The following is a 230686-nucleotide window of genomic DNA, read 5'->3' as shown; positions in this document are numbered from 1 at the left end:
ATGTTGATAGCTAGAATTGATATTTTCTCAACAAAACTTTTAATATTTGATAAAAAATGACAGAAATAAAACCTTTAATCGGTATCGATCTTGGAACAAGTAACTCACTTGTAGGTGTTTTTGAAAATGGTCAACCCCGACTCATTGAAAATGCATATGGCAATAAATTAACGCCTTCTGCAATTGCAATGGATGAAGATGAGCAAATTCTGATTGGGCAGGCTGCTTTAGAGCTACGTGCTTCAGGTCGGGATGTTTTGACCAGTTTTAAACGTTTGATGGGTACATCTAAACCATTAAAATTAGGGGATCGTAGTTTTTCAGCGGTTGAACTTTCATCACTTATTTTACGGTCGCTTAAACAGGATGCCGAGCATGCCTTGCAATGTGAAATTGATGAAGCAGTCATTACTGTACCTGCTTATTTTAATGATATACAACGCCAAGCCACAATTTCTGCTGCTGAACTGGCTGGTTTGAAAGTGAGTCGCCTGATTAATGAACCGACTGCTGCGGCTCTGGCTTATGGGCTTGGTCAGAGTGATGATAGCTGTTTTCTCATTTTTGACTTAGGCGGCGGTACTTTTGACGTCTCAATTGTTGAGCTATTTGATGGTGTTATTGAGGTGCGAGCCAGTGCAGGAGACAATTACTTAGGTGGAGACGATTTTGTACAGTTAATCATGAAACAGTATTGGAAGAAGAATGCTTCTATCTTCGGATATAACGAAACTACGATTCCTTATGATGTTGAAATTGCATTAAAAGCCAAGGCTCAATATTGTTTACATGTACTGAGTAAGCAGACGTCTACCCAACTTAATTTCAAATGGAATGATCATGAAGCAACATTTGAAATTTCACAGGACGATTTGACCAACTGGGCAGAGCCATTACTATTAAGATTACGCCGTCCGCTTGAACGAGCTCTGCGTGATGCCCGAATTTTACCTAAGCAAGTAGACCAGATTATCATGGTCGGTGGGGCAACGCGTATACCTGCTGTACGCAAATTGGTCACCAAGTTGTTTGGACGTTTCCCTTCAACCAGTGTTCAGCCAGATGAAGCCATTGTGCGGGGAGCATGCATTCAGGCTGGTCTAAAAGCCAAAGATCAATCCTTAAAAGAAGTGGTTTTGACCGATGTGTGTCCATTTAGTTTAGGGATTGCTGTCGGCGATGAAGGTCAGTTTTCACCTATTCTGGAGCGTAATATTGTCATTCCAGCCAGTAAGGTCAATACCTACACTGCAATGAATAAAGGCCAAAGAGAGATTGTGGTTCAAATTTATCAGGGTGAACATCGATTGTGTCGAGAAAATGTCTCTCTGGGCTCTTTAACTGTACCGTTACCTCCAAATGACGATTATTTATCAATCGATGTCAGATTTTCCTATAATCCTAACGGAATTCTGGATGTCGATGTCGACGTTCCAGCGACGGGTGAGAAACTGCAAAAAGTGGTGGTGAATCATCAAAGCGTCATGTCTGCTGAAGACGTTGAAAAAGCGCGTTTACAACTTCAATCACTTAAAATCCACCCACGAGATAACCTGATGAATAAGAGTTTACTATTACGTGCCGAGCGTCTGTACAGTGAACGAACGGGTGATCTTCGTTATCAAATTGGTGATCGTACGGAGCGTTTTAATCAAATTCTCAATCAACAAGATGAACGACAAATCCGTGAAGCCAGACAATATTTTGAGGCTTTCTTAAATGAAGTTGAAGATTTGAGTTTGTTTGAGGAATATTAAATAGTTTTGGGCGACTAACGACGATCATGAAAACTATTTCCTGAATCGTTACATCTTATTTGATCGAGTGCCTGTAAAAATTTCCAGACACTCGATTTATTCAGTACGATTAACTCAACTGTTTTTTTATTTCTAAGCTTTTATATAGATAAAATCCAGTGATAATACTAATAATGATCGCATGAAATCCCACAATAATTGTGGCGATGTAAGTTGTATATTTGATAAAAGAAGAAAACTTTTTGGTATTGAATAACGTAAAGAATAATCCTACAAAGGTTAGGCAGGCGGCGTAAATATAGTGCTGTGAATTTTCTGATATGACAAAATAGCCAACCGATCCAACAAAAGCGATTCGAAGCAAAATGATGATGATTGTTTTACGTATAATTTGTTGCTCGTTTAAATCATCCGTATTTTTACCAGAGCCAAAGCTATAAAACAACGGACGAAATGAATCTGGAAATAGCAAGCAACTGATCGGAATCAAACTATAACTGATGAGCCAAGGCTGATGCGGTTGACCCAAAGTATAAAAAACAAAACTCAATCCAAAACACAAAATTGCTATACCTATTCCCATCATGAGATAGTCATATTTAATATAAGCGCTTTGAAAGATACGATTCATATTTTTATGCGCATCTAATTTTAAGCAACCCAACAGAATAATTGTAGCAATCAGCCATAAATAACTCAGTGAAGAATACAAAATCGCTGGTAGAGCTGAAGCGGCAATGCACATGAGAAAACCACTGATAAACCAGATTTTTTGATAACGATATAAGAGGTCATCACGATTTGGGAAAGCCAGAATTTTTGCATGAATCATAGGCTGAATGATCAATGTAAATAAGATAAACACGCCAATTGAGATTAAAATAAGCGTTCTCTGTGTAAGCAAGTTTGATAAAAACTGATCCAATACGAAAAAAGTTACGACTGAAAACACTAAATTCATTAATACAAAGTGTTTAATTTGGTTGATACTTTTAAGAAAGTTATAGTTAATATTGGATGCGGTATCATTTATCTCAAATTGATCAAGAACATCCATGACTTGCTGTTTTGGATGGTGGTGTTTGAGTTGTTTCTGAAGATGCAGCATCTTAAATGGACGAAAGCTTTGTGAACCTGAAAGATGCTCTAAGAAAGAATAATCATCATGCGATAAGGATTTAAATAAATCACGTTTTTGTAAATATTCATGCAGGCGTTGCTGAAGTATACGACTATAATAATGCTCGTTGTATTCATGTACATCATCTGGATATACATCATTCCAAAGTTCAAGAAATCTGAAATATTGCGGGCTCATCCTATCTACTCTGAGCTCTGCCACAGCACTCATGAGCTGGTCTTTTATCTCAATTTGCTGCCCAAGCGGTAGATCAAACTGCTGATTGAGTAGTAAGCTAAATCTTTCAAATACGTCATCACTAATATTATCTTCCCACAGTAACTGCTTGACTTGATAAAGCTCATTAATGACAGGATCAATTTCTTGAGTGATATTCTGATCAGATTGTTCATCATTGAGATCAATGACCGTTTCTGAATGACTGTAAAGCTCATCAATTTGATCAGATGCTATAGTGAAATGATTTGATGACTCTGCTACATAGCCCAGAAAGTCTTCGAGACCGTGATCAAGTAATAATTGATCCATGCGTTCAATATAAGATAATCGCGTTGCCTGTTCACTCACTATATCAAGATGATCAGCAAATTTTTGCAATGCTTCTCGAATATTGAAGTGAATATCTTGCTCGACGATACGTTGCTGAATGGCAAGATAAATTTCTTCAAGTAAAGTGTCTGATGATTGATTGATTTCATTTTCTTGAGCGGATTCAGTGTGCTCATTAAAATTTAGTGGCTGATCATCATTAAATAGAGAATCTTGATTCTCTTCTTGATCAAACAGTCCATATTCTGCTTCATATTGGGCAGTTTGAAGGGCTTCTCTCAATGCAATAAACTGATCTGGTTGAGTATCTTGATCAATTTGCTTGAGCTTTACAGCATATGCTTTTTTAATTTCTCTTAAATTTGTAGTGGGTTCTATCCCAAGTTGTTGCCATGCAGTCATTTCTTTTACTCAAAATTTTGTTATCTATCGTTAGAAAAACTGATATGAATCAGTAAAGTAATGTTTGATTGATAATTTAAGTGACTATTTTAATATGCTTTAAATGTTTGATCAAAATTTACTTGATCAAGCTACCTGTGCGATAGTGAGGATTCATCTGGAATATCTGGAATCATTTCTGGTTTTCTAAGCTACCTGTGCGGTAGTGAAGCATTGCCGCACCCAAAGCAGAATACTTCGATAATTTCTAAGCTACCTGTGCGGTAGTGAAGTTTTAGGTGTGTCAGATGAGTGGCTTTTAAATTTTCTAAGCTACCTGTGCGGTAGTGAAGATAAGGCGCGGCTTACAACGGATTTGTTCACATTTCTAAGCTACCTGTGCGGTAGTGAAGCTTTATCCTGTTTATTGTCATTTGAGTATTCATTTCTAAGCTACCTGTGCGGTAGTGGTAAGGGCAATATGACAGACAAGTTCGAGTATTTCTAAGCTACCTGTGCGGTAGTGAAGACGATCATCATGGGTGGTTTGATTTTCTCATTTTTCTAAGCTACCTGTGCGGTAGTGAAGCTCGAATAGGCCCCTCGCGATGGATTGCGCGATTTCTAAGCTACCTGTGCGGTAGTGAAGAATGTATGGGGGTGCGGTGGTGGCAGTCTACGTTTCTAAGCTACCTGTGCGGTAGTGAAGTGTTCGTACTTTTTCCCGTCTCGCGGTCGACTTTTCTAAGCTACCTGTGCGGTAGTGAAGACTATTGACCAATCCACTCTTGATTGGTGGAATTTCTAAGCTACCTGTGCGGTAGTGAAGCTCATTCAGATTTAAGGATGACCGAGAAGCAGTTTCTAAGCTACCTGTGCGGTAGTGAAGGATGATGCGTTCGATTGAAGTTGTCCGACTGCTTTCTAAGCTACCTGTGCGGTAGTGAAGAATTCGACATATCAGTGATGTCTTGCTCTGTCGTTTCTAAGCTACCTGTGCGGTAGTGAAGTGGTATCCGCCTGTCTGAGTGTTCACGACATTTTTCTAAGCTACCTGTGCGGTAGTGAAGTTGATAGTGCCCCAATCGCAAGTGCAGTGTGATTTCTAAGCTACCTGTGCGGTAGTGAAGCTCATTCAGATTTAAGGATGACCGAGAAGCAGTTTCTAAGCTACCTGTGCGGTAGTGAAGGATGATGCGTTCGATTGAAGTTGTCCGACTGCTTTCTAAGCTACCTGTGCGGTAGTGAAGAATTCGACATATCAGTGATGTCTTGCTCTGTCGTTTCTAAGCTACCTGTGCGGTAGTGAAGTGGTATCCGCCTGTCTGAGTGTTCACGACATTTTTCTAAGCTACCTGTGCGGTAGTGAAGTTGATAGTGCCCCAATCGCAAGTGCAGTGTGATTTCTAAGCTACCTGTGCGGTAGTGAAGCTCATTCAGATTTAAGGATGACCGAGAAGCAGTTTCTAAGCTACCTGTGCGGTAGTGAAGGATGATGCGTTCGATTGAAGTTGTCCGACTGCTTTCTAAGCTACCTGTGCGGTAGTGAAGAATTCGACATATCAGTGATGTCTTGCTCTGTCGTTTCTAAGCTACCTGTGCGGTAGTGAAGTGGTATCCGCCTGTCTGAGTGTTCACGACATTTTTCTAAGCTACCTGTGCGGTAGTGAAGTTGATAGTGCCCCAATCGCAAGTGCAGTGTGATTTCTAAGCTACCTGTGCGGTAGTGAAGAGTAAGAAAGTGCAAAAATAATTAATATAAACAATCCATTAAAGCAAATAAAATGGAAATACCCATTTTATTTTGACTTTAACTAAGTCTTTGATTTTATTTGGCTGTTAAAGAGTAAATAAAATATTGGGGTAAAAGCTTACTTTTGTCAAAATAAAACATCTCACGACACAAGCTTCTCTTTATAATTATAGTTATAAATTTAGTATTCATAAATTGGGATAATCGCGAGTGAACGATCAGGACAATCTGGATTTAGAGCTTAACGATGCAGAAATGCATTTATATAGCCGTCAAATTTTACTAGATGGATGGGATGTTGATGCTCAGGAAAAATTAAAATTTGCCAATGTCTTGATTGTTGGAGCGGGTGGAATTGGCTGTACGTCGGCTGAGTTGCTTGCACGTGCTGGGGTCGGCAAAATTACCCTCATTGACTCAGATACGATTGAAATCAGTAATCTTCAGCGGCAGATCGCATTTACACCTAATGATTTAGGATGTTTCAAAGCCGAAGTGCTTGCAAAACGTTTAACCCAGCTCAACCCGCATATCGTTGTTGAATATATTGTAAACAAATTAGTATCTGAAAATGTGGATGAGTTGATTCAGCATCAAGATTTAATCCTTGATGGTTGTGATAACTTTACAACACGCTATTTGGTCAATGCTTCTTGTAAGAAAAATCAAATACCTTTGATTAGTGCATCTGCAATTGGATTTCAGGGTCAGTTATTCATGATAGATTCTGATTCTGCATGCTATGAGTGCTTGTTTCCAAAAGATCAGTTTGAAAATGAGGGAATGCGCTGTGCCGAATCTGGGGTTCTAGCCACCACACCCGTAGTCATGGCATCGTTGCAGGCACATCATGCGCTACTCTATCTTGGTCTTGATCGTTCGCCATTAAGAGAAAAACTTTTACTGTGGGATGGTATGAGCATGAAACAACGAATTTTACATTTTGAAAAAGATACAAATTGTTCAACTTGTCAGGCAAGTTTATCGGTAAACTCGGTGAAGTTTGATACACTGCCACAATGAGTTAAACCATATTGAATCATATGAAAAAAAATATACTGTTTGATGGGCTACGATCTGTTGCACGTATTGGTGAAACTGCTTTTGTCGCGGCAAGAGCAGGCATCAAGTATGCAACTGAAAAACCAAGCAACGCCAAGCTAATGCGAGAAACTTTTGAATCACTCGGTTCGACTTACATTAAACTCGGTCAGTTTATTGCGAGCACGCCATCTTTATTTCCACGCGAATATGTTGAAGAATTTCAGGGTTGTTTAGATCAAACGCCTACTTTGCCTTTTAGCTATATTCAGGAAGTACTTGCTGAAGAATTTGAAGGCCGTGATTTGAATCAGATTTTTGCATCGATTGATGAAACACCTCTAGCTTCTGCCTCGATTGCACAGGTTCATGCTGCGCGATTAACAACCGGCGAAGACGTTGTGATTAAAGTTCAAAAGCCAGGTGTAGAAACGATTCTATATACAGACCTCAATGTTGTTCATTGGGCGACAAAGATGCTTGAAAAAGCAATTCCTAAAGTGAAGTTTGCTTCTCTTTCAGAAATTGTAGAAGAAATTAAGATCCGTATGGTTCGTGAAGTAGATTTTATTGAAGAAGCTCAGAATCTTGATGATTTTGTTGAATATCTAAAAATTACCAACAATCAGGCAGCCACTGCACCTAAAGTCTATCATCAGTTTTCCACACGCCGTATTTTAACGATGGAGCGTTTGTATGGGGTATCACTGACCGATTTTGATATTGTTAAAAAGTTTGCCAAAGATCCATCTCAAGTTCTGATTACAGCCATGAATACTTGGTTTGGTAGTCTGATGCTATGTAAAAGTTTTCATGCAGATTTACACGCAGGGAATTTAATGCTGCTTGAAGATGGTCGAATCGGTTTTATTGACTTTGGTATTGTTGGTCAACTGAATCCACAAGTCTGGACAGCTTGTCTGGCATTTATGGATGCCTTACAAAAAACTGACTACACTGCTATGGCTGAAAACATGCTGAAAATGGGGATGACCAAAACCCAGATTGATACACAGGTTTTAGCTCAGGATTTAGAACGTTTGTTTAGCGGCGTCTTACTTGCAGATCCACAGGAAATTCTAGCCTCAAAACCGTCAGATCTTAATGATATTATGCTGGACATGGTGGCCGTTGGTGAGCGTCATGGCATTAAATTTCCTCGTGATTTTGCCTTGTTGTTCAAACAAATGCTTTATTTCGATCGTTTTATGCGCGTACTTGCACCTTATACCGATATTTATGCAGACCAACGTTTGAAAATGGTTCAAACTATAGAGCCTCAGTCGTTGTTAAAGCATTAATTGTCGAGTTAGATCATTATGGATGCCATTGTTATTGAAGGTTTAAAAGTCAATACAGTTGTAGGATGTTTTAATTGGGAACGCCAAATTACTCAGCCGTTATTACTTGATCTAACGATCCATAATGATCTGCAAAAAGCTGCATGTTCAGATGAGCTGGAAGATACGCTAAATTACGCCCAGATTTGTGAATTGGCGGCGCAGTCCATTCAGACAGTTCAACCCAAACTTATTGAGCACGCTGCGCATTTGGTTCTGAAAATACTGTTTGAAACTTTTCCCACGATTGAGTCTATTATTATTACCATTCGTAAGCCTGCCATTATTGCAGAAGCTCATTCTGTAGGAATTCGACTTGAACGCCAACGCCACAATTTTTGCACTCGCACTTTCGAGTAACTTAAATCAAAAGCAACATTTTGAAATGGCTTATCGACAAATTCAGTCATGGGGAGATGTGCAGTTTTCAAATGTGTATAAAATTCCATGTCGTGATGGGGTGGGAGAGGACTACTGGAATTCTGCCTGCTTACTGGTGTCTGATTTAAGTGCACAAGAGATTGAGTTGCATTTAAAACAACTTGAAGCACTTTCTGGGCGTGTTCGGCCATCACATCAAATCTCGTTGGATGTCGATCTAATCGCGTGGGGCAGTACACTTGACCAGATGCAATTTAATCCAAAGAAACTGCCTTTAGCTGTAGATGTAAAAATCCCACTTTATGAGTTATGGCCTAATACAGATTTAGAAGTAAAATATTTAAATTATCCAAAAATTGATTTTAATGTTAATCTGCAAGTGATTTCTTCATCATAATTCTAAGGTTATTTTATTATTCGAACGTATATAAATCGCGTTTAATCTATGGCTAGATGGGGGATATATACTATAGGTATCAACAGGTTTAATGAGAGTTATTGCTTGGATAAGATGGCGTTCATCGATAATATTTATAAATTGGATCTTTTGTATTATGGTAAATGAGCTGGGTTCTCTGGTTATTCAATGAGATTATCGTACATATTTTAAATAAATCGTAGTTTAAATAATGATGATATTAAACAAAATACTTTGGATTATGCCTATTCTGGCCTCTCTTTCGGGGTGTGCAGCAATGTCACTGGAACAGTGTAAAACTGCAAACTGGTTGGTTGTGGGAGAAAAGGATGGTTCAGATGGCCGCGAAAGAAGGCTAGATCAATATCTTAAAGCATGTTCAAAAGGAAATATTGTTCCAGATCAAGTGCTTTATGAGCAGGGCTACCAGAAAGGGCAACGTTATTATTGTCAACCTGACAATATTTTTTATGAAGCTTTAAAAGGCAATGGAAACTATCAGGTCTGTCCAGTTGAAAACCGTGCAGTTTTAAGACCATATTATCAAGTGGCTCATAATTATTACAATGCGGAAAATGAATATCAGCGTTATCAGGATAATTTTAAGGAATATGCACGTAAAGCGTATGACGATAAGCTCAAGCAGGAAGAACGTGATCGTTATTTAAAGCTATTTAAAGATTTGCAAAATAATTCAGATCGTATGAATAGAAATTATCGTGATGCAATTCGAGTTCTTGAGAAATTTAAATACGAGCATGGCTTAAAATAATAAAACCCACTTTTGCGGGTTTTTATTATTGAATGAATTGATGGCTTAAATGTAATAGCTGGTTTTGGTCATAAGTTTTGAAATGGCTGTCATGGTAATTTTGACTGCAACAGGCAATTCAACCCCACCAGCATTAAGTGCTGTATCTCGATGATGTAGTTCATCTTGATTCATCTGTTCTAAAATACGTTTAGAACGTTCATCATGCGTTGGCAACTGCTTAAGATGATCTTGTAAATGTGAACTCACTTGACGTTCAGTTTCAGCAACAAAACCTAAGCTGTATTTATCACCTGCAATACCTGCAATTGCACCCATACCAAAAGAAAGACTATACCAGACAGGATTAAGTAGGCTTGGAACGCTATCCAGTTCTTTTAAACGGTCTTCGCACCATGCCAAATGGTCTTGTTCTTCAATTGCTGCCTGTTCCATCTCCAAACGAACATTTGGCAGTTTAGCTGTCAATGCCTGACCATGATACAGGGCTTGTGCACATACTTCACCGCTATGGTTAACGCGCATTAAACCTGCAACATGTCTTGCATCACTCACCGTGAGAGGTGCTTGTGTTTGTTCGGCAGGATTGCTGCGCTGTGCTGCAGTTGTCCCTGGAACTAAACTGCGTAAAGCTTGATCAAAAGAATTAATAAGACGATCAATACCAGTGTAATGACGCATAAAGTTAGTCCTCTAAAGAATCTTGAGCCTGATGAAGCATAGGAGGAAGTTTACGTAACAACCAGATTGTGAAGATTGCACTTAAGACCGCAGTGATCACAAATAGTATTTTAATATCAATTTTTAAAATACTTAAAATTAAAATCGAGAAAATAGCGGATGACACCATAAACACAGCATTGAGGATATTATTTGCAGCAACAACTCGAGCACGATGGGATCGTGGTGAGTAAGCCTGCATCATGGCATAAAGAGGAACAATATAAAAACCGCCACTAATGCCTAACAGTGTGACTGCAAGCATCACATGATAATACACTTGCCCAGAGCTAAAGATGTCGCTCAGAGACAAAAAATCGCCTGTTCGCTCTGGCACAAATGCCAGACTGGCAGCGAGATAAAGCGCGCACACGGTCAAACCTACTGCACCAATGGGAACCATTTTGATATTTAATTCAGAGCCACCAATTTTACGGCAGAGTAATGACCCAGCACCAATCCCAACCGAAAAGAAAGTGAGCAGTAGACTCACCACATTTTCAGATGCATGCAGATTTTGTTGGGTTAACTGAGGAATTTGAGTCAGATAGGTTGCACCATAAAACCAGTACCAAGAATTACCCAACAAAATAGTAAAAATCAGCGGGATACTTTTAGCGTATTGTATGGTCTGAAAACTGGTTCTAAAAAAATTCCAGTCTATTTTTAAATCTGGTGCAGCAACGTTTTGTTTTAAAATATAACGGCTACAGCAGTAACCAATAATTGCAATCATAACAACAGTCAAGCTAATCCAGATCAGATGACCTTCAGACAATGAAATAACAGCACCCCCCAGAATCATACCTAGCAAAATGGCGATTGATGTTCCAGACTGAAATAGGGCATTGCCAGACATCAGTTCATTTGGTTTTAAAATTTCCGGCAAAATGGCGTATTTAATGGGTCCAAAAAAGGTGGAATGTACACCCATAAGAAACAGTGCAAACATGAGTAAAATTAGATGGCCTGTAAGAAAGCCCGCAGTACCAATCAGCATAATAATGATTTCGAGCACTTTAATGGCGCGTACCAGTTTGGCACGTTCATATTTATCAGCGATTTGTCCTGCTGTCGCAGAAAAAATAAAGTAGGGTAAAATAAACAAAAGTGCTGCCAAATTATTCAATGTACTGACATCTGCACTTTGCTGGCTAATCCATCCATAGGTAATCACCAACAGAAGTGATTGTTTATAAACGTTATCGTTTAATGCACCGAAGAACTGAGTCAGAAACATCGGCAAGAAACGTCGAGAGCTTAATAGGTGATCTTTATTTTTCATCATGTGTACATTTCATTGCGATTTATTAAGAAGTGTCATTGCTCTGTAAAGTTTGCTTCAAAATCATGTATGATATTTCAATGATTAAATCTAGTGAAAAATCAAAAGATTTAAGATAATTATCGGTACATTAGCGAAACCCATTAAAATAAGTTTAGAGTTCATTGTACATGCTTGCGACCATAAAATTTAAACAGTCTACGCTGGCTCAGTCTGTACGTTTTATATTAAACGTCCAAGATTTTAACAAACGTCTTTACACAGGCATGTTACTGGGATTGTGTGTTTCGGCAAGCTATGCGCAAGACGTGGATTCTACGCAAGCCAATGCATCAAAAACCGTACAGACTGTTCCTCCGCAGCCAACAATGACGGATGAACAAAACAATGTTTCGACGCTTCCAACCCATCAAAACAATCAACCTGAACAGCAGGATAGTTTGGCTGTGTTGCAACAACAAGCACAATCTTCAAAATCAATTGCAGAATTTAAGCCTATTGAGTTTGATGATCTGGGAAGTTTGCCAGATACGACCGTTGATGCATCAATGGCCAATGAAATTTTTAAGGTGGCTGAAGAAGCAAAAGCAGAAGCGCAAGCTTCGAGATCAAAGTCATCTTCACTTCCTGAAAATCAGGCTACTATTCCACCCGCACAGGATATTGCTCAGATTAATCAGGCACCTGTCAATATTGATAATCTCATGCAACAGATACGCTCTGAAAGCCAGATTAATGTGCAGGCAAACACTTCTGGTCAAACACTCGATGTGCAACAACAACCAGAGCCTGAGAAAAAGAAAGGTTTTTTTCAGCGGATCTTGCAAAGAATTAAACCTAATAATGACCTAAACGGTGCAGCGGTACCACGCATTAGCGCAGATGTGAAAGGTGCGCCTACAGAACTTGCCAATAATATTAAAGCCAAACTTTCAAGTTATTCACAGGAAGCTTTTCAGGATTTTAATGCTTCACTGCCGCAGCTCAGAACGTTATCGACTCAGGCTGCCCAAGCAGTTGGTTATTACAATGCAGAGTTTAAATTTGAAAAAATAAGTGATTCAAGAGTTCTGGTCAATGTAACGCCGCATGACCCAGTGAAAATCGAACAGCAGGATATCGGGTTTTCTGGCGAGGGTGCAAACTTGCCACAGTTTCAGGTCATTCGTTTGGTACCTGAACAGGATGTAGGTGATATTCTGAATCATGGCAAGTACGAAGAAACCAAAACAAGAATTGCCACGGCTGCATCAGATAATGGTTTTTTTGATAGTTATTGGCGTTTACATGATGTCCGTGTCAATCAACCGCAGAATACTGCAGATATTAATTTAAAGTATGAAACAGGTGATCGCTATAAATTAGGGAATGTCGAATTTAGAATGAGTGATCCATCCAAAAAAATTCCATTGGATATGGATGTGCTGTTAAGCATGACGCCTTGGAAAGAGGGTGATGACTACACCTTTTGGCGTGTCAATTCCCTTGCTAATAATTTAACCAATTCACGTTATTTTAATTACACACTGGTTGATACGATCAAACCTGACCCAATTCAAAAACCATTAGAGTTACCGCCAGATTTGCAGGCATTGGTCGATCAACAAAATAATCAGCAAGCTCAAGATACAGTCAACCAGCAGCAGGCAAATAAAAAAGTAGTTTCAGCAAAAGAAGTCACCCAAAATGTAATTGACGAAAAAGAATTTGCTGGAACCCAAGAATCTGCCCAGCAGAATCCTACATTACGTTCACAACTTAGCCAAGAACAAGCGCAGGAGTCTGAAAGAAATAAACTGGAAAGACAGGCACGTGAAGAAAAGAAAGTTCCTGTAATTGTGACGTTGAATGCCGATCGTTTGAATAGTATCGAAACGGGTTTTGGTTATGGTACAGACACTGGCTTTCGCGTAAGAAGTCAATATCGCCGCTCTATCGTAAATAGTCGCGGACATTCATTTGATGCTAATATGGAAGTCTCGCAAATCCGTCAGGCAATTGATACACGATATAATATTCCTTATAAGCATCCACTTAATGATTACATTAGTATTGTAGGTGGGTTTGAGCGTGAGGTGGATGATAATATTGGACAAAATATTACGCTTGAAACGCAATCTGCTGTAATTGGGGCAGAGCGAATTATCAAGAATCCATTAGGTGGCTGGCAGCATACTTACGGCGTGCGTTATCGTCTGGATGAGTTAAACCAGCGAGGTGTAGTAGATGCATCTAACTTACCAGATGCCTTCAAAGTCCCTGGTTCTGATTCTACTCAGCAGGCTTTATTGTTTGGTTATACTTTGTCTAAAACCTCGAGCAACAACAATATCAACCCAACCAGAGGCTTTAAGCAGACGTATAAACTACAGGTTGCGAGCGATTCTGTTGCCTCAGATGCCAATATGATCATCCCTACAGCGGGATGGCGATTTATTTATTCACTGGGTGAAAATGACGATCATCAGTTTGTAGGCCGTACAGACTTAGGATATATCTTTACTGATGAGTTTCAAAAAGTACCTTATAACATAAGATATTTTGCAGGTGGCGACGACAGTATTCGTGGATTTGACTATAAGAGCTTGGCGCCTGAACAATTTGGTTATAAAGTCGGTGGACAAGCGCTTGCTGTGGGGTCACTTGAGTACAATTATCAATTCAAGGAAGGCTGGCGAGCTGCGATATTTTCAGATTTTGGTAATGCATACGACAAAGATTTTAATACACCCACTGCTTACAGTGTAGGGGTGGGTATTCGCTGGAAATCGCCTGTCGGCCCAATCAGGATTGATGTGGCTTCGGGTATTTCTGACGATAACCACCCAATTCGATTACATTTTTTTATTGGCCCGCAACTTTAAAACAAAATTGGCTTTGGGATAATTATGGCTGAACTTGAACAGCAACCAGCACAGACACCACAAAAACAACGTCGCATTTTAAGAAGTGTATTGCTGACATTCGCAATCATTATGCTGTTTTTGGTTTCTGCTTTAACCGTAATGGTGTCGACAGATCGTGGCAGTAAGTTTTTGCTGGATCGCGTGATGGAGCGTCAGCAAATTATTCAATATCAATATGAAGGCGGAAATTTACTGAACGGCATTATCCTAAAAAATATTCTGGTCAAGCTAAAAGACTTGGATGTTAAAATTGATCGTGCAGATATTCATTTAGGTTGGCGTGCATTAATTAATAAAGAAGTACATTTAAGCAAAGCAGATGTGCAAAACCTGCAAATTATCAATTATGCCAAACCGACAGGGGAGCCATTTAAGTTTAGTGAGATCAAGCTTCCTTTTATTTTACGTCTAAATGCTGCCAACATAGACCATTTAAGAATTCAGACTGGCTCAACACATGTTGATTTCAACGATATTTATCTTGAAGATGCCTTATGGTCTGGAACTGAGCTGAAATTTGAAGATTCGCGTTTTGACATGGGATATCTTGCTGTTCAAAATGCGACTGGACAAATGACATTTAGTGGTAAATATCCACTTTCTGCTCAGGCAGACCTCATCATTCCGTCTCTAAACGCGCTTAATATCAAGACCATTAAAGTCGTGGCAAAAGGCTCGCTGGATACGATTGAAGCAGGCGTTGCGACTAAAACCCCAGATTTATTGACAGGTTGGGCTGTTATTCATCCTGTCCGTGATCATGTGCCTATGTTTGGGCAATTGATTTTTAAAAATTATCATTTACCTATTCTTACCGAGCAGAAACTATTTGCCAAAGATGGCGTTGCCAAATTTAAGGGTGACGTACAATCACTAGGTATAACATTAGATACTGATTTGAAAGGCGAAAATATTCCAGAAGGTCGTTACAACTCTGCGATGCAGACCGATCTGGTTAATGGTCTGGATATTCATGACTTTAATGGTCAGTTAATGGGTGGTTCGGTCAGTCTGGCTGGGCGTGTTGGATGGCATGAACAGGTCACATGGGATGTCAAAGGTCGTCTTAATCATTTAAATCCCAAAGATAAAGTTATTCCTCAGGTGGTTCAGGACTTTTTACCTCCAAGTTTGGATGCAAACCTGAGTTCTGCTGGAACACTTGAAAAAGGTGTGGCACTCACGGCCCATTTAGATTTTGATAAATATGAATCCTGGACAATTCAACTTGATCAGGCGGCAGCAAAATCTAATAAGGTTCAACCAATGCTGCTGGATGTTTCATGGAAAAATATCAATCGTGCTATGCCGTATATTGGTTGGCTAGACAGTGATCAGGGACAGGTTAATCTGGCACTGGTAGAAGGTCAGCAAGATATTCATGTAGCGACAAATGTTCGTGCGCACGAACAAGGCAGTTTACCTGCAGGTCAATATAATGCGCGTCTGGATCTCAAAGACAATATTTTAAATATCCCAGATTTTAAGTATCAAGGTATACAAAAAGGCAGTCTTTCTGGTCAGGCTAAAGTTGAACTTCCATCTGAAAAGCGTCAACTCAAATGGAATGCACTCATCAATGCACAAGATTTTAATCCGCAAATGATTTCATCTGCTGCACCTGTCGATTTAATTAATGGACAAATTAAAGCCAACGGCTATGCAAAACCGAATCAACAAATCATTCAGTTTGATGCGATTAATCTCAAAGGCCATATGGCCAGCTCAAACCAAAAAGATTTGATTGAATTAACAGGAAAAAGTACAGCAGCTATACTTTTTCATGATGAAAAATCGGGTGGTGGCTTTAAAGGTTTTGCGGTGAAATATGATGGCGGATTAAATGCTTTTAATCAGGGTAAAGGCCTATTACGCTTTAACATTTCTGGTACGCCTGATTTTATTCGGATTGGTGAGCTACAACATGATGGGGTTGCAGGTAAAATTTATGCGAATGGATCTGTGAATCTCAAAAACGCGATTGGTTGGGATATCAATGCTTCACTGGTTCGTTTCAAGCCCCAATATTTTGTTTCTACTGTGAAAGGTGAATTATCTGGAAACTTGAGAACGCAAGGTCTGTGGTCAGAACAATCGAAACGTATCAATGTTGAAAAGCTGAATTTGGCAGGTTATATCAACAACAAGATTGTGCGTGGTATGGGCAATCTGGCAGTCGTGATTAATTCCAATCAGAAAGGTTTCTTACCACAGCAGTTTGAAGCAAATAATCTCTTTTTAGCTTATGGACAAAATCAGGTACAGGCCTCTGGTAATGCGCAGAATTTGAGACTCAATGTTAATGCTCCAGCGCTGAATGAAATATATACAGGACTCCGAGGTCGGGCATATGGTTATTTGAATGTACAGGCTCAACCACGATTAAAAGCCACAGCAAATTTGGCTGTTGATAATTTTGGATTTAATAATATCAGTGTAAAAAAAGTTCGTATCCAAGGTGAGTTGCCGACATCGGAGAGTGTACCAACATCTTTAAAAGCCACACTGAATGACTTACAAAGCGGTACTCGTCAGATTCAATATGCTGGAATTACACTCTCTGGAACGCGAAAAGCACACTTGGTACAGCTTCAAGGCTGGAACTATTATTCAAAATTTTATGTTCAGCTTGCAGGTGGTTTTAATGCAAATAATGACTGGCTTGGGCAGATTCAACAAGGAATTTTCGACTCTCGCCGTGCTGTGTTGAAACAGCAGCAAAATGCGGCTGTGATTTATAATCAAAGTCGCCAAGAATTATTTGTGGGCCAGCATTGCTGGGCGAGTCAGCAAAGTCAATTGTGCTTTGACCAACCAGTGCGTGTAAGTGCTGCACGGGGTAACGTATCATTCGCAACTCGTAATCTGGATTTAGGTGATTTTGCCGCATTTATGCCAGAAGGTTTGGCTATTACTGGTAAGCTTAACGGCTATGCCAAAGCATCTTGGGCAAGTGGTGGTAAGCCACAGTTAGATGCTCAGTTTATTACCCAAAATGGGGAAATTGGTCTAGCTGCTTCGGATCCGCAGGATCCACCTTCCACTTTAGGTTATGATCAATTGAGCGTAATTGCACGTACGGTGCCTCAAGGGTTGTTAATGCGTCTGGATGTCAAGACCGATGCAATTGGTACAGGCTACGCCAAAGTGATTGTAAATCCTTATCAAAAGCCGATGCCAATGAGTGGGGAAGTCGCCTTTAATAATGTACAACTTAAAGTATTTAAGCCGTTTATTAGTGATGTTCGTTCGATGGGCGGTACTTTATCTTTGGCGGGTAAAATTAACGGTACATTGACTCAACCACAGGTGACAGGGGAATTACGTCTGAAAGATGGTGCGATCAGCATGATCTCACTGCCTGTTAATCTAAATAATATTCAACTTTATTCTTCCATCCGTCAGGATTCGGCAAGCATCAATGGCGCATTTAATAGTGGACGTGGTGTAGGAACGTTAACAGGTAATATTGACTGGAAAAATGATCCACGTATCCAGCTTAATCTTAAAGGTGAAAATTTACTGGTACGTCAGGCTCCATTAATTACCGCAATTGTGACTCCAGATTTATCTATGGATGCTTATCCGTTAAGTAAACGTATTTCTGTACAGGGTAATGTCAATGTACCGCGTGCCTTGATTTCGATGCCAGAAGCAACCGAGCCAGTGGTTGGCGTATCTTCTGATGTGCGGATCGTTCGTGAAGGACAAGATCAGCTTGCGATTTTAAAAGCAGCCAAGCCTTGGGACATTCGCGCAGATATTGGCGTTAACATTGGTAATCAGGTTATTTTCCAAGGCTTTAATAGTCGTATTCCACTTGTTGGCCGTTTAAATTTAACCCAGCGCGGTTTGGAAACAGCCATGAACGCAAGTGGTGCAATCGGGGTAAGCCAGAAAGTCAAAATTGAAGCCTATGGACAAAGTCTTGATCTTAATCGTGCAATTGCACGTTTCAACGGCCCACTTTCAAACCCAACATTGGATGTCGATGCCAACAAGAATGTTCAGGGAAGTGTGGTTGGTGTTCGTGTGACTGGAACCGCATCTGTTCCGAATATTCAAATTTACAACGATGCTGGTTTATCTGAACAAGAAGCGCTCAATGCATTAGTAACTGGGCGTATTAATGAAGGCAGCAGTAGTCTGAGCAATACAGCGGGCTTTAAATCGGATGTAAATAACACCATTGCAGCCGCAGGTATAAGTATGGGCCTGGGAGGAACACGTGCACTTACTAACCAGATTGGTCGTACTTTTGGTCTAAGTGGATTGGCATTGGATGCACAGGGAACTGGCGATGATACTCAGGTCAGTCTGACGGGGTATATCACGCCTGATCTGTTTATTCGTTATGGTGTGGGCGTATTTACACCTGTGAATAAATTAACACTGCGTTATCAGATGAATAAACGTTTATATCTGGAAGCAAGTCAGGCTTTAGAACGTTCGATTGATATTTTCTATAATTGGCGTTTCTAGTGTTTTTGGGAATATAAATAAAAAGGTCGATATTTAAATATCGACCTTTTAGCATTGAGTTTGACAGCAGGTATATACATCAGTTTACAACATCAAAACCCAAATCTTCGATGGCTGCTTTGATTTGTTCTTTATCGATGTTTTGATCAGGTTCAACATGAACTTTAACTTCTCCAGTCGCAAGCTCTACTTCAACCTGACTGATCTGATCAAATGCTTCAAGGGTATTTTTAACTTTACTTGAACAGCCACCGCAAGACATGCCTTCTACTGTAAATTGAATGGTAGACATTATTTAATCTCCTGAGTTGAATTAAATTTTAGGGGTTTCCAACGACGTAACAACAGTGAATTGGTTAAAACTGACACCGAACTCAGTGCCATGGCTGCACCTGCCACTACGGGGTTTAATAAGCCGAGTGCAGCAAGTGGGATACCCAACGAATTATAAATAAACGCAAAAAACAGGTTTTGCTTTACTTTAGATAGGGTTGCTTTTGACAGATCAATCGCATTGATTAAACCAGTCAATTGACTTTGCATCAGTACAATATCTGCCGAATCAATTGCGATATCTGAACCTGCTCCAATGGCAAATGAGATATCTGCGGTGGCTAATGCTGGTGCATCATTGATGCCATCACCCACCATTGCAACCCAATGACCTTGCTGTTTGAGCTTGGCAACTTCTGCTGCTTTGTTTTGTGGTAGTACACCAGCGACAAATTTCTCGATATTAAGTTGTTTTGCAATGACCTTAGCCACTCTAGGACTATCGCCAGTGAGTATAACAATCTCGATACCACGCTGTTGTAAAGCATAAATTGTAGATGAAGCATCGGCTCTTAACTGATCCTGTAACCCAATATAGCCTTGCAACTGTCCCGCAATCGATAGGGCAATCACGGTATTTCCCTGATGCTCAAGTTCTTCAACCAGCGTGTGATCAAGCGTGATATCGTGTTCAGATAAAAACCGAGGAGAGCCCAATAACGCCAGATCACCGTTGATTCTTGCTTGAATACCATGGCCTGATAAGACTTTGAAATCTTGTAATTCGAGTTGGTCTGTCTGCATCGTTTCTGTATGTTGAACCAGTGCGCGTGCGATAGGATGTTCTGAGTCGCGTTCTAATGTCTTAATTGCCGACCAAAAATGAGATACAGAAATACCAGCCTCAATTTTACTGTGTGCAACTGCGGGTTTTCCTTCGGTTAAGGTTCCAGTTTTATCCATGACCATAACGCTGATTTTTTGAGCATGTTCGAGGGCCTGTGCATTTCTAAACAAGATGCCCGATTGAGCACCACGACCTGTCCCGACCATAATAGCGGTAGGTGTTGCCAATCCTAAAGCACACGGGCAAGCAATGACCAATACTGCCACAGCGCTGATTAAGCTAGAGGTAAAAGATTGACTTAACCACCAAGTCAACAACAATGTTAACAAACTAATGATGATGACGACAGGAACAAAAATACTGGCGATCTGATCTGCAAGTTTTTGTATTGCTGCTTTAGAACCTTGTGCTTGTTCGACCATACCAATAATTTTGGCCAGTACAGTATCATTTCCAACACCAGTTGCTTTGACACGAAGTACGCCGTGATAATTAATCGTGGCTGCAAAAACTTGATCCTGTGGATGTTTGATGACGGGCATACTTTCACCCGTCAGCATAGCTTCATCTATTTCGGAAGTCCCTTCTAAAATGATGCCGTCTACTGGAATACTTTCACCAGGGCGAACAATAAAGATATCGCCAGAATGAAGCTCATTTACCGCAATATCACTGATTTCACCCTCTATTTCACGATGCGCAATTTGAGGTTGCAAATTGAGAAGACTTTCGATTGCTGCACCAGTTTTTGCTTTCGCTCGTGCTTCGAGTAATTTACCTAATAAAACCAAAGTGATAATTGCTGCACTGGCTTCAAAATAAACATGTTGATCCAGACCAAACAGCACTACAACACTGCTAAATAAATAAGCCGATGTTGTACCTAGCACGACGAGTACATCCATATTGGCTGAACCACCACGCAAAGAAAGATATGCATTGCGATAAAACTGCCAGCCACACCAGAATTGCACAGGAGTAGCCAGTAACCACTGAATCCAGCGAGGAATCAATTCATGCATGCCAAACATCATGCCCATCATTTCAACCATAAGGGGTAGAGTGAAAATGATTGCAATGATTAACATGTGTTGCTGTTGTTTCCATTGTTGCTGTTTGTGTTGTTGAAGATCCTTCGAGTTAAGTTCCTGTTTTTGAATCGCTTTAAAACCTGCTTTTTCAATTTTTTGAATGATTTGTTCTGGTGTGATTAAACCCGTAACATAATCAACATGGGCTGTCTCATTGCTAAAATTGACGACGGCCTCTACGTGGTTCTGCTTATTTAAGACCTTTTCAATTCGCGCTGCACACGCAGCACAGCTCATACCCTCAATTGAAAGTTCAAGATGTTGAGGAGGAACTTTAAACCCTGCTTTTTCAATATGATGAATAACATCATCTAGCGTACTTTCGGTGCTTTTTAGTTCAATTTGAGCTTTTTCGCTAGCAAAATTTACATGCGCTTGAACATCGGGTAGGCGATTTAGTACTTTTTCAATACGTGTAGCACAGGCATTACAGGACATGCCTTCAATAGGAAGGATGATGGTTTGGTTTTTTACAGGAGGATTTGTCATTGTATTTTCCTATAAAATAAGATTTATAATACCCTATGGGGGTATATTTTGGTAGAGTAAAAAAGTTATTTTTGTTTGAATAAAGAATTAAAAAAAGATGATGGAGGGGCTTATTGCCGAGTATGTAAAACAGATTGTGAAATCTGTATGCAAAGGCTAATAACTGTTAAGATCAAATTGAATGACGAGATTAGGGTTATATGAACCATCATTTTTACATGTAATGATTGAGTTAAACCCAAATGGATGAGTAAATGCCAAAGCCACAAAAAACAACCAAGCTAGCAAAATCTTCTGTGCAAGCTGAAGGTTCCAATGATCCATCAAAACGATGTGATGACTGCAATAACGAAGTTTCTGATGATTTACATATGTCTCAAAAACACGTCATACAACCAGACAAAAAAGCGTTGCTTAATCGATTGAGCCGCATTGGTGGGCAGGTGAACGGTGTTGCACAGATGGTGGAAAATGATCGTTACTGTGTAGATATTTTGACGCAAATTTCTGCGATACGCTCTGCACTTGACTCGGTATCTACACAGTTGCTGAATCATCATGTACAAGGATGCGTGCGACGTGCTGTAGTCGAAGATGGGGGGGAGGAAGTGATTGGTGAGCTTTTGATGCTGATCAAAAAAATGCGTTAAACCAGTTTCGCTAAAATATATCATCTACGATACGCAAAACAACACAAACAAGTGTTTGGGGAAATCATCAAAATTCAGTATCATGACGCGCAAAGGAGAGTGCTCATGAAAAAATTTTTACCTTTTACGATCTTGATCGCACTGTTGGGGTGTAGTGAAAAAAAACCTTTGACTCCAGAAGAACAATGGCATGGATACTGTACCAGTATGGGCAATGCTGCACGTTCAATCATGCTTGATCGTCAAAATGCGATTCAAAAAGCACAAGCTGTTGAACATGCCAATAAGATTGAAGATCAGATCACCAAGACCTTTATTTTGAATATTATTGATGAAGTTTATGCCATGCCTCAGCAAAACATCACGGCAAATCCTGATGCAATTCGAGAGCAAATCAGAACTGAAATCACACAAAAATGTATTGCAACGCCACACGATAAAATGCCAAATTACAAACCATTCTAATGGTAAACTGGTTGTTCTATTTTTGTGTGTAGATACAATATTTTAATATTTATTGACTTTTAGATCGTAAAGATAGAAAAGTTCTATTTATTGATTTATCACTCTATAATTATTCTGAGTGATAAATCTACAAATTAAAATAATCAGTATGACACGACCTGAAAGTTTTGCAGTTAAAGGCTATTTACATCGAAGTATGATGAAAGCAGCTTATCTTTGGCTTCCTTTTTTTGCGATTATTATTTTGATTTGTTCTTATTTTGAGAACTATCGGTTTATGCTGTATGGGTCAGTGGTTGCTCTCACCTATAGTTTGATTATTCAGAGCCTTAAGAAAAAAACAACAGATTTACAATTTACTCAAAATGCTATTTTGATCGGTCAAAAAGAAATACAGCTATCAAGCGTTAAAAACTATAATATAAGCTTAGCTTTAAATCGCTTCATCATACTTAGAATACAGACCCAGAACGAAAACGAAGCTGTTTATATCGATCAAAAGGAAGATTTGAAAATTACTCAATTTCTATCAAATGCTCTTATTCCAAAACAAAAACAAAGCTATGATTATTTTTTACAGTATGATCATTTGATATTACCCTTTGTGGGGCTCATTATCTGTGCCCTCATGTATAAGCTCTCATATTATATTCAATATGGTTTTTAGCTTTAGCCAGATCACTTTTCACTTTTAAGAGAGATGTCCACAAAAAAATTAAGTTTTTATAGTGCACTAAGGTTCTATAGTTTTTCGCATTCAAATCATGCATGATGCATCTGCCTTTTTATAGTTTTTAAAGTGTGGCAAAAACCAAGTAATTGAATCGGTGGCGTATTCTCTGTGAATTTTGATATAGCAAAAAAGCGAACTACTATTTCGCTATAAAATAACGAGAATCACGAAGAAACACGGCGCTTGCATTAACTTTTATCTTGATTTTTAGTAAAATTTTGCTGTCCATATTACTTGTGTAGCTTTGATAAGCCGGAATTCGCAAGTAATTTTTTAAAAAAGAGGAATAACACTGTGCTAGAAGCTTACCGCCAACACGTTGAAGAACGTGCCGCACTCGGAGTCCCACCGAAGCCACTTGATGATGCTCAAACTGCTGATTTAGTCGAATTACTTAAAAATCCGCCAGCAGGTGAAGAAGCTTTCCTCGTTGACTTGCTTGAAAATCGTGTTCCAGCAGGTGTAGACCAAGCGGCATACGTTAAAGCAGCTTTTTTGGCAGCTTTAGCAAAAGGTGAAGCGACCTCTCCACTCGTTTCTAAAGAACGCGCAGTTTATTTGCTAGGTACCATGCTTGGTGGTTACAACGTTGCACCTCTAGTTGAGCTTTTAGAAGATGCTGATTTAGGCGCTTTAGCTGCTGATGCATTGAAAAAAACACTTCTTGTATTTGATGCGTTCCATGATGTGGCTGATAAAGCAAAAGCGGGTAACACTAACGCAAAAGCAGTTTTACAATCTTGGGCTGATGCTGAGTGGTTTACAAGCCGCAAAGATGTTCCAGAAGAAATCAAGCTCACTGTTTTTAAAGTGACAGGCGAAACTAACACCGACGACTTGTCTCCAGCGCAAGACGCTTGGAGCCGTCCGGATATCCCATTACACGCAAATGCAATGTTGAAAAACGAGCGTGATGGTATTAACCCTGAAAAACCAGGTGAAGTTGGTCCACTGAGCCAAATTAAAGAACTCATTGCTAAAGGCAATCAAGTTGCTTATGTCGGTGACGTTGTGGGTACAGGTTCATCTCGTAAATCTGCAACAAACTCTGTGCTTTGGTTCTTTGGTGACGAAATCGCGCACATTCCGAACAAAAAAGACGGTGGTTACTGCTTAGGTTCTAAAATCGCACCGATTTTCTTCAACACGATGGAAGACGCTGGTGCGTTACCTGTAGAGATTGACGTTGCCAATATGAACATGGGCGACGAAATTGTTCTCAAAATTGACCATGCTGCTGCGAAAGTAACGGCGTTCAAAAATGGCGAACAAATTGCTGAATCTGAACTTAAAACTCCAGTGCTTCTAGACGAAGTACGTGCGGGTGGTCGTATTAACCTGATCGTGGGTCGTGGTTTGACCACCAAAGCGCGTGAAGCGTTAGGTCTTGAGCCATCTACATTATTCCGTACCCCAGTACAACCTGCTGCAACGGGCAAAGGTTTCACTTTAGCTCAGAAGATGGTGGGTCGTGCATGTGGTCTTCCAGAAGGTCAGGGTGTTATTCCGGGTACTTACTGTGAACCTAAGATGACGACTGTTGGTTCTCAGGATACCACTGGTCCTATGACTCGTGACGAGTTAAAAGATTTGGCTTGCTTGGGCTTCTCTGCTGACTTGGTCATGCAATCGTTCTGTCACACTGCTGCTTATCCAAAGCCAGTGGACGTACAAATGCAACACACATTGCCAGACTTCATCATGAACCGTGGTGGTGTATCGCTTCGTCCAGGTGATGGTATTATCCACTCTTGGTTAAACCGTATGTTGCTTCCAGATACAGTCGGTACTGGCGGTGACTCACATACGCGTTTCCCAATTGGTATTTCATTCCCTGCGGGTTCTGGCCTTGTTGCGTTCGCGGCAGCGACTGGTGTTATGCCACTCGATATGCCTGAATCTGTACTTGTGAAGTTCAAAGGTAAAATGCAACCTGGTATCACTTTACGTGACCTTGTACATGCAATTCCTTACTACGCAATCAAAGAAGGCGATTTGACTGTAGAGAAAAAAGGTAAGAAAAACATTTTCTCTGGTCGTATCTTGGAAATCGACTTAACAGAAATGGAAACAGACCTTACAGTTGAGCAAGCATTTGAATTGTCTGATGCATCTGCTGAGCGTTCGGCTGCGGGTTGTGCAATCACGCTTTCTGAAGAGAAAGTGGCTGAGTACTTGCGTTCGAACATTACCATGTTGAAGTGGATGATTTCACAAGGCTATGGTGATGCACGTACAATGGCGCGCCGTGTTGAAAACATGGAAAAATGGTTGGCTAATCCATCACTTCTTAAAGCGGATGCGGATGCTGAATACACTAAAGTGTATGAAATTGATCTTGCAGACATCAAAGAACCAATTCTTTGCTGCCCGAACGATCCAGATGATGCAAAACTTCTTTCTGATGTTCAAGGCGACAAAATTGATGAAGTGTTCATCGGTTCTTGTATGACCAACATTGGTCATTTCCGTGCAGCGGGTCAGTTGCTTGAGAAAGTACCAAGTGGTTCATTAACAACTCGTTTATGGTTGGCACCACCAACACGTATGGACGAACACCAGTTAATGGAAGAAGGTTTCTACAATACCTATGGTCGCGCTGGTGCGCGTACTGAAATGCCGGGTTGCTCACTATGTATGGGTAACCAAGCACGTGTTGCGCCAAACACCACGGTCGTATCGACTTCTACACGTAACTTCCCGAACCGTTTGGGTCAAGGCTCTAACGTATACTTGGCATCTGCTGAGCTTGCATCTGTTGCTGCTGTACTCGGTAAATTACCGACGCCAGAAGAATATCAACAATATGCAGCACAAATCGACAGTATGTCTGCGGATATCTACAAATATTTGAATTTCGACAAAATGGGCGAATATACAAATGCTGCCGATCAAGTAGATACCAAGAAAATTGCTGCAGCTCAATTAACTTAATCGATTAATGATTGAGTTTAAATGAGTAAAAAAGGGCTGAGAAATCAGTCCTTTTTTAATTTTCATGAAACACTTGCTGCAACAGTTTCTTAAAAGCGAACATGGTCACAAAATCATTAAAATTATAAAGATTCATCTCTGGATTTATCGAATCAATAAATGTTTTTGAAATAATAGAAATGATTCTTTCACGTTCTTGTGAATAGGATGTACTCAAATAGGTAGATAGGTAATTGGTATAATATGAGATTTTTATCTTTTCATAAGTTGTAACAGGTTCAAGTTGAGATATGGTATTCATCGCGCTGTAAGGCTGATGCATGAGTTGTACGTAAAGCAATGCATAAATAAAAATTTTTCTTTCATGATCTTTTTTTACACTAAGACCTAATTCATCAATTAAGTTAAATAATTGAAATTCTATTATAAATTTTCTTTCTTGAATTTGATCACTTACTAATTTCATTATCATTTAAATGTTTTAAAAACTAGCAGTATTGTATTACAAAACTTTTGTTTTGTTAAACAATACAAAACTAATATTCATTATTGTATAAAAATACTTGTGATGTTCGCCATCCAGATAGTATCGGCTTATGGATATAGGTCGCGCAGTTCGTTTCTTAAGAAAAAGGCAGGGTTGGACTCAACAACAGCTTGCAGATTTTTCACATACTTCGAAAAGTAATATTTCAAATCTTGAAAATGGTAATCAAGGATATAGTCCTGCAATACTTGAATATCTCGCAAAAGCTTTTAATTGTTCAGTTTCACAAATCTTTCTATTGGCAGAAAATATGGATAATGAAGGCAATTTGCTGAAAGATTGGCAACATATGCCGATAGATGTACTTTTTATTCAGTTACCTCAAGAAGTTCAATGTCAGTTAAAACATCTCATTTTTACTTTGATAGACACTAAAAAGTAAACAGGGTTTAGTTGTTATAAAATTAAAAAGGCAATAAAAAGCCCCGCATATTAGCGGGGCTAGTCGTATATAAATCGAGTCATATACTGTATGAGGCTCATCTCAAACTGCGCGTATTAAACCACAAAACAATTTAGAATTATAGTGCCGTTTGAGCAGAAAGAAACAGATCAATTTCTTGACGCCATGGCACAGAAGGCTGGGCACCAGATCGGGTAACGGCAATTGCAGCGGCTGCATTGGCAAAGCGTGCAGCGTCTTGAGCGGTTTTTCCTTCAAGAAGTGCCGTCACAAATGCACCATTAAACGTATCGCCTGCGGCAATGGTATCGATTGCACTCACTTTAAAACCTTCAATCATTTTGCCCTGACCATATTCACTTAGCCAGACACCACGAGAGCCCATCGTGATGACTACAGTTTTAATACCTTTTTGATGCAGCACATTTGCCGCTTCGGCAGCGTCATGATCATCATGCACAATCACATTGGTGAGGCTTAACGCTTCGGTTTCGTTGGGGGTAATAATATCGACCAAACGTAATAATTCTTCAGGTAACTCACAGGCTGGCGCCGGATTTAAAATCACTTTTACACCAGCGGCTTTGGCAAGCTTTGCAGCGTGTAAAATAGTGGCTAATGGTGTTTCGAGCTGTAACAGAATTGCGCTTGAGCGTTGAATCAGCTCTGCATGCTGATCGATGTACGCAATATCAAGCGCAGCATTGGCACCGGCATGAATACCAATGAAGTTCTCTGCATGCTGATTAACAAAAATCAGTGCGACACCTGTGGTGAAACCTTCAACAGCACGCACGGCCTGAGTATCAATGTTGTCTTTGATGAGTTGATGACGAATTTGTTCACCCACGGCATCGCTACCTACACAGGCAATAAAACTGGTATTGGCGCCACTTCGGCCTGCTGCCACAGCCTGATTTGCACCTTTTCCACCAAATGCAACCTGATAGCTCTGACCATTCAAGGTTTGTCCAGGATGTGGAAAGTGCTCGAGGCCAAGGATATGATCGACATTAATGCTACCAATCACAGTAAGCAAAGGAGGGGTTGAACTCATTAGAAACTCTAAATTAAAAGCAGCGTATTATGCCTATAATTTTACGCGATGTCGGTTTTATCAAACAAGATGTTTTAAATGGCATTGCGTTATTGTTCAAATCCCTATTTTTAAGCTAAGTAACAAAACGTGATAATGTTATCGTATTGTGAACAAAGTTTGAGCATTCATGTATTTTAAGAAAAAATTAAGTTAAAAATCCTAAAACTAAATAGTGACATAAAAATCAATGATGCTTAATCCTGTTGAAGGAGTTAAAAATGAATTTACATTATACCCATAAGCCGAACTATTATTTCTATGCGCACAAATTGGTTCTGTTTTTGGAAAACCATGTCAAAAAACATCCTTCTGATGTGCAAGAAACCTTCAACCTAAATACAATCTATGATTTGTTTGATCATGATTTTGCATCAAGCAGTACCAATCTGGAAGGCATCTTAAATATTGTCGATGAATATGTGATTGAAACTGAAACAGGTCGGGAGGCTTTGGTTGCACAATATCGTATTAGTTTGGATAATCATATTCTGACGTTGAGCTTTAATCCAAATGCTGTGACGCGCTTGATTCAAGGTCAAACCATTACTTACCCTAAAGCAGCCTAACTCTATATCGAATCTTCTCCACAAGCACGAAACGTGCTTGTTTTTTTATTAAAGTCCATCAAACCTTGTGGGGGAAGAGGCAGGATTATGCTAGATTGATTCAGTCTATAGACATAAGCATAATACAATATCGATATGACCGAATCTGCTTCTCTCACGCTACGTAGACGTGTCTATAATCATCTGCATAACCCGAATTATGAAAGTCGGCTGAGTCAATTCATCAATTATTTGCTGGTGCTTTTAATCGTTGCGAACGTATTGGCCGTGCTATTGGAATCAATTGATTCAATATATAGCCAGTATCAACTTTATTTTGACGGTTTTGAAAAAATTTCAATTGTGATTTTTACGGTTGAATACATTTTACGAATTTGGTGTGTCGCAGAGGAGTATCCGCAACTTGCTGCATGGAAAGCACGTTTAAAATGGGTCAGTAGTGGTGGCGCAATTATCGATTTGTTGGCAATTTTACCTGCATATCTTAATTTTTTTGTACATATCGATTTGCGTTTTTTACGGATTCTCAGATTACTCAGGCTTCTCAAACTTACCCGATATTTTGTGTCATTACAGATTTTACTTGCAGTGATTGAGCGTGAAAAGGGATCGTTTCAGGCTGTCGTCTTTATTTTGATGATTATGATTGTCATGGCTGCTGGTGGGATTTATGTTGTAGAAAATAAAGCCCAGCCAGAAGTGTTTAGCTCGATTCCGCAATCGATGTGGTGGGCAGTGGTTACACTGACGACAGTCGGTTATGGAGATGTCACACCTGTGACCAATATTGGTCGTCTATTAGGTGCAGTCATTACCATTTTAGGTGTGGGGCTGGCAGCTTTACCTGCGGGTATTTTAGCGACTGGTCTTGCTAACGAATTAAATTTACGTAATCAACGTCTAGAACAGGAGTTTCGAGAGCTTTTAATTTCTAACCAGATTGACTATCTCAATCAGGAAAAAGAAATTGAGAGAATCCGCAAAAAAGTAGGTCTCAGTCGTGAGCAAACGCATGAAATTATTCTTCAGTTAATTAAAGAACAACAATTAGATGAACAAGAACAACGCAAGAAATATAAGTATTGTCCCCATTGTGGTGAAAAACTTCCAGATGCATAAATCTTGTCAGAGTTTGAATAAGCATCATCTATGCACTATTTTTTATCGTTTGGTCTAAAAAGTGTGCATGAAAATATCGAATTTTAGTCATAAATAAAAACTTAAGAATTTATAAAATTTTGTTATGATTTTGATATAATTAAGTGCTCATTATAAAAAGAAAAATTATAAATTTTTAAATATTGATCGAATTTTTACAACAAAAATGATTTTACAGGCTAAAAAAAGATTCGATATCTATGTGAAATTTTGTTAAATTTACCGCCCGATAAATACTCAAAATAAATAATTGTTTAAAAACAAACGTTTATTTTTGTGCTATTTCATTTGTTTGTCTTGAATTGAAAGCAGGCAAAATCATGATTGGTATGACAATTTGGATCGATGTCATTCATTGACGATGGCATGATCTTTGTATTGTCTCCATTTCCTCATTTTCTAAATCAGTGATTGTTAAGCATCACTGAATGGCGTGATTGTGTAGTGTAAGCGCATGCTATCAGCAGAACAGTAGGTCAGTTTTGTTTAAGAAACTGATGAACTCAATGATCTGTGGCGTGAATGAGGTGTGCTTATGTTACGGAGATAAGAATGTTTGAATATCGTGGTTTAATCGGTATTTTTATTCTTCTATTGATTGGATATATCTTTTCCAATAATCGAAGAATAATCAAAGTGAGAACGATTTTACCTGCTCTCGGTTTACAGTTTTTACTCGGGATCATTATTTTATATGTTCCAATGGGTAAGTATTTATTTGAACAGCTTGCTTCAGGCGTAAACCACGTGATTGGTTATGCGGATGCAGGCAGTGCATTTTTGTTTGGTGCGTTAGTGGGCGACCAGATGAATACCGTATTTCATGGTGGCGGTTTTATTTTTGCACTTAAAGTTTTACCCACCATTATTTTTGTAACTGCATTGATCGCCATTCTTTACTATCTCAAGATTATGACGATTTTTATCAAAGTTTTAGGTGGAATTTTTCAAAAGGCTTTAGGGATTAGTAAAGTAGAATCTTTCGCTGCAGTGACGACTATTTTTATTGGTCAAAATGAATTGCCTGCTGCACTTCGACCATTTTTATTGCGTATGAATAAAAATGAGTTGTTTACAGTGATGTGTAGTGGAATGGCTGCTGTTTCTGGTTCGGTGTTGGTGGGATACGCAGGTTTAGGTGTTCCTATGGAATATCTATTAGCAGCATCGTTAATGGCGATTCCAGGGGGTATTTTATTTGCCCGTTTGCTCAGTCCTGCTACCGAGCCATCAACAGTTGAAGTTACAGATCTTGAGTTTGGTGAACAGCGTCCATCGAACATTATCGAAGCTGCAGCCAACGGTGCCATGATGGGTCTTAAAATTGCGGCAGGTGTCGGAACGGTCATTATGGTCTTTGTTGGCCTGCTGAGTCTGGTCAACGGTATTTTCGGCTTTGTGGGCGGATGGTTTGGCTATTCAGGCTTAAGTTTAGATGCCATTTTCGGCTATATTTTGTCACCCTTGGCTTATGTCATGGGGGTTGATTGGAATGAGGCTCAACTTGCAGGTGCATTGCTTGGACAAAAACTGGTCATTAACGAGTTTGTAGCTTATTTAAGTCTGTCACCACATCTGGCAGATCATACAATTTCGGCGCATACCGCTGCTATTATTTCTTTTGGTTTATGCGGCTTTGCAAACTTTAGTTCGATTGGTGTCGTGCTAGGGGCGTTTGGTATGGTAGAACCAAAACTCACACCCGTACTCTCCAAACTGGCTGTGCGTGCTTTACTGGCAGCAACTTTATCAAACCTGATGAGTGCAACCATTGCAGGAATTTGTCTTGGTTTTTCGATGTAAAAGTGCCGATGTGTATTTGTTTTAATCTTTGATGTTAAATAAATACATACACCAATAGCCGTATTTTACGACATAAATACGGCTTATTTTTTGCTTAGATCAGTATCATAAATATGGAGCTTCTATGCATATTGCGACCATTGACTACTCTGCCTCAAATGCAGGACAACTTTTTGCACAGTCTTTGCATGATACTGGATTTGCTGTCATCGTGAATCATCCATTAGATTGGCCCTTGATCCAGTTGATCTATACCGAATGGTTGGCATTTTTTAAGTCGGATGCTAAAAATCAATATCGAGTTCGTCCCGAGCAAAAAGGTGGTTTTTTCCCGACGGATTTGTCTGAAACAGCAAAAGGAGAAACAGTTAAAGATTTGAAAGAGTTTTTTCATATCTTTCCATCTGGCGTTTTTCCTCATGAATTATCGACAAATACACATCATTATTATGAGCAGGCATTAATACTTGCCAAGCAGCTATTACAATGGATTCAGGACTTTTCTCCATCAAATGTGCAAAATGCCTATCATGAGCCTTTACCCGCCATGATTGAAGGTTCTGAAAGCTTATTGCGTGTTTTAAGGTATACCCCAGTCGATGTAGACCATGATTATATTCGTGCTGCGGCGCATGAAGATATTAATCTGATTACCATCTTGCCTGCGGCCACAGCACCAGGGTTACAAGTTAAAGATGCAACGGGCGAGTGGTATGATGTGCCTGTCGAGCCAAATTCTTTGATTATTAATATTGGCGATATGTTGCAAGAAGCGTCGCAATTTTATTATCCGTCTACCACACATCGTGTTGTGAAATATAAAGATCAGGATCGCCTGCAAGAACGAATTTCTATGCCGTTCTTTTTACAGCCGCGTGGTGATGTGGTGTTGTCAGCTCGCTATACCGCAGGCAGCTATCATGCAGAACGCATGCGTGAACTCAAAGTCATTCAGGATGGAAAAATCTTGCTCTAAATGAGCATGTGATTAAGCGGTTATTGAATGATGAATTTCTGATTGAAATTCAGGATATTTTATATAAGGGTAAGTGAATGACACATTCTCCTCATCAAATTATTATTGATACAGATCCAGGTCAGGATGATGCAGTTGCAATTTTATTGGCACTGGCGAGCCCTGAAGTAAAGGTACTTGCGATTACAACGGTCGCTGGAAATGTGCCATTGGCATTGACCAGTGCAAATGCACGTAAAGTATGTGAATTGGCTGGACGTCCAGATATTTCTGTTTTCGCTGGATGCGATCGTCCGTTGAAACGTCCATTAATTACCGCCGAAAATGTACATGGAAAAACAGGACTCGATGGTATTGAGTTACCTGAGCCGCAAATGCCTTTGCAGGCCCAGCACTCAGTTGATTTTATTATTGAAACTCTGCGAAATGCACCTGAGAAAACAATTACGATCTGTTCTTTGGGGCCGATGACCAATACTGCTCAGGCACTATTAAAAGCTCCAGATATTGCAGCGCGAGTTAAGCGAATTGTCTTGATGGGGGGCGGCTTTTTTGAAGGAGGAAATATTACACCTTCGGCAGAATTTAATATGTTTGTTGACCCAGACGCAGCGAAAATTGTATTTGCTGCGGGTATTCCATTAACTGTGATTCCACTTGATGTCACACATCAAGTCTTAACCTCGAAAGAATGGGTCGATGGTTTGCGCCGTATGGATAATCAGGTCGGTCCTGCTGTAGCAGCCTGGACAGATTTCTTTGAACGTTATGATATGGAAAAATACGGTTCTGAAGGCGCACCATTACATGATCCTTGTGTCATCGGCTATATGATCAAACCTGAACTATTCTCTGGTCGTTTTATCAATGTCGAGATTGAAGCGGATAGCCCATTGACAGTGGGCGCTATGGTTGCAGACTGGTGGAATGTCACTGGTCGCACTGCAAATGCAGAATATTTACGTGATATTGATCGTGATGGCTTCTTTGATTTGCTATCAGAGCGTCTGGCAACGTATCAGTAGATTGTATCTTAAATAGCATGAATCATCATGATATTGATCATGGTGATTCATTCAAAAGTTTAACAAGATTAAGCGCATTGATTTGACGAAGTTTTTTTCTCGACAGCAAAGGCAATCAGTAAAATAATCAACCCTCCGAGGCTTAAAACAAAGCCTACCCAGATTGGCGCAATCCATCCCATTTGATGGCTCAATACCCAGCCACCCAAGAATGCACCGAGTGCATTGGCAATGTTAAATGCAGAATGATTGAGGGAAGCAGCTACGCCTTGAGCATCGCCAGCAACATCCATGAGACGCATTTGTAAGCCGCCACCAAGCCCCATCACCGTAATACCAATTAAAAATAGGCCTGCTATGGCGGTATAAATATTACTCATAAGAAAGCTGGCAAGAATAAACGCAAGTGCAGAACTGATCAGGACACCAACTAGAGTTCTATTTAAATTTTTATCTGCCAACCATCCAGCGACCAAGCCACCAATGACCATGCCAATACCCCAAATGGCCAATGCAATCGGGACGATATCAATATTGACTTTGGTATATTCTGTAAGAATAGGTGATACATAGCTATATACAGAAAACATGCCACCAAAACCAATTGCACCTACAGCCAATGTCAGCCACATATTGATATTTTTAAGACCAGCCAGTTCGGTTTTTATACTGGCTGTTGTTCTGACTGCAATGTGCGGAACAAAAATAGCCACCGAAATTAAAGTAATAAAAGCAATTGCAGCAGAAAATTCAAAACCTGCTCGCCAGCCAAATTGTTGACCAATCCAGGTTGCAAGTGGAACGCCTAAAACAGTTGCTACGGTCAATCCCATCATCACTTGTGCAACTGCTGATGCACGTTTTTTAGGGCCAGCCAGTTCTGCGGCAACCAGTGCAGCTACACCAAAATATGCCCCGTGTGGGAAACCAGCAATGAAACGTGATATCAGAACCATTTCTGGTGTTTTCGCTAAGGCTGTCAAAGCATTGGCAACGCCATAAAACAGCATTAATCCTAGAAGTAATGATTTGCGCGGCACGCGTGCGCCCAAGATCGCAATCACCGGGGCACCAATAACTACACCTAAAGCATAGGCACTGATGAAATGTCCTGCTTGTGGAACGCTAATATGTAAATCGGCTGCAATTTCCTGAATGAGACCCATGGCCACAAACTCGGTTGTACCAATACAAAAACCACCTGTAGCAAGTGCTAAAATAATAAGAAATAGGGGATACTGTCGGATGGGAGGAACCGATGTATTTGATGAAGAAGACATAAAAAATTGGAGAGAATATAAAATAGCAAGGAATTATAGTGGAAACTGCGTAGTAAAGTTAAGACATTTTTCGTGTCTATTACTGGGTTCAACAAATGCTCAATCTAAAATAGAAAATATTTAAATTTTATATTTATCAGTTGCTTAATAATTGATTCCCATATAAGAATTTAGATCTTTTCTGCAACTCAAATTTTGACATATGAATAGTCAGAATTGCTAAAAAGGATATTTTCAATTTATAGGAGTAGAATATATTCATCAAAATTAAAATAATATTCATGTTAAAATAAACTCATTAATTTTGTGTTATAATGAATTTTATTCATGATATGGCTTAGGCTCTATCTTTTATTTTTAAGGGTGTGAGATGTGACAGTCATCGCTCATTAAAGGTGAGACGCTTAGGTTTTTTATATTCATTCGCTTAAAGGATGAATCATTGTTCAGTTGTTTAAAATGAAAGCATTGAAAATCGCAAATTAAAGAGTTTCAGATTTTCAGCACTGCAAGTATTTGAGAGATTGTTCTACATGCTCGAAATTCGTCATCTAAAAACTTTACTGGCTTTACGTGAGCATGGTTCGCTGGTTGCTGCTGCAAATGATTTGTGTCTGACGCCTTCGGCTATATCTCATCAATTAAAAGAGCTTGATCACTGGTACGGTGTTGAGGTAGTTAACCGCCGTAGTCGTCCTGTGACATTTTCAAATGTTGGCCAGCGTTTGCTTAAATTGGCAGATGATATTTTGCCACAGATTCAAATTGCACAAAGCGATATTACTCGGATTGTACATGGGCAAACAGGACGTATTGTTTTCTCCTCAGAATGTCATAGCTGTTTTGATTGGTTAATGCCCTTACTTAATCAATATCGTCAACAGTATCCTGATGTAGATCTTGACTTTGCTTCTGGCTTCGAAGCCAATCCACACGACTTGTTGCAAACAGGAGAGTTTGATCTTTTGATCACAGCAGACCCTATTGCACTAAAAGGTATTGAGTATTTTCCAATTTTTGAATATGAGTCGCGTTTGGTATTGTCTAATACTCATCCTTTGGTTCGTGCAGAAAAAGTAACGGTTGAGGAGTTGGCCGAGCAAACTCTGATTACTTATCCTGTAGACAAGCATCGTTTGGATATCATGGCACATCTGTTTATTCCAGCCAATATTCAACCTAAAGAGATCCGTACTACGGATTTAACCCAGATGTTGATTCAACTTGTAGCCAGTGGACGGGGTATTTCGGCTTTACCAGATTGGGTGGTTAATGAATATGAGCAAAAAGGCTGGGTGACGAGCCGTCGTCTTGACTGCGTTTCTGCAAATGGTTTACGCCGTACTTTATATGCTGGCTATCGGATTGAAGAAAAAGAGAAAAGCTACTTTGAAGGTTTCTTAAAGCAATTGGCTAAATTTTCGCAAAAACGTGCTCATTATTATGCTAACTAGCAATATGTTATGTTGAATGATGACTTAACAAGATCTCACCATGAGTTAAAAAGAGAGGATATTTAATCAAAATTAAATATCCTGCTCGAAAATATATAAGCTGAATGAGAATGAATGACCTTTATTAAAATTTAAGACTAAAAACAGCTCCTGGTGGAATTGACTACTGTATTGGGGTATAGAATTAGAAGCTTCCATGCGCTGCTTAATTTAAAAGAATTAATTCCATAGCACTAAAGATAAAATTCCAGCTGCGATTAGTGGCCCCACTGGTACGCCCCTGAGTAAGGCAACACCTGCAACTGTTCCAATGAGTAACCCTGCAACAATATCTGGTTGGCTCGACATCAGTTTGACGCCTCGTCCTCCTAACCACGCAACTAATAATCCCACAGTTATAGCCAATATAGATTTATAACTAAAAAATGATTTGAGAATGGTTTCACCGCTTAATTTTCCACTGGCAATTGGGGTAAGTACGCCAATCGTTAAAATAATCACACCAACATTTAGGCCATGTTGCTGTAAAAAAGGGAAAAATTCACTTAAAGGTGTAAGCTTAAAAACAATTAATACGCCTGCAGCAATAGTTACCGCCGCATTTTGGCTAAAAATACCACAAGCCAGTAAAACGAGTAGAACCAGTAAATTGACATCAAATTGAGACATGAGCATGGTATGAATAGTTAGTTTTGCAGGAATGATTATTGTATAACGATTTTACCAACACTTGAAAAAGAAAGACTTTTTACAGTAAATTGAATATCTATTATACTGGCTTACCCCAAAATTTTAGACTCTTTAAAAAATCAATTTAAATCAAATGCTTATATTTTGACTTAAAAACTTTGGTTAGAAGTGAATTTGTTGATTTAAGTTTTTGATATTTCGACTATTGCTCAACAATATTTACTCTTAACTGCCGCACAGGCAGCTTAGAAAAACGCGCATAACCGTCAATCGCTTGCTCAATACTTAACTGCCGCACAGGCAGCTTAGAAATCACTAGTACAGATGTCGGTTCCGCATTAAGTCTTAACTACCGCACAGGCAGCTTAGAAATAATCCAGCAGATGGTACTGCACGTATCATGACTTAACTGCCGCACAGGCAGCTTAGAAAGTGATTGTTAATTTCTGGGTCAGAATAGCGATCTTAACTGCCGCACAGGCAGCTTAGAAAATTCACCGTGACACGTGTACCCGCCGTTTCTGCTTAACTGCCGCACAGGCAGCTTAGAAATCTTGCTTCTTGAAGCTTATAAATCGCATCCACTTAACTGCCGCACAGGCAGCTTAACTATTCAATCAATTGACTTAAAAAAATAAGTTACACTAGGATGTCTTTTTTATTCTGGATATCGATATGCTCTTGGAAAAAATGTTGCAGTCACAAGGTTTTGGTTCAAGAAAATACTGTCAGCAACTTATTAAGAACGGAGCAGTTTCGATACAAGATGAAATTCAAAAAGATCTAAAATATCGAATTCATGATTTAACTGATTTTAATTTTCAGGTTTTTGATCAAAATTACGTATATCGGGAAAAGGTATATATTATTTTAAATAAACCTAAAGGCTTTGAATGTTCTCATCAGCCACATCATCATCAAAGCGTATTCAGTTTACTGCCAGATTTATTAATTCAGCGCAATATTGCGGCTGTAGGGCGCTTGGATCAGGATACTACAGGGCTGTTGTTACTGACTGATGATGGACAATACCTACACACGCTAACGCATCCCAAGAAGCATGTTCCAAAGGTATATCATGTGGCTACGATTGATCCAATTACAGTTGATCAAATGCATCAATTAGAACAAGGTGTTGAATTACATAATGAAAAAGGTGTTTTTGCAGCGACAAATGTTACTTTGCTCAATGAAACACAATTGAGCATGACGATTCATCAAGGTGTGTACCACCAAGTCAAACGAATGATTGCTGCTGTAGGCAACAAAGTGACTGCCTTGCATCGCCATAAGATTGGTCAATTAGAATTGCCAAATTTGGCAGAAGGTGAGTGGATGTATCTGACCGAAACACAAAAATTAGCGGCTCAACAAATCACTTAAGAAAACAATGATAGGTTTGGAATTCTTCGTCAAGGACGAACCCCATTTTTTGATAGAGCCGCATAGATTCAATATTATTTTTTTGTGTTTCTAGTGAAATTCTCAGGGCATTTTCATGACGTGCAAATAAGATAGCAGTATCGATCAACTGAATGGCTGAACCTTGACGACGGTAAACAGGAGTGACATATACATCGTCGAGAATATAATAAGTCGAACATGCGACAGATGAAAATCCCAAGTAAAGCAGTACAAAGCCTGTGAATACATCGTCTTTGACATGTATAAAAATAACACTTTCTTTATTTTCAAAGCGTTGTTTTAAAAAATCATAAGATTGTTTTAAATTTGAAGATGCACCATAAAATTGACGGTATTCATCAAATAAAACAGCGAGCTGATTTAAATCCTCTACAGTGGCTCGTCGAACGATCATGTAATTCTCCAGCTTTGTTATTATTTATCATAGAGAAAAAGCATAACCAAAAAAAATTAAAAATAACGTTAAAACTTGTTTATAAATGAAACACTATTGCGCTTTGTCACTTTCACCCAGCAACGCATTTAATTCATCAAATAGAGCTTCATGATCATCCATATTGAATTCTGTATCCTCAATTAATGCTTCATGCTGTGTATTTACGGGTGTTTGAGCTCGTATTTTTCTAAGTTTAAGCAATTGTTCCATATCAATATTCTGGTTTTCAATTGCAAATGGAATGGACTTGGTGAGTACGACTTGCTTGAAAAAAAGACGTACAGCCTGAGCTGGTGTAATTCCCAACTGCTTAAAGACAGCAAACGCCTGTTTCTTCTCTTGTGAGTCAAGTCGAACCTGATAAACTTCTGTTTTTCGCATGAATAAAAACCAAACGATTTTCTAATTTTTAACAGCTTATTTTAAAGCAAGAAATTGTAATTTCAACGTTTTGAAAAAAAATAATAGTGCTAATGTCATTACGATAGCATTACAAGTTAAGTTCATAATGTGATTTGAAATTTAGAGGCGATTGGGTAATCGGATCAAAAAAAGACAATTCCTTGGCGAGTAACTGTAATGGCGCTGAAAAATCATCATCTGCTTTGTGCTCAACCACTGGATAAAATGGATCGTTTTTAATGGGAATATTTAAAAAAGATAAATGTAAGCGAAGTTGATGTTGTTTACCTGTACTAGGTGATAAGCGGTATTTCGCCCATTGTTGATTGTGTGCGAGACATTCTATGCGTGTTTCACTGTTGACCTGACCATTTGGATTAACTTGCATTGTATAAAAAGGATTTCCTTTTTCTAGGCACAAACGTAGCGTTTGAGGAAAGGTAATCAAGGGATTATATGCAGCAATCGCATGATAGATTTTATGAACTTCACGCTTTGCAAATAACGTTTGATAAATACCTCGGGACTCTGGACGCTTGCAAAATAAAACAACTCCCGCCGTTTCTCGATCTAGCCGATGAATAGGGGTAAGATCTTCATTGCCAGTTTGTTGTTTAAGGCGCACCAGTAAAGTTTCCTGAACATATTTGCCAGTAGGGCTAATGGTAAGGAAATGCGGCTTATCGACCACCAGTAAATCATGATTTTCAAAAAGGATCGAATGTTCAAACGGAACATGAATTTCATGTGCTAAAAAACGATAATAAAAAATATGTGTATTGGCTTGATAGGGACTATTCAAATCCAATAAATGACCTTGTGCATCAAACACCAAGCCATCATTGAAGCGCTGTTGCCACTCTGAGGCTGATATATGAGGAAAATGACGACATAAAAACTCAAAAACAGATTTGAAAATTTCTTTAGGCTGTAAAGGAAGAAAGGCTTTACTTGCACTCACGCCATGAAGCATAGGTGGGGTGAAATCAGTTGAAGTAATCATAAAAGTACGAGATATTTTGCGGTGCTGATATCGAATATGTTGTCTTAAAAGCGTACAGTTTTGATCATCAGAATAGGCTTTTAAAGTTTGGCAATGTTATTATACACAGTCCTACAGAATCATGTGTGAGTACAATGCAGTATTCCTTTCGTTTAACATTGAATGATGAGCAAGACACTCAGAATCTAGCTAAGACACTTTCCAAGTGTTTTACCGAAGGAGTTATTTATCTGATTGGTGATTTAGGCGCAGGAAAAACCACATTTACACGTTACTTGTTGCAGGCACTCGGACATCAAGGTGCAGTAAAGAGCCCGACATATACGCTGGTTGAACCTTATAAAATAAAGCAGAAAGACATTTTTCATTTTGATCTTTATCGACTCAACGATCCTTATGAGCTTGAACTGATGGGAATCCGTGATTATCTGGATGTACCTAATGCATTATTTTTATTTGAGTGGCCATCTAAAGGCGGTGATGATATCCCAGATGCCAATATCGTCATTCAAATTGAAAAATCTGAAGATGATGTGCAGCGTTTTATTACATTCAGTCTAGAAAATGCTGCGTTGTACGAGTGTCTGAAGGAAAAATTGTAATATGCATAATGATGCCGTTCAGATTCATCGAATTCATACCCTCGATCCCGCACTTGCAAACCAGATTGCAGCTGGTGAGGTAATTGAGCGCCCAGCATCTGTTGTTAAAGAGCTATTAGAAAATGCAATTGATGCAGGTGCAACTGAACTAATTATACGGGTTGCACAAGGTGGTTCGACGCTGATCGAAATTATTGATAATGGTTTGGGTATTCATCCTGATGATTTACCTTTGGCCGTGATGCGTCATGCAACCAGCAAAATTAAAACTCCTGAAGATCTGCATGCCATTGTGAGTCTAGGATTTCGTGGTGAGGCTTTAGCATCCATTGCGGCAGTCTCACGGCTATCCTTAATGAGTAGTCAAACAGATGATGGCGTTGGTTATCAGGTTGAAGTGAATGGAACGGCATTTGATCACCAGGAAATCCAGGCAATTGCACTTCGAAAGGGTACACACATCCGTGTTCAGGATTTATTTTTTAATGTACCCGCACGCCGTAAATTTTTAAAAAAACCATCAACCGAATTTGGACATATTGAAGAAATTGTAAGACGTTTGGCACTGACACATTTTGAGATTCGTTTTGTACTTGAGCATAACGATCAAATTAAACTGAATCTTCCTATAGCAGACAGTGGCGTTTTGCGGTTCCAACGTGTCCAGCAATTACTCGGACAACAGTTTACCCAGAATGCATATTGGCTGGATACAGAAAGTATTTCAATGCGCTTATCTGGTTGGTTAGGACATCCTTCTGATGCACGTTCACAGGCAGATTTGCAATATGTTTATGTGAATGGTCGTATTGTCAAAGATAAAACAATCTCTCATGCCTTACGTATGGCTTATGATGGAATTCTGCATGGACATCAATATTCGGCTTACCTACTGTTTCTCGAAGTCGATCCAGACCAGGTCGATGTCAATGTTCATCCAACCAAACATGAAATCCGTTTTTTGAATCAGCGCGAAGTACATGAGTTTGTAAGGCATCATGCCAAGGAAACATTGGCACAATTTCAAACGGCAAGTGCAGATCTGGCTCAAGCCATGAAAAGCAATGAACCCAAAGATATTCTACGCGATCAACCGAAGCACCAAGAGCAGTTTTCGTTGCATCGTACAGATGCAACAGAAAATCCAGTAGTGAACAGGGCAGAAGACACGCAGATAGAATATCGAAAAGAACTGTCGACGGATTTACTCACCGAGTTCAACGCCAGCCGCCCCAAAACGGTTGAGTATTCTACACGTATGCCAGTGCGTGATCCTGTACAGCTCAATAATGCATTAAAAACCTATTTAGCACCGTTAAGAGAAGAATCTGGATCGGCGATTACAGCATCATCGGATGTTGTTTCTGGAGTCGACGAGTTTCCTCTTGGCGTTGCAATTGCCCAGTTACATGGTATTTATATTTTGGCTCAAAATACTGAAGGTCTGATTATTGTAGATATGCATGCTGCACACGAGCGTATTCTGCTGCAACAAATGAAAGCTGCTTGGGATAAGCCTGAATTTTGGATTTCACAGCAATTATTGATTCCCAAGATAATAAGCATTACCAGAATGCAGGCTTCACGTATTGAAGATTTAAAATCTCAGTTACTCAGACTGGGGTTAGATATTGATCAGTATGGTGATGAGCAAGCAATTGTGCGAGGTGTTCCAGCAATTTTGCAAAAAGCAAATTTTGAAAAACTGATACCTGAACTATTGCACGATCTCGATCCGAATGATGAAGCACAGGCGTTATTACAAAAAAGAGATACCATATTGGCAGGTATGGCGTGTCATGGTGCTGTACGGGCACATCGTATGCTCAGTCTTTCTGAAATGAATGCACTGTTACGTCAGATGGAGCAAACTGAATTTGCTAGCCAATGTAACCATGGTCGTCCTACATGGCGCGCATTTCCACTTCATCAACTTGATAAGCTTTTTGCTCGAGGAGAATAATTCAAAATGTCATCGACTTTACCCGTCATTAATTTAATGGGGCCTACTGCAAGCGGGAAAACCGCTTTGGCGTGTGAACTCTATGAACGGGGTCATTTTGAGCTAATTTCAGTTGATTCTGCATTGATTTATAAAGATATGGATATCGGAACAGCTAAACCGACCAAAGAAGAGCTGGCACTCTATCCACATCATCTCATTGATATTATTACGCCGTTAGAAGTGTATTCTGCCGCCCAATTTGTTGAAGATGCAACGCAATTGATTGACCAAATTCACATGAAAGGTAAGACGCCTATTCTTGTGGGAGGGACGATGCTTTACTTTAAGTCCTTACTTGAAGGGCTTTCAACTAATCTACCCAGTGCAGATGCAGAAGTACGCGCTGCAATTGAAAAACAGGCAGAACAGGAAGGCTGGCAAAGTGTATATGATGAGCTTGCTCGTGTAGATCCTGTTGCGGGAGCCAGATTTAAAGTTTCTGATCGACAGCGGATTATTCGTGCAATTGAAGTTTATCGTTTGACAGGGCAGCCAATTACCAAATTGCAGGCAGAACAGCCTAAAAACGTACCATATCGTTACACATTTCATAATTATGCATTGCTACCAGATCGGATAGAATTACATAAACGGATTGAGCAAAGATTGTTCAAAATGTGGAGTATCGGTTTTTTAAATGAAGTTGAATCATTGATTAAAAAATACGATTTGAATGATAATTTACCGTCTATGCGATCAGTAGGTTATCGCCAAGCACTCGATTTTCTACTAAAAAGCGATATGAGTCACAATAATAGGAGGGAAATGGAAGATAAAGCATTATTTGCAACACGACAACTTGCAAAACGTCAATACACTTGGTTACGTTCTTTGCAAGAAACGCACTATTTTAAAACCTATTTAACGATTAAGCAGGCTCAAGAAGACTTGCGAAACTCTTATGGATAAAGCAAAATTTACATACTATCTTTTTTATAAATTTTAATTGAAAAATAAAGATGGTTTTTGCGCTGATTTTAAATTTTTTGGAGTTATAAAATGTCTAAAGGTCAAACATTACAAGATCCGTTCTTAAATTCTCTCCGTAAAGAACGTATTCCTGTGTCTATTTTTCTTGTGAACGGTATTAAATTACAAGGCCACATTGAATCTTTTGACCAATACGTAGTGTTATTAAAAAATACTGTAAGCCAAATGGTTTATAAGCACGCGATTTCAACCGTAGTGCCTGCACGTAATCCACGTCCAGCTGGCGCGCCTACTGGTGCTCCACAAGGTGGTGGCTTCGGTGGTCAAGGTGGCGGCTTTGGCGGTCAAGGTGGTGGCTTTGGTGGTCAAGGTGGTGGCTTTGGTGGTCAAGGTGGCGGCTTTGGTGGTCAAGGTACTGGCTTTGGTGGTCAAGGTGGTGGCTTCGGTGGTCAAGGCGGCTTCGGTGGTCAAGGCGGCTTTGGTGGTCAAGGTGGCTTCGGTGGTCAAGGCGGCTTCGGTGGTCAAGGTGGTTCAGGCTTTGACAACGATACTAAATTTGAAGATGGTCAGGAAGACGATTCTAACAATCGTTAATCCTAAAACCGTTTGATAAAGACCCCAATTTCATATTGGGGTTTTTTTATGGTAAAAATTTTAAATAAAAAACCAGCCTGGATTGAACTGCACCCCGAAAGTTGGACACTTTTAGTCTAATTTGAAGGGTGCAGTTCAGATTTGGCTGGTTTATGTATCTTAATTCGATGGCTTAAATCACGGCGTGGTAGGCGTAGCATTCTGCTGTGCTTTAGAGTCAAGTTGTGGCTCTTTGATTTGAACAAAAGCATGAGCACGTACTTCTCTCAACCAGCTATCAAGTTCGCTATCAAATTGACGTTCGCCTAATACCTGACGAGCCATGCGTTCCTGATACTCATGTGTCATGTCTTTTTCACGTGTCGCAGTCACTTGCAGAATATGCCAGCCAAACTGAGTCTGGAATGGTTCACTAATTTGTCCCACAGGCGTATTCTTCATTTTGCTTTCAAACTCTGGCACCATAGAGCCAGGCGTTACCCAGCCTAAACTTCCGCCATCACGTGCTGAGCCAGTATCGGCAGAATAAGTCGCAGCAAGGGTAGTAAAGTCCTCGCCAGCTTTTAAACGATTGTAAATACTATCGATGGTTTGCTTGGCCATTTCTGCGCTCATCACTTCTGATGGCTGAATCAAAATATGACGAGTTTGATATTGTGTCACAATTGCTTTTTGTTCGCTATTTTTACGTTCAATCAGCTTGAGTACATGAATACCATCACGCACATTAATAAGATCGGTTGTCTGGCCAGCTTGCAATGGACTGACTCGTGCTGCAAGTTCAGAAGGTAACTCTGCAAGATCGCGATATCCCATATCAGCACCCTCAACTTTAATATCTTTCGTCGAGAATTTTTTGCTGATCGCAGTAATGTCATTACTTTCGTTCAATGCTTGTTTAACTTGCTGTGCTACGCTTTGAAGCTGTTGCGGGTCAACATCTGATTGGGCAGAAATACGTGCATGAATCACATGAACCTGACTTCCTAGCATCGCCTGACCTTGTGGTGATTTAAGGAAATTGGCAACATCCTGATCACTAATTTTGATACGCGACATAACTTGCTGTTGGCGTAAACGGTTGATTGCCAAATCTTCACCAATACGATTACGTAAAGAAGCATAAGTACCAGGCGCGATTGCATCAAGTTTTTGCTGGAAAGCACTCAATGACTTAATACCAGATTGGCTAGCAACTTTTAAAACAGCATCATTTAAGGTGTTTTCGTCTGGTTTAATGCCATAACGTTTTACTTGCTCAAGTTGAGCCTGTCTTAAAATGAGCTGATCTAGGACTTGAAGCTGTAGATAATTTAATGGTGGAACTGTTTTCTTTTGAGCTTCCAATTGGTGTTGAGCTTCAGCCACACCTTGTTCTAGGTCACTTTTTAAAATAACGCTATTGTCCACAATTGCGACTACTTCGTCGGTAGGTGCCGCAAAACTTTGCATTGATGAAGAAACAACCAGAGCAAGTGCGGTTGTTTTAAAAAACTGTTTAAGATACTTTGTCTTCATTAACGTTGTGTCCAAGATTGATTAATTTCTTTAAAGCCTAAAACGCGATTTTCCAGTAAAGAAGCCAACTTGTTATTTAAGCCGCCTAGTCCTTTAAATGTGATTTCCGCCATCACGGCACGTTTAACGTTTACATTTGGATCTTTAGGATCGTCCAGATCGTTATAATATGAACGGCCGTATACAGAGATCGCATAACAACATGACTCATAGTTAACGCCAAGTAAATATTCGCGCGCAACATTGTTTCTAAAGTCAAATTGAACATGGCCCATAATACGCCAGTTATTCATGATAGGTTGTACAAATGATGCAACAGCAGCATCGTATGCTAACTGGCGGTCTGGAATATTCTTGCGATTGAAATAACCGAGATTATAAAGATTGCCATGATCGCCTGTGTAATAAGTCTGGAAATCATGTTGGGCATTATCACCATTCGACATCCATGCCGAATTTGCAGCAACTGTGAACTTATTCGTCAGTTGACTCGAAATACTCACAATAGGGCCTGAGTTTTTCGAAGTATCAATAGTGTCGTCAGTATTGTTTAACGTGACACGTCGATCAGCAAAATAGAAGCTTTGACCAACGCCTGCGCGAAGTCGCTCCAGTCCTTGCGGATCAAATAAACTATAACTTACGCCAAGCGATAAAAAGTTGTTGTCTTCAAGACGGTCATGACCATAGAAACGATAAGGGCTGAACAATTGGTCATAGTTAATTGATGCAGATGTAGTGTCAAAATTTGGATAGCCAGTTTGGTTTTTATAAGGAGCATAGGCATAAAATGCACGTGGTGTAATGGTTTGAAGATAGTCACCATCACGCTGGAAAATCAAACCTGTGTCCAGACTAAATTGTGGCACAACGACAGACTTGCTCTTGTTGTCTGAGTTTAATCCTAGATTTTCGACTGTGTTTTGATCGTAGAACGTGTTGATACTCCGAATAGAAACCTCTGGAATTGCAAATGCCCAAGGTGTTCTGAAGTTATAACGCGTCGCAAACTGGTTATAAATGCGTGTACCGCTAGGTTGAGTGCTGTAGTTTGCAGCATCATCGATGTTCTTCTTAAAATAAGCCGTATCGTTGTTAAATTCGTATTGTAGACCTAATGGATTACCCGTCACGTAATTTAATAAAAACTGAGGTAAACGCGCATAAGGTTTATCAACATCACTTACTGTTTTATCAAGTGTCTGAAAGTCTTCAACTTTAAGTTGTGCAGTTAAACCAGGAATTTGATTTTTATATTTCAGTGTCCAGGCACGACGCAAGTTCAAATCTGTTTTTGAGTCAGGATTGGTATCTAAATCGGTAACATAGTCTTTGTCTGATGCATAGTGGTATTCAACATCGGTAGACCAGTAATCATTAATCTTCCATTTGTGTAAAAGATTGAAGTCTTTACGATCTTCATTGTTATATTTTTTATCGTCTGGTAGATACCCACCCCAAATTTTCCCTTGACCGAAGTTTTCGGTTAAATATCTAAATTCACTTTGAAGCATTACACCTCGATCTGAGATGTAGCGTGGCGTGAGTGTTGCATCATAGTTAGGTGCAAGGTTGAGATAGACAGGAACAGTAAGCTCAAGGCCACCATCATTTGAAAAACCGATATTGGGATTTAGAATACCTGTGGTTCTACGGTTATCAATTGGAAAGTTAAAGTACGGAACAGCAAGAATAGGTACATCTTTCACATACAGCTTGGTATTTTTTGTCGTACCTCGGCCTGTATCCTGATTGAGCTTGATTTCTTTTGCTTCTAGCCGCCACGTTGGTTTCTGCTCTGGCGGACAGGTTGTATAAGTGGCATTGCGTAATATAATTTCAGTAGGTGAAGTACGTTGAATTTGTTCAGCGTGTCCGTGCGCATGTTGTTGTTCTGAAATATAAAAGCTGTTCTTTAAATCGCCTTGCTGCGTTTTAAGATTGTAATTAATCTGATCACTTTGTGCTAACAATCCAGCTTGTGCGAGCTGTACATTGCCTTCAGCATTTGCATAAGTCTGTGTGCGATCAATGGTCACTTTATTTGCACGAATAGAACGCCCTTGCTGATCGATCAGGACGTTGCCTTCAAGCTCTGAATCACCATTTGGATTGTAATGTGCATAATCGGCCGTGACCACCGATGTTGCCTGATCGGCAGGGACAGCTTGAGTGGTTGGGCTAATGGGTGTAATCCATGTGCCTGTGCAAAATGCTGAACTCAGTGATCTTGTATCACGAACCTGCGCTTCAGGAGATGACTTTTCCACATAATACTGTTCAAAAAACTCTTGTCCAGGATAGGCTTTTTGAATGCTCTCCTTGAGTTTTTTATTGTCGACAGACGAGGCGCTGTCATTCGCATCAGCATAGCTTGATTGCATGGAGCCACCACACAAGAGTGTAAAAATAGCAGCTGCTAAAGGATTAAATTTAAACTGATACTTCATTTGTCTCATTAACCAAGTATGCTAAAACGCAATTAATTATTGTCGCATCATAGAGAAAAAGTTTATAAGTGGCTACACTTAGAACTTCAAAATCTCAGCCCGTTTTAGATTTTATTGCAAATGAATACACAACGTGAACAATTGATACATATCTGGCTTACTTCTGTTCTTAATTCAGATGAATTTAAAATTCAGTTTTTAGCCGGAGATGCGAGCTTTCGCCGTTATGCGCGAGTTGAATACAAAAATAATACCTATATGTTGATGGATGCGCCACCAGAAAAAGAAGATTGCGTGCCATTTGTACACATTGATGAGTTTTTTGACCGACATGGCGTTCGTGTTCCTCATATCTTAGCCAAAGATTTAGTACAAGGTTTTTTACTCCTTGAAGATTTTGGCGATGTGCTACTTTCTACTTTACTCAATGCACAAACGGTGAATCATTATTATTTGCAAGCATTTGCACAGTTGATTCATTTGCAGTCAATTGACGGGCAAGATCAATTTCCTGCATATACGTTTGAAAAGTTAATGGCGGAAATGCATCTTTTAACCGAGTGGATGCTACCTTCGCTCGATATTCAGCCTTCATCTGCTGAACAAGATATTATTCAACAAACATTTGAACTATTGGCAAATACCGCTTTAAACCAGCCGCAAGTGATTGTGCATCGTGATTTTCATAGTCGTAATCTGATGAAAATTCAGGGTGAAGAAGAACTGGGGGTGATTGATTTTCAGGATGCTGTGATAGGTGCCGACACCTATGACTTGATTTCAATCACTCGTGATGCCTATGTTCAGTGGGGTGAAGACCAAGTCATCACGTGGTTTGAGATGTTCTATGATCTATTGCCTGATACATCTAAACATCATCGCGATTTTGAACAATTTAAACGTGATGCCGACTTTATGGCGATTCAGCGCCATATCAAGATTTTGGGTATCTTTGTGCGATTGTTTGAACGTGATGGTAAATCGAGTTATCTGAAAGATTTACCAAGAGTCATGTGGTATTTGTTGCAAGAGAGTCGGCCTTATGCAGAATTAAAACCATTTGTAGAATTTATTCAATATCAAGTCATGCCTAAATTTGAACAAAAATATGGTGGGTATGAGGTAGTTAAAAAATGAAAGCCATGATTCTTGCGGCGGGTTTGGGTAATCGTATGCGCCCGCTAACTTTGCATACACCTAAACCACTTCTGGAAGTCGGTGGAAAACCCCTGATTGTTTGGCATATCGAAAAACTCAAAAGCATAGGTGTGACTGAAATTGTCATCAATACGGCATGGTTAGGTGATAAGCTGGTGCAGGTACTTGGTGATGGATCGGATTATGGTGTACATATTGCCTGGTCTCACGAAGGAGAGGGACTAGAAACAGCAGGTGGCATTATTCGTGCATTACCTTTATTAGGCAAAGAGCCTTTTATTTTGGTGAATGGTGATGTCTGGACCAATATGGATTTTGAGTCTTTACTGTCTGTAGATTTGCAGCAGAATTTGATTCATCTGTTGCTGGTGGATAATCCAGTACAACATCCTCAAGGCGATTTTGTTTTGGCAGATGGACGTGTATTTACTTTTGAGCAAGGTGTGTTGGGCGAGGCGCTCACTTACAGCGGTGTTGCGGTATTATCCCCCGAATTGTTTGCAGGTCTTGAGGATGGAAAAAGACCGCTTGCACCACTACTTGTTCAAGCGATGCGAAATGGACAAGCCAGTGCCGAGAAAATGCAAGCAGTTTGGGTGGATGTCGGTACTCCAGAGCGATTAACTGTATTAGATCAACAAATTAAGCAGGGTTTATATGCTTAACTGGGTATTCACTAATCGGCAGAGACTAGGCGTAGACCGAGAAATCGGTATACTTCCTCTAAATTTTTAAGATGTGAAGCGGATATGCATCCATTTTTGCAAGAGTTAAAACAAGGCAGTCAGGCATTAGGTCTGGATCTGAGTGATGAAGTACTTGGATTGTTATTAAAATATCAAGATGCTTTGGTGTTGTGGAACAAAGCATATAATTTGACTGCGATACGCGATCCTAAAGAAATGCTGGTTAAACATCTATTGGATAGCTTAAGTATTTTAAAAGATCTGCCGCAAGGTCGCCTGTTGGATGTGGGAACAGGTGGCGGTATGCCAGGTATGATTATTGCGCTATGTCAGCCTGAACGCAATTGTGTTTTGCTCGACTCAAATGGTAAGAAAATTCGCTTTCTCAAGCAATTTATTGCAGATTTGAAGCTTAAGAATGTGGTTGCTGTGCAAACACGTGTTGAAAATGAAGAGTCTATTCAAGAGCTTGGGAAGTTTGATGTCATCACCAGTCGTGCGTTTGCCTCGTTGCTCGATTTTGTCGATGCAGCACGCCCTTATATGTATGAATCAACCATTATTGCCGCGATGAAAGGTCTTGTGCCGACTGAAGAAATGCAACAACTTAAAGCAGAATTTTCTTGTCAGGTCATTGGATTGCAAGTTCCGCGTTTGGATGAGCAGCGTCATTTGCTTTTACTTCAACAAATAAAAAATTAAGTTTGGGGTTATCATGGCTCAGATTATTGCAATTGCAAACCAGAAAGGTGGCGTAGGTAAAACGACGACAGCTGTGAATCTGGCTGCCTCTTTAGCTGTATTGAAAAAGCGTGTGTTATTGGTGGATATGGATTCTCAAGGGAATGCCACCATGGGTTCTGGCATTCAGAAAAATGATCTACTTTATTCTGTTACAGATGTTTTATTGGGGGAGGTTCCCATTGAAACAGCGATTACCAAAGCTGAAGTCGGTTACAAGGTTTTAGGTTCTAACCGTGATCTCGCAGGCGTAGAATTGGCGATTGCCGATCAGGATGGACGAGAGTTTATTTTAAAAAAGGCTTTGGCTCAGGTTCGTGATAACTTTGATTATATCATCATTGATTGTGCACCAAGTTTAAGTTTGATCACTGTCAATGCATTGGCTGCAGTAGATGGTGTGATGATTCCAATGCAATGCGAATATTATGCACTTGAAGGATTGGCTGATCTAACTCAGACGATTGATCGAATTCAGCAGGCACTTAATCCAGATTTGCGGATTATTGGTGTGTTGCGTACCATGTATGATGCGCGTAATGCATTGACACGTGATGTTTCGGCGGAGTTAGAGCAATTTTTTGGTAAAAAGCTTTATGATACTGTGATACCACGTAATGTACGTTTGGCAGAAGCACCTGCACACGGTTTACCCATTATCTATTTTGAGAAAAGCTCAAAGGGTGCAGTGGCTTACTTAAATCTGGCTGCCGAAATGTTGAAGAAAAGTAAAGTGAAAAAAGGAACCAATACATGACCATAAAAAAACGAGGACTTGCAAAAGGTCGTGGTTTGGATGCATTACTTGGTTCAATTCAGAAAGAAAAACTACAACTTGAAGCACAAGCAATCGATCATGGTCAGTTGAAGCAAATTGATGTCAACCTGCTAAAGCGTGGGGAATATCAGCCGCGTCGTTTTATTCAGGAGCAGGATCTCAAAGAGCTTGCAGCTTCAATTGAAAAGCATGGTGTCATGCAGCCTATTGTGATTCGTCCAATACAAGATGAACAGTATGCTTACGAAATTATTGCAGGTGAGCGTCGCTGGCGCGCAGCCCAGCTTGCAGGCTTAAAAGAAGTTCCTGCGATTGTTCGTGACTTAAATGATCAGGTGGCAATTGCACTGGCATTAATTGAGAATATTCAGCGTCAGGATTTAAATCCGATTGATCAGGCATTGGCGTTACAGCGTTTTCATGATGAATTTGGATTGAGTCATCAGGAGATTGCAGAAACAGTAGGTAAGGCGCGTACTACTGTAAGTAACTTACTGCGTTTGTTGAGTCTTGATGATGTAATCAAGGATTTTATGCAGGAAGGTCAGCTCGATATGGGGCATGCCCGCGCTATTTTGGCACTCAAAGCCAAAGACCAGATTGCAATTGCTAAAGTCGTCATTGAGAAAAATCTTTCTGTACGCCAGACCGAACAGCTTGTACGTGACTGGAATGCACCAAAACAGGAAAAACCTAAGGCACAAGTTGCGCCTGATATCGAGCAGTTGACCCATCGTTTGTCTGAGCGTTTTGGTGCAAATGTTAAAATTGATCATAACAAACAAGGTAAAGGCAAGTTGGTGATTCAATACCACTCGCTAGATGAGTTGGACGGTATCCTTAATATCTGTTTGCCAGATGTTTAGTCATCAATTTTAACTTGTACTGAAATACGTGATTTGTACTATTTTAAATAGGGTGTCAATTGAATCATTCAGTTGATACCCTATTTTTATGTGAAGTTCATTGTTTCTTAAGTTTTTAGGCGTACGATGTTCCACCAAAACCGTACGGTGTAAGATTCGAAATATGTTAGACTCGATTTTATGTCTACCGCGTTTTACAATTGATTGTTCATGCTGGTGGTTTAAGGCTCATTGGTTATTTCATCTGGATGAATATCAAAAGGGTGTACAGGATCTAAACACAATACCAGGTATTGTTGAGGTTCCTAAATAGAGGTTTGTTGAGTGAAGCAAGATTTTAAGGTTTATGTTCGTCTTTTATCCTACTTAAAGCCCTATTGGGGAATTGCTTTATTGGTGTTGGTAGGCTTTGGGATTAATGCTGCAACTGAAGTTTCTGTTGCTAAACTCTTAAAATACATTATTGATGCCATTCAGGAAGGAAGTCGTGCAGATCTGGACTGGTTTCCTTTATTGATTGTACTTTTGGTGTTCTTTCGTGGTTTGGGCCTGTTCATGGGGGGCTATTATACTGCGGTCATCTCGCGTAGGCTGATTTTTAGTATCCGTCAGGAAATCTATGCAAAATTGATCCGTTTGCCTTCACAGTACTATCTGGATAACTCATCTGGGCATATATCTGCCAAGATTATGTATAACGTCGAACAATTGACAGCCGCTTCCTCTGAATCCTTAAAAATTATGGTGAAAGATGGCCTGATTACTTTAGGCTTGCTTGGATATTTGCTTTATACCAACTGGCGATTGACGCTGTGTATCTTCATTTTTATGCCAATTATTGGTGTATTGGTACGTAAAGCCTCTAAACGAATGCGAAAACTTTCCATACAGGTTCAAAATACCATGGGTGATGTCAATCACGTGGTTCAGGAAAGTATAGGTGGACAAGCTGTTGTAAAAAGTTTTGTAGGTGAGGAATTTGAGCAGAAACGTTTTTATAAGTCATCAGAAGACAACTTAAAACGTGGTCTCAAAATGGTAATTGTACAAAACCTAAATAGTCCTTTGGTTCAGTTGGTCATGGCAATGGCTATGAGTTTGATTGTATGGCTTGCATTACGTCCTCAAATTTTAGGAGAAACCACAGCGGGTGAGTTTGTTGCTTATATTACCGCTGCGGGCTTACTTGCAAAGCCGATTAAAAATCTAACGGATGTAAATGAAAAACTCCAGCGTGGTATTGCAGCAGCCTATTCTGTATTTGAACTGCTTGATTTGCCTTCAGAGGAAAATCACGGTACTCAGACACCTAAGTTGCAAGGGGATGTCCGTTTTGATCACGTGACACTTGAATATGCGGGACAAGTCAAAGCAATCAAAGATTTTAATCTCACAATCGAACCAGGTGAAACCGTCGCAATTGTTGGGCGTTCTGGTGCAGGTAAAACATCATTGGTTAATCTGTTGGTGCGGTTTCAGGAAGTGACCAGTGGTTCACTCTATCTTGATCATATCCCCATTCAAGATATCGAGCTGTCTTGTTTACGCCAACAGGTCGCAATGGTGAATCAACAAGTGGTTTTATTTAACCGTTCAGTCCGAGAAAATATTGCGTATGGTCAGCTCGAAGGCGCGGCAGAGGCTGATATTGTCGCAGCAGCAAAAGCGGCCTATGCTCATGATTTTATTATGAACTTGCCTCAGGGTTATGACACTATACTTGGCGCCCAAGGCTTAAATTTATCAGGTGGTCAACGTCAACGTATAGCAATTGCCCGTGCGATTTTGAAGAATGCCCCTATTTTGATTCTGGATGAAGCGACCAGCGCACTGGATAATGAGTCAGAACATTTCATTCAAAAGGCTTTTGATGAAGCAATGCAGAATAGAACGACGATAGTCATTGCGCATCGCTTGTCTACCATTGAAAATGCAGACCGTATTGTAGTCATGGACAAGGGGCAAATTATTGAGCAGGGTACTCATCAAGAGCTGCTTTTAAAGCAGGGTGCGTATTTTCAGCTCCATCAGCGTAATTTTGAGGAATAATACTGCATGTCTTTTGCCCAGACGATACAGAATGCATGGAACCGTCAAGCAAAATGGTTGATTCTATTACGCCCGCTATCTTGGTTATATTCTGCTGGCTTTCAGATTAATAAACGTTTATATACATTGGGCCTGAAAAAAACATATCACGCGCCAGTTCCTATAATGGTCATTGGAAATATTACTGTAGGAGGAAGTGGCAAGACACCGCTACTTATTGGTCTGGTCAATTATTTACAACAGAAGGGTGTGAGAGTTGGTGTAATTAGTCGTGGCTATGGTGCGGAAGGGCCATTTCCAGCATTGGTTGCAGTAAACTCTTTACCAGATCAGGTTGGAGATGAGCCTTGCCTGATTGTGCAATCTACTCATGTGCCTATGGCCGTTGGTCCAGATCGTCAGGCCTCAATCGAGCTTTTACTTTCATCTTATGCATTAGATTTAATTATTAGTGATGATGGTTTGCAGCATTGGGCGTTGGCGCGACAAATCGAATGGATCGTATTAGATGCTCATCGGGGCTTAGGTAATCAAAGAATGTTACCTGAAGGTTTTTTACGTGAGTCTAAGAAACGTCTAAATACGGGTACCGTGATTGAGCATGGTTTGAACCCTAAAACATCACTGAATATGCATCTTGAGCCTGGGCAGCCTTATTTGCTATGTCCAGCGACTGAAACTCATGAACCTTTTAATGCCAACGCCAGCTTTTACGCTGTTGTGGGAATTGGTTTCCCTCAAAGATTTTATAATACATTGGAATCTTTAGGTATTCATAATTTTCAATGTCACGAATTTCCTGATCATCATGATTACGAGCTTACAGATATCGACTTTGATGATCTAAATCCAGTGATTACCACTGAAAAAGATGCAGTTAAGTTACTGCCATTATTGAAACAATATCCAGAATACCCTCGCCAAATTTGGGTGGTGCCTGTCGAGGCTGTCATGTCTGACGCATGTTACATCCGACTTGAACAACAGTTAGCACAGTTGGGTGTTTGCTTTTCTTAGGAACTAATCATGAAACATATCGTCATCCCGGCGCGTTTTTCAAGCACTCGCTTGCCAGGCAAACCTTTACTTGAAATTCATGGGCGCGCCATGATTTTACGTGTTGTCGATCAGGCAAAAAAAGTGCAGGGTTTTGATGACTTGTGTGTGGCAACAGACAATGAGCGAATCATGCAGCTGTGTCAGGCAGAAGGTGTTGATGTGGTGCTGACGAGTCCAGACCATCCCTCAGGCACAGATCGTTTGAGTGAAGTGGCTCGATTAAAGGGCTGGTCTGAAGATGATATTATTGTCAATGTGCAAGGTGACGAGCCTTTATTGCCAGCAACGTTGGTTCAGCAGGTAGCAGAGTTGCTGGTTGCAAAACCAAATTGTTCGATGTCGACATTATGTGAACCGATCCATACGCTAGACGAATTTCAGCGTGATAGTATTGTAAAAGTCGTCATGTCCCAATATCAGGAAGCATTATATTTTAGCCGTGCAACGATTCCATATGATCGAGATGCTGCTCAAACACAACAGTCATCACGTTTCGAGCATGCTTATCGGCATTTAGGTCTATATGCATATCGAGTTGGCCTGTTGCAAGAGTATGTGGCTTGGCAGCAAGGTGTTTTAGAAAAACTGGAAAGTCTTGAGCAGCTTCGGGTTCTGGAAAATGGTCATCGGATTGCAATTGCATTGGCTGAGGTCAATTTACCGCCAGGTGTCGATACGCCAGCCGATTTAGAGCGTTTGAATGCTTTGCCTCGTTCTTATTTTGAATAAGATGGATTGGTGAGTTTGAATAAACAAGAAAATCTGGTGTATCCATGGCAGGAAAATGTCTGGACAACGCTTACCCGCCGTTTCCCGCAAGTGGGGCATGGGCTTTTATTTTATGGAAAGAAGGGTTGCGGTAAAGATGCTTTCACACAGCATTTTCTGGCGTGGGTGCTGTGTACCCATAAAAAACCAGAGGGTGCATGTGGTGAGTGTGTAAGTTGTCAGTGGCTTAAGTCGGATACACATCCCAATTATGTGCATATCACTACAGATGAAGACAATAAAAAGCAAAATGCCAAAATCAAGATAGAAAAAATACGTGAACTTCTACCTTTTGTGCAGCAAACGGTAGATGGTTGGCGTGTCATTGTGATTGAACCCGCAGAAGCACTAAACATCGCTTCATCTAATGCACTGTTGAAAACTCTTGAAGAGCCAGGCGAGCGTATTTTGATTGTGTTGCTGGCAGACCACTATTTAAAACTTCCTGCCACGATTCGTAGTCGTTTACAGCACTTCTCTCTGGATCGGGTTTCTACTGTTCAGGCACATGACTATCTACAGCAGCACCTTGACAATCTACCTTCTGAGCAAGCACAGCTTTTACTTAATCTGACCAATAATATGCCGCTTGAGGCGATTGAGGTTGCCAAATCTGATTGGTTTGCTAAACGTGAAGCATTTTTGATGGACTGGATCAAGCTGGTACATCAAAAAAATATGCCGTTATTCTATTCATCAAAGTGGCAAAAAGAGCTGGTTTTTTCAGAATGGTTGACATTATTTGAATACTTGTTGTGTGATTTAATTTGTGTCAAGCTAGATCAGGTCTGTAAGAATACTGATCTGGATTTAAAGGATTTAGCATCAAATTATACATTGGAAGTGCTTTTTGATTTCTATGCCGATTTACAACATGCCAAACAGTTGATTGAACAAAATGTGCAGTCAAATCTTGTAATGGATCAGTTGTTTATTAAACTTATGAATGTGGATGGTGGATAAACATGGATTCAAGAATCAATGGTGGTCTGATTCATGTCAATATTCCTGATCGCGTGACGCTGCAAGCCAGCTATATGAGTTTTATACAAGGTGGTGGCTTATTTATACCATCTAAAGAAAATGTGAGCTTGGGCGAAGAAGTTTTCGTTCTGGCTACTTTGCCAGATCAAACATTGAAAATCCCACTCACAGGTAGAGTGATCTGGATTTCCCGTAAACAGGCAGGTATCAAACCACAGGGCTTTGCGATACAGCTTTCGGGAGAAAGAGGAGCTTATTATAAGGCCGAAGCCGAAAAAATTCTGGCAGGCAGTATGAGCTCTGACCGTTCAAACTTTACCATGTAATTATGAGGAAATAAGCTGTGTTTGTAGATACACATTGCCATTTGACAATGCTTGATTTGACACCTTATCAGGGTAATCTTGATCAGGCGCTGGTAGAGGCTCGTGAAGCTGGTGTATCAAAATTTATGAGCATTTCAGTCAATCTGGATGATCATATTGCTTTGGCCGAAATTTCTGCTCGTCATGACGATGTTGGTTATAGTGTAGGCGTGCATCCATGTGAAGATGCCGCAACAATGGCACGTGCAACAACCGAGTTTTTGGTAGAGTTGGCACAGTCAGATAAAGTCTGGGCGCTGGGTGAAACAGGCCTAGATTATTATCATAGCGATGAATATGTAGATGAACAAAAAGCCTGCTTTGCACGGCATATTGCAGCGTCAAAGATCGTGAAAAAGCCTGTGGTGGTACATACCCGATCTGCTAAGCGCGATACTATCGATATTATTCGGGCTGAAGCATCTACACATGGTATTTTGCACTGCTTCACAGAGGATTGGGAAACTGCAAAAGCTGCACTTGACTGTGGCTATTATATTTCGTTTTCTGGCATTATTTCCTTTAAAAATGCACAGGATTTACGTGATGTCGCCAAACAGGTTCCTTTGGAACGGGTATTGATTGAAACAGATAGTCCTTATCTAGCACCTGTACCGTATCGTGGTAAATCGAATGAACCCAAATATGTACCTTATGTTGCTCAGGCTTTAAGTGATTTATACGGTAAACCGCTTGAAGAAATTGCTTTGATTACACGACAAAATTTTGACAACCTTTTGGCTGCTAAATAGTTTTAAAAATATCATTATAAAGAGAGTGATCACGTGAAGATGGATCGTCAAGCCCAGTTTCGGGCGAGAGAAGCGTTGATATTTGAAGTGGCAGAACAACTTCTTCTGGAAAATGGAGAGGCGGGTATGACCCTTGATGCGCTGGCTGCTGAGCTTGATTTGGCTAAAGGAACACTCTACAAACATTTTCAGAGTAAGGATGAACTTTACATGTTGCTGATTGTTCGTAATGAGCGCATGTTGCTAGAAATGATTCAAGATAAGCAAAAAAGCTTTCCAGAACATTTGGCCTTTTTTATGTTACATCATTTACATCATCCTGAACGTACCGTGATGTTCCACCAAATCGAAGAGCGTTTATCGACCACTGGTCAGGGAATTTATGATTTGTTTCAGGAGTTATATCAAGTTCGCAAGCAGCGTCTTAGAATAATCATTAATATGACAGAAATATATCTGCAAGAAATTCAGAGTACAATGACAGTTCGTGATTATCTTGCTGCAATTTGGTCGTTAACCCACGGTGCTGCGGCAATCCTCAATTCAAGCTTTTATCAACGCTATCTGGGTTCGAGAGATACCTTGCGTATCGCTTATATTGATCAGGCATTGGCCATTCCAAAACATATGCATGAGCAATATGTATAGAGCAATTGGTATATGAAAAAAAAATCACAATACAGTCAGTCTGGCTTTACGCTTGTTGAGTTGATGGTTGTCATTGTGATTGTAGGTATTTTGGCATCACTCATTTTTTTAAATATCAGTGGTGTAGATAAGCGAAAAGCCATGCAAAGTAGAGACTTTTTTTTGCTTGATCTACAAAAAATCAATAAGGAGTCTATTGATCAAGGAAGAGTATTCGCACTGATTACCCATCCCGAAACCAATGTTAATCCATTTGGTTATGAACTGGTTGAGTATTTTGACCAATCGCAGAATGCTATTTTAGATGAAAAGAAAAAGTGGCAAAAATATCAGGATTTTCAGATACGTAATTTACCACGTACAGTAGGCTTTAGTGTTGAGTCGCTTGACCAAGAGAATCAAAACGCCACCAATCAAGATCTGATTGGAAATCAGGCCCCCAAAATGATCTGGTATGGTAATGGAGAGGTAAGGCCAGTTCGAATACAGTTTTATTATGATCAACAGCCTATTGGTGATGTTATTGAGGTTGATCATTTAGGTAAGATCAATGAAAGCTAAAGGATTTACCTTGCTTGAGGTGATGGTGGCATTGGCCATTTTCGCAACTGCTGCCGTAGCACTGACGAAACTTGGAATGCAATATACCCAATCGACAGCGAATGCAATTTTAAGAACAAAAGCTCAATTTGTTGCGATGAATGAAGCCTCATTAATGCAAATCAATCATGAATGGTTGCAAGGTACGCAATCTAAACAAGTGACTTCACAAGGTGAAACTTGGCAGATTGACAAGCGTGCTGAATCAACTATAAGCCCGAATGTGCAACGGATTGAAATACAGGTTAGTCTTTTTGATACCCAGCAAAATAAGGTTGAAGCGGGAATTACCAATCTGGTTTTTTTTAATTATCCGCAAAAAGAGAATGCCTCATGAAAAGGCATCTAGGTTTTACATTGATTGAACTGCTGGTATCGATTGCAATTTTTGCAATACTTTCTGCGTTGGGATGGAAAATATTTGACTATCTCATCAAAATTAAAGACCGTAACCAGGTATATGAACAACAATTATTTGAGTTGCAGGATGCATATCAGCTTTTACTTCGTGATAGTTTGCAAATTATTCCGAATACAGCAAACATCAATGGTCAGCTTAGGCCTGCATTGAGTTTAAGTGAAAATATATTGCAATTTAGTAGGGGTGGGGTAAGCGATCCACTCAAAGAGGGTTTGGCACCTTATGAACGCATAGAATATCGTTATGTGGCTTCTGAAAAAGTGGTATATCGACTCAAATATAAAAACCTGAATGTTGTTAGTAGTGAGCAACCCGTATCTAGTGTTGTACTTAAAAATGTAGATCAGTTTCAAATTGCTGTGCTTAATCCACAGCTATCAACTCAATGGCCAGATCCACAAATAGATCTTACACAGTCTCAAAATCTAAGAATTTTGCCAAGAGGTTTGAAAGTTAATCTTAATATTGCGGGAACAGAATATGAATGGATTTTCCCGCTGATGGATACTCAGTTTTTGAGTGGTGTTCAGAACAATTAAGAGGGTGACGTGATATGAAACAACAAAAAGGCGTCGCCCTCATTACAATATTGGTCATGGTGGCTTTGGCTACAATTTTGGCTGCGACCATAGCGAAGCATCAGGGCAACACGGCAGAAAGTACAGGATACTTAATGCGTCAAAATCAGTCTTTGCTCTATGCTAAAAGTGCAGAGGCTTTTTTTTCAGAATTATTAATTCAGGATGCAGAAAATAGTCCAGATGTCGATCATCTTGCTGAAACATGGGCCCAACCGATGCCGCCTTTTCCAGTCGAAGATGGTTTTGTATCTGGTACATTGCGAGATGAATCAGGGAAGTTCAATCTCAATAATTTAGTCAATGCAGATGGTACGCCGAATCCAGCAGCACAATTATGGTTTGAGCAACTACTGGTACGAGTCGGGCTGCCTGCCGAACTGAGTCAGGCTGTGATTGATTGGCAAGATCCAGATGATCAGATTACAGGTGCAATGGGAGCAGAAAGTAACTATTATCAGGGCTTAAGTCATCCTTATCTGGCTGCAAATAGTAAGTTTCAGAGTGTAGATGAACTGCGTTTAGTAAGAGGTTTTGAAGGCAAAAAATTTGATCTGATTCGTCCTTATATTTCTGCATTACCTTCGGTCTCCACAACTAAGGTTAATATTAATACGGCTCCTGCATTACTACTCGCAAGTATTGATAAAAATTTGGACATTAATGCAGTGCAAGTCGCATTAAAAGAAAAAATGGCCAATCTGGGTTATTTTAAAAGCGTAGATGAATTGTGGGCATTGGATGCTTTTAAAAATATAGATCAAGATAGCAAAACCAAAATATCGACGCTTTTAGATGTGAAATCAAGTTATTTTAAAGCATACATTGAGGTTGTGTTGAGTGAACGAAAGCGGCAGTTTACCAGTGATTTGATGCGAAATAATAAAAAAGTCTACGTGTATTCACGCAGTTTGACGCCTATATTTGATATTCCGCAAAATTAAATTTGAGTGACCTCGGGTCATTTGTAATGATGATTTGAGTGATATATTTCAGGTCAAAATAAGACGATTCGCTAATTGTCAGTAACGTTAAAATAAATGTAAAGCCAACAGAATTGTTTTATAATACTCGATCTTGTTATCCATTCCTGATCGGACGCATGTTAATTCGTAAGTTATTTAAGTTTGAAAACGCCCATATCGTGCGAAATTGCACGTCAGACCGCTGTAAGCGTTCAATCCATGGTCATAGCTACAAGGTTGAGTTATTGCTTAAAGCCAATAGGCTCGATCATGGCCAAATGGTGTATGACTTCGGTTTGCTTAAGGGGGTCATTAAGGAACTCTTTGATAGCTTTGATCATGCAATTTGTTTCTGGCAAGACGACAACCCAGAGTATATTCAGGCATGTAAAACATTTAGTGCGCGCTGGATTTCGTTACCTGTTTCACCATCGGCTGAACAATTTTCTCGAATTTTCTTTTTTTTAGCGCAGCAGGTTCTTCATTCGACCATTACCCAAAATGGGGAAGGAGATGTCGAGGTTTACTCTGTAATTGTCCATGAGACAGACACTGGTTATGCCCAAAGCTTTTTAGAAGATATTCAAAATGTGCAAATGGGTACACTGGATTTAAAAGACATTATCTTCTCTGATCAGGTTCAATTGGAATGGACAGATTCCCAAATGTATGAGAAGTTAAGACAAGGAGATAAGTTCTCCAATCCGCAAGTGGAATTGCAAGTTCATATTTAATCTATGATTTTAATATATTATTAAGATAGGCCAAAAGCGTTTAGGATGAAAAAATGCAGTTGACTGAGCAACAACACGATAAACTCAGTAAAGTTCAATTGGATGAAAGTTGGAAACATTCTCTTGCGGAGTTTTTAGTCAGCTCGCGTATGGATGAATTACGTCAGTTTTTAATAGAACAAAAAAATCAAGATAAAGTCATTTATCCACCCAGTAAGCAAATTTTTAATGCACTTAATACCACGCCACTATCTGCTGTTAAAGTTGTTATCCTGGGGCAAGATCCCTATCATGGCCCAAATCAGGCCAATGGCTTGAGTTTTTCTGTGCAAAAGGGAATTGTATTACCACCATCGCTGCGTAATATTTTTCATGAGTTAAATACAGATCTTGGAATACCTGTTCCCAAACATGGTGATTTAACCAAATGGGCAGATCAAGGTGTTTTGTTGCTGAACAGTGTATTGACTGTTGAAGCTGGGCAGCCAACTTCGCATCAAAAGCGTGGTTGGGAGCAGTTTACAGACAGTATCATTGATGTATTAAATGAACAGCGTGAGCATGTGGTTTTTATCCTGTGGGGTGCTTATGCACAGCGTAAAGGGCAACGAATTGATCGTGAAAAACATCTCGTATTAAAAGCAGCACATCCATCCCCATTAGCCGCAAATCGTGGCGGTTTTTTTGGTTGTAAAGTTTTTTCCAAAACAAATAATTATCTGAAACAACATGGCATTGAGCCTATAGATTGGCAGCTGGACGCATGACTAACTCTCCCAATGTAACAAGTTATCATCCTGATCTAATTGTAGAAGAGGCAAAAAACGGCTGGCGTATCATACGTCTTAACCGCCCGAAGTCTTTGCATGCACTTGATGAATCAATTGTCGTTGCACTGCTACAAGTATTTGAGGAATTTCATACAGATGATGCTGTAAAAGCGATCTGGTTTGATTCAACCACACCAAAAGCATTTTGTGCTGGTGGAGATGTTCGTAAATTAAGACAATTGGTAATTAATCAGGAAGTAGATACTGCCAAGCGTTTTTTTGAAAAAGAATATGCACTTGATCTTTTATTACATAATTACGCTAAACCTATTCTGGTTTGGGGTGAGGGTTATGTAATGGGCGGCGGATTGGGCTTATTTATGGCGGCTCCTTTTAGGCTGGTTACACCCTATTCGCGACTTGCTATGCCTGAGATCAATATTGGCTTATATCCAGATGTAGGCGCTAGCCGATTCCTTGCAGACCGTGGGCCAATTGGGTTGTTTACAGGGCTGACAGGTTCAATTATGACAGCGGCAGGTGCTTATATCATTGGTTGGGCAACGCATATCTGTGATGCTCAGCGCGATAATGTACTTAATAAAGTGGTTAACATTGACTGGAGTCATTATCCTGCTGGAGATTTTAGGGCAATTGACGATACGCTAAATAGTTTGCATCGTCCCGTGGGGCCTGGACCTTTACAGAACTCATTAGACGTCATTCATAGTGTATGTCGTGGGGTCGATTTCGAGCAGGATTATCAATCCATTATTGGTCTGATTGATGCGAGAAGTGACTGGTTAAGACAAGCAAGTGAAAATCTACAAAAAGGGTCTCCAAGTACTGCCGCAATTACCTGGTTATTATGGCAATGGGGTAAGAAGGTACACGCCTGGGAGGAAGTATTTAAACTTGAGGCACAAATTTCTGACTGGAAGATTCGCCATCCTGATTTTGTAGAAGGTGTTCGTGCACGTTTGGTAGATAAAGATTTATCTCCCGCGTGGAAGGATACTCAGGATTTAAGTTTGAAAGGTATTCTAGGTGATAATCCTCCTGTTACTACAATTCAAAGCTGGAACGATTTGTTAAAACACTATGGTATCATTTAGTTCAAATGAGTCTCTCCGACACTTTTAATGATGAATACTGGATGCAGCTTGCTTACGAGCAAGCTGTACGCGCAGCCGAACACAACGAAGTTCCTGTAGGGGCTGTAATTGTGAGTCAAAACAAAGTTATTGGTTCTGGCTATAATGCGCCAATTACCCTGAATGATCCTACAGCTCATGCAGAAATTCGTGCAATTCGTATGGCTTGTGAATCTGTTAAGAATTATCGTTTACCTGAAGATGCAACCTTATATGTTACCTTAGAGCCATGTACCATGTGTGTAGGTGCCTTGGTCCATGCACGCATTCATCGTGTTGTTTTTGCAACAACAGAGCCTAAGGCGGGCTCTTTAGTAAGCGCAAGGCAATTATTGAATATGGGATATTACAATCATAAATTTTTAATTGAACACGGGTGTATGCAGGCACAATGTTCTAAACAGCTCAGCGACTTTTTTAGAAAACGTCGTGAACAAAAACGTGAGCTCAGACAACAATACATTGCGACTTCTGAAAATCCGCAGACTTGATTTGCTCCACTGACATTTATTTAAGGCTGTTTTTACCTTGCTTGAGATCATTAAATCTATTAATTTGTGCTGACAATATTTATTGTCAATAAGGTGACAAGATGAATGCAATCATAGTAAAACAAGAATTTAATGCACCAGTTGATCAGGTATTTGATTTACTTTCAAAGCACGCAACCTATAATCAGGCTTTTGCGCCTATACAAGTTGTTCGTGTGAAAGATTCTGCCGATCCAGAACGACCAGATGGTTTAGGTTCAATTCGTCGGATGGGATTCGGGCCAATTAAACCAATTCAAGAAGAAATTACCTTACTCGAAGAAAATAAGAAAATTGAATATAAACTGATTAAAAATCCTTTAATTAAGCATCATATTGGACGAATTGAATTTGAAGAATTAGCACCGAATAAGACGTTAGTGATTTATACCATTGAGCTCAAAGCAAAAATTCCATTTGTAAGCAAATTAATTCTTGCACAACTCAAGGCAGCGATTACACTAGGCTTTTCAAAATTAGCGAAATCGTTCACTTGATGGGAAGTTAATGACTGTTCAAATTATTACAATCGATGGGCCAAGTGGGTCTGGTAAAGGCACACTTGCAGCAAAGCTTGCAAATCACTACGGATTTCATCTGCTTGATTCAGGTGCCTTGTATCGGTTACTTGGCTTATCATTACATCATAAAAATTTATTAGATGATCTGGATACATGTCTAAGTGAATGTGTTGAAGCAGCAATACAGATTAATATTAAATTTGAAACAAAAAATGATAGCACTATCATTTTGTTGGACGGTGAAGATGTCACGCAGACTATACGAACAGAACGGGTAGGTGAGTTTGCTTCTAAAGTTGCTGCAGTCCCAGAGCTACGTACAGCATTGTTTGAAAGACAAAGAGCCTTTATTCAATTGCCTGGTCTGGTCGCTGATGGTCGGGATATGGCAACCGCTATTTTTCCAGAAGCACAAGCCAAAATCTACCTGACTGCTTCAGCCGAATCACGTGCCGAGCGCCGTGTAAAACAGTTGCAGGGTATGGGGCTAGATGTTAAAATAAGCGACATTTTAGCTAATATACAGTCGCGTGATAAACGTGATATGGAGCGAACTGTCGCTCCGTTACGTCCAGCAGTTGATGCTTACCAGATTGATAGTTCAAATCTTTCTATCGATGAAGTCTTTCAACTGATGGTTAATTATGTCGATCAGTGTATTAAAGCTTAACCTATTTATGTAATCAGTTAAAGCATAGCTTGATCAGTTTATATGGACTATGTAGAGACTTAACTAAACCGGCCTTGTCTGATCCAAGACCGCTGACTTTATCAGGTATATCATGACCGAATCTTTTGCAGCCCTCTTTGAAGAAAGTGAATTAAACCTCAACGTTGAAAAGGGTGCAGTCATCCAAGGTGTTGTTGTTAACATCGATAGTGACTGGGTAACTGTTGACACTGGCCTTAAATCTGAAGGCGTTGTTGACCGTGCTGAATTTTTAAATGAACAACGTGAACTTGAAGTTCAAGTTGGTGATACTGTTGACGTTGTTGTTGAAGCACTTGACAACGGTATGGGTCAAACAGTTTTGTCACGTGAAAAAGCAAAACGTGCTGAAACTTGGACTAAACTTGAAAAAATCTTTGAAGATGGCGAAATCGTTACTGGTGTTATCTCTGGTAAGGTTAAAGGCGGTTTCACTGTTGACATCGGTCCAGTTCGTGCGTTCTTGCCAGGTTCATTGGTAGACACTCGTCCTATTCGTGACACAACTCACCTTGAAGGTAAAGAGTTAGAGTTCAAAGTGATCAAGCTTGATGCTAAACGTAACAACGTTGTTGTATCTCGTCGTGCTGTTATGGAAGCTGAATCTTCAGCTGACCGTGAAGCGCTTCTTGCTCAGCTTGAAGAAGGTCAAACTGTTACTGGTACAATCAAAAACCTTACTGATTACGGCGCATTCGTTGATCTTGGTGGTATTGATGGTCTTCTTCATATCACAGATATGGCTTGGAAACGTATCAAGCATCCTTCTGAAGTGGTTGAAGTGGGTCAAGAAGTTACTGTTAAAGTACTTAAATTTGACCGCGAGCGTAACCGTGTATCATTAGGCCTTAAACAGCTTGGTGAAGATCCATGGTTAGCGATCATGAGCCGTTACCCTAAAGGTTCTATCGTTAAAGCACGTGTAACGAACTTGACTGACTACGGTTGCTTCGCTGAAATCGCTGAAGGCGTTGAAGGTCTAGTACACGTTTCAGAAATGGATCACACAAACAAAAACATCCACCCATCTAAAGTTGTTCAGATTGGTGATGAAGTTGATGTTATGGTTCTTGAAGTTGATGAAGAACGTCGTCGTATTTCTCTTGGTATCAAACAAACTCGTGCTAACCCATGGGAAGAGTTTGCTAAAGCACACGAGAAAGGCGAAAAAGTTTCTGGTACGATCAAGTCAATCACTGATTTCGGTATCTTCATCGGTTTACCAGGTGGTATCGACGGTCTAGTGCACTTGTCTGATATTTCTTGGAACGAACAAGGTGAAGAAGCGATCCGTCGTTACAAGAAAGGTGACACTGTTGAAGCGGTTATCTTGTCTGTAGACGCTGAAGGCAACCGTATCAGCCTTGGTATCAAACAATTGAACAGCGATCCGTTCAATGATTTCTTGGCTGCGAACGAACGTGGTGCGTTGGTTAAAGGTACTGTAACTGCTGTAGATGCGAAAGGCGCTACTGTTAAGTTGGGTGACGAAATCGAAGCGACACTTAAAGCATCTGAAATCAACCGTGATCGCGTTGAAGATGCAACTAAGTTCCTAGAAGTTGGTCAAGAAGTTGAAGCGAAAATCATCAACGTTGATCGTAAATCTCGTTCTATCAACTTGTCTATCAAAGCGAAAGACGAAGCTGAAGAAAAAGAAGCAGTTGCTAATCTTCGTACAACATCTGTATCTCAAGACAATGGTCCTAAGACGATTGGTGACTTGATTAAAGCTCAAATGAAATAAGTGCTGTTAAAAAAGTATTTTTAGTGTAACTAATTGGTACTTTTTATACAAATACTGTAAACGGTAGCGTAGTATTAGTGTACTGCGCTACCGTTTTGTATTTAAACAGGTTATTATAAAACTTAATTCGAAGTAGCAATAATTAAAGAGGTCATCGATGACTACTGAAGCACTTAATAAGTCTGACTTAATAGAACGTATTGCTTTAAAAAACCCGCATTTGGCTGAGCCTTTGGTTGAAGAAGCAGTCAAGATCATGATTGATCAAATGATTGATGCTTTATCAAATGACAATCGTATCGAAATTCGTGGTTTTGGTAGTTTTGCACTACATCACAGAGATCCACGTGTGGGTCGTAATCCTAAAACAGGTAAGTCAGTTGAAGTTGCTGCAAAAGCAGTACCTCATTTCAAGCCTGGTAAAGCATTACGTGATGCGGTTAATGAAGCGATTAACGATTAAATTATAAAATTAATAAAATGAGGTCACTATGCGTTATTTATTAGTCGCATTACTCGTTATTTTGTTTGGATACTCTTTAGCTTTGGTACTTCAAAATCCGACAGAATTACCAGTTGATTTGTTGTTTACTCAAGTGCCTGCAATGCGCTTAGGTTTATTATTGCTTTTAACCTTAGCATTGGGGATTGTGTTAGGTCTGTTGCTGGGTGTTCAGATATTTCGTGTTTTCCAAACAAGCTGGGAAATCAAACGATTACGTAAAGATATTGATCATTTACGCAAAGAACAAATTCAACTTGCTCAACAAGCTGCAGCAGACGCCGCTGCTAATGTTAGACATGAAAAGACAGTGCTGGATATTCAACCTGAGACACAGAATCGAAATCCATTGTAATTTATATGTTTTATATACAACATATAAGATAATAAAAATCAAATGGCCCTTTATCGTAAAGGGCTATTTTGTTTTAAGGCAGTCCTATGGCTCTTAGTGCAGCAGTAATTGAAATTGCAATCAGAATGACGACAGTCAGAGAATACTTTTTCCATGCAAATAATAAAGAGACGGACACACCTATAATTTTACTGATTCCACTGAACTGACTCTCTGTAAAAAGTGTACTTAAAACGGCAAGGGTGAAAAGTAACACGCAAGCGGAATCGGATAAGATTTGTCGTTGGTATTCTTTAAATACAATTTGATTTGCTAAATAAAAACCTGAATAGCGGATGCCGTACGTACCTAAAGCCAAGATCATAATACCTAGCAAGATGTAAGTTTCATGAGGATTCATTTTATTTTTTCCCTAGCATTAGACTTAAGAGCGATACTAAAACAGGTAGACCTGTGGGTAGAAACGGAAATGAGACTAAGGCAAATACCGCACCTAAAAATGTTCGATTTCGAGTAAGACGATTTTTAAGCATTGGGATAATTAGTGCGAAAAGGATTGCTGGAAATGCTGCATCGATTCCAAAAGAATAAATATCCGGAATATTTTTACCTACAATGAACCCTAGTATTACTCCAATAGGCCAGCAAATGGCAACACTGACGCCACATAGCCAATATGCTTTAAGTTTTAATGCTTGGGTGCTTTGGCTCAAACCGAACATTACGCTTTCATCATTCATCACATGACAAGCCATATATTTAAAAATATTATTCTGGATAAATTCAGCAACGGATAAACCAAAAGGTAGGTGACGTAAATTAATTAATAAACCTGTAAAAGCAGCAAATATTGGGTTTGCTCCTGTTGCAATCATGCCAATAAATGTAAATTCTGCTGCACCTGCCAAAACTGTCACAGAAAGAACTAGAGGAATCCACATAGGAAGATCAAAACTAGCGGCAATAGAACCTAATGAAATTCCCACGATTCCAATAGCGATAGAAATCAGAGCGATCGCTTTAATAAGGTGAAATTGATCTTGAGTTGGCATGAAAGTTTTATATATCAAACGAACGTACGTTATAATAAGCTATATCATGTTTTTAGTCAAAACGAACGATCGTTCATTATGGTGTTTTATGTCGCTACCAATTGAAATAGTCGCAAAGGGTTTACACAGAGAAAGACAAAAAGCGGGTTTGTCTCTTGCAGAGCTTGCGCGTAGGGCAGGGATTGCAAAATCAACCTTATCACAACTTGAAGCAGCACAGGGTAATCCGAGTCTGGAAACCTTATGGTCTTTGTGTGTGGCTCTAGAAATCCCCTTTGCGAAATTGATGGAAAGTAATATTCCACAGACACAAGTCATTCGTTTTGGTGAAGGACCTTCAGTTGCATCGGAAATTGCACATTATCAGGCAATTTTATTGGCAAATTGTCCAACAGGAGCAAGACGAGATGTATATATATTGAATACTCAACCAGGTGAGCCACGTTTGAGCCATCCACATCCTATTGGAAGTATTGAACATATTATTATTATGAAAGGTTGTGCAAAAGTTGGATTAACTGCTGAACCTGTTGTTCTAAATGAAGGTGATTATATCTGTTATCCTGCTGACCAAGAGCATATCTTTGAAGCGCTCGATGAGGATACACGTGCGATTTTGATCTCTGAGCAAAGATAAGATAAATTCATTTCATAATTTGGGCTTTTTTTCATAAAAGCGATATTCCTGCTTTGTCGAATACGTGAATCCATCTATAATTAGCCGAATTTTAAGCTGTGGAAATAGATTCGTGAGTATTATTGTTGCCTTAGACGCAAAGAGCCAATATGACGCTTTGAGCATTGCTGATCAGCTCGATCCATCACTTTGTCGTGTAAAAGTGGGCAAAGAGCTTTTTACTCATGATGGTCCACAAACAGTAAGAATCTTACAAGATCGTGGTTTTGAGTTGTTTTTAGACCTTAAATTTCATGACATTCCAAACACCACAGCACAGGCTGTATGTGCTGCGGCAGACTTAGGTGTATGGATGGTCAATGTTCATGCGTCTGGCGGTCGTAAAATGATGGAAACCTGTGTTGAACGACTTAAAGCTGGAAATTACCGTACTCAACTTATTGCGGTAACGGTATTAACCTCTATGGGGCGTGAAGATTTACGTGACATTGGTTTAGATGTTGAACCTTTTGAGCAAGTTAAACGTCTGGCACAGCTAACGCAAGAAAGCGGTCTGGATGGTGTGGTATGTTCTGCTCAAGAAGCAAAAATGTTACGTGATTTACTAGGAACAGAATTTGCTTTGGTCACTCCAGGTATTCGACCTGAGGGTGCAAATGCAGATGACCAAAAACGCATTGTGACGCCAAAGCAGGCAATGTTGGATGGTTCGACTCATCTAGTCATTGGTCGTCCAATTACAAAATCCGAACGACCAAATGAAATGTTGAAACAGATTTTATCGAGTCTGGCTTAAGCTATTAAAATTAGGCTGATCATGATTGGAGCCAGTAAGCTTAAGATCACGCCGCTGACCATAGCATGTGGTACATAATGCGTACCACATGATTGTTTCACCATTGCAAGTGTGGCGTCCATTGAAGTTGCACCTGCACTCGAAATTGCAGATCTTGGAAACCTCCAGCCAAAACAATACATTAAAAGAATGGCAAAAATTTCTCTAAATAGATCAGTTAATAATGCAATCCCACCTAACTCTGTCGAATGGAGTTGGGTAAATAAGATGCCTGACATCGAATACCAGCCGTAGCCTTGTGACAATGCCACAATCTCGCGAAGCGATAAACCTTGTATAAGATAGGCACAAAATACTGCAGCCAAACTTGAACCAATGATTGCAGCACAGGGAACAATCAGAATTTTCCAGCTTAACCATGAGCGATCAAAACGAGTAAATGCAAGCTCGATACCAATCAGAAAAATAAAGACTAAAAGCAGATACCAGCTATTAAATACAAAATCCAAATTTTGCCATAAACTGAAAATTCCGATGGTCGCACCCACCATTAAAGCAAAAAAGGCGTGACTAATATTTTTAATCGCATTTAAAAATAGCTTTAAAGATACTTTGCCTTGGATCGAATTTTTGTCAAATACTTGATAGGTAATCAGGCAGGTTATAAAAGATGCAATTGATGTGCTTAAAGAGATAATCAGTGCGGTTGGTAGGATCAGTTCAGGTTGTGAAATTTGATGAATTGCAAGTGTAAACTCATAAGCTACCCCTGCCAAAAGAAGATATGAAAAGTAGGGTAGGATGCGAAAAGCTAGATTTTTGAGTGAAGAATTTAATTTGGGGCCGATAAAATAGCCTAAGCAAATCGCCATAATTATTTGGGATATTAAAACAAGAGACTGCATAAAATAAGTAAGTTGTCAGCAACTTACTTATTATGACCTGATAGATTTAGACCGCAATCTTTTTTGCTTGAATATCACCTAGAAAATGATAGTCACTGACATTTATCTTGCGAGTTTCTAGCCAGTATTTCCAAGTGTAAGTTGGCCATAGAGAAAAGTTCTTACCTTCACTGGTTTGATACCAACTTACACATCCACCTGCTTGCCAAACAGTGCCTTGTAATTGTTTTTGAATAGTTTCATTAAAGTTGTTCTGCACCTGTACTTTAACTTCTACTGCTTGCGTTTTGGTCGTATCGACCAGCTTAATCAGTTGTAAAATATAATTAACTTGGGATTCAATCATAAAAATAACTGAATTATGTCCAAGCACTGTATTTGGACCTAAAAGTTGAAATAAATTTGGGAAGCCTGCTGTTGTTATACCATAATAACTTTCTGGTCCATTTTTCCAAGCCTCTTTGAGTTCTTGGTGATTTTTGCCAAAACATTCAAAATGCTTCAAATAGATACGCGGATCTGTAATAAATCCAGTTCCATAAATCAGGCAATCGATATGTCTTTGCTTACCGTCTTTGGTCACAATGGCATTTTCTGTAATTTCCTGAATTCCATCGGTCACTAATTCGACATTTTTACGATTAAAGGTTGGAAAATATTTATTTGAGATCAAAATACGTTTACAACCCATCACGAAATCTGGCGTAAGTTTCTTTGCAAGTGTTTTATCCTTCACTTGAAAGCGGATAAAGGCTTCGGCAAGCTTTTGGCCGTATTTCATAATTTGTGGCTGGACAATCGGAACTACTCGCGATTCATTACTCCAATACAAACGTATACGATGAATCTGGCGATAAAAGTCAGATTTTTTAAACAGTAACTTACTTAATCCAGAATATGCACGTTCATCACGAGGAATCACCCACGCAGCAGTACGTTGCAGTACATACAATTGCTTAACTTGTTGTGCAATTTCTGGAATGTACTGAATTGCACTTCCTCCTGTACCAATTGAAGCGACCACTTTATTGCTTAGGTCGTAGCCATGATCCCATTGAGATGAATGAAAAACTTTTCCTTTAAAATTTTCGATGCCTTTAATATGTGGAATCTGAGGAACATGCAGTGGTCCAGAAGCGAAAATTACAAATTGTGCCTGCACAGCTGGATGATTTTTAAATTCTAAATTCCAAATAAAATTTTGTTCATCATATTCGGCTCGCGTTACTTCGTGTTCAAATTTGCAATACTGACGTAGCTGAAACTGTTCAGAAATATCCTGAATATAAGAAAAAATTTCGCCTGCTTCGGCATAACGTTTTGACCAGTTGGTTTTTGGCGCAAAAGAAAGTGAATACATATGCGACTGTACGTCACAGGCTGCACCAGGATATTGGTTTTCTCGCCATGTTCCCCCAATATCTTGGGCTTTTTCAAAAATTACAAAATCCCGAATATGATGTTGTAATAGGCGGATTGCCATGGCTAAGCCACCAAAACCAGCACCAATAATCGCAATTTTAGTTGTTTGAGTCGCATTTATTGTGGCTTGTTGCATTATATTCACTCTCGATGAAAAGTTAATCAATATCCTAGAGCGTTCAGAGCGAGAATAATATGATTGCAATGCCGTGAAAATTGATAGAATCGGCAATTAAAATTATTTTATATTTATAGTACAACATATTGGTAATGTTAATATAGTTGAAATAATGAAACGATCAATACTTGGACTGATGTATCTGATACAAGGTATGCGTAATGCAGGTATTGATGTAGATGATCGCTTAGCATCTATTGGTATACGACTTGATGCTCTAGATCCAAGTTCAATTATTCACGATAGTCTTGAATGGGATATCCAGTATATTATTGGGAAAGATGTTGATCCAGAAAAAGGACTATTTATTGGGCAACATTATGCACTTGCTGGTTATGGTCCGTTGCTCATGCTGCTGGTGACCAGTGATAGTATTCAGACTGCAATTTATAAAGGGATCAAATATCAGAAACTTACGCATTTATCAGGTGAGTTAGATTTACACACCACACCATCAAAAACAAATTTAGTTTATCGACCTGTCGATCTACAGTCTTCAATTGGATTGTTACGAGCACAATGTGAAGTTTCTGGAACATATAAATTTATTCAAGACATCTATAAAATGATGGGTTTAATTGCACCTGAGATTAGGGTGGAATTGCCATTTGAAATGCCAAAACAGGAAGATGTTTTACAGCAATATTATCAATACTATGGACAGAATCTCCATTTTGGTAATAACGTAGCAACGTTTAGTCTAAATGTAGATCTACTTGATGTTAAGATTCCATCTTCAGATATTATTACGCATCGAGTATACGAAGCGAAATGTCAATTGGAAGTTGATCGCTTAAATGCAGAAGACATCAAAATGCCTATTATTGTGCAACAGGTACGTGATTATCTTGAATTGCAACAGGGTGTAATGCCAACAATGGCAGAAACAGCATATGCCTTAAATATTCCTGAGCGCACGTTAAGACATCAGCTACAGCAGTTTGACACCAGTTATAAGAAAATTCGTGAACAACTTATTAAACACAAGGCATTAGAATTAATGGAATACAAAGAATATTCGATAGAAATGATTGCAGAGTTACTCGGTTATTCTGAACCAGCAGCTTTCAATCATGCTTTTAAACGATGGTTTGGCCAGAGTCCTAGACAGTATGGCCGATAAAAATTACTCTTGGTATGCATCCAAAGTTCTATATGTATAGAACCAATATCCAATATACTTTTAACAGACCCAGATAGCATTAGAAAGATATGTCAAATACCAGCTCTTCTCATAATACGGCCTTTACGCCATCTTCCCCAGCAGAACGTTATGCACAAGCTTTAGCGTCGGGACAGTTCATGCCAGATGAAGCTCAGGCCCAAGCAGTTCAGGAGTTAGAGCGAGTTTGGCAAGAGTTATTAAGTCGTTATAAAGCCTCAAAAAAAGCATTTCGGCGTTTCCGACGTCAGACTTCACCAAAAGGTGTGTACATGTGGGGAGGCGTAGGTCGTGGTAAAACCTGGTTAATGGATCAGTTTTATGATTCCATTCCATTTCGCCGTAAGACACGGATGCACTTCCATCATTTCATGCAACATGTGCATCGTGAGCTCAATAAACTTTCTGGTCAGCGTAACCCGCTGGATTTAGTTGCAGATCAAATTTATAAAGACGCGGTTATTATCTGCTTTGATGAGTTTTTTGTATCTAACGTCACTGATGCCATGATTCTGAGTGATTTATTTCAAAAACTGTTTAATCGTGGTGTTACATTGGTTGCCACTTCAAATATTGCACCAGACGGATTGTATAAAAACGGGATACATCGTGATCGTTTTTTACCTACCATTGAATTGGTACAGAAAAATTGTACAATTCTGAACGTCGATGCAGGGGTAGATTATCGATTACGCGTATTGAAACAGGCACAGCTCTTTAAACATCCTTTGACTGACGATGCTAAGATCTGGATGTCACAACGTTTTAGTGCGATTACTCGTTCACAGATCGTTTCTCAACAACCCATTACGATTAATAATCGTGTTGTTGAAACTTTGGGGCATACTGAGGATGTATTATGGTGTGAGTTTTCTGAGCTATGCTTGAAGCCACGTAGTCCTGCCGATTTCATTGAAATTGCGAATATTTACAACACGGTACTGGTCAGTAATGTTCCCCATTTAACGGATTATTTATCTGAAGGAACACGTCGTTTTATTTATCTTGTTGATGAATTTTATGATCGTGGTGTTAAGCTGCTACTCACTTCGCAAGATTCAATTATTGAGATTTACGAGGGTGAAAAACTGGCTTTTGAGATTGAACGTACACGTTCACGATTGCTCGAAATGCAATCTGATGAATATTTGCACTCTGAACACCGCCATATCAATTCCGAAAATAACTCATAAAGATGTGTAAGGCGTTCATTCTGAACGCCTTTATTATATAAAAATAAGAATAAAATTTATTTTGCAAATGTATTTCATAATTTATAGATTTTGATATAACTAGAGCTTGTATGCAGAGAATGTTTGTTAATAAGACTGACTTAGGTCTAATTTCGACATTTATAAAACTTTATACACTTAGAATTGAGTTCAAATCTTGACGTAGATTCATATGAAAAAGTAGTAGGAGCTTTTAATATGATTTCATTGTGAAATGTTTGTTATTTCACAAAGTGATTCTACTATTCAGGATGGTATAAATGGTTATACTAGAATCTCTTGTATAAAAAGTAGCAATATCAGGAAAGACAATGACTGCACGTATTCAAAAAGGCAAGTTAGCGATTGCTAAAGAACTTTACGATTTTATTGAGAATGAAGCTTTATCTGCTTCTGGTTTGGACAGTGAAACTTACTGGAAAAACTTTGAGCAAGTCGTTGTCGATCTTAGCCCTAAAAACAAGGCACTGCTTGCGAAGCGTGATGAGTTACAGGCTAAAATTGATGAATGGCATCGTAACAATACATTTGAATTAGAAGCTTACAAAGCTTTCCTTAAAGAAATTGGCTACTTATTACCAGAAGTAGAAGATTTTCAAATCACTACACAAAATGTAGATGAAGAAATTGCATTACTTGCAGGGCCACAATTGGTTGTACCTGTACGCAATGCACGTTATTCACTGAATGCAGCAAATGCACGTTGGGGATCACTCTATGACGCATTATACGGCTTCGATGTTATTCCAGAAGATGGTGGTGCTGAAAAAGGCAAGGGATATAATCCTGTACGTGGTGCCAAAGTTATTGCATTTGCTAAAAACTTTTTAGATGAAACTTTTCCATTGGCTCAAGGGTCGCATAAAAATGCTGTTCAATATTCAGTTGAACAAAATGCACTGGTTATCACATTAGATAATGGTGAAAAAACCTCATTGGCACATGAAGCATTATTTGTCGGTTATAACGGCGAAGACAGCGCACCTTCTGAAATCGTGCTTAAACACAATGGTCTTCATGTCATTATTGAAATTGATGCTAATAGTCCAATTGGCAAGACAGATCCAGCAAGTGTAAAAGACTTAGTACTTGAAGCTGCAATCACGACAATTCAAGATCTTGAAGATTCTGTTGCAGCGGTAGATGCAGAAGAAAAAGTTGAAGGGTATCGTAACTGGCTTGGATTGATGCAGGGAACTCTTGAAGAGTCGATTGAGAAAAATGGTAAAACCGTTACTCGCAAACTAAGTCAGGATCGTACCTGTAAAAATCTGATTGGTGGAACCACGACCTTGCACGGTCGTTCATTGATGCTACTACGTAATGTTGGGCATTTAATGACTAATCCTGCAATTTTAGTCGACGGTGAAGAAATCTACGAAGGTATTATGGACGCGCTGGTTACGTCATTGCTTTCAATTGTAGATATTACTGGCAAAAATGAAGTTAAAAACTCTCGTAAAGGTTCGATGTATATTGTTAAACCAAAAATGCATGGACCAGAAGAAGTAGCATTTACTGTCGAGTTATTTGAACGTGTAGAAAAAGCACTGGGCTTACCAGAGAAATCACTCAAAGTCGGCATTATGGATGAAGAGCGTCGTACTTCTGTCAATTTGAAAAACTGTATTGCTCAGGCAAAAGATCGCACCATCTTTATTAATACAGGATTTATGGATCGTACAGGTGATGAAATTCATACCTTTATGGAAGCTGGTCCATTTGTGTGTAAAGGTGAGATTAAAGGTCAAAAATGGTTCCCAGCTTACGAAAATCGCAACGTAATGATTGGACTGCAAACGGGTTTACGTGGTAAAGCGCAAATTGGTAAAGGTATGTGGCCTAAACCTGATATGTTGCTTGATATGTATAAAACCAAGATTGAACATCCAGAAGCGGGTGCATCATGTGCATGGGTACCATCTCCATCTGGTGCTGTAATTCACGCAATTCATTATCACCAATGCAATGTTGCAGAGCGCCAGCAAGAATTGCTCAGTACACAAGCACTGTCACTAGATGATCTGTTAACACCTCCTTTGGCTGCTGATACCAACTGGTCTGCTGAAGAAATTACCAAAGAGCTGGAAAATAACTGCCAAGGGATTTTGGGTTACGTGGTGCGTTGGGTTGATCTAGGTGTGGGTTGTTCAAAAGTACCAGATATTAATGATGTCGGACTCATGGAAGACCGTGCGACACTGCGTATTTCTTCTCAGCATGTAGCAAACTGGTTACGTCACGGTATCGTAAGCAAAGAGCAGGTTGAGGAAGTGCTAAAACGTATGGCCAAAATTGTTGATGAGCAAAATGCCAATGATCCAGCATATACCCCGATGTCTCCTGGTTTTGATGGGATTGCGTTTCAGGCAGCATCTGATCTCATCTTTAAGGGCGGTGAACAACCATCGGGTTATACTGAGCCATTATTACATGCGGCACGTTTGAAGTTAAAAGGATATACGGGAGACTAACTCGTAATTTCAAAAAAACCGCAGTCTAGATTGCGGTTTTTTTATGCGCTAAATGAATTAGGAAGAATTTAATGGACAATAGAATCTATAATAATAAATATCTTAATTTATTATATTAAATTTTTAATTTTAGGATGTTTGTTAAACGTTTTATATTCTTTTAATATTCATAGTACTTTATATTTTATATAGAAAATTTTTCAAATTTAGAGAGATATTAAAAAAATGAAATATTAAAGTCGTAAATGTATATATAATAAAATATACATTAAAGTTCAGAGCTGATAAAATATTATAGTATTTATAAGCTAATTATAGATTTATTGATATTGACTTTTAGGTATAATGATTGATATGTGTGCTAATTTTAAACCATTGACTTTAGATCAGCTAAAGCAGCTCAATTTGCCTGCAATCACCTTTGATTATATGGATGAAGTTTATCCAGGCTATAAGTTGCCATTATTATTCAAATCAAATTCTGGCTTAGAGTGGCGTGAGGTAATGTTTGGTCTAGTTCCAAAATGGGCAACAGACTTAGATATTGCAAAAAAAACTTATAATGCTAGAAATGAGACACTGCTACAAAAAGCGAGCTTTTATGATTCAATGCGTAAGTGCCAATTTGGAGTTATACCCGTAACAGAGTTTTATGAGGCTAAGTATATTGATGGCAAGCCGCAACGCTGGTGTGTACGCAGGAAAGATCATCAAGCATTCTATATTGCCGCGTTATATGAGATTTGTAAGATAGATGACAAAATCGTTCGTTCTGCCAGTATGATTACAATGGATGCGATTGATCATCCCATGATGAGAGAGTTTCATGAGCCTGGCGATATTAAGCGCTCTGTGATCGTGATTCCGCATGAGCATTTGGACGAATGGTTAAGTTTAAAAAATCCAGATATTCAGAAATTTGTTGAAGGTTTTCCAGTAGAAGAGTTTGAATGTGCTTTTGTACCTAAAAAAGTGATAACTAAACAAACTCCACAACTAAATATCTTTGATTAAGATGATAAATTTTTAAAAATAATCTTAAGTCCATCAATCATTTTTTCAATTTGCAACGGGGTAAGTCCTTCAAAAGACTGTTCTAACACAGCACCCGTTAAGCTATTGATTTTGTGTATCATCTCTTTGCCTTGCTCTGTAAGATTTACACGTGTAATCCGAGCATCATTTTCACATGAGTAAGTATTAACAAAGCCTTCATCTTTCAAACGATAAACAATCTTCGTAGTTGTCGACATTTTTGAGATAATCATCTCAGATAACTCTGAAACGCTGGCATTTTGTTTAATATTGAGTGCGAGTAAAATACGGCGTCTTGAATTGTCTAAACCATATCTTTTTAAAACATTATCGATGTTATGTACATACTGTGAATGTACTTGAGTGACCCAGTAATAGGGAAAATTATCAATATTAAATGATTTTTCAGAAGGTAAAAAACGGGAATATTTCTTTGTCATAAAATCAGTCCAAAACCATTATAATTGTATGGGATTGTGTTAATTTTATTTTAAATTTGTAATATTAATCAATTGTTTTTTTAAATAAATAAAATTTAATCCTTTTTTTATTTTTTAATTCTATTTTAAGGCTAATTTAACCAAATATGACTTAAACATAAAAATATACATTTATTTTTTATATTATGAGAATTTATATATTTTGTATATTTGGATTTATTGAATGGATGCAGCTTTAAGAGACTTTCTGGAAACTATATGAAGTACTATCTATTATCTAGCAAATGAAAAAATGAAAAATTATGATTCAAATACTATTTTGGTAGGTTAGATAGTTATAAACACAATATCAAAATGTTTAGCTTTACGGCCTATAAATGTTCCAGAATAGTATTGATGCTGCTTTAATAGACATTGTAGTTCACTCAAATTGATTTTATCTATAGAATCAAAATGATAAGTTTTTAGAAATACAAAAAGATAAAAAATAATTTGAAAATTTATGCATAATAAAACCACGTATTTAGATAAAAGAGGTTATCCGTATGGATCCATCGCCGTGTAGGTTGTTTTGTTGCTCACTTGTTCAAAATAATAAGGAGATCTAAAGATGGAATTTCTTTTAGATCCCGGAATATGGGTAGGTTTACTCACTTTAATTGTTTTAGAAATTGTACTAGGCATTGATAATCTGGTATTTATTGCTATTTTGGCTGACAAACTTCCACCAGAACAGCGCGATAAAGCGCGAATTATTGGATTGTCTCTAGCACTTGTCATGCGTCTAGCGCTTTTATCTGTGATTTCATGGCTTGTAACACTCACCAAACCACTTATACAAGTTGCCGATTATAGTTTCTCGGGACGCGATCTTATTTTGCTCTTTGGTGGTTTGTTTCTTGTCTATAAGGCTGTGACTGAATTACATGAAAAGCTGGAAGGCCAGCCTGAGATCAAGACCAATTCATCAGTCGCTTATGCCAGCTTTTGGGCAGTTGTAACCCAGATCATTGTATTAGATGCCGTTTTTTCTTTGGATTCGGTGATTACTGCAATTGGTATGGTAGACAATATATATGTCATGATGACCGCAGTTGTAATTGCAGTCATGGTGATGCTGATTGCATCTAAACCCTTAACTGCTTTCGTGAATCGTCATCCCACTGTGGTGATTTTATGTCTGAGCTTTCTGTTACTTATCGGGATTAGCCTCATTGCCGAAGGTTTTGGATTCCATATACCAAAAGGTTATATTTACTCAGGTATCGGTGTCGCAATCTTGATTGAAGCATTTAACCAGTTTTCGCAGCGCAATGTGGCAAAGCATCAGGCTAAAATTCCACTGAGACATCGTACCGCAAATGCAATTTTTAAATTGATTGGTGAAAAAGACGAGATTCGTAGTCCAGTTGATCAAAAAGAATCAGATGGATTATTTGTTGCTGAAGAGCGCTATATGATTGGTGGTGTCCTAACGCTTGCGGAACGTTCTGTTGCTTCAATTATGACACCTAGAACGCAGATTTCATGGGTAAATATAGAACAAGATCCAGAAACTATTCGTCAGCAAGTACTCGCTGTTCCACATAGTTTGTTTCCTGTATGCCGAGGCAGTCTTGATAAAGTAATCACCATTGCCAGAGCAAAAGATCTGATTGATGCATTGGATCATCCTGATGAGTTGTCTGGAGTATTGAAACGGCAGCGGCCTATTTTTATCTTTGAAAAGATGAAGGTGATTGATGCCATTAATACTTTACGTTCTTCGAAAGGCTCTTTGGTGCTGGTCAGTGATGAATTTGGTGTGGTACAGGGTTTAATTTCTCCACTTGATGTTTTTGAGGCAATTGCTGGCGAGTTTCCAGACGCCGATGAGCAAATGGATTTGGTTAAAGTGGGGGAGCGTACTTGGCATGCCAATGGGCTTTTAGATTTGTATCAGCTTGAACTAGAACTTGGCATGATTGAATTGATGTCAGATCATGCTGATTACATCAGTGTGGCAGGTTTAATTATGGATAAGACCAATGCTGAGGTGAAGATCGGTACTTCTGTTTTTCATGAAGATATCTATTTTGAAGTTATCGAGATGGATGGTAATCGGATTAAAATGGTTAAAATTGTCTATCCAGTGGATTAATTTTATCCATTGTATAAAAAAGCTCTCAAATGAGAGCTTTTTAAATTGAAAGTGGTTATTAACGCTGAGCTAAAACATCTTTGAGTGCTTCATGCATTTCAAGCAAAACATTTTCTGTGGTTTCCCAATCAATACAGCCATCGGTAACAGACTTGCCGTATTCAAGATCACATAGGTTTTCAGGAATATCCTGACGTCCGCCTTTGAGGTGACTTTCAACCATGACACCCACTATTGACTTATTACCGTCGATGATTTGCTCGGTTACATTTTTGAGTACAAGTGGCTGTAAGTATGGGTCTTTATTTGAATTGGCATGGCTGGCATCAATCATGATTTTAGTGCTGACTTTTGCTTTTGCCAGTGCATTTTCAGCTTCTGCGACTGACCCTGCATCATAGTTTGGCTTTCCGTTACCGCCACGTAATACAACGTGTGCATATGGATTCCCACTGGTATGAATGACAGAAACCTGACCAGCTTCATTCAAACCTAAAAAGCTGTGACCGTGTTTGACAGATTGCATCGCATTTGTTGCGACTGTAAGCCCACCATCTGTTCCGTTTTTAAAGCCAACTGGTGATGATAATCCAGATGACATCTCACGATGTGTCTGACTTTCAGTGGTACGAGCGCCAATAGCCGACCATGAAATCAGATCTTGATAATACTGAGGAGAGTTTGGATCAAGCGCTTCTGTAGCACAAGGTAGACCTTGTTCGTTTAGTTCAAGGAGTAATTTACGTCCAATACGCAGACCTTTTTCAATATTGAATGAGTCATTCATATCAGGATCATTAATCAAACCTTTCCAGCCTACTGTTGTACGTGGTTTTTCAAAATAAACACGCATCACAATATACAAACTGTCTTTTACTTTTTCGCTGAGTACTTTTAAGCGTGTTGCGTATTCATGCGCTGCTTTAGGGTCGTGAATAGAGCATGGCCCAATGACAACAAAAATACGTTTGTCTGTACCATCAAGAATGTTGCGAATGGTTTCACGACCGTGGAGTACGGTTTGATAAGCACTTTCTGTCAGTGGAAGCTCTGCTTTTAACTCGGCAGGCGTAACAAGAGGCTGGATGCTTTTGATGTTAACATCATCGATATCTGGCTGTGAAACTGGATTGGACTGTAAAGTATTCATTGCTGTCACTGATTGGATCATACTAGTTTTCTGTTTACTGAATATACCACGAAACCATATTCAGCAACGCATATTTAAGACGGATTAATCATTTAAAAAGATCGATTAACCCGTTATATCGCTTAATTTTTAGTAGTATTTGTGGTTTGATGTTGCTCTACAATCGTGGGTTTTTCTACAGGTTTTGCCTTGACAGGATGTACCATAAAATTGATGCCCAGTGCAAAGAGTGTCACACCCAGGATTTTACGAATCAGTTTTTCTGGCATTTTTGAACTAATAAGCGTACCAATAATGATGGCTGGAATTGAACCAATCAGTAACCACATTAGAAGTGTAAAGTCTACATTTCCCGCACTCATATGGCTTAGACCCGCAACAGAGGTAAGCAATACGGCATGCACAACATCTGAGCCAATAATTCGAATCATTGGAAGATTTGGAAACATGATAATAAGTGCCATGATGCCAAATGCGCCAGCACCAACGGAAGACAAAGTCACAAATATGCCAAGCACAATACCCATAATCACGATATAAAGGCGTTTATTTTTTGAATTAATGTCTACAGTTTCAACTTGTGAATTGGCTTTACGAAATTTCATAAAGAATTTTTCGATGCGTGAACGAAAAATAATAGATACACCCGTCAAAGTCAGCATGAAGCCCAGTACGGTTGTAAGCACTGCCTTATAGTGTGTGGACTGAGATAAATAGTGCTCAAGCACCCAAGATGTGGCAAAAGACGCAGGTATACTTCCGATGGCAAGCCAGATGACAATTGGCCAAACAATATTAAGTTTTTTGGCATGCACCATTGAACCACAAAATTTGGAAATTGCGGCATAAAGTAAGTCTGTTCCGATGGCAATATGGGGTTCAATTCTAAATAAACTGATTAGAATTGGGGTCATCAGAGAACCACCACCCACACCTGTAATACCCACGCAGAAACCAACCAGAACACCAGCCAATATAAATTCAAGAGGACCAAACATTTATCAAATCAGCCAAATACACAAAACCTGCATATCTTATGACTTTTTGAGATAAATGGTTGTGATGAATAGTGATTTGCTTATGCAAAAAAAAGCTAAAGAAGTCTTAAATTCTATTCATTTAAATATTTTGCCTTGGTTTTCTTTTAGGTTCAGGTTTGCTTGTGACATCATTTATCCAAAGGATCAAACCAAATATAAGTGGTGTTGCGAAGATCCACCAACTGATAAAGCCAATTGAGTTGCCGTATTGTGCCATTAATAAAAGTCCAGCTACAAACAAACTCACAAAACACGATAATTTGGCTAACTTTATATGCTGGGTTAACCAGACCCAGTTACTTTTCTTGGTTTTTTCCAGTTGTTTATCGCTTAACCGATAAAGTATATGCATGCCATTTAAAGTAAGTATGAAGGCGAGAAGCTGTATCATGAGGCATTTACCTCGACATTTTCATTGAGCTTTAACTTCTTTTCCAATTTCTCTTTTGCTTTAATTTGGATAGGATGAATATTTTTCAAGATAAAATATGCAAATCCTGCAAACAGAATAAAAAATAGATCTACTCGAAAAAAAGTCCAGTAATCTGAGATTTGATGAATGAAATCATATCGAATGAGATAAAACAGATTGAAACAAGGCAGTCCAATTCCAAGTCCAATGAAGATTCCTAATTGTGAACGCCATAACCATACTTTGGGAGTCAATATTGCGATTATGAACGTGGATAGCCATACCATAAAAAAAGTATAAACTTCATAGTTTGGCATATTCGCTTCTAGTTTTATCAATCGATTTGCCAGTAAATAGCTGGTCATTGCAATGGGTAAACCCACAAATGTTGCCACATTCAAACGATCAACAAGATAATGTCCAAAATGGAACTTACGTATTTTATTCTGAATTTGACGTTTTAAGCTCCAAAGTAATAAGCCGGAAGAAATCATCAGGCAGCCTAAGATACCAGAAAAGAAAAAGGCAAGTCGCAGTAGAGGCTGAGCAAAATTTGCCATATGTAAACCATAGACACCAAAACTTAATGTGGCGATAGCACTTTCATTTCGTATAGCTGACAAAACTTTGCCATGGGTTGCATCAAATGTGATTTGAGGTTTATTGCCAGTAATTGAGTGATCTTGCGCTTGAGTAATCGTGATTCGTGCCTGATCCGTATTGGGATTATCGGCTGTGATCGAGTCAATCGCTTGATGTCCCCATTGCGACTGTGCTTTTACAAATAAGGTTTCTAAGCTTATATTTTGCATGGGCTGAGGCGGACGTTGTATCTCAACTACATTGGTACGGATTTCTTTGAAATACTGAAAAGGGTCTTCTGGATAAAGTTTTTTCATGCCCCAAGGCAAATAAATATAAAAGAAAATCGCAAGTCCAGTAAAAGTAATCATCAAGAAAAAGGGCAACGCGATTACAGATGAAACATTATGAAAATCAAGCCATGAACGCTGTGATTTAAAAGTACGCAAAGTGAAGAAATCTGTAAAAATTTTCTTGTGTGTAATAATTCCCGAGATTAAAGCAATTAGCATGATAAATGCAGCAAGACAGACGATGACTCGTCCAATCATTACAGGTAAACCAAACAGTTGGTAATGAAACGCATAAAAGAAGTCACCTCCAAGCGTGGCAGATAAACTGAGTTCTTGTCCTGTATTGGCATCTAGCGTTTTACTTTCATAACCGCCTTGTTTTTTCTGCCAATAAATATTAGTTACAGGAGACTGCTCTGATGCCACACCAATATACCAAGATTTCGCATCAGGAGCGTGTTGCTGTAAATATTGATAAGCTGTCTTGATCGAGCTTTCTTGCTGAACTTGATACTGAGCCAGTTGTGGCTGCATCCATAAGCTGATTTCATGACGGTAATAAGATGCTGTGCCCATGATAAAAATAGCAAATAGCAGCCAGCCAAGTAATAGACCTGTCCATGAATGTAACCATGCCATAGATTGGCGAACATTCTTATGCATTGATTATCCCAATCCGATTGAAAGCAAGAAAAAGATCAAACACAGTGCAGTACTGTAGAGTGTGAGCCTAACCAAAGACTGTATGCAAAACATCATGATTACAAAAAAAGCGTAAAATAATATAGAGCAAAAAGCAGACAGATAAATGGCTTCTGCTTTGGGCAATGCCATAGCGAAAAGATAACTCAACGTAATACTGAAAAAGATCGTACAGATAAAACCGACAATAAATGCGATCACGAAGCGATAAAACACTGTGAGCCTGTAGGTATACGTCAGTGAATGTGTTTTGCTCATATGATGTTCAACTGATAAAAAATTAAAGCCAATTCTCGGGATGGAGAATTGGCTTTGTTAACTAATATTTAAACTTCACTGCAACAGTGTAATTGGCGGGTTCGCCGTAAAAAGCTTGACCATCTGGAAAGCTATTTAAATATTTTTTGTCCGTTATATTATTCCCATTAACTTGAACACTTAGATGATTGTTAATCTCATAACTTGCCATGATATCTACCAAACCATAAGCATCTTGTTTAATCAGATTAGAATTTCCTAAACTCACATCATAAAGCTTAATCGCATTTTGCCAGCGTAAACCTGCTCCAACTTTCAGCTTCGGTAGGGTAGGAACTGTATAAGTCGCCAGTAAATTCAACGTTTGAGATGGATTATAGGTACGAGCTTCACCACCATTCTTTTTGTCTTTAATACTAAACTGTGCGTAACCAAATGCAAGATTGACATGATCTGTAAGCTGACCTGCCAAGCCAACTTCAACACCTTGTGAATCTAAATCACTGGTCAAAACTTTGCGATTAAGTGGGTTTCCATCTGAGCTTCTTAATTGATAATTATTTTGCTCGGTTTTAAAGACTGCCAGCGTTCCTATTAGCTTATTATCCAGCCAAGAGCTCTTCATACCAACTTCGTAGCTTTTTCCTTCAACAGCTTTCAAAGCCTGATTAGTGGTTTGATCAATTCCTGTTTGCGGTCTAAAAATAGAGGTGTAGCTCGCATATCCTGTATATTCGGGGGTAAAATTGTAGGTGATCCCTGCATATGGAGAAAACTTGTCTTTATCATAAGACATGTTTGAGCCGTAACTATAGCCATTACTTTCAGCTTGTACATAATTACCGCCTATAATCAATTTTAAATCATTTGTGAGGTGTAGGCGGGTGGCAGCGTAAAATGAATCAATTCTCTGTGTGTAATTTGCAGCTTCGGAAAAATCTGACCATGTCACAGATTGAGGTGTCCAGCTTGTCCAATTGGTAGTAAATTGACCGAGAAATTCATCTTTGTCATTGTATTTATCAACGACATTGCTATCGTTTATATAGCCACTGGATTGCAGATCATGCTGTTTATTTTTAATATGGCTATAGCCCAGAGCAGCTTCATGCTCCTGGCCAAAAAGTGCATAACTCCCTTGCAAGTCAAAATTAAGTAACTTTTGTTCGTTTCTTTCTTGGCCCCCCCATGCCGTTAAAGATACATCGCTACCTTGTGCTGTTGGGCTCCCGTAATAGTAGAGTAATCTACTGTCATGTTGTGTATTGGTGTAATTGTAAGTCAGTTTGGCTGTCCATTTTTCGCCAAGTTTTTGTTTGAGTTCTGCAAATGCTTCTTGAGTTTTATGATCCCAGTGTGTCCAGTCTGGATTTGGGTTGTATGAACGGCTATAGGAAATTTGATGACCATTATTATCTAAAAGCGGTAAAGCACCCCAGTTATTTGCATTCGGATTATTCTGCTGTTCGCTATAGCCCACTGTTAGTGTCGTAGTATCGGTTAAATCGGCATCCAAAATACCAGCAAAGCCATTTTTTTCTGATGAATAATGATCTAGATAAGAGTCACCCGTTTGCTCAAAGCCCATCATTCGGCCACGAACACGACCATCTTGGGTTAAAGCACCAGATACATCTGCTTCATAACGTTGAGTGTTCCATGAACCATAACTGATGCCAGCATTCGCTTGAAATTCTTTAGTTGGACGTTTTCGAATATTATTAATGGTGGCACTTGGGTCTCCGAAAGCGTTCGTAAGCGCATCAGCACCTTTAATCACTTCGACTCGATCGTAAAAATAAGTATCTGGATTGGTGTTGTTATAATTATAGTTGGAAAGTGGAAAGCCAACGCCATCAGTGAGAATGTTTGATATTTCAAAGCCACGAGACATATAGGTTGTACGTTCAGTTTCTTGATTTGAAACTGTGACACCAGGAGTATTTTCAAGAACTTTACGTGTAGAGTTTAAATTGAAGTCATCCATTTGCTGGCGAGTGACAACATTCACCGTTTGTGGAGTTTCTTTTGCATCAATATTCAGCTTGGTTGCACTACTGCTTTTTTTAATAATATAGGATCTAGTCTTTTCAGAACTTTGCCCCTCACTATCTTCAGCTTGAAGTTGAATAACAGGTAGAGTGGTGTCTTGTGCTTGTGCAAGCTGAACTTGCAAAATTGCTAAGGTAACCAGAGACAATTTCAAAAATGATGGAGGATTAAGGGACATGATATAAATGTTAATGTAAATAGTTATCATTTATTTTATTATTAAGTAATGTAAACCACAATAAAAACTATGATTGTTAATTCAAATGTTAAATGGATATTCGAATGTGATTTTAAATTTTGCTTGAAAATACAAGACATGAAATGAGAAGTTTTAAAGTGATGAAAGCACTATGCTAATATCTTAGGTTTATTGAATTGTATGGAACCTGCCACTTGTCTACACACAAACTTAAAATCGGAATCGTTGTGGGTGAAGTCTCAGGAGACACGCTTGGTGTACAACTGATGCGTAGTTTTCGTGAGCAGGGGATCGACGCCGAATTTGAGGGAATAGGCGGGCCTCAAATGATTGCAGAAGGATTTAATAGCTTTTATCCCATGGAAACATTGTCTGTGATGGGAATTGTTGAGGTATTAAAAGATATCAAAAAGCTATTTGCAGTCCGTGATGGTTTGGTGCAAAGATGGCGTGAACATCCTGTCGATGTTTTTGTTGGAATAGATGCACCTGATTTTAATTTACGTTTATCTAAGTCATTAAAAGAAAAAAACTTACCGATTAGAACGGTACAATATGTGAGTCCATCTGTTTGGGCATGGCGACAAGGGCGTGTCAAAGGCATTAAGGCAACGATTGATCTGGTCTTATGTCTATTTCCATTTGAAAAGAATTTTTATGAACAGCATTCAGTGCGGGCTGCTTTTGTGGGGCACCCACTTGCTAAACTTTTGCCGCTGAATAATTCACTGGTTGAAGCAAAGCAAGCGCTAGGCTTAAATCCAGAAAAAACGTATATTGCATTGTTACCGGGAAGCCGCAAAGGTGAGGTAGAGCGTTTACTACCTATGTTATTGGGTAGTGCAGAAATACTATTGAAAAAATATCCTGATGTTGAATATTTGATTCCAGCGATTAGTGACGTCAGAAAAAAACAAATTCAGGATGGAATTCAGTCAATTGCCCCCCAATATGCCCAGAAGTTACATGTTTTGGAAAATCAGGATCAAGAATCAAAAATTGGACGGCAGGTGATGAATGCCAGTGATATTGTGGCTTTAGCATCGGGCACTGCAACACTCGAAGCGATGTTATTGCATCGTCCTATGGTGTCTTTTTATAAATTAAATACCTTAACTTATATCATTGCAAAATTATTGGTCAAAATTCAATATTATTCACTGCCGAATATTATTGCAGGCAAAAAGGTGATTGAAGAACTCATTCAGAAAGATGCCAATCCAGAGCGTTTGGCGCATGAGATTGAAAAGCTTATGAATAATGAAACAGCAAAAATTCAGATGATGCAGCATTTTAGTATGCATAAACAGCTTATTTCTGGAAATACTGAAGATCCTGTGCAAGCAATTATGACCTTAATTCAATAAAGAATGGAGCAATCATGCTCCATTTAGATTCTGATTAAGTGCGAAGAATAAGTTGATAACCAGAATATTTTCGAACGTTAATCACCCCAATATCAAAGATTAAATACTGACCTTTAATACCGTGTAAAACACCTCGAATCTTAGGTGTTTTATCAAGGTTCAGCGATTTTATTTTTTCAGGATATTGATCGACTGGATAGACAAACTCGCGTGGTTGTTCTTTTTCAAGAAACTCGACAGATTCATTGAATTCAAGATTTTGTCCGAATTCTTCACGTATTGCTTGAATTTTTGGCGCAAACTCTTCAATGATTTGATCGCGCTGTTGAATTAAATCCAGTGGCTCAGCCTCGCCTTTGAGTAATTTGCGCCAATCCGTTTTATCTGCCACTTGAGTACCAAAGAGTGTTTCGAGCTGTCCAGATAAGCGACGTGATCCCACTTTTAAAATAGGTAAGGCTTGTGTTGCACCCTGATCTAACCAGCGTGTAGGCATATGATTGACACGCGTAATACCTACTTTTAAAGCACTTGAATTGGCTAAGTACACAATATGTGGCTGAAAACACACGTTATGTGCAAACTCGTCTTCACGACAAGTACCAAGATGATAATGACAGGTTTCTGGCTTCATAATGCATAAGTCGCATTCGGCTTTGGTTTTAAAGCACTTAAAACAGTGACCTTGTGCATAGGATTTTGGTGTTTTGGCACCGCAAGACGTACAATAAATATTGCCAGTCCATTCGATCTCCAATTCTTGGCCAGGTAAAAATGGAAGATCAATTTCTGAACGGTCTAGTATAAATTTATATTCAACATTTGCCTTGCTTGCTTGCTGATCAGTTACACTATCCTCTTTGAGGGCTGCGTGCATTTTGTGGCAAATGCCTTGTAGTTCCATCAATCTAAACTCACATTAAAAAGGTTGCAGTTATGGCTGAACAGAATGTCATCACTTCTATGCTAGACGATTTATCAAGTGAACAGCCCATACATACTGCACTCTGTATAGGTCAAAAAATTGACCAGAATAGCGCAATCCAGTGGCACTATTTTAACGTAAATGAGTTTCTAAATCTTCCTTTTACTCAGCGTTACGATCTTGGTTTTGTGGTTTTAGATACAGAACAGATGCTTGTACTCCCAGAAGTCCAAAAAGCACAGATATTGGTCAGACTGCGTGATCTGATGGCAAAACGTATTGTCGTTGTGTCGAGATTTCAAGATGAAAAATTATTACGTTCATTGGGTTTTACTCAGCTCATCGACAAAACGTCGCATGATGCAGATTTTGCTTTGTGGCAATTTAATATCTTGACCTATAAACATGTTCCAGATTGGTTTAATTCAAAATTTTGGGCAAATCCAGAAAATTGGGACAAATTCCGTTGGTAAGCACACTTTTATCCTGCAAAAAAACACAAATTGTATTTTGAATCGTCAGTTCGATTTATTTATGCTCAATATAGATTGATCGTGAGTAAATGAGGAAAAATATAAAATGACGGATTTGACCAATATAATTGAAGCTTTGGCAAAGCAGGCTTTAGGTAATAGTTCTCAGTCTTCTCAAAGCGGATTAGGTGGAATTTTAGGTTCGGTATTGGGTCAGCTTGGTGCAAATCAGCAACCACAAAATCAGGGAAATACTCAAAATACTGACCGTGGACTAGGTGGAATTTTAGGTTCAGTTTTAAGTCAATTCGGTGCAGGTACAGCAAGCTCAAATACTACAAATCGTTCTGGTGGAGGAACCACGCAGGCAATTCTTATTGCCGTTGTGCCGATTATTCTGGCTTGGATTCAAAAGCAGGGCGGTTTGCAAGGTGCATTAGATAAGTTAAAAAATTCAGGTTTGGGTACACAGGTACAAAGTTGGGTAGATCCACAACAAAGTAATGATCACAATGTATCTACGGCAGAAGTAGAGCAATTGTTTGATGAAAATGAAGTCGAACAAGTTGCACAACAGACACAGGTTCCTAAGCAAGATGTCTATGGAGCAATCTCTTCGGTATTGCCGCAAATTATTAATGCACTCACCCCTCAAGGTGAAAAAACCAATCCTCAAGAAGCAAATCAGGATATTCAAAATGTTTTAAATCTGGTGTCAGGATTCTTAAAAAAATAAAAGGGTAGATGCCCTTTTATTTTTTTATGCATGGAGAATTTACTTAGAAATTATATTCCATACCTAAACCGACTACAGTTTTCTTATCATCACTTGCCAACCAGTCACGTTTTTGTTGAGCTAGAACACCATATAAACGTGCTTGTTTATTGAGGTTGTAGTCAACACCTAGACCATACTGAGAAATTTTACGATCAGAACGACTATCTACAGAGGTATTCGATTCAACATACTCACCTTTGATTTTCCAAGGTGTAGAAGGAATTACATACGCAGCAGTTAAGCTGAATGCATCTTCTTCAAGCCCTTTAAAGGTTGTAGTTACCGCGCTGGTTCCTGTTCCTGAAACAGTTAAAACAGTATCATCAGTTGGTTTTGCATTTTGCCATAATGCACCAAACACCAAGCCGTCAACGCCGTATTTGCTAAAATCAAATGATCCTGTTACACGAATGGCATCCGAGTAGATTCCAGAAAGGCTGTAGGCATTATATTTACCAGCCACACCAAAGTTACCTGCAATTGCGGCAGACAAACCATAGTCTTTGTTGTCATAGCTTAATGAGGTAGAAATTCCATCACCAAAGCCGTTACGCTTACCTTCTTGTCCAAGCGTTGTATTGTCAGTTTTGGTATCTTCGCCTTGTTGTGACATGATATTAAACTGTAAGCCAGGGATGATCAGGTTTTTATCGGTCTCAAAACCAATCACGTTATTTAAACGTTCTTCACCGTGAAGTACAGACGTCATATCCAATATCGTGTGGTCATTGAAAATATCTTGATTATTTCCAGCGGCACTTTTGAAATATGAATCGTATTTACCTGCTTTAAGAGAGCCAATGTCCTTAAATTTTAAACCTAAGTAGCGGTTACGTGCACTTAAGTCTGTATCAGAGCCAGAACCATCAGTTGAAATTGCCCATTCCGCTAAATATAACACTGAGATATTATCAGTCAGTTTTTCTTCGCCCTTAATACCAATTCGGGATGCATTCGAATTTAGTGCAGTGACATTATTTCCAGCAAAATCGCTGTTATCTACTTGGTCAAGCGTCAAATTGATCTTACCGTAAAGGGTAGGAGCTGCGTGTGCTGCGCTTAGGCTCAGTGTTGCAACAGTCGCTGCAAGAAGTAATTTTTTCATCAAATATCTCCAGATTTTTTTGTAACTGGCAAAAAGCCGAATTAACTTTTTTTAGCTGACTTTTGTACAAAAAGTTACATAAGCTCACCAACTTGCTAAGCAGTATCTGCAAACTTTGTTACAAATGGGTGAAGAGTAAATGACAATTTAATGACGATATATACGATTTTTTAGAACTAACTCTTTATTTTTATTATTTAAAAAAATAAAAAAGGAGCCTTAGCTCCTTTGATATACATCATTTTATTTAAAGCGCTGCTTTGATTTTTTCAGCTAAGGCCTTAATTTTTTCTTGATCACCCATTTGGGCCGCATGTCGGCCTAATTCATGGATTGAGCTTGGAATAAGGTGGAAATGAACATGTGGAACGGTTTGTCCAGCAGATGAACCAGAAAGCTGCATTAAAACGATTCCCTTGACATCGAGACCTGTTTCAATTGCTTTTGCAACTTTCTGCACAATCTGAATGGTGTAGGCTGCTGCTTCTGGTGGCAAGTCCAATAAAGTTTCAGCAGGAACTTTAGGAATAACCAAAGTATGACCATCCGCTTGAGGCATAATGTCCATAAAAGCCAATACTTGGTCATCTTCATAGACTTTAATTGCAGGCAGTTCATCGCGAAGAATACGAGCAAATATGTTCTGATCGTTATATGCCATTGTGTTTCCTTATAAAGTGCAGTTCTTATTTACAATTCAATTCTTTCTGACGATCCTTGATCTGGTCAAGACGTTGCTGCTCTTTATCTGAAAATTTTGGTTTGGTGGTAAAGCAATTGTCATTGCCATATTTGGCCTTGGCTTCAGGATCTTTAAAACAAAAACCTTTAGATGCATAAATCAGATTATAGTCATCTTGTAATTTCTTACACTCTTGTTCAGGTGTTGCAGCCTGTACGGAAACACCAGCAAAGGTCATCATTCCAGTAAAAAGTGCAACAGCAAGCTTATTCATGAGCGTATCCTCTTTATGTGTCGATTTAATTGTAACGACCTATTTCTCAATATAGGGTGTTTATAAAAAAATTCAATGTCGATTAATTACTCAAGTGTAATTTTGCTCCACGATTCGTACATTTTCACAGCAGCAGAAAAATCACTATTTTCTTCAGCAGTTTGATTTGCAGCCTGAATTAAACTTTGAGTTAAAGCAATCAACGGCGCAGGAAGTTTTGCCGCATGCACGAGATCTAGTGCTATACCAGCATCTTTGGCAAGTAACGGAAGTGCAAAAGTAACAGGAAAACTACGATTCAATACACGCTGAGGGAAAATGGTCTCCGTCACACCACTTTTACCGCTTGATGCATTAATACAATCAAGTGCTTCTCCAAGATTCACTCCATGTGCTTTAAGCGTTGTAAAGCCTTCGGCAACTGACCAGAGGTTGACCGCAAGCAACATATTATTGACTGCTTTTACCGCAAAACCAGCACCAGACTCACCCACATGTTTAATCAGCTTGCCAAATGCTTGCATCGCAGGGTAGGCACGTTCAAATGCTGTGAAATCACCACCCACCATGACGGTCAAAGTTGCATTATCCGCACCAATGGTTTGACCACTAACAGGTGCATCAAGATAATCTACACCTTGATTTTTGAGTTGAGTCACAAGTTGACGAGCTAAATCTGGTACACCACTGGTACAGTCGACCCAAATTGTTCCTGGTTTTAATTCAAGATTTTCAACTAATTGTGCTACATCAGCACTGGTCGGTAGACATGAAAAAATAATGTCTGCTTGAACTGCTTGAGATAATTCAACTGCTTGTGTGCCATATTCAGTTGCATGTTGTTTGGCTTTTTCAAAACTTCGATTCCAGACATAAACTGTATCGAAGTGCCGCGGTAAATGCGATGCCATACGATAGCCCATCGCGCCCAAGCCAATAAATGCAACTGATTGAATCATAATCTACCCTTGAATTTGTGTTGAACGTTGTGCCAACCAATGCTTAAACATCGGCCAAAATTCTTCAGAACTGGCTTGACTCGACATTAGCCCTAAGTGACCGCCAGGGATAAGAGTAAACGTGACATCACTACTGCTTGTCAATTGCGTCAAAGGTTTTACTGCATCTGCTGTCACAAGCTGATCACTACGACCTGCACCAATCAACAAAGAAGATTGAATATTTTTTAATTCAATCACTTGATCCTGTAGGCGAATTGCACCATGTTTAAGTGGATTTTGCAGCCAGACATTAAATAACATATCTTGATTAATGCCTGCGGGATAATCGATCATATTATTGAGAAAGTGGCCTAAAGTTGCGTGCTCCTGCACCAGTTTTTTGTTTTCAAGGTTTTTCAAAAGTTGAATATGTCCATCTATCCAGCCTTTAGGATCAAGAATTTTGAAACCTAACGCATTGAGAATACCGGGTGTATGAATGAGGCGTTTAGGAAGACCAGAATAAAGTCGAGTTTGAAGTTTTTTGTTACTCGCAATGCTTTTATGCACAAATTGATAAAGTTTACCAATTCGCCCAGATGCATAGCTATCAATTGGGCTACCCAACACAATGAGATTTTTAACATGATTCGGTTGATTGAGCGCGCTGTATAATAAGACAAAAATACCTGCCATGCTCCAGCCATGCAAAGAAATCTTATCACTTTGTGAATGTGTACGAATCACTTGAATATATTCAGGAAGGGCTTTTCTAATAAATGACAAAAAGTTGAGATGTCGATCTTGATAAGTCAAACGTCCCCAGTCGATCAGATAAACATCAAAACCTTGCGCTTGAAAATATTGAATCAGCGAGCGATAAGGGTACAGATCATAAATGTCCATGTTAATGGCAAGCGGGGCGACAAAGACCAAAGGTTCTTTATAAAGCCTTTGTTGTGCTGCATAATAACGAATCTTGGTCTGATCAAATTCAGCAATTACTTCATAAGGAGTAGTTTGTGATAAAACCAGTGATTTTTCATTAAAAATACGCGCTGAAAGATGTTTGAGTTTGATTTGCTGATGATGGATAAGTGATTTGATTGACTCCATTCTTTGCATATTTCTAAGATCCGAAAAAGTTTGATTGAAGTCTAAGCGATAATTTTATCTTTTACCTTGACCTTAAATACCGTACACGCTCAAAATGTTGGCAGTTTTTTCACATGAGCGGTCTTTAGACTGAGAACAGAGCAATGCATAGCCAAAACGATGAATTAGAATACCAGTTAGATACTTTAGCAATTCGTACAGGTCATACCCGTAGTTTTGAGGGTGAACATGCTGAACCTATTTTCTTGACCTCATCTTTCGTTTATGAAAATGCGGCTGAGGCAGCGGCAAAATTTTCAGGTGAAGTATCAGGTAATATCTATTCTCGTTTTACCAATCCAACGGTTGCCATGTTTGAAAAGCGTTTGGCTGCTATGGATGGTGCGGAGCGTGCGGTAGCGACCAGTTCAGGCATGGGCGCTCTTTTATCGGTCTGCATGGCTTTTTTAAAAGCAGGCGATCATGTGATTTGCTCGCGTGCTGTATTTGGTTCAATTGTGGCCTTGTTTGAAAAATATGTTGCCAAATTTGCTGTAGATATCACTTTTGTTGATTTAAACGATCTGGATGCATGGAAAAATGCGATGCGCCCAGAAACCAAAATGTTGTTTATCGAATCTCCATCGAATCCCTTGGCTGAAATTGCGGATATTCCAGCACTTGCAGAGATTGCTCATGCCCACAATGCAATGCTTGTGGTGGACAACAGCTTTTGTACACCTGCATTACAGCAACCACTCAAACTTGGTGCAGACTTAGTCATGTATTCGGCGACCAAATATATTGATGGTCAGGGACGCGCACTTGGTGGAGCAGTTACAGGCAGTCATAAATTACTCGAAGAAGTCTTTGGTGTAGTACGTACACTTGGGCCATCAATGAGTCCGTTCAATGCATGGGTATTCTTAAAAGGTCTAGAAACTTTACGTTTAAGAATGAAAGCGCATTGTGAAAATGCCCAACAGCTTGCAGAGTGGCTAGATCAGCACAAAAACGTTGAAAAAGTGTATTACGCAGGTTTACCACAGCATATTGGTCATGAACGCGCGACCAAACAGCAACAGGGTTTCGGCGGTATTGTCTCATTTGTGGTGAAAGGTGGACGCGAAGGGGCTTGGAAAGTCATCGACAATACCCAATTTATTTCAATCACAGGTAATTTGGGTGATGTGAAATCGACCATTACCCATCCCGCAACAACCACACATGGTAAATTGTCACCTGAAGCAAAACAGGCAGCAGGCATACAGGAAGGTTTGATTCGGGTTTCTGTTGGTTTAGAAGATATTTCAGATATTATCCGCGACTTAGATCGTGGTTTGGCTTTAATTTAAACTCATTAAGTTAAGTTGTTTTGGAGAAAAATTGATGAACATTAATATGCTTATGCAGCAAGCACAGCGCATGCAAAAAGATATGGAAGCCAATGCTAAGAAGGCCAAAGAAGAGCTGGCCAAAACTGAAGTTCAGGCAGAAGCAGGCGGCGGTTTAGTGAAAGTCACCATGACAGGTCGCTTTGTGGTTAAGCGTATTGAGATTAATCCTGATCTGCTTCAGGATGAACCAGAAATGATTGAAGATTTGATTGCTGCAGCTGTAAATGATGCTGTGCGTCAGGCAGAAGCCGTGGCAGATGAAAAAATGAAAGGTGCCAATTCAGGTATGGGTTTGCCACCTGGCTTGTCAGGTTTATTTTAAGGATAAAGATAACGTGTTTAGTGATCGATTTGAACAACTGGTTCAAGCACTACGTATCTTACCAAGCGTTGGGCCGAAATCGGCTCAACGCATGGCGTTACATTTACTCATGAAGAATCGAGAAGGTGCATTTGGCCTTGCGCATGCTCTGCATGAGGCATCTTCACATATTCATGAATGCAAGATTTGTCATTCACTGACTGAAAACGAAATTTGTGATATTTGTCTATCCAATGACCGAGATCAGCATTTGTTATGTGTGGTGGAATCTCCAGCCGATGTCATGGCGATTGAACAAAGTGGTAGCTTTCGCGGTAAGTACCATGTTTTAGGGGGACATTTATCTCCACTGGATGGAATAGGTCCCGAAGAAATCGGAATTCCTTATTTGATTCAGCGCTTAAGCTCTGGTGAAATTGAAGAGGTTATTCTAGCGACTAATGCAACTGTAGAAGGACAAGCAACAGCACATTATTTGCTTGAAGCAACCAAACATCTTCCAGTACATATGACTCGTATTGCACAGGGTGTTCCACAGGGCGGCGAACTTGAGTATGTAGACAGTCATACCTTGAGTCAGGCTGTACATAATCGTATGAAAATGAAATAGACAATTTGGATTGTTTATTTCATTTTTACAAGTTACACCCATCAAAAAGAACAGATTAAATTTTCGATAAATATGCGAAATGATAAGTGATTAAAATTGACTATTTGTTTAAAAAGTAAACGTTGCAGTCATTTTGTTTAAAAAATAAAGTATTAATAACAGTTTGTCTGGCAAAACATCAGATCTAAGTGGTATATATATGCCAGAATCTCTATTGCTCATTGTGGCTAAATCAGGAAAACATGTTTCAGTTTATCCAGCAGCAAGATCAACTTGCTGATGTTTTGTCGTTAATGGATCAATGTTCAATTTATGGACTTGATACTGAATTTATCAAAGTCGATACACTATGGCCGAAATTGGGTGTATTTCAAATAAACCTGAATGGCCAGGTTTATTTACTAGATGGAACTGCACTGGATCTGAGCATCTTCTGGCAAAAACTCTATGCCTCAAAACAAAATGTATTTCATGCATGTGGTGAAGATATCGATCTGATTTATCATTATGCGCAGCAAAAATTTTTAGAAAATGTATTTGATACCCAGGTAGGATTGTCTTTTTTAGGGCACGGTCTACAAGTCAGTTATCAGGCGGCATTAAAGCTCGTTTTAGATATTGAAATTGAAAAAGATCAGACACGTTCGGACTGGCTTGCACGTCCACTCAGCGATGAGCAATTGAAATATGCTGCCAATGATGTGCTCTATCTGCTTAAGCTTTCAGATCAAATAAAACATCAATTACAAGAAAAGCAGCTTTACGATTATGTACTTGAAGATTGTCGTCATTTAACCCAAGAAATTGGTACAGATACGCCACAGCATTTATTGTATACAGATGTAGGAAATTATCGCCATTCCAGACGTCAATTGATGCAGTTGCAGCAATTAATGGTCTGGCGTGAGCAGTTGATTAAAGCCATTAATCAGCCTCGTAGTTTTATTCTAAGAAACTCAACCATGATTGATCTGGTTGAAAAAAATCCTAGAAATACATTCCAGTTATCACAAGTCAAAGAAATTAGACCCAATGTGATTCGTGAGCATGGCAAAACCATTCTGGATTTGTTGAAGTTCTTACCAGAAGAGCATGAATGGCCACTGCGTATGGCAAAACCAATTCGTCATTCATCTCAAGACGTAACTGATCAAATGACTCAACTCATCGAGCAGGTTGTTGAGCAAACCCAAATTCCCAAAGAAGTGCTCATCCGTAAAAAATGGTTAAATGCGCTGTATCAGCATGTCGTCTTTCATCGCAGTGAAGATGAGTTGCCAGAATACTTATTAGGCTGGCGCTACGAAATGCTCACACGTCCATTGATCCAGATTTTAAAACAGGATGTAAAATATCTGTCTACCCAGATGAAAATAGACCGTTAGTATTTCTTGGACTGATGCGTTAAAAAAAGCCTAATGTATCGGTTCAATTTTTGATGTATGCTTTTTTTGAGTTTTGAGAGTGTTCAATATGCATTGTGATATTTATAGATCGAGTAAAAAAGATGAGATGTACCTTTATATTGCTCGTCCAGACTATCCAAATGATGATGTAGAAGGTCAAGATCCTTTAGAAAATGTGCCAGAAGGTATTCGTACTGTATTTGGTAAGCCCACATTTGTCATGCATTTAGAGCTTTCTCAATCGCGTAAACTTGCACGTGTCAATGTTTTACATGTTCTGGATTCACTTCAAACCAAAGGCTTTTTTATCCAGATGCCACCAGAAGGCTTTATTAATCCAAGCGATGAACCAGAGGGATTACGTGGTGCTTGATCAACTTGCGGCAATATGGAACGGGTTACTTTCATCACTGGATTCAGTTCCAGAAGATAGTATTGCTGTCACAGCCTACGTAGGCGGCACTATTCTTGTTTTATGGTGTTGGTACAGCATTGCAAAACGTCTTCCAAAGTTGATTGGTGGTGTAACTTGGATTGTATTGTTTGCAATTTTGGCGACACCAACCATTTCTGAAGGCGTTAATGCTGGTGTTGCGCCTGCGATTTTTGGTTTGATCTTTGGTGTTCTAACCAAAGAGCAACCTTTAATCTGGTCAAATTTGTCTTTGATTTTATTTGTAACAGGACTTGGGCTATTGATTGGCTATTTGTGGTCAAAATATAGTGAGAGCAGAGACACAACTTCCATTTAAGTAAAAAAATAAAGGTAAAACATGGCTGTTGAAACACAACACTTCACTGGAACAGATCAATATATTGCAACAGATAGCTTAAAGCTTGCGGTTAAAGCAGCAAGAGCATTGCAGAAGCCGCTATTAGTAAAAGGTGAACCAGGTACGGGTAAAACCTTGCTGGCAGAGCAGGTTGCAGATAGTCTGGGTTTAAAGCTGATTACATGGCATATTAAATCGACCACCAAAGCGCAGCAGGGACTATATGAGTATGATGCAGTATCGCGTCTACGCGACAGTCAGCTTGGTGATGATCGGGTTTATGATATTAAAAACTATATTAAGCCGGGTAAGCTTTGGGAGGCATTTACCAGTGAAGAGCGTTGTGTTTTATTGATTGATGAAATTGATAAGGCTGATATCGAGTTTCCAAACGATTTACTACATGAACTGGATAAAATGTCGTTCTTTGTGTATGAAACAGGTGAAACGATTACAGCAGATCAGCGTCCGATTGTCATTATTACTTCAAATAATGAGAAAGAACTTCCAGATGCATTTTTACGTCGTTGCTTCTTTCATTACATTGAGTTTCCAGATGAAGCGACTATGCGTGAGATTATTCATGTACATTTTCCACGTATTTCTGCGACGCTCGTGAGTGAAGCATTACAGATTTTCTTTAAGCTACGCGAAATTCCCAATTTAAAGAAACCGCCATCTACTTCTGAACTGATTGATTGGCTCAGTTTGCTGATGGCTGATGATATGCCAGAAGATATTTTGCGTAATCATGATCATAAAAAAGCTATTCCACCGTTGTATGGTGCATTGATCAAAAATGAACAAGATGTGCAATTACTTGAACGACTTGCTTTCATGACACGTCGTTAAGGATGGTCGCTTATGTTTGTGCGGCTGTTTTATACCCTTAGGAAATATGGGGTTCCTGTTACTACGCGCGAGTTAATTGATCTGAATCGTGCTGTAGCAGAAGGCTTGGTCTTTGCAGATCAAGATGAGTTCTATCAACTTGCCAAAACTATTTTGGTCAAAGATGAGCGTTTTTTTGATAAATTTGATCGTGCGATTAAAGATTATTTTGAAGGTATTGAAACTTTCGATCTGGATGAATTGCTGAAACAAGTTCAAAAGATTCCAAAAGAATGGCTGGATTTAGAGCTTCTAGAGAAACATCTGACTCCTGAACAAAGAGAAGCTTTGCAAAAAGCGGGCTCTTTAGAAGAGTTAATGAAAATGCTGGAAGAACGTCTACGCGAACAGCATAAAAAGCATCAAGGTGGCAATCGTATGATTGGTACAGGAGGTACATCACCTTTTGGTGCTTTTGGTGATCATCCAGAAGGTGTCAGAATTGGTGGGCCAGGACGTAAACGCTCGGCGGTAAAGGTATGGGAACAACGAAAATATCAGAATCTGGATGATGATCAGATTTTGGGTACGCGGCAAATGCAACTGGCTTTACGTCGCTTGCGAAAGTTTGCACGTCAAGGTGCTGCCGATGAGCTTGATGTCGATAACACCATACGTGAAACAGCCAAACAGGGTATTTTAAACGTACAAATGGTTCCAGAACGACGTAATCGTATAAAAGTCTTGATGCTGTTTGATGTGGGCGGATCGATGGATTCTCATATCGCACAATGTGAAAAACTGTTTAGTGCGGCCAAAACAGAATTTAAAACACTCGAATACTTCTATTTTCATAATTGCTTATATGATTACGTTTGGAAAGATAATCATCGTCGGCAAGCCAGTCGTCTCGAAACATGGGATTTATTTCATAAGTATGGACGAGACTATCGGGTCATTGTGGTCGGAGATGCCAGTATGGCGCCTTATGAGCTTAGATCTGCAGGTGGTTCTGTTGAATATATGAATGATGAGGCGGGAGAAATTTGGCTACGTCGTTTACGTCAGCATTTTGACAAAACAGCATGGTTAAATCCTGAAGAAGAGGGCTATTGGAAATATACACAAACCATTGGTCTTATTCAGCAATTGTTTGAAAATCACATGTATCCAATGAGTTTGAAAGGAATTGAGGATATGACACGCTATTTATCAAGATGACACATAATTATCATGTATCTATGATAACCAAGTCGTGATACACCTAAAAATTCATTTATAATAAATGATTAACTTAAATCTATATCATGATTTCAATGGTTCAGGCATCTTAACAACAAGATGCCTGAAAAAATTAGGAGTTAACCAGAAATATATTGCTTCAACTGTTCGATTAATTGACGCTGTTCTTCCATTGCTGCTTTAACCAAGTCACCAATTGAGATGAGGCCAAGTAGCTTATCGTGCTCAACAACAGGTAAATGACGTAAATGACGATCTGTCATGAGTTGCAAACAATCTTCTACACTGTATGACTTGTCTACAGTAAATACTTTTGGCGTCATAATTTCACTTACTACGGTACTGTTTGAAGATCGATCCATCAGTTCAACTTTGCGTGTATAGTCACGTTCAGAAAGAATACCCACAACCGACTCTTTTTCTACAACAACAATTGCACCAATGCCTTTATCTGCCATTAAAGAAATTGCTTCAAGTACGCTTGCGTCCGGTGAAATCGTATAAACGACATGTTCACGTTTATCATTTAAAACTTGGGCTACATTTGTCATGCCTAATCCCTCTGGGTTGTATTATTGTTCTGCTTAATAAACTTAACTTGAATTGTAGAAAATGCAAATATGCTATTTCCTATAATTGAACAAAAAATATCATGTTGATTAAAGTTTTCTATATGCATAAAGCATTAGGCGGCACTCAAGCGAGACTTCACAAAAAAGAAATGACTCATTTGCCAGGTTGATAATTTAAATTTGCATTGAGATGAACTAAACAAAGCAGGTGTTACGTTTAAACGTTTAAGTGTTGGCAGGAGCGAAGTTTGAAAATCCTGTGGTGTAATTTTTTTAGGCGTGTAATTGGGCCAGTGTTTTTGTGCGTATCGATGTGCCTGAACGCCATTTAACCAGAAAGGAAAGATAAAGCTTTCTTCATCAGATTTTATGGCCCAGCCTTGATGATAGAGTCCCCATAACGTACCACAGTACATCATGGTTTTTAAAATAGAAATTTTAATTATTAGATCTTTGGGAACTGGTTGGAAATGAATAAAGTGTCTCATGAGTTTTTACGTTCTTAGGAACTATTGTTAGTATAAAAAATAAGTATTTAAATTCAGTGTAAAGATTGAAGAAAATCGTAAAAATTTTTAAAAGGGATTAAAAAACGCCACCTAGGTGACGTTTCATTATGCTTGCATGGTTGCCATTTTCTGCCAATACTGAGCTTTCATGGAATCACGCTCTACGCGAAAACCTTGATAGTAAAGTTCAGCTAAAAATAATGCTGCTTTACCATGTCCTGCACGCGCAGCTTCTTCAAGTTGTTGAACTGCATCTTGGAAATTCATTTGCGATTGAATTGTATTTACTGCAGTTGCGTATACGTGTTCTAACTCATGATGAGAGATTTGCTGAATCATATTAAAAACTCCTTATAGTTGTAATTATGATCACATTATTTAGACTTATCAGTCTTTCGAACTAATCTAACAGTTCATTGTTAAACTAATATTACATTTCGCTAAATAAGTCAAATACAATATTGGGTAACTTTTCTATATTTCAAGTTTACATGATTAAACAATGAACAGAAATATTTTTTATTAAAATCAATATAACAATTATATCAAAGGAGAAAAATATGATAACTACAATTGATGGATTCAACTTTGACATACCACCAACTGAGAGTGAGATCATTGCGCTGGCACAGTATCATCGTAAGCAACTCGATGAAGCCATGTTTCATCAAGAAATACATCTTGGTGATTATTGCCTAGCACAGCGGAAAAGAGTTCATGATTTTACCAGTCAGCTCGATCCTCAGCTCAAATTATTGTTTTATCGTATTTACGACGGGGAATTAAAACGCCTAGCCGATGAAGATGATCTTCATCCAGCAGATGCTGAAAGTGGCTTGAGTCTATTTGCAATTGGTATTGTACTGGTTGTGATCGCATTTATTCTATATTTTGCTTTTGTAAGAGCATTAATGAGTTAAATGTGTAGATTGTGATTACTGCGCCTTTGTCATGTTAAAAATCATGTCATGGGCGCTTTTACTTGTGAAAATCGTGATTGAGTCATACACTACTTTTTATTCGAGGTAGGATATGCTTATATCAAAACAAAATTTTTTAAAGCTGAAATCAGAATTTAGACTAGAACGACTCTACAATACGATTGTATTGGTCATGATTAGCTTGATTCTGATCATTGCATATCGTGCATTACATTATCCAATTCGTGATGAACAGTATCGTGATGTTGTTATGTTTTCTCACCAGGCCAGTAACCCAAAAACACAGGAAATGGCCGAACAGCTTCTCAGAAAAACTGAAATCGATGTAGGCGATTATCTAAAACTTATGCAGGCGTATCAGTTTGAAAGCGCAAAAGCAAAGCATTATCCTGCCATGTCGCTTGATGATCAATCATCTAGATATTAAGGCAAAATGCTGTGTGTAGTATCCAGATTATGTCTAAGCATTTTTTCAAGAAGCGTTTGATCGATAGGTTCACCTGCAATCACGATGGTGAGCCGATCTGGATGAATATATTTCTTCACCGCCTGTTGTACATCTTGAGCAGTAATTTTATTTAACTGCTTTGCATATTGCGCAAGATGATCTGCGGGAAGGCCATAAAATCCGATTGAACCCAATTGGGCGTTAATATTGGCATTGCTGCTAAAGCTCATTGGAAATGAACGCAGCATTCCAGCTTTGGTTTCTTCTAACTGTTTTGTATCAATCGGTTGTTTAACAAAATCGACCAGAGCTTTATGGGCGACTTGGATGCTATCCAGTAGCTGATCCTGACGGGTCGAGTAACTCAGATTAAAAACGCCCGGCGCTTGAGTAAAACTAAACGAACTATAAGCCCCGTAGGTATAGCCGCGTTTTACGCGTAGTTCCTGCATCAATATAGAGTTAAATCCATGACCGCCTAGCATCTGATTGGCAACTTCAAGTGCAAGTTGATCTGGATTATTACGGCTTATGCCCAAGTGTCCTATACTCACATACGCCTGAGATGATTGATAAGGAATCAAGCGTATATTGAAAGAAGGTTGTAAGTCTGCATCAGGTAGCTGACCCACCGCTTGACCTTGCGGAAGGCTTTGCGTAATTTTTTCTGTTAATTGGCTCGCTTGAGATTGTGTGAGCTGACCTGTGATTGCCAGATTCATATTTTGTGCAACAAGTAGCGAATCACGAAACTTTTTAAGTAAATCTGGTGTAATTTTTCTGATACTACGTGTGGTTCCAGTAATAGGGTGTGCATAAGGATGTTCACCATAAATGGCACGATACAATTCAATATTTTTCAGACGGTCAGGGTTCTCCTGAAGTTGTTTTTGTCCGACCTGCGTATTACTTAAAACCAGATTTAGTCCAGATGAGTTAAACGTAGCATTGCTAATTAAATTCAGCATAAGATTTACAGCAGGATTTAATTTTTCAGGGTCAGATAAAACTCTGAGCCGAATCACAAACATATCGCGATAGGCATGTGCACTAAACTTGGCACCTAATTGCTCAAATGTATTGGCAATCTGTTCCGCACTGTACTGGTTTGTCCCCTCATCAATAAGATTGGCTGCCATATTGGCAATACCATACAGATCTTTTCCAAGATATTGATCACGTGCAGCACCAGCATTAAACGTAAGCTGAATATCTACAATAGGGAGTGCTTGTGCTTCTACAAACAGTGAACGAATACCCAGCGTATTTTTAAGCTCTTGTACATAAGGGGTTTGATCATTTTGATACTGTGGAAGATGTTTAAGGCTTTGAAGTTGCTGTAAAGACTTCAAATGCCCGGAATCTTCAAGTTCGATATTGCCATTCGCTTCGACAACTTCTGCATGACTTAAGCTACTCACCAATAAACCGACAAGAAAAATGGGGGAGTAAGAGAAATAAGACATTATTTTTTCCTTGATTATGGTTTATCTTGAGAATCGGGCAATAAATACAAACTCGTCAGATTCTCTCTCACCAGATAAGCATTGGCGACACGTTGAATATCCTGTTGTTTGACTGTGCCATAATGTGTAGGAAGTTCGTCGATCAGACGATAACTTAAACCATTCACTTCCAGATTACCCATGAGATGAGCCTGACCGACAATATCATCTTGACCAAATACCAGATGCGAAACAAAATTTGCGCGGACACGTTCTAATTCATTGGGATCAAGAGGTTGATTTTTTAAGATATCAATCTGTTGCTGAATCGCTTTTTGGGCATCTTCAAGACTGACGCCTTCGACAGGCAAAGCCGTGATCGTAAACAGACTGTCGCCACGGTTATAAGGCTCGTAGCTGACATTGACCGACGTTAGGATTTTTTTCTTTCTTACAAGCTGCTCTTGTAATCTTGATGAAATTCCGCCATTGAGTAGTGACTGAATAATGGTTAATGCGTAGGCATCTTGAGGGTTCTTCGCTGTCACCAACGACCTGACGTTCCAAGCCATGAATAAATTAGGCACCTTTACAGGTAAATGAACTTCCATGTGCCTGTAACCCACACGATCAAATTCGAGCAGGTCATTTCTTGGTGGCAATCTAGCAGAAGGAATTTTTCCAAAATAGGTTTTTACTGTGTTTAAGGTTGTTTCAGCATCGACATCACCAATAATAATGAGTGTAGCATTGTTAGGAACGTACCAGTTTTTGTACCAGCTTTTTAAATCTTTAAGCTGTAGGTTTTGTAAATTTTTCATATAGCCAATGACAGGCTGGCGATAATGACTGGTGGGATAGGCAAGCCATTTAAAACGTTCGAATGCCAAAACAGATGGATTATCATCTGTTCGTTGGCGTCGTTCTTCCATCACAACTTTAATTTCTGTATCAAAGTCACTTTGACGTAAACGCAGATGCTGCATGCGATCTGCTTCAAGCTCTAGTGCCATGGGCAAATAAGCTTTGGGATAAAGCTGATCGTAATATGTATAGTTGGTGAAGGTCGCTGCATTGACCCGACCACCGTAGAGTCTGCTCAAGCGAGTAAATTCATTATTTGGAACTTTAGCCGTTCCTTTAAACATCATGTGTTCAAGTGCATGGGAAATACCTAGTAAATTTCCAGATTCATCTCCGCTACCAATCCCATACCAGATTTGTGTAATTACAATCGGTGCACGATGGTCTTCGCGAATAATGACTTTTAAACCGTTTGCTAAGGTTGTTTCAAAGGTGGTTCGTGCTAACTGGCTTTCAGCCGCAAATACAGGAGAAGCAGAGATGCAGTAGAATAAACATAGTAAATAAAAGCGCGCTATTGAACGCGTAAAAAATAAGAAAAATCGGGTGGGGGCCAACACTATCCTGTCCAAGAAAATGATTTTTATCATGAAAACCATTGTTGAAAAAACAGATTTTGAAAACAAGGTTTTCATGTTGTGTTTTAGTTATGAATATTTTGAGTGAGATATATTGTCGGGAATCGACATCAATCTATGTTAAACTCTGGCTTTTAACCCGCTGCTTTTCAAGGGAATCGGCATGCAACAGCAATCCAATATGCACAATAAATTCTTGATAGATGCTGATATCGGTGATGACGATGTCACATTGCCTAATTTACCAGCAGTTGATGTGCCTATTGTTGAAACCCCTACAGCCACATCTACGACTGAAAGCCCGTCAGTTGTATCACAACAAAAAACTGAAACAGAACAAGAGTCTGAATCAGAGAATAAAAGTGGTTTCTTTAGCCGCATGAAACAAGGCTTGACTAAAACCCGCCGTAACTTAGCAGATGGTATGGTCAACATTCTGATTGGTGGTAAAGAAATTGATGACGAACTGCTAGAAGAAGTTGAAGAACAATTACTTGTCGCGGATATTGGTGTCGATGCAACCAAAACGATTATTACCAATCTCACCGAGCGTACAGCACGTGGTGACCTGATTTATTCACATTCTTTATATAAGGCGCTACAGGAAGAATTAGTTGCACTTTTGGCACCTCGTGTTAAACCGTTACATATCGATCCAAATAAGACGCCATATGTAATTTTAATGGTAGGGGTAAATGGCGTAGGAAAAACGACGACCATTGGCAAACTTGCAAAGCGTCTTCAGGGTGAAGGCAAAAAAGTGATGCTTGCAGCAGGGGATACCTTTCGTGCTGCGGCTACCGAGCAATTGCAAATCTGGGGGGAGCGCAACAATATTTCAGTAGTTGCACAAGGTCATGGTGCAGATAGTGCTTCAGTAATTTTTGATGCATTTGAAAGTGCGCGTGCAAAAGGGATTGATGTATTGATCGCTGATACTGCAGGTCGTTTACATAATAAAAGTAACTTGATGGAAGAACTTAAAAAAGTAAAACGTGTCATGCAAAAAATTGATGCAACAGCCCCTCATGAAATTATGTTGGTGGTTGATGCTGGAACGGGTCAAAATGCGATTAATCAGGTACAGGAGTTTGATCAGGCTGTAGGATTAACGGGTATTACCATTACCAAACTTGATGGAACCGCAAAAGGTGGTGTTCTGTTTAATATTGCAAGTCGTACACATGTACCAATTCGCTTTATTGGCGTAGGTGAAAAGATTGATGACTTACGTCCTTTCTCTGCCAAATCTTTTGTTGCTGCCCTGTTCGAAACAGACAAATAAAATTTGATTTCAGAATACATATAAAACTCCACTTAGTGTGGAGTTTTTGTTTTAAAACCTTAAAAACGTAAAACTGTTCTAAAAATAAAACGATATGTCGTAGATTTAATACTGATTGAATTTAAACTCTTGGATACACTGTATTCATTCTCAGATGATGGCCTTTTGGCCGAAACATATAGGAAATAATTAAATGACTTCTTTTTTAGATAAAATCAAACAACGTCGCTCAATCTATGCCATTGGTAAAAATGTAGCGCTTGAGCAAGACAAGATTGAAGATCTTATCAAGGATGCAGTTAAGCATAGTCCTTCTTCATTTAACTCTCAGTCTTCACGTGTCGTTATTCTGTTTGGTGAATCACATCATAAATTCTGGAATATTGTACGTGAAACATTGAGAAAAATGGTTCCTGCCGACGCTTTTGCTGGAACAAATGCAAAAATTGACAGCTTCTCTGCTGGTTTAGGCACAGTATTGTTTTATGAAGATCAAAAAGTCATTGAAGGTTTGCAAGAACAATTTAAACTTTATGCAGATAACTTTCCAGTATGGTCTGAACATTCAAGCGCGATTGCACAGTTTGCGACTTGGACAGCTTTGGCTGAACATAATATCGGTGCATCATTACAGCATTACAACCCGATTATTGATGAAGAAGTCGCTGCTACATTTGATGTACCTGCAAGTTGGAAACTTCGTGCACAACTTGTATTTGGTTCGGTTGAAGCGCCAGCAGATGAAAAAAGTTTTATGAATGATGCTGAACGTTTTAAAACGTTTAACTAATCGAATCATCAATCATGGAAAGGGCGCTATTTAGCGCTTTTTTCATGTTTGAATTATTATTTTTATAAAAGTCGTCTTTTTCTATCTAAATAAAAGTATCTAAAAATTTTTATAAAATACTTAATGAGATCCGCTTGTCATAAAATTGTCATCACCACATTGCATAGTGCTCATGATTTAAAAAATGAAATAAAGAAGGTAAGTCATGACTTTAAAATTCACTGCGGCTATTGTTGGCTTAATCATGAGTAGCTCGGTATTTGCTGCTGCAACTCTCACTGCGCCAGAAGATATCGTTATTCTGGCTGTCAATGATCAGGAAGTGAACACGGGCTTATTTAGAGGTGCAAAAAATAATTATAAGATTGATGCGGGCGAAAATAGTATAAGTGTTCGCTATCAGGGATATTTTGACCATACTGATGGTGAACATGATATTTTAAAATCAGGTGTAGTGACGATTAAAACACCTGCATTACAAGATAATCAAAGTTATCAGCTGGCATTGATCAATCCACCTCAAAATTTTGAAGCTGCAAAGAAGTATGCAGAACAGCCGACAATTGGCTTATATGATAAAAATCATCAGTTACTTGTACAGCAAACAGGTGCAAATACAGAAGCTAAACCATGGTTAAGCAGTGGAATTTTTGGACGAGCTTATGATCTTACTCAGAAAAAAACTGCACCTGCTCAGCAACCAGCCCCAGTCTATGCGCCTGTAGAAAATAATACTGTCGTTGGTCGTAATAGTATGGATACTACAGCAGACCAGAAATTGATTGAACTATGGAAAAAATCATCAAAAGCTGAGCGTCAGAAATTTATGGCATGGCTGGCCGAACAGTCTCAATAAGCTGAAAGAAAAAGTTTAAGCTGATTGATTCGGCTTTATTTTTTAGAGTAAATTGGATTTTTGACTTTAAAAAATAACAAATGAATGACTTTCAAATACGTGAAGCACGGCTGCAAGATCGTCTAGATTTGGTTGATATGATTAATCAATCTTATCGCGGAGCGCATGGTCGTAGCTGGACAACAGAGAAAAATATGATTGATGGACTAAGAATTTCCACTGATCAGTTGAATGAGATATTGCTTAGCCATACCATAAGGTTTCTGGTAGCAGAGATTAAACAGCACAATCATGCGCGTTTGGTAGGATGTCTAGCCTTAAACTTTTCTGGTCATCGTGTCGAGATTGGAACCTATTGTGTTGCTAATGACTTTCAAAACCTTGGATTGGGACAAAAAATATTGGCCTATGCCGAACAATATGCAGTCCATATTGAGCCTAAACTTCAATACTATGATATGTATGTGCTGGATGCTCGTCATGAACTCATTTCATTTTATGAACGGCGTGGTTATGCAAAAACAGGGACAACAGAAGCCTATCCAATAGATGCACATGTAGGCATGCCAAATATTCCGATTAAATTGATTCATTTACAAAAAGCTGCATCAATAAAAACCCCTACCTGAGTAGGGGTTTATAAAAATCAGGTATACAACCAAATATAATAACCGAGCAACATCAGTGGCCATGAAATGAGAGGACTAAAAAGCCATTTCCATAACCAGAATTTAGGTAAGAACCCCACACCATAGATAAATCCGCCTGAAATACCAAGCATGACCAGCATTAAAATGCTGTGATTATAATGGCCTTGCTGATCCAGCATCAGTGATGGATTAACCAGTAATATCGCAGCAAGTGGCAATGCCAACAAGAATGAAATAGCCATTGCAAATACTTGAGCCTTAGTTTTTTCAGGTGTTGTCATTGTCTGAGCCATGATCTTATTCCTCATCCAGATTTTGATGGTGCTCGATATATAACGCACTGAGTACTCCTGCAAAGCAGGCCATTAATATTCCCAAAATCCAGGCAAAGTACCACATAACTTTTCTCCTCGTTTTTCTTAATACAAACTATGCGAATTTGCTTCGATGTGCTTGTTGGTAATTACACCCCACATCTTGTAATAAGACCAAGAGGTATAAATTAGAATAAGCGGTACAAAAATGCAGGCTGCAACAGTCATCACTCCAAGTGTACGATGGCTTGAAACGGCATCCCACATGGTTAAGCTTGAAACTGGATTAATACTTGAAGGAAGCAGGAAGGGGAATAAAGCAAAACCTGCGGTCAAGATTGCTCCAATAATTGCAAGACTCGTTCCTGTAAAGCTAAGACCAGCTTTCGATTTTGATGCACCTACAATGAGGACTAAAGCCCCAATAATTGCAACAATCGGCGCCAGCATACTCACAGGATAAAGATGATAGTTATTCATCCAGCCAGCATTGGCGTTGGTCACAACTTTTTTTGCCAATGGATTCAAAGCAGCATTTGGATCGATAGGAACTGCATAGCTATAACCTGGTACTTGAGCAAAATACAACCACGCGCCAGCTGCGATAAAGCAGATCAGGAATACAATTCCCATAATCTGAGTCGCTTTGGCAGAACGTTGTTTGAGTACACCATCTGTACGAAGCATCAACCATGCACCGCCATGCGCGCATAGCATTGACAGACTCACAATGCCACACAGTAAGGCAAATGGATTGAGTAAAGCAAAGAAACTACCTGTATATTCGGAACGTAAGGTATCGTCAAGTGAGAAGGGAACACCTAAAAATAGATTTCCAAACGCGACACCAAACACAAGTGCAGGAACAGCTCCTCCAATACTCAGAGCCCAGTCCCAAGAATTGCGCCACTGAGTATTTTCCAGTTTTGAACGATAGTCAAAACCCACTGGTCGAAGAAACAGCGCGAATAGGACCAATAATAACGCCCAGTATAAACCTGAAAAAGCAACAGCATAGACCATTGGCCAAGCGGCAAATAAAGCACCGCCTGCTGTAATAAACCACACCTGGTTTCCATCCCAGTGAGGTGCGATAGTATTGATTGCTGCACGACGTTCTGAATCGGTTTTTCCAACAAATGGCATAATTGCCATAGAGCCCATATCAAAACCATCAGTCAATGCAAAACCAATCAATAGTACGCCTACCAAGACCCACCAGATAATTTTTAGGAGTTCATATTCGATCATGATTGTACCTCCCCAGCTAGAGGATGATGAGTTTCCTGTTTTTCAAAGTGATATTTACCTGTATGTAGAGAGCTTGGACCTAAGCGGGCAAACTTGATCATCAAATACATTTCAATAACTAAAAGAACCGTATAGAAAGCAGCCAATGCAGCAATAGATCCCCATACATCGCCACTGCTTAAACTAGATGTTGAAAGATGTGTTGGAAGAACTTCGCCAATCGTCCACGGTTGACGGCCACCTTCTGCAACGTACCAACCCGTTTGCGCGGCAATCCAAGGCAAGGGTAGCGCAAACAGTGCAAATTTGAGTAACCAAGGTTTATCTTCGGCATTGCGTTTTGCAACTGACCAAGTTGCCAAGATAAATAACAACAGCATAAGAAAACCAGCTGCGACCATAATCCGGAATGAAAAGAACAAGGCTTTTACATTTGGAATAGAATCTTTGACTGCGGATTGGATATGCGCTTCAGTTGCATCAACCACGTTAGGTGAATATTTCTTTAAAAGTAAACCATAGCCAAGATCTTTCTGATTTTTCTCAAATGAAGCCAATAAGCTCGCCGAGCGGTCACCTGCACGCAATTTTTCAAGTTCGCTATACGCCACCATACCGTTACGGATACGGGCTTCGTGCTGTTTCATCAGGTCTTTAATACCTGTGACTTGGCCTGTAGTTGAACGTGTTGCAATCAGTCCTAATGCGTAAGGGATTTTAATGGCATAATCAGTTCGCATTTCCTGCTGGTTTGGTACACCAAATAACGTAAAGCTAGCTGGTGCGGGTTCAGTTTCCCATTCCGATTCAATTGCGGCAAGTTTTGCTTTTTGAACATCACCAAGCTCATAACCAGATTCATCTCCGAGTAAGATGACAGAGAGAACCGAGGCCATGCCGAAAATAGCTGCAATTGCAAATGAACGACGTGCAAAAGGTAAATCTCGTTTTTTAAGCAGATAAAAACTTGAAATTGCAAGTACGAAGATGGCACCAGTGACATAACCTGCTGAGACGGTATGAACAAATTTAACCTGAGCAACTGGATTGAAAATAAGCGCACCGAAGTCAGCCAGTTCCATACGCATCGTTTGGTAATTAAATGCGGCACCTACAGGGTTTTGCATCCAGCCATTTGCGACCAAAATCCAGAGCGCTGACATATTAGAGCCGATTGCTACCAGCCAAGTGACGCCTAAATGTTGTACCTTAGATAGGCGATCCCATCCAAAGAAAAATAGACCAATAAATGTCGACTCAAGAAAGAAAGCCATCAGACCTTCAATGGCGAGTGGAGCACCAAAAATGTCACCTACATAATGAGAATAATAGGCCCAGTTCGTTCCAAACTGAAACTCCATGGTGAGTCCAGTGGTAACACCCAAGGCAAAGTTAATACCAAATAATTTTCCCCAAAATTTGGTCATATCTTTATAAATTTCTTTGCCAGAAATCACATAGGTGGTTTCCATGATGGCCAAGATAAATGCTAGACCGAGAGTGAGAGGGACGAATAGAAAGTGATACATCGCGGTCATTGCAAATTGGAACCGCGAAAGATCGACCACGCTTTCAGAAATCATCAACGTGTCTCCTTGATTTGGGATGGAGCGCCAGCAATATGCTCGGCGACTTGATTGTCAAAATTTTTGGGAATCGTAGGAGCATCAAACCAGATATGTTTGATGGTCATTAAAATTACAACCTTAATTATTAATATGATTGCAATCTCAATAATAAGACGACGATTAAAATCTTTTTGAATTAAGCTCATGAAAACAAGCCTATTTAAAAACTGAATATAATTATTATTGATCAGCTTTGTGTAAAAATAAACATAAAAAACAATTAAAATAAAAATATATTATTATTTTTATTTTAATCAATAGCTTATAAGTATATTTTTAATTAAATATAATCTCGACAAAAAAGGTTTGAATTAATATTTCTAATCTTACTAATATGCTTGGTATTCTGTTTTAATCTTGACTAAAATGCTTTGAATTAAATATTTAATTCCCACTAAAAAAGTATGATTTAAAATCTTTTATTTGATTGTTTTTCATTTTTCCTATAAAGATTATGAACGATTAAATGATATGATATAATAGTTAAAATAAATCATTGCAATGAAATGTCTTATAGATAAATGATGCAAATATGCATTTTAGAAAGAGATATATAAGCTTATGTAGAGATGCACATTAGAGATTGCTTTTAAATGTATATAACCTTAATAATTTTATCAAAATCTGATCCGTACAGAATGCTGCTGACGTTTAGTATTTTAACTAAATCATTTGAATAGATAGATTAAAGGGATTAAATAATTGACAACAAAAATTAAATTTAATTAATTGATAAATATTAAAATTTTTAATTAATTCGATTTTAATATAATAAAAAGCACCATGAAATAATTGCTTATCACTTCATGGCGCTTTTCTTATTCTGTTGCTAACGAATCATCGTATTGTTTTTTGAGTTCAGCTAAAGCATCGATACGATATTGAATCAGTTTTTCACCAATTTCGGAACCTTGTATGTAAGCTGGTAAATCTTGTGCTTTGATGGATCTAACAACTTGCATAGCTTTAAACATGAATGCAGCTTGTGGATAATCACGATTTTCTAGTCCTAAACGACCTCGTGCATCACATTCACACGCGTTTATAAAAGCCTCTACGCGTTCAGGACGACGTAATACATCTAGACGTTGTAATAAACGCCACAATGTACCTGGCTTAAGAGACATCGCTTGATGACACTTGAGATGTTCCTTACACACAGCCAGTGCCAATTGCTTCATTTGAGTTGGAATTTTCAAGCGATTTGAAAGTTCTTCAACAGGGATAAGGCCTCTTTCCTCATGCATGATATGTCTTGGAAGTATATCTTTAGGGGTTAGTGCTTTACCTAAATCATGTACAAGCACCGCATAACGAACATCTAATGAATAGTTCGATTTACAAGCTTGTCTTAAAGACATCAATGTATGGATGCCACAGTCGATTTCAGGATGATATTCAGGGCGTTGAGGGACACCGAATAAGGCATCAATTTCAGGAAATAAGACTTTTAATGCATGACATTGGCGCAAAACATCAAAATAAATATCTGCTTGATCTTCCATCAGGGCGCGTGATGTTTCTTTCCATACCCGTTCAGCAGTCAGGCTTTCTAGTTCTCCAGTCTGAGTAATGGATTGCATCAGCAAAAGTGTTTCATCTGCAATTTTGAAACCATAACGGGCATATCGCGCTGCAAAACGAGCCACTCTAAGTACTCGCAGTGGATCCTCAATAAATGCATCGGATACGTGACGTAAAATACGTTGCTCTAGGTCTTTTTGTCCACCGTAAGGATCATAAACATTACCGTCTTGATCCATGGCCATCGCATTGATAGTAAGGTCTCTACGAATTAAATCATCTTCAAGGCTTACATCAGGATCGGTGAAAAAGTTAAAACCATGATAACCAATGCCTGATTTTCTTTCTGTACGTGCTAATGCATATTCTTCTTTGGTTTTGGGATGAAGAAATACAGGAAAATCCTTTCCAACTGGTGAAAATCCTTGGTCTAATAATTGTTGGGGTGACGCGCCCACCACAACATAATCTTTTTCGTGATAGGGGTGGCCTAATAAGTGATCACGAACGGCACCGCCTACTAAATACACTTGCATGAAAAAACCTCTGTTCTCAAAGCAATCATGCAACAGAACAGAGGTTTTCACAAGTCACAAAGTTGTGCTTTTCAATAAAGCAAAGGATTAACCTTCGCTTTGCTGAATTTCTGCAACAGTTAAGGCTGTCATATTTAATACACGGCGTGTCGTCGCTGTTGGTGTAAGGATATGAACAGGTTTTGCTGCACCCAGTAAAATTGGGCCAATTGTGACATTGTTACCAGAAGTCGCCTTTAAAAGATTAAAGGAGATATTCGCGGCATCAAGATTCGGCATGATTAACAGGTTTGCAGAACCTTTGAAGTTTGATCCAGGGAATGCAGAATGACGGATACTTTCGTCAAGTGCTGCATCACCATGCATTTCACCTTCAACTTCAAGTTCAGGCGCACGTTCATTCAGAAGGCGATACACTTCACGCATCTTTTGTGCACTTGGGTCTTCTTGGTTACTACCAAAGCTTGAATGAGAAAGAAGTGCTACGCGAGGTGTAATACCAAAACGGCGTACTTCTTCTGCTGCCAAGATTGTCATGTCTGCAAGCTGTTCAGCAGTAGGATTGGTATTTACGTAGGTATCTGCAATAAATAGATTACGGTCTTCAAGCATTAATGCATTTAAGGTAAAGAAATTATTCATTCCTTCTTTTAAACCGATCACTTTGCTTACAAAATCCAAGTGAATATCGTAGCTACTATAGGTACCACATAGCATACCGTCAGCTTTACCAAATTTTACAAGCATCGCTGCAATCAGGGTTGAACGACGACGAGCTTCGCGTTGTGCATATTCAACGGTTACGCCCTTACGTTGCATGATTTGGTAATAATCTTTCCAGAACTCTTCATAAAGTGGATTATTTTCTTGATCAACAATCTCAATATTTACGCCATTTTCAAGGCGAAGTCCTAGCTTTTTGATATTGGCTTCAATCACGGCAGTACGACCAACCAACACAGGGAAGGCAATACCGTCATCAACGACAATTTGAGCTGTACGCAATACACGATAATCTTCACCTTCAGCATAAGCGATGCGTTTTGGATCAGCTTTTGCCTGAGAGAAAATTGGCTTCATAATAAATGCCGAGTTATAAACAAACTCAGACAGTTTTTGACGATATGCAGAAAAATCTTCGATTGGGCGTGTTGCAACACCAGAATCCATCGCTGCCTGAGCCACAGCAGGCGCAATTTCAAGAATCAAACGTTGGTCAAGTGGACGTGGAATTAAATAATCACGACCAAAGGAGGCTGATTTTTCACCATAAGTTGCTGCATCGGCTTCTACATGCGCCATGCGTGCAATCGCATGTACACAAGCAATTTTCATATCTTCATTAATTGTGGTTGCACCGACATCAAGTGCACCACGGAAGATATAAGGGAAGCACAGTGCATTATTGACTTGGTTTGGATAGTCAGAACGGCCTGTCGCCATGATGACGTCTGGACGTACTTCATGTGCGTGCTCTGGTAAAATTTCTGGATCTGGGTTTGCAAGTGCAAAAATAATTGGATTTTCAGCCATGCCTTTCACCATTTCTTTGGTGAGAATGCCTGCTGCTGAAAGGCCAAGGAACATGTCGGCACCAGTAATGACTTCATGTAACTGGGTTGCCGTAATATCCTGAACATAACGTTTTTTAGATTCATCAAGACCATCACGAGATGTGGTTAACAAACCACGTGAATCGGCGACGATGATGTTTTCTTTACGTGCACCCAGTGCACATAGTAGATCAAGACAAGACAGTGCTGCAGCACCCGCGCCAGAGGCAACAATCTTGATATCTTCAATCTTTTTGTTTACAAGTTGCAGGGCATTGAGTAAAGCCGAACCAACAATAATACTGGTACCGTGCTGGTCATCATGGAACACAGGGATATTCATGCGTTCACGAAGTTTTTTCTCAATATAAAAACATTCTGGCGCTTTAATATCTTCTAGGTTGATACCGCCAAAAGTAGGCTCAAGTGCAGCAACGATATCTACGATTTTGTCTGGATCATTTTCTGCAATCTCAATATCAAAAACATCGACACCAGCAAATTTCTTAAATAAAACGCCTTTACCTTCCATGACAGGTTTAGAGGCCAAAGGTCCAATGTTACCTAGGCCTAAAACAGCAGTACCGTTCGTTACAACAGCCACTAAATTTCCGCGTGCTGTATATTTGGCAGCAGTAGAAGGATCACGTTCAATCTCTAAACATGGAGCAGCAACTCCTGGAGAATAGGCAAGTGCCAGGTCATGCTGATTGACAAGCTGCTTACTCGGTGTAACGCTAATTTTCCCTGGAGTCGGGTTTTCGTGATAATACAAAGCAGCTTGTTTTAATGATTGATCGTCCATCTGAGTCTCGGGTTGTTACAAGGGTTTAACTAGTCAAATACAGGGTGTAATGGGCTAAATTGCATCGAATATACCATTACTTTGTAACTTCTCACAGTCAAAAAAGATCAAATTTCAATAAACTTTCTAATGGTTTGGCTTGAATGTTTAAAACAAACGATGTTTACGCTTTTGTTGAAAATCTGTCCTTATTTCTGAATTAAGCGCTTTTGAGAATAAATAATTCTGCAAAGTTTTAGGCTGATAGCGACGTAAAAAAACAATTTACTTGATCGTCTTAATGCTTTCTACAAGCAATCGAATGCCCAAGTTTTACTGATTGCATTGACAAGAGTTTCATACTTTGGGTCGCCAATTTTTACTATAAAATCATAATAAATTTTTAAAATATAGTTTTAATATTCAATAGTATAGAATGTTTTTGGTATCTATTTAAATGTTATCTAAAGCGACCAAGATTCCACATTTTTTTGTTTGCAGCAGGTGGTTGTCTAAACGATGAGCAGCTTATTCTAGAAGCTTACTATTACAGGTAGGTCATAACTGATAGAAAGAAAAAAATAGACAAAAATAGCATATTTTTTATTCAGGAATGCAAATGATAATAGGTGTGTAGTTATAAAAAAAAGATTGTGAATCGTGAGATGAGGATTAGATGGAGTGCTCTTAAACACTTGAAACTTAGGGTTAATTAGTATCATTGAAATGTCAGTTGATAAACCAGTGATGGCAACCATAAATTGTACACAATGCTTGAGATAAGAATGATATTTCACGTTTTTTTAAAAATGTGGTAAATAAGCAAAATTAGAAATATAGATATGATTAAAGAAATAAACCCCCAAATTAAGACGAGGATTATATTTTGCTTGAAGAACAAAACATAATCTATATTAGTCTAATAAAAATATAGATATTAAAAAAGAGATGAATATTTGCAAAAGTATTTTTAAGCTGAAAGTTGTTTAAAAAGTAAGCATATTGATTTTTATCTGTATGATCCGATTGAAATACCAGTAAATGAGATGATAAGTTCAACATCAGTAGGGTTTCCTGATCATTACTGATATATCAATTATCAAATTCTAATTCACTCAGTCACATTTTAAAATCAATATTCACAATTCAAGTTCTGATAAAAAACGGTAATTTAAAATAGAAAGTGCAACGACAGGAGCTGTTTCTGTACGTAAGACTCGTTCACCAATACACCAATTTATAAAGCCTTTGTTGTTTGCTGCGATGATTTCATTTTCGCTCAATCCGCCTTCAGGTCCAATAAGAAGCGCAAGTTCACTTTGTGCATTTTTGAGTACATTTTGTTGTTCTTTTTCTGGGGCTAACACAAGTTTTGTATTAGGAAGTGTAGCTGTGTTAATCCATTCATTTAAAGAAACAGGAGGTAAAATTTCAGGTACTCGATTCATTCCACATTGTTCACATGCTGCAATTGCAATACTTTGCCAATGATCAATTTTTTTTTGGTCACGATCATATTTTAAACGCATTTCACAGCGTTCACTGGTCAACAACTGAATTTTCGATACGCCTAATTCAGTTGCTTTTTGAATTGCATAATCCATGCGATCACCCTTGCTCATGACTTGTCCAAGTATGGCTTTAAACGCTGGTGTACGATCTACAGGATTAAATTGATCGATAGAGACCGTGGCATTTTTTTTATTAATTTCTTGCAGGGTGACTTGATATTCACCACCTTGACCATTGAAGAAAATAGCACAGTCATTTACCTGAGCACGAAGTACTCTTACCCAATGATGAAACACAGATTCAGTTAAGAGAGTATCTGTGTTTACACTTAGATCGGCTTCAATATAAAAACGATTCATTGGGGCATTGCTCTTTTAAAAATTAATTCAAACCTAAGTCAATCACAAGTTGACGAGTTGGTTCTGTGTTATTCATTGAATAGAAATGCAGGCTAGGAGCACCACCATCAATCAGTCGCTCACAAAGCTTTAAAATAACCTCATGACCAAATGCTTTGATACTTTGAGTATCATCACCATAAGCTTGTAGTTGCTTGCGTATCCAGCGTGGAATTTCAGCCCCTGTGCCATCTGCAAAACGAATCAGATTACTGGCATTGGTGATTGGCATGATACCTGGTGCAACGGGAATATGGATCCCTTCTTTTTGAATTCGTTCTACAAAATAGAAATACGAATCAGGATTGAAAAAAAACTGGGTAATGGCAGCATTGGCACCAGCGTTCACTTTTTCAATAAAACGCTTGATATCTGCATCGAAGTTTTCAGCTTGTGGATGCATTTCAGGATAAGCTGCGACTTCAATCTGAAAATGATCGCCAGAATGTTCCCGAATAAAACGAACCAGATCCTGTGCATATGGCAGTTCACCTAATCCGACTTGACCAGAAGGCAAATCACCACGTAAAGCCACAATACGATCAATCCCTTGGCGCTTATAAAGATCAAGTAATTCTGCAATACGTAGTTTGCTATCACCAATACATGACAAATGTGGTGCGACAGGAGTACCTTGACCATTGAAGTCATTGATAGCTGCTAATGTACGCTCACGTGTAGAACCACCTGCACCGTAAGTAATCGAGAAAAACTCAGGATTTAAGCGTTGGAGTTCTTGATGTACAGTGCGTAATTTTTCAGCACCTGCATCTGTTTTTGGAGGAAAAAACTCAAATGAAATAGGTGTACGTTTTGACATTATAAATCCTTTTCAAAATCACTTAAAATGTTTAAGAAAAGGGCAGCCTATTACAGCGCTGCCCTTCATATCTTAGTATTTGTAAGCGTCAGATTTAAATGGGCCTTCAACAGGAACACCTAGGTAATCTGCTTGTACCGACGTAAGTTGGGTCAATACACCACCAAATCCAAGTACCATTGCCGCAGCAACTTCTTCATCGAGTTTTTTCGGAAGAACTTCGACACGAATTTGAGCAGCTTTTTCACTTGCAGGTAAATCAGCAAATTTTTCTTGGAACAGATGGATTTGGCCCAATACTTGGTTTGCAAAAGAACCATCCATGACACGTGATGGGTGACCTGTTGCATTCCCCAGATTGACCAAACGACCTTCTGAAAGAAGAATCAAGTAATCGTTTTCATTTTCTGAACGATAAACCTGATGAACTTGAGGTTTTACTTCTACCCACTTGTAACCACGTAAATAGTTGGTATCAATCTCTGTATCAAAGTGACCGATATTACATACTACAGCACCAGCTTTAAGTGTATCCAGCATAGCTGAATCACATACGTGGTAGTTACCCGTTGTTGTCACAATTAAGTCGGTATTTTTAAGAAGATCAAGATTAATGTCTTCTTTTTTACCAGTCTGAACACCATTTTTGTATGGAGAAACAACTTCGTAGCCATCCATACACGCTTGCATGGCACAAATCGGATCAACTTCGGTGACACGTACAATCATACCTTCTTGGCGTAGAGATTGAGCAGAACCTTTACCCACATCACCGTAACCGATCACAAGCGCACGACGACCAGAAAGTAACATGTCTGTTGCACGTTTGATCGCGTCATTCAGCGAGTGACGGCAACCATATTTATTGTCATTTTTAGACTTGGTCACAGAATCATTGACATTGATTGCAGGCACTTTAAGCGAGCCGTCTTTCCACATTTCAAGAAGACGTTGAACACCCGTTGTGGTTTCTTCTGTAATACCATGAATATGGTCAAGAAGAGTAGGATATTTTTCATGAACTAGAGCAGTCAAGTCACCGCCATCGTCCAGAATCATATTGGCATCCCAAGGTTTGCCATTGACATTAATTTGTTGCTCAAGACACCAGTTATATTCTTCTTCGGTTTCGCCTTTCCAGGCAAATACAGGTACGCCACTTGCAGCAATTGCAGCAGCAGCATGATCTTGAGTCGAGAAAATATTACAAGAGGTCCAGCGAACTTCAGCGCCTAGTTCCACCAGCGTTTCAATTAAAACGGCTGTTTGAATGGTCATGTGGATACAGCCAAGAATTTTAGCACCAGCCAGTGGTTTTTCAGCAGCGTAGCGTTTGCGTAAGCCAATTAAAGCTGGCATTTCAGCTTCAGCAAGTTTGATTTCTTTACGGCCATAATCTGCAAGAGAAATATCGGCAACTTTATAATCTGTAAATGAAGCATTAACCGCGTTCATCACGATCTCCTTAAAAAACAAATATGGATCATTCAGTTCGCGGATGCCGTTGTTGGTTAAAACCCATGTATTTAAAAAGATTAACCGATCGTCGAGCCTGGCAAATTGATTTTTAGTACCAATCAATTGTCGCAGCATCCCTCGACTAGTGCCGTATTGTACTTGGAAATCCCTATAGTGCCAACGCCGTTTTGTGTATGATTCGCATAAATATAGAATGAGTTCAATGTTATGGCTTTAAATATTCCAGAACCTTTGCTTAATCTTGAGGCGAATTGTGGAGTCTTTGCGGTATGGATGCTGTTTCAGCATCACGGCATTGAAATGGATATCCCTGAAATTATTCAAGCATGTCAGCATGATTGCGAAAATGGCACATTTACCATCGCACTCGCTGTGGCGTTACAACGATTTGGCTTTAATGTATCTTTTTATAGCGATGAAGATCCTGATATCGATGAAAGTGAACGTCGAATTTATGATGAAGCACGTGCTTTAAATATCCCAATTTTGCCTGCTTTGGAGTTTCAAGAAATTCAGGCAGCCATTGAGAACGGGCAAATGGCAATCGTGTCTTATGATACTTTGGATGGCATCGGAAATCAGTCATTGATATATAGTATTGATGATGAAGAAATTTGTTTTTTCGACAGTTTTGATCCGATGGCTAAGGCTTTGTTTGAACAACAGCGCCAAGCAGACGGAATTTGCCGTCAGACTATTATGATTGATGATTCTAATTTACAGCTTGTTCAGTCATCGAAACTTAATTAGTTTCATCAAAGTTAAAATATATTGAGTGTTGTAAAAATAAGAGATCTTGCAAATAAAAGTGGGTATATTTTACCCACTTTTATAAATAATCATTCAATATCAGGATGTTGTTTTGCAAGTTTATCGCGTTTCTCCTGTAATGCTTCAATCTGCTCATCGAGATGTTCGATCTTCTGTTCAATATTTTCATGATACTGTTCAAGCAGTTCCTCCGCTTCTTCAGAATCGCCAGCCATTGGCGTTGCACCTTTCAACGGTAAGTTTGCCGTTTCTTTTAGATAAATTGCGGTGATAATGCCGAAGACACCACAGATCATCAAGTAATAAGCAGGAACCATAATATTCTGTGTGGTTTCGACGAGCGCCGCTGTAACTGTTGGGGTAAGGCCTGCAATGACTACAGAGATATTAAATGCGATTGCCAATGCGCTGTAACGGATTTCGGTAGGAAACAGGGCTGGCAAAGTGGATGCCATAACACCTATTAGCATATTTAGCGAAAGTGCCAATATCAATAAGCCAAAAAAGATCAGATAAGAATTATTGGTATCCAGTAAAAGAAAAGCAGGATACGAAAATAAAACCAAAGCAATACTACCAGCGAAAACAAAAGGGCGGCGGCCAATCTTGTCACTGAGCAATCCAACAAATGGTTGTACAAAGAGCATACCCACCATCACTGCAATAATAATTAAAACACCGTGATCCTCTGAATATCCCAAATTATGTGAGAAATAACTTGGTAGATAAGTCAGTAGCATATAGTAAGTGACGTTGGTACAGATCACGAGTCCAACGCAAACCAGAAGGCTTCGTTTATGTTGTTGTAGAATCTGTGAAAAACTGATTTTTTTAGGTTTTTTCAGTTGTGCCTGACTTTCATTATGTGCCTGAAAAGTAGGTGTCTCATCAAGGGAATGGCGTAAGTATAGACCAATTAAACCGAGCGGCAGTGCCAAATAAAATGGAATACGCCATCCCCATTCCATAAACGCTGCTTCGCCTACAGAAAAACTGATCAGTGATACAATTCCTGCACCCACCACAAAACCTAAAATCGAGCCGAAATCCAGCCAGCTTCCCATAAAGCCACGCTTACGGTCTGGTGAATACTCTGCAACAAAAATTGCTGCTCCTGCATACTCTCCACCTACAGAAAAGCCTTGCGCGATTTTCACAATTAATAAAAGAAGAGGCGCCCAAATTCCGATGGTTTCATACGAAGGAATCAAACCAATACCAAAAGTACTGACCGACATAATGATAATCGTGATGGCTAAAACTTTTTGTCGCCCATATTTATCACCCAGCCGTCCAAAAAATAATCCTCCCAAGGGTCTAAAAATAAAAGGAATCGAAAAGGTTGCAAGTGCCGCAATCATTTGCACACTTGGGGAAGAGTTTGGAAAAAATACTTTTCCCAAAACATACGCAACATAACCATATACACCAAAATCGAACCATTCGATGGCATTACCAAGTGCTGCGGCTTTAATTGCTTTTTTGGTCTTGTCGTAATCGACAATTTCAACATCATCGATTTCAAGAGGTTTTATTGTTTTTTTAGACATAGATGACTGATTTCCTGTTGTAAGTAAACTCATCTTGCGTCTAGATATCTACAAAGTTAAGTTCATAAAATATGAGAAAAAGTGAACTTAATCATGAGAAACTACACACGAAACTATTCTATAAAGACTTAAATTCATCTTTTAAAATAATTAAATATCAATTAATTATAAGTTTAGAGTGCTATTTGGTTTCATGTGTTGCATCATCATGAACAAAGTGTGGTATGTCTGAGCGTTTTATGTAAATATTTTCAAAAATATGTGTTTTATAACACTAAAAATCTTGGTTAAATGATGGGTTTGTTACTATATTAAAATAGTGAGTGAGAATGAGATTTATATTAAAAGTAAAATAATTTGATTATTAATATTTTAATAGCTATTTTTTAGTTCATCTGATATTTAATTAAATTAATAAAAACATAATTATATAAAATTAAAATTCACGGTAAAATGAGATGGTTAAGAGGCGAAGGAAAGCAATTTTAGAGCAACTTAGCAGACCCTACACATAGTCTTATAAAGCAGTTGATCATGCCATATATCAAAACGGAAGAAACCATTTTATTTACTCGGAGTAAGCGCTATGTTTTCCGTATATTTGTAATGCGGCAGATTGGGACTATTCTTTGTTTTTTTTCGATTTTTTCTGTTTTATATTACTTAAATTATCATGAGATTATATATGTTTTATTGGCATTGAATGCATTTGTTTGGCCCATAGCTGCCTATCTCTATGCCAAAAATAAGAAAGATGGTGTAAGAACCACCAATATAAGTTTAATTGTTGATGCTGCTCTTGGAGGGATGTGGGTCGCAATTATGAAAATTAGTCCTTTACCATCGCTCATTATGGTTGCAATTTTGGTTTCTGACCGTTTTGCTGCTGGAGGCTGGCAAATCCTTCGACCCTCATTGATTGCGATGTTAGGTATTTTTTTAATTTTCTGGAGTTTTACTGGATTTCAAGTCAATCTTAGTTTTAATGAAATGATGGTGTGGTCATCGCTACCGTTAGCTACCATTTACTTGATATCGTTAAGTATACTCACTCGTAAACTTGCAGTTCAGTTAATTCAAAAAAATCGTGAATTTGAACGTATTGCATTAATGGATCCAAGACTACATATTCCAAATAGACGGCTTTTTGAGCAGAGGCTGTCATCAATTTTTATGCAAACACAAAGAAATGCCAGCAGTGCACATTTGATTTTGCTTGATGTCGATCATTTTAAAAAGATTAATGATACTTATGGACATGAGGCTGGTGATTACTTTCTGGCTGAGATGTCAAGTATTTTGCGTGAATTGATCGGGCCGAAAGATACACCTGCACGTTTTGGGGGAGATGAATTGGCTATTATTGTAGTTGACCAATCAAATGAAGAAATTATTTTATTGGCACGGAGAATTAAAAACTCGATTCAACAAATTCGTCTTCAAAGTGATCCTGAGTTTTCTACTACGGTAAGTATTGGAATCGCTTCTGCTGAGACCGTTGATACAGTCTCAGCATGGTTTGCTTTAGCAGATAAAGCCTTATACCAAGTCAAACGCAACGGTCGAAATGGATTTCACCTGTATTAATTATAGATTATTTTGTTGATATTCCTGAATAACTTCAAGTGCTGCACGAAAAGCCTCTTGCGCAGCTGGAGCACCACAATAAGGTAAACTATGAAGAAGAGTTTCCTGAATTTCTTCAATGGTACAGCCGTTATTTAAAGCTCCTCGAACATGGCCTTTGAGCTCAGTCGGTGCTTTGAGAGCCGTTAACATGGCAAGTGTAATTAAAGAGCGATATTTGCGTGGTAATACACCATCACGTTGCCATGTGGAGCCCCAGGCATGTTCGTTAATCCATTCTTGAAGAGGTTGGGTAAAGGTAACAGTATTTTCTTGTGCACGTTTGACAAAGTTTTCACCCATGACCTCAGTTCGAACTTTTAAGCCGTTTTCATAATCTTGTTGTGACATTTTTTTCCCTTAAGTTGATTTTAGTGTTCAAATGATAAAAGCGTCCCAAGACGCTTTTATCATATTAATGTTACTAGATGAATCAATTATTTATCTAAGGCTACTTCACCTGTAATAGGCATGTGTGGATTTTCAAGCTCTAAATCCCGATTTAATTCCATGTCAAAAATATCAGTCAACATACTATCGAAGCGTTTTGCATTATAAAGAATTAAACTTTGAGCTTCTGATTCGGTGATAAAACCTGTTTCTACTGCATCAGTAATATGTTCTTCAAAAGTTAAACCTTTAAATTGATCCTTAGATTCCGCTTTTTTAAATTTGTGCCATAGAGGCTCAATTTCTAATAACATCTGAAAGGCAGATTCCATACGACCTGTAACATCACCCACATCTTGCGAATAATAGACATGCTTTTTGAGTTGATCTCTAAATGGATTTTCTTGCATCATCAGTTCAGCTACAGACTGTTTTAAATCATCACTTGGTTTTTCAATTGGTCGACCTAAAGGAAAACAGACCAATTTAACCAATGCAGCAGCTGGTTTGATTGGGAAATTCTCAAATAAACCATAAAAAGCTTCTTGAACATTGTAGAGTGATTTTTCCAAAGCAAGCTTGGCATGTAATTGTTCAGCATCTGATTTACGACCATGTGCGTAGTATTTCAAGATTGCAGTCGCGATAAAGAGATGGGCATGCATATCGGCTAAACGACCTGACAGCATTTCTTTGCGTTTAATATCTCCAGCGAGTAAACCTAATGCCATATCTGCGGTCAATGCCAAATTAGCACTGAATCGGTTAATAATTTTATAATATGGATGGGTAAAGTCATCTGCAATAAGCGGTGCATCGCCTGAGCCACCCGTAAAGCCATAAGCAAATGAACGCGCGCCTCGGTTGAAGGTGTATCCCAAATGCTTAAATAGAATTTCATGAAATTGCTTCAATGCATTTGGCTTATCTTCTGATTGCAACAATTGCAATTCATTAAATAAATAAGGATGACAACGCATAGAGCCTTGACCGAAAATCATTAATGAACGGGTCAGAATGTTGGCACCTTCGACGGTAATTGCAACAGGAATCGCTTGATAAGATAAAGCGAGAAAGTTACGTGGTCCAAGCTGAATAGCACGTCCACCCACCACATCCATACCATGATTGATAACTTTACGCATGGTTTCGGTTGCATAGTACTTCGCCATTGCTGTCATCACGGCGGGAGTACCACCTTGATTAAGACCACAGGTCACTAAATAACGGAAAGACTCTAGCATGTACGTATCACTGGCAATATCACTGGTGGCTTCTTGTACACCTTCAAATTTACCTACCGATAATTTGAATTGTTCACGCACTTTGGCAAATGCACCCACAGTAAGATAACTCATTTCACCTGCTGCTGTTGCAAGTGCAGGTAAGGAAATACCACGGCCAACACCTAGACATTCCATTAACATCCGCCAGCCTTTTCCAGCATTTTTAGGGCCACCAATAATCCAGTCGATTGGAATAAAAACATCGCGCCCTTCAACAGTACCATTCATAAAGGGTGAACCAGGGTAGTGTCGAGGGCCAATTTCTACACCGTGATGGTTAGCTGGAATCAATGCGCACGTAATACCGTATTCCGTTTTGGATGAATCACCCAGTAAACCTTCTGGGTCGTAGAGTTTAAATGCTAATCCAACCACAGTTGCAATAGGAGCCAATGTAATCCATCGCTTAGAAAAGTTCATACGTAAGCCAAGGACATCCTGACCTTCGAATTCCCCATAACATACGACGCCAGTATCAGGAATCGCGCCTGCATCTGAACCCGCTTCTGGACTAGTCAGTCCAAAGCATGGAATTTCAGTTCCTGCTGCCAAGCCAGGCAGATAACGTTGTTTCTGTTCATCGGTTCCATAGTGCATTAACAATTCACCTGGACCCAATGAATTGGGCACCATACAACTGACCGCAGCCGTGAGCGAGCGAGAGGCAATTTTGCTCATAATGCGACTTTGCGCAAATGATGTAAACTCTTTCCCACCATATGATTTGGGAATGATCAAGCTAAGAAAGCCTTTATCTTTAATAAATTGCCAGACGTGTTCTGGTAAATCTTTACGATGATGATGAATTTCCCACTCGTTTAACATACTACAAAGTTGTTCTACTTCATTATCAATGAAAGATTGCTCTTCTTCTGATAATTGTGGAAATGGATAAGTATTGAACTGATCCCAATCCGGGGCACCTGTAAATAATTCTTTTTCCCACCAGCTTGTGCCTGCTTCAAGCGCTTCTTGTTCAGTCGTACTGATACTTGGCATTGAATTCGCTAATGTGTTGAAAGCGGGCTTGGTGATTAAGTTAAAACGTAGCGGATCAATGAGTAAGATCAGGCTCAAAATAATGAGTGGAATTCCTAATAATAAAGACCAAGCGGTAAAAACAAAGGCAGACGATATCGCCACTACAATCGTTACGATGCTACCGACAGTTCTAGAAAGGCTAAAATAAAAAACAGCCCAGATCGTGAATAACTGTACGAGAATGGCAACGATAAACAGGAAAAAAGTCATACTTACTCCTTGGGTTGTTGCACTTTTAATGGAATGAATGCATTGAATGAAAAATATTTAACTTCTTTATTTGAATCAATGACGTATTTATATGTCTTTATCACTGGGATTTATATGATTTGTAGTGTGAAATCAGTTGATGTTTCCCTGTTTTATTGATCAATATAAACAAGTTTTTTTGTACTTTTTATAAATAGTGTATTTTTTATAATTTTCGCAGGGGAGTTAGGTTATTGATTTGTCACAAAAGGTTACTAAAAAATAAAAACCTCCCAAAGTTTTGAGAGGTTTTCTAAATAAGAAGAAACTAATTAAGCTTCGATAGCCTGAACAGCAATCTTTTTGGCAGGATCTACTTTACGGCGTACAGCTGGTACAGGTTCGCCGTGGTATTGACGATCTGCAAAGTAGCTTGAGCGAACCATTGGGGCCGACCAGATATTTCTAAAGCCAAGTTGACGACCATGTTCCGCATAACGTTCAAATTCTTCTGGTGTTACAAAACGATCAATAGGAGCATGTTGTTTTGAAGGCTGTAAGTATTGACCAATCGTGACGTAATCAACATCATGTGCACGCAAGTCATCAAGTAAAGCAATGACTTCATCTTCAGTTTCACCAATACCGACCATTAATCCACATTTAGTTGGAATATCTGGGCAATATTCTTTAAACATTTTCAGCAGTGTTAAAGAATGCTGATAATCTGAACCTGGACGCATGGCTTTATACAAACGAGGAACAGTTTCAATATTGTGATTAAACACATCTGGTGGGCATTCAGTCATGATGCGAAGTGCAATATCCATACGACCACGGAAGTCTGGTACCAGAATTTCAAGCAGTGTATTTGGGCTTAATGCGCGCGCTTCTTTAATACAATCAACAAAGTGCTGAGCGCCACCATCGAGCAAATCATCACGGTCTACCGAGGTAATTACCGCATACTTAAGCTTAAGATTTGCAATGGTTTCTGCCATATGGCGAGGTTCATCTGCATCTAAAGCATTTGGACGACCATGAGCCACATCGCAGAATGGGCAGCGACGTGTACAGATATCGCCCATAATCATAAATGTCGCTGTACCGCCCCCAAAACATTCTGGCAGATTGGGGCAAGCCGCTTCTTCACATACAGTATGCAATTTTTGTGATCGTAATGTGGTTTTGATGCGTTGCACTTCTTCTGGCGCAGTCATCTTGACGCGAATCCAGTCTGGTTTACGCGGTACTTCAACCGTAGGTACAACTTTTACAGGAATTCGGGCTACTTTTTCGGCACCACGGAGTTTTACACCCTGTTCAGGTTTACGGCTTTCAGACATAGTTAACTATTCCAATGTTATTCGCGTGAATTTCTATCGTTGACTATTATAACGGACTTGATGATAAATAGGGCAAATTCATTATTCATAAAAAAAATGTCGTTATTCCAGAATATAGGCTTGAGAAATACATTATTCGACAGCATAGTAGCCATCATTTATTATAAAATACGTAGATTGATTGGATTGAAGGAGCTTTGAATGCCACGTAAAAAAGAGGTCGTTAGTGGGAATTTCGTTAGATACGATGCGGTAATTCTCGGTTCGGGACCTGCGGGTGAAGGCGCGGCAATGAAGCTGGCAAAATCAGGGAAGCGGGTTGCAATTGTTGATATTCGTGAGCAGTTAGGTGGAAACTGTGCGCATGTCGGAACAATCCCGAGTAAAGCTTTACGTCAAACTGTATCAAGTATTATTCGTTACCAACGTGATCCAATGTTTCAAAAAGTGGGTGAATGGAAGAAATTCACCATGAAACAAGTTTTGAGTCATGCACATCGTGTGATTCAGCAACAAGTGGCTACGCATACTCGATTCTATGATCGTAATAATATTGATGTATTTTATGGTCGCGCTTACATTCAAGACCAAAATACGGTTCTGGTTTTTACACCTGAAGGTATTAAAGAGTCGATCATATTTGAGCAACTTGTAATTGCAACAGGTAGTCGACCTTATCAGCCTCAAGGTCTCGATTTTAAACATAAGCGTGTATTCGATTCTGATAAGATTCTCGACTTGGACTATCCGATTCACAAGATTATCATTTATGGCGCAGGTGTTATTGGCTGTGAATATGCATCTATTTTTATTGGTTTGAATCACAAAGTTGATCTCATCAATACTCAGCATAAACTGCTCAGTTATCTTGATGATGAAATTGCTGATGCGCTGTCTTATCATTTGCGGGAACAGGGCGTTCTGATCCGTCATAATGAACAAATCGATCATTTGGAAACCCATGATGATTATGTTGTCTTACATCTGCAAAGCGGTAAAAAAATTAAAGCCGATGCGATTTTGTGGTGTAACGGACGCTCAGGTAATACCGATGGTTTGGGCTTAGAAAATGTAGGCCTGAAGCCAAATGGCCGGGGCCAGCTGGCGGTCAACGAGAAATACCAGACTGAAGTTGAAAATATTTATGCAGCGGGCGATGTTGTCGGCTGGCCATCTTTGGCATCTGCTGCATATGACCAAGGGCGCTGTGCTGGTGCAAACATGAGTGGCGAAGAAAATGTTAAACCAGTGACCGATATCCCGACAGGAATTTACACCATTCCAGAAATTTCATGTTTTGGTAAAACTGAGCAGCAATTAACGGAAGAGAAAATTCCTTACGAAGTCGGACAGTCATCTTTCCGTCATTTGGCGCGTGCCCAAATTACAGGCGATACAGTGGGTGAGCTCAAGATATTATTCCATCGTGATACCTTGGAAATTTTGGGAATCCATTGCTTTGGTAATAATGCATCAGAAATTATTCATATTGGTCAAGCAGTGATGCAAAGTCCAAATAATTCTTTGAAGTATTTTATGGAAACGACCTTTAACTATCCAACGATGGCTGAGGCTTATCGTGTGGCTGCATTAAATGGTTTAAATCGTTTGTTTTAAAGCATCTTTATCAGTTAAAGCATATAAAAGAAAGCCCGTCATTTGACGGGCTTTTGCGTTGATTCAATTAAGCATTATTATTGTTTTTTATTTTTATTAGAACAAAGAATTTTTATGGTTTTATGACAATCGAATGTCTCTTTGCTAAGCTTATTGTTTTTAGTAAACGCTTCTGGTCTATTGGAAAAAATTTGTGTCGATACGGTCTGGCCTGATGATCTCAAAACATCGTATCGCCAATTTTTCATTCATATTGATATGTAAACTGTAGCTGTGCCAAATAATCAAGATGTCTTTGGAGCATGCTATATCGCTTTAGATGATATAGCGCAGCGATTCTTATATTTGCTAAACACCAAATCTGTTGATGCCAGTTTGGAGCATCCTGAATTGCTCGAAATGGTTGAGTAAAACTGCTCATAACTTTTAATTTAATCAATAATCTTGCTATCTAGAGCATATAAAATCGAATCGACGTAATGAAATGACAAAAAATGCATTGGTTATGAAAATTTAAATTATGGTCTCAAATTGTTGTTTTTACAATTTATATTATTTTTCTATAAACATTGTTTAAAGTGCATGTAGATGATATCTAGGCTTCAATTATCGATAACCATGCTGAAAAAAGCAGCCAAAGCTGCTTCTGATAAAGGGGGATATATTTAGAAGCGATAGCCTACACCCACGTAGGTAATGAGTGGATCGATGTCAATTTTTGTTTTTGAGTTGATCAGCTCTTTGCCAGTATTGCTATCCGTCACCGTAATTTTTGCTTCATTGTTCATTTTAGAATAGGAAACAGACCCTACTGCAAACCAATTTTCATTAAAATCATATGTTGCACCAATGGTTGCAATAGGAGCAAAAGTATCTGTGGCTTTCACATCGACGATGGGATTAGCAGATGATGTTTTTTTATCCAAGGCAGCACCGGCTTTATTATCCTGAATGTTCTGAATCATATGGCCTGCAGTAATCAAATCAGCTTCTATGTCTGGGTTGAGTTTTACTTCATTGAAGTAAGCGTACATCACACCTACACCCACATATGGTCTAAACTTATTTACGCCAGAGCGACCAAATTGATAATGTAATTCAGCCGCAGGTAACCATGCTCGCACAGAAGCAGCACGCTTGCCCTGTTCTAAATCTGTAATTTTAATGTCTTGCTTTAATGGAATATCACCACCAGCTTGACTAATAATATTGCCAATAGCATTACCCAGAAGAGAGCCATCTTTTAACGGCGTTGCAGAGCCAGAAAGTGGGGCGTAAATTGTTCCTTTACCCTTGATATCAACTTTAGGTGGAATACCTGCTTTAATTTCTAGTGACCAATTATCCGTAAAATAATAGTTGGTTAAAATACCGAGTGTATCTGCATTTTGAGCTTCTAAGCCTGTATTCGGTGCTTCCCACTGTGATAAACCATTAATCGTTGCTGTACCCGCTAGGGCTGATGGTAAAGTATTGCCACCGAGCAAATCTTTATAACCAGTATTGAGCAACCCATACCAAGCTTTTCCAGCTACTGTACTCTGATCAATTGCATTTAAAACACTATCTGTAGAAACATCACCAACTTTGGATTGAGTTCCTTCTGCTACACTCGTGTTGATATATACGGGATTTGCTTTTCCCTGTGGCATGGCATGTAGCCAACCCGCAGATATCGAAAAGCGCTTGAAACCATCACCATCTTTTAAACTAAAATAGGGTGAATCGGCATGACTATAAGCAGGTAACAAGATGAGGCTTGTCAATAAGCTAGCAAATGACTTTTTCATCATTAAGGGACTCCATGTCCAGTTTTGTGATCGTTTTTCTTAGTTAATATCTTAATTGCAGAATCAAGGAGACGATGTAAAGGAACATTTTCCAAATGTTGTAAAAGTGAAATAAAAATGAAAAATGTGAACTAAAAATGTATAAATTAAACAAATAAAAGGCCACAAAGTGACCTTTTATACACATTAGAAAATATAAAATTACATAAAACGAGATAAATCTTCTTCTGGTCGGGCAGTTAAAACCTCAAGTCCAGTTTCTGTAACTAAAATTGTATGCTCAAACTGTGCAGATAATTTATGATCCTTAGTGACAACAGTCCATTTATCGCCTAGTAATTTGGTTTGCCAAACACCAGCATTCACCATTGGCTCAATAGTAAATGTCATGCCAGCTTCAAGCTGCATACCTGTGCCTTTTTGGCCATAGTGAAGGACTTGTGGTTCATCATGAAACACGGTTCCAATCCCATGTCCGCAATATTCACGCACTACACTAAAGCGTTCAGATTCTACATATTTCTGAATGGCGTAACCGATGTCACCAATAAATGAACCTGCACGAACCGTTTCCATACCGCGATACATGGCTTCTTGAGCCACATTGCATAGACGATTGGCGAGAATTGAAGTTTCGCCGCCCACTACATACATCATGTTGGTATCGCCATGATAACCATCTTTAATCACAGTCACATCAATATTTAAAATATCACCTTTTTTCAGAATTTTCTCTGAAGAAGGGATGCCGTGGCACACCACATGATTGACTGAAGTACAGATGGTATGTTGAAACGCTGGTCGTCCTGGTGCTGCGCCATACCCCAAGCAAGCAGGAATAGCTTGTTGAGCATTGACAATATGATCATGACAGATTCGATCCAGCTCAAGTGTACTTACCCCTAGCTGAATATGAGGTTTAATCATGTCAAGAACTTCAGCTGCCAGTCGTCCCGCGATACGCATTTTTTCAATTTCTTCAGGGGTTTTGATCAGTCGACGTGGGGCTGTATAGGAACTATTCATGATGTTTAAAAACTTTTGGTAATTTGAAAGCAGTTATGGTATAAATACCCGCCCATTTTATCAAATGCTTTTCGTGAATATATTTTACGAATTGAGCTGATAAAATAGGAAAAAATCCGCACATATGTCGTCACATTACTCTGGGTGCCTAGCAATAGGTGGAGAATGCGGACATATGGAGGCCTAACCCAATTTTAAGGTAAAGAAAATGGCAGATTACAACGTAAGCATGCGCGACCTTCTTCAAGCTGGTGCGCACTTTGGTCACCAAACTCGTTTCTGGAACCCAAAAATGCGTCAATACATTTTTGGCGCGCGTAACAAAATTCACATCATTAACCTTGAGCACACTGTTCCTGCGTTAAATGATGCTTTGAACTTCGCTAACCAATTAGCAAGCAAAAAGAACAAAGTTTTGTTCGTTGGTACTAAGCGTGCTGCTTCTAACATCATCCGTGAACAAGCTCAACGTGCTGGTCAACCATATGTAGATCACCGTTGGTTAGGTGGTATGTTGACGAACTGGAAAACACTTCGCCAATCTATCAACCGTTTGAAAGATCTTCAAACTCAATCTCAAGATGGTACTTTTGCTAAGCTGACTAAGCGTGAAGCATTAGAGCGTACCCGTGAGATGGAAAAACTTGAGCGTTCTTTAGGCGGCGTTAAAAACATGGGTGGTTTACCTGACGCATTATTTGTAATCGACGTAGATCACGAAGCGATTGCAATTAAAGAAGCTAAAAACCTTGGTATTCCTGTAATTGGTATCGTTGATACAAACTCTAATCCAGATAACGTAGATTACGTTATTCCTGGTAATGACGATGCGATTCGTGCAGTAACTCTATATGCTTCAGCGATGGCTGACGCAATTCTTGCTGGTAAAGAATACGCGCAATCTCAAGCGAATGCTCAAGCTAAAGGCGAAGAAGCTCCGGCTGCTTCTGAGGCTTAATGCGTTTGACGTCTACTTGTCATTTTTGCGACATGTAACAGTGGCAAATTAAGCGTCGAGAAAGCAAACGGCCCAGAGTTTCCTTGGGCCGTTTTTTTTAAAAAGATTTATTTTCTACCTATTTAGGAGAACAACATGACTGCAATTACTGCAAGCATGGTAAAAGAATTACGTGACCGTACTGGTCTTGCAATGATGGAATGCAAAAAAGCATTAACAGAAGCGAATGGTGATATCGAGCTTGCGATTGATAACCTTCGTAAATCTGGTCAGGCAAAAGCTGCTAAAAAAGCAGGTAACATTGCAGCTGACGGTGCAATTACAATCGTTCAAGACGGTAATAAAGCAGTATTGGTAGAAGTTAACTGTCAAACTGACTTCGTTGCAAAAGACGAAAACTTCTCTAACTTCTCTAATGCAGTTGCTAAAGCAATTCTTGCATCTGGTGAAACAGATGCTGAAAAAGTTGCTGAACTTAAATTAGAAGATGGTCAATCTGTTGAAGAAGCGCGTATTGCTCTTGTTCAAAAAATTGGTGAAAACATCCAAGTTCGTCGTGCAAAAATCGTTGAAGGTGAAAACCTTGCTGTTTACAAACACGGTCTTCGTATTGGTGTAGTTGTGTCTTATACAGGTAGTGCTGAAACTGGTAAAGGTATTGCAATGCACGTTGCTGCGTTTAATCCAGTTGCAGTAAGTGCTGAAGCAGTACCAGCAGACCTAGTTGCTAAAGAGAAAGAAATTGCTGAAGCAAAAGCAATTGAATCTGGCAAACCTGCAAACATTGTGGAGAAAATGGTGTCTGGTTCAGTTGAAAAATACTTGAACGAAGTTGCACTTGATCGTCAAATGTACGTGATCGACAATGACAAGAAAGTTGCTGATGTATTAAAAGCTACAGCAACTAACATTGTTGAATTTGTACGTTTCGAAGTGGGTGAAGGTATTGAGAAAAAAGCAGAAATGAGCTTCGCTGAAGAAGTTGCTGCTGCTCAAGCCGCTGCAAAATAATTGATTATTTTGTAAAAAGCTCCTTCGGGAGCTTTTTTTATATCGTTTGATTAGGGCGTATTGAATGAACAGAACGGGATTGTATTCAGCAATAGCGGTTGTTGCATTTGCAACAGGTTATTACACATATTTCAAAGCGGATAAAAATCAAAATCTAAACTCTTCTCGTCCAGAGTTTTCAGAAAAACTTGAGTCATCTAAACAGTATAATCTGGGTATGGAGGCCATTTCTAAGGCTTTTCAAAATAGGCAAAGTAATGTTGAGGTGCAAGCAATTGGAAAGGTAAAAGCCATTTTACCTGATGATAATGAAGGTTCTAGACATCAAAAGTTTATCTTGAGCTTGGATAACGGTTTAACTGTCCTGGTGGCACATAATATTGATTTGGCTCCGCGCATTGATGGTCTTCAAAAAGGAGATATGGTGGAGTTCTTGGGAGAGTATGAATATAGTCCCAAAGGTGGTGTGATTCACTGGACGCATCATGACCCGCAGGGACGACATTCAAATGGTTGGTTGCGCTACCAAGGTCGAACCTATCAATAAATGATAGGTTCATATTTTTAGTTCAAACATGATTTATTTTTTGTTTACTTCGCCATTTTGGCAAGATTTTTTCAAGATACGCATCCATACACCAAATTGGGCCAATTAAAAGGAATTGTAAATCTTTAAAAAAAGATGGTTTTTTGCCTTCAATTTTATGCCCGTAAAATTGCCCGATCCAAGCGACAACAAAAACACCAATATAAAATCCAACGCCCACTGGTAGGACATGGATGAGCCATGCCATGACTACTATCAAGGCAGACATTGCTACAGCCAGCACTAAATCTAATCGTGCGTAAAACACCAGTGAGAGTACAACTAAAAGAGCAGTGAGTAATGCACTAAAGTGATAAATTAATCCAATGATTGAAAATAAAATAGCAGGTACGCATACCCAGTGAATTTTCTTATTCGTGGGATTTTGGTGGCTCTGGCTGTATTCATCAAACCATTCTGTAATGGTTTTCATATGAGTCATCCTTGTTTTATTTTTCCATTATTTTCTGACTATAAAGCACAATCTAAGTAGGGTCAAAATAGATTTCTGACTTGTGAGGATAAATTTTAACGAGATGAGCATTCATCGGCAAAAACACTCAAATTTATTGAAAAAATCATTTTGAGCAAAAATGACCTAAAAACTTTGTTAAATTTGCCCGGTATATGCAGCTTAAACAGTGTTTTTATCTTTTTTTGCTACTAGGGTAGCTTTTAATCAATTTGATTGCTTGTGGCGCAAATGAGAGCGAAATAGGGCTAGTGTAATGTTTAGTTTGTTTTTGTGTTTAAAAAGTGATCGTTTTCGTAAAATTGCATTGAGAATTACAATAAATCATTTTAACTTATAAGCGAGGATATTAGTTAGAACAAAAACTATCGACTAAAAATAAAGAAACCACCAAGTGGTGGTCTCTTTATCGCAAATGTGAGGGAGCTAAATCTTATGAATTTGGACCATCAACTCGCTCGATACTTACTTTACCTGTGCCAGCGTTGGTCATTCCAATTCGCTTTGCTGCAGCATAAGATAAATCTAAGACGCGGTTACCATGAAATGGACCTCGGTCATTTACCTTTACAACAACGCTTTTGCCATTATCCTTGTTTGTCACGCGGATATAACAATTCAGTGGCAAGCTACGGTGAGCAGCAGTAAGTTCATTCATATCGAAAGTTTCGCCGTTCGCAGTTTTGCGACCATGAAACTGACGGCCATACCAAGATGCAATTCCTGTCTGGCTGAATTTACGAACTGTATTTGACGCCACAGTATTTAATTTTTCAATCACTGAAGGCTCTTCTTCAGGGATTTCGATTTTAGCCGCAATGGTTTGACGACGAATTTTGTCACCCGAACTTTCGGTGATTGAAAGACTATTAAGATTTGAGAAGTGAGAGTTAAAGTTGTTTTGAGCATCTTTATTTAAGACACGTGCTGCCAAGCTTGAACTATCATTATCGCTATTTAAAGATGATGCAGGCACCATTTCAGCTTGAGAATGACTTACCGTCAGACCAATACTCAGTGCTAAAGCGTACTTTAACCTAAACTGCATTATTTAGACTCCTAGAGACAATTCACAAGGCTGAGCAAAACGCTAAACATATTGTGAACAGCCTAAATTATTCACTTTTGCAATTGCTTTATGGTGGAGGATGATATTCATCGAGTTTGTAGAGTGTCTAGTCTTTGTGATTAAAAAGTTACAAAAAGGACAAAAACGCACAAAAAAAGTATAAAAAATAACCAATATTGTAACATATTATTTAAAATGGGTGTTTTATATACTTTTTTACAAAAATATTTATTGACATTCTATATTTGTGTGAATTTTTAGGCTATCTACTTGCGACTTCTGTGCCTAATAACCATACCGCTGTAGCGTACATTCGACTTCTGTTGTAAGTGGTAATTACCTGAAAATTTGGATAGGTAATATAGTACATAGGACCATAATTTTCTTGAAGTTGGATTACATTAACCAGATCCAAATCATCAATTTTAACTACAGGATTAAGCGGTGTGACTCCCTGAGATTTGAGTACGCCGTAGGGGGTAGGCTGAGTTAAGTCTTTGGCAATCACTGCATCAGGAGTATTTCCGCTATAACGGGCTGGAAATCCGACTGGTTGGTTACGTTGCCAGCCATTTTGTGCAAGATAATTTGCAATCGATGCAATTGCATCTTCAGCAGAATTTCTGAGATCAATATGTCCGCTTCCATCGTAATCCACACCAAATTTGGTAATGTTGCTTGGCATGAATTGTGGATAGCCAATTGCACCTGCATAAGAGCCAACAATACTGTTGGTTGGATAGCCTTCCTTGTACGTCCAGGCAATCAGGGCGCCTAATTCATCACTGAAATAATCTGCTCGACGAGGATAACCAAAAGCCAAGGTTGCAAGCGCGTCTCGTGTGATAAAAGATCCTTTGTTGGCACCATAACCAGTCTCTACGCCTAAAATACCCAGAATAATAGATTGGGGAACACCAAATTGTTGTTCTGCACGATTAAGTACATCAGCATATTGGTTTTTGAATCTTACGCCACGTTGGATGGTTCCTTCTGCGAGAAACATGGCTTTATAATCGTACCAAGGTTTACTTTCGCCAGGGCGTGTCATAATACTTAAAATATTCGGTAAATTTTTAGCACCAGACATCGCATTATCAATCTGATCGGATGTCAATCCATAGGTATTCATGGTTTTTTGTTTAAAGCTTTGATAATTAGGATCTGTAATAAAATCATTTGCTTGTGAACAGCTTGCGGTGATAAATAAACTGCTCATGATTAGAAGTTGTTTAAATGGTTTGTTTAGCACCAAATTCAACATAATGTTATTAGTCCCTGAATCAAAAATAAAAATATAATTATCGATGTGTATGAATTGACATGACCAATCCAAAAGTAGCCATTAAAGTAATGATTGCAGTACCACCGTAGCTCATGAAGGGTAATGGCACACCTACTACTGGTAAAATACCACTAACCATTCCAGCATTTACAAATACATAAACAAAAAAAGACAAACCAAACGATCCTGCAACAAGACGTCCATAGTTGTGGAAACATTGCAGTCCAATCTGAAACGTTTTAAAAATAATTGCAAAATATAATATGATCAGAATAGTGACGCCAATCAGTCCAAATTCTTCTGAGTAAGCAGCAATAATAAAATCGGTATGGCCTTCTGGCAAAAAGTGCAAATGTGACTGGGTACCTTCTAAAAAACCTTTTCCTGAAAAACCCCCAGAGCCAATCGCCGTTTTTGATTGAATAATATTCCAGCCTGTTCCAAGTGCATCTGCCTCAGGGTTAAGTAAGGTAAGTACACGCTGACGCTGATAATCATGTAATAGAAATTCCCAGGCAACTGGAATAAGTAAGCCTGCTCCCGCAGCGGCTGCACCAATGATTTTCCATGAAAGACCACTCAGAAAAAGCACAAATACACCACTGGCCAAAACCAATAGTGAAGTACCTAAGTCAGGCTGTTCTGCAATTAAAATAAAAGGAATACCAATGAGAAGGAGAGAGCCTAGGACATTGATCAGACTCGGTGGAAGCGGTTTTCTGGATAAAAACCAAGCGACCATCATGGGCATACCAATTTTCATAAATTCGCTGGGCTGGACACTACCGAAGCCTGGAATATCAATCCAGCGCTGTGCACCCATTCGGATCTCACCAAAAACTTTTACGGCAACTAAGGCAAACAATGCGATCAAATAAAAATAGGGAGAAAATGCCTGATAGACCTTGGGTGGAATTTGTGCAAGCCCAAGCATGACAATAAATCCGATTCCAAAACTCATGGCTTGCTTTGAAACAAGCCCAACGTCTTGTGCCGATGCGCTATAAAGAACAGTCAGGCCAAGGCAGGCATTTAAAAGCAGAAAAGAGCAGAGCCAAGGATCAATATGTAGTCGTTGCCATCGCGATGGCAACATCGCAGTACTTAAACCATCACGAGGTGCCTGACGCAAAAATTTATATTGAGAGCTTGGAGACATAAGGTTTTACAAAGGATCAATCAATGCATGGCGCATGCTAACATATCCCTTGATTTAGGCAATCTCTATCCATATTTTGCAATAAAAAAAACCTGGAAAATCCAGGCTTTTTTCAGTCATTATTATTCATTGAAAAATAATGTATCGTGATATTCTGCTAGTGCTTTAAGTTCTAACCGGTTGAGATTAGGAATCAGTTTATCAATCGCGATATGTACTGCTTTAGTGACCGCTGCTGCGCCAATGTCGGAAGCCTTGCGTTTGATCATTCCCAAATCAAGTGTTTTATTGAAATCAATCATGAAATGCCGGATTGTTGCATCCGCAAATTGCTTATACTGTTCGGCCAGTACATGCTTATCAACCTGATTGCCAGCCTGAATTTCTGCAAAACTATTTTTGAGATTGATCACGAGAGTGGGATCTAATGTTTCACCAACTTTATATTCACCTTGTGATGTTTTAAATAAGCTACGTTGTGAAAATTCGATAGATTGCTGAACGATATCATTAGGAGCTTTACTCAAAAGTTGCTTAAGTAAAACAGCAACTGTTGATTTTACATAGCCAGCAAGTTTTTCAGCAGTTTCACGCTTATCACTTTCGGGAAAGCGGCGCACTAGCTCAACCAAAAGTGCATCTATGATCTCATCATTGATTTGTAGCGCAACTTCATCGCGTAAAGGATAAAGTGGTTCACTTGAGTTTTTCTTCTCGATACCTGTTTGAATGTTTCTAAGTAAAGCATCAGATGGAGTAAAACCAAAAAATGGCATGTTTGATCCTCAATTATTCATTTTATTGTCGAGCCAACCGAATAGGATTTGGCATCCATGACAAATCAGATACACGACATGGATTAATATCCAATCCACCGCGACGTGTGTACGTTGCATATACCATCAGTTTTTCAGGCTGTAGATTTTTCCAGATGTCGGCATAAATCTGTTCGACACACTGTTCATGAAAACCATTATGCTGACGGTAAGAAATAATATACGCCAGAATACTGCGGTAACAATGTTTTCTCCCCGTATAGCGAATAAACACGGTTCCCCAGTCAGGCTGACCAGTAACAGGACAATTACTACGCAATAAATGTGAATATAATGTTACATCCGCATCATGTTGTTCGTTTGCATCGAGTTTTAATAAACTGGCATCAGGGTGAGATTCTAAGCGCTCAGGTTTTAAATCATCAATGCACATCCCGCTTGGTTTACTGATTTCTAGCGAATCTACATCAAACAATTCAAGAGAAACTTTTGCATTGGCTGCTTGACTTAAATCTTTTTCAACTAGGTCAATTAGTTCTTGCTTAGATGCAAAAACATGAAAATTTAAGCTATTAAAGTAGAGCTTTAAGGATTTTGATTCAATCAGATAAGGCGAAGTCGCTGGCAGGGTGATTCGACCAATTGCGACTTGAGGAATGTTATCTGAATTAAGCCATGAAAGCTCGAATACATGCCACCAGTCTTTACCTTGCGAAATTCCTTCAATTTGTGCATATTTTTCACGAGCGGCATCGCGAGAAATTGGAAACAAAACACTTGGGCTGTAAGTTGTTGGATATTCTGTTTCTTTACCTAATAAAGATTGTTCTACACTCATTCACGCATTCCTGAACCACGAGAAAGTAAATAATAAGCTACTCCATATAAAATGGCACAGCATAAAGTCACGACGATGAGTGATAATGAAACATTTACATCACTTTGTCCTAATATGCCAAAACGAAAAGCATTGACCATATATACAATCGGATTGACCAAAGAGAGATTTTGCCAGAAAGGACTCAAAGCACTCATAGCGTAAAAAACGCCACCCAAATAAGTTAAGGGTGTTAAAACAAAAGTTGGGATAATTGAAATGTCATCAAATGATTTGGCATAGACGGCATTAATGAAACCACCTAACGAAAATAAAAAAGAGGTAATAAAGACTGTATATATAGTCACAAACCAATTATGAATATAAAGGTCTGTAAAAAACAGGCTCATGAGGGTCACGATAATTTCGACCAATACACCGCGGCATATTCCGCCGATAACGTATCCCCATAAAATTAAATGTAGCGGAACAGGGCTCATGATGAGTTCTTCAATGCTTTTCTGAAATTTGGCACTGAAAAAACTTGATGAAACGTTGGCATAACTGTTGGTAATAATTGCCATCATAATGAGGCCAGGCACGATAAACTGCATATAGCTAAAACCGCCCATTTGTCCAACACGAGAGCCCACCAGATTGCCAAAAATAACAAAGTACAGGCTCATGGTAATAGCAGGTGGTAATAGAGTCTGAGGCCAGATTCGCATAAAACGACGAATTTCTTTTCGAACAAGGGTGCCTAAAGCTGTTTTGAGCTGACTAAAGTTCACTATGCAGCTCCTTGTTGTTCTAGATTCTTCTCAACCATACGCACGAACAGTTCTTCCAGGCGGTTAGATTTATTACGCATACTTCGTACACGAATACCTTGAGCTTCGAGTAGCTGGAAAAGATCATTCATGGTATGCGCTTTATCCATAGTAACTTCTAAGGTAAGCGGATCAATAAGATTGAAGCGAACACCAATAATGTTGAGCTCATTATTAAGTTCAATAGGTTCATCTAAATCAAAAATAAAAGATTCTTCACTTAATTGATTGAGGAAGCTTTTCATGGTGGTATCTTCTTTGATCACACCACGATCAATAATCGCTATTCGACGGCAAAGCATTTCTGCTTCTTCAAGATAATGGGTGGTGAGGATAATTGAAGTACCTTGATTATTCATTTCAACTAGAAAATCCCACATCGAACGGCGCAACTCGATATCGACACCTGCGGTAGGTTCATCAAGGATCAGTAACTTCGGCTCGTGCATCATGGCGCGTGCAATCATTAAACGACGCTTCATGCCACCCGACAGCATACGTGCCTGCATATCACGTTTTTCCCAGAGTCCAAGCTTCTCGAGATAACGTTCAGCACGTTGTTCTGCTATCTTTTTGGGAATTCCATAATAACCAGCTTGCGTAACTAATATGTCAAATGTCTTTTCAAAATGACCAAAGTTAAATTCTTGAGGTACAACACCTAAGCATTGCTTTGCAAGTGAAGGATGACGATCAAGGTCATGACCAAAAATTTCGACAACACCAGAAGTTTTTTTTGTTAAGGAGCTGATGATGCTAATGGTGGTGGATTTTCCTGCACCGTTAGGACCGAGTAGTGCATAAAATTCACCTTCTGGAACAGTTAGATTGATTCCTTTTAAGGCTTGAAATCCATTGCGATAAGTTTTAGACAAATCACGTAATATCAAGGCATCAGTCATGAAACACTCACACTTAATTCAGTATGCAGTATTTTGAGCGATATCGGAAAATAAACCAAGTTAAATAATGGGATTTAGCTCTATCAAATCTGCAACGCTTGCGGAATATAGAAATGAAGTAATAAGAGAAGGAAGCTAAATATTGAGAAGGGTATAGGTAAAAGTTGATCACTACACCAAAATCGCTTGCAAACTTATATATTAAGGAATATTGGTGCGCTCGGCGGGGATCGAACCCACGACCCCAGGCTTCGGAAACCTGTACTCTATCCAACTGAGCTACGAGCGCATGCGTTGCACATCATAGGCAAAAAAAAGCATCTGGTAAAGTCAATAAGGCATATCACGGTTTTTATGTCTAATTAATCATCAAATTAGATAAATTGAATATTTTATTTTACTTGTAAAAAAAGCCCATCGAGATGGGCTAAAGGGCTAAACAATACTTTCCATAAATTTCAGAAATATGCATATTTCTGAAATTCATTTCATCATACGCATATTTTTTAGAAAAGTTGCTTCGTCTTTAGTCGTAAATCATAAATATTTTTATACCGTACAGTCATCGATAAAAAAGTAAAAAACAAAAAAGTAGATTTGAAAAATAAATAATTAAATTTCAATTGATTATTATGGGTATTTCAAAGATAGCGGAGAGTAATTGGGGCTTTTATTTTATGACAGGATTTTAATTTTGGTTGTATGAATATCAAAAAATGCCATGTCTGCCAAAAATATTCAGCAGACACTAAAGGATATGGCAAAGATAGAAACTACAAAATTGATGAAATAGTCAGTGAGAGCTATATTTTAGACCAGTGATGTTTCCAGTGCCTTTTTGAGATAATTGTCTAGATCATCTTGACGTAATAACCATTGTATATAGTCACGAGGCAAATCTGAGATGGCAGTTCCTTTGTGTTTACCAAAATTAATTATTTTAGGAATACGCGCTTCTTCGGAAGCATTGTAGAGTTCTTCGATAGTCGAAATATCAAGATGATGCACAATATGCATCAGAATGTTGGCCGTTAATATAATATCTGCGTCGGCACGGTGAGCACCTTTGAGTAATTCACGAGCTTTAGGGCTGCCCTTGGAAATTTGATAAATTAACGCCGAAATATTATGTGCTTCTGATTCAGGCCAAACTTTTCTAGCAAGCGCGAGAGTACAAATCGCCTTGATATGACGAACATCAACGCCACAACGGGCAATCGCATTGATATCATAATCAATATTATGACCAATGATATATTGAGTCGATGTTGGGAGTTCAAAGCTTGTGTAAAGTGGCTGGTTCTGAAGATCAGATTCGAGAATGTGATGCACAGCCATTGCTGCATAGGAAATTGGTTCTTCCACACTATATAGTTGGTCGAAAAGCTGACTTTTATCGAGTGTCATTTTTCCATTGTGTATTTCGATTGGAGCATATGCAATCTCGATGGGCTTGCCATTTAATGTGTGAGTTTCCGTGTCCAAAATAATGGCATTCATAACATTCAATCTGATTTTCTTTGCTTACATTGTAAATGTAACATTGTCTTGATCTAGTGCAAAGTGATTCAATAAAAGGCTGCTGCTAAACTAAGCACTATTTTCTTGAGTCTAGTGTTAAATTCAGATAAGTTTGAAAAGTAAAACAATTAAAACTCATGCTTAAAGGATAAAGCAATAATGAAAAAACAACTGATTATATTGACTACACTCAGTACGTGCATTTTTTTAAGTGCATGTAACGACAATAATGATTCAGGTTCATATGTTAGTTCGCCAAGTATCCCAGAAAATAACATCCAAAATCCAGTGGTTCGTATGGATGCCTATACATCAACTGATATGAGTTTGGTGGCAAATGAAAGCTTATTGATGACTTATAAGATGCTGGGAATCAATAATAAAGAAGTGCAGGCGACAGCGCTAGTTTTCACGCCTAAAGGAGTTCCACCAGTGGGCGGGTGGCCAATTGTGGCTTGGGCACATGGAACAACAGGTGTGGCTGATGTTTGTGCGCCAAGTCGTAATGTCATGGATGAAAATGTAAAAACCATGATCACTCAGTTGCTGGCGCAGGGTTATGTAGTTGTAGCACCAGATTATGAAGGATTGGGAGAGCCTAGTGGTAAAGAAATTCATCCTTTCTTAAATGTAAAAAGTGAAGCGTATTCAATTACCGATGCGGTTGTAGCAGCAAAAAGCTATTTGGGAGCAAAAGCTGCCACAAGGTGGGTCGCAGTGGGGCACTCGCAAGGTGGCCAGGCTGCGCTAGGGGCAGCACAATATGCGTCACGTGCAAAGCTGACCTATAAAGGCACAATAGCTGTTGCACCAGCATCAAATCTGGATCTTATTTTAAACGCCGGGGAGCTCTCAGCTGCAAACCAGCCTGTAGCTGTCCAAATTCCAACATATACCAATTTAGATACCTACACAGCCTTAATTACTGCCGGACTGCGCAATCCAAACCCTTCCTTACAATATAGTCAAATTTTTAAAACTCCTTCAGATTCGATTGCCGCTCAAGCAGAAAGTGTCTGTGCGCCAGCATTAGGTCAGTCATTTGCAGCAGGATTAACTGAGTATTCCAATAAGAATAACAATACGTTAGTCGGCTACGGTCGTACTCAGGATGGTTTCCTTAATTTGCCTGTGGTGAAAAATTTTACCAGTACAGATGGGCAACCACTAACAGTTAAAGTTTCAACGCCTATTAAGATTTATCAGGGGCAGGCCGATACCACGGTGCCATTGATTGCAACCAACAAGCTTGTTACGGAAGCAAAATTAGCTGGTACGAATATCAACTTTATTACAAACGAGACATGGACACACGGCAGCGCGTATAGCTTGAATATTTCCAATATTGTCACCGACGTAAATACTTTGTTTACCCAGTAAGTTAAATTTTTTATAGCAAAATGGCTGATCCGCGCAGGATGAGCCATTTTTATGCATAACTGAGCAACTTCGCCCTGCTTAAACTCAAACTTCATGATACAATAGCGTCCAATCTTAGCACGGCTTAAAAGCCCTACTACATAGGACCCTCGCTAATGTTTGCCAACATTTCTCTTTCTGAATTTGATCCAGAATTGGCCAAATCAATCGAAGCTGAAGATGCGCGTCAGGAAGCGCATATTGAGTTGATTGCTTCTGAAAACTATTGCTCTCCTGCGGTGATGGAAGCGCAAGGATCAAAACTTACCAATAAATATGCAGAAGGTTATCCTGGCAAACGCTATTATGGCGGCTGCGAATATGTAGACGTGATTGAACAGCTTGCAATTGACCGTGCTAAAGCGCTCTTTGGTGCTGATTATGCAAACGTTCAGCCACATGCTGGCTCACAAGCAAACTCTGCCGTATACCTTGCATTACTTAATGCGGGTGATACTGTTTTGGGTATGAGTCTTGCTCACGGTGGTCACTTGACTCACGGTGCAAAAGTAAACTTCTCTGGTAAAACATACAATGCCGTTCAGTACGGTCTTAACCCTGAAACAGGCGAAATCGATTATGACGAAGTTGAGCGCTTAGCAATAGAACACAAACCGCGTATGATCGTTGCAGGTTTCTCTGCATATAGCCGTATTGTAGATTGGCAACGTTTCCGCGATATCGCAGATAAAGTAGGCGCTTACTTATTTGTTGATATGGCTCATGTGGCTGGTTTGGTTGCTGCCGGTGTTTATCCAAGCCCAGTTCAAATTGCTGATGTCACCACAACCACGACCCATAAAACCCTTCGTGGTCCACGTTCTGGTTTGATTCTTGCAAAAGCAAATGAAGAAATTGAGAAAAAACTTCAATCTGCTGTATTCCCTGGTAACCAAGGTGGTCCACTTGTACATGCGATTGCTGCAAAAGCAGTCTGCTTTAAAGAAGCAATGGCACCAGAATATAAAGCTTATCAACAACAAGTAGTCAAAAATGCTCAAGCCATGGCTGAAGTATTAATTGCTCGTGGTTATGATATTGTTTCTGGTGGTACAGATAACCACTTGTTCCTACTTTCTTTGATCAAGCAAGATGTCACTGGTAAAGAAGCAGATGCATGGTTGGGTAATGCAAACATTACTGTCAACAAAAATGCGGTTCCAAATGACCCACGCTCTCCATTTGTAACTTCTGGTATTCGTATTGGTACGCCAGCAGTAACGACTCGTGGTTTTGGTGAAGCTGAAGTGCGCGACTTGGCTAGCTGGATTGCAGACGTTTTAGACAGCAAAGGTGATGAAAAAGTCATTGCTGATGTCAAAGCAAAAGTTGAAGCTGTGTGTGCAAAATTCCCTGTATATGAAAACTAAGTGATTAGTTTCAGAAAAAGCTCCTAAGGGAGCTTTTTTTATACCTAACATTTATGAATGGAAATTGTTGATTCTAAAAAATCATTTGATCCCTGAATTATCTCATAATTGATGAATACTAGCGTATTAAGAGCAGGCTGAATTTAAAGGCTTGATTGATCGAACGCTTATCTTGATTTATTGCAATTAACATAAAGTTATTATCTTGATATAAAACTATTCTATGCGCCGTCATAAAATCTGAATATGATGAAGAGATACATGACGATGGTGGATTATGGCTCGATTTAATTCTTTGATCCCGTTGGATCAGATTGAAACTGATCCCAAAATTGTCTTATCTATTAAGCGTAATGATCTGGTGCCGTTGCTAGATGATCAGTACCGACTCAATCATTTTGCGGATCAACTGATTCAGGCACAGTCGGTTTTGCTAAATAGTATCGATGCCGAATTGAACTATCAGCTTAGCCATGTCATTGGTCTATTAATTGAAAAATTATCGCAATCTGACAGGCAGCTTAAAAAGCGTAAATTTAATCGATTGCAGAAATGGCTCGGGATTGATCTGGAATATGATCAAAATCAACTTCATTATTTTAATGCTTTGCAAAGTTTGATTGATGAAGCTAATACACTGAGTCAGCGCTTACAGGTTGAAATTCAGAAATCACAGGCACGGGTACAGCAGTTGCTCGGATTACGTGAGCAAATGGCGACTTATATTGTAGCGGCTAAAGAGTTTTTGAATGAGTATCCTGAATTTGTAAACCACCGTCATCCACTGGACAATTTTCAAGAAAGATTATCCAAGAAAATAAATACTTTACATACCTTGCAAGTAAGTAATGATATTGCAATTACACAAATGCAATTGGCGCAACAACTTTCGTTTACTTTGCTGGATCGGTTTAAAGAAGCGCAGCAGGTATTAATTCCTGCTTGGCAATACCATTTAAAGCAGAGTATGCAAACAGCTTCAGTTTCTGAATTGCAAAAATTGGATCGTAGTCGGGACAATCTGCTGAATACGTTAAAGCAATCACTAGATCAAAATAAGGTGTCATAATGTCTGAATCTAAAGATGAAAAACGCTTAACTGAAATGATGACAGAAATTCAGCAGCAAGAATTTGAACGTTTAGATTTAAAAGCGCTCGGACTTCAACCTGAAGACTATGCAGAAGTTATTCATGCTCATCAGGCACTAGATGACATAAGTCATGCCAGTGTGGCCGAATACGGTAAAGATATTGCGACTAAAACATCGGCTTACACGGATGAATTGCTGACCTTGGTTCAGTCGAAAGATCTAGACCAAACGGGTCAAAAGCTGAATGAGGTGGTACAGGTTGCTAAACAGTTAAATACATCCAGTATTTTAAATAAACCAAGAACTTCATCTATTCCGATTATTGGTGGTTTACTCAATAAAATCAAAGGTGCAAAGCAGAATTTTGATCAGCACTTTAGTACCACCAAAGAACAGCTTGATGCTTTAGTCAAAGAAATTGAGCATTCACAGTCTGGACTAAAAACTCGCGTAAACACTTTGGATCACATGTTTAGTGCGGTACAGGATGAGTATAAACAATTGGGGATTCATGTTGCAGCAGGCCAAATTAAGCAGCATGAACTTCAGCAAAAAATTGCTGAATTAAGCCAAAAAGAACAAGATCAACACACGACACAACAAATTTATGACCTGAACCACCTTGTCAATAATTTAGAAAAACGGGTCAGTGATTTACAGGTTTTACAGCAGTCTGCCATGCAAACGTTGCCCATGATTCGAATTATTCAGTCGAATAATTTAATGTTGGTGGATAAATTTTATGCGATTAAAAATATTACGCTACCCGCATGGAAAAATCAGATCAGTTTAGCAATTTCTTTGCAAGAGCAAAAAAATAGTGTGCAGTTGGCTCAAAATATTGACGATGCGACCAATGAATTACTGCGCCGTAATGCAGATTTATTGCATCAAAATTCAGTGGATACGGCCAGAGCAAATCAGCGTTCAGTGATTGACATTGAAACCCTTGAACATGTTCAAAACACCCTCATAAAAACAGTAAATGATGTGATTCAAGTTCAGAAAGAAGGAATGCAAAAACGTGATGAAGCTGCTACACGATTACGCACTTTGCAGCACGATTTAAATCAGTTAGTAATCGAATCGAGCCAGAGTTCTGTTACCAATAAATCATAATATTATATTTGTTGTAGGAGAATCATTTGCCACCTATCGAGAATTATCCGATTGATGTTCAGTCGATTGAATCGAGATTGTATCTCTTAAAAAAGCGCCAACATCGGGTGACGCTTTTTAGTATGGTGGCGGTGCTGATTTTTATCATCAGTCTAATCGCTTCTTTTACTCAAACAGATTTGGTATATAGTTTTTTTGATCTTGGACAACAAGTTCATCAGTTGCATATTCCGGTTGCGGTAAATGATGAGCTGTTATCACCTTCACAGCCTGACTATTTTTTGAGTTTGTTGTCTTGGTTGGGTTGGATGATTTTAAAAGTTTTTGCTGGATTTTTTGGTGCTTTTATTTTTGTTCGAATTCTCAAAAAGTTTAAATTTTTTCAGTGGCGTTTTAAGTCTTTTATTCTACGGTTTGTGGCATGGCTGATTGGATTCATTTTGATCTGGTCAGGCTTAACTTATTTGCAATACGATTCTAGAAGTGATGACAATCAGGCTTATACAGAACTGATTGCTTATGATCAAAATATTCAGCAAAGTCAGATTGCACGTGATTTAAAAAATTCTGATGTTCCAGATGCAGTGAAAGACTATCTTTTGGCACAAACTGCATTATTGCACCGCCCTATAGATAAAGATGCTGCCTTGCCTTATGTTGCAGGTTTGATACGTGCAGAGCGAATAGATCCACATTTTATTGAATATGGTTTTAAACCTGAACAGCTTTGGATTATGCAACAACAAATGTATGGAAAATCGATTACTCCTTTAGCACAAAGTGTCCAACTTCAAGCCAATCAGGCACAGCAACTATCCGAGATAATTAAAAAGCTCTGCTTGGGATTGAGTTTTGTCGCTTTATTCATTGCGATTTTAAGTTATGGACTGGCCATGAATTTAAAAAAACGCACACTTCGAATTGAACAAACATCTTAATCAATTTTAAAATTCAAAAAACCGATTAAAACAATAAAAACATACTGTTTCAGCTATTCTAACTTTTATCGTATGATCCCCATCAAGTTAAAGAATTTACTCCTTTGGAGCTTCAACATGTTAGACCAAAATATCAAAACTCAACTTAAAGCTTATTTAGAACGTTTGGAAAGCCCAATTGAATTGGTCGCTGCACTCGATGACTCAGACAAAGCTGCCAAAATCAAAGAACTGGTCACTGAAATTGCAGAACTCTCCAACCAGGTGACAGCACGTTTTGATGGTCAGAATACACGCCGTCCAAGTTTCGGTATTGCCAAAGCCGGTGAACAACCTCGTGTGTTCTTTGCAGGCTTGCCGATGGGTCATGAGTTTACCTCACTCATTCTGGCATTGTTACAAACCTCAGGTTATGCACCTAAAGTGTCTGATGAAATCTTAAACCAGATTAAAGGCCTTAACTTAAAAGCTGATTTTGATGTGTTTGTTTCTTTAAGCTGTCATAACTGTCCAGATGTGGTCCAGGCGTTAAACTTGATTGCGATCTATAATCCAAACAGTACTGCGACCATGATTGATGGGGCTTTCTTTCAGGATGAAGTTGAAGAACGCAAAATCATGGCCGTACCAATGGTGTTCCAGAATGGCAATCACATCGGTCAGGGTCGTATGACGCTAGAGGAAATTGTCGCGAAACTGGACAGCAATGCTGCTGAGAAAGATGCCGCTGCCATTAATGCAAAAGATGTTTTTGATGTATTGGTCGTAGGTGCTGGTCCTGCTGGTGGTACTGCCGCGATCTATGCAGCACGTAAAGGTATTCGTACTGGTATGATTGCCGAGCGCTTTGGTGGTCAGGTGATGGACACCATGGACATTGAAAATTTCACCTCTGTACAAAAAACGGTGGGGCCAAAGTTTGCTGCGGATATGGAAGCGCATGTTCGTGAATATGATGTTGATATCATGAATTTGCAACGTGTCAGTAAGATTGTGGGTGCAGATCAAACTGCTTCAGGTCTGGTTGAAGTTGAACTGGAAAATGGGGCTAAGGTTGAATCGAAAACCGTGATTTTATCGACGGGTGCGCGCTGGAGAAAAATGGGGGTTCCTGGTGAGCAGGAATATGCCACTCGTGGTGTCGCATATTGCCCACACTGTGATGGTCCATTGTTTAAAGGCAAGAAAGTTGCGGTGATTGGTGGAGGTAACTCAGGTGTCGAAGCTGCAATTGATTTAGCAGGAATTGTTGAGCATGTAACGCTGGTAGAATTTGATACCAAACTTCGTGCAGATCAGGTATTGCAGGACAAGCTGAATAGTTTGCCAAATGCGACCATTATTACCAACGCACTTTCTACAGAGGTGATCGGTGATGGTGCTCAGGTGACGGGTTTGAAGTATAAAGATCGTGCGACAGATACAGAACACACGATTGAGCTGGCAGGGATTTTTGTACAGATTGGCTTGTTACCAAACACTGACTTTCTTAAAGGTTCGGTAGAGTTAAGCCCACGAGGTGAGATCATCATCAATGAGCGCAATGAAACCAATGTGAAGGGTGTGTTTGCAGCGGGTGACTGTACCACAGTGCCGTACAAGCAGATCATTATTGCCACAGGTGAAGGTGCCAAAGCGTCTCTGTCTGCTTTTGATTATATTATTCGTCATGGCTGATTGATTAGATAAAGATTCAAGTTACATTGGATTGACTTGATTAAATCACTTTACTTTACTTTACGGAGTCTGATCTTCTAACAGTCAGGCTCCTTTTTTTCTTGTGTAATATCATGCATGGCAATAATGAAAATAAGTCGTGTAGTGACGCAGTACATAAAATACAAAAAATTATTGTTCTAAAAATACGTTGAATTGTTCTATTCTTGCGGTTGTCGTTGCATGAAGTGATCGATTAAATTATCCAATAAGTTTGAAAATACTAAAGGGGAAGTTCAATGTCAGCAGTCAATCAACGACAACCTGTATTTTTTATTTCTCATGGTGGTGGGCCATGGCCTTGGATGCCAAATGCACTTAATAATGTGTATGCTCAATTGGCGCAGTCACTCGCAAGTCTTCTGGACTCGTTACCTAAAAAGCCAGATGCGATTCTGATGATCTCTGCACATTGGGAGGCGCCTGAATTTACAGTACAGACCGCACTCCAACCTGACATGATCTACGACTACGGTGGCTTCCCTCCACATACTTATCAAGTGCATTATGCATCTTCTGGATCACCTGAGTTAGCCGAGCGGGTTGTCGATTTACTTGAGCAAGCCCATATCAAAGTCTCAAGTGATGATGGGCGTGGTTATGATCATGGTATGTTTTCTCCAATGCAGATCATCAATCCTGCGGCAGATATTCCAGTCGTTCAGCTTTCTTTGAAAAAAGGTTTAAATCCTCAAGAACACATTGAGATGGGGCGGGCCTTAGCTGCCTTACGTGATGAAAATATTCTGATTATTGCCAGTGGATTGAGCTATCACAATCTTCGAATGTTTAATGCAAATGCTGCTGGACCATCACGTGATTTTGATCAGTGGTTATATGAAGCTGTGGTTAAACATCAAGGAAGTGAGCGAAATCAATTGCTTCAACAATGGGAGTTGGCACCCGCTGCGCGGATTGCACACCCACGTGAAGAACACTTATTACCTTTAATGGTGGCAGTGGGAGCAGCAGAACTTGAACAGGGTAGCCGTAATTATCATGAGACAGCATTTTTAGGGGGCTTATCTGTGTCAAGTTTTGCTTTTGGTGATTTGCGACATTAATCGGAATGTTTATTCATTATTTCACCATAGATCAACTTTGAATCGTATTCACAAAGTCACTTTAAAAACCAGATGATGTATCTGGTTTTTTATATGATTCAATATTGAATAGTTGTTGGTTATTTTCGAATTGGATAATTATAATCTCCCCATTTACTGGTTTTAAGTCCTAGTCCATGTAAACCCTCAAGCAGTTTCACTGCAGCCGTGACGCCATCAATTACAGGGATATCAATCTCTTGAGCGACACGTTCGGCAAGTTTTGCCATACCCCCACATCCCAATACAATTGCACCAATATTGTCTTGTTGTTTTGCTTTTAGACAATGTTCCAATAATTTTTGGTAGGTTTCTTCGGTGTTACTTTCTAGTTCAAGTACCGGTAAATCGATACAATGAATATTTGAACATTTATGTACAAAGCCATATTCATGCAGTAAATGTTCAGCAATAATTCGAGTTCGAGAGAGAGTGGTCACAATCGAAAATTTGGTTGCAACCAATGTTGCGACATGAAATGCGGCTTCTGCAATACCAATCACAGGCGCATCTGCAATTTCGCGGGCAGCATGTAAAGCAGGATCACCAAAACAAGCAATAATATGTCCATCAACTTGATTTTCTCGACCTTCTTTAATCAGTTGCAAGGTTCCTAAAGCTGAAATGGCTTCATCATAATGGCCTTCAATGGATGGCACACCGTGATCTGGAGAAACAGCAATAATTTCGGTGGTTGGTGCAGCAACTTTTTTGGCACTTTCACCTATCGAATGAGTCATTTCAATGCAGGTGTTGGGGTTAATGACTTGTATCCGCATAATGCATAACCTTGATATTTAAAATAAAAGCCTAAATAAGCTGTATTGAACGATAAAATTTAAAGCGATAAGCGACTTCCACAAATTTTTCAATCATAAGTTTATGGAAGTCTTTACTTCGATTTGATTGAGTAAAGCGTGTGCTAGATCAACGATTTTATTTTCACACGTTGTTTAATAGAGAGCAGACTGTAAATAATCAGACCTGCAAACATTCCAATAAACCAGGAGAAATTTGCCAATATATGCAGCTGAGGGAGCAATACACAAAGAATAGGGATAATTGCTGCGGGAATCAGTGCTGCAATAGCTTTTGGATTATAGCCATTTTGGTACCAGTACTTTCCATGAGGATTAATGCTATATAATTCATCTACCTCAATTTTTTGTTTCTTAACGATGTAATAATCTGCGATCAAGATACCAAATAATGGACCAATTAATGCACCTAAAACATCAATGGTGTAGTGAATCACCTGAGGGTTGTTAAATAAATTCCATGGCGTAATAAAGATTGAACCCACTGCTGCAATCATACCTCCCATTCGCCAACTGATTTTATTGGGTGAAACATTTGAAAAATCAAAAGCAGGTGATACAAAGTTAGCCACAATGTTAATGCCAACCGTTGCAATCATGAGCGTGAGACAACCAAGAACTACCACAAAAGTATTATTTAGTTGTCCAACCATTTCTACAGGATCTGTAATTAACTTACCATAAATAGGCAAAGTCGCTGCGATACAGACTACTGTTAATACTGAGAATGCTAGAAAGTTGACAGGTAAGCCTAAGAAATTACCAAATTTAACTGCTTCAAAGCTTTTACCATAGCGTGAGAAATCGCCAAAATTAAGTACAGGACCAGAAAAATAAGATACAACTAATGCAATGGCACCAATCATAACGGGGATAACATCCATGCCGTCGTATTTGACGCCGCCTAGATTCATGTTGATATTACTCCAGCCAGCCTCATAGACCAACCACACTGCCATGGCAAACATCACAACATAAACCGCAGGACCAGCCCAATCGATAAACTTGCGAATACTATTCATGCCTGACCAGAATACGACTGCCTGAAGTACCCAGAGCAGCATAAAACCTAGCCATCCCAGATAAGACAATCCTAAAAATGAATGTTGTTTGACATCAGCATATGCTGTCATTTCAGGCCAAAACTTTAAAATGATAATAATAAATGCGCTTGAAGCCAGATAAGTCTGAATGCCATACCATGCAACAGCAATAATTCCACGAATCACAGCAGGAATATTGGCACCAAAAACACCAAAGGTTGCGCGACAGATCACCGGAAAAGGTGTACTGGTTTTTTGGCTTGGTTTTGCAATCATATTGGCAAAAAATTGTACAATCACAATGCCGATAAGTAATGATACCAATACCTGCCAACTATTGAGGCCGAGTGCGAATAAGCTTCCAGCAGTTACATAGCCACCAACACTGTGTACATCAGACATCCAAAAGGCAAAGATGTTATACGATGTCCACGTTTGTTTTTTTAAAGGTGCTAGGTCAGAGTTGGTTAATTTAGGGTGGTAATCGGGTTTGATTAGGGCTTCAGATTCATGTTGCATGTTAGTCACTCACTTTCATTTTGTCATAGGGTCATCGTAAAATTGCATTTGAAGTTGAATTAAAATGTCAGACGAACACCAACAGCAGTTGAGAGTTGATCTTGATTGGCATAGCCACCACCTGCTAAATTCGAATCTGTATTGACCAGGCTTTCACTTGAACCATCTGAATTTTTGAGATAAGCCACATTGGCAATGAGACTCAGTGGTTGACGGACTTGATAAATTGCTAAGGCTCGATACACCATAGCGTGGTGATCAAAAGTCGTATTTTCTTTGTAAATAATGTCACCAGATAAAGTTAGTTTAGGCGTAAACAAATAATCTATGCCTATTTCAGTTGCCCACGCCTGTTGCTTCACTGAATTACTTGCAATTGCAGCATATTGACCTGGACCATCAATATCTGCATAAGCGATGCCTAAACGAGTAGATAATTTTGAAAAGTTATAACGGGAGGCGAGTGTCGAAAGCTTATAATGATGATCATTGTCTTGAGCTTCATGATCTTCATAAGCGCCGCCGATCATCCACTGATTTGTAGCATATTTAAAAGCGCCTGAAAAAATTTGCCCGTGTGTGTTTTTAGTTGAATCATCTTTAAGGCCGTAAATTGCACCAAATTGCCAGCCATTCATTTCAGGCGAAGTGTATTTGACTAAATTTGAATAAATTTCACTGACGGCATCAAATTCAGAAAATTTAAAAATCGCCCCCGAGTTATATCCGCCTTTAAAGACTGAACCGACAAGCCAATCATCGTTAAATGTCCATTGTTTACCTATGCTGACGGCGCCATAAGGTGTTTTCATTCCAATGTAAGCATTACGATCAAACAGTTCGCCATCTTTGCTTTGTTCGCCTTTCGAAGGGTTAAATCCAGCCTGTAATTTAAAAAAAGCCTGATAATCCTCATCAATTTTATAATCGCCACTCAATCCGAGATTTGACACACCCAAAATACTGTCAACACCAGTCGTTTTGGTTTTTGTACCTTGCTTTACATTACTTACAGATGCGATCCCCGTATCAATCAAACCACTCAATTGTAGGTTGACACCACCAGATGTTAGATTGATCGCTGCATGACTGCTGAACGTTAAACTCATCATACTGCCTAACATCACGCATTTTTTTAGACAAAACACTGTTACCACCCCAAGTATGTTTAGAATTGTTTTCACAACTCTTTTAAATTGTTGACCAAATAAATTAAAATTGTGCACAATTTTATTTAAGCAAAATTTGAACCAACTTTTATAAGATTCCGTGATTCAACAGGGGGAGCGGGTAAGTAATTTGTTATTTTTAATTTAAATATTTGAAATTATTTTATTTTATTTTTAATAAAATTAAGTTGGAAATAAATAAAGTTGTATGGAATATATAAAAATTGTGAACAACTTGCTAAACTATATATCAAATAAAATATAGTTTTATTCTAAAGTCCTGTTGAAAAAATCCGCTTTTTGCTCTGTATGAGGAACGCATGTCATTATCTGCACCAGAAAAAAGCAATCATCTGTCCAATAATGAAGACACCGATCAGCATATTTATCATGCAATTGTTGATGCCATTATGAATCGACAAATTGGGCCAGGTACTCGTTTGGTCGAAGCACCGCTGTGTGAGGCTTTCGGGGTAACACGTGGAGTATTGCGTCGTGTGTTTGTCAAACTTGCGCATGATCGGGTGATTGAAATACAGCCCAATCGTGGTGCAGTGGTTCCTGAACATGATTTTCAGGAAACAGAAGCTATCTTTGAAGCACGTAGTATGCTTGAAATTGGCACAGTTAAAAAATTGGCACGAAAATATAAACAGCTTGATCTTTCTGAATTGAAAGCGTTAATAGATAAAGAAGAAAAAGTGCGTAGCGCTGGTAATCTCAAAGAGTGGATTAAGCTTTCTGGTGATTTTCATATTTGTTTATGTGAAGCCAACCATAATCCGATTGTGACAGGGTATTTGCAAACCTTAATTGCTAGAACCTCGTTATTAATTGGAATGTATGAAACCAAACCCAACCATTGTTCTGTTGAAGAGCATCATGCGATTTTGGAGGCAATTGAGCAGGGTGATGAACAAAAAGCGATTAAGCTCATGGAAGCACATTTAGGAGAGTATGCGCGTAGCTTTCTGGATGAACAACCAGATACCAAGTCACCTAATTTAATAGATATTTTTCAGAATAAAAAACTTCAAAAATAATTGAATTTAAAAAAACCGAGAAACTATTCTCGGTTTTTTTAAACGGTAATTTCTTACTTTTCTACGAAAGCACGTTCGATCACGTAGTCACCAAGAACACCCATACGTGGCGATTCTTTTAAACCCGCTTTATCCAAAAGTGCTGCCACATCTGTCAAGAAATGTGGGCTACCGCAAAGCATCGCACGGTCAGTTTCTGGATTAAATGGCGGTAAACCAATTTTTTCAAATAACGCACCAGTTTCAATGGCAGTCGTTACACGACCTTCATTTTCAAAAGGTTCGCGGGTAACTGTTGGGTAATAGATTAATTTATTTTTGATATCGAGTTCTTCAAACCATTCATTGTTTGGTAATTCATTCAAAATCAAATCTTGATAAGCCAACTCGCTAATCCAGCGTGTACCATGTACCAAAATCACTTTTTCAAATTTTTCGTAAGTTTCAGGATCACGAATTAATGATAAAAATGGTGCAAGACCTGTTCCAGAAGAAAGGAAATATAGGTTTTTACCTGGATTCAAATCATCATGAACCAAAGTACCTGTAGGCTTTTTAGAAATTAGAATTTCATCACCCACTTGTACTTTCTGTAAAATCGAGGTTAATGGGCCTTCTTGCACTTTGATTGAGAAAAACTCAAGTTCTTCTTCATAGTTAGCGCTGGCAATTGAATAAGCACGCATTAATGGCTTACCATTGACCTCAAGCCCGATCATTACAAACTGACCATTCTTAAAACGTAATGCGACATCGCGCGTGGTTTTAAAACTAAACAGAGTGTCATTCCAGTGGTGAACATGGGTAATGCGTTCAACATTAAAAGCAGCCATTAAAGATCTCAATCACGATCAAAAGAAACAGATTGCTATTCTAATCTAAAATCTTTCCCGATAAACTGAATATATTTAATTGTGTTTATAAGAAAAAGTGATGATGACTTCTGTAAATTTGCCAATCATCGGCATCATGCATTCACCTTACGGTGAAAAGTTTGGTATTCCTCGTCAGCCTAATCTAGTACAGGTAGAGTCATACATTGAAATGTGCGAACCATATAATGATATTTTGGCATTTGAAGGAATAGAAGCATTTAGTCATTTATGGTTAATCTGGCAGTTTCATGACAATAAAAATCAGCAAGATGATGAAAGATTTCGCCCACAGGTACGCCCGCCACGTTTAGGGGGAAACAAGAAAATTGGGATTTTTGCGACCAGAAGCATGTATCGTCCAGCACCGATTGGCTTATCTGTCGTGCAATTTAAACATATTGAAAAAATTGGGAAAAAACTGCGAATCTATGTGAATGGCAGTGATTTGTTAAATGGAACCCCAATTCTTGATATCAAGCCTTATATTCAGTATTCAGATGCGATTGTTTCTGCACAAAGTAGTTATGCACAAGATGAACCTATTAGAAAAAGCGTGTTATGGACAGGAGTCGCTTGCGAGCAAAGACAAAAATTTTTAGATCAGAAAAAACTCACGACCCAGATTTTGAATGAACTTGAGCAAGTATTGGCTTTTGATCCGCGACCTGCATATCAAAACGATGTTAACCGGATTTATAAAATGAAGTTCGATCAATTCGATATTCACTTTAAAGTCAATGATCAGAATGTTGAGGTAGTTGGATTTTTTGATCAAGAAAGTGAAAGTTAATGTCTCTTGTTGCGACGCTTATGTTGATACATTTGTTCATCTGCATGAGCACATGCGCTTTCCAGATCAAAACTTGGATGACGTATGGCATAACCAATCGCTGCACTAATTTTGGCAGCTTTAAGAGCTGCAATAATCCGATTTTTGAGTTGCTCAATACGATGTATGTCATGCCCGAGGGTGAGTATTCCAAACTCATCTCCACCCAGACGTGCAACAAGATCTTCCTGACGTAAGGTGTTTTTTAATATAGTCGCGGCTTGCTGGAGGAGCCGATCTCCTTCGGCATGGCCTCTTTGATCATTCATTAACTTTAAATCATTCAGATCAATCATAAAAATGGCAGCGGGGTATCCATACTGTTTGCAACGTTGCTCCTCTGCTTCGATAAATTGATTCCAACCCCGCCGATTATAAATACCTGTTAGCGCGTCAATTACGGCTTCGCTTCTTAAACGCTCGTGCAGCCGAATTTGTTCATTCTCCCGAATTTCACGTTGTAATATATGGCTTAGAAGATTACCAAACAACTCAATTAAATCTTCATCTTCAATGATTTTTCTAGATTTGGGTTGTGGATCAATTGCACATAATGTACCAAATAAACTTCCATCTTCATTTAAAAGCGGTTGGCCAATATAGGCTTTGATATCGACTTGTTTGGCAATTGGAGCTGATGCATAAAGTGGAATTTCTTCAGAATAAGGTGCGATTCTTGGCGCATTACCTAACACCATATGTGAACAAAACGAATCAGCCCAATTAAAAACACGGCCTGGTTTGACATTATAACCATGATCTTCAGACTGTAATACGATCCAGTCATTACCTTCTACACGGGTAATCATCCATAAATCAAATCCAAATTTTTGATGTAAAAAATGTAATACCGCTTTTCCTGCTTCATGAAAATTTTTAAATGAAATGGAAGTCATTGCTCGTTTTAATAGTGAAATTTAATTGAACTTTAAAACAATTTTATCTGACTGGCTATCACTCTTTATTTTTAATGACTAAAAAATACATCATAAATGAACTCTGATATAGTGTGAATGGTGTGGGGGAGAAATAAATGACATATCATTTTGAAATAGATACACAATGGTGTTTAGAACAATTATTAAAAGATGGTCGAATCAGCGAGCGCGATAAACTGCTTATACAAACCACACATCGAAATAAAGAACAGCTAAAATGGCATCCATTACAGTGGATTGCTCACTTTGATTTAAAAGATCAGGCTCATACATCCAAACCATTCGATATTCTGAGATTGAGTCAGTGGCTGGCAGAGAAGGTTGGACTACCTCTATATGTGATCGATCCCTTGAAGGCCGATGTCAATATGCTGACCTCGGTGATGTCACAGGAATTTGCACTACGCAATAAAATTCTGGCTGTAGATGTCAATCCTGAGCGTATTCTGATTGGAACTGATCAGCCTTTTGTTCGAGACTGGGTGAGTAATCTTGAGCTGAGTTTGGCACCAAAGAAAATTGAGCTTGTACTGTTATCTCCAGATCAGCTTCAGCGTTATTTACCTGAATATTATCAAGTGAGTCGGGCAGTACATTCTTCTAAAAATGCCACTGCTTACGAGCGAGACAATAAAGGTGTCGAGGCTTTACTTCAATTGGGTGATAACCAGAACCCCGATGCTAATGATCAGCATATCGTTAAACTGGTCGACTGGATTTTACAATTCGCTTTTGAACAGGGTGCAAGTGATATTCATCTGGAACCACGTAAGGAAAAGGGAAAGGTGCGCTTTCGGATTGATGGAGTATTGCACACTATTTATCATATGCCAGCCAATACCTTATCTGCTGTGATTGCACGGATTAAAATTTTAGGGCGTTTAAACGTCGCAGAAAAAAGAAAACCTCAAGATGGTCGTTTAAAGACCCGAACGCCCAAAGGGCAAGAAACCGAACTCCGGCTTTCAACGTTACCTACAGCATTTGGTGAAAAACTGGTCATGCGTATTTTTGATCCAGATGTTTTAGTCAGAAGTTTTGAGCAACTCGGTTTCGATGAAATTTTGCTTAAACAGTGGCAAGCATTGAGCCGGAATAGTCACGGCATTATTTTGGTCACGGGTCCTACTGGTTCAGGTAAAACGACGACGTTATATTCATCGTTAAAACAATTAGCCACTGATCAGGTCAATGTTTGTACGATTGAAGATCCGATTGAAATGCTGGAATCAAGTTTCAATCAAATGCAGGTTAATGCTGCTATTGATCTCGGTTTTGCAGATGGAGTAAGAGCGTTAATGCGGCAGGATCCGGATATCATTATGGTGGGTGAGATTCGTGATCAGGATACCGCCAATATGGCGATTCAGGCTGCACTTACGGGACATTTAGTCTTATCGACTTTACATACCAATGATGCGCCTTCTAGTTTGACCCGTTTACATGATCTGGGTGTGCAACCCTTTTTGACAGCAGCAACTTTATTAGGTGTTTTAGCGCAACGTCTGGTGCGTCAATTATGTCCTCATTGCAAAGTCCTTTCAGATATTGATAAACAACAATGGCAGCATCTGACACAGGATTATGAGATTGCAATGCCTGAACAAATCTATGGGCCAGTTGGATGTGATCATTGTCGTCAAACTGGTTATAAGGGGCGTATAGGCATTTATGAGTTTATGTCCCTTGATCTAAATTTAAAGCAACTGGTGAGTTCTGAAGCAAATTTAAATCAATTGAAATCAGAAGCCAAAAAGCAAGGAATCCAACCTTTAAGAATCGCAGGAGCCCGAAAAATTCTTGAGGGTGTGACTAGCCTTGAAGAAGTCTTAAGGGTGGTCCCATTAACTTAGTAAAAGGTTAGTTTAGATCTTAAGATTCACCTCATGTGTTTTTGTTGTAATTCTCTTATCAAATACAATGTTCGATCAGAGAGGAACAGCAATGAGACGTCTAGCAGCTTTAGTTTTGACATCAGGTTTGACTATTACGGGTCTCAGCTATGCTCAGCCAGTCAATCAATCTGCACTTATTCCAACAACAAGTGTGAGTGTGAAAGATGCATTAACATTCAAAGATAATACGCCTGTAAAACTTCAAGGTCAGGTGGTTAAGTCCTTGGGTGATGAGAAATATCAATTTCGCGATAAAACAGGTGTTATTACTGTAGATATTGATGATGAACTTTGGCAAGGACGTCCAGTTTCACCAACAACATACATTACTTTAATAGGTGAAGTAGATATCGACTACAAACCAATGAAGCGTGTTGAAATTGAAGCCGATCAAATACAATTCTAAACTATGTTGAACTGAATCAGTCTTGTAGCCTATCACCGTATATCCTGAAAAGGATATACGGTGAATTTTTTAGAATATTGATATAACCGCCAGAGAGTAAAATTAGAATGAGAATCTTGATCGCAGAAGATGACATTTCACAAGCAGAAAGTATCAAGTCTTGGTTGGAACTTGATGGCTATGTTGTGGATTGGGTTGATCGTGGGGATTATGCGATTGCAGCGATCAAACAGCATGATTATGACTGTATTTTGCTTGATCGCGGCCTTCCAAAATCGAGTGGAGATCAAGTATTGCTGACACTCAGAAAACATCAGTCCATGACGCCTGTCATTATGATTACAGCACGTGACAGTATTTCAGATCGAGTTACGGGATTAGATCTTGGGGCAAATGATTATCTGGTCAAGCCATTTAGTTTGGAAGAATTGTCTGCGCGAATTCGTAGTCATATTCGGTCAATGCAACAACAAGTAGATAGTCTTTTATGTTGGAAAAATATTGAACTGAATACACAGGATAAATGGGTGAAACTTTCAGGGGAGCTGGTTGAACTCACTGCAAAAGAATTTAAGGTGCTGCATAAAATGATGCAAAACCCAGAACGCGTAGTGACCCGTGAGCAACTTGAAAGTACGCTATATGCCTGGGGCGATGAAATAGAAAGTAACGCGATTGAGGTTTTTATTTACCAGCTCAGGAAAAAAATAGGTACAAATTATATTAAGACAATTCGTGGCCTGGGTTATCGGATGAGCGAGTGAATAGATGACATCCTCAGTTTCATTACAAACTCGGCTCGTACGAGGGACACTGATCAGTAGCATGGTCGCTGGACTAATTGCTTTTGTTTTACTGATAGCCATTACTGTAATTCATACTATGGATATCCAAGATCAGATTATGGATGAAGTTTCAGATTTACTTCTTACTTCAGATGCCCATATACCTTCTGCTACAGATTTAAATGAATTGACTGAGGAATTTGATCTTCAATACAGCCTTGATTGGAAAGACAAAACATTGACGTATTCAGATCATCATGACGATATTGCTCATACACAGCATTTGGAAAAGGGTTATGGTTATTTTTTTCATCAGGGTGAGTTATGGCGAAGTTATGAAGCTGAAAAAAATAAATCCGAACTTAAGGTTATGGTTATACAGCCTATTAAAGCCCGCTTTTCAGAAGTTTTTCAAAGTATTCTTTGGTATGCCGCAGGTTTGATATTTTTATGGTTGCTTCAATGGGGATTATTAAAATGGACAGTGAGACGGCAGCTTGCACCTTTGCATCATCTTTCTCATTTGATTGGAGAAAAGACGGTTGATAATTTACAACCTATTCCAAATGAAGATTTAATATTTACAGAATTACAGCCAGTCATTTCTTCACTCAACCAATTATTGGTTCGACTTGAGCGAGCTTTGTCGGCGGAGCAGCGTTTTACAGCGGATGCTTCTCATGAGCTAAGATCGCCTCTGTCAGCAATTCAGATGCGTTTAGAATTGATAAAAAGAAAATTTGCAGATATTGATTCATTAAATGCAGATATCGACAATATTCAAATTGATGTAAAACGTAGTACACAGATTCTGGAAAATTTACTTTTACTTGCACGTCTTGATCCATCAAAAGCCAATGAACTTCCAAAAAAATCAATCGAAATGCTTGATTTGATTTCTGAAGTTAAAACAAATCTAATGCCATTCGCGATTCAAAAAAATATAGTCATAACATCCCTATATTCACAGCAGAATGGTGTTGTAAATGCAAATCAGGAGTTGATATATAGTTGTATTAGAAACATCTTGGAAAATGCGATTCGTTATACTCCTGATCATGGGCAGGTATTTATTCATTTATTGAATCAAGATGCCCAATTGATTGTGAAAATTGAAGATACTGGAACGGGTGTAGAACCTGAAATACTTCCACAATTGGGGCAGCGTTTTTTTAGGGTGCTGGGTACCAAGCAAAAAGGGACTGGACTAGGCTTATCGATTAGCCAAAAAATTCTTGAGTTACATTATGGTCAGTTAATATTTGACCAGAGCAAATATGGTGGTTTATGTGTGGAAATTAGACTGCCTGTTGATCAATCGGTTTCAGATTAAAAAAACAGTATGGAATTCCATACTGTTTAGATTATTTTGACCACGATTATTATTGTTTTACAACGCGAGCAGTATCTTTTATTTCGTTAAAATAAGTCGGTTGTTGCGAGTCAAACGCAGACGATATTCTTCGCCAGCATGCATAATCCGGATTTCACGGCCTAGGGCAAATAAGTTGTTTGAGTGTAGCATTGGTAACGATTGCGTTTCATTATTACGAGTAAATAGGTTGAAAGGTGCGTTCATTTATTGTGCTCCGTGGTTGTTTATTTAACGATTTAAATGATAATCATTATCGAATAGGCCTGTCAATTAAAATTTTGTGATTTTATAAAAAATAAAATTTATTTACACTTGAGAAAATTTGAGGAGCTGCAAAAGTATATGCCAAAACCTGTTATTGATGTCTCGATTGGAATCTTGCTACATAAGAATAAAGTCTTGATTGGGTGGCGTGAGGCCAGTCAACATCAGGGTAATAAACATGAATTTCCAGGTGGAAAAGTTGAACATAATGAAAGTCCAGTTGATGCTTGCCGCCGCGAGATTTATGAAGAGGTTGGGGTAGGTATTAAAGAGTGGCATGTATTTGATCAGATTACGCATGAGTATGATGATGTCATTGTAAAATTGCATTTATTTCATGCTTTTGTACCAGATGAATTGTTGGCATTAATCCATCAGCCATGGTCATGGTTTGGCAGAGACCAGCTCAAAAATCTAAATTTTCCAAAAGCAAATGATGCAATTTTGCAGCGTTTAAGCTGGCCCCATTACATTAAAATCTCCGAATTACCCCCTAACTTTTCATCTGATCGTTTGCAGTATTGGCGTTCTCAAGATAGTGTTCAACAAAATATTGAGCATATGTCAGAAGCGCAGCTTAGTGTGCTGATTATTAATCAAGATCAATGGCAACGACTTGATCATTATTTACAGGAACAGATTAAGACGATTCATTTGAAGCAACATCAACTGATGCAGCTGAAGCAAGGAGATTTAGTTGTAAGTAAGCGCTATATTGCAGCTTGTCATGATCTGGTTGCAATAAATCATGCCCATAAATTGGGTTGTGATGCAGTGTTTATTAGTCCTGTTCAGCCAACACCGACACATCCTGAAGCAGTTACTTTGGGATGGGACGGTTTGGCTCAAATGGCGCAGCACAGCCATATTCCCGTTTTTGCATTGGGTGGTTTACATCCAGATGATCTTGAGCAAGCGGTAAAACATGGGGCTTACGGTGTTGCAGGAATTCGAAATTTTTGAAATATCGCGCTGAAGTCTAGAGAGACTTCAGTGCTTGTTGTGCCTGCTGGATGGATTTTGCATTATTTTGCTTTTGTGCAGCATTGAGAATATTTAACCAAAGCTGCTTTTTCATCGGATTAGATTGAGCAAAACTCAAACCACGCCGTGCAAGTGATTCACCAGAAGCATACTGACCTTTTTGGTTGGCAACCATCGCCAGAAATAAAAAAGTTTCAGGTGCCTGTGGCGCTAAACGTTGGGCTTGAAGTGCATATCGCTCTGCATCGTCCCACTGCATTTGGCTATAGGCTTGCTGGGTTTTTTGCATCAGACTTTTAAAAGCAGGAAGCTGTTTGCCGTCATTAAATTTTTGCTGTGTTACTTTTTGCTGAGGTACAACCACCCGCATTTGTTGGCGTTTAATTTGTTCCTGCTCATATGGGGTAATTTTAACACCAGATGGCGTTTCAATGGTTTTGGTTGCTGATTCAACTGACTTTGAGGGTGTGTCAGTTTTTTTCTTCGGTTGTTCAAGCGAGGTGAGCGTTGAACAGCCCACCATCGATATAGTACCTAAGATAAAAAGACTTTTTTTCAACATAGTATCTCTCATCAAATTACGCTAGTTAGTAGTTATAACTACCACTTGAAATGACTTTATTTTGATTTTGCGACAAATCATTCTGCATTTGATTTTCACTTTCTTGAATATATTGATCAGTAGTATCGCCCTGATTGGTATTTGGATTGCTATCTGTTCCATCGCCATCTATAGGTGCTGTTTGATAGTTAGGTAGTCCGCAAGCAGTTGCTTGTTGAGGAACCGTGTAGCGTAACATTGGAATATACATTGCACCTTCGCAGCCTTGTGCTGAAAGGTTTCCAGTTGCAACATCAATCCATTGCCACTGTACATCATCTGGCTGGCGTAAATTTACTGGCTGCTGACGCAACTGACGCATCACATTTGTCCAGACAGGCAGGGCGCCTGACGAGCCCGTCAGACCTGTAATCTTATTATCATCTAAACCTAACCAGACTACCGCAACGTAGTTACCTGAATAACCAGCAAACCAAGAGTCACGTGTATCATTGGTAGTACCAGATTTACCTGCGAGTTTTAAAGAGGTTGGCAAACTATTATAAGCCGAGCGGCCTGTACCTGATGCCATAACCTGTTGTAAACCATAGTTTAAGATATAAGCAGAGGATGGCTCGATCGTTTGTTGAACATTTAGTCCAAAACGTTCTAATACCCGACCATTGGCATCTACCACTGAACGAATAGCGCGCGTTGGATATTTAAATCCACCTGTCGCAAAGTTGCTATAAATACCAAGCATTTCCATTGGTGACATATTCACAGCACCAAGAAAAATAGATGGATAAGACGGAATATTCGATGTGACACCAAATTTCTTCAACTGATTACTAAAGGTAGATACACCAAACTCCTGACCTAAACGTACCGCAGATAGGTTATAAGAGTTGGCGAGCGCTTGTACCATTGGAACGACACCATGTTCACCGCCACTGTAGTTCTTTGGCGTCCAACTTTGATCATTTCCAACAGGAATGCTGACAGCACTATCCTGAATACGGCTTGCCCAATTGTAGCGACCCGATTCAATTGCATTGAGATAAATGACTGGTTTTAATAATGAACCGACTTGACGTTTCGCATCTACTGCACGGTTAAAACCTGTAAAGTCTTGTGTTGAACCTACCGCCGCAATCAACTCGCCATTTTCTGGATGCGCAATCAAGACAGCACCTTGTAAATTACGTAATCGAGACGGGTTACCTTTGGCCAACTGACTCACAGACGCTTTAAAGGCATTTTGAACATTGGTTTGTGCAATTGGATCAAGCGTTGTAAAAATACGTAGACCCTGGTTGGTCAAATCGCTTTCTTGATATTCGGCACGTAGCTGACGGCGGACAATATCTAGAAAATCAGGGAATTTAGCAGGGCCAAGTGTTGGTTTTGATACCACACCTAAAGGGCGGGCAACTTCTTCGTCGTATTGTGACTGAGATAAATAACCCATAACCAACATGTTATTCAAAACAGTATTACGACGTTTTAATGCACCTTCTGGGTTGCGCCAAGGGTTATAGAGTGATGGCCCTTGTACCAGACCCACCAAGTAAGCTTGCTGCGCAATATTGAGTTCGCGTAATGGTAATCCAAAATAAAATTGTGAAGCCAGACCGTAGCCATTAATTGAATAGTTACCGTTTTGTCCGAGATTAACTTCATTTAAATAAGCTTCAAGAATTTCATCTTTATTGTAGTGTAATTCAAGTAGCAATGACATCAAGGCTTCGTTGACCTTACGCTTTAAAGTACGCTCTGGACTCAAATAGAAATTTTTAACCAATTGCTGAGTGAGTGTTGAACCGCCTTGGCGTTTACCACCTGTCACGTTACTTACTAGCGCACGTGCAGTACCACGTACTGATAAGCCATGATGATGATAAAAATTACGGTCTTCTGTTGCAATAAGTGCTTCAATTAACGTTTTAGGAACTTTATTGAGTTTGATTAAGACACGATCTTCATTGTGCTGAGGATAAATTCCGCCAATTAAAAGTGGTTCTAATCGGGCAATACCAGTGGTAGAAGGTTTAGTGGCACGTACATCTGCAACCTGATCATTTGCAAATGTCAATTCAAGTACTTGTTCAGGTTCACTACTATCACCAAAGTCAAAGCCACGCGTATGTACATACATACTATTGCCTTGGGTGACATATGTTCCCGACTTGGTATAGTTTTCAGAATTTTTGTAGCCAAGTAAACCGAGCTCTTGTGTCAGATTTTGCTGGGTAATCGGTGCATTGGTATAAATCTCTAATGGACGTGCAAATACCTTTGCAGGGATATCCCAGCGCTGTCCTTCAAATTTATGGCGTATCACTGTATCTAAACGAATAATATAAATACTAAAAGCAACAAAACCGCCAATAACAAGAATAGCAAAAATCAGCGCAAAAAAACCTATGCCGCGTTCAAACTTCATAAATCTGTCATAAAAAGTCTAATCAATTCTGCCAATCATGCGATAGCTACATTTTCTTTGCAATGATAAAACTGTGAACAAACTGAAAAAGCCAAAATTAGAATGAATATCCTTGAAATATTGAAGCTTTTTTTCAAAAAAAATTGCGATAATGGTGATGAGATAAAGTTTTGAATAAATTGTGAACGTCAAATCAACACTTAAAACTAAACTGACATGTTACTGACAATAAAACAGTATAAGATGTAAAGGGTATAAACGGTATTTTGTAAGAAATATGCTATATTAATGACACAATTACATGTTCGATGTTGATATGTAATGGGCAAGATTATGGTCTGATCCTGTGTCATGATCAGCCACACTCTTAGAAAATTGATCGCCCAACTAAATTTAATCGATAGGCATATTTAAGGCATCCGATGCAGTCTGCAAATCTTTCCTCCGCCAAATCTTTTCGTAATATTGGTTTGATTGGTCGTCCCGATAAAATATCTGTCGTTGAAACACTCTGTTTGATCCATGATCACTTAAGAGGGCTTGGACTTCATGTGATTTTTGATCAAGAAACAGCAGAACTCGTGCCGTATACCAATGTACAAACTGCGAGTCGGTCTTTATTGGGGGAGGTGGTTGATCTTGTGATTGTGGTGGGTGGAGATGGTTCTTTACTTCATGCCGCGCGTGCGCTAGTTCGGCATCATACGCCAGTCATTGGAATCAACCGAGGTCGCCTGGGGTTTCTAACTGATATTAAGCCTGCTGATGCATTGTTTAAACTAGATCAAGTGTTGAAGGGACATTTTCAGTTAGATCGACGTTTTTTACTTGAAATGGAAGTGAGAACAAAGGGTGAGACACTCTATGATGCGATTGCATTAAATGATGTGGTTTTGCATTCAGGTAAATCCGTTCACATGATTGATTTCGAATTGCAGATTGATGGACAATATGTATATCGCCAGCATAGTGATGGGCTAATTGTATCAACACCAACTGGTTCAACTGCATATGCTTTGTCTGGTGGTGGTCCGATTTTACATCCGAGTATGGATGCTATCGCACTTGTTCCTATGCATCCGCATACCTTGTCTTCACGGCCCATCGTTGTGGGGGGACAAAGTGAAATTAAATTGACCATACGAGAAAATCGGGTACTGCCAATGGTCAGCGCAGATGGTCAACATAGTGTGTCACTGAATGTGGGTGACTGTGTACATATCCGTAAACATCCATTTAAGCTAAACTTACTGCATCCACCAGGTTATGATTTTTATATGGCATGCCGTACCAAGCTTGGTTGGAATCAAGACTTTGACTTAATTAAAGAGCAGGATGACTCATGAATATCGAACAGATGCTTGCCATTTTAGATCCAGACGTTGTTCAACGCTTAAAAATAGCCGTAGAAATTGGAAAATGGCCCAATGGTGTTGCATTGACAGCCGAGCAAAGACAGATTTGTATGCAAGCAGTCATGATCTGGGAACATAAACACTTGCCAGAAGAAGAGCGCACAGGATACATAGACCGCGGTACTAAAGAAGAAGGTGAAGAGTGCGATTCACACGAGCCAGAAATTAAACCGATCCGCTTTATATAACAAAGCATCACGGTTAGATCCCCAAATAATATTTATAGCGCTTTGTTGAATCGAGTATTCCAAAGCGTTTTTGCTTTTTCCATGGCCTCGCTATAATCATTGACTACTTTCATGGTATATAAAGCAATACCAATCGTTTCAATAATAGCCAGCTCTCCATATTCATGTGAGCTTTCGCCAAGCCATACCGATTTGAATACAGCTAGATCAAGTTCTTCCTCTATTGGTGAGCGTTCTGGTGTGAGCTTAGGAAGCTCATATTCATACATTTCTCCGTCACGAATACCGCAGATTAGTGTTTTTGCATCAGGATTACGCTCAAATTCTCCACCTTCACCTTTAATGACGGCACTATTTTGATAACCAAGTTGAAAAGCAGTTCTTTGATGAGAAGTGCGGTAAGCGGGATGAAAAATAGCTTGCAAGGTTGCTTTGGCATTAAAGGGATTAATTAATCGAGCTAAAGTATGAATGGGTGAGCGTAGACCCATTACATTACGTAAAGAAATTAACTCGTCCAAAACTGGGGATATAACGTGTAGTGGTAAATAAGCGAAATGTTGCAGCTGTAGTTGAGCTTTTACTTCTTGTTCAGACTGACAAATAGGATAACCCAGATATTCGAGTACCTGTTCGGTATAAACACGATTTAAGGTATGTCCGGCAGCTCCATGCATAACAATTTTATAACCATGATGAGCAAGGGTGAGCGCAGAAAGTAGAAACCAGGGGTAATGTTTGCGTTTACCAGCATAAGAAGACCAGTCAAGATCGACGTCAAGAGGGGTAAAGTCCAAATGATCACGTGTAGCTTGTACAAAACCACTGAGCTCTTCTACAGATTCCTCTTTTACACGTAATAACATGAGAAATGCCCCGAGTTGAACATCTAAAACTTCACCTTTCAGAATCATACTAAATGCCTGATAGGCTTCATCATAGTTCAGGGAGCGCGAACCTGTTTTTCCTTTGCCCAGAATTCTGACATATTGTGCAAAAGGATGTTCGAGTTCTTTATATAGATTTTTCTTGGTATTCATGTCGTTGGAGATATTTCATGAGAAAATGGATATCCTAACTATGGCATAAAAATTAAATGAATGAATCCTTAAATTTTCTATTAGACTAATGTCTAACTTAAAAATGGTTAAAAATTAAACAAGAGCATCGTTTCGTAACCGATTATTTTTTTATTTGAAGTAAACTTTGCGAGTTTTAAAAAATTCTTTAATTTTTTTAAATGATCTCCTTGTTTACCTTAGATTAAATTTGATAACGATCGAGTTTTAAGTTGTAAGCATTTTTGAAAACGTTTTTGTTTTCGCATTGAGGAAAGTATTTTTTCATCGGATGGAGAATACTTTGCTTTTGTGGTGAAACATCAGGAATCGTTGTTTCCTGCAAAGGACTAAAGGGCTGTCTATATCAAGAATATAGATTTTTCATTTGCATATTTCTAAGGATTTAGAAATACAGATTGAAGTAAAGTTATGGCTAAAAAACCAATTTATAAATCGCTCTATTTTCAAGTTATTGTTGCAATTATCGCAGGTATCTTGGTCGGGCATTTTTATCCAAGTACCACACATGTTGTCGATGGTGTCAAAGAGCATATTCCTGGTTTGGGTGAGCAGCTTAAACCACTTGGTGATGCGTTCATTCGTCTGATCAAAATGATTATTGCACCAGTGATTTTCTGTACCGTGGTGAGCGGAATCGCTGGTATGGAAAGCATGAAGTCTGTGGGTAAGACAGGCGGTGTTGCTCTATTATATTTTGAGGTCGTTTCAACGATTGCATTGCTGATTGGCTTATTGGTCATCAATATTGCCAAACCAGGCGTTGGCATGAATGTAGATCCTGCATCGCTAGATACTTCTGGTATTGCAAAATATGTTGCATCGGGCCAATCACAATCCACGATTGAATTCTTAATGCATATCATCCCAGAAACTGTAGTGGGTGCATTTGCAAATGGTGAGATTCTTCAGGTTCTGTTATTTGCCATTATGTTTGGTTTTGCTCTACATAAACTTGGTGATGCAGGCCGTCCAGTGCTTAAGTTTATCGATCAGATTTCTCATGTTTTCTTTAACATTGTAAATATGATCATGAAACTTGCTCCGATTGGCGCATTTGGTGCTATGGCATTTACCATTGGTAAATATGGTGTAGGTTCTTTAGTACAATTAGGTCAGTTAATCATTTGTTTCTATGTGACCTGTTTACTGTTTATTTTCATTGTATTGGGAACCATCAGTCGTATCTGTGGATTCAGTATTCTGAAAATGATTCGTTTAATTCGTGAAGAGTTATTGATTGTTCTTGGGACATCATCTTCTGAGTCTGTATTGCCACGTATGCTACGCAAGCTTGAAATTGCAGGCTGTGAAAAATCGGTCGTCGGTCTGGTTATCCCGACAGGTTATTCATTTAACCTAGATGGTACTTCGATTTATCTGACGATGGCAGCAATCTTTATTGCACAAGCGACCAATACTCAGTTAGATGTTCAGCATCAAATTACATTGCTATTGGTCTTGTTGATTTCTTCTAAAGGTGCTGCGGGTGTAACAGGTTCAGGCTTTATCGTGATGGCTGCGACCTTATCAGCAGTGGGTCATATTCCTGTTGCAGGTTTGGCATTGATTCTTGGTATTGATCGTTTCATGTCTGAAGCACGTGCATTAACTAACCTTACAGGTAATACTTTAGCAACAATTGCAGTTGCCAAGTGGGTGGGTGCATTGGATAAAGAAAAGCTTGATGAAGCTTTGAATAATCCAGCTGAAGTGGATCGCAAAATGCTTGAAGCGGATCGTCCTGCACATGCATAACATGTGATTGGAATATTTATATTAAAAAAGGAGGCTTCGGCCTCCTTTTTTTATCCGACTCGTGCGTTCATGTGTTTTGATCATTGTTGACATGACAGGGTGCATAAAACTGATTAGCATGCAGATATGAAATATTCAAAACAATAAAGAGGATTCATTAAATGTTAGCTTACGATGCTGAACTAGAGTTATTTCGCGATAATTTTAAACGTTACCTGAAAGAGCATATTGCACCGCACTATGAGCAATGGGAACGTGAAGGTATCATGCCACGCTCGGTCTGGAACAGCTTGGGTGAAAATGGCTTTTTGTGTGTAGATATGCCAGAAGAATATGGTGGCTATGGTGTCCCGACATATTATTCTTTGATGCTGGTTGAAGAATCTGCCCGTGCAGGATATGGAGCATTATCTACAGCAATCTCTTGCCATTCTGAGATTGCAGCACCGTATATTCTTCATATTGGAACGGAACAACAGAAACAACACTGGTTAAGTAAAATGGTCACGGGTGAAGTGGTCGGGGCGATTGGGATGACTGAGCCAGGTGCAGGTTCTGATTTGCAAGCAATGAGAACGAGTGCCATATTGCAAGATGATCATTATGTGCTAAATGGTTCTAAAACATTTATTTCAAATGGTCAACATGCTGATTTAGTGGTATTGGCTGTAAAAACAGACCCACAAGCCAGAGCCAAAGGCGTTTCATTAATGTTGGTCGATACCCATCTGGATGGTTTCAAAAAAGGTACCAATCTGGATAAGATCGGGTTGCATTCTCAGGATACCTCAGAACTATTTTTTGATCATGTCAAAGTGCCAAAAGATCAGTTACTTGGTCAGGCTGGGCAGGGGTTTGCTTATCTCATGCAAGAGTTGCCAAGAGAAAGAACCGCAATTGCGGCAACGGCGTTAGGTGCAATACGTGGTGCTATTGATGTTGCCACGGCGTATATCCAGGAGCGTCAAGCTTTTGGCCAAGCCATTGCGAGCTTTCAAAATACCCGTTTTGTGATGGCACAAGCAAAAATTGATGAGTTGGCTACAGCTGCATTCTATGAGCGTAATGTCAGTTTGTATCAAGAAGGCAAGCTGGATGTCGAAACGGCTGCTGCGCTAAAAAGCTTTAGTACAGATATGCAAATGAAAGTTGCAGATAACTTGTTACAGTTATTTGGCGGTTATGGCTATATGACTGAATATCCAATTTCACGTTTCTTTGTCGATGCGCGAATCCAGCGTATTTATGGTGGAACAAATGAAATTATGAAAGAGATTGTAGCGCGTGGAATTTTAGGAAAGTCCTAATTATAAACCGATACAGCGTGCTGGAAGCTGATAACAATATCAGCTCCAGCGTGTTTATAGACGCAATACTTTAAGGGTTTCATTCAGGAACTGTGGAAGTACATCGGGCGAGTGAGAACTGATGTATAGGTTATTGTCGTTGACTACATCTTGATCTAAATAAACTGCTCCAGCTTGTTGTAATCTAGAGCTGACTTGATCAACTGCTGTAAGGCGGCGGCCACGTACAATACTCGCTTCAATAAGAAGAGATGGATCGTCACAGCTACTAAAAATAGGTTTTTGCGCATTTGCAAATTTTTGTACAAATGCAATGAAACGCTCATAACAACTAAGAGAGGTTGGTGATATCCCACCTGCAATAAATAAAGCATCAAAGTCATGAATACAGCTATTATGAATGCCTAGATCAATAGTTACCGATGTTTTACGTTGAATACCATATACAATATTTCCTTCACAATGCTCAATGTTCAAAATACTGTGACCCGCAGCACGATAAGCATGTGCACATTCATTATATTCTGTATCTGAAAAATCATGTGTCAGTAAAACGGCGACTTTCTTTGACATTATTCTGCTCCGTGTCACAACGGTTTTCGACAGTATAATAGACTAAAGTTGTTTGATGGATAATAATTGATCAATTATGTTGTGAAAACGTCAGGAAGTGTAAAAGTGAATCTTCGCTTACTGATCTTCCTCTATTTTGTAATCACATCATTCAATGATATTCCGCTTGAGTTATTCATCTAATAATTTTTGGCAATTGGCTAATGAATTACAGCTAGCCAATAACATCGCTTTGGGAATACTGGCATATAAATTGGTGATGTGTTGTTCGGCAGGATGATAGAAATGCCAAGAATGAAGCTTATTGGTATTTACTCGACTAAATCCTGCAAAAAAATCACGACCGCTGGCTGTATTTGGCGATCGTTGACTATCACGTCCTTCGGCTGTACCTACAGTGGTCAATAGATAAGTTGGATTTTTTATTGTACTACTTTGCTTACGCCAGTCTTGTTGCTCACGAGAAAGTAAATTGTTATCAAACCAAAGAGAAGGGCTAGCGGCTACATAACGCTGAAAACTATTGGGCTGTTTAAATAGAGTATGTAAAACGAATAGACCTCCAAATGAATGTCCAAAAAGAGTTTGTTGTTCGATATTGATTCGGGTGCGGTTAAAGATCTGGGGTTTGAGCTCGGTCTGAATAAACTTCAAAAATTGCTCTGCGCCACCATATTTATAGTTGGGATTGGCCTTATCCTTTTCAGTTGGAGCCGTTGGTGTGTAATCTAAAGCTCTTTGCTGGGCATTGAATAAAGAATCTCCTACATAACCAATCGCAACCACCACCACAGGATCTAATCCCATTTTGCCTGAACCATTATCAATGGCTTGTGCAACATTGCGTGCACTATCAAAAACTGCATTACCATCTAGCATATAAATAACGGGATAACCTGTTTTAGGAGCAGGCGTGTTCGGAATATAAAGATTAATTAAGTAATGATGCGGTGTGTATTTTGATGAAAGAATGAATTGTTGACTCACACCTTTTGAGGTTTGTTCGAATGGTGGTGATAGCGTAGATGATGTATTTTTTGTAGGGGCCGCCCAACTAAATTGCGTACATAAACCAATAGTTAGGGCAGTGGTAATAGATTGAAATATTTTAAAATGAGTACTGATCATTGGAACATTCATGCTTTTAAGTGAAATTGATTCTTGCTTGTATTTACCCCATTAAATCATAAAAAAACACCAAACGAGATGATAAAAGCAAACTTTTATTGCGCGTTAAGTCCCTTGATGTACAACAAATTCAAAAGAAGTCTTGCTATACTGTTGCGAAATAATTTGCAGAGGCTGCATTGCAATGATCCATGATGATCAGAAACCTTCATCTTCTCTCGACTTGCAAGAAATCCGGATTCAGATCGATAGCGTAGATCAACAGATTCAGGAACTTATTAATCGCCGTGCAACTTTGGCAGAAGCTGTGGCAAAAGCCAAATTTGCTTCGGAAGAAAATCCATTGTTTTATCGGCCAGAGCGAGAAGCACAGGTTTTACGTAAGGTCATGGAGCGCAATCAAGGGCCTCTTTCAGATGTCACCATGGCACGTTTGTTTCGTGAAATCATGTCTGCTTGTCTGGCACTTGAAGCACCTCAAAGTATTGCATTTTTAGGGCCTGAAGGAACCTTTACTCAGTCTGCTGCACTCAAGCACTTTGGGAAAGATGCGGTGGTACGCCCACTTCCGACGATTGATGAAGTATTTCGTGAAGTTGAAGCAGGTAGTGCACACTATGGTGTGGTTCCTGTTGAAAACTCATCTGAAGGTGTCGTCAATCATACACTCGACTGTTTTAGAACTTCTCAGTTAAATGTGATTGGTGAAGTTGAATTACGCATTCACCATCAATTTCTGGTGTCTCACAATACCCGTAAAGACAGTATTAAACAGATTTATGCGCATCAGCAGGCCTTGGCTCAGTGCAGACAGTGGCTAGATACACACTATCCTGGTGTTGAGCGAGTTGCCTTGAGTTCTAATGCCGAGGCTGCACGCCGTATTCGTAATGAGTGGCATTCGGCTGCCATTGCCTCTGATATTGCAGCATCTATGTATGATCTTGAAATTTTTCATAGCAATATCGAAGATAATCCAGAAAACACCACACGCTTTTTAGTCATTGGGCGTGAGAAAATTCCTCAAAGTGGTAATGATAAAACTTCATTACTGATTTCTGCACATGATCGTGCTGGTGCTTTGCTTGAAATTCTAGCTCCTTTTGCAAAACACAAGATTAGCTTGACCAGTATCGAAACTCGTCCAGCCTTACCTGAAAAATGGGCATATGTGTTCTTTATAGACCTAGAAGGACACATCGAACAGGAAAATGTTGCAGCAGCAATTGATGATATTCGTCCACTTGTAAAAGAGTTGCGTATTTTAGGGTCTTATCCTGCTGCGGTATTGTAATGACAATGGGGTGGTCGAGTCTTTAAGATAAGACAACCTGTTTAGCGTTTGATGAACAACTTCATCAAAAATGACCTGATTAAAAAGAGATGAAAGTTTAACGGTATGGCCCAACCTTTATTTAAAAAAGTTGCCTTTATTGGTCTTGGATTAATAGGATCAAGTCTGGCGCGTGTTATTCAGGCCGAAAAATTAGCAGGCTCAGTTGTGGCATCGACACGCTCTGCAAAAACACTTGAAGATGCAAAAGCACTGGGTTTGATCGAAGAAGGCTTTCGTGATCCTGTAGAGGCAGTTCAAGGGGCCGATCTGGTGATACTCGCCTTGCCTGTGCGTGCAACCCAAGCGGTTCTGGCGCAAATTCAACCCTATCTTGCACAGCATACTATCATCACCGATGTTGGGAGCACCAAAGGTAATGTGGTTGATGCAGCTAAGGCTGTGTTTGGTGAAAATTTACCTGAAGGTTTTGTACCTGGCCATCCGATTGCAGGAAGTGAGCATACGGGTGTCCATGCAGGTAAAATTGATTTATTTGCAAATCACAAAGTAATTCTTACTCCTCTCAAGAGCAGTGCGCCTTGGGCAGTTGAAAAGCTTATTCAGCTTTGGTCTGCTGCCAAGGCAGAAGTGATTTGTATGGATGTGACCAGACATGATGAAGTGCTGGCACACACCAGTCATTTACCACATCTGATGGCATTTAATCTGGTCGAACAGCTTGCAAATCGTGAAGATAATCTGGATATTTTTAGGTATGCTGCTGGTGGATTCCGTGATTTTTCAAGGATCGCAGCGAGTGATCCACAAATGTGGCACGATATCTTTTTTGCCAATAAAGCTGCAATACTCAATGCTGTAGATGGTTTTGAACACCAGCTTTCACAGATTCGACAGCTCATAGAAAATGAAGACTCCCAAGCACTTATGGGATTGCTTGGTCATGCGCAGGCTGCACGACAACACTTTAATCACATGTTAGCAAAGAAACCATTAATGGAGAAAAACAAGGTGACACAGCAATTTACGATTTCGCCAGGACCTAAAGCATTTAAAGGTAAATTCACCATACCTGGTGATAAATCAGTGTCACATCGTTCAATTATGTTTGGTGCGATTGCTGAAGGCACAACCCATGTAACGGGCTTTCTTGAAGGTGAAGATGCGCTTGCCACTTTACAGGCATTTCGTGATATGGGTGTCAGCATCGAAGGACCGAAAAATGGTGAAGTTACCATTCATGGTGTGGGTATGAATGGCTTGAAAGCGCCTGTTGGTGCTTTATATATGGGTAACTCTGGTACCAGCATGCGCCTACTTTCAGGCATGCTTTCTGCGCAGAAATTTGATTCTGTAATGACAGGTGATGCTTCATTGTCAAAACGACCAATGGAACGTATTGCTAAGCCATTGCGTTTAATGGGCGCTCAGATTCAGACCACAGGAGAAAAGGGCACGCCTCCTGTCAGTATTTCTGGTAGTCAGATGCTTAAAGGTATTCAGTATGATTTGCCAATGGCATCTGCTCAGGTGAAATCAGGTATTTTACTTGCAGGTTTATGGGCGGAAGGCGAAACTTCTGTCACTGAACCAGAACCAACACGTGATCATACCGAGCGCATGTTACGAGCATTTGGCTATGACGTAAAAACAGAAGGCAACAAGATCACGTTGCAAGGTGGTGGTAAATTAGTGGGTACTCATATTCAGGTGCCTTCCGATATTTCATCTGCTGCTTTCTTTATGGTGGGTGCTGCGATTACAGAAAATGCTGATGTTGTGCTTGAGGCTGTGGGAATCAACCCGACACGTACAGGTGTAATCGAAATCCTAAAACAAATGGGTGCGGATATTGCTGTTGAAAATGAACGCATTGCAGGCGGTGAACCAATTGCAGATATTCACATCAAGGGTTCGCGTACGCTAAAAGGTATTCATATTCCTGAAGATCAAGTGCCATTGGCGATTGATGAATTCCCATCGTTGTTTATTGCGGCAGCATGTGCTGAAGGGCAAACTGTTTTAACAGGTGCAGCGGAGCTTCGTGTGAAAGAATCTGATCGTATTCAGGTGATGGCAGATGGTTTAAAGATCATGGGAATTGATTGTACGCCTACAAGCGATGGAATTATCATTGAAGGTAAAGGCAAATCAGGTGACTGGTCTCCTGTGTTTAATGGCGGACAGATTCAATCACATCATGATCATCGTATTGCAATGAGTTTTAGTATCGCTGGATTACGTACAGCAGGTGATATTGAGATTATTGGTACCGAAACTGTCGCTACTAGTTTTCCAACATTTACAGAGTTGGCAAATCGTGCAGGTTTAAGTATTACGGTCAGTCAATGATTCATTAATGTACCGAATATATACTCAGTAACATAAATTAAAGACAGCAGTCAGCTTTTGCTTGGCTGCTGTTTGTTTATTGGCTATGCTGACATCATAGTGTTCAAATAATGATAAAGTAATTGGGACATGGAATGAGAAAATTACAATTTATTGCGCATCATCCAAAAAATCATGATGCATCTGGTAATCAATCACGTATGGCTCAAGAATATGTTGCGGCATTACTGTTTAAGCAGCTAAGTGATTATGGTTTTGATGCAGAATATATCGATCACACAGACAAACAAGTCGAAGTGAGTATTGCCAATCAACCGCTTCCATTGTGTGTAACTTGTCAGCAACCCGATCAGGAAGGGCATTTAGTGTGTGAGATTTCAGCTCATCCAGATGAAAATCAAGACTGGTTTGAAAAAATCAATGCACAAAGTTTGATACGTCAGCTTGCACATGCCGTAGAGAGTAGTTTAAAGGCAGATCATCATTTCACACATTTTGAATGGACAAAGTAAAAGAAATAGTTCTGCATACTGTCACTATGTTGTGTATATTCTAAGAATGTTCTCGTCTATAAATCGAGTAAATCTGAATGCAACAATTTGACTTTTCTCTACTCTCGCCTCAAATCGTTTGGAAGCATTTTTCTACACTCTGTCGTATCCCTAGACTATCCAAACAAGAACATAAGTTACGTGATTATCTAAATGATTGGGCGAAAAGTCGTGGTTTAGAAACCTATATTGATCATATTGGCAATCTGATTATTCGTAAGCCTGCAGTTTCTGGAAAGGAAAATGTTAAAGGTGTGATTTTGCAGGGGCATCTGGATATGGTGACTCAAGCGAATACAGGAACACAGCACGATTTTAACAAAGATCCCATTCGACCAGTTCTAGAAGATGATTGGTTAATTGCTCCTGATACCACCTTGGGCGCTGATAATGGTATTGGGGTCGCTTTGGCTCTGGCAGTGCTTGAATCTAGTGATATTTCACATGGTCCAATTGAAGTACTTCTTACCGTGGATGAAGAAGCGGGTATGAGTGGGGCACGCTTACTTGAGTCTAATATACTCAATGGACACTGGTTATTTAACATTGATACAGAGGAATGGGGTGAGCTTTATCTGGGCTGTGCGGGCAGTCAGGATGTGGAAATTCATCAACAACTTAAATATGTAGCAACACCTCAACTTGATCTTGAAGCAATAGAGATACGCATTTCAGGTTTGAGAGGTGGCCATTCAGGTGTTGATATTCATCTTGGACGTGGCAATGCCAATGTTATTTTATCCAGATTTTTGCATCAACACTTACAGGAACTGGATGGTTATCTGGTCGAGCTTCATGGTGGTACAGCACGCAATGCTTTACCTCGTGAAGCATATGCTAAAATCATTTTACCTAAAATCAATATTGATTTGCTTGAGCAGCGTCTTGATGAATATGAAGCACGGTGGAACCAGTCACTTAAAGGCATAGATGATCAGCTTAAAATTGAAGTTCAAATCAATCGAGCTTTAGGAAATGAAATTATCCATCCAGAACAGCAAGCAGCTTGGCTAGAAGCATTGGCAACTTGTCCATATGGTGTAGCGCAAATGAGTTCAGCTTTGCCAGATGTAGTGGAAACTTCAAATAATATTGGTGTGGTTCATTTAGATCGAGATGGTGCTCAAGCTGTGATCATGGTGAGATCAATGGTAAATACTGAAGCTCAGGCATTTTCACAAAAAATTGCAACGCACTTTATGAAATTTGGTATTACATCTGAACTTGCACCGCTGGTTTCAGGTTGGAAACCAAATCCTGACTCCGCTGCTCTAAAGTGCTTACAGCAAGCCTATCAAAAGGCTTTTAATATTGAGCCGAATCTTAAAGTGATCCATGCAGGCTTGGAGTGTGGGATTATTGCCGAACATTATCCAAATTTACAGATGGTTTCATTTGGACCGGATATTCAGGGGGCACATGCACCAGGCGAACGAGTCAAAGTAGATACCGTAGAGAAATGCTGGAAGTTGTTGGTGACGGCTTTGGAAAGTGTGGAGTAAGTTGATTGAGACGATAATGACAGTGATCGAGTCAAAAAGTATTTGAATCGATTTGGCTTAACGTGGGAAATCATTCATTCCGCACGTTAAACACTTCAAAATCTCAAATTTAAATTGACTGAACAAACAAAAAGCGAGAAATTGCGATACGTAGTTGCTTCAAGTAGCCTGTAAAGAAGTGATTGGCACCTGGTAAAACCGTAATCAAGTGGCGTTGCGGTTTTGCCCATGCAATCATGTCGGAGAGTAAAGTAACTTCATCTTGTTCACCGTGGATAAACAAAATGTCACCTTTTAGCGGCGGTGTCACATAATGACGAACACCTGCAACGGTTGCTGTTGGTAAACCACATAAAATTGTTTGTTTAGGTTTTAACTCATCTGGTAATGCAGCATAGCTTTTCGCCATGACATGAGCACCAAAGCTGAAACCACCTGCATAAAATGGCAGGGTAATATGCAATTTGCGAGCATGATCAATGACTGTCAAAATGTCATCGGTTTCGCCATGACCTTCATCATGTACGCCATGACTTTCACCTGAACCACGAAAGCTCGGACGATAAACGATACAACCCTGTTCGAGTAGGAGTTGGGCGAGTAATGCAGGAACTTTATGTTGAGGAGTTCCGCCTTGAAGAGGGTGGGGATGGCAAACGACAGCAAATCCTTTCGCTTCACCCTGTGGATAATCAACAAAAACTTCAATTTGACCCACAGGACCCTGAATGAACATTTGTTCGGACATAGGACGATCGATTAATAGCAGGAGAATGCGCTATTTTAACGATTAACTTAAACAAAAACACAAATTGGCATTAAAATTTGTCTACTGTTATAGTCTGATTAACTATTATTTAACCAATTTACTTCAGGTTGTATATGCTCGCCCTAATTTCTCCTGCTAAGACCTTAGATTACGAATCTACACTTCCAACGGATAAACACACTTTACCAAGACTTCTGGATCAATCACAAGCGCTTATCGACTATTGTCGTAGCTTATCTGCTTCAGAAATCGCCAGCTTGATGAGTGTAAGTGAAAAAATTGCCAAACTAAATGCTGAACGCTTTCAAGATTGGACATCTGAGCTCACGCTGGCCAATGCTAGACAAGCGATTTTTGCCTTCAAAGGCGATGTTTATACAGGTCTAGATGCCTATCATTTACAAGAAAATGATTTTGAGTTTGCTCAGAAACACTTACGAATGCTGTCAGGATTATATGGATTACTCCGTCCGCTAGATTTAATGATGCCATATCGCTTGGAAATGGGAACAAAATTGCATAATTCACGTGGTCACAATCTTTATGAGTTTTGGGATGATCGTATTACACGTTTAATTAATGAGGATCTGGAACAAACAAATTCTAAGATTCTGGTGAATATTGCATCAGATGAATATTATAAATCTGTTAAAGAACAGAAGATTAATGCTCAAATTGTTAAGCCTGTATTTCTAGATCAGAAAAATGGCAAATATAAAGTGATTAGCTTTTATGCCAAAAAAGCACGAGGACTCATGGCACGTTTCATTATTGAAAATAAACTTGAAAACGCAGAGGATCTTAAAGCGTTCAACTCGGAAGGTTATTATTTCGATCTTGAAAATTCGAATCAGCATGAACTTGTTTTTAAGCGTGATGAACAGGCTTAAACTAAGATAGATCTGGGTTGGGGGAGATAAGTTGAGCACTGATATTTTTATACGTTCGTGGTCTCGCCTAGCCAATTTTTTTGACTTTAGCGAAGATAAAAGAAAGCTCATTACTCAATTATTACAGGCTTATGAGCAGCCACAGCGTTATTATCATACCTTACAGCACTTAGGCGAATGTTTGCAGTGGCTTGAGGCTGTTTACCAAGATTTGCAAAACCCTTCAACAGTAGAATTAGCTTTATGGTTTCATGATGTCATTTATGAATCCACTGCAAAAGACAATGAAGAACAAAGTGCAGATTTATTCTGCACATTATTTGAGAATCATTTATCGCCCGAGTTAGTTCAACAGGTATGTTATTGGATTTTATGCACAAAACAGCATCAAAGCACTACAGATCATGATTTAAAAATATTGTTAGATATTGATTTAGCAATTTTGGGTGCATCATCTGCACGTTTTTTTGAATATGAAATACAGATTCAACATGAATATTCTTGGGTTGATTTTAGTATTTATCGATCAAAACGTGCTCAAATTTTAAATGAGTTTTACCAACAAACACCGTTATATCAAACTCATTTTTTTCAAGACAAACTTGAGCAACAAGCCAAACAGAATTTGGAGAATTATCTTAAAATATTAAGGGCTTAAAGTAGAGTCCTTATTTAAGCAGACAGGTCAGTCAAATGGCTGACCTGTCTGTAATACAAGATACTTATTGATGATATCGTTTTGCACGTCGCTTAAGTTTTGGATAAACCGAAACGCTAAGTTCAGGTTGTGCTACATCTTCAGCATCACATACTGACTTTTTGCTATCCGATTTTTCTCTTTTCTTTTTTTTGCGCTTCTTTTTTGGCTCACCTTCTACATCATCTCCATCTTCAATGGCTTGCCAATATTCGAGTTGTTCCATAACCGCAGCATAAATTGATCCTTTACTATAGCGACCTTTTTTGTCTAAGGTTCCTACAGGACGAGCCATCAAAATTTCCAGTGCCTGATCGATAGTTTCAATGGCATGGACATGGAACTGACCAGCTTTAACGGCTTCCATGACATCTTGGCGTAGCATGAGATGTTGCATATTTTGACGCGGAATGATTACGCCTTGTTTGCCTGTCAAACCCTGTAATTTACATGCATCATAGAAACCCTCGATTTTAGCGTTAACGCCGCCAATAGGTTGTACCTGACCCAATTGGTTCATAGAACCTGTAATGGCCCAAGATTGATCAATTGGGAGTTGGCTGATGGCCGAAATCAATGCAGATAATTCAGCAACGGTAGCACTATCACCATCGACCTGACCATAGCTTTGTTCAAATGCCAATGCAGCCGAGAAATGCAAGATTTGTGAACGTCCAAAGTGGGCTTTTAAGAAGCTCGACATCAAAAGTACACCTTTGGCATGTAGTGATCCACCCAGTTCGACACTACGTTCGATGTCTAGAATATCGCCACCGCCCTGATAAACAGACGCAGTTAAGCGAGAGGGTAAACCAAACTCCACATCTGCGTAATGAATTACAGAGAGCGCATTGATCTGCCCAAGACGATGTCCGCGAGTTTCAATGAGTTGCGTACCTCGTGATAGATCTTGCCAGTAAAGTTCTCTCAAATAGCCTAAGCGATATTGACGATGTTGTAAGGCAAGATTGATATGGTGATCTGAAACAATTTTATCGCCTGATTTAAATGCATGATGGTGCGCTTCACGAATTAAATCGCCTAACGTTGATGCATGTAACGAAAGTGAACTTTGGTCTTCAGCTTGACGGCTTGAATCTGTAAGTAACGCAGCAAGTGCAGAACGGTCAAACGGCAGAAGCTTATCAGCCTGAACATAATCAGCAATCAACTGCATATAGGCTTGTTCATTGGTCTCATTACGTTGTAGGGTATCTGTAAAATCTGCGCGAATTTTAAATACACTGCCAAGTTCAGGCTCTACTTCCAGTATCTCGTAATAGATCTCTGGTTCTGCCATCAAAATCACTTTAAGATCAAGCGGTACAGCCGCAGGTTCAATCGAGATACTACCCGTTAACGTTAGCATATGCTCAAGAGAGGAGAGTTTAAGCTGTCCAGATTTAAGCGCACGCTTCAAACCCTGCCATGCATAAGGTTGCTCTAGCAGTTGTTCTGCTTCAAGCATGAGAAAGCCACCATTGGCCTGATGCAAAGAACCTGGACGGATCAACGTGAAATCAGTGGTAATCGTGCCGTTTTGGGTAAGTTGTTCAACATGCCCCAACAAATTGTAATGGGTTGGAAAATCTTCAAAAATAACAGGTGCACCAGAATTTGGCTTATTGGTCACGATGGTATTGGCTTGATAACGCGAAGGCACCCGATTGAATAAAGCAGGTGAGAAGTCATCTTCTTCCTGTTCCAGAATCATTTCTACATTTTGAATAATGTCATCTGCATAATGCTTCAGGTACTCATCCAAACCCTGCACAGTCTTGTGCTTGTTTAGAATCTGTTCCATGCGTGGAATGACTACTTGTTTGGCAATATCACGGTTCAATACTGATACACGATCTCGAGCATCATCTTCAAGTGAACCTAGATGTAATCCAAGACGCTCAAGCTTTTTATCCATATAGCGCATGTTGGCTGCGATTTCAGCGCGCTCTTTGCTGCTTAGTGCTTCAATTTCATTTTGTGTCATTTCATGAACCTGATCATCTTTTAAATGAACAGGAACAAAACAATGCTCTTCATTGCGTGAAATGAGTTTTAAATCAAGCTCTTCACCTTCTTTGGTGAGTTCAACTAACGCTTCTTGCTGCTCTTGTCCAGTTTCCTGACGAATCTGTTCAATACGGTTATGATAGGTTTCTGCAGTAAAACGGCGCTCAAGCTGCTTTAAAATCGTTTGCCACGCCTGATGTAACGTATTTTGAAATTTTGGTCCACTACCCGCAGGAAATCTTAACGCGAGTGGCTGCCGTGCATTTTTGAAATTATTGACATACACCCAATCGTCTGGGGTAGGCATGCTTTTCGCATGTTGTTGGAGTAAGCGCTTAATCATGGTGCGCTTACCTAGGCCTGCTGTACCTACAGCAAAGATATTATAGCCCGAATAAGGCAGGGAAATACCTGCCTCAACAGAGGCTTTCGCACGATCCTGACCTAAAAAGTTATTCAGTGGCTTAATGCGTTTGGTTGAAGATGGGATATCCTCAAGTTGTGGAATATGTGTCAGCTTTTCAGGTTGAAGTGCTGTTTTCTCTAAAGTACTCTGAATCTCAGTTTGCTCGAATGCGGATGGAAGGGTATTGGTTTTTAGGGTATTTGCTGTTGTAGTGGTTGAAGATAAAGTTGATGCCATTTGATCGAGTCTTTGGGTCACAGGTGAAATCCAAAAAATAAACAGAGTTGAGTTTTAAAGGTATACAGGTTTGACCTAAAAGATCAAGCTTTGATGCTGTTTTTATCGACAAAAATAAACAGCTTTGCATAAACAATATTGAAACCTTGCCAATAAAGAGATTGAATAGGCGCCTAGATGAAAATTTCGGAAAATAATAATCGGATGGCTACACAAACTACAGGATGGAAAGCTGCATTTCAGGCTTTTCTCGATCGACGTGCTTTGATCATGCTGTTTCTGGGATTTTCGGCAGGTATTCCTATTTTGCTGATTTTCTCAAGTCTATCTTTGTGGCTAGGTGAAGCAGGTATTGATAAAAGTGCAGTCACCTTTTTTAGCTGGGCTGCTTTGGGTTATTCATTCAAATTTGTTTGGGCACCTTTGATTGATGAATTGCCTGTTCCTTTTTTAACTAAAATCTTAGGGCGTCGTCGGGCGTGGTTGCTCATTGCGCAAATATTAATCGTCAGTGCTATCAGTATTATGGCATTTTCAGACCCTGCACTTGGACAAGCTTATCTGATTCAAATGGCTGTAGGGGCCGTACTCTTGGGTTTCTCTGCTGCAACACAAGATATTGTGATTGATGCTTACCGAATTGAACTTGCAGAAACCCAAATGCAAACCGTACTGGCAGCAACATATAACGCTGGTTATCGGATTGGTATGATCATTGCAGGCGCGGGTGCATTGTTTCTTGCCGCTTATCTTGGTACTGCAAAAGGCAATTATATTTATGAAGCCTGGAAATATACCTATCTGGCGATGGCAGCTGTCATGTTGGTTGGGATTATCACAACGCTGGTTGTGCGTGAACCTAAAGTAGATCGGGTTTATAAAAATTATCAGCGTCGTGATTATTTTCGTTTAGTCGCTGTATTTTTTGTTGCAGTCTTTAGTTTTGTGGTGAGTTATATTTACTCTGGAAATATTACCGCTAAAGCGAGTGAATATTTTGTAATAAAAGACAATATTTTACTATTTTTACTCGAAGTAATTCGCTTCTTATTTGCTACAGGCGTAGCACTTGGAGTAGGCACATGTTTAGTACGTTTGGGTGTTGTCAATAAACAAATGGCAAAAGAAACGTGGATAAGTCCCGTTTTAGATTTTTTCCAGCGTTATGGAACCAAACTTGCTTTGGTCTTACTGTTGCTCATTGGTTTCTATCGAATTTCAGACATTATTGCAGGCGTTATTTCCAATGTTTTTTATCAAGATCTCAACTTTACTAAAGAGCAGATTGCAGAAGCAGTCAAAGTATATGGCGTTATTTTTAGTTTGTTAGGTGGTTTCATCGGTGGTTTATTGGCACAGCGCATGAACATTATGAAGTTAATGTTTTTAGGTGCCGTACTTGCAAGCTCCACCAATCTTATTTTTATTGGTCTTGTAAAGTCGGGTAAGCCACTTGAACAGGTACAGGTCAATATCGGTCAGCAGCATTATCAGGTTGATACAGATGAAGTCGGCTACTGGACATTGAAGGTACCTGCACAAAACTTAAAAGATGCGCAAAATATTAATGTAGTTGCGGCTTATCAGAATCATCAAACGCCTATTTCGGTTTCAATGCCTTATTTGGTGGCAAATACAGCACAACCATTAATGCAGCTTTTGCCCGTAACTAGCCAAAACAAAATTACAATCGATCAAGCAAAAGAAAACATGGTGGTTAAAGGCCAATATTTTGGCAAGCCTTTGACCGAGACACAAAAAATTGTAGTCGACCTTGATGGAAAAACGTTTGATGCCAAACTTGATAACAATGGCGTGTTTAGCGCCGTTATTCCTGCCAAACAACTGATTACATCTCGGTCAAAACAGTTAAATGCCAGTTTACTTGAAGGGCAACAGCATATTTTAAAGACTTCTCATCGTTATATGACTGCTACTCATTCAGCTACGATTCAGGATCTTGATCTAAATGTGGAACCAATAGCATTAGTCGATCAAAATTCACAGCAAACTATTGAGATCAAAGGTAAAGTCATTAAGCCTTATAGTTCAAAATGGTTATATTTTGCAATTGTGATCGATAACATGGCTTCTGGGCTGGCTGGTGCAGCATTTATTGCCTTTTTATCCAGTTTGACCAGTGTATCCTTCACCGCGGTACAATATGCGATCTTTAGTTCATTAATGACCCTGACACCGAAGTTACTGGGCGGATATTCTGGAACAATTGTTACTCATATTGGTTATCCAAACTTTTTTCTAATGACCACACTCATTGGAATTCCAATTTTAGTGCTTGTTCTTTGGGTTGCAAAATTACTTAAGGAACATGAGGCTAAACAGACAAGTATTAACAAGACAGGTGATTAATCATGCGAATGCTGCATACAATGTTGCGAGTAGGCAATTTAGAACAATCAATCAAGTTCTATACTGAAGTCTTAGGTATGACATTACTTCGTAAACGTGATTATGAGGAAGGCCGCTTTACTTTAGCATTTGTTGGCTATGGTCAAGAATCCGATCATACAGTACTCGAACTTACACATAACTGGGATACTTCAAGTTATGACCTAGGAAATGGATATGGTCATATCGCGATTGGTGTTGAAGATGCCTACAAAGCATGCGATCTGATTAAAGAACGTGGCGGTAATGTCGTTCGTGAAGCGGGCCCAATGAAAGGTGGCGTGACTGTTATTGCATTTGTTGAAGATCCAGATGGCTACAAAATTGAGCTGATTCAACAAGATGAAAATGCACGTAATAATTGATTTTAAAGTAAAAGTTTTTAAATAAATACCCAACATTTTATTTAAAAACTGGATTTATTTAATCAAACCAGTAACATACGATTTACCATGCAGTAAATTGCTTGTTACTGGTTTTTTATAATTTACAAACAGGATGTTCATCCATGCTGAAGTTACTTGCCTTGGACCGCTTTACCATATTGCTGGTATGTATGGTTTTATTGGCCTCTTTTTTGCCTATTCACGGGCACGCGGCTGATGTGTTTGGCGTAATTACCAATATAGCGATAGCCATCCTCTTTTTTTTACACGGTGCAAAGTTATCTCGCGAAGCTATCGTTGAAGGAGTTCTTCACTGGCGTTTACATAGTGTAGTCTTTGCATTTACCTTTATCGTGTTTCCTGTGGTTGGTTTGTTGGCAAAGCCTGTGTTATTACCTCTTTTAGGGCAAGAGCTATACTGGGGTTTCCTGTTTATGTGCTTTTTACCATCGACAGTTCAGTCTTCAATTGCATTTACTTCAGTTGCGAAAGGAAATGTTGCTGCTGCCGTATGCAGTGCATCTTTTTCTAATCTAATTGGTATGTTCATTACGCCAATTATGGTGAGTTTATTCATTTTTGGCCATTCAAAACATGATTACGACCCAACATCATCAATCATTCAAATCACTTTATTATTACTGGTACCGTTTATTTTAGGACAATTGTTACGTCCCTATATTTTTCCTTTAATGGCGAAGGTTCCAAGTATTGTTAAAGCATTTGATCAGGGAACCATTTTGATGGTGGTATATAGTGCATTTAGTAGTGCTGTAGTTGCTGGTCTTTGGCATCAGGTCGGTGTAAGTACGCTGATTTACTTGGTTTTATCTTGTTCTGTGCTTTTAACGATTATTATGGTTTTAGCATTTTATGTTTCAAAGCTCTTGGGATTTTCACGGGCAGATCAGATTGCAATTTTCTTTTGTGGATCGAAAAAAACCTTAGCCAGTGGTGTGCCTATGGCACAAATTTTATTCATAGGTCAGCCTTTGGGAATGATTGTATTACCAATTATGATTTTTCATCAAATTCAGCTCATGACTTGCGGAATCATTGCAAACTATTTGGCGAAACAATACAAACAGGAGAATACCATTATTCGGCCTGAATAATATTTCGCAATTTTAAATGGATTCGTGTATAATAGTTCCCACTTGTTGTGCTTAGCTCTGGCATTTATGTCTCGGTGGGCCAAAAGAATGGTCTGTTGTCGTGTTTATCTGCTGATTTTTCAGCCATTTTCCTCAATCAAGCATTGAGAGTGATAAATTGCGATGACAGCTTAAGCCTTTCTTCAATTAGGAGTAATCGACGATGCGCGCCGATATTCACCCAAAATATCAAACTTTAGTTGCTACTTGCTCATGCGGCAACGTAATCGAAACTCGCTCTGCTTTAGGTAAAGAAACTCTTTATCTTGACGTATGTTCAGCTTGCCACCCATTCTATACTGGTAAACAAAAGAATGTAGATACTGGTGGTCGTATCGACAAATTCAAGCAACGCTTTTCTGGTATGTCACGTTCTATCAAACGTTAATACCCAAAAGTATAAAAACGGGCGAAAGCCCGTTTTTTTTGTCTGGAGTTCAATGGTTATTGATCCTGCACATCAACAAGACGGTCTAATTTACCTTGAAAATAACTCCCTTTTAGGTAACGAGTACTTACATTCCAGGCATTGGCAAAAATATTAACGTCATTTAACTCAGGCAAAATCATTTCAACTGATTTAGATGCTTTAAAGCTATCGATCTTCTGTTGCAACTCCTGAAGTTGATTTTCTTGATGAAGTAAAGCACTTAATTGATGATGCAATTGTAGGTAATCAACCTCAATTTGATGCAAAAAGACAGGACTACTGGCATTTACACCAAAATCTCGCACTGAGATAAGAACACCCTTTTGATGTAGTTGACGAATTTGTTGTTGAGCATTGGCAAGATTTTGCATAAAAGCTGCTTCTGAGAACTGTAAGATAACAGGATATTTTTCCTGACTTCTTAGAATATTTAGAAGCTGCTCTATCAATTTATCCAGTTGTGGAAGTTTTAGAATATGTTCACTTAAATTAATAATAAGTTTGGCAGATGGATATTGATTGATAAATTGTTTAAGTTGTTTGGTCGCTGTTTCAAGTGTAAAGCGATCTATTTGTAATATCAGATCAATGTGATTATCTAGTCCAGCTTGATCATCTAAACAATGCCAATGTTCTTGATCATAATAACCTCTTGTAACTTCGTAAATATAAAGATTTTGATCTTGTTTATCATAGAGTTGTTGATATTTTAATACGATATTTCCCTGATTAAATTTTTGTTTAATCAGATCAGCCATAGCTGTAAACGGTTCAATAGGCTTTTGCTCTGTTTTTAGCTTTACATTGGGTATGGCAAAGCTTTGAACAGGTTGTTTGTCTTTGTATGGAAGTACTTGATGTAAGGCTTTATTGAGATAGTTTTCTAGGCTCTCTTCACTTTCAATCATGCTCGGAATCAAGCTATAACCTGATTTGAGCTCAACTTTAAAATCTAGCTCATGTAATGAACATGGAAATTTTTCTGAAATACGTTGCCCAAGTTGCATCAGTTGGGTACGTAATGCTTCAATTGAAGATGCTTGAAAAATAGTCAGATAACTGCCATTTTCTAGTTTTCTGAGTGGACAGTCAGATTGGAACGCGTTTAATTCTGTTTCAAGTTCAGAAAAGAACTGTTTAATCTGATGCCAATCGTAATTAAAGAGTTGCTGATAATTGAAAAGTGGCATAAATAAAACAAGACTATTTAGCTTTGCCTGAGTTATTTTTAAATGCTGATTCACCGAGTCGACTAAATCAGTTTCAAGCTGTTTTTCAAGAGTTGAATCTTCAAGTTGTAATACGGGAAGATTGAGTTGTTCGACATCACAATCAATCGTAAGCTGTATGGTTTCTGCATCATCATGCGGTAAAAAGTTAATTTTCAATGGATTTGAAGATGCAACAGCAGGATTCTTTGAGATCATGTCCAAACGGTTCTTTTCAAGATGGCCCAGACTGATCTTTTTAAATGCTTGTTTAAATTCGGCGACGTTTTCAGGTTGTAAAATATCTAGAAGTGGAATGCCAATCAGATCATCTTGATCTTGTAGTTGAAATAACGCCAGATATTCAGCATTTGCCTGAATGTGAATCCCTTCTTCAATGATAGCAACTGCTTTTCTGCTTTGTTTAACCAGTGATTGGGTTCTGGAGTGGGCTTCTTTCAGTGCATGATTTAACTGTTGTTCTGTTTGTAAAAGCTTACTGTAAGTATATGCACGCGCAATGATAATATAAAATGCTTCATGATGAGTCAGGTCAAGAAAATCATAAATGCCTTTTTGAACAAAATCGATTTGAATAGCAGGGGAAAGCTGCTCAAAGTCCAGTAATAAGATGGGAAGTTGTCGCGTTGGAGTTTGATGAACCAGTGAAATGGTATGTGTCAGTTCTAAATCGTAAGCACGACCAAAAATAATGATATCCCAAGATTGTTTTAACTGTTTTTCAAAACTAACCAGATCATCAAGTAAAACAGCATGAACGTTGTAATCTTTTGCAGAAAGCAGATCAATCACCTGATTGTAACGTAGCTGATTATCATCAATAAAAAGTACACGTATTTCTGAACGCTTTATTTTTTTTGCTAGCAACCCGTTTCTCACTTTAATTTATCCCTTCACTTTTGGCTAGTTACCTCTGCTTTGGCTTATCATAACGTTTTTAAGCATATTTTTTTGCAGTTCATCGAATAATTCAAACTCAAACTGTATAAAACTTTGAGTAATAAGTTGTGTTTTGAGTAAATAAAGCTCAAATTTTTGCTGATCGACATAAATACTAATAGATTGCTGTTGTTCATGGCTTGTAATGTTGGGGCTGACAAGAGACATATGGCCGTGATCTAAATGTAGACTTTGAAGTAATAAACCAGGCTGTAAAACGGGTATTTGTTGATTTGATACCTCTTGAATGAGTAAAGTGCAAGGTAAAATATTCTTACTCAGAATTTCTAAACCCATCTCAAGATTTTTTTCTGAGGATTGTTTAATCCATCGAATTACACCGCCACGCCATGAGCTATGAGTACCTTCTTTAACCAGAATAAATTCGCCTGTCTTTAAATTTTTAGGAACCTCATCGGACCATTTAATACGATAACCACTGACACTCATATCCAGAATATGAGATTGATAAATTCTTTTTGCTTCACGTGAAAGTCGTGCTGATGCCTGAAAAAAAGAAGAATCAACTTTAATTCGATCTTGAGTTTCATAAAAACTGGATAATTCGCTATGAGGTAAGCTATCAGTAAAATTTTTATGACGTGAAATATAATAATGTGCTGTCGTGATACCAAAACAAATATGAAGTTGGCCTGATGATTCAAAACGCTCGTGACGCCGTTCACCTATACTCCCTAAAATATTTTGTACATGAAATTTTAGAGCTGGTGTTAGATATTGCCTTTCTACGGGAGATAAATAATCATCTGTTTTGTGCAAAGTTGCGGTGATGTGCTCCAGCAAAGGCTGTGTAGAAATAAAAAAATCTGGATCGAGATGAGGATACTGTTTTTTATTATAAGTGGGTGCTTGGTCGATTTTCTTATCAATCACATATTTTGATGTTTGAGTTTCTTTGAATTCAATATCTAAGAGCTTAGCCCATTCAAAACTGCACTGATAAAGAGCTCGTATTTCGGATTGGCGAATCTGATTGGTATTTAAAATATGTAACAAAATAAGTTGCTGATAAAGTAGCGATATATTTTTTAACGTGTAATGAACGCCTTGTAGCTGATTAATATTTTGATGCTCAATCCTGTTTTTTTGTGCGATGTCAAAAAGCCAGTGGATACGTTGCCATTGACCATACACAGGTTGACTGTAGAGCATATGTTGTTGATATAAGAGCTGGGTAAATTGTTGCATGGCATAATAAATTGCCAGTGTCTGTGCGACTTTTAAATTTTTCTTATGATGAAATCTAAATAATGAGAATTTTTGCTGCCGAAGTTGTTCAGCGCTGCATTTGACGATGATAATATATGCATGAGCAAAATAAGTACGTAGTTGGAAAGCCAGTTCAATAATATGTTCGTTACGATCACTATGAATCAGACCCTGATTAAAAAAATGCTCTTCCAGATGTCGTAGTACATGTTCAAACTGCGGCTGAAGAATTTGTAATAGGTCGAAGCGCAAAGTCTCTGAGCATTCAAGCTCACTAATTTCAATCAATGCCTCAAATAAAGCTTGAGCAGTATCTCCTAATTGCAGTAAAGATAAAGACTGCACCCATTCAGTCATTGATTGTGTATTGGTGTGAGCAAAACTCAACTCTTTGCGATTTAAATTAATCGGCTGGTGCAGAATATCTGTTAATGCTTTATTCATTGATGATTAAAATTCTATTTAAAAAGTGAGTTTGCCAAATAGCGGTGTTTTATTTTTTTCACCCGCAATTTCCCTGACAAGTTTTGGAACCAGATAGCCTGGAAGCCCCGCCAGAACTTCTTTATAAAGGCTATCAACTTTTGATGATTCTAAATCAAAATGTTGTGCGCCTTTTACTTTATCCAATACGTGTAAATAATAGGGCATTACACGGGCATCAAACAACCGTTGACTTAATTCGATTAAAGTCTGTGCTGAATCATTAACCCCTTTAAGTAAAACTGCTTGATTGAATACAGTCACATTGCGAAGACTTAATTTATGTAATTGGTTACAAGTAAAGTCGTCTAATTCAGCAGCATGGTTGGAGTGTACCACCATGATTATACGCAGCCTACTGTTTTCTAACAAAGAAAGTAGTTCCTCATCAATTCGATTGGGAATCACGATTGGTACGCGTGAGTGAATCCGTAAAATTTTAACTTGTGGTAGAGACTCAAGTCTTTCGATCCATATTTTTAACTTATGATTGGTCAAGGTGAGCGGGTCACCACCACTTAAAATGACTTCATTGATTAATGGATGTTGTTGAATATAATTCTGAATTTGAGGCCAATCATTGTTCTTAGGCAAATTTTCCTGATAAGGAAAGTGTCGGCGAAAACAATAGCGACAATGTACTGCACAAGCCCCAGTTAAGGTCAATAAAAACCGCGATTGATATTTATGTAACACGCCTGGAAGCTGGTTTGCCTCTTCTTCGCCTAATGGATCGGTCACAAACTCAGGATGATCCTCAAGTTCGAGATGATGAGGAAGAACTTGCAAGAGTAAAGGATCGAACGGATCTGCTTTCTGCATTTTATTGACAAATGCACGTGGCACTCTTAGCTTGAAAGTGTCAGACGCTAAAATAGCCCCTGATAATAACTGTTCAGAAGAGATGTCTAACTGATCAAGTAACTCAAAAGGATCGATGATTAGATCACTGAGTTGCGATTGCCAGTTTTGCTCTTGATATAAATAGTTTATCATGCGACACGGAAAAAATAATGCTAGTCTAGCATTAATACATTTAAGTTAGTAAGTTTGGAGTGTGCCAGTCATGGCCAGTTATTCTACAAATGAATTCAAGCAAGGCCTTAAGGTCATGCTTGACGGTAACCCATGTTCAATCATGGAAAATGAATATGTTAAGCCTGGTAAGGGTCAAGCATTCAACCGTGTAAAACTTCGTAACCTTAAAACAGGTAAAGTTTTAGAAAAAACATTTAAATCTGGTGATTCACTAGAAGCAGCTGACATTGTAGAAGTAGAAATGGACTACCTTTACAACGATGGCGAGCTTTGGAACTTTATGGATCCTGTAACTTTTGAGCAAATTGCTGCAGATAAAGTTGCCATGGGTGATGCCGCAAAATGGTTGAAAGATGACTCAAACGAAAAATGTAGCATTATGCTGTTTAATGGTGTGCCATTAAATGTAAGTGCCCCAAATTTTGTGGTCTTGAAAATTGTTGAAACTGATCCAGGTGTTCGTGGAGATACTTCTGGCGGTGGCGGCAAGCCTGCAAAACTTGAAACAGGTGCGGTTGTTCGTGTTCCGTTATTTGTTCAGCAAGAAGATAGCGTTCGCGTAGACACTCGTACGGGTGAATATTTAGAACGTGCATAATAGCCAAATAATAGACTATTATGGAAGGGTGATAAATAATCACCCTTTTTTTATGCCAAAGTCGTAGAGGAATATAACAAAATAAGGAGTAAAGTCACTTAGTTACACATTTAATAATAAGTTTTCTAAAGGGCTTTTAGTGGTTCAATGAATGAGGTTATAAATGGATAAAATTCAAAGGAAATCGACCCTCAGTTCAAAACTAGGTTGGAGTATAGTCGCCATTATTGGCGCAGTATCATTTGGAATACTCGCAGTAAGTCGAGGCGAGCACGTCAATGCAGTGTGGTTGGTTCTAGCTGCTATCTGTGTTTACAGTATTGCATATCGTTTTTATAGTTTGTTTATTGCAACAAAGGTATTTGAGTTAAATTCGAGACGTTTAACGCCTGCACATCGTTTGGCCGATGGTCTAGATTATGTGCCAACAAATAAATACGTTCTATTTGGACATCATTTCGCAGCAATTGCTGGCGCTGGGCCACTAGTCGGACCAATTCTGGCAGCGCAAATGGGCTATTTACCTGGTACGATCTGGCTTCTGGTCGGGGTTGTACTAGCGGGCGCTGTTCAAGACTTTTTAGTGCTATTTATTTCAACTCGTCGTGATGGACGCTCATTGGGAGAAATGGCAAAACAGGAGCTTGGCTCATTTGCTGGAATTGTGGTAATGCTTGGTGCGTTGGGGGTGATGGTCATCATTCTGGCAGTATTGGCACTTGTTGTGGTTAAGGCATTGGCACACAGTCCGTGGGGTGTGTTTAGTATTGCTGCCACAATTCCAATTGCACTCTTTATGGGTGTGTATATGCGTTATTTACGCCCAGGCAAGATTGCAGAAGTCTCCATCATTGGCTTTGTACTGATGATGCTGGCCATTGTGTATGGTGGACACATTGCAGCCGATCCATATTGGGGACCTTTCTTCACCCTGACAGGCACGCAGCTTACTTGGTGCTTGATTATCTATGGTTTTATTGCATCTGTTTTACCCGTTTGGTTGCTACTTGCACCACGTGACTATTTATCAACGTTCTTAAAAATTGGTGTAATTGCTGGTCTGGCAATCGGGATTATGGTGGCATTACCAGAACTCAAAATGCCAGCCGTTACACATTTTATTGATGGTACAGGGCCAGTATTCTCTGGAAGTTTATTTCCATTTCTGTTTATTACCATTGCTTGTGGTGCAATCTCTGGTTTCCATGCTTTGGTATCAAGTGGCACCACACCTAAACTGGTCGATAACGAAGTTAACATTCGTATGATTGGTTACGGTGGCATGTTAATGGAGTCCTTTGTTGCGATCATGGCTATGATCTGTGCAACTGTACTTGATCCAGGTGTATATTTTGCAATCAACGCACCAGCAGCAGTATTAGGTACAAGCGTTGAAACTGCGGCTGAGGCAGTACGTAATTTGGGCTTTGTAGTCACACCTGAAGCATTAACTTTACTTGCTCAAGAAGTGGGTGAGTCAACCATTTTGTCCCGCACAGGTGGTGCACCTACTTTTGCAATTGGTATGGCGCACATCATCTCTGAGATTTTCAATAATCGCTCTATGATGGCATTTTGGTATCACTTTGCGATCTTATTTGAAGCTTTATTCATCTTGACTGCTGTTGACGCGGGTACCCGTGCTTGTCGTTTCATGGTTCAAGATACTGTCGGAATTGTGGTTCCTGCAATCAAAAAATCAGGTTCTTTTGTCGGTAATATCATTGGCACCGCTGTTGCAGTAGGTGGTTGGGGCTTCTTCGTTTATCAAGGCGTCGTTGATCCACTCGGTGGTATTAACTCGTTGTGGCCACTCTTCGGTGTAGGTAACCAAATGTTGGCTGCCATGGCACTGATTCTGGGAACTGTCATCTTGTTTAAGATGAAAAAAGAAAAATACGTTTGGGTTACAATTATTCCAACCATTTTCTTGCTTGTGACCTGTATGACGGCTGGCTGGCAGAAAATCTTTCATGAGAATCCTAAAATTGGTTTCTTGGCACAGGCTAATCGTTTTTCCGATGCAATTGCTCGTGGTGAAATCTTAAAACCAGCGAAAACTTTAGCTGAGATGCAGACGGTTGTGTTATCTAATCAGATTAATGCAGTACTTTGTGGTTTCTTTATGATTGTAGCAATTGTGATGGTGATTGCATCATTTGGTGTGGTGCGCCGTGCTTTGGCGAGCAAAGTGCCGACAGTTAATGAAGCGCCTGCAATTTATGAAGATCCTGAGATAGTTGTATCACCAAGTTCACAAGGAAAATAATGATGGAATTAAAAATTGCAAAAAATGGCCGTTCTATTATTGTTAAAATCATTAAAATGACCATTATGTCGCAGAAAGACCTCTTGTTATCACCTAAGAACTGGTCACGTATCGCAACTCTATTTAAGCGATTACAGCAAAGTTTCCGTCTGATGGTTGGTGTACCAGACTATGAGACTTACCTTGAACATATGAAAACGCATCATCCAGAACTGACTCCTATGGATACCAAAACATTTTATCGCCATTGTGTAGATTCACGTTATCCATCGAGCGGTAATATGAAGAAGTGTCCATGCTGATTTGATTTCTTTAGAAAAAATGCAAAACGGTGTATGTTGATTCATATGCCGTTTTTTATTTGAGGGATTGTGATGTGGAATAAGAAGGAAACGAAAGCACATTCCAATAATCAAGATATGCAAAAAGTTGAGGAATTGATATTTCGTTACTCTGCTCAAATTGAGCTATTTTTACAAGAAATTAATGTCTTGATATTAGATAAAGAGCAGCAAACCAAGCTTGCCTTAGCATGTTTACTTGCAGGTGGCCATGTTCTATTTGAAGATTTACCAGGCTTGGGGAAAACCACACTAGCAAGCGCTTTGTCACGTTTAGCGGGACTTAATTTTGGTCGTATTCAGTTTACGAACGATATGCTGGCCAGTGATGTGCTTGGCATTAATATGTTTAATCAGAAAGATCATGTGTTTGAGTTTAAACGTGGACCGATTTTTACTCAGATTCTTCTTGCAGATGAAATTAATCGTTGTAGTCCCAAAACCCAAAGTGCTTTGCTTGAGGCAATGGAAGAGGGGGCTGTGACGGTAGATGGTGTCCGATATGTATTGCCACAACCTTTTTGGGTCATTGCGACACAAAATCCTCTCTTTCAAAGTGGTACTTATGCATTGCCAGAATCACAGCTTGACCGTTTTTTGATGCGGTTATCACTTGGCTATCCATCCCGCAGTGCAGAAAAGCGCCTTTTGTTGCAAGAATCCAGACAAGAACTTATTGCTCAAATTCAACCAGTTTTTAATGCTACAGAAATTATTGAATTACAACAGTGGATCAAACAGGTTTATTTGAGTGAAGCTGTGCTGGAATATTTACTTAATCTTGCTGAACAAACGCGTACACAGAAACATGGGTTATCTACCCGTGGCGTATTGGCCATAAAAATTGCTGCACAAGCCTATGCTTTTATTGAAAAACGCAGTTATGTCATTACAGATGATATACAACGTGTATTCGTTGCTGTGACAGCACATCGAATGAACGTAACAGACAAAGATGCATTCAAACAATTGGAAATGGTAGAGGTACTCTAGATGGGAGCCAAGAACAGATGCAATTTCAGTTTCAAAAATGGTTTGCCCAAAGATTCGAGGTTGCTCATTTAAAAACGTTAGGGCAACGTGAAATTCTTATTTTTGTTCATCAACAGGGATTTTTATATCTGATTTTAATTCTCATCACTTTTGTCGCTGGTATCAATTATGCAAATAATTTGATTCTAGGTTTTTGCTTTCTCATTAGCGCCGTTCTTTGTACCAGTTTTTATTTAACATTTAAGCAGCTTCACCAGCTTCAGATTGAAATTTACTGCCCCGAGGTTGGTGAGTTGGGACAGGACGTGATAATTAAAATTTTAATTAAGCAACAAGAGCCAATGTCTCGTTACTTACAGATAAAAGCCCAGAATCAGCTTTATCAGATACGCGTAGATCAAAAGCAGCAACAAATCGAATTAGTATTAGAAGCATCCAAACGCGGTAAGTTTGAACTTCCAAGAATCCAGATTTTTTCAACATATCCCTTTGGTTTAGTACGAGCATGGAGTTATCTTTCTATTCAGCAAGAGATTTGGATTGCTCCACAAGCATTAGCTCTAATGCTTGAACAACAATATTTAGCCTATGTAAGCCATGACGAGATAGAAGAATTCCGTGAATTGAGAGCTTTTCAGGAGGGCGATTCCTTACAGGCTGTTTCATGGAAACATATGGCACGCGGACAAGGATTATTCATCAAAGTATTTGAAAACCAGAGAGATCAGCATGTTATTGAGATCGATTATGCGCGAATACCATGTGGTGATCATGAACAAAAGTTATGCTGGATGATGGCTTTAATTGAGTTATGTGAGCAACAACAAAGACCTTTTAGTCTGTATTTACCAAAACAGCAACTTGAATCTGATTTAAATGAAGCACACAGCATTTTAGCCCGAAAGTTATTGGCACAGGCTTAATATGATAGCATCTTTGTATTTTCTACTGATTCCGCTACTGGGATCTATCTGGATAGCTCAGTGGACATATATGCCATTAACTTTGAATGTGGTGTGGGGAGGCATACTTTTTTTAATTGGCTGGCGTCATCGCCAAAAACATTTTACAGCTGTCCATAAAATCATATTAATCTGTTTTGTACTTTTTAGCCTCATTCTTATTTATCTGAATTTTAAAAGCTTTTTAGGTGTTGATGCGGGTGTTGCATTGCTCACGACCTGCCTGTTTGCAAAGAGTCTAGAAAGTAAAAATACACGAGATTTTTTGATTATCTTTAATTTTGGCTTATTCGTAAGTGCCAGCCTTTTTTTACATAGCCAGTCTTTTCTAATGCTGTGTATGGTGTTAATTTGTCTAGTTTTTTGCTTTATAGGGTTGTATAGAATCCAGACCAAAAACTTTAAGAGTGAAAAAACTGATCAAATCTCATTGCAACATGATATACGACATGTATTAAAACTTTTGATGGTAGCCATTCCATTTTTTATTACTTTATTTATTTTCTTTCCTCGATTACCTCCTTTGTGGCATGTACCTATTTCAGCAAATCATGCCATTACAGGAATGAGTGACCAAATGTCGCCTGGAGATATCGCACAATTATCACAATCTTCGGCTTTGGCATTTCGAGTAATTGGAGATTTGAGTCAACTACCGCAACCCGATCATATGTATTGGCGTGCAATGATTCTAGACAATTACGATGGGCGGGTATGGACAAGAAGTTCTCACAATCAGAGACCAGTTGATTATCATGTACCAGAGATAGCGGGAGTGAAATATCAATATTTGCCAGCAACTAAAGATCAGCCATGGATTATGTCTTTAGAATCATCCATTTCAGATGATACCGCTTATCAAACTTATATCGATGGAAGTATAAAAAGGAAACATTTGGTTCAAAATAATCAACCTGTTACCTTGTATTGGCTGAGATTTCAAAAAAGTATTGTTGATACTAATAAGCAAGATCTACAACAATCTTTGCAGATAAACACAGGACAAGAACCCAAGACTCAGGCGCTGGCACAACAAATTTTGAAACAAAGTGATGCTGATCCAGCGCGCTATGTAAAAAACATACTCGACTGGTATAGACAGCAAGACTTCATTTACACCCTGTCACCTGAACAATTAAATGGGAATAGAACAGATCAATTTCTTTTTCAAACACGAAATGGATTTTGTGAGCATTATGCTTCAAGCTTTGTATTGCTGATGCGCTATGCGGGTATTCCTGCACGAGTGGTTATCGGTTACCAAGGCGGCCAATTAGCGCCTGATGCACAAAGTCTGGAAGTGCGTCAGCTAGATGCACACGCATGGGCAGAAGTATTGATTGATGATTCTTGGCACAGAATAGATCCTACAGCTGCAATTGCACCCGCACGACTTGAGCATGGCATGCAATATTATCTTCAGGAAGACAGAAGAATTTGGGGTAGTGAGCAACATTTATTTTGGAAACAACAGAATTTTCATTTGATTCAAAGTTTTAGGGTTTGGAGTGATTATTTGCAATATCAATGGCAAAGCAAAGTTATTGGTTATAATGTTGATCAACAAAAAAGTTTTTTCTCAAAACTAGGAATTCGATCTGTTTATTCAGCAATCGTAATTATGCTTTTGAGTATCTGTGGTCTGGTCATTGTTTATGGTATTTATGTCGCGTATAAAAGAAGAGGGCAATCTTCTTTTATCGAGTATCAGATTAGTCGTTTTCAAAGAAAAATGTCGCCATCCATGAAGAAACAAAAATCAGAAACATTTAAAGTATGGATGTTACGTTTATCTGCACATGCAAATAACAAGCAACCTTTTACTGATGTGACAAAACTGTATGCAAAAATTCATTTTTTAGAGCAATATTCAGACAAAGATTATATAAAATTCAAACAATTGCTTAAAGACTGTTCATTTGAACTCAATAGTGTAGAAAACACTTGTCATCACAAATAAAACTGAATATTATTGCAACCACTTAGGCGTATAGCTCAGTTGGTTAGAGCGCTACGTTGACATCGTAGAGGTCTCCAGTTCGAGTCTGGATATGCCTACCAAATTTTAATACTTAAATATCAATAGTTTAAGTAGCTAGAATTGGAATAGAACCTAAGTTTTTAATGCCAAATTGGTCAGCTTGAGGGTGCAAAATCCTCAAAATTTGCGTCAAAAACACCTTATTATTTCCGTTTTAGCACCAAGTGGACACCAAGTTTTTACTTGGTTTTTGTCGTTGGTGCTGCTACGACACCAAGGTGATTTTATGCAAAAACCAGTGAAACGCGGCAATGCTTGGCGAATCCAAGTTCGTTATAAAAATCTTCGTGATACCGCCACCAGAGATACCGCTCGGGAATGTGAACAGTGGGCAGCCATTCGTTTATTGGAAATGAAAGCGGAATATGATCCCCAGAAATCGATAGAAAGAAAAGCTTACTTTTCATTCCATGCACTTTTTCAGAAATACTATGACGAGGTGGGATGCAAGAAAAGGGGCAAGTCTTATATTCAGCAACAGCTAAAAATCAAAACCTTTAAAAAGTACTTTGGCGATCTTGCCGAAAAATCAATATATGACATCGAAGCGATTGACGTAAGAAACTGGCGAGATAAGCGACTACAGGAAGTTGCAGCAGGAACCGTGCACCGGCAGATGTGTCTTTATACTTCGGTTTTTAACTATGCAAAAAATGAACTGTTTATGCTCAAAGAGAATCCATTTGCGCAAGTGATCAAACCGGCCAAGCCACCCGCTCGTAATCGATTAATCAGTCAGAGTGAAATCGAGACCATACTTGAGGCTCTCAACTATAAAGCAGGTACCACGCCCAAAACACCCCGACAGTATGTTGCCTGGGCCTTTCTTTTTGCGATTGAAACCGCCATGAGGAAAGGGGAAATTATCGGCATTACCTGCAACAATATTTACCCCGATTACATACATCTGCCAATGACTAAAAATGGTGATTCACGTAATGTGCCACTTTCGACAGAAGCCAGAGCACTGCTGGATCTGTTACCTCATGCCGATCGCGTTAAATTAATTCCACATACCAGTAATTCTTTTCGGTTGTGCTGGCAAAGAGCGGTTGGAAAAACAGAGCTGCACAATCTGGTTCATTTCCATGATACACGGCACGAAGCGATCACCAGACTCGTAAACAAACGTAAGCTGCCTGTCGAGATTCTGGCCAAGGTTACTGGGCATCGGGATATCAGAACCCTGATCAATACATACTACAATCCTACGGCCTCGGATATTGCCAGAATGATGAATGCTTCATAATAAGAAAAGGGAGCAATCGCTCCCTTAATTTTTACGTCTTGCACCACGCTTATTGGTCACATGCAAGTTTTCGAGAATTGGCATGACTTCTTTGGGGTCGTATAAATGTTTGGTATCGGTCCCTTTGTTAAAAATCCGCAACTTTTCTATTAAGGCCTTGCGCGAAATAGAAAACCGCTCTTGCAGCCAGGCTGCATCAACTCTCTTGGGTAATTCCTCAGCTTTCATTTCAATGACTTTGCCGATATTTGGAATGACTTCATTGATAAACACCTGAGGTGGTTTTTCTGCTTCAACAACAAATATATATTTACCCATAACCTAACCTTTCAAAATTTCCCCAAATACTGCAATGTTCTCAAGAGTGGCCGTAGAGGGTCAGCAATATGGTCACTCATGTAGAATATCGCAGCTCCAGATCGTTTTACCCTCTCCAGCACGCTTCTTTAAATTTGGCATCCAAGATTAACTGGTTAATCTCAGATGCATTAACATTGTCAAAGCAATGGTTCATTTTGCTACCGAACACGATGAGCGTGCGGTAGCGTGATGAGTAACGAAAACTCATGAGAACTCTCTTGCCATGGTTGAGCCTGCAATTTCAGGCAGCACGTCCATGATCTCTGCAAATACCTGTGATTTTGCTTTCGCTGCAGTATCCAGTTTGTTGGAAGTATGGTATTTGCCTAGTTCTTCCTTGCGGCGACGTTCCAGAAATGCATTCATCAAACGTATAATTTGAGAAAAGGCCCGACTTTGCTGTGATCGACTGAGCAAGACTTTATGTCGCATGACAATGAAGTAACGTGCATGGTCGCGTAGTTCTTCTATGCTCATGGCGTTAATGTCATAACTCACTAGTCGATCTGCCTGACCAATCTCAGCCCGTACTTCTGGATCATTCAGGTTAATCCGTGGCAACTTTTCAGTCGCCGTGGATTTCTTCATCGGGGTAAAGTCAATTAGGTTGCTCATGCTGCTGACTCCTTGCTAAGGGATTGCAGGCGGGCCTTGTGTTGATCGATGAAATCTTGCAACTCTTCATTCACTTTACCATCCATCCCCATTACTTGTTCAGTTGTCATAAGGCCGCATATGACTCTGAAATTCCTATTAGACATTGTTTTTTCAAAATAAATTTTTGCTGAAAGTGCTGTCATAAGATTGGTGGTAAACTGAGAAGAAATTGAAATATCTCCATTTGAGTCATCAAATGATTGGGCCGTATAGCAATGACAAATTTCTTTCGTATTATGCTCTTCTTGCCATATCTTTATTTCATTATAATTGCTAATAAGTTGGGATAATTCTGAATCTGTCATCTTGAGTATCTGTAATTTGATAATTCGATACTGATGTTTATTGAGCCATACTCGATGCCACATTGGTAAATTTTCATCGTCAAAATCAAATGCATCAGTATCAAATGCGCCTGAGCTAATAAAATAGTTAATATTAGGATTGGTTGCTTGCAAATGTTCTAAGTATATTTGAGCTTTCTCTAAATCGAAGAAAGGTCGATCTTCTGCTCCAAATGGATAGCTTTCTTTGCCTTTAATTTGAATGGCAAAGTAGTGGCAAACATTTTCATTTTCTAAACAAGCCTCAAGCCATGCCTGATTTTGTTTCAATAAAGCCAAACCATTAGGATTGGTTGAAGTAAATTTAGCGATAGCGTTCATAGTGATATTCCTTCTAATATTTGTTTTAGATATTTGTAGAATTGAGTGGGGAAATTTCTTTAATATGACTTTCGATACTTTCAATTACGCCTGACCAACCATCGCACGTATAGTGTCCGAGACGAGCCAAATTTTTGATTTGGTAAATTGAAGGATTCTCTCCTTCTGATGCCTTAGCAATAAGGCTGAAAAGTGTGCTCATCTGGTCGAGAATGTCACTTGTACTTTGAACATCAAAAACTATGCTGTCTCTCTCTCGTTCAAATTTCCTAAGCTGCTCAGTTGTAATGGTCAATACTGGTAATTTCGCGTTCATATTCTTATACCTCTGTAAGTTTGTTATTTTCGACGTATGTCGCAATTAAATTATTGATGTTGAGATGGTCTTCGTAATTGGTGAAATCACGGTATTTATTACCTTTGAGGTCACTGATCTCAATGTCATACAGGTTGATAATATTGACCGCTGTAAAATCTGAACCCACTACGCCGTAGCTGTCTGGATGGGTTTCAAACTGGAAGTTTGCTTTTAGGATGAAGTCATCTAGTCGGATGGTGGCGATGCCAGTATCTTTAGAGGTGAGTTTGATGTCTTTTACACCGTAAACGCTTGGGGCAGTGGTGTAGTGGCTAGGTACGACTGGTGATGCAGCAGGATGACAGGCTAGTGTCATGCCTGCGACAATCGTACACGCTGTAAGCAGTGTTACAGCTGAATAGTTGAATCGATTGGATTTTGTGTTCATACTTATCTCGCAGTTTTGCAAAGCACCCATGAGTTCGAAGGCAGGGGTGCTTTTTGTTGTCTGTGAGATAAATATTAGGCATACCTAATATTTAAGTCAATAGGTAAACCTAATTTTTAATAAATATTTATAAATTTATCAATAATAGGTCAATTAATGCTTTTGAATTCATGCAATCTAACTGAAAAGATGCATCCTTACTTAAAATAAATCGCCCTTTAAAGTAGGAATCATTTATAATCAGAGCTTTACAAATTTTATAATTATTAGATTTAACATTATTTTCATAGGTTTTTCTTAGATCGATTTGACTTTTTATGGTCATAGAACCATTTGTACTTGAATTAAAAATGATATCTTTAATTTCAAGTGAGTGAATTTCAAATGAGTGTTCAGACGAAAACTCTAACCTTTCGATCCATTCGATTGGATTAATTTGTATATCAGTTATAGAAATTTGATAATCTAATATTTCAGCAATAGTTTGTTTAAAAATCTTTAAGCTTCTAGGTGCATTAATAATTAATAAGAATATATCCTTATCTTTTAGAATAATTTGAAATTCAAAACTATCAACTTGAAGATATTTGATAAGTTGTTGATTACCATAAACATCTAATAAATATGTCTCCATTAGCTTATTTTCTACGAAATTAAAGCAAAGTTCCTTATCTGTAAGGCGGATTGTTTTTAAATCAAATGAAGAATCATGATAATTATTATTATCTACGAGACGATCTTTTAATTCATGAAAACTTAAAGAACTTTCAAATTTAAATAATTTGTATTTATTCATTAGAGCCCTCATTACTATCAACTTTTTCTATTACTGTTTGAAAAAGACTAAAGGCATACTTTTGAAAAGCAAACTCTATCATTTTCCTCTGATTACTTTTCCATGTGGTTCTATTTTTTTTGTAATCTTGAGTTGCCGAGTTGATTTCAAAAAAACCCTTACTTTCAAATGTAAAAATATCTCTTTTGTCTGGATCTGTAAAACCCGAACTATACTCAATTTTCCGTTTCTCACCAGTCTTTTCTAATACTAACCAAGCAATACTACTGATAAAATAGCCTTTATTAGACAGTACCTTAAATAGATTGCTTGCCAATAGTGATGAGCCTGATATAAGTGCAGATTTAATATCTTCCTTATCTAATTCATCTTTTTGTTTATCTGGATCGGAATTAAGTTCATCAGTAATATCGACATCTTCTAATTCAAGTTCTTCACTTACATTAGAGTTAAATTTATTTAATTTTAATTTTATTACATCAATAACCTTATATTTTTTGGCATCAATTTTTATTAGATCAAGGAAATATTTATTTATTATAGTGTTATCAATTATAGATGAAAAATTAATGCTAGTGTTTTTTATTTCTGTCTTAGAGTTACGTTCTAATTCATTAAAAAAAGTTTGGACTACGGTATCTGTTCCTTCGCCTACTGTATTAACAATAGTAGCTTGATCACCATCCAAGTTAATAGAGATTTTTTCATCTTTACTAGTTCTTTGAATTAGTCTTGCGTTATTTTTTTCAATTTTGTCAACTTTATATTGAATTTCATAATTGCCGTTTTTTAATTTATCAACAATAAAATCCTTATTACTAAGTTGAGATTTTAAATTTTCAAGTGTGGTTTCAAGAGCATCGGCTTTAGGTAGGGTGAAATTCGTAGCAGTAACTTTTTGAAAATTTTCTTTTGATGCTGCTAGACTTAATATATCTTCAATTAAAAACCAATCTATACTCAAAGCAGCAATTCTTTCATGTAATGCATTTCGAGTTTCATTTTCTGAACAGAAAATTCCTCTTTCTTGCAAAAAGTCTAATAGCTTTTCTTTAGATATTTTTCCTTTTTGAGCATCCAGAAGGTCTATAATATCGCGATCAGATATAACTAGACTATCAAATTTCAAATATTTCATACTTAATCCCCCATACCAATAATATTTTCATTAAATGTCTGACTTTTATCTATATGATCTAAACCATTAAGCGAGATAGAATTTATACAAAAAGTTAATGTTTCCTGATTTTTTGTATATCGTTCGATGTATTCATGTCTACTTTTATCAAATAAGTTGGCTGCATTTTTATCAACATTTTTTGAAAAAAATATTTCTATAGTATCTTCTTTATATTCAAGAAATTGATTGTGTCTAAAATAATCTAATAAATATTGAAATTCTTCAGTTGTTTCTCCACGACCACGATAGAATACTTTCAATTGTTGTGATCTTGTTTCTTTTGAAGATTTAAGAATTATTACATTTGATTTTAATAATTCTATAGTTGCACTTTCCTCAAAACCATCAACACCTTGGAAAGTTTTTTGTGGATAAAAAAAACAATAATCTTTTTCTATTTTAGACTTACTAAGTAAATTACTTATACCATTGCCAATATCTACTAACCAACCAATATCAATAGGATCTAACACAAAAATATTTTTACTGACTGGTAATTGAATGGATGTAGCTTTCACAGAAGAAAGCTTATTAATGAGAGATAAATCAGCATCATTATCATGATTGTAAACAAACAGCAATCCGTTGATGATGTAATTTGAGTTTTCCTTTAAATATTTTTCTTTCCAAGAATCACTAATTTCTGCACACTCTATTTGTTGGGCTAAACTTTTTAAAACTGAAGTAAAATCTTTGCTAGCAATCGTTTTTTTCCCGTAGCTTTTTAAATCTGTATGCATATAAATGGTATTGTCGGTATATGGGTCATTATACCAAAAGACAACATCAGCTGGATGTGTTTTAGTCTTTTCTTTTTTATGTTCTGTAAGTTTTACACAGTCCCAATTAAGATTTTTTGCACCGATAGAGTTCCAACGGAAATAAGGAAAGATATCATTTGATAAGATCTCTGACATTTTTGCTATAGCTTCAGTTTCAGACATAATTCCTCCAAAATATATTAAGAGATAAAGCACATTTTCAGTTATTTAATGAGTTTATTGATATATCGATAGTAGCTCTTATTGCTTTAATTAATTCTGGAGAAAGTCTTCCTTTTGAATCTAAAAGCAGCAATGAATCAACTAATTGACGAATATCCTGATTTGGAATTTCTACAGAATTAGGTTCTTCTATCAAAAATAAATTAGAACCATCTTCGGTTGTGGTTTTGGGTTTACCTGTACCAGTAGCTAGCCAGACTGGATTTACATCTAAAAATTTGGCTGCTCTTAGTAAATTTTCACCTTCCATAGATCTAGATTTACCTGAAAGCCAATCGCTGACAGATGGTGGTTTAACTCCAACTACACGAGCAAGTTCGACACCCTTGATTTTCTTAGGTGGCAAAATTTCCATCGCATATTTAAGTCGTTCAGCTAATGTTTTCATGATCTTACCTAGTCTATTAGGAAATCCTAACATAAAATAAATAAGGTATTCCTATTGATAAAATATAAGGAATACCTAATAATTGAGGCAATAAAATTAGGAGATCAACATGACTGATGATCAATTTATTGAGCTTTTAGGTGGTGTAACTGCTGTTGCTAGATTTTTAGGTATCACCGCTGCATCCGTAAGTGGATGGAAAGCAATTCCCAGAGATCGCAAAATCCGCTTAGCTGTAATTGCTGAAGATAAAGGTCTATGCACTCGCAAAGATTTATTTCCAGATGATTACGAAGATATTTGGATTGAATTACGTCCTAACCATAAATCCAATCTTATGTCAGCACCCATCTAATAAACACGTTCAAAGGAACCCGCCATGAACATATTAGATGCTGCCTATCACACCGTTCACGACTTTCTGGGTGGTGCATCTGCACTTGCATCACGTTTAGGCATCAAAAGCCCTGCGGTGCTCAATAGCAAGGTCAACCCAAACACACATACCCATCACATTACATTGCTCGAGGCAGTCAAGCTGATGGAGATTACAGGGGACTATCGGATATTGCAGGAAATGTGTGCACGACTCGGAAAGGTGGCAATTGACCTGCCAGACATACCCGAGAGCCAGCGAGATACCAGTCTGATGGATACCTTCCTATGCATAGGCATCAAGAAGGGCGATATATCAGCACTGTTTAAAGAAATGATGGCCGATGGGCGAATTACCCAAGGCGAAGCACTGGATATGGCCAGAGTCATCCATGAGATGCACAAAGCACTATCTGAACTGAATCAACAGGTGCAGTCATGTGTACACCCATAAAAAAACCGCCTCTTGCAGTAACAAGAAGCGGCGTATTAACCACACTAAGCGAGGTCAATATGAACACTCATAATTTAACAGAATTTGATGAACAGTACAATTTTCAAGATCACGAATATGAACGTACAGCAGAAGAACGTGCTGAAGACCGCTATGGTGATGCCATTGATCATTACCGTGAAACCCGTAATGCCCTGGAGCAAGCCTTAGGCGTACAAAAAGACTTTGAACAAACCAGTTGGTCAGCAGCCGAAGCGGTAGAAGACCTACAACGCAACCATGACCAATATCGACTGATTCAGCGTTTTGAAGATGCTGTGATTAAAAAGATGAAAGCAAAGGGGGAGCTTTAATGGCCAGATCCCGTAATATCAAACCTTCATTCTTTATGAATGAGGATATTGTCGAACTTTCCTGTGAAGCTAGATTGTTATTTATAGGCTTGTGGACATTAGCAGATCGAGAAGGTCGTTTAGAGAACAGACCGAAAAAGATCAAAATGTCACTTTTCCCTGCGGATGATATAAACGTTTCGGAACAGTTATCCAACATTTCCAAGTACGGATTTATCGAGTTATACAACATTGATGGTATCGATATTATCCAGATTGTAAATTTTGTAAAACATCAGACGCCACACGGATTAGAGAAAGATAGCGAGTTACCAGACCAGGATGGGCTCTATACTGTCTATGATCGTAACCCTAAAAACAAAACTATCGTGGGTAAGCCACATCTGTTAAATAAAGATCAATTGGCTGAATTTTATAATAAGTCTTTGATTTCTATTGATACTAACGGTGTTAAAACCCATCAAGAACAGATAACAGATACCGAATCGGAACAGTTAAAACAGGACAATAACAGTTATGAAACTGTTTCTATCTCAGACCAAAACGCCCTGATTCCTGAATCCTTTAATCTGATTCCTGAATCCATAAATAAAAACATATGTCCGTCTAACGACGAACCTGTGCCTGAGCAAGCCAATCAAAATTTCAAAAATGAGATTCAAGAGATTTTTGAATTTTGGAAAACCACGTTTGGAAAAAATGATCGAACCAAACTCGATAACAAGCGTAAATCAAAAATTCTCACACGACTGAGGGAGGGCTACTCGGTTGAAGAGATCAAGAACGGAGTCATGGGATGTTCTAAATCAGATCATCACGTTCAAGGACAGTTCACGGATATCGAATTGATTTGTCGTGATGCAGTACATCTGGATCGGTTTATTGGGTATTCACAACAGATTCGTTTTATACCAAAGACACCCGAACCTGAACGCATTGATCTTTCAAAATACAAGGTCGTGGAGGATCGAGTATGGTGATGCCAGAATCTCATATTCACAACATCCCAATGGAACAATGCGTTCTGGTGGCACTGATGACTTTTGCACTGTCCTACGAGCTGATTGCACAAGATCTGGACGAAGGATGTTTTTACCCTGAACGACACAAGCAGATTTACAACGCAATTGTGGAACTGGCCAATGAAAACCAGCCTTACGATGTCGTCATGGTCGAGCAACGTCTGAAATCTAAAAATCTATTGCACGTATTGGGCGGTGAGCAATATCTCAAAATCATGTTGGCTGAAGCACCATCAAGTTTTCATAGCATGGAGCCTTACATCACCCAGCTTAAAAAACTCAAAGCACACAGACAAGTTGAGTGGCTTGGACAACGCATTTCGAGCATGGCACAAGACACGACTCAACCTGATGTGTTTGCTGAAGCTGAAAATATACTGGGTCAGGTGGACAACCAAGAGCAAAGCGATCAGGGCATGAGTTTTGAAGCGGCACTGGACATGGCACTCACCGAAATGATCGAGAAGGCAGAGGCAAAGGACAAGCAGCAATTCACGGGTGTGAAGTTTAATCTAAAGCATCTGGATGAATTACTGGGTACCGTGCAAAAGGGGCATTTCTGTGTGGTCGGTGGACGACCAGGAAGTGGTAAATCCACTTTGGCACAGATGCTGGCATTGGATACCGCCAGTTCGTTTGGTAAGGGCGTATTGTTTATTTCAGCCGAGATGGACCAGTCTACACTCGCCAACCGTATGATCAGCGCATTAGGGCTAATTCCTTACCACAACATCCACAATGCCGAACTCTACAACGGCTTGATGAAAGATTACGCCGATGCCAAAGCGGCCTATCAGCGACTGCCGATCTGGATACAACCGAAACAGAAACCCTCCTTGAGTGAGGTCCGTTCCTATGCACGTCGAGCCAAACGCCGTTACAAGGAATTGGGCTGCATCATCGTGGATTATTTACAACTGCTCAGAGACCCGAGCAAGAAAGATCGCTTTCAGGAAGTCAGTTCCATCAGCCGTGAATTAAAATCCATGGCGAAAGAGTTTGAATGTCCTGTCATTGCACTGGTACAGCTCAACCGTGAGGCAGAGAAGGGCAAACGTCCTAAAGCATCAGATATCAAAGAATCTGGACAAATCGAGCAAGATGCAGACCAGATCATCCTTGTTAACCCCCTAACCGATCCAGAAGACTCAACCAAACCGATGGGAATCACAGAGCTGATTGTAGTGAAAAACCGACACGGTAAACGCGGTGCAGTTCGAGTACTGGATTATCTCGAAACTTGTCGTTTTAGATCGGTAGAGGAGCAGGCAGAACCATAAAACAATAACGCTTATAAAATTTAACTTGAAACAAATTAGGTGATGAGATGAATACAGCAGTGCACATTATGCAGACGGTGGATTGGAGCAAGTATGATTTGCCAGATTGGTTACGCCAATGTGGAGCGTGGCAACGTTCTTGTCGTGGTGGACAGTATTCCGATAGCCCGATTGCTATTGCAATGAAGAAAGCCAAGGTACGTGTAAAGAAGAAAGATCGAGCTAAACTTATTGCTTATTACCTTTGTGATGCTCAAGGAGTACAACAAGCTATACGTCACAAAGTGTCGTGTCAGATTAACGATAATGAAGCTCGTGCCGTACAACGTTTAGTACTGGATATTATTAATGGTACAGACAGTGAAACGACACTTGAGTGGATGCAGGTGATCATTAGCCGTTATTTCCATGATAGATCATGGGCAGAGCTTAAAACGGAAAACCGTACGGTGATGGATGCGAAATATGATGTTCGCTGTGGGTTGGCCGCACTCCATGTACGGTATTCATTCATTCGTTATGTGAAAGGTACGGTTTGATAAGAGGGTAATAAAATGTCGGCTCAACAATTTAAATTAATCCATAATTTTGAAGAAATAACATCTAGACCGAACTTTATTGATTCTGTTCATATTTCTCAAAATGAGAATGGCGTTAGGATCAAAGATCTCGTTGGACACTATCAGTTTAAGGAACGCATTAAATGCGGAATTGCCCAGTGCGGAACAAAGCATCTTAAAGGCTATATTGTAAAACTGACAAATGGATTTGAAATTGTTATTGGACATGTTTGTGGAAGAAATAATTTTGGTGTGGATTTTACCAATAAAGAACGAGAGTTTAATACTCAAAGAATCCATGCAGAGCAGTATCAGGCTTTAAAAGAAATTTTTGATAAGTTACCTGAGCTTCAACAGCAATTTGAAGAAGTCTTGGAGCAGACAGGTAGGTTCACGTTTATTGATATTAAAATGGGAATCAAAGCACTGCAAAATGATGCTTTTGATTATTGGATGAATCAAATGATCAAAGCTAAAATTACATCGAAAGGGCTGATTACAGAAGAACAGTTTAAAACTGAGCAAGAAAAGGAAATCGATGAAGAATTTAGTCAAGGCTGGGGTAAAAAGCAATATGTACGGGATACAAAGACCGTTACACTCGCTGTTATTGATGAATATGATCTAGTTGCTCAATGGCATGAGGCAGAAAAGTTAAAGGTTTATTTTGAACGTATACATCGGGAGATAAGAAATCCTGCTGGTATGCCAAATGATTTATTTAAGAAACTAATAAAAGACCTCAAAGAGTATGAGCACAATCTTAAAGAGTTGAAAAATTTCTGTATACGTGGCAATCGCTTATTAACCCAAGAAAATTTAATGAAGTTGGGTATATTGTTTAAGAAGCCTGATGAGTTAAGAAAAGTGAAAGTATTTGCAGCACGGTTTGGGTAGCGGTATTTTCCTAAACATACTTACTTGTAAATTGTAACGTTACACGATACAATTAATTAAAGACAGGAAGTAGTCATGATTAAATCGTTTCGGCATAAAGGATTAAAAAAATTCTTTGAATCTGGTTCTACAGCAGGAATACAACCTGCTCATAAAAACCGATTAGCCAGACAATTACATCAGCTTAATGTTGCATCTTGTCCAGATGATATGAATTTGCCAGGTTGGGGTTTACATCTATTACAGGGGAAAAACCCTAAAAAGCAGGATGTTGACGGTCATTATTCTATTTCAGTGAATGGAAACTGGCGTTTAACGTTCTATTTTGATCATGGTGATGCTGTATTAGTTGACTATCAGGACTATCATTAAGAGAGGTATATCATGGGTCAAATGTTTAATCCGCCACATCCTGGTGAAACTTTACGTGAAGATGTATTACCTGCGTTTAATTTGACTGTTACAGAAGCAGCGAATCAATTGGGTGTATCTAGAGTTACGTTGTCACGAGTGCTTAATGGGACTTCCGCAATTTCTCCTGAGATGGCATTACGTATTGAAGAATGGTTAGGCGTTGAAAACGGTGGACGTGCTGATCTCTGGTTAGGTATGCAAACCAGTTATGATCTTTGGAAGGCCAGAGAACGTGTTCATCAGCAACCTTTGAGTGTTCGTTCCGTAAAGCATAAAAGTACAGAGATGGCTTTACGCTGATAGCTCTTGACCTTGATCAAGGCAAGTGTTATTTTTACCTTACAGTGGTCGAAGTGTAAGTAAATGACCAATGATTAAAGCTCGCTAATTGCGGGCTTTATTGTTATTTAGTGGATTATTTTTTATATTGACCTAAAAAGCACTTAAAGAGTATGTACTGTGCTATAAGTCAATTCCGTTATCTATTTTAAATAATCAAATGAGACTGAATGGATGATGAAGATGGTTATGAGTGGTGTGAGCTAATATTTGCCGTAGCACTGGAGCAATATAAACCGTCGGAATATGAAATAGATAATAAGCTTAAATTTTTTGCCTTAGTTTTAAAGCTATTTGTGGAGATGCGCAAAGAAAAGGCAATTATCGAAGTCAAAACTGTTAATGTTAAATTTAAGTTTAGATCTAAGAGTTATGCTTTCTGGGTTTTTGGAATACCAAATTATGAAGATCGAAATCTCTATTTGGCATATTTGAAAAGTCAGTTAAGCAAGTTGCTAGATTGAAAAAAAGCTCATCATTTGATGGGCTTTTTTTGTTTTAATCCCGCTCGCAATAGGACATTTGAGTTACTAGCCGAACAGATTACGGCAGAGGAAACCCCGCTGAATATCGATATTTAGCGGGGTTTTTTCTTGAAGACTTCGTAGCAAATATTTCTAAAATCTTTATGTTAAAGGAAAATAAAAATATTAAAAATTTCTTAATAATAGATACAGGAATTTCAGTTTAACATATGTAAATCATTCGCAAAAAACAATAATCTAAATATCTTGTTTTAACATGAATCCGAGCGTAGTTTATCACCCTGTTTCTAATAGTGTTTTTGGGGGAAAACATGGATGAGACTTTAGGCATATTTGTCTTTTACTTGTTGATATTGTTTGCATTATCTTCATTTTCTTTGTTGTTTTACCGATTTGATATAGTTTTTATTATTGTAGGAATTATCTTGATTGTTATTGCATTTTTATTGAAGTTTGAATTTAACCTTAGAGTATGTTTTTGGAAAAAACCATGATTAAAGCTTAATTGTTTCATTGTTATGAAAAGCCGTCTAAATGACGGTTTTTTAAATTTAGGTTAATAATGGAAATAGACACATATAAATCCAAAACTAAAAAAGCGCCGTTAAAAACTAAGCCAAGAACCAGACCGCTGCCTAAGGCTAAAATTAGCTACAAGGAAGCCGAAGAAGACTTTGAAAAATCCTTACAAATACTCGGCATCAAATACGAGAAGAAATTTCAATTCATATCTACAAAGCATTGGCGTTTTGATTTCCATCTAATTGAACACAAGATTTTAGTGGAGATATCCGGCGGACCATGGTCTGGTGGACGTAAGGGTAAGCTTAAAAACAAAGCTTGGAGCATTGATCGTTATGATGTTGCTGCCGATATGGGTTACACCGTAGTGAGAATAGAATCAGCTCCAATATATAAAATTCATGAAGATGGCCCATTACAGATCGAATCAAACTTCGGCTTTTCATGGCTCAAAAGATTAAAAAGGCAGACGCCCAATGGACCAGATCAGACCATTTCCCCAGACTGACTTTATTGATCAAGCTGAGGAAGAAGAAGCGATTCGTTTGATCGCTGCACCAGATCTAAAAGAATGGGTAATAACAAATTTCTTAACGCTGGGCGGTGAGCTACATAACCCGGATCATGACCATATCGCTGAGCTACTTCACGATGACGAAACATTTCTAGCCTTTGCTTGGGCATCATCTGCATTTACACGGGCTAAGCGCATGGTGTTGGGGCAATGTGAGAAAGTCATGTTCAACCAAGGTGGGTGGAAAAAGGCACGGCAAGAACAACAGATGCGGGATTGGTTTGGCTTTGTACCTGTTTATCTCATTACGATTGATGCCAGCTTTTGCGAGCAAGCGACTGATCGAGAGTTTTGTGCTCTGATTGAACATGAGCTTTATCATATTGGTGTTGAGCGTGATGGAGACGGTGAAATTGTCTATAGCGACCACACTGGTCTGCCTAAGCATTACTTGGCGGGCCACGACGTAGAAGAGTTCGTTGGCGTTGTGAAGCGCTGGGGCGCGAGTGATGACATTAAGCGTCTTGTTGAAGTCGCAAAGCAGGCGCCGTTTGTATCAGAAAAGAATATAGCTGCAAGTTGTGGGACGTGTTTGATTAAGTAGAGTCTTCGGGCTCTTTTTTTTGCTCATTTACCTTGACGTACCTTGACGGATAGAGAGAAATGGCAACACTAAATAAAAAGCAAAAACTCTTTATTGTTCGGTCACTTGCTGTCTTTAACACACCTCAAGAAACAGTGGTGCTCGTCAAGGAAGAATTTAATACTGATGTAACAAGACAACAAGTTGAGACTTATGATCCAACAAAACGAGCTGGTAAGGATTTGAGCGCTGAATTTAAAGCGGAATTTGAAGCCACACGTAAAGATTTTCTGGCAAAACCAGAAACAATCCCAATCGCAAATTTAGCTGTGCGGTTACAGCGCTTAGAAAATCAATACCAGAAGCACAGTAAAAACAGGGTAGCCGCTTTAAATATTTTGCGGCAAGCGGCAGAGGATGTAGGCGGGAAGTATACAAACAAAACTCAACTTACTGGCGCAGGGGGAGATCCACTCAATCCCGAACCAGTCACCCATGTTGTTGCAACGCCTGAGCAGATAAGGCAGGTGTTAAATGAACTCGAAGGTAAGTACTAGCCTGCTTGAAATACAGTTGGAACGTGAGAAATGTGAGCAAGAACATTTGTTCTTTACACGGCGTTTTTTTATGCCCCGCATGGGTTTTAAGTTTTCAGTCAATTGGCATCATGAATACATCGCCTGGGCGATTGATGAGGTGATTGCAGGCCGGATTGATAATCTGGTTATTAACGTTCCACCTGGTAGCGGTAAAACCGAGTTACTGACTAATCTGATTGCACGTGGCATTGCGCGGAACCAGCGCTCAAGATTTCTGTATTTGTCATTTTCTCAATCGCTCGTTGAGGATGTGTCATCCACGGCGCGGAACATCGTAAAGTCAGAGGATTTTCAGGGCTTATGGCCTGTGAAGATATCGACCAGTACTGATGCAAAGGCAAGCTGGAAAACCACTGTAGATGGATATGAAGCGGGGCATGTATACAGTGCCTCGATGGGTGGTCAGGTTACGGGCCGCCGTGCTGGCACACTGGCTGATACCGGATTTACCGGTGCGATTATCCTGGACGATCCGCTCAAGCCTGAGGATGCATTTAGTAAAACGGCACGTAACAAGGCAAACCGAAAGATACTAAATACGGTCAACTCCCGTAAAGCCAAGTCATCTACACCGATCATCCTGATCATGCAGCGTTTACACGTTGAAGATCCGACCAACTTTGTGATGACCGGTAATGTACCAGGGAACTGGCATCAGATCTCGATACCAGCACTGATTGATGATGCTTATATCAATACACTGCCTGAGCATATACGTCGTAAGGTACCGCGAGATGTAGAGCGAGACGAGAAAGGACGTCAAAGTTACTGGCCATTGAAGGAATCACTTCAATCCTTACTACAGTTAGAGAAGGGTGGTCAGGACAAAGACGGCGCTACGGTCTCACGTTATACATTTAGCAGTCAGTACCAACAGGCACCGAAAAAGCTGGGCGGTGATCTGGTCAAGGCTGAGTGGTTCGGACGATACATTAAACTACCGGTACTCAAATGGCGTGCAATCTGGGTCGATACCGCGCAAAAGACTAAAGAACATAACGATTACTCTGTATTCCTGTGTGGTGGTTTGGGGTATGACGGCAAGCTTTACATCATCGAAGTGAAGCGTGGTAAGTGGGAAGCACCGGAACTGATCAAGCAAGCCAAGTTATTTATTAACAGGCACAAGGAAAGCAATACCGAAATCGGCAAGCTGCGTTATATGGCCATTGAGGATAAGTCCTCAGGTACCACGCTGATCCAGACCATTTCCAGACAAACCACCTTACCGATTCGTGCAATCCAGCGAAGCACTGACAAGCTTACGCGGACCATGGATGTGGTGTTTTATGTCGAAGACCAAATGGTCATGCTACCAGCAGAAGCGCCGTGGCTACTGAACTACATTGAAGAAATTGAAGGAATCACCGCAGATATGACACATGATCATGACGACCAGTGGGACCCAACAATTGACGCAATCAATGACACTGTGGCCAAAAAGCCGACTGTATTTGATTAGGAAAAATTATGGCTGAGACTCAAAAGCCCGATGCAATCGGCGACGCAGGGGCATATACCAATTTTGTGTCAAATATTGGCACATCGAGAGATAAAGCGGCCCATGGGCACTTTGTTCGCCGTGATATACCCGATGATCAGCTTGAAGCCGTGTATCAGCACTGGCTGGCAAAACGTATTGTGAACCGCCCAGCAAGCGACATGCTGCGTGCCGGCTGGTTTTATGAAGGCATTCAGGATGGTGATTTAAAGAAGCTTCAGGAGGCGTGCAAGAAATTCCGTCTTAATGACATCTTGCTGTCTGGTTTGATTCTATCCCGGTTATACGGTGAAGCTTACGTTTTGCTGGGTACCACTGATGGTAATAATCTGAATCAACCCTTGGATATCACTAAGCTCGGAACTGGACGGCTTGAATTCTTCACTGTGCTCAAAAAGAAATATCTGAGAGCAGATAAAAATACTTATCTACCTTTATCTGAGTCGAATGGATTGCTTAAGCAGCCTGAGTTTTATGATCTGCGGTTAAATGACGGGAAAGCAGCGAAGAAGATTCACTACACGCGCCTGATTGCATTCCGCTATGCCGATGTGGTGAATGAAGAACCGCAAAGCATTTTACAGGAAATTTATGAGGATCTGCTTGATCATGCAGCGGTGAAAAAAGGTTCTGCCAGTCTGGTCCATGAATCCAAGATTGATGTGATCAGGACGCCAAATCTGGTCGATAAAATCAAAGAAGATATGAAGGCAGTTGCTGAGCGTTTTCTAAGCGTGGGTTTACTCAAAAGCCTGAACGGCATGCTGGTACTCGACAAAGATGAAGAATACGACTCGAAGACGTATAACTTTGCCGGACTACCTGACTTGATGAGTGAGTTTTCAATTCAAACGGCGGGTGCTGCTGAAATTCCTTACACGATTCTGTTTGGTCAGTCGCCAGCCGGTATGAATGCCACCGGTGAGCACGATACACGTAACTATTACGACAGTATTGCCACAAAGCAGGAATGGCACCTTAAACCTATTTTAATGAAGTTTCTCGCCGTGATCTGTCAGGTTACATTTGGTCGCCAGTTTCCCGATCTGAACGTGGTCTTTAATCCGCTCTGGCAACTTAATGGAAAGATACGGGCTGAGGTTGAGAAATTTAATGCTGAGCGTGATGAGAAGTATCTCAATATGGGTATTTTGACTGAGCCTCAGATTGCCAAACAGCTTGTGATTGATGGCGTTTACTCGGTGATTGATGACCAGCACATCAAGGAACTGGAACTTATGGTGAGTATTGATGACAACAATAATCCAGATGTTAAAACCCCACCTGCAGGAAGCGAATAAGCGTAAGCGGGGCCGTAACGCAACCAAGCCAAGATCTGTAAAAGTGAATCGCCGTCTTGAGCTGTACTACACGCGCCAGCTTCTGGTTATTTCAAAATACTGTCAGGATCAAACCAAGGAAATCGTACTGCCCACTGTTGGTCAGAATATCGGGGATAGCTGGATTACAGATATCTTTGTCAAACTTCGTGAGAAGCTGGTGAAGTACACCACGCAGGTTTCTCGACCACTGGCAACTAAAGTGGTGCAAGATTCACAAAAGGAAGTAGATGCCCAGATTGCAGAGCATACCAAATCGATCATTGGTGTGGATCTTACGCCGTTTTATCGGGCTTCTGACATTCAGGACGTTGTGGATACTAACATTGCGGCAAACGTGGCCCTGATCAAGTCTATTCCAAATCAGTATGTGGACAAGCTTGAAGCACTGGTGATGAATGCCTTTCAAACAGGGCAGACCAATGAAGATCTAGCCAAGGCAATTGCCCAATTAGGACAAAGCACAGATTCACGTGCTCGGCTGATTGCTGCTGATCAGATGGGTAAGGTGAATGGCCAGATCAATAAAGCGCGTCAGCTCTCCATGGGTGTTGAAACGTATGTCTGGCAAACTGCAAAAGATGAACGGGTACGTAAAGATCATCAGCATAAGCAAGGTAAAACCTTTCGATGGGATGATCCACCTACAGGTGGACATCCAGGTGAACCCATTCGATGCCGTTGTACTGCATTGCCAAATTATGAGGATATTTTGGTTGATTAAGCACCACCTTACGGCGATTTTTTATCATCTTGTTTTTCCATGACTGCAATTGTGAAACCTTTAAAGCGATAGCTTAATTCCATCATTAGATTTTCTGTTGGAATTTTTCCTATTATTTCATCGTGATTTTGAGCATCAAAGCTTTGCTCGAGACGAGCGACAATATCCGCATTCATTGAGCGGTTGTGTTCTTTGGCTGATTGAGCAATTTTATCCCGTAGTTCTTCTGACCATCGTAGTTTGTATTGGGGGTCTCTTTGATTCACGCTCACAGTTAAATACCACAGAAGTTTAAAAATACATAATAAAGTACCTCTTGGGTGCTTGACAATGGTCACCAAGAGGTACAGTATATAAAATGTACCTAAGAGGTACTTTTAAAAACCAATGAGGTAACTATGGAATCAGAGTTAAAAAAACGTCAGGGACAGCAATTCAAATTGCGTATTCCTGATGATTTATATGAGTGGGTTAAAAAGACAGCCCAAGAAAATGACCGTCCTATGGCTTATATCGTGAACCGTGCGATTAAGCAGCTTAAAAAAGAACAGGAGATTTGAGATGAACACACTTATCGATATAGGAAGTTCTGGGTTAATCCCTGTGATTGATGGAGATATAGGAGGAGAGGTTCAACCTTGTGTTGATGCTCGTACTCTACATAAATGGCTTAAAAATGGTGACATGTTTGCCAATTGGATTAAGTCACGAATTAAAACTTATGGATTTATTGAGAATGAAGACTTTGCTTTGATTTTGGAAAATACCAAAATCAAAAAAGGGCGTGGTGGTAATCGCCGTAGTGTGGATTATTTGCTAACTCTTGATGTTGCAAAAGAACTTTCAATGGTTGAAAACAACGAACAAGGTCGCATAGCTCGCCGTTACTTTATCAACTGCGAAAAAGTTTTGCGTCAGGCAGTGTTTGGATTAATGGATCAATTTAATAAGGCATCTATTGAATTTGATAAGTTTAGTGAAATTGCATCTAGTGCAGGGCGGACATTGAGTATTGTTGGTAAGCAATATAAGCCACAAGCAAAACAGAAAGTGGAAGAACTAAAAACGAAAGTTCAACCACATTTAACTCATTTGGAATTACATAATGATTAATTCAGGCAATAAAAAAGCCCTCTCGTCGTCGAAAACAAAGGGCTTTCAGTTGCTAATATAGGAATATTAACGATGAATAGTATGGTACAACCAAAAGAACAAGTCAAATCTTACGACGCCAGTGATGTATCCGAAGGCTACGCCTTGGCGTACGAGCAAGTGGCAGATCTATCCGTCATGATTGATGCTATCCGCAATAATCATGAAAAAACGGCCGAGTATGTAAAGAAGGTCTACAACGTGCCCGACACAGTATTTAGCGATATGAAAAGACTATTTGCAATTATAGAAGGTCTTGTTTCAGATAATTTGGAGTTTTCAAAATCTCAAGAAGATGCGTATCAAAAAAGATATGAGTCCATATCTTAAAATCAAAAATCTATAAAACCCACCACACGGTGGGTTTTTTATTGAGCCCAATTTATGAAAATTATCTATCACATCAAGATTGGTGACTTTGCACCCAGCGAGTCATCCCGCTCATTTACACAAGAAGGGTATTTAAAGTGTGTAAATGTACGTCTGGCCAAGGCACCTCAGGTACGCCAGTACTATGCATATGAGTTTCCTTCACTCGAAGGATATACGCCAGATCAGGTCATTAACGTTTACACCCCAGCGGATGAGCTATTTAAACCCGAAAGCATCAGCAGCTTTCAGGATGTGGATCTTACCGACTATCACCCACCAAAAAACGAGATTAACGCCTCTAACTGGAAGGAGTATCACATTGGCTATTGTGAGAACGTCCGGCAGGAAGGTGAGTATCTAATCGGTGATCTGCTGATTAAAGATAAGACCAGTATTGATCTGATCCAGAGCAATGAGCGTGTCGAAATGTCGCTGGGGTATGCGGCCAATCTGGTGCTTGAACCTGGTGTCGCAGAAGATGGCACGCCGTATCAGGCCAAATTTATTAATTTTTATGGCAATCATGTCGCGCTGTTGAAATACGGTCGCTGCGGTGGTGATTGCCGCATCGGTGACCAAAAACCAACTCCACAAGAGGAAAACACAATGGAAGTCATTGTAAACGGGATTCGTTTTGATATTGGCGATAACAAGCCACTTGCGGATGCCCTAAAGCTACAACAACAGCAGCTTGAAAACCTGAAAGCCGCAAAACTAAAAGTCGGTGACAAACAGTTTGCCATCGGTGACGAATTGCCAGCGGTTCAAGCAGTAGTAGACACCCTGCAGACGGAAAATGCACAGCTTAAGCAGAAAGTCGGTGATCTGGAAAAGAATCAGATGACCCCTGAAAAAATGGAACAGGCCGCAGCGGAACGCGCAACAGTGATTGCCGATGCCAAAGCCTTGGTACCAACAGTTAAAACGGATGGTTGCAGTTGTGAGCAGATCAAACGTGATGTGATTGCAGCCAAAGCCGGTGATGCACTGGTGGGTGCGGTTCTGGGCAGCGTCAGTGTGGGTGATGCCAAGCCTGAGCAGATCGATACCGTATTCCGTGCGTTATCAGCCGTAAAAGGCAAGATTGCCAGTAATCCTGTAGGCGACGAGCTGGACCATCAGCAGCGCCAAAATATTGGCGATCAGGACGGTCAAGGTGGTCAGGGTAATAACAATCAACAGCAGCAGGCTTATAGCAAAGCCGATGCATACAAAACCATTTAAGGCGGTGAATCATGTCAGTCAAACAATATGACACATTGCCAGGCGTTCGAGCCCGGCTAGTTAGTCCTGAGGACATTCTTTCCATCCCGGTCTCTGGTGCAACACTGGTCAATGACGGTGATGTCGTGGTGATCAACACCGATGGCAAAACGGTTTCAGCAGTTGCAGGTGCAAGCAATACCCGATTTGGCGTTATCGTGCGTCATGGAGTGGGTAAATCAGGTAAAACATCTGCGGGCAATGAAGCATACCAAGCCACTGATGTCGCGCCGGTCATGACCATTGGTGCGATCTGGGTGAAAACAACAGCACCGGTTACCAATATCAATGCCAAGGTCTATGTAAAAACGTCCAATGGCACCACCAACGCGCCGTTAGGTTCACTTTCATCCAGTGCGACCGATGGTACCGAGTTACCCAATGCATCTTGGGAATCAATTTCTAATGAACAGGGCCATGCCATTGTTCGCTTACGTGGGGCATAACACGCTATGAGTAAACTTGCACAAATGAAGCTACGCTTAACCCCCGTAGCTCAGGTGATTCAGGCCACAATCGGGGATGCATTCAACCTCGATTCACTGGCAAAGCTCTTCGTTAAAATCGAAGAAACCAACAACATGACACCTCAGCTAGAACAGGTCATGGACTATGCCAAATATATTCCGGTCACCAATGTGAACGGCGTATTTGGTGGCGGTGAAGTGCTATCACGTAAATGGGGCGTGGGCATTGGTAAAGACTATTCGGGTACAGGTGGTGATCTACCGCTCGCTGAAGTTGAATACGATACGGTTTCGTTGCCAATTAAGGTGGGTGTCATCTCGTACCAGTATTCGATTATGGAAGTTGCAGCAGCCCAGCAAATGGGAATTCAGCTCGAAGGTGACAAGGTGCAGGCAGCACGACTGGCTGCTGAAAAGCACCTAAGCCAGATTGCATGGTATGGCAACAGCTTGACGGGAGTGAAAGGCTTTCTGAACCAGACCGGTGTCACGGTGGTCACAGCACAGCACGACTGGGCCACGGCAACCATTGAACAGATCCTGTCTGACTTTAATGCCAGTTTGTCCGATTCAGAAGATCTATTTGACGGCGATATCTCGGTACAGCCTGATACATATCTGATGGCTTCGAATCAGTACTCGAGCTTATCGAATCGAGTGGTACCAGATTCAGGCGGTAAAACTTTCCTGAAATTTATTGAAGAAAACAATATCTTTGCCACACAGTCC

At 39.2% G+C, this 230686-nt stretch carries 221 protein-coding genes, 2 tRNA genes, 1 pseudogene and 2 CRISPR repeat arrays (1 of these 226 cut by a window edge); of the genes and pseudogenes, 137 read left to right on the top strand and 87 right to left on the bottom strand.

The window, feature by feature from the left end; translation table 11 throughout:
- Positions 1-56: 56 nt before the first annotated feature.
- Complete coding sequence (locus tag F952_RS12775; protein ID WP_004928322.1) at positions 57-1757, top strand: Hsp70 family protein; 1701 nt, start codon at positions 57-59, stop codon at positions 1755-1757.
- A gap of 109 nt (positions 1758-1866) precedes the next feature.
- Here F952_RS12775 and F952_RS12770 read toward each other — a convergent pair whose 3' ends face one another.
- Entirely contained in the window at positions 1867-3849 is a 1983-nt protein-coding gene (locus F952_RS12770) for a hypothetical protein (protein ID WP_004928319.1), read from the bottom strand.
- Between the two features lie 183 nt (positions 3850-4032).
- Positions 4033-5560: direct repeats of the CRISPR family, unit length 28 nt; unit sequence TTTCTAAGCTACCTGTGCGGTAGTGAAG.
- A gap of 276 nt (positions 5561-5836) precedes the next feature.
- Here F952_RS12770 and F952_RS12765 point away from each other — a divergent pair.
- The 5 genes from F952_RS12765 (at position 5837) to F952_RS12745 (ending at position 9533) form a co-directional block, all read left to right on the top strand.
- Complete coding sequence (locus F952_RS12765) at positions 5837-6604, top strand: HesA/MoeB/ThiF family protein (protein ID WP_370458635.1); 768 nt, start codon at positions 5837-5839, stop codon at positions 6602-6604.
- Between the two features lie 20 nt (positions 6605-6624).
- Complete coding sequence (locus F952_RS12760) at positions 6625-7923, top strand: ABC1 kinase family protein (RefSeq protein WP_004928313.1); 1299 nt, start codon at positions 6625-6627, stop codon at positions 7921-7923.
- Positions 7924-7941: 18 nt separating this feature from the next.
- Positions 7942-8322, top strand: coding sequence for a dihydroneopterin aldolase (gene folB, locus F952_RS12755; RefSeq protein WP_004928311.1), 381 nt, complete (start codon positions 7942-7944; stop codon positions 8320-8322).
- Complete coding sequence (locus F952_RS12750) at positions 8279-8740, top strand: 2-amino-4-hydroxy-6-hydroxymethyldihydropteridine diphosphokinase (RefSeq protein WP_004928310.1); 462 nt, start codon at positions 8279-8281, stop codon at positions 8738-8740. The genes folB and F952_RS12750 overlap by 44 nt, the downstream gene beginning before the upstream one ends.
- A gap of 232 nt (positions 8741-8972) precedes the next feature.
- Positions 8973-9533: a DUF2799 domain-containing protein gene (locus F952_RS12745; RefSeq protein WP_004928308.1), complete on the top strand. Its 561-nt coding sequence runs from the start codon at positions 8973-8975 to the stop codon at positions 9531-9533.
- Between the two features lie 45 nt (positions 9534-9578).
- On the opposite strand, the gene coq7 is transcribed toward F952_RS12745, so the two are convergent.
- Positions 9579-10214: a 2-polyprenyl-3-methyl-6-methoxy-1,4-benzoquinone monooxygenase gene (gene coq7, locus F952_RS12740; protein WP_004928305.1), complete on the bottom strand. Its 636-nt coding sequence runs from the start codon at positions 10212-10214 to the stop codon at positions 9579-9581.
- Between the two features lie 4 nt (positions 10215-10218).
- Entirely contained in the window at positions 10219-11541 is a 1323-nt protein-coding gene (locus tag F952_RS12735) for an MFS transporter (protein WP_004928302.1), read from the bottom strand.
- 167 nt (positions 11542-11708) lie between these two features.
- Between F952_RS12735 and F952_RS12730 the strand changes: the two genes are divergently transcribed.
- Positions 11709-14402, top strand: a complete 2694-nt coding sequence (locus F952_RS12730) for an autotransporter assembly complex protein TamA (protein ID WP_004928298.1) — start codon at positions 11709-11711, stop codon at positions 14400-14402.
- 24 nt (positions 14403-14426) lie between these two features.
- Positions 14427-18926, top strand: a complete 4500-nt coding sequence (locus F952_RS12725) for a translocation/assembly module TamB domain-containing protein (protein ID WP_004928294.1) — start codon at positions 14427-14429, stop codon at positions 18924-18926.
- 79 nt (positions 18927-19005) lie between these two features.
- On the opposite strand, the gene F952_RS12720 is transcribed toward F952_RS12725, so the two are convergent.
- Positions 19006-19218, bottom strand: a complete 213-nt coding sequence (locus F952_RS12720) for a heavy-metal-associated domain-containing protein (RefSeq protein WP_004928292.1) — start codon at positions 19216-19218, stop codon at positions 19006-19008.
- A complete protein-coding gene (locus F952_RS12715) occupies positions 19218-21626 on the bottom strand; it encodes a heavy metal translocating P-type ATPase (protein WP_004928287.1) in 2409 nt (802 codons plus the stop codon). The genes F952_RS12720 and F952_RS12715 overlap by 1 nt, the downstream gene beginning before the upstream one ends.
- A gap of 254 nt (positions 21627-21880) precedes the next feature.
- Between F952_RS12715 and F952_RS12710 the strand changes: the two genes are divergently transcribed.
- The 4 genes from F952_RS12710 to F952_RS12695 all read left to right on the top strand — a co-directional run bounded on the left by F952_RS12710 (position 21881) and on the right by F952_RS12695 (position 26408).
- A complete protein-coding gene (locus F952_RS12710; protein ID WP_004928283.1) occupies positions 21881-22276 on the top strand; it encodes a metal-sensitive transcriptional regulator in 396 nt (131 codons plus the stop codon).
- Positions 22277-22381: 105 nt separating this feature from the next.
- A complete protein-coding gene (locus tag F952_RS12705) occupies positions 22382-22741 on the top strand; it encodes a hypothetical protein (RefSeq protein ID WP_004928277.1) in 360 nt (119 codons plus the stop codon).
- Between the two features lie 199 nt (positions 22742-22940).
- Positions 22941-23408 carry a hypothetical protein gene (locus F952_RS12700; protein WP_228132658.1) on the top strand — a complete coding sequence of 156 codons (468 nt, stop codon included), beginning with the start codon at positions 22941-22943 and terminating at the stop codon, positions 23406-23408.
- Positions 23409-23768: 360 nt separating this feature from the next.
- Entirely contained in the window at positions 23769-26408 is a 2640-nt protein-coding gene (locus F952_RS12695) for a bifunctional aconitate hydratase 2/2-methylisocitrate dehydratase (protein WP_004928266.1), read from the top strand.
- A gap of 55 nt (positions 26409-26463) precedes the next feature.
- On the opposite strand, the gene F952_RS12690 is transcribed toward F952_RS12695, so the two are convergent.
- Complete coding sequence (locus F952_RS12690) at positions 26464-26874, bottom strand: PilB-specific inhibitor CpiA (protein WP_004928263.1); 411 nt, start codon at positions 26872-26874, stop codon at positions 26464-26466.
- 130 nt (positions 26875-27004) lie between these two features.
- On the opposite strand from F952_RS12690, the gene cpiR reads away from it, so the two are divergent.
- Positions 27005-27337 carry a competence pilus inhibition repressor CpiR gene (gene cpiR / locus F952_RS12685; protein WP_004928260.1) on the top strand — a complete coding sequence of 111 codons (333 nt, stop codon included), beginning with the start codon at positions 27005-27007 and terminating at the stop codon, positions 27335-27337.
- A gap of 139 nt (positions 27338-27476) precedes the next feature.
- On the opposite strand, the gene rbsK is transcribed toward cpiR, so the two are convergent.
- Complete coding sequence (gene rbsK / locus F952_RS12680; RefSeq protein ID WP_004928257.1) at positions 27477-28415, bottom strand: ribokinase; 939 nt, start codon at positions 28413-28415, stop codon at positions 27477-27479.
- Positions 28416-28675: 260 nt separating this feature from the next.
- Between rbsK and F952_RS12675 the strand changes: the two genes are divergently transcribed.
- From F952_RS12675 to F952_RS12655, 5 genes are all read left to right on the top strand, one after another.
- Positions 28676-29023, top strand: coding sequence for a hypothetical protein (locus F952_RS12675; protein WP_004928254.1), 348 nt, complete (start codon positions 28676-28678; stop codon positions 29021-29023).
- A 135-nt stretch (positions 29024-29158) separates the two neighbouring features.
- Positions 29159-30142 carry an ion transporter gene (locus F952_RS12670; RefSeq protein ID WP_004928250.1) on the top strand — a complete coding sequence of 328 codons (984 nt, stop codon included), beginning with the start codon at positions 29159-29161 and terminating at the stop codon, positions 30140-30142.
- A 591-nt stretch (positions 30143-30733) separates the two neighbouring features.
- Positions 30734-31984 carry a NupC/NupG family nucleoside CNT transporter gene (locus F952_RS12665; RefSeq protein WP_004928248.1) on the top strand — a complete coding sequence of 417 codons (1251 nt, stop codon included), beginning with the start codon at positions 30734-30736 and terminating at the stop codon, positions 31982-31984.
- A 124-nt stretch (positions 31985-32108) separates the two neighbouring features.
- Complete coding sequence (locus tag F952_RS12660) at positions 32109-32960, top strand: 2OG-Fe(II) oxygenase family protein (RefSeq protein ID WP_004928245.1); 852 nt, start codon at positions 32109-32111, stop codon at positions 32958-32960.
- Between the two features lie 77 nt (positions 32961-33037).
- Positions 33038-33985, top strand: coding sequence for a nucleoside hydrolase (locus F952_RS12655; protein WP_004928242.1), 948 nt, complete (start codon positions 33038-33040; stop codon positions 33983-33985).
- Between the two features lie 68 nt (positions 33986-34053).
- Here F952_RS12655 and F952_RS12650 read toward each other — a convergent pair whose 3' ends face one another.
- A complete protein-coding gene (locus tag F952_RS12650; RefSeq protein ID WP_004928240.1) occupies positions 34054-35265 on the bottom strand; it encodes an MFS transporter in 1212 nt (403 codons plus the stop codon).
- 533 nt (positions 35266-35798) lie between these two features.
- On the opposite strand from F952_RS12650, the gene F952_RS12645 reads away from it, so the two are divergent.
- Positions 35799-36719 (top strand): LysR family transcriptional regulator, encoded by a 921-nt coding sequence (locus tag F952_RS12645; RefSeq protein ID WP_004928238.1) that lies wholly within the window; start codon positions 35799-35801, stop codon positions 36717-36719.
- A 219-nt stretch (positions 36720-36938) separates the two neighbouring features.
- On the opposite strand, the gene F952_RS12640 is transcribed toward F952_RS12645, so the two are convergent.
- Complete coding sequence (locus F952_RS12640) at positions 36939-37394, bottom strand: DUF441 domain-containing protein (protein WP_004928236.1); 456 nt, start codon at positions 37392-37394, stop codon at positions 36939-36941.
- 239 nt (positions 37395-37633) lie between these two features.
- Positions 37634-38021: a CRISPR direct-repeat array (repeat unit 28 nt; unit sequence CTTAACTGCCGCACAGGCAGCTTAGAAA).
- A gap of 63 nt (positions 38022-38084) precedes the next feature.
- Between F952_RS12640 and F952_RS12635 the strand changes: the two genes are divergently transcribed.
- Positions 38085-38792: a pseudouridine synthase gene (locus F952_RS12635; protein WP_004928234.1), complete on the top strand. Its 708-nt coding sequence runs from the start codon at positions 38085-38087 to the stop codon at positions 38790-38792.
- Here F952_RS12635 and F952_RS12630 read toward each other — a convergent pair.
- The 3 genes from F952_RS12630 to F952_RS12620 all read right to left on the bottom strand — a co-directional run bounded on the left by F952_RS12630 (position 38785) and on the right by F952_RS12620 (position 40675).
- Positions 38785-39228 (bottom strand): GNAT family N-acetyltransferase, encoded by a 444-nt coding sequence (locus tag F952_RS12630; protein ID WP_004928231.1) that lies wholly within the window; start codon positions 39226-39228, stop codon positions 38785-38787. The genes F952_RS12635 and F952_RS12630 overlap by 8 nt on opposite strands.
- A gap of 93 nt (positions 39229-39321) precedes the next feature.
- Positions 39322-39651 (bottom strand): type II toxin-antitoxin system RelB/DinJ family antitoxin, encoded by a 330-nt coding sequence (locus F952_RS12625; protein WP_004928229.1) that lies wholly within the window; start codon positions 39649-39651, stop codon positions 39322-39324.
- A 109-nt stretch (positions 39652-39760) separates the two neighbouring features.
- A complete protein-coding gene (locus tag F952_RS12620) occupies positions 39761-40675 on the bottom strand; it encodes an RluA family pseudouridine synthase (protein WP_004928227.1) in 915 nt (304 codons plus the stop codon).
- Positions 40676-40809: 134 nt separating this feature from the next.
- Between F952_RS12620 and tsaE the strand changes: the two genes are divergently transcribed.
- The 4 genes from tsaE to hfq all read left to right on the top strand — a co-directional run bounded on the left by tsaE (position 40810) and on the right by hfq (position 44806).
- Positions 40810-41277 (top strand): tRNA (adenosine(37)-N6)-threonylcarbamoyltransferase complex ATPase subunit type 1 TsaE, encoded by a 468-nt coding sequence (tsaE, locus tag F952_RS12615; protein WP_004928225.1) that lies wholly within the window; start codon positions 40810-40812, stop codon positions 41275-41277.
- A gap of 1 nt (position 41278) precedes the next feature.
- The gene (gene mutL / locus F952_RS12610; protein WP_004928223.1) at positions 41279-43240 is read left to right on the top strand and encodes a DNA mismatch repair endonuclease MutL; all 1962 of its coding nucleotides are present in this window, start codon (positions 41279-41281) and stop codon (positions 43238-43240) included.
- A gap of 6 nt (positions 43241-43246) precedes the next feature.
- Complete coding sequence (gene miaA, locus F952_RS12605) at positions 43247-44191, top strand: tRNA (adenosine(37)-N6)-dimethylallyltransferase MiaA (protein ID WP_004928221.1); 945 nt, start codon at positions 43247-43249, stop codon at positions 44189-44191.
- A gap of 90 nt (positions 44192-44281) precedes the next feature.
- Entirely contained in the window at positions 44282-44806 is a 525-nt protein-coding gene (hfq, locus tag F952_RS12600; protein WP_004928218.1) for an RNA chaperone Hfq, read from the top strand.
- Between the two features lie 177 nt (positions 44807-44983).
- Here the strand turns inward: hfq and F952_RS12595 are convergent, their stop codons facing one another.
- Both F952_RS12595 and F952_RS12590 read right to left on the bottom strand, forming a co-directional pair.
- Positions 44984-46324: a peptidylprolyl isomerase gene (locus tag F952_RS12595; protein ID WP_004928216.1), complete on the bottom strand. Its 1341-nt coding sequence runs from the start codon at positions 46322-46324 to the stop codon at positions 44984-44986.
- The gene (locus F952_RS12590; RefSeq protein WP_004928212.1) at positions 46324-48774 is read right to left on the bottom strand and encodes an LPS-assembly protein LptD; all 2451 of its coding nucleotides are present in this window, start codon (positions 48772-48774) and stop codon (positions 46324-46326) included. The genes F952_RS12595 and F952_RS12590 overlap by 1 nt, the downstream gene beginning before the upstream one ends.
- Positions 48775-48894: 120 nt before the next feature.
- On the opposite strand from F952_RS12590, the gene F952_RS12585 reads away from it, so the two are divergent.
- From F952_RS12585 to F952_RS12465, 25 genes are all read left to right on the top strand, one after another.
- Complete coding sequence (locus tag F952_RS12585) at positions 48895-49911, top strand: aminoglycoside phosphotransferase family protein (protein WP_004928209.1); 1017 nt, start codon at positions 48895-48897, stop codon at positions 49909-49911.
- A complete protein-coding gene (gene murU, locus F952_RS12580; RefSeq protein WP_004928206.1) occupies positions 49908-50597 on the top strand; it encodes an N-acetylmuramate alpha-1-phosphate uridylyltransferase MurU in 690 nt (229 codons plus the stop codon). The genes F952_RS12585 and murU overlap by 4 nt, the downstream gene beginning before the upstream one ends.
- An 84-nt stretch (positions 50598-50681) precedes the next feature.
- Complete coding sequence (gene rsmG, locus F952_RS12575) at positions 50682-51320, top strand: 16S rRNA (guanine(527)-N(7))-methyltransferase RsmG (RefSeq protein WP_004928203.1); 639 nt, start codon at positions 50682-50684, stop codon at positions 51318-51320.
- A gap of 13 nt (positions 51321-51333) precedes the next feature.
- The gene (locus F952_RS12570) at positions 51334-52116 is read left to right on the top strand and encodes a ParA family protein (RefSeq protein WP_004928199.1); all 783 of its coding nucleotides are present in this window, start codon (positions 51334-51336) and stop codon (positions 52114-52116) included.
- A complete protein-coding gene (locus F952_RS12565; protein ID WP_004928197.1) occupies positions 52113-53003 on the top strand; it encodes a ParB/RepB/Spo0J family partition protein in 891 nt (296 codons plus the stop codon). The genes F952_RS12570 and F952_RS12565 overlap by 4 nt, the downstream gene beginning before the upstream one ends.
- 324 nt (positions 53004-53327) lie before the next feature.
- Complete coding sequence (msbA, locus tag F952_RS12560) at positions 53328-55052, top strand: lipid A export permease/ATP-binding protein MsbA (protein WP_004928194.1); 1725 nt, start codon at positions 53328-53330, stop codon at positions 55050-55052.
- A gap of 6 nt (positions 55053-55058) precedes the next feature.
- Positions 55059-56069, top strand: coding sequence for a tetraacyldisaccharide 4'-kinase (gene lpxK / locus F952_RS12555; protein WP_004928191.1), 1011 nt, complete (start codon positions 55059-55061; stop codon positions 56067-56069).
- 9 nt (positions 56070-56078) lie between these two features.
- Positions 56079-56840 carry a 3-deoxy-manno-octulosonate cytidylyltransferase gene (kdsB, locus tag F952_RS12550; RefSeq protein ID WP_004928188.1) on the top strand — a complete coding sequence of 254 codons (762 nt, stop codon included), beginning with the start codon at positions 56079-56081 and terminating at the stop codon, positions 56838-56840.
- 15 nt (positions 56841-56855) lie between these two features.
- Positions 56856-57842, top strand: a complete 987-nt coding sequence (locus tag F952_RS12545) for a DNA polymerase III subunit delta' (RefSeq protein WP_004928184.1) — start codon at positions 56856-56858, stop codon at positions 57840-57842.
- A 2-nt stretch (positions 57843-57844) separates the two neighbouring features.
- Positions 57845-58189, top strand: coding sequence for a PilZ domain-containing protein (locus F952_RS12540; RefSeq protein WP_004928181.1), 345 nt, complete (start codon positions 57845-57847; stop codon positions 58187-58189).
- 17 nt (positions 58190-58206) lie between these two features.
- A complete protein-coding gene (locus F952_RS12535; protein WP_004928179.1) occupies positions 58207-58980 on the top strand; it encodes a TatD family hydrolase in 774 nt (257 codons plus the stop codon).
- A gap of 39 nt (positions 58981-59019) precedes the next feature.
- A complete protein-coding gene (locus F952_RS12530) occupies positions 59020-59628 on the top strand; it encodes a TetR/AcrR family transcriptional regulator (protein WP_004928177.1) in 609 nt (202 codons plus the stop codon).
- A 12-nt stretch (positions 59629-59640) separates the two neighbouring features.
- Positions 59641-60189, top strand: a complete 549-nt coding sequence (locus F952_RS12525) for a type II secretion system protein (protein WP_004928174.1) — start codon at positions 59641-59643, stop codon at positions 60187-60189.
- Positions 60179-60565 (top strand): type II secretion system minor pseudopilin GspI, encoded by a 387-nt coding sequence (gene gspI / locus F952_RS12520; protein WP_004928170.1) that lies wholly within the window; start codon positions 60179-60181, stop codon positions 60563-60565. The genes F952_RS12525 and gspI overlap by 11 nt, the downstream gene beginning before the upstream one ends.
- Positions 60562-61188 carry a type II secretion system minor pseudopilin GspJ gene (gspJ, locus tag F952_RS12515; RefSeq protein ID WP_004928166.1) on the top strand — a complete coding sequence of 209 codons (627 nt, stop codon included), beginning with the start codon at positions 60562-60564 and terminating at the stop codon, positions 61186-61188. Before gspI ends, gspJ begins: the two co-directional genes overlap by 4 nt.
- Before the next feature lie 14 nt (positions 61189-61202).
- Positions 61203-62171: a type II secretion system minor pseudopilin GspK gene (gspK, locus tag F952_RS12510; protein ID WP_004928163.1), complete on the top strand. Its 969-nt coding sequence runs from the start codon at positions 61203-61205 to the stop codon at positions 62169-62171.
- Between the two features lie 158 nt (positions 62172-62329).
- A complete protein-coding gene (locus tag F952_RS12505; protein WP_004928159.1) occupies positions 62330-62926 on the top strand; it encodes a 6-pyruvoyl trahydropterin synthase family protein in 597 nt (198 codons plus the stop codon).
- A 53-nt stretch (positions 62927-62979) separates the two neighbouring features.
- Complete coding sequence (ung, locus tag F952_RS12500; RefSeq protein ID WP_004928156.1) at positions 62980-63693, top strand: uracil-DNA glycosylase; 714 nt, start codon at positions 62980-62982, stop codon at positions 63691-63693.
- The gene (locus tag F952_RS12495) at positions 63690-64811 is read left to right on the top strand and encodes an enoyl-CoA hydratase/isomerase family protein (protein ID WP_004928151.1); all 1122 of its coding nucleotides are present in this window, start codon (positions 63690-63692) and stop codon (positions 64809-64811) included. Before ung ends, F952_RS12495 begins: the two co-directional genes overlap by 4 nt.
- 5 nt (positions 64812-64816) lie before the next feature.
- Positions 64817-65341, top strand: coding sequence for a tRNA adenosine(34) deaminase TadA (gene tadA / locus F952_RS12490; RefSeq protein WP_004928147.1), 525 nt, complete (start codon positions 64817-64819; stop codon positions 65339-65341).
- 101 nt (positions 65342-65442) lie between these two features.
- Entirely contained in the window at positions 65443-65877 is a 435-nt protein-coding gene (locus F952_RS12485) for an SRPBCC family protein (protein WP_004928145.1), read from the top strand.
- A gap of 10 nt (positions 65878-65887) precedes the next feature.
- A complete protein-coding gene (cmk, locus tag F952_RS12480; RefSeq protein ID WP_004928142.1) occupies positions 65888-66571 on the top strand; it encodes a (d)CMP kinase in 684 nt (227 codons plus the stop codon).
- Positions 66572-66683: 112 nt separating this feature from the next.
- Positions 66684-68357: a 30S ribosomal protein S1 gene (gene rpsA, locus F952_RS12475; RefSeq protein WP_004928139.1), complete on the top strand. Its 1674-nt coding sequence runs from the start codon at positions 66684-66686 to the stop codon at positions 68355-68357.
- A gap of 157 nt (positions 68358-68514) precedes the next feature.
- Positions 68515-68820 carry an integration host factor subunit beta gene (locus F952_RS12470; protein ID WP_004928136.1) on the top strand — a complete coding sequence of 102 codons (306 nt, stop codon included), beginning with the start codon at positions 68515-68517 and terminating at the stop codon, positions 68818-68820.
- A 28-nt stretch (positions 68821-68848) separates the two neighbouring features.
- Positions 68849-69214 (top strand): lipopolysaccharide assembly protein LapA domain-containing protein, encoded by a 366-nt coding sequence (locus F952_RS12465; RefSeq protein WP_004928132.1) that lies wholly within the window; start codon positions 68849-68851, stop codon positions 69212-69214.
- Positions 69215-69287: 73 nt separating this feature from the next.
- Here the strand turns inward: F952_RS12465 and F952_RS12460 are convergent, their stop codons facing one another.
- Together F952_RS12460 and F952_RS12455 are read right to left on the bottom strand one after the other, a co-directional pair.
- On the bottom strand, positions 69288-69614 hold the full coding sequence (locus tag F952_RS12460) for an AzlD domain-containing protein (protein ID WP_004928130.1): 327 nt from the start codon (positions 69612-69614) through the stop codon (positions 69288-69290).
- A gap of 1 nt (position 69615) precedes the next feature.
- The gene (locus F952_RS12455; protein ID WP_004928126.1) at positions 69616-70266 is read right to left on the bottom strand and encodes an AzlC family ABC transporter permease; all 651 of its coding nucleotides are present in this window, start codon (positions 70264-70266) and stop codon (positions 69616-69618) included.
- A gap of 88 nt (positions 70267-70354) precedes the next feature.
- Between F952_RS12455 and F952_RS12450 the strand changes: the two genes are divergently transcribed.
- Together F952_RS12450 and pyrF are read left to right on the top strand one after the other, a co-directional pair.
- Positions 70355-70903: a helix-turn-helix domain-containing protein gene (locus F952_RS12450; protein ID WP_011182491.1), complete on the top strand. Its 549-nt coding sequence runs from the start codon at positions 70355-70357 to the stop codon at positions 70901-70903.
- A gap of 112 nt (positions 70904-71015) precedes the next feature.
- On the top strand, positions 71016-71699 hold the full coding sequence (pyrF, locus tag F952_RS12445) for an orotidine-5'-phosphate decarboxylase (RefSeq protein WP_004928119.1): 684 nt from the start codon (positions 71016-71018) through the stop codon (positions 71697-71699).
- Here the strand turns inward: pyrF and F952_RS12440 are convergent.
- Both F952_RS12440 and F952_RS12435 read right to left on the bottom strand, forming a co-directional pair.
- Positions 71696-72604 carry a LysO family transporter gene (locus F952_RS12440; RefSeq protein ID WP_026057017.1) on the bottom strand — a complete coding sequence of 303 codons (909 nt, stop codon included), beginning with the start codon at positions 72602-72604 and terminating at the stop codon, positions 71696-71698. The genes pyrF and F952_RS12440 overlap by 4 nt on opposite strands.
- Positions 72605-72650: 46 nt before the next feature.
- A complete protein-coding gene (locus F952_RS12435) occupies positions 72651-74162 on the bottom strand; it encodes a flavin-containing monooxygenase (RefSeq protein ID WP_004928112.1) in 1512 nt (503 codons plus the stop codon).
- Positions 74163-74316: 154 nt separating this feature from the next.
- Between F952_RS12435 and F952_RS12430 the strand changes: the two genes are divergently transcribed.
- The 4 genes from F952_RS12430 to F952_RS12415 all read left to right on the top strand — a co-directional run bounded on the left by F952_RS12430 (position 74317) and on the right by F952_RS12415 (position 80086).
- Positions 74317-75327 carry an AraC family transcriptional regulator gene (locus tag F952_RS12430; protein ID WP_011182489.1) on the top strand — a complete coding sequence of 337 codons (1011 nt, stop codon included), beginning with the start codon at positions 74317-74319 and terminating at the stop codon, positions 75325-75327.
- An 89-nt stretch (positions 75328-75416) separates the two neighbouring features.
- Entirely contained in the window at positions 75417-76559 is a 1143-nt protein-coding gene (zapE, locus tag F952_RS12425) for a cell division protein ZapE (RefSeq protein WP_004928108.1), read from the top strand.
- Positions 76560-76909: 350 nt separating this feature from the next.
- Positions 76910-79072: a malate synthase G gene (locus tag F952_RS12420; protein ID WP_004928105.1), complete on the top strand. Its 2163-nt coding sequence runs from the start codon at positions 76910-76912 to the stop codon at positions 79070-79072.
- A 354-nt stretch (positions 79073-79426) separates the two neighbouring features.
- Positions 79427-80086 carry an SOS response-associated peptidase gene (locus F952_RS12415; RefSeq protein WP_026057016.1) on the top strand — a complete coding sequence of 220 codons (660 nt, stop codon included), beginning with the start codon at positions 79427-79429 and terminating at the stop codon, positions 80084-80086.
- Here F952_RS12415 and F952_RS12410 read toward each other — a convergent pair.
- Positions 80083-80547: a MarR family winged helix-turn-helix transcriptional regulator gene (locus tag F952_RS12410; protein WP_004928099.1), complete on the bottom strand. Its 465-nt coding sequence runs from the start codon at positions 80545-80547 to the stop codon at positions 80083-80085. The genes F952_RS12415 and F952_RS12410 overlap by 4 nt on opposite strands.
- A gap of 610 nt (positions 80548-81157) precedes the next feature.
- Between F952_RS12410 and F952_RS12405 the strand changes: the two genes are divergently transcribed.
- Positions 81158-82687, top strand: a complete 1530-nt coding sequence (locus F952_RS12405; RefSeq protein WP_004928097.1) for a TerC family protein — start codon at positions 81158-81160, stop codon at positions 82685-82687.
- A gap of 58 nt (positions 82688-82745) precedes the next feature.
- Here F952_RS12405 and F952_RS12400 read toward each other — a convergent pair whose 3' ends face one another.
- The 5 genes from F952_RS12400 to F952_RS12380 form a co-directional block, all read right to left on the bottom strand.
- The gene (locus tag F952_RS12400) at positions 82746-83837 is read right to left on the bottom strand and encodes a 3-deoxy-7-phosphoheptulonate synthase (protein WP_034709865.1); all 1092 of its coding nucleotides are present in this window, start codon (positions 83835-83837) and stop codon (positions 82746-82748) included.
- A gap of 122 nt (positions 83838-83959) precedes the next feature.
- A complete protein-coding gene (locus F952_RS12395; protein WP_004928092.1) occupies positions 83960-84835 on the bottom strand; it encodes a sulfite exporter TauE/SafE family protein in 876 nt (291 codons plus the stop codon).
- Between the two features lie 121 nt (positions 84836-84956).
- Positions 84957-85268, bottom strand: a complete 312-nt coding sequence (locus tag F952_RS12390; protein ID WP_004928088.1) for a hypothetical protein — start codon at positions 85266-85268, stop codon at positions 84957-84959.
- Positions 85265-86827, bottom strand: a complete 1563-nt coding sequence (locus tag F952_RS12385; RefSeq protein ID WP_004928086.1) for a PepSY-associated TM helix domain-containing protein — start codon at positions 86825-86827, stop codon at positions 85265-85267. The genes F952_RS12390 and F952_RS12385 overlap by 4 nt, the downstream gene beginning before the upstream one ends.
- A 358-nt stretch (positions 86828-87185) precedes the next feature.
- The gene (locus F952_RS12380; protein WP_004928083.1) at positions 87186-89354 is read right to left on the bottom strand and encodes a TonB-dependent siderophore receptor; all 2169 of its coding nucleotides are present in this window, start codon (positions 89352-89354) and stop codon (positions 87186-87188) included.
- Positions 89355-89569: 215 nt separating this feature from the next.
- Between F952_RS12380 and lpxB the strand changes: the two genes are divergently transcribed.
- Complete coding sequence (lpxB, locus tag F952_RS12375; RefSeq protein WP_026057013.1) at positions 89570-90742, top strand: lipid-A-disaccharide synthase; 1173 nt, start codon at positions 89570-89572, stop codon at positions 90740-90742.
- Positions 90743-90776: 34 nt separating this feature from the next.
- Here the strand turns inward: lpxB and F952_RS12370 are convergent, their stop codons facing one another.
- On the bottom strand, positions 90777-91646 hold the full coding sequence (locus tag F952_RS12370; RefSeq protein ID WP_004928076.1) for a DUF2797 domain-containing protein: 870 nt from the start codon (positions 91644-91646) through the stop codon (positions 90777-90779).
- Between the two features lie 32 nt (positions 91647-91678).
- Between F952_RS12370 and F952_RS12365 the strand changes: the two genes are divergently transcribed.
- Together F952_RS12365 and F952_RS12360 are read left to right on the top strand one after the other, a co-directional pair.
- A complete protein-coding gene (locus F952_RS12365; RefSeq protein ID WP_004928075.1) occupies positions 91679-92140 on the top strand; it encodes a DUF6231 family protein in 462 nt (153 codons plus the stop codon).
- 106 nt (positions 92141-92246) lie between these two features.
- Complete coding sequence (locus F952_RS12360) at positions 92247-92876, top strand: YidB family protein (RefSeq protein ID WP_004928072.1); 630 nt, start codon at positions 92247-92249, stop codon at positions 92874-92876.
- A 43-nt stretch (positions 92877-92919) separates the two neighbouring features.
- On the opposite strand, the gene F952_RS12355 is transcribed toward F952_RS12360, so the two are convergent.
- The 5 genes from F952_RS12355 to F952_RS12335 all read right to left on the bottom strand — a co-directional run bounded on the left by F952_RS12355 (position 92920) and on the right by F952_RS12335 (position 97036).
- Positions 92920-94023, bottom strand: a complete 1104-nt coding sequence (locus F952_RS12355; RefSeq protein ID WP_004928069.1) for a porin — start codon at positions 94021-94023, stop codon at positions 92920-92922.
- Between the two features lie 247 nt (positions 94024-94270).
- The gene (locus F952_RS12350) at positions 94271-94684 is read right to left on the bottom strand and encodes an HIT family protein (RefSeq protein ID WP_004928066.1); all 414 of its coding nucleotides are present in this window, start codon (positions 94682-94684) and stop codon (positions 94271-94273) included.
- Between the two features lie 25 nt (positions 94685-94709).
- On the bottom strand, positions 94710-94979 hold the full coding sequence (locus F952_RS12345) for a YARHG domain-containing protein (protein ID WP_004928064.1): 270 nt from the start codon (positions 94977-94979) through the stop codon (positions 94710-94712).
- Between the two features lie 86 nt (positions 94980-95065).
- Entirely contained in the window at positions 95066-95938 is an 873-nt protein-coding gene (locus tag F952_RS12340) for an NAD(P)-dependent oxidoreductase (RefSeq protein WP_004928061.1), read from the bottom strand.
- Between the two features lie 3 nt (positions 95939-95941).
- Positions 95942-97036, bottom strand: coding sequence for an alpha/beta fold hydrolase (locus F952_RS12335; protein ID WP_026057012.1), 1095 nt, complete (start codon positions 97034-97036; stop codon positions 95942-95944).
- A gap of 143 nt (positions 97037-97179) precedes the next feature.
- Between F952_RS12335 and F952_RS12330 the strand changes: the two genes are divergently transcribed.
- The 8 genes from F952_RS12330 to F952_RS12295 all read left to right on the top strand — a co-directional run bounded on the left by F952_RS12330 (position 97180) and on the right by F952_RS12295 (position 103575).
- Complete coding sequence (locus tag F952_RS12330) at positions 97180-98370, top strand: O-succinylhomoserine sulfhydrylase (RefSeq protein WP_004928053.1); 1191 nt, start codon at positions 97180-97182, stop codon at positions 98368-98370.
- A 34-nt stretch (positions 98371-98404) separates the two neighbouring features.
- Positions 98405-98734, top strand: coding sequence for a YbaB/EbfC family nucleoid-associated protein (locus F952_RS12325; protein WP_004928049.1), 330 nt, complete (start codon positions 98405-98407; stop codon positions 98732-98734).
- A gap of 13 nt (positions 98735-98747) precedes the next feature.
- Positions 98748-99344 carry a recombination mediator RecR gene (gene recR / locus F952_RS12320; protein ID WP_004928046.1) on the top strand — a complete coding sequence of 199 codons (597 nt, stop codon included), beginning with the start codon at positions 98748-98750 and terminating at the stop codon, positions 99342-99344.
- Positions 99345-99586: 242 nt separating this feature from the next.
- A complete protein-coding gene (locus F952_RS12315) occupies positions 99587-100729 on the top strand; it encodes a ribonuclease D (protein WP_004928042.1) in 1143 nt (380 codons plus the stop codon).
- An 88-nt stretch (positions 100730-100817) separates the two neighbouring features.
- Complete coding sequence (locus tag F952_RS12310; protein ID WP_004928039.1) at positions 100818-101123, top strand: YcgL domain-containing protein; 306 nt, start codon at positions 100818-100820, stop codon at positions 101121-101123.
- Positions 101116-101502: a hypothetical protein gene (locus F952_RS12305; RefSeq protein WP_011182481.1), complete on the top strand. Its 387-nt coding sequence runs from the start codon at positions 101116-101118 to the stop codon at positions 101500-101502. The genes F952_RS12310 and F952_RS12305 overlap by 8 nt, the downstream gene beginning before the upstream one ends.
- A 21-nt stretch (positions 101503-101523) precedes the next feature.
- Positions 101524-102375 (top strand): AAA family ATPase, encoded by an 852-nt coding sequence (locus F952_RS12300; protein ID WP_004928033.1) that lies wholly within the window; start codon positions 101524-101526, stop codon positions 102373-102375.
- A gap of 12 nt (positions 102376-102387) precedes the next feature.
- Positions 102388-103575: a vWA domain-containing protein gene (locus F952_RS12295; RefSeq protein WP_004928029.1), complete on the top strand. Its 1188-nt coding sequence runs from the start codon at positions 102388-102390 to the stop codon at positions 103573-103575.
- Positions 103576-103715: 140 nt separating this feature from the next.
- Here the strand turns inward: F952_RS12295 and F952_RS12290 are convergent, their stop codons facing one another.
- The 3 genes from F952_RS12290 to F952_RS12280 form a co-directional block, all read right to left on the bottom strand.
- The gene (locus tag F952_RS12290) at positions 103716-104147 is read right to left on the bottom strand and encodes a CBS domain-containing protein (protein ID WP_004928026.1); all 432 of its coding nucleotides are present in this window, start codon (positions 104145-104147) and stop codon (positions 103716-103718) included.
- Between the two features lie 134 nt (positions 104148-104281).
- Complete coding sequence (locus F952_RS12285; protein WP_004928023.1) at positions 104282-104656, bottom strand: DUF2750 domain-containing protein; 375 nt, start codon at positions 104654-104656, stop codon at positions 104282-104284.
- A 126-nt stretch (positions 104657-104782) separates the two neighbouring features.
- Entirely contained in the window at positions 104783-105016 is a 234-nt protein-coding gene (locus tag F952_RS12280; protein WP_004928020.1) for an SEL1-like repeat protein, read from the bottom strand.
- Between the two features lie 221 nt (positions 105017-105237).
- On the opposite strand from F952_RS12280, the gene F952_RS12275 reads away from it, so the two are divergent.
- On the top strand, positions 105238-105597 hold the full coding sequence (locus F952_RS12275) for a hypothetical protein (protein ID WP_004928017.1): 360 nt from the start codon (positions 105238-105240) through the stop codon (positions 105595-105597).
- 112 nt (positions 105598-105709) lie between these two features.
- Positions 105710-106045 (top strand): hypothetical protein, encoded by a 336-nt coding sequence (locus F952_RS12270; RefSeq protein WP_004928014.1) that lies wholly within the window; start codon positions 105710-105712, stop codon positions 106043-106045.
- On the opposite strand, the gene F952_RS12265 is transcribed toward F952_RS12270, so the two are convergent.
- Together F952_RS12265 and F952_RS12260 are read right to left on the bottom strand one after the other, a co-directional pair.
- Positions 106042-107532 (bottom strand): M16 family metallopeptidase, encoded by a 1491-nt coding sequence (locus F952_RS12265; RefSeq protein ID WP_004928011.1) that lies wholly within the window; start codon positions 107530-107532, stop codon positions 106042-106044. The two genes, F952_RS12270 and F952_RS12265, sit on opposite strands and share 4 nt — an antisense overlap.
- 14 nt (positions 107533-107546) lie before the next feature.
- A complete protein-coding gene (locus tag F952_RS12260) occupies positions 107547-108935 on the bottom strand; it encodes a M16 family metallopeptidase (RefSeq protein WP_004928007.1) in 1389 nt (462 codons plus the stop codon).
- Between the two features lie 181 nt (positions 108936-109116).
- Here F952_RS12260 and ftsY point away from each other — a divergent pair, with 181 nt between their 5' ends.
- The 4 genes from ftsY to F952_RS12240 all read left to right on the top strand — a co-directional run bounded on the left by ftsY (position 109117) and on the right by F952_RS12240 (position 112513).
- Complete coding sequence (ftsY, locus tag F952_RS12255; protein ID WP_004928002.1) at positions 109117-110238, top strand: signal recognition particle-docking protein FtsY; 1122 nt, start codon at positions 109117-109119, stop codon at positions 110236-110238.
- 193 nt (positions 110239-110431) lie between these two features.
- Positions 110432-111028: a nitroreductase family protein gene (locus tag F952_RS12250; protein WP_004927999.1), complete on the top strand. Its 597-nt coding sequence runs from the start codon at positions 110432-110434 to the stop codon at positions 111026-111028.
- 205 nt (positions 111029-111233) lie between these two features.
- Positions 111234-111884, top strand: coding sequence for a DUF2057 domain-containing protein (locus F952_RS12245; RefSeq protein WP_004927996.1), 651 nt, complete (start codon positions 111234-111236; stop codon positions 111882-111884).
- Positions 111885-111964: 80 nt separating this feature from the next.
- Entirely contained in the window at positions 111965-112513 is a 549-nt protein-coding gene (locus tag F952_RS12240; protein ID WP_004927992.1) for a GNAT family N-acetyltransferase, read from the top strand.
- A gap of 17 nt (positions 112514-112530) precedes the next feature.
- Here F952_RS12240 and F952_RS12235 read toward each other — a convergent pair whose 3' ends face one another.
- The 10 genes from F952_RS12235 to ahcY all read right to left on the bottom strand — a co-directional run bounded on the left by F952_RS12235 (position 112531) and on the right by ahcY (position 124309).
- Positions 112531-112830, bottom strand: a complete 300-nt coding sequence (locus tag F952_RS12235) for a cyd operon YbgE family protein (RefSeq protein WP_171056921.1) — start codon at positions 112828-112830, stop codon at positions 112531-112533.
- Between the two features lies 1 nt (position 112831).
- Positions 112832-112933: a cytochrome bd-I oxidase subunit CydX gene (cydX, locus tag F952_RS16760; RefSeq protein ID WP_000270276.1), complete on the bottom strand. Its 102-nt coding sequence runs from the start codon at positions 112931-112933 to the stop codon at positions 112832-112834.
- Between the two features lie 20 nt (positions 112934-112953).
- Complete coding sequence (gene cydB, locus F952_RS12225; RefSeq protein ID WP_004927983.1) at positions 112954-114099, bottom strand: cytochrome d ubiquinol oxidase subunit II; 1146 nt, start codon at positions 114097-114099, stop codon at positions 112954-112956.
- Positions 114096-115682 (bottom strand): cytochrome ubiquinol oxidase subunit I, encoded by a 1587-nt coding sequence (locus F952_RS12220; protein ID WP_004927980.1) that lies wholly within the window; start codon positions 115680-115682, stop codon positions 114096-114098. Before F952_RS12220 ends, cydB begins: the two co-directional genes overlap by 4 nt.
- Positions 115682-115873: a cytochrome oxidase putative small subunit CydP gene (cydP, locus tag F952_RS12215; RefSeq protein WP_004927977.1), complete on the bottom strand. Its 192-nt coding sequence runs from the start codon at positions 115871-115873 to the stop codon at positions 115682-115684. Before cydP ends, F952_RS12220 begins: the two co-directional genes overlap by 1 nt.
- Before the next feature lie 672 nt (positions 115874-116545).
- Positions 116546-117787 (bottom strand): multifunctional CCA addition/repair protein, encoded by a 1242-nt coding sequence (locus tag F952_RS12210; RefSeq protein WP_004927974.1) that lies wholly within the window; start codon positions 117785-117787, stop codon positions 116546-116548.
- Between the two features lie 87 nt (positions 117788-117874).
- Positions 117875-120145, bottom strand: a complete 2271-nt coding sequence (locus F952_RS12205) for an NADP-dependent malic enzyme (RefSeq protein ID WP_004927971.1) — start codon at positions 120143-120145, stop codon at positions 117875-117877.
- Positions 120146-121263: 1118 nt separating this feature from the next.
- Positions 121264-121995: a 16S rRNA (uracil(1498)-N(3))-methyltransferase gene (locus tag F952_RS12200; protein WP_004927965.1), complete on the bottom strand. Its 732-nt coding sequence runs from the start codon at positions 121993-121995 to the stop codon at positions 121264-121266.
- Positions 121996-122017: 22 nt separating this feature from the next.
- The gene (gene metF, locus F952_RS12195; RefSeq protein ID WP_004927959.1) at positions 122018-122854 is read right to left on the bottom strand and encodes a methylenetetrahydrofolate reductase [NAD(P)H]; all 837 of its coding nucleotides are present in this window, start codon (positions 122852-122854) and stop codon (positions 122018-122020) included.
- Between the two features lie 72 nt (positions 122855-122926).
- On the bottom strand, positions 122927-124309 hold the full coding sequence (gene ahcY, locus F952_RS12190; RefSeq protein WP_004927956.1) for an adenosylhomocysteinase: 1383 nt from the start codon (positions 124307-124309) through the stop codon (positions 122927-122929).
- 231 nt (positions 124310-124540) lie between these two features.
- On the opposite strand from ahcY, the gene F952_RS12185 reads away from it, so the two are divergent.
- Positions 124541-125083: a cysteine peptidase family C39 domain-containing protein gene (locus tag F952_RS12185; RefSeq protein WP_004927954.1), complete on the top strand. Its 543-nt coding sequence runs from the start codon at positions 124541-124543 to the stop codon at positions 125081-125083.
- Between the two features lie 89 nt (positions 125084-125172).
- Here the strand turns inward: F952_RS12185 and proP are convergent, their stop codons facing one another.
- Positions 125173-126654, bottom strand: coding sequence for a glycine betaine/L-proline transporter ProP (gene proP, locus F952_RS12180; RefSeq protein WP_004927952.1), 1482 nt, complete (start codon positions 126652-126654; stop codon positions 125173-125175).
- A gap of 534 nt (positions 126655-127188) precedes the next feature.
- On the opposite strand from proP, the gene F952_RS12175 reads away from it, so the two are divergent.
- Positions 127189-128241 carry a sensor domain-containing diguanylate cyclase gene (locus tag F952_RS12175; protein WP_004927951.1) on the top strand — a complete coding sequence of 351 codons (1053 nt, stop codon included), beginning with the start codon at positions 127189-127191 and terminating at the stop codon, positions 128239-128241.
- Here F952_RS12175 and F952_RS12170 read toward each other — a convergent pair whose 3' ends face one another.
- The 3 genes from F952_RS12170 to lipA form a co-directional block, all read right to left on the bottom strand.
- Positions 128242-128631, bottom strand: coding sequence for a carboxymuconolactone decarboxylase family protein (locus F952_RS12170; protein ID WP_004927948.1), 390 nt, complete (start codon positions 128629-128631; stop codon positions 128242-128244).
- A gap of 86 nt (positions 128632-128717) precedes the next feature.
- Positions 128718-131207 (bottom strand): acyl-CoA dehydrogenase, encoded by a 2490-nt coding sequence (locus F952_RS12165; protein WP_004927946.1) that lies wholly within the window; start codon positions 131205-131207, stop codon positions 128718-128720.
- Between the two features lie 311 nt (positions 131208-131518).
- Entirely contained in the window at positions 131519-132532 is a 1014-nt protein-coding gene (gene lipA / locus F952_RS12160; RefSeq protein WP_004927945.1) for a lipoyl synthase, read from the bottom strand.
- A 201-nt stretch (positions 132533-132733) separates the two neighbouring features.
- On the opposite strand from lipA, the gene sthA reads away from it, so the two are divergent.
- Complete coding sequence (sthA, locus tag F952_RS12155) at positions 132734-134149, top strand: Si-specific NAD(P)(+) transhydrogenase (protein ID WP_004927943.1); 1416 nt, start codon at positions 132734-132736, stop codon at positions 134147-134149.
- 665 nt (positions 134150-134814) lie between these two features.
- Here sthA and F952_RS12150 read toward each other — a convergent pair.
- Positions 134815-135942, bottom strand: coding sequence for an OmpW/AlkL family protein (locus F952_RS12150; protein ID WP_004927941.1), 1128 nt, complete (start codon positions 135940-135942; stop codon positions 134815-134817).
- A 198-nt stretch (positions 135943-136140) separates the two neighbouring features.
- Positions 136141-136965, bottom strand: coding sequence for a type I methionyl aminopeptidase (map, locus tag F952_RS12145; RefSeq protein ID WP_004927938.1), 825 nt, complete (start codon positions 136963-136965; stop codon positions 136141-136143).
- A 208-nt stretch (positions 136966-137173) separates the two neighbouring features.
- On the opposite strand from map, the gene rpsB reads away from it, so the two are divergent.
- The 3 genes from rpsB (at position 137174) to F952_RS12130 (ending at position 139481) form a co-directional block, all read left to right on the top strand.
- Positions 137174-137923 carry a 30S ribosomal protein S2 gene (rpsB, locus tag F952_RS12140; RefSeq protein WP_004927935.1) on the top strand — a complete coding sequence of 250 codons (750 nt, stop codon included), beginning with the start codon at positions 137174-137176 and terminating at the stop codon, positions 137921-137923.
- Between the two features lie 135 nt (positions 137924-138058).
- Positions 138059-138934 (top strand): translation elongation factor Ts, encoded by an 876-nt coding sequence (tsf, locus tag F952_RS12135; RefSeq protein ID WP_004927932.1) that lies wholly within the window; start codon positions 138059-138061, stop codon positions 138932-138934.
- 64 nt (positions 138935-138998) lie between these two features.
- Positions 138999-139481 (top strand): DUF3465 domain-containing protein, encoded by a 483-nt coding sequence (locus F952_RS12130; protein WP_004927929.1) that lies wholly within the window; start codon positions 138999-139001, stop codon positions 139479-139481.
- A 22-nt stretch (positions 139482-139503) separates the two neighbouring features.
- Here F952_RS12130 and F952_RS12125 read toward each other — a convergent pair whose 3' ends face one another.
- The 10 genes from F952_RS12125 to F952_RS12080 all read right to left on the bottom strand — a co-directional run bounded on the left by F952_RS12125 (position 139504) and on the right by F952_RS12080 (position 148330).
- The gene (locus F952_RS12125; protein ID WP_004927925.1) at positions 139504-139953 is read right to left on the bottom strand and encodes an Mpo1 family 2-hydroxy fatty acid dioxygenase; all 450 of its coding nucleotides are present in this window, start codon (positions 139951-139953) and stop codon (positions 139504-139506) included.
- A gap of 472 nt (positions 139954-140425) precedes the next feature.
- Positions 140426-141040, bottom strand: a complete 615-nt coding sequence (locus F952_RS12120) for a septal ring lytic transglycosylase RlpA family protein (RefSeq protein WP_004927923.1) — start codon at positions 141038-141040, stop codon at positions 140426-140428.
- A 283-nt stretch (positions 141041-141323) separates the two neighbouring features.
- Positions 141324-142325 carry a lytic murein transglycosylase B gene (gene mltB, locus F952_RS12115; RefSeq protein ID WP_004927921.1) on the bottom strand — a complete coding sequence of 334 codons (1002 nt, stop codon included), beginning with the start codon at positions 142323-142325 and terminating at the stop codon, positions 141324-141326.
- A gap of 37 nt (positions 142326-142362) precedes the next feature.
- Positions 142363-143505, bottom strand: a complete 1143-nt coding sequence (gene rodA, locus F952_RS12110; protein ID WP_004927919.1) for a rod shape-determining protein RodA — start codon at positions 143503-143505, stop codon at positions 142363-142365.
- Between the two features lie 122 nt (positions 143506-143627).
- A complete protein-coding gene (locus F952_RS12105; RefSeq protein ID WP_004927917.1) occupies positions 143628-144281 on the bottom strand; it encodes a hypothetical protein in 654 nt (217 codons plus the stop codon).
- Positions 144282-144303: 22 nt separating this feature from the next.
- Positions 144304-145119, bottom strand: coding sequence for an NADPH-dependent 7-cyano-7-deazaguanine reductase QueF (gene queF / locus F952_RS12100; RefSeq protein ID WP_004927915.1), 816 nt, complete (start codon positions 145117-145119; stop codon positions 144304-144306).
- Positions 145116-145889 (bottom strand): ABC transporter permease, encoded by a 774-nt coding sequence (locus F952_RS12095; protein WP_004927913.1) that lies wholly within the window; start codon positions 145887-145889, stop codon positions 145116-145118. The genes queF and F952_RS12095 overlap by 4 nt, the downstream gene beginning before the upstream one ends.
- Positions 145889-146830 (bottom strand): ABC transporter ATP-binding protein, encoded by a 942-nt coding sequence (locus F952_RS12090; RefSeq protein WP_004927911.1) that lies wholly within the window; start codon positions 146828-146830, stop codon positions 145889-145891. The genes F952_RS12095 and F952_RS12090 overlap by 1 nt, the downstream gene beginning before the upstream one ends.
- A 212-nt stretch (positions 146831-147042) precedes the next feature.
- A tRNA-Arg gene (locus tag F952_RS12085) sits at positions 147043-147119 on the bottom strand.
- A 521-nt stretch (positions 147120-147640) separates the two neighbouring features.
- Complete coding sequence (locus tag F952_RS12080) at positions 147641-148330, bottom strand: putative quorum-sensing-regulated virulence factor (RefSeq protein ID WP_004927907.1); 690 nt, start codon at positions 148328-148330, stop codon at positions 147641-147643.
- A gap of 180 nt (positions 148331-148510) precedes the next feature.
- Here F952_RS12080 and F952_RS12075 point away from each other — a divergent pair, with 180 nt between their 5' ends.
- From F952_RS12075 to F952_RS12045, 7 genes are all read left to right on the top strand, one after another.
- Positions 148511-149731: an alpha/beta hydrolase gene (locus tag F952_RS12075; RefSeq protein WP_004927905.1), complete on the top strand. Its 1221-nt coding sequence runs from the start codon at positions 148511-148513 to the stop codon at positions 149729-149731.
- A 155-nt stretch (positions 149732-149886) separates the two neighbouring features.
- Positions 149887-151140 carry a serine hydroxymethyltransferase gene (gene glyA / locus F952_RS12070; RefSeq protein ID WP_004927900.1) on the top strand — a complete coding sequence of 418 codons (1254 nt, stop codon included), beginning with the start codon at positions 149887-149889 and terminating at the stop codon, positions 151138-151140.
- 277 nt (positions 151141-151417) lie between these two features.
- Positions 151418-152209, top strand: a complete 792-nt coding sequence (locus tag F952_RS12065) for a hypothetical protein (protein WP_004927897.1) — start codon at positions 151418-151420, stop codon at positions 152207-152209.
- The gene (locus F952_RS12060) at positions 152209-153351 is read left to right on the top strand and encodes a toxic anion resistance protein (RefSeq protein WP_004927893.1); all 1143 of its coding nucleotides are present in this window, start codon (positions 152209-152211) and stop codon (positions 153349-153351) included. The genes F952_RS12065 and F952_RS12060 overlap by 1 nt, the downstream gene beginning before the upstream one ends.
- Positions 153352-153377: 26 nt before the next feature.
- Positions 153378-154289, top strand: a complete 912-nt coding sequence (locus tag F952_RS12055) for a hypothetical protein (protein ID WP_004927887.1) — start codon at positions 153378-153380, stop codon at positions 154287-154289.
- Between the two features lie 117 nt (positions 154290-154406).
- Positions 154407-155966 carry an alkyl hydroperoxide reductase subunit F gene (gene ahpF, locus F952_RS12050; protein ID WP_004927885.1) on the top strand — a complete coding sequence of 520 codons (1560 nt, stop codon included), beginning with the start codon at positions 154407-154409 and terminating at the stop codon, positions 155964-155966.
- Positions 155967-156244: 278 nt separating this feature from the next.
- Positions 156245-157069, top strand: a complete 825-nt coding sequence (locus F952_RS12045) for a DODA-type extradiol aromatic ring-opening family dioxygenase (protein WP_004927883.1) — start codon at positions 156245-156247, stop codon at positions 157067-157069.
- Positions 157070-157188: 119 nt separating this feature from the next.
- Here F952_RS12045 and F952_RS12040 read toward each other — a convergent pair whose 3' ends face one another.
- The 3 genes from F952_RS12040 to F952_RS12030 form a co-directional block, all read right to left on the bottom strand.
- On the bottom strand, positions 157189-157887 hold the full coding sequence (locus F952_RS12040; RefSeq protein WP_004927879.1) for an aspartate/glutamate racemase family protein: 699 nt from the start codon (positions 157885-157887) through the stop codon (positions 157189-157191).
- A 143-nt stretch (positions 157888-158030) separates the two neighbouring features.
- Complete coding sequence (locus tag F952_RS12035; protein WP_004927878.1) at positions 158031-159488, bottom strand: NCS1 family nucleobase:cation symporter-1; 1458 nt, start codon at positions 159486-159488, stop codon at positions 158031-158033.
- Positions 159489-159547: 59 nt separating this feature from the next.
- The gene (locus F952_RS12030) at positions 159548-160597 is read right to left on the bottom strand and encodes a porin (RefSeq protein WP_004927876.1); all 1050 of its coding nucleotides are present in this window, start codon (positions 160595-160597) and stop codon (positions 159548-159550) included.
- A 380-nt stretch (positions 160598-160977) separates the two neighbouring features.
- On the opposite strand from F952_RS12030, the gene F952_RS12025 reads away from it, so the two are divergent.
- A complete protein-coding gene (locus F952_RS12025) occupies positions 160978-161700 on the top strand; it encodes a GntR family transcriptional regulator (RefSeq protein ID WP_004927874.1) in 723 nt (240 codons plus the stop codon).
- A gap of 53 nt (positions 161701-161753) precedes the next feature.
- On the opposite strand, the gene F952_RS12020 is transcribed toward F952_RS12025, so the two are convergent.
- Complete coding sequence (locus tag F952_RS12020) at positions 161754-162533, bottom strand: ferredoxin--NADP reductase (RefSeq protein ID WP_004927871.1); 780 nt, start codon at positions 162531-162533, stop codon at positions 161754-161756.
- A gap of 103 nt (positions 162534-162636) precedes the next feature.
- Between F952_RS12020 and tsaA the strand changes: the two genes are divergently transcribed.
- Positions 162637-163365, top strand: coding sequence for a tRNA (N6-threonylcarbamoyladenosine(37)-N6)-methyltransferase TrmO (tsaA, locus tag F952_RS12015; RefSeq protein ID WP_004927869.1), 729 nt, complete (start codon positions 162637-162639; stop codon positions 163363-163365).
- On the opposite strand, the gene F952_RS12010 is transcribed toward tsaA, so the two are convergent.
- Positions 163362-164300 carry a sensor domain-containing diguanylate cyclase gene (locus F952_RS12010; protein WP_004927864.1) on the bottom strand — a complete coding sequence of 313 codons (939 nt, stop codon included), beginning with the start codon at positions 164298-164300 and terminating at the stop codon, positions 163362-163364. The genes tsaA and F952_RS12010 overlap by 4 nt on opposite strands.
- Before the next feature lie 137 nt (positions 164301-164437).
- On the opposite strand from F952_RS12010, the gene F952_RS12005 reads away from it, so the two are divergent.
- From F952_RS12005 to F952_RS11990, 4 genes are all read left to right on the top strand, one after another.
- Positions 164438-166195 carry a type IV pilus assembly ATPase TfpB gene (locus tag F952_RS12005; protein ID WP_004927862.1) on the top strand — a complete coding sequence of 586 codons (1758 nt, stop codon included), beginning with the start codon at positions 164438-164440 and terminating at the stop codon, positions 166193-166195.
- Positions 166196-166286: 91 nt separating this feature from the next.
- A complete protein-coding gene (locus F952_RS12000) occupies positions 166287-166643 on the top strand; it encodes a NirD/YgiW/YdeI family stress tolerance protein (protein ID WP_004927860.1) in 357 nt (118 codons plus the stop codon).
- A 107-nt stretch (positions 166644-166750) separates the two neighbouring features.
- On the top strand, positions 166751-167407 hold the full coding sequence (locus F952_RS11995) for a response regulator transcription factor (protein ID WP_004927857.1): 657 nt from the start codon (positions 166751-166753) through the stop codon (positions 167405-167407).
- 4 nt (positions 167408-167411) lie between these two features.
- Positions 167412-168761 carry an ATP-binding protein gene (locus tag F952_RS11990; protein ID WP_004927854.1) on the top strand — a complete coding sequence of 450 codons (1350 nt, stop codon included), beginning with the start codon at positions 167412-167414 and terminating at the stop codon, positions 168759-168761.
- A 78-nt stretch (positions 168762-168839) separates the two neighbouring features.
- On the opposite strand, the gene hemP is transcribed toward F952_RS11990, so the two are convergent.
- Positions 168840-169007, bottom strand: coding sequence for a hemin uptake protein HemP (gene hemP, locus F952_RS16755; protein ID WP_004927851.1), 168 nt, complete (start codon positions 169005-169007; stop codon positions 168840-168842).
- A gap of 138 nt (positions 169008-169145) precedes the next feature.
- Between hemP and F952_RS11985 the strand changes: the two genes are divergently transcribed.
- Positions 169146-170030, top strand: coding sequence for a thiamine phosphate synthase (locus F952_RS11985; RefSeq protein WP_004927848.1), 885 nt, complete (start codon positions 169146-169148; stop codon positions 170028-170030).
- A gap of 16 nt (positions 170031-170046) precedes the next feature.
- Here the strand turns inward: F952_RS11985 and F952_RS11980 are convergent, their stop codons facing one another.
- Complete coding sequence (locus F952_RS11980) at positions 170047-170613, bottom strand: tetratricopeptide repeat protein (RefSeq protein ID WP_004927845.1); 567 nt, start codon at positions 170611-170613, stop codon at positions 170047-170049.
- A gap of 25 nt (positions 170614-170638) precedes the next feature.
- Positions 170639-173038, bottom strand: coding sequence for a penicillin-binding protein 1B (mrcB, locus tag F952_RS11975; RefSeq protein ID WP_004927843.1), 2400 nt, complete (start codon positions 173036-173038; stop codon positions 170639-170641).
- A gap of 422 nt (positions 173039-173460) precedes the next feature.
- Here mrcB and F952_RS11970 point away from each other — a divergent pair, with 422 nt between their 5' ends.
- The gene (locus tag F952_RS11970; RefSeq protein ID WP_004927840.1) at positions 173461-174384 is read left to right on the top strand and encodes an NAD(+) kinase; all 924 of its coding nucleotides are present in this window, start codon (positions 173461-173463) and stop codon (positions 174382-174384) included.
- Positions 174381-174641, top strand: a complete 261-nt coding sequence (locus F952_RS11965) for a YeaC family protein (protein ID WP_004927836.1) — start codon at positions 174381-174383, stop codon at positions 174639-174641. The genes F952_RS11970 and F952_RS11965 overlap by 4 nt, the downstream gene beginning before the upstream one ends.
- Positions 174642-174673: 32 nt before the next feature.
- On the opposite strand, the gene F952_RS11960 is transcribed toward F952_RS11965, so the two are convergent.
- Positions 174674-175681: a glycosyl transferase family protein gene (locus F952_RS11960; RefSeq protein ID WP_004927834.1), complete on the bottom strand. Its 1008-nt coding sequence runs from the start codon at positions 175679-175681 to the stop codon at positions 174674-174676.
- A gap of 450 nt (positions 175682-176131) precedes the next feature.
- Here F952_RS11960 and F952_RS11955 point away from each other — a divergent pair, with 450 nt between their 5' ends.
- Entirely contained in the window at positions 176132-177478 is a 1347-nt protein-coding gene (locus F952_RS11955; RefSeq protein ID WP_004927832.1) for a dicarboxylate/amino acid:cation symporter, read from the top strand.
- Between the two features lie 161 nt (positions 177479-177639).
- Entirely contained in the window at positions 177640-178785 is a 1146-nt protein-coding gene (locus F952_RS11950; RefSeq protein ID WP_004927829.1) for an acyl-CoA dehydrogenase family protein, read from the top strand.
- 54 nt (positions 178786-178839) lie between these two features.
- On the opposite strand, the gene F952_RS11945 is transcribed toward F952_RS11950, so the two are convergent.
- The gene (locus tag F952_RS11945) at positions 178840-179358 is read right to left on the bottom strand and encodes a type 1 glutamine amidotransferase domain-containing protein (RefSeq protein ID WP_004927828.1); all 519 of its coding nucleotides are present in this window, start codon (positions 179356-179358) and stop codon (positions 178840-178842) included.
- Positions 179359-179529: 171 nt separating this feature from the next.
- Positions 179530-180498, bottom strand: a complete 969-nt coding sequence (locus tag F952_RS11940) for an alpha/beta hydrolase (RefSeq protein ID WP_004927824.1) — start codon at positions 180496-180498, stop codon at positions 179530-179532.
- Positions 180499-180670: 172 nt separating this feature from the next.
- On the opposite strand from F952_RS11940, the gene pheA reads away from it, so the two are divergent.
- From pheA to F952_RS11920, 4 genes are all read left to right on the top strand, one after another.
- The gene (gene pheA, locus F952_RS11935) at positions 180671-181780 is read left to right on the top strand and encodes a prephenate dehydratase (protein ID WP_004927819.1); all 1110 of its coding nucleotides are present in this window, start codon (positions 180671-180673) and stop codon (positions 181778-181780) included.
- Positions 181781-181885: 105 nt separating this feature from the next.
- Positions 181886-184132 (top strand): bifunctional prephenate dehydrogenase/3-phosphoshikimate 1-carboxyvinyltransferase, encoded by a 2247-nt coding sequence (locus F952_RS11930; RefSeq protein ID WP_004927817.1) that lies wholly within the window; start codon positions 181886-181888, stop codon positions 184130-184132.
- Between the two features lie 134 nt (positions 184133-184266).
- The gene (locus F952_RS11925; protein ID WP_004927815.1) at positions 184267-184644 is read left to right on the top strand and encodes a hypothetical protein; all 378 of its coding nucleotides are present in this window, start codon (positions 184267-184269) and stop codon (positions 184642-184644) included.
- Between the two features lie 77 nt (positions 184645-184721).
- Positions 184722-186185, top strand: coding sequence for an aminoacyl-histidine dipeptidase (locus F952_RS11920; RefSeq protein WP_004927813.1), 1464 nt, complete (start codon positions 184722-184724; stop codon positions 186183-186185).
- A 109-nt stretch (positions 186186-186294) separates the two neighbouring features.
- On the opposite strand, the gene F952_RS11915 is transcribed toward F952_RS11920, so the two are convergent.
- Entirely contained in the window at positions 186295-186933 is a 639-nt protein-coding gene (locus F952_RS11915) for an alpha/beta hydrolase (RefSeq protein ID WP_004927810.1), read from the bottom strand.
- Between the two features lie 134 nt (positions 186934-187067).
- On the opposite strand from F952_RS11915, the gene yaaA reads away from it, so the two are divergent.
- Together yaaA and F952_RS11905 are read left to right on the top strand one after the other, a co-directional pair.
- Positions 187068-187844: a peroxide stress protein YaaA gene (gene yaaA / locus F952_RS11910; RefSeq protein WP_004927808.1), complete on the top strand. Its 777-nt coding sequence runs from the start codon at positions 187068-187070 to the stop codon at positions 187842-187844.
- 31 nt (positions 187845-187875) lie between these two features.
- Positions 187876-188502 (top strand): HD domain-containing protein, encoded by a 627-nt coding sequence (locus F952_RS11905; RefSeq protein WP_004927805.1) that lies wholly within the window; start codon positions 187876-187878, stop codon positions 188500-188502.
- Positions 188503-188566: 64 nt separating this feature from the next.
- Here F952_RS11905 and F952_RS11900 read toward each other — a convergent pair whose 3' ends face one another.
- Entirely contained in the window at positions 188567-191215 is a 2649-nt protein-coding gene (locus tag F952_RS11900) for a Lon protease family protein (protein ID WP_004927801.1), read from the bottom strand.
- 156 nt (positions 191216-191371) lie between these two features.
- On the opposite strand from F952_RS11900, the gene F952_RS11895 reads away from it, so the two are divergent.
- From F952_RS11895 to rpmE, 4 genes are all read left to right on the top strand, one after another.
- Positions 191372-193564 carry an AmpG family muropeptide MFS transporter gene (locus F952_RS11895; RefSeq protein ID WP_004927797.1) on the top strand — a complete coding sequence of 731 codons (2193 nt, stop codon included), beginning with the start codon at positions 191372-191374 and terminating at the stop codon, positions 193562-193564.
- A 2-nt stretch (positions 193565-193566) separates the two neighbouring features.
- Positions 193567-193968 (top strand): lactoylglutathione lyase, encoded by a 402-nt coding sequence (gloA, locus tag F952_RS11890; RefSeq protein ID WP_004927793.1) that lies wholly within the window; start codon positions 193567-193569, stop codon positions 193966-193968.
- A gap of 143 nt (positions 193969-194111) precedes the next feature.
- On the top strand, positions 194112-195104 hold the full coding sequence (locus F952_RS11885; protein ID WP_004927790.1) for a bile acid:sodium symporter family protein: 993 nt from the start codon (positions 194112-194114) through the stop codon (positions 195102-195104).
- A 202-nt stretch (positions 195105-195306) separates the two neighbouring features.
- Positions 195307-195531, top strand: a complete 225-nt coding sequence (rpmE, locus tag F952_RS11880; RefSeq protein ID WP_004927788.1) for a 50S ribosomal protein L31 — start codon at positions 195307-195309, stop codon at positions 195529-195531.
- Between the two features lie 56 nt (positions 195532-195587).
- Here the strand turns inward: rpmE and F952_RS11875 are convergent, their stop codons facing one another.
- The 3 genes from F952_RS11875 to epmB are packed head-to-tail and all read right to left on the bottom strand — an operon-like array spanning position 195588 to position 200450.
- Entirely contained in the window at positions 195588-197669 is a 2082-nt protein-coding gene (locus tag F952_RS11875) for an EAL domain-containing protein (RefSeq protein ID WP_017385045.1), read from the bottom strand.
- Positions 197670-197705: 36 nt separating this feature from the next.
- The gene (locus F952_RS11870) at positions 197706-199415 is read right to left on the bottom strand and encodes a hypothetical protein (RefSeq protein ID WP_004927783.1); all 1710 of its coding nucleotides are present in this window, start codon (positions 199413-199415) and stop codon (positions 197706-197708) included.
- An 18-nt stretch (positions 199416-199433) separates the two neighbouring features.
- Positions 199434-200450 (bottom strand): EF-P beta-lysylation protein EpmB, encoded by a 1017-nt coding sequence (epmB, locus tag F952_RS11865; protein WP_004927781.1) that lies wholly within the window; start codon positions 200448-200450, stop codon positions 199434-199436.
- 70 nt (positions 200451-200520) lie between these two features.
- On the opposite strand from epmB, the gene efp reads away from it, so the two are divergent.
- From efp to F952_RS11825, 8 genes are all read left to right on the top strand, one after another.
- Entirely contained in the window at positions 200521-201090 is a 570-nt protein-coding gene (gene efp / locus F952_RS11860) for an elongation factor P (RefSeq protein ID WP_004927779.1), read from the top strand.
- Positions 201091-201253: 163 nt separating this feature from the next.
- Positions 201254-203359, top strand: coding sequence for a carbon starvation CstA family protein (locus F952_RS11855; RefSeq protein WP_004927776.1), 2106 nt, complete (start codon positions 201254-201256; stop codon positions 203357-203359).
- Entirely contained in the window at positions 203359-203661 is a 303-nt protein-coding gene (locus F952_RS11850; RefSeq protein ID WP_004927773.1) for a YbdD/YjiX family protein, read from the top strand. Before F952_RS11855 ends, F952_RS11850 begins: the two co-directional genes overlap by 1 nt.
- A gap of 72 nt (positions 203662-203733) precedes the next feature.
- Complete coding sequence (locus F952_RS11845) at positions 203734-204693, top strand: AAA family ATPase (RefSeq protein WP_004927772.1); 960 nt, start codon at positions 203734-203736, stop codon at positions 204691-204693.
- 17 nt (positions 204694-204710) lie between these two features.
- Positions 204711-205616 (top strand): DUF58 domain-containing protein, encoded by a 906-nt coding sequence (locus tag F952_RS11840; RefSeq protein ID WP_004927771.1) that lies wholly within the window; start codon positions 204711-204713, stop codon positions 205614-205616.
- A 1-nt stretch (position 205617) separates the two neighbouring features.
- Positions 205618-207615, top strand: coding sequence for a transglutaminase TgpA family protein (locus tag F952_RS11835; RefSeq protein ID WP_004927770.1), 1998 nt, complete (start codon positions 205618-205620; stop codon positions 207613-207615).
- Positions 207616-207639: 24 nt separating this feature from the next.
- A tRNA-Val gene (locus F952_RS11830) sits at positions 207640-207716 on the top strand.
- A 206-nt stretch (positions 207717-207922) separates the two neighbouring features.
- Positions 207923-208945 carry a tyrosine-type recombinase/integrase gene (locus tag F952_RS11825; protein ID WP_004927768.1) on the top strand — a complete coding sequence of 341 codons (1023 nt, stop codon included), beginning with the start codon at positions 207923-207925 and terminating at the stop codon, positions 208943-208945.
- Between the two features lie 24 nt (positions 208946-208969).
- On the opposite strand, the gene F952_RS11820 is transcribed toward F952_RS11825, so the two are convergent.
- The 9 genes and pseudogenes from F952_RS11820 to F952_RS17060 form a co-directional block, all read right to left on the bottom strand.
- Entirely contained in the window at positions 208970-209263 is a 294-nt protein-coding gene (locus F952_RS11820; RefSeq protein ID WP_004927767.1) for a hypothetical protein, read from the bottom strand.
- Between the two features lie 246 nt (positions 209264-209509).
- On the bottom strand, positions 209510-209920 hold the full coding sequence (locus F952_RS11815) for a hypothetical protein (RefSeq protein ID WP_004927766.1): 411 nt from the start codon (positions 209918-209920) through the stop codon (positions 209510-209512).
- Positions 209917-210627 (bottom strand): hypothetical protein, encoded by a 711-nt coding sequence (locus F952_RS11810; protein ID WP_004927765.1) that lies wholly within the window; start codon positions 210625-210627, stop codon positions 209917-209919. The genes F952_RS11815 and F952_RS11810 overlap by 4 nt, the downstream gene beginning before the upstream one ends.
- Positions 210628-210652: 25 nt before the next feature.
- On the bottom strand, positions 210653-210943 hold the full coding sequence (locus tag F952_RS11805; RefSeq protein ID WP_004927764.1) for a hypothetical protein: 291 nt from the start codon (positions 210941-210943) through the stop codon (positions 210653-210655).
- 4 nt (positions 210944-210947) lie between these two features.
- Entirely contained in the window at positions 210948-211373 is a 426-nt protein-coding gene (locus F952_RS11800) for a hypothetical protein (RefSeq protein WP_004927763.1), read from the bottom strand.
- 127 nt (positions 211374-211500) lie between these two features.
- Entirely contained in the window at positions 211501-212169 is a 669-nt protein-coding gene (locus F952_RS11795; protein WP_004927761.1) for a hypothetical protein, read from the bottom strand.
- Complete coding sequence (locus F952_RS11790; protein ID WP_004927760.1) at positions 212162-213307, bottom strand: hypothetical protein; 1146 nt, start codon at positions 213305-213307, stop codon at positions 212162-212164. Before F952_RS11790 ends, F952_RS11795 begins: the two co-directional genes overlap by 8 nt.
- 2 nt (positions 213308-213309) lie before the next feature.
- A complete protein-coding gene (locus F952_RS11785) occupies positions 213310-214293 on the bottom strand; it encodes a PD-(D/E)XK nuclease domain-containing protein (protein WP_004927758.1) in 984 nt (327 codons plus the stop codon).
- Between the two features lie 184 nt (positions 214294-214477).
- Positions 214478-214741: pseudogene (locus F952_RS17060) on the bottom strand (helix-turn-helix domain-containing protein); the annotation flags it as partial.
- 109 nt (positions 214742-214850) lie between these two features.
- Here F952_RS17060 and F952_RS11775 point away from each other — a divergent pair.
- The 16 genes from F952_RS11775 (at position 214851) to F952_RS11700 (ending at position 226703) form a co-directional block, all read left to right on the top strand.
- Positions 214851-215096 (top strand): Cro/CI family transcriptional regulator, encoded by a 246-nt coding sequence (locus tag F952_RS11775; RefSeq protein ID WP_004927754.1) that lies wholly within the window; start codon positions 214851-214853, stop codon positions 215094-215096.
- A gap of 24 nt (positions 215097-215120) precedes the next feature.
- Complete coding sequence (locus tag F952_RS11770; protein ID WP_004927752.1) at positions 215121-215570, top strand: phage regulatory CII family protein; 450 nt, start codon at positions 215121-215123, stop codon at positions 215568-215570.
- Positions 215571-215629: 59 nt separating this feature from the next.
- Positions 215630-215923, top strand: coding sequence for a hypothetical protein (locus F952_RS11765; protein ID WP_004927751.1), 294 nt, complete (start codon positions 215630-215632; stop codon positions 215921-215923).
- Positions 215923-216903 carry a hypothetical protein gene (locus F952_RS11760; RefSeq protein WP_004927748.1) on the top strand — a complete coding sequence of 327 codons (981 nt, stop codon included), beginning with the start codon at positions 215923-215925 and terminating at the stop codon, positions 216901-216903. The genes F952_RS11765 and F952_RS11760 overlap by 1 nt, the downstream gene beginning before the upstream one ends.
- Entirely contained in the window at positions 216897-218225 is a 1329-nt protein-coding gene (locus F952_RS11755; RefSeq protein WP_004927745.1) for a replicative DNA helicase, read from the top strand. The genes F952_RS11760 and F952_RS11755 overlap by 7 nt, the downstream gene beginning before the upstream one ends.
- A gap of 47 nt (positions 218226-218272) precedes the next feature.
- A complete protein-coding gene (locus F952_RS11750) occupies positions 218273-218764 on the top strand; it encodes a hypothetical protein (RefSeq protein ID WP_004927744.1) in 492 nt (163 codons plus the stop codon).
- A 15-nt stretch (positions 218765-218779) separates the two neighbouring features.
- Positions 218780-219682 carry a hypothetical protein gene (locus F952_RS11745; RefSeq protein WP_004927743.1) on the top strand — a complete coding sequence of 301 codons (903 nt, stop codon included), beginning with the start codon at positions 218780-218782 and terminating at the stop codon, positions 219680-219682.
- 75 nt (positions 219683-219757) lie between these two features.
- Positions 219758-220054: a type II toxin-antitoxin system RelE/ParE family toxin gene (locus tag F952_RS11740; protein WP_004927741.1), complete on the top strand. Its 297-nt coding sequence runs from the start codon at positions 219758-219760 to the stop codon at positions 220052-220054.
- Positions 220055-220066: 12 nt separating this feature from the next.
- Complete coding sequence (locus tag F952_RS11735) at positions 220067-220396, top strand: HigA family addiction module antitoxin (RefSeq protein ID WP_004927738.1); 330 nt, start codon at positions 220067-220069, stop codon at positions 220394-220396.
- 209 nt (positions 220397-220605) lie between these two features.
- Positions 220606-220899 carry a hypothetical protein gene (locus tag F952_RS11730; RefSeq protein WP_004927736.1) on the top strand — a complete coding sequence of 98 codons (294 nt, stop codon included), beginning with the start codon at positions 220606-220608 and terminating at the stop codon, positions 220897-220899.
- A 583-nt stretch (positions 220900-221482) separates the two neighbouring features.
- Positions 221483-221950 carry a hypothetical protein gene (locus tag F952_RS11725; protein WP_004927734.1) on the top strand — a complete coding sequence of 156 codons (468 nt, stop codon included), beginning with the start codon at positions 221483-221485 and terminating at the stop codon, positions 221948-221950.
- Positions 221919-222560, top strand: coding sequence for a putative metallopeptidase (locus tag F952_RS11720; RefSeq protein WP_004927732.1), 642 nt, complete (start codon positions 221919-221921; stop codon positions 222558-222560). The genes F952_RS11725 and F952_RS11720 overlap by 32 nt, the downstream gene beginning before the upstream one ends.
- A gap of 59 nt (positions 222561-222619) precedes the next feature.
- Complete coding sequence (locus F952_RS11715) at positions 222620-223096, top strand: DUF2280 domain-containing protein (protein ID WP_004927729.1); 477 nt, start codon at positions 222620-222622, stop codon at positions 223094-223096.
- Positions 223074-224600: a phage terminase large subunit gene (terL, locus tag F952_RS11710; protein WP_004927727.1), complete on the top strand. Its 1527-nt coding sequence runs from the start codon at positions 223074-223076 to the stop codon at positions 224598-224600. The genes F952_RS11715 and terL overlap by 23 nt, the downstream gene beginning before the upstream one ends.
- Positions 224601-224608: 8 nt before the next feature.
- Positions 224609-225940 (top strand): DUF1073 domain-containing protein, encoded by a 1332-nt coding sequence (locus F952_RS11705; protein ID WP_004927726.1) that lies wholly within the window; start codon positions 224609-224611, stop codon positions 225938-225940.
- Positions 225891-226703, top strand: a complete 813-nt coding sequence (locus F952_RS11700; protein ID WP_004927724.1) for a phage head morphogenesis protein — start codon at positions 225891-225893, stop codon at positions 226701-226703. Before F952_RS11705 ends, F952_RS11700 begins: the two co-directional genes overlap by 50 nt.
- Positions 226704-226711: 8 nt before the next feature.
- Here the strand turns inward: F952_RS11700 and F952_RS11695 are convergent, their stop codons facing one another.
- Complete coding sequence (locus tag F952_RS11695; RefSeq protein WP_227499401.1) at positions 226712-226975, bottom strand: Arc family DNA-binding protein; 264 nt, start codon at positions 226973-226975, stop codon at positions 226712-226714.
- Positions 226976-227101: 126 nt separating this feature from the next.
- Between F952_RS11695 and F952_RS16745 the strand changes: the two genes are divergently transcribed.
- From F952_RS16745 to F952_RS11670, 6 genes are all read left to right on the top strand, one after another.
- Positions 227102-227263 (top strand): Arc family DNA-binding protein, encoded by a 162-nt coding sequence (locus tag F952_RS16745; RefSeq protein ID WP_004927720.1) that lies wholly within the window; start codon positions 227102-227104, stop codon positions 227261-227263.
- A 1-nt stretch (position 227264) separates the two neighbouring features.
- Entirely contained in the window at positions 227265-227816 is a 552-nt protein-coding gene (locus tag F952_RS11690) for a phage antirepressor Ant (RefSeq protein ID WP_004927718.1), read from the top strand.
- Between the two features lie 72 nt (positions 227817-227888).
- Positions 227889-228185, top strand: coding sequence for a hypothetical protein (locus F952_RS11685; RefSeq protein WP_004927715.1), 297 nt, complete (start codon positions 227889-227891; stop codon positions 228183-228185).
- Between the two features lie 54 nt (positions 228186-228239).
- The gene (locus F952_RS11680; RefSeq protein WP_004927713.1) at positions 228240-229451 is read left to right on the top strand and encodes a DUF2213 domain-containing protein; all 1212 of its coding nucleotides are present in this window, start codon (positions 228240-228242) and stop codon (positions 229449-229451) included.
- An 11-nt stretch (positions 229452-229462) separates the two neighbouring features.
- Entirely contained in the window at positions 229463-229936 is a 474-nt protein-coding gene (locus tag F952_RS11675) for a structural cement protein Gp24 (RefSeq protein ID WP_004927712.1), read from the top strand.
- Between the two features lie 6 nt (positions 229937-229942).
- On the top strand, positions 229943-230686 hold the 5' portion of the coding sequence (locus F952_RS11670; RefSeq protein ID WP_004927709.1) for a DUF2184 domain-containing protein. Its footprint extends 231 nt past the window's final position; 744 of the gene's 975 nt are visible here — the first part of the coding sequence; the start codon lies at positions 229943-229945; its stop codon lies beyond the right edge, outside the window.

The sequence above is a fragment of the Acinetobacter baylyi DSM 14961 = CIP 107474 genome (assembly GCF_000368685.1).
Classification (GTDB): domain Bacteria; phylum Pseudomonadota; class Gammaproteobacteria; order Pseudomonadales; family Moraxellaceae; genus Acinetobacter; species Acinetobacter baylyi.
The sequence above is the reverse complement of the archived record's forward strand: the minus strand, read 5'-3'. Positions and strand labels throughout refer to the sequence as shown.

What these genes read in the sequence shown, in the direction of transcription:
- F952_RS12775 (WP_004928322.1), top strand. Translation starts at nt 57, where the DNA reads ATGACAGAAATAAAACCTTTAATCGGTATCGATCTTGGAACAAGTAAC.
- F952_RS12770 (WP_004928319.1), bottom strand. Translation starts at nt 3,849, where the DNA reads ATGACTGCATGGCAACAACTTGGGATAGAACCCACTACAAATTTAAGA.
- F952_RS12765 (WP_370458635.1), top strand. Translation starts at nt 5,837, where the DNA reads ATGCATTTATATAGCCGTCAAATTTTACTAGATGGATGGGATGTTGAT.
- F952_RS12760 (WP_004928313.1), top strand. Translation starts at nt 6,625, where the DNA reads ATGAAAAAAAATATACTGTTTGATGGGCTACGATCTGTTGCACGTATT.
- folB (WP_004928311.1), top strand. Translation starts at nt 7,942, where the DNA reads ATGGATGCCATTGTTATTGAAGGTTTAAAAGTCAATACAGTTGTAGGA.
- F952_RS12745 (WP_004928308.1), top strand. Translation starts at nt 8,973, where the DNA reads ATGATGATATTAAACAAAATACTTTGGATTATGCCTATTCTGGCCTCT.
- coq7 (WP_004928305.1), bottom strand. Translation starts at nt 10,214, where the DNA reads ATGCGTCATTACACTGGTATTGATCGTCTTATTAATTCTTTTGATCAA.
- F952_RS12735 (WP_004928302.1), bottom strand. Translation starts at nt 11,541, where the DNA reads ATGATGAAAAATAAAGATCACCTATTAAGCTCTCGACGTTTCTTGCCG.
- F952_RS12730 (WP_004928298.1), top strand. Translation starts at nt 11,709, where the DNA reads ATGCTTGCGACCATAAAATTTAAACAGTCTACGCTGGCTCAGTCTGTA.
- F952_RS12725 (WP_004928294.1), top strand. Translation starts at nt 14,427, where the DNA reads ATGGCTGAACTTGAACAGCAACCAGCACAGACACCACAAAAACAACGT.
- F952_RS12720 (WP_004928292.1), bottom strand. Translation starts at nt 19,218, where the DNA reads ATGTCTACCATTCAATTTACAGTAGAAGGCATGTCTTGCGGTGGCTGT.
- F952_RS12715 (WP_004928287.1), bottom strand. Translation starts at nt 21,626, where the DNA reads ATGACAAATCCTCCTGTAAAAAACCAAACCATCATCCTTCCTATTGAA.
- F952_RS12710 (WP_004928283.1), top strand. Translation starts at nt 21,881, where the DNA reads ATGCCAAAGCCACAAAAAACAACCAAGCTAGCAAAATCTTCTGTGCAA.
- F952_RS12705 (WP_004928277.1), top strand. Translation starts at nt 22,382, where the DNA reads ATGAAAAAATTTTTACCTTTTACGATCTTGATCGCACTGTTGGGGTGT.
- F952_RS12700 (WP_228132658.1), top strand. Translation starts at nt 22,941, where the DNA reads ATGAAAGCAGCTTATCTTTGGCTTCCTTTTTTTGCGATTATTATTTTG.
- F952_RS12690 (WP_004928263.1), bottom strand. Translation starts at nt 26,874, where the DNA reads ATGAAATTAGTAAGTGATCAAATTCAAGAAAGAAAATTTATAATAGAA.
- cpiR (WP_004928260.1), top strand. Translation starts at nt 27,005, where the DNA reads ATGGATATAGGTCGCGCAGTTCGTTTCTTAAGAAAAAGGCAGGGTTGG.
- rbsK (WP_004928257.1), bottom strand. Translation starts at nt 28,415, where the DNA reads ATGAGTTCAACCCCTCCTTTGCTTACTGTGATTGGTAGCATTAATGTC.
- F952_RS12675 (WP_004928254.1), top strand. Translation starts at nt 28,676, where the DNA reads ATGAATTTACATTATACCCATAAGCCGAACTATTATTTCTATGCGCAC.
- F952_RS12670 (WP_004928250.1), top strand. Translation starts at nt 29,159, where the DNA reads ATGACCGAATCTGCTTCTCTCACGCTACGTAGACGTGTCTATAATCAT.
- F952_RS12665 (WP_004928248.1), top strand. Translation starts at nt 30,734, where the DNA reads ATGTTTGAATATCGTGGTTTAATCGGTATTTTTATTCTTCTATTGATT.
- F952_RS12660 (WP_004928245.1), top strand. Translation starts at nt 32,109, where the DNA reads ATGCATATTGCGACCATTGACTACTCTGCCTCAAATGCAGGACAACTT.
- F952_RS12655 (WP_004928242.1), top strand. Translation starts at nt 33,038, where the DNA reads ATGACACATTCTCCTCATCAAATTATTATTGATACAGATCCAGGTCAG.
- F952_RS12650 (WP_004928240.1), bottom strand. Translation starts at nt 35,265, where the DNA reads ATGTCTTCTTCATCAAATACATCGGTTCCTCCCATCCGACAGTATCCC.
- F952_RS12645 (WP_004928238.1), top strand. Translation starts at nt 35,799, where the DNA reads ATGCTCGAAATTCGTCATCTAAAAACTTTACTGGCTTTACGTGAGCAT.
- F952_RS12640 (WP_004928236.1), bottom strand. Translation starts at nt 37,394, where the DNA reads ATGCTCATGTCTCAATTTGATGTCAATTTACTGGTTCTACTCGTTTTA.
- F952_RS12635 (WP_004928234.1), top strand. Translation starts at nt 38,085, where the DNA reads ATGCTCTTGGAAAAAATGTTGCAGTCACAAGGTTTTGGTTCAAGAAAA.
- F952_RS12630 (WP_004928231.1), bottom strand. Translation starts at nt 39,228, where the DNA reads ATGATCGTTCGACGAGCCACTGTAGAGGATTTAAATCAGCTCGCTGTT.
- F952_RS12625 (WP_004928229.1), bottom strand. Translation starts at nt 39,651, where the DNA reads ATGCGAAAAACAGAAGTTTATCAGGTTCGACTTGACTCACAAGAGAAG.
- F952_RS12620 (WP_004928227.1), bottom strand. Translation starts at nt 40,675, where the DNA reads ATGATTACTTCAACTGATTTCACCCCACCTATGCTTCATGGCGTGAGT.
- tsaE (WP_004928225.1), top strand. Translation starts at nt 40,810, where the DNA reads ATGCAGTATTCCTTTCGTTTAACATTGAATGATGAGCAAGACACTCAG.
- mutL (WP_004928223.1), top strand. Translation starts at nt 41,279, where the DNA reads ATGCATAATGATGCCGTTCAGATTCATCGAATTCATACCCTCGATCCC.
- miaA (WP_004928221.1), top strand. Translation starts at nt 43,247, where the DNA reads ATGTCATCGACTTTACCCGTCATTAATTTAATGGGGCCTACTGCAAGC.
- hfq (WP_004928218.1), top strand. Translation starts at nt 44,282, where the DNA reads ATGTCTAAAGGTCAAACATTACAAGATCCGTTCTTAAATTCTCTCCGT.
- F952_RS12595 (WP_004928216.1), bottom strand. Translation starts at nt 46,324, where the DNA reads ATGAAGACAAAGTATCTTAAACAGTTTTTTAAAACAACCGCACTTGCT.
- F952_RS12590 (WP_004928212.1), bottom strand. Translation starts at nt 48,774, where the DNA reads ATGAAGTATCAGTTTAAATTTAATCCTTTAGCAGCTGCTATTTTTACA.
- F952_RS12585 (WP_004928209.1), top strand. Translation starts at nt 48,895, where the DNA reads ATGAATACACAACGTGAACAATTGATACATATCTGGCTTACTTCTGTT.
- murU (WP_004928206.1), top strand. Translation starts at nt 49,908, where the DNA reads ATGAAAGCCATGATTCTTGCGGCGGGTTTGGGTAATCGTATGCGCCCG.
- rsmG (WP_004928203.1), top strand. Translation starts at nt 50,682, where the DNA reads ATGCATCCATTTTTGCAAGAGTTAAAACAAGGCAGTCAGGCATTAGGT.
- F952_RS12570 (WP_004928199.1), top strand. Translation starts at nt 51,334, where the DNA reads ATGGCTCAGATTATTGCAATTGCAAACCAGAAAGGTGGCGTAGGTAAA.
- F952_RS12565 (WP_004928197.1), top strand. Translation starts at nt 52,113, where the DNA reads ATGACCATAAAAAAACGAGGACTTGCAAAAGGTCGTGGTTTGGATGCA.
- lpxK (WP_004928191.1), top strand. Translation starts at nt 55,059, where the DNA reads ATGTCTTTTGCCCAGACGATACAGAATGCATGGAACCGTCAAGCAAAA.
- kdsB (WP_004928188.1), top strand. Translation starts at nt 56,079, where the DNA reads ATGAAACATATCGTCATCCCGGCGCGTTTTTCAAGCACTCGCTTGCCA.
- F952_RS12540 (WP_004928181.1), top strand. Translation starts at nt 57,845, where the DNA reads ATGGATTCAAGAATCAATGGTGGTCTGATTCATGTCAATATTCCTGAT.
- F952_RS12530 (WP_004928177.1), top strand. Translation starts at nt 59,020, where the DNA reads ATGGATCGTCAAGCCCAGTTTCGGGCGAGAGAAGCGTTGATATTTGAA.
- F952_RS12525 (WP_004928174.1), top strand. Translation starts at nt 59,641, where the DNA reads ATGAAAAAAAAATCACAATACAGTCAGTCTGGCTTTACGCTTGTTGAG.
- gspI (WP_004928170.1), top strand. Translation starts at nt 60,179, where the DNA reads ATGAAAGCTAAAGGATTTACCTTGCTTGAGGTGATGGTGGCATTGGCC.
- gspJ (WP_004928166.1), top strand. Translation starts at nt 60,562, where the DNA reads ATGAAAAGGCATCTAGGTTTTACATTGATTGAACTGCTGGTATCGATT.
- gspK (WP_004928163.1), top strand. Translation starts at nt 61,203, where the DNA reads ATGAAACAACAAAAAGGCGTCGCCCTCATTACAATATTGGTCATGGTG.
- F952_RS12505 (WP_004928159.1), top strand. Translation starts at nt 62,330, where the DNA reads ATGTTAATTCGTAAGTTATTTAAGTTTGAAAACGCCCATATCGTGCGA.
- ung (WP_004928156.1), top strand. Translation starts at nt 62,980, where the DNA reads ATGCAGTTGACTGAGCAACAACACGATAAACTCAGTAAAGTTCAATTG.
- F952_RS12495 (WP_004928151.1), top strand. Translation starts at nt 63,690, where the DNA reads ATGACTAACTCTCCCAATGTAACAAGTTATCATCCTGATCTAATTGTA.
- tadA (WP_004928147.1), top strand. Translation starts at nt 64,817, where the DNA reads ATGAGTCTCTCCGACACTTTTAATGATGAATACTGGATGCAGCTTGCT.
- F952_RS12485 (WP_004928145.1), top strand. Translation starts at nt 65,443, where the DNA reads ATGAATGCAATCATAGTAAAACAAGAATTTAATGCACCAGTTGATCAG.
- cmk (WP_004928142.1), top strand. Translation starts at nt 65,888, where the DNA reads ATGACTGTTCAAATTATTACAATCGATGGGCCAAGTGGGTCTGGTAAA.
- rpsA (WP_004928139.1), top strand. Translation starts at nt 66,684, where the DNA reads ATGACCGAATCTTTTGCAGCCCTCTTTGAAGAAAGTGAATTAAACCTC.
- F952_RS12470 (WP_004928136.1), top strand. Translation starts at nt 68,515, where the DNA reads ATGACTACTGAAGCACTTAATAAGTCTGACTTAATAGAACGTATTGCT.
- F952_RS12465 (WP_004928132.1), top strand. Translation starts at nt 68,849, where the DNA reads ATGCGTTATTTATTAGTCGCATTACTCGTTATTTTGTTTGGATACTCT.
- F952_RS12460 (WP_004928130.1), bottom strand. Translation starts at nt 69,614, where the DNA reads ATGAATCCTCATGAAACTTACATCTTGCTAGGTATTATGATCTTGGCT.
- F952_RS12455 (WP_004928126.1), bottom strand. Translation starts at nt 70,266, where the DNA reads ATGCCAACTCAAGATCAATTTCACCTTATTAAAGCGATCGCTCTGATT.
- F952_RS12450 (WP_011182491.1), top strand. Translation starts at nt 70,355, where the DNA reads ATGTCGCTACCAATTGAAATAGTCGCAAAGGGTTTACACAGAGAAAGA.
- F952_RS12440 (WP_026057017.1), bottom strand. Translation starts at nt 72,604, where the DNA reads ATGCAGTCTCTTGTTTTAATATCCCAAATAATTATGGCGATTTGCTTA.
- F952_RS12435 (WP_004928112.1), bottom strand. Translation starts at nt 74,162, where the DNA reads ATGCAACAAGCCACAATAAATGCGACTCAAACAACTAAAATTGCGATT.
- F952_RS12430 (WP_011182489.1), top strand. Translation starts at nt 74,317, where the DNA reads ATGAAACGATCAATACTTGGACTGATGTATCTGATACAAGGTATGCGT.
- zapE (WP_004928108.1), top strand. Translation starts at nt 75,417, where the DNA reads ATGTCAAATACCAGCTCTTCTCATAATACGGCCTTTACGCCATCTTCC.
- F952_RS12420 (WP_004928105.1), top strand. Translation starts at nt 76,910, where the DNA reads ATGACTGCACGTATTCAAAAAGGCAAGTTAGCGATTGCTAAAGAACTT.
- F952_RS12415 (WP_026057016.1), top strand. Translation starts at nt 79,427, where the DNA reads ATGTGTGCTAATTTTAAACCATTGACTTTAGATCAGCTAAAGCAGCTC.
- F952_RS12410 (WP_004928099.1), bottom strand. Translation starts at nt 80,547, where the DNA reads ATGACAAAGAAATATTCCCGTTTTTTACCTTCTGAAAAATCATTTAAT.
- F952_RS12405 (WP_004928097.1), top strand. Translation starts at nt 81,158, where the DNA reads ATGGAATTTCTTTTAGATCCCGGAATATGGGTAGGTTTACTCACTTTA.
- F952_RS12400 (WP_034709865.1), bottom strand. Translation starts at nt 83,837, where the DNA reads ATGAATACTTTACAGTCCAATCCAGTTTCACAGCCAGATATCGATGAT.
- F952_RS12395 (WP_004928092.1), bottom strand. Translation starts at nt 84,835, where the DNA reads ATGTTTGGTCCTCTTGAATTTATATTGGCTGGTGTTCTGGTTGGTTTC.
- F952_RS12390 (WP_004928088.1), bottom strand. Translation starts at nt 85,268, where the DNA reads ATGATACAGCTTCTCGCCTTCATACTTACTTTAAATGGCATGCATATA.
- F952_RS12385 (WP_004928086.1), bottom strand. Translation starts at nt 86,827, where the DNA reads ATGCATAAGAATGTTCGCCAATCTATGGCATGGTTACATTCATGGACA.
- F952_RS12380 (WP_004928083.1), bottom strand. Translation starts at nt 89,354, where the DNA reads ATGTCCCTTAATCCTCCATCATTTTTGAAATTGTCTCTGGTTACCTTA.
- F952_RS12370 (WP_004928076.1), bottom strand. Translation starts at nt 91,646, where the DNA reads ATGGAACTACAAGGCATTTGCCACAAAATGCACGCAGCCCTCAAAGAG.
- F952_RS12365 (WP_004928075.1), top strand. Translation starts at nt 91,679, where the DNA reads ATGGCTGAACAGAATGTCATCACTTCTATGCTAGACGATTTATCAAGT.
- F952_RS12360 (WP_004928072.1), top strand. Translation starts at nt 92,247, where the DNA reads ATGACGGATTTGACCAATATAATTGAAGCTTTGGCAAAGCAGGCTTTA.
- F952_RS12355 (WP_004928069.1), bottom strand. Translation starts at nt 94,023, where the DNA reads ATGAAAAAATTACTTCTTGCAGCGACTGTTGCAACACTGAGCCTAAGC.
- F952_RS12350 (WP_004928066.1), bottom strand. Translation starts at nt 94,684, where the DNA reads ATGGCATATAACGATCAGAACATATTTGCTCGTATTCTTCGCGATGAA.
- F952_RS12345 (WP_004928064.1), bottom strand. Translation starts at nt 94,979, where the DNA reads ATGAATAAGCTTGCTGTTGCACTTTTTACTGGAATGATGACCTTTGCT.
- F952_RS12340 (WP_004928061.1), bottom strand. Translation starts at nt 95,938, where the DNA reads ATGATTCAATCAGTTGCATTTATTGGCTTGGGCGCGATGGGCTATCGT.
- F952_RS12335 (WP_026057012.1), bottom strand. Translation starts at nt 97,036, where the DNA reads ATGGAGTCAATCAAATCACTTATCCATCATCAGCAAATCAAACTCAAA.
- F952_RS12330 (WP_004928053.1), top strand. Translation starts at nt 97,180, where the DNA reads ATGCATAGCCAAAACGATGAATTAGAATACCAGTTAGATACTTTAGCA.
- F952_RS12325 (WP_004928049.1), top strand. Translation starts at nt 98,405, where the DNA reads ATGAACATTAATATGCTTATGCAGCAAGCACAGCGCATGCAAAAAGAT.
- F952_RS12315 (WP_004928042.1), top strand. Translation starts at nt 99,587, where the DNA reads ATGTTTCAGTTTATCCAGCAGCAAGATCAACTTGCTGATGTTTTGTCG.
- F952_RS12310 (WP_004928039.1), top strand. Translation starts at nt 100,818, where the DNA reads ATGCATTGTGATATTTATAGATCGAGTAAAAAAGATGAGATGTACCTT.
- F952_RS12300 (WP_004928033.1), top strand. Translation starts at nt 101,524, where the DNA reads ATGGCTGTTGAAACACAACACTTCACTGGAACAGATCAATATATTGCA.
- F952_RS12295 (WP_004928029.1), top strand. Translation starts at nt 102,388, where the DNA reads ATGTTTGTGCGGCTGTTTTATACCCTTAGGAAATATGGGGTTCCTGTT.
- F952_RS12290 (WP_004928026.1), bottom strand. Translation starts at nt 104,147, where the DNA reads ATGACAAATGTAGCCCAAGTTTTAAATGATAAACGTGAACATGTCGTT.
- F952_RS12285 (WP_004928023.1), bottom strand. Translation starts at nt 104,656, where the DNA reads ATGAGACACTTTATTCATTTCCAACCAGTTCCCAAAGATCTAATAATT.
- F952_RS12280 (WP_004928020.1), bottom strand. Translation starts at nt 105,016, where the DNA reads ATGATTCAGCAAATCTCTCATCATGAGTTAGAACACGTATACGCAACT.
- F952_RS12275 (WP_004928017.1), top strand. Translation starts at nt 105,238, where the DNA reads ATGATAACTACAATTGATGGATTCAACTTTGACATACCACCAACTGAG.
- F952_RS12270 (WP_004928014.1), top strand. Translation starts at nt 105,710, where the DNA reads ATGCTTATATCAAAACAAAATTTTTTAAAGCTGAAATCAGAATTTAGA.
- F952_RS12265 (WP_004928011.1), bottom strand. Translation starts at nt 107,532, where the DNA reads ATGTCTTATTTCTCTTACTCCCCCATTTTTCTTGTCGGTTTATTGGTG.
- ftsY (WP_004928002.1), top strand. Translation starts at nt 109,117, where the DNA reads ATGCAACAGCAATCCAATATGCACAATAAATTCTTGATAGATGCTGAT.
- F952_RS12250 (WP_004927999.1), top strand. Translation starts at nt 110,432, where the DNA reads ATGACTTCTTTTTTAGATAAAATCAAACAACGTCGCTCAATCTATGCC.
- F952_RS12245 (WP_004927996.1), top strand. Translation starts at nt 111,234, where the DNA reads ATGACTTTAAAATTCACTGCGGCTATTGTTGGCTTAATCATGAGTAGC.
- F952_RS12240 (WP_004927992.1), top strand. Translation starts at nt 111,965, where the DNA reads ATGAATGACTTTCAAATACGTGAAGCACGGCTGCAAGATCGTCTAGAT.
- cydX (WP_000270276.1), bottom strand. Translation starts at nt 112,933, where the DNA reads ATGTGGTACTTTGCCTGGATTTTGGGAATATTAATGGCCTGCTTTGCA.
- cydB (WP_004927983.1), bottom strand. Translation starts at nt 114,099, where the DNA reads ATGATCGAATATGAACTCCTAAAAATTATCTGGTGGGTCTTGGTAGGC.
- F952_RS12220 (WP_004927980.1), bottom strand. Translation starts at nt 115,682, where the DNA reads ATGATTTCTGAAAGCGTGGTCGATCTTTCGCGGTTCCAATTTGCAATG.
- cydP (WP_004927977.1), bottom strand. Translation starts at nt 115,873, where the DNA reads ATGAGCTTAATTCAAAAAGATTTTAATCGTCGTCTTATTATTGAGATT.
- F952_RS12210 (WP_004927974.1), bottom strand. Translation starts at nt 117,787, where the DNA reads ATGCAAGTGTATTTAGTAGGCGGTGCCGTTCGTGATCACTTATTAGGC.
- F952_RS12205 (WP_004927971.1), bottom strand. Translation starts at nt 120,145, where the DNA reads ATGGACGATCAATCATTAAAACAAGCTGCTTTGTATTATCACGAAAAC.
- F952_RS12200 (WP_004927965.1), bottom strand. Translation starts at nt 121,995, where the DNA reads ATGAATCGTTTTTATATTGAAGCCGATCTAAGTGTAAACACAGATACT.
- metF (WP_004927959.1), bottom strand. Translation starts at nt 122,854, where the DNA reads ATGTCAAAACGTACACCTATTTCATTTGAGTTTTTTCCTCCAAAAACA.
- ahcY (WP_004927956.1), bottom strand. Translation starts at nt 124,309, where the DNA reads ATGAACGCGGTTAATGCTTCATTTACAGATTATAAAGTTGCCGATATT.
- F952_RS12185 (WP_004927954.1), top strand. Translation starts at nt 124,541, where the DNA reads ATGGCTTTAAATATTCCAGAACCTTTGCTTAATCTTGAGGCGAATTGT.
- proP (WP_004927952.1), bottom strand. Translation starts at nt 126,654, where the DNA reads ATGTCTAAAAAAACAATAAAACCTCTTGAAATCGATGATGTTGAAATT.
- F952_RS12175 (WP_004927951.1), top strand. Translation starts at nt 127,189, where the DNA reads ATGCCATATATCAAAACGGAAGAAACCATTTTATTTACTCGGAGTAAG.
- F952_RS12170 (WP_004927948.1), bottom strand. Translation starts at nt 128,631, where the DNA reads ATGTCACAACAAGATTATGAAAACGGCTTAAAAGTTCGAACTGAGGTC.
- F952_RS12165 (WP_004927946.1), bottom strand. Translation starts at nt 131,207, where the DNA reads ATGACTTTTTTCCTGTTTATCGTTGCCATTCTCGTACAGTTATTCACG.
- lipA (WP_004927945.1), bottom strand. Translation starts at nt 132,532, where the DNA reads ATGTCTGAAAGCCGTAAACCTGAACAGGGTGTAAAACTCCGTGGTGCC.
- sthA (WP_004927943.1), top strand. Translation starts at nt 132,734, where the DNA reads ATGCCACGTAAAAAAGAGGTCGTTAGTGGGAATTTCGTTAGATACGAT.
- F952_RS12150 (WP_004927941.1), bottom strand. Translation starts at nt 135,942, where the DNA reads ATGATGAAAAAGTCATTTGCTAGCTTATTGACAAGCCTCATCTTGTTA.
- map (WP_004927938.1), bottom strand. Translation starts at nt 136,965, where the DNA reads ATGAATAGTTCCTATACAGCCCCACGTCGACTGATCAAAACCCCTGAA.
- rpsB (WP_004927935.1), top strand. Translation starts at nt 137,174, where the DNA reads ATGGCAGATTACAACGTAAGCATGCGCGACCTTCTTCAAGCTGGTGCG.
- tsf (WP_004927932.1), top strand. Translation starts at nt 138,059, where the DNA reads ATGACTGCAATTACTGCAAGCATGGTAAAAGAATTACGTGACCGTACT.
- F952_RS12130 (WP_004927929.1), top strand. Translation starts at nt 138,999, where the DNA reads ATGAACAGAACGGGATTGTATTCAGCAATAGCGGTTGTTGCATTTGCA.
- F952_RS12125 (WP_004927925.1), bottom strand. Translation starts at nt 139,953, where the DNA reads ATGAAAACCATTACAGAATGGTTTGATGAATACAGCCAGAGCCACCAA.
- F952_RS12120 (WP_004927923.1), bottom strand. Translation starts at nt 141,040, where the DNA reads ATGCAGTTTAGGTTAAAGTACGCTTTAGCACTGAGTATTGGTCTGACG.
- mltB (WP_004927921.1), bottom strand. Translation starts at nt 142,325, where the DNA reads ATGTTGAATTTGGTGCTAAACAAACCATTTAAACAACTTCTAATCATG.
- rodA (WP_004927919.1), bottom strand. Translation starts at nt 143,505, where the DNA reads ATGTCTCCAAGCTCTCAATATAAATTTTTGCGTCAGGCACCTCGTGAT.
- F952_RS12105 (WP_004927917.1), bottom strand. Translation starts at nt 144,281, where the DNA reads ATGCCATTTTTTGGTTTTACTCCATCTGATGCTTTACTTAGAAACATT.
- queF (WP_004927915.1), bottom strand. Translation starts at nt 145,119, where the DNA reads ATGAGTGTAGAACAATCTTTATTAGGTAAAGAAACAGAATATCCAACA.
- F952_RS12090 (WP_004927911.1), bottom strand. Translation starts at nt 146,830, where the DNA reads ATGACTGATGCCTTGATATTACGTGATTTGTCTAAAACTTATCGCAAT.
- F952_RS12080 (WP_004927907.1), bottom strand. Translation starts at nt 148,330, where the DNA reads ATGAATGCCATTATTTTGGACACGGAAACTCACACATTAAATGGCAAG.
- F952_RS12075 (WP_004927905.1), top strand. Translation starts at nt 148,511, where the DNA reads ATGAAAAAACAACTGATTATATTGACTACACTCAGTACGTGCATTTTT.
- glyA (WP_004927900.1), top strand. Translation starts at nt 149,887, where the DNA reads ATGTTTGCCAACATTTCTCTTTCTGAATTTGATCCAGAATTGGCCAAA.
- F952_RS12065 (WP_004927897.1), top strand. Translation starts at nt 151,418, where the DNA reads ATGGCTCGATTTAATTCTTTGATCCCGTTGGATCAGATTGAAACTGAT.
- F952_RS12060 (WP_004927893.1), top strand. Translation starts at nt 152,209, where the DNA reads ATGTCTGAATCTAAAGATGAAAAACGCTTAACTGAAATGATGACAGAA.
- ahpF (WP_004927885.1), top strand. Translation starts at nt 154,407, where the DNA reads ATGTTAGACCAAAATATCAAAACTCAACTTAAAGCTTATTTAGAACGT.
- F952_RS12045 (WP_004927883.1), top strand. Translation starts at nt 156,245, where the DNA reads ATGTCAGCAGTCAATCAACGACAACCTGTATTTTTTATTTCTCATGGT.
- F952_RS12040 (WP_004927879.1), bottom strand. Translation starts at nt 157,887, where the DNA reads ATGCGGATACAAGTCATTAACCCCAACACCTGCATTGAAATGACTCAT.
- F952_RS12035 (WP_004927878.1), bottom strand. Translation starts at nt 159,488, where the DNA reads ATGCAACATGAATCTGAAGCCCTAATCAAACCCGATTACCACCCTAAA.
- F952_RS12030 (WP_004927876.1), bottom strand. Translation starts at nt 160,597, where the DNA reads ATGAGTTTAACGTTCAGCAGTCATGCAGCGATCAATCTAACATCTGGT.
- F952_RS12025 (WP_004927874.1), top strand. Translation starts at nt 160,978, where the DNA reads ATGTCATTATCTGCACCAGAAAAAAGCAATCATCTGTCCAATAATGAA.
- F952_RS12020 (WP_004927871.1), bottom strand. Translation starts at nt 162,533, where the DNA reads ATGGCTGCTTTTAATGTTGAACGCATTACCCATGTTCACCACTGGAAT.
- tsaA (WP_004927869.1), top strand. Translation starts at nt 162,637, where the DNA reads ATGACTTCTGTAAATTTGCCAATCATCGGCATCATGCATTCACCTTAC.
- F952_RS12010 (WP_004927864.1), bottom strand. Translation starts at nt 164,300, where the DNA reads ATGACTTCCATTTCATTTAAAAATTTTCATGAAGCAGGAAAAGCGGTA.
- F952_RS12005 (WP_004927862.1), top strand. Translation starts at nt 164,438, where the DNA reads ATGACATATCATTTTGAAATAGATACACAATGGTGTTTAGAACAATTA.
- F952_RS12000 (WP_004927860.1), top strand. Translation starts at nt 166,287, where the DNA reads ATGAGACGTCTAGCAGCTTTAGTTTTGACATCAGGTTTGACTATTACG.
- F952_RS11995 (WP_004927857.1), top strand. Translation starts at nt 166,751, where the DNA reads ATGAGAATCTTGATCGCAGAAGATGACATTTCACAAGCAGAAAGTATC.
- F952_RS11990 (WP_004927854.1), top strand. Translation starts at nt 167,412, where the DNA reads ATGACATCCTCAGTTTCATTACAAACTCGGCTCGTACGAGGGACACTG.
- hemP (WP_004927851.1), bottom strand. Translation starts at nt 169,007, where the DNA reads ATGAACGCACCTTTCAACCTATTTACTCGTAATAATGAAACGCAATCG.
- F952_RS11985 (WP_004927848.1), top strand. Translation starts at nt 169,146, where the DNA reads ATGCCAAAACCTGTTATTGATGTCTCGATTGGAATCTTGCTACATAAG.
- F952_RS11980 (WP_004927845.1), bottom strand. Translation starts at nt 170,613, where the DNA reads ATGTTGAAAAAAAGTCTTTTTATCTTAGGTACTATATCGATGGTGGGC.
- mrcB (WP_004927843.1), bottom strand. Translation starts at nt 173,038, where the DNA reads ATGAAGTTTGAACGCGGCATAGGTTTTTTTGCGCTGATTTTTGCTATT.
- F952_RS11970 (WP_004927840.1), top strand. Translation starts at nt 173,461, where the DNA reads ATGCAGTCTGCAAATCTTTCCTCCGCCAAATCTTTTCGTAATATTGGT.
- F952_RS11965 (WP_004927836.1), top strand. Translation starts at nt 174,381, where the DNA reads ATGAATATCGAACAGATGCTTGCCATTTTAGATCCAGACGTTGTTCAA.
- F952_RS11960 (WP_004927834.1), bottom strand. Translation starts at nt 175,681, where the DNA reads ATGAATACCAAGAAAAATCTATATAAAGAACTCGAACATCCTTTTGCA.
- F952_RS11955 (WP_004927832.1), top strand. Translation starts at nt 176,132, where the DNA reads ATGGCTAAAAAACCAATTTATAAATCGCTCTATTTTCAAGTTATTGTT.
- F952_RS11950 (WP_004927829.1), top strand. Translation starts at nt 177,640, where the DNA reads ATGTTAGCTTACGATGCTGAACTAGAGTTATTTCGCGATAATTTTAAA.
- F952_RS11945 (WP_004927828.1), bottom strand. Translation starts at nt 179,358, where the DNA reads ATGTCAAAGAAAGTCGCCGTTTTACTGACACATGATTTTTCAGATACA.
- F952_RS11940 (WP_004927824.1), bottom strand. Translation starts at nt 180,498, where the DNA reads ATGAATGTTCCAATGATCAGTACTCATTTTAAAATATTTCAATCTATT.
- pheA (WP_004927819.1), top strand. Translation starts at nt 180,671, where the DNA reads ATGATCCATGATGATCAGAAACCTTCATCTTCTCTCGACTTGCAAGAA.
- F952_RS11930 (WP_004927817.1), top strand. Translation starts at nt 181,886, where the DNA reads ATGGCCCAACCTTTATTTAAAAAAGTTGCCTTTATTGGTCTTGGATTA.
- F952_RS11925 (WP_004927815.1), top strand. Translation starts at nt 184,267, where the DNA reads ATGAGAAAATTACAATTTATTGCGCATCATCCAAAAAATCATGATGCA.
- F952_RS11920 (WP_004927813.1), top strand. Translation starts at nt 184,722, where the DNA reads ATGCAACAATTTGACTTTTCTCTACTCTCGCCTCAAATCGTTTGGAAG.
- F952_RS11915 (WP_004927810.1), bottom strand. Translation starts at nt 186,933, where the DNA reads ATGTCCGAACAAATGTTCATTCAGGGTCCTGTGGGTCAAATTGAAGTT.
- yaaA (WP_004927808.1), top strand. Translation starts at nt 187,068, where the DNA reads ATGCTCGCCCTAATTTCTCCTGCTAAGACCTTAGATTACGAATCTACA.
- F952_RS11895 (WP_004927797.1), top strand. Translation starts at nt 191,372, where the DNA reads ATGAAAATTTCGGAAAATAATAATCGGATGGCTACACAAACTACAGGA.
- gloA (WP_004927793.1), top strand. Translation starts at nt 193,567, where the DNA reads ATGCGAATGCTGCATACAATGTTGCGAGTAGGCAATTTAGAACAATCA.
- F952_RS11885 (WP_004927790.1), top strand. Translation starts at nt 194,112, where the DNA reads ATGCTGAAGTTACTTGCCTTGGACCGCTTTACCATATTGCTGGTATGT.
- rpmE (WP_004927788.1), top strand. Translation starts at nt 195,307, where the DNA reads ATGCGCGCCGATATTCACCCAAAATATCAAACTTTAGTTGCTACTTGC.
- F952_RS11870 (WP_004927783.1), bottom strand. Translation starts at nt 199,415, where the DNA reads ATGAATAAAGCATTAACAGATATTCTGCACCAGCCGATTAATTTAAAT.
- epmB (WP_004927781.1), bottom strand. Translation starts at nt 200,450, where the DNA reads ATGATAAACTATTTATATCAAGAGCAAAACTGGCAATCGCAACTCAGT.
- efp (WP_004927779.1), top strand. Translation starts at nt 200,521, where the DNA reads ATGGCCAGTTATTCTACAAATGAATTCAAGCAAGGCCTTAAGGTCATG.
- F952_RS11855 (WP_004927776.1), top strand. Translation starts at nt 201,254, where the DNA reads ATGGATAAAATTCAAAGGAAATCGACCCTCAGTTCAAAACTAGGTTGG.
- F952_RS11850 (WP_004927773.1), top strand. Translation starts at nt 203,359, where the DNA reads ATGATGGAATTAAAAATTGCAAAAAATGGCCGTTCTATTATTGTTAAA.
- F952_RS11845 (WP_004927772.1), top strand. Translation starts at nt 203,734, where the DNA reads ATGTGGAATAAGAAGGAAACGAAAGCACATTCCAATAATCAAGATATG.
- F952_RS11840 (WP_004927771.1), top strand. Translation starts at nt 204,711, where the DNA reads ATGCAATTTCAGTTTCAAAAATGGTTTGCCCAAAGATTCGAGGTTGCT.
- F952_RS11835 (WP_004927770.1), top strand. Translation starts at nt 205,618, where the DNA reads ATGATAGCATCTTTGTATTTTCTACTGATTCCGCTACTGGGATCTATC.
- F952_RS11825 (WP_004927768.1), top strand. Translation starts at nt 207,923, where the DNA reads ATGCAAAAACCAGTGAAACGCGGCAATGCTTGGCGAATCCAAGTTCGT.
- F952_RS11820 (WP_004927767.1), bottom strand. Translation starts at nt 209,263, where the DNA reads ATGGGTAAATATATATTTGTTGTTGAAGCAGAAAAACCACCTCAGGTG.
- F952_RS11815 (WP_004927766.1), bottom strand. Translation starts at nt 209,920, where the DNA reads ATGAGCAACCTAATTGACTTTACCCCGATGAAGAAATCCACGGCGACT.
- F952_RS11810 (WP_004927765.1), bottom strand. Translation starts at nt 210,627, where the DNA reads ATGAACGCTATCGCTAAATTTACTTCAACCAATCCTAATGGTTTGGCT.
- F952_RS11805 (WP_004927764.1), bottom strand. Translation starts at nt 210,943, where the DNA reads ATGAACGCGAAATTACCAGTATTGACCATTACAACTGAGCAGCTTAGG.
- F952_RS11800 (WP_004927763.1), bottom strand. Translation starts at nt 211,373, where the DNA reads ATGAACACAAAATCCAATCGATTCAACTATTCAGCTGTAACACTGCTT.
- F952_RS11795 (WP_004927761.1), bottom strand. Translation starts at nt 212,169, where the DNA reads ATGAATAAATACAAATTATTTAAATTTGAAAGTTCTTTAAGTTTTCAT.
- F952_RS11790 (WP_004927760.1), bottom strand. Translation starts at nt 213,307, where the DNA reads ATGAAATATTTGAAATTTGATAGTCTAGTTATATCTGATCGCGATATT.
- F952_RS11785 (WP_004927758.1), bottom strand. Translation starts at nt 214,293, where the DNA reads ATGTCTGAAACTGAAGCTATAGCAAAAATGTCAGAGATCTTATCAAAT.
- F952_RS11775 (WP_004927754.1), top strand. Translation starts at nt 214,851, where the DNA reads ATGACTGATGATCAATTTATTGAGCTTTTAGGTGGTGTAACTGCTGTT.
- F952_RS11770 (WP_004927752.1), top strand. Translation starts at nt 215,121, where the DNA reads ATGAACATATTAGATGCTGCCTATCACACCGTTCACGACTTTCTGGGT.
- F952_RS11765 (WP_004927751.1), top strand. Translation starts at nt 215,630, where the DNA reads ATGAACACTCATAATTTAACAGAATTTGATGAACAGTACAATTTTCAA.
- F952_RS11760 (WP_004927748.1), top strand. Translation starts at nt 215,923, where the DNA reads ATGGCCAGATCCCGTAATATCAAACCTTCATTCTTTATGAATGAGGAT.
- F952_RS11755 (WP_004927745.1), top strand. Translation starts at nt 216,897, where the DNA reads ATGGTGATGCCAGAATCTCATATTCACAACATCCCAATGGAACAATGC.
- F952_RS11750 (WP_004927744.1), top strand. Translation starts at nt 218,273, where the DNA reads ATGAATACAGCAGTGCACATTATGCAGACGGTGGATTGGAGCAAGTAT.
- F952_RS11745 (WP_004927743.1), top strand. Translation starts at nt 218,780, where the DNA reads ATGTCGGCTCAACAATTTAAATTAATCCATAATTTTGAAGAAATAACA.
- F952_RS11740 (WP_004927741.1), top strand. Translation starts at nt 219,758, where the DNA reads ATGATTAAATCGTTTCGGCATAAAGGATTAAAAAAATTCTTTGAATCT.
- F952_RS11735 (WP_004927738.1), top strand. Translation starts at nt 220,067, where the DNA reads ATGGGTCAAATGTTTAATCCGCCACATCCTGGTGAAACTTTACGTGAA.
- F952_RS11730 (WP_004927736.1), top strand. Translation starts at nt 220,606, where the DNA reads ATGGATGATGAAGATGGTTATGAGTGGTGTGAGCTAATATTTGCCGTA.
- F952_RS11725 (WP_004927734.1), top strand. Translation starts at nt 221,483, where the DNA reads ATGGAAATAGACACATATAAATCCAAAACTAAAAAAGCGCCGTTAAAA.
- F952_RS11720 (WP_004927732.1), top strand. Translation starts at nt 221,919, where the DNA reads ATGGACCAGATCAGACCATTTCCCCAGACTGACTTTATTGATCAAGCT.
- F952_RS11715 (WP_004927729.1), top strand. Translation starts at nt 222,620, where the DNA reads ATGGCAACACTAAATAAAAAGCAAAAACTCTTTATTGTTCGGTCACTT.
- terL (WP_004927727.1), top strand. Translation starts at nt 223,074, where the DNA reads ATGAACTCGAAGGTAAGTACTAGCCTGCTTGAAATACAGTTGGAACGT.
- F952_RS11705 (WP_004927726.1), top strand. Translation starts at nt 224,609, where the DNA reads ATGGCTGAGACTCAAAAGCCCGATGCAATCGGCGACGCAGGGGCATAT.
- F952_RS11700 (WP_004927724.1), top strand. Translation starts at nt 225,891, where the DNA reads ATGACAACAATAATCCAGATGTTAAAACCCCACCTGCAGGAAGCGAAT.
- F952_RS16745 (WP_004927720.1), top strand. Translation starts at nt 227,102, where the DNA reads ATGGAATCAGAGTTAAAAAAACGTCAGGGACAGCAATTCAAATTGCGT.
- F952_RS11690 (WP_004927718.1), top strand. Translation starts at nt 227,265, where the DNA reads ATGAACACACTTATCGATATAGGAAGTTCTGGGTTAATCCCTGTGATT.
- F952_RS11685 (WP_004927715.1), top strand. Translation starts at nt 227,889, where the DNA reads ATGAATAGTATGGTACAACCAAAAGAACAAGTCAAATCTTACGACGCC.
- F952_RS11680 (WP_004927713.1), top strand. Translation starts at nt 228,240, where the DNA reads ATGAAAATTATCTATCACATCAAGATTGGTGACTTTGCACCCAGCGAG.
- F952_RS11675 (WP_004927712.1), top strand. Translation starts at nt 229,463, where the DNA reads ATGTCAGTCAAACAATATGACACATTGCCAGGCGTTCGAGCCCGGCTA.